The sequence below is a fragment of the Thermodesulfatator indicus DSM 15286 genome (assembly GCF_000217795.1).
GTDB lineage: Bacteria > Desulfobacterota > Thermodesulfobacteria > Thermodesulfobacteriales > Thermodesulfatatoraceae > Thermodesulfatator > Thermodesulfatator indicus.
The window spans coordinates 975,131-1,205,142 of record NC_015681.1; the positions used below are offsets into that span (position 1 = coordinate 975,131).

A 230,012-nucleotide genomic window follows, 5' to 3' on the forward strand; every position below is an offset into this window, starting at 1 on the left:
AAGCCAAAGAGATTTTTCCCCCATCGGTGGCAAAACTCCCAGTTGCTCTTTTTACTTGGGTGATAAAAGAAGCCTTAAAAATTGACGAAGCCGCGCTTAAAGTTCAAGGCAAAGCCCGGTTTATTCCGTGGGTGCCTGAAATTTTGGATAAAGCCAAGGGCAATATTTTTGGCTTTTTACTAGCTCCGACCCCTGTTTTAGCTTTAGAAGAAGTTTCTCAGGCAGGTACAGTAATGCCTCACAAATCTACTTACTTTCATCCTAAGATATTAACGGGCACAGTACTTTTTGAAATATCCCCTGAAAAAGGGCCTCCCTGTTAAGTGAAAAGCTCTGACGTCCTAGCCAAACTACTGGCTAATGTGGCTCATAAGTGGCAAGAATACGGCTCTATTTTAAAAAATGATCCAGAAATAAAGTCCCTTCTCGATAAACACCAAAAGGCTTTCGGGCATGTGCAAAAAGTTATGCAAGAAACCGGAGCAGCTCTTTTTTGTCGCGATTGCGGAATATCCTCTATTTCCTGCTGTGGTGAAGGGATGGAACTTGAGTGTGAAGAAGCCCTTTTACTGGCTAATCTTTTGCTAGGAGTTAACATCCCTAATTCTCGCCGTTTTTCTACTGGCTGTTTTTTTCTTGATGAAAATGGCTGTGTTTTGAAAGTAAGGCCCCTTATTTGCCGCAACTTCATTTGCCCTGAGTTAAAAGAAAACCTTGGCCTCCTGAAAACAAGAAAACTACAAGAAGCCCTAGATAATGAAGCCTTTTATCTTTTTCTTTTGTTAGAACGCATCAAAGAAATTATTTAAATTTTCCCTCAACCACTCAACTTTTAACCATTAACCCGAGACCGAAAAATTTAAGGCCTAACGTTTTTGCATTCCTTTGCCGAAAAATATCTCTGAACTTAATCTGCGGGAGGTTTTTATGAAAAAATTTTTTTCGGCCAAATTTTTAGTACCAGGGAGTGTATTTCTTGTCTTTTTGGTCTTTTTAATGGCCAGTCTGTCTAGTTTTTATCTTTTGGCCCAACAAAAACACGATGCTCATTATATAAATATTAGTGGTAAACTTCGTATGCTTTCTCAAAAAATAAGTAAAGAAAGTTTTTTGTATGCCCATACTAATGACCCCAAATGGTTAAATTCTTTGCAAAATACAGTAAAAACCTATGATGAAATAATAAACGAACTAGACGAGATATCTCGTAAAACTCCAAGCTTTGTGAGAGAAGAATTTCAAAAGTTAGTTTCGTTATGGAAACCATTTAAAAGAAATGTTCTTTTGTTAAGCGAAGATAAAATTAAAAACCAACAAATCCTTGAGTATGTTGCTAAAAACAACCAGGCTTTATTGGCTCAAGCTAATTCTCTCACTAAAAGCTTAGAAAAATTTTCTGAACAAAAGGCCGTTACTTTCAAAAGAACTCTTATATTTTTACTAGGACTTGGACTAGCAATTTTTATTTTCACTTTAGCCATTACCAGAAAATTTTTGCTTGAACCTCTAAAAAAAATTTCTTGGGCCTTGCAAGAGCTTAAAAATGGAAATTTCGAAAAATCTATTCATCAACAGAAGACTTTAAAAGAATTAGAAGAAATTACATCGGCAACTAATGCCGCAATTGCTTATATAGCCAGTCAGCTCTCTACTTTCAGTGATCAGAACCGCAGTTTGGCTACGGCAGCTGAATTTGTTGAACAATCAGGAGGAGCCATAAGGCAATTTGGTTATGACAGTGAGCGCATGGCCCAGGAGTTAAAAGAGGCTTCACGGCTAGCCACTGAAAATATTGCCACTATTGCCCACGCCATGGAAGACCTTAACACCGCGGCGCGCGAAATCGCTCAAAGTATTCAAGAAACAGCAATGAAAGCCAGTGAGGCTAACGAACACGTAGCTTTTGCTAAAGAGACTATAAAAACCCTCGCCAAAAGTTCTCAAGAAATAGAAGAGGTAACGCGTTTAATTAATGATATTGCTGAACAAACCAACCTTCTGGCTTTAAATGCAACTATTGAAGCCGCCAGGGCCGGAGAAGCAGGTAAAGGATTTGCCGTAGTAGCAGGCGAAATAAAAGAGCTTTCCAGACAAACGGCTAAAGCTACTAAAAAAATTGGGAAAATTATCAATACCATTCGCCAGGATATGGAAAAGGCCGTAGCTGGAGTAGAATCAATTTCAGAAACTGTAGCCAGTGTTAATGACCTGGCTAATACCATTGCCAGTGCTAGTGAGGAACAAACCGTAACTATAGCTGACCTAAACAATAACATTCAAGAAGCGGTAAGTACCGTAGAAAAAGTAAATCTCCAGGCCGATGAACTATTAGCTCACGCCGAAAGCTTTGAGGCTATAAGAGAAAATTTAGACACTATAGATACATGTATTTCAGGTATAGTGGAAGAAGGAACAGTCCTGCTTTCTTTAGTAAAAACAAATCCCAATCTCGAAAAAGAATTATTTGAGACTCTTCCCTTAGAAACCAAACTAAAACTTTCTTTACTAACACACCTCAGATTTCGTGAAAGAATTATTCAAGCTATCCTTGAAGGACAGATGCCAGAGATTGAAACAGAAGCCCACCTTTGCATATTAGGTAAGTTGCTCTCTGAATATCAACCAGAAACACAAGAAGAACGAGAACTTATAAGAAAACTTGAACCTATTCACGAAAAATTACATCAAGAAGCGAAAATCTTTCTAGAAAAAATTAGAGATGCCCAAGACAAGAAAGATCTCATGAACTTTTATAGAAACAGTATAGAACCTCTTTTTGAAAAGATGATCTTCCTTATGGGAAAATGGTTGGCCATAAGACAGCTATCAGGAGAAAATTTAACTGCAGAAAAAGGCGAATTGATAAAATGGGGGCCTTCTTTTGAAATCGGAATTAAAATTATAGATGAACAACATCATAAGCTCGTTGACATGATTAACGAACTTTACCGTAGCTTAAAAGAAGAAGTTAGCATAGCTAATTTAGAAAAAATTTTAGATGAGTTGATTGATTATACCGCTAAACACTTTAAAACCGAAGAAGAATTCTTCGATAAATATGGTTATCCAGAAACGGAAATTCACAAACAAATCCATGCTAAATTAGTAGACAAAGTTATTGACTATAAGCACAAAATAAAATCAGGAGATGAAAAACTAGCCTACGATTTACTCACTTTTCTTAAGGACTGGCTAAGTAACCACATTTGCGTAACAGATAAAAAATACGGGCCTTTTCTTAAAGAAAAAGGATTAAGATAGACGTTAGGCCTTCGAGTTTTCAGGCTCGAGGGCCTAATCCCTCCCATGAGACAACCTCAAAATTTTGCCAAAATTGTAAAATTTTATGAAATCGAAATAAAAGTCGATAAAAATAAAAACTTGACATAGCCGACAATATTACTAGTCTCTATCTGTAAGATTTTCCCAAGGGAAAGGGCATGAATAAAGTAAAGCTGGTCCTAATTTTATGGATTTTTTTTGTTTTTGTAGGTTGTAGTTCAACAAAAACCTCTCAGATTTCTCCAGATATTCCAAAGCCAAAATCTAATTTAGCCCAATCAACCTCTACAAATAGCCACAATACTCCTAAAATTGCTCAAAAATCTGACCTTTCAGGTTCTACCACAAACGAAAATGTAGATGCCAATACGGAAAAAAATAATTTATCTGAAAATTCCGAAAATAAAGAGCCGCAAGCAAGTGACTACGATAAGGGTTCTCAAGAGGGAAATGACAAAATACAGCATCTAGTTGATTCCGCCTTAGAGTACTACAACCTTTCTCAAGATCTTTGGAATCAGGGTAAAGACGATGAAGCCCTTCAAGCTTTAGATCAAGCTTATGAGTTAATTCTCCAGATAGATGACGATTCTGAACTAGCCCAATCAAAAGAAAATTTGCGTTTTATGATTGCTAAACGCATTCTTGAAATATACGCCTCAAGATACACGGTAGTAAATGGTCTTCACTCAGAAATCCCTTTGGTAATGAATCGCTACGTTAAAGCAGAAATCAAAAGGTTTCAAACTAGCGAACGCAAATTTTTTCTTGAGGCCTATAAGCGCTCAGGTCGTTACCGTCCTATGATAGTAAAAGCCTTAAAAGAAGCTGGGTTACCTGAAGAATTGTCCTGGCTCCCTTTAATTGAAAGTGGATTTAAAGTCAGAGCTTTATCTAGAGCAAGGGCCTTGGGCTTATGGCAATTTATCCCTTCTACCGGCTATAAATTTGGCTTAAAACGTAACATGTGGATTGATGAACGCCTTGATCCCGAAAAATCTACTAAGGCCGCTATAGCCTATCTTAAAGAGTTACACGAAATCTTTGGTGATTGGACAACGGTTTTAGCTGCTTACAACTGCGGAGAGGGTAAAGTTCTTAGAGTAATCAAACGCCAAAAGATTAATTATCTAGATAATTTCTGGGATCTTTATGAAAAATTGCCTCGCGAAACAGCTAGATACGTACCTCGTTTTTTGGCAGTATTACATATCCTGAAAGATCCAGCTAAATACGGTTTTAATAAGTTGCCTGAACCAGATCCACCTTTAAAATATGAAACAGTAAAAGTAAACAAACAATATCGATTAAAAGATATAGCTAAGGCAATTGGTGTTTCAGCAAAACTCCTGGCTGATTACAATCCTGAATTGCGTTATAAGATAACCCCAGCCAATTACGTTTTAAAAGTCCCCAAAGGTAAAGGCCCTCAATTAGTAGCCCTTTTAGAAAAGGGAAGCATTAAACCCTGGGTGCCTAGGAAGACTTATTACGTATATTATCGTTTAAGACGAGGAGAAACTCTTTCTCATTTGGCGAGACGTTATAAAACCAGCGTAGTAGCCATTATGAGAATTAACGGAATATCAAATCCTCGCCGTCTAAGAGCTGGTCAACGTTTAAAAATACCTGTAGGCAAAAAATATGTAGCCTATTCCTCAAAACGAAAGAAACAAAAAGTAATTACCTATATAGTGAAAAGAGGAGATAGCCTCTGGGTTATTGCCCGGAAGTTTAAGACTAGTACAAAAAGTATTATGAGAATAAACAATTTAAAAACTCACCGTCTTCAAGTTGGGCAGATTTTAAAAATACCTGTACGATATAGTTCTTCATAGCTTTAATTGACATTGATGGAAGACGTGTTAACTTTTTAGTCGCTGGGCCGCTAGCTCAATTTGGTAGAGCAATGGACTCTTAATCCATAGGTTGGAGGTTCGAGTCCTCCGCGGCCCACCAGCTTTTCTCTAGCCCCCATAAGAAATCTATCCTACCTGGTGCATGGTCTTCATAGTGATAGTAAAAATAGAGCAATCCTTTGGTTAATGGGAGCAACCGCATGAAAAAGATCGGCATTTTTTTATGTTTTCTCATCTTCTGGTTACCTCTAGGATGCAATGCCCACAAAGAAACACATTATGTCCGTTGGGTTATTGATGGTGATACAATTGTTTTAGAAAATGGCCAAAAAGTCAGATACGCAGGGATAAACGCCCCAGAGATTGCACATGAAGACAAACCGGGAGAACCTTTTGGGCGGAAAGCCTTGAAATATAATATCAAGCTAGTTAAAGGCAAAAAGATTATCCTCGAACTGGCTGAAGAAAAACGCGACCGTTTTGGCAGAATTTTGGCCTATGTTTTTCTCCCTGATGGTACCTTCGTTCAAGAGGCCTTAGTCAAAAAAGGGCTAGCTTTTATCTGCTACATGCCTCCAAATACAAAGTACTTTGAGCGACTTCTTGAAGTACAACGCCAGGCAATGCGCCAAAAAATAGGCATCTGGGGCGTTGATTCTCTTTTCGAAGGAGAGCCTTATTACATTGGCAACAAACGCTCAAGGCGTTTTCATCGCCCAAGCTGTAGGCTTGGATTAAAGACCAGCCCTCGAAACAAAGTTATTTTTCGCTCTATGAAGGAGGCCTTTTTTGAAGGTTTTTGTCCATGTCGTAAGTGCCGTCCCTGGCCAGGGAAAAGATAAAAGAGAACTTTGCTTGGTTCTTTTTATTTTGGTAAATTTATTAACAAAGACCTTTGTAAAAATGTGTTTAAAAGTTTTCTCATCGCCGTGAATGTCATTGCTAAGCGTAAGCGGCTTAGTGGCGATCTCAAACTAAAGTTCTAAATTATGCAAAGATCTTTAACAAACTAAATAAAAATGGATGTGGGGATGGATAAAAAAGAGATAGAAGCTCGCCTAAAAGAATTACGCCAAGAGATAGATAGAGTTGATCGCACTATTCTTGATTGTCTTAAAAGGCGCTACTCGATTGTTAAAGAAGTAGGGCATCTAAAGAGAAAACTTGGCGTAGAGGTTCTTGATTTAAACCGAGAGCGTGCGGTAATAAAAAAAATTCTTGAAGAGAACCAAGGAATTTTCCCGGAAAACTCTTTAAAAGCTATTTTTTTAGAAATTGTTCACACTTGTCGCACAGCTCAGGAATTACAAAAAGTAGCCTATTTAGGGCCTGAAGCTACTTTTAGCCACATGGCGGCCCTTAAATTTTTTGGCCAGGCGGCTAATTTTCTCCCTCAAGAATCAGTACTCGATGTCTTTGAAGAAACAGAATCTGGAAGAACAAAGTTTGGTGTGGTACCAGTTGAAAACTCTATAGAAGGCACAGTTTCAGCCACTTTAGATGCCTTTTCAGATTACAAACTAAAAGTTTGCGGAGAGGTTTTTATACCTGTAAGTCATGATCTTTTGAACCAAACTGGTCGTAAAGAAGATATTAAAAAGGTAATTTCTCATCCCCATGCTTTGGCCCAATGCCGCAAGTGGTTGAGAAAGAATTTGCCGTCAGTGCCGGTAGAAGAAGTTTCTTCCACGGCCTTTGCCGCCCGCTGGGCAGCCGTAGATCCCTCGGTAGCAGCTATTGCTAGTTCACTTGCCGCCCGTACTTATCATCTTCAAGCAGTGGCTACCAGCATAGAAGATTTTCACGGAAATGTTACCCGTTTTTGGGTTATCGGCAAAGAAAGCCCTGGACCTACAGGAAAAGATAAGACTTCTCTTTTCTTCAGTATCTCTGATCGCCCTGGAGCCTTATTTGAAGTTTTAAGCTCTTTTGCTAAACGGCAAATAAACCTTTCTAAGATTGAAAGCCGGCCAGCAAAGAACGAACCATGGCATTACTTCTTTTTTCTAGATTGTGACGGCCATATAAAAGACCAAAAGGTAAAAGAATGTGTTGAAGAAATTTCAAAAATCTGTGTGCGCATAGAATGGCTTGGTTCATACCCAGCTGGAGAGGAAAACTAAAAAACTCAAAAGAAAGGCTAGATAAATATCTTTTGGGAGAAGCGTCTTCGCTTGCTGAAGATTTAGTAGGAGATTATTTTAACCTTGCGGATAAAGATTGGCGCAAACTTCAGTATGAAGTTTTGTTAAATAGTAACTACTTTCTTTGTTTACCTCCAAAAGCCTTAGCGGGGCTCTTTCTTTTAGAAACTTCAGATTTTTTACCACGTCGCCGTAGGAATTTTTACAAACTAGTTTTGGCTGAAGACCAAATTCTATCTCTAGGGTTAGGAGCCTCTTCTCTTCGGGCCCTTTTGCTTTATATTTTTACTCATGAGCTAATACATATGATACGGTTTACAAAATTTGCTGCCAGTTTTTGGATGCCTGAAAAAGAACGTTTAGAGGAAGAAAAAAAAGTACATTTGCTTAGTAAAGAGGTCTTGAGTTTAATTAAAAACGAGGAAATAGAAAAAATACTTAAGCATTTTGATAAAACTTATCTAAAGGAGGTGTAAAAAATGCCTATTTATGAATACGAGTGCGAGAACTGCGGCCGTCATTACGAAGTGTGGCAAAAAATCACCGATGAACCCCTTACAACCTGCGAAGCCTGCCAGGGTAAACTCCGTAAACTCGTAAGCCAAAGCTCTTTTATATTAAAAGGCTCTGGCTGGTATGTAACTGACTATGCTCGCAAAGAGAAAAAAGAAAGTAAAAGCTCAAAAGGGAGCCAAAAGTCTGAAAGTTCTTCCAAATAATATCCCTTCAATTAAAGAAAGCGGCCCTAAAAGGCCGCTTTCTTTAATTAATAAGTTCATTAAAGAGGCGACAAGAGACAAGATACACACTCATTGCGAGCGGAGCGAAGCAATCCCTGTCGCGAGGCGACGCAGTCGCCGTGGCGATCTCTAAGACTCCTGTGCCCACGTTAGGGACCGAGATTACTTCGTCGGCACTTCGTGCCTCCTCGTAATGACCCGGCTGGGCCACTTCGTCGGTCCTAGCGGACCTCCTCGTAAGTGTAAGTGAGAAGTGAAAAGAGAGAATTATTTACCATCGGCCATCTGCCATCAGCCATCGGCCATCCCGTCACTGCGAGCCCGTATGGGCGAAGCAGTCTCTTAAATAAAACGAAGCAGTCTCTTAAATAAAATATTTTGCAAAGGTCTCTTAAACATATACTACTAGTCAGTATCAGGTAAAAGTTTCTCTAAATATTCTTTTTTACCTAGAACAAAAAGTTCTTCGTCTTTTTCGATAACATGTTCAGCAGGCGGAAGAATTATAATTTTAGAGGTATGTTTTTTCCGTATAGCCAAAATATAAACGTGGTAGCGACGGCGCAAATCAAGTTCCTTAAGGCTATGACCAACAAATTCGTCTGGCGGATCAATTCTCGCTATAAGAAATTCTGGCAATAAGGGTAGAAAATCTACCATGTTGGGTGTAATTAAGGCTTGAGCTTCTTTAAGAGCAGCGTCCTGTTCAGGAATTACGACACGGTCTGCCCCAAGGAGTCTCAAGATACGAGCATGGTCTTCATCATTGGCCTTGGCGAGGATAAATTTGGCTTTAAGCTCCCGTAAGTAAAGCACAATTAAAACACTGGCCGACAGATTACTCATGGCTACTACTACATAATCTGCTTCCTCGACACCAATACTTTTTAGAACTTCCTTGCGTGTAGCATCAGCTACAATGGCCTCAGAAATATCTTGACTTATGTCTTCTACCAACTTTTCATTTCTATCTATTCCTAACACCTCTACCTTTTCCATGGCTAATGTCTTAGCCAGATTAGAACCAAATTTCCCAAGACCTATGACTATAACTTTTTTGTTCATATCTAACCCACCATAACTCTTTCTTTGGGATAGCGGTACGGTCGAGGTTCATGGCCCACTTCCGAAAGAAAAGAAATCAACGAAAGAAGCCCAACCCTTCCTACAAACATGGTAAGAATAATACAAATTTTCCCCCATAAATTTAAGTTAGAAGTAACGCCTGTACTTAAGCCTACTGTTCCTAGGGCAGAAACCACTTCAAATAAAGCTCCTAAAAATTCGTGCTGGGACTTATAAAAAGGTATGTTGGGCTCCGTAAAAGTAAGAAAAAAATGAAAAAGCATAATGGCCAGCAGGTAGATAAAAACCAGGGTTACGGCTTTACCTACTTGATCTACAGGTATTGACCTTTTAAAGGCCACGGCTTGAGGGAACCCCCTTAATCTGCTCCATACCGTACAACTCAAAACAGCAAACGTAGTAGTCTTTATTCCACCACCTGTTGAGCCTGGACAGGCCCCTATAACCATCAGAATCAAAAATACATAAATGCTGTGTTCTGAAAAATGAGCAATATCTATAGAATTAAAACCTGCCGTACGGGCACTAACACTATGAAAAACAGCTGTAACAACTTTAAGAGGCCAGGACAACCCAGCCATAGCACCAGCGGAATCGAACCATAAAAACGCCACGGTTCCAAAAATTATTAAAGCCACATGGGTATAAACAGTTAACTTAAAATGCAATGATAATTTATGGCGTTTTTCTTTAAAAAAGCTTAGTAGTTCGTAAACAATAGGAAAGCCTGTATTCCCTAAAAGAATTGCCAAAGCTATTAAGGCGAGAACGGCATAACTTTTCTGAAAATCAATCATGCCATCATTGAAAGTAGAAAACCCTGCATTACAAAAGGCGGAAACCGCATGAAATATGGCCTGAGCCAAGGACACTTTGATCCCTAAACCGTGTCCTAAAAAGCACAAAAAAAGCCCCAAAGCTATTAAAGCTTCAGATATGAAAGTATAAGCAAAAATGGTAAAAAGTAACTTTCTGGGTTCAGGCGTAAAGTGGGGCAAAAAGCTTTCCTGTAAAGAAAGCCTGCTAGAAAAACTCAAAGAATCTTTGAATCCCAAAGCAATAAAGACCGAAAAGGTCATTACCCCCAGACCACCAAGTTGCATAAGGACAAGGATTATAAACTGCCCCAGATGAGTAAAATCTTGGGCAGTATTCACTACTGTAAGTCCAGTAACACATATAGCTGACGTAGAAGTAAAAAGGGCATCTATAAAAGAAAGAGTTTTAACGTGAGAAAAAGGGCACCAGAGAAGAATCGCCCCTATAATATCAGCCAGGGCAAAAGAATAGATTACAGCCCTGGCTGGATGCCGTTCAAGTTTACGATTTATTCTTTTCCATTCCATCGGTTAAAAGTTTATGTGATTTTTCTCGAAGGTACTCCCGTAATTCGTGAGAAGCAACTGTTGAAATTTTTAAAGGATGGTGAGGAGAAAGCCCGGCGGTAACCCTTATAAGTTCTTCAATTTTTGGTTCTTCCTCTTTGGGTAGAGGCTCAGGCAGAGCCAAAAGGAGATGCAGTTTATTAGCACTTTCTCGATAGCCTTCAGCTATTTCATCAAGTAAGTAAACTTCGGCCTCTTTAAAATGTTTTTTCACAGCCGCTAAAATCAAGTTCATGTATCTATCTACACCTTCTAAAAATTCTTCTCTTTCTCTTAGTCGCCAGTCAATAAAGTCTTTAAGGCGCCTTTTGCTAATAAGGCGATAACAAAGCTCAAAGATAAGAGCCCCTCCAAGAACCCAAGCCGAAGAATAAAGGGCATGAGGCGAAGTTTTAAAATTGTGAACTACAAGCACCACAGCGGAAATAAGACAACCAATGCCTCCCAGAGCAGCCAGAAAACGGTTAGCTTTGGTTTGGCGATAAAGGCGAAAGTTGGCAAAATTTACGGCACTAAAAACCAACAAAAACCCCAAACTGCCGGCTACAGAAATATTTTTTAGATCAAAAGAAAGAGCGGCTACAACTGTCAAAGCAGAGATAATAATAGCTCCTTCGTAAGCGCCTTTCCAAATGCGCCTGGCAAAAAATTGGGGAAGCTCGCCGTATTTCGCCACCAGATAACTCACCCTCGCCGTTCCATAAAGGGTAGCGTTAATAGCCGAGGCCGTGGAGGCCAGAGCAGCTATGCTGATGAGGACAAAACCAAGCTTTCCCAAAAAAGGTTTAGCTGCTTCTGCTAATACGTAATCTTTGGCCTTTACTACTTCTGCAGGATCTAAATTTCCTACCGCCACTATAGCTACCAAAACGTAAATGCATATTACAGAAGCGACCGCAGCGTAAAAGGCTTTTGGTAATACTTTTTCAGGGTCACTAACATCTTGGGCAGTGTTAGCAATAAGCTCAAAACCTTCATAGGCCAAAAAGATAATAAGACCACCAGTCAAAATATTTAAAACATGGGGATAAGTTTCAGGTGAAAGCCTTGAAGGCTCTATAGTAAAAAATCCCAAAATAGAGAAAAAAAGGAGTATTAATACCTTGAAGGCCACCATCAAATCTTCGGCCTTCCCGACAATATAAGCCCCAAGTAAATTAAGAATAGTAAAAAATATGATTACTCCAGCGGTAAGTAATTTTTTAAGCCATAAAGTCTCCACTCCGGCAATAAGCACGGCACCGTAACTTCCAAATGCATACGAATAAAGGGAAAGCATGATAATGTAACTGGCAAGAAGGAGAGTATTAAGCCAAGCAGCAAATAACCCTGAACCAAAACCTCGAACCACAAATTCTATTGTTCCTCCCTCACTGGGAAACCTTACCGAGAGTTTGGCATAGGAATAAGCCGTTATCAGAGCCAGAAGGCCTGCAAAAAGAAAGGCTAAAGGAGCGGCTCCTTTAGCTAAAAGCACTGTAAGCCCAAGGACAGCAAAAATGCCGCCCCCTATCATGCCCCCCACTCCTATGGAGTAGGCTTCCCAAAAACCTATATTTTTACTTTGCATAAAAGCCTCCTGTTAGAGTCTATCTTGAGAATTAAGAATCGCATTAAGGTGGGTCAAGTAAAATCAAACAATTTTTATATTTCTGAAACTTTTAGGCTCTATAAAAATTGTTTTGCCTGTCCCTTTTTATTGTTGGACTTTTAATTTGCCCGTCTTAAGTTTAGATTTGATGCGAAAAATTTAAGTTATTGCTAAACTTATAATAGCTATGAAAAGGGTTTTTATTAGGACTTTTGGCTGCCAGATGAACGAATATGACTCTGAGCGCATGTATGCGCTCATAAAGGATGAATATACCCTCTGCCAGGAGCCCAAAGAGGCTGACCTCATTTTGGTAAACACGTGCTCTGTGCGCAAAAAGGCTGAAGAAAAAGTTTACGGCCTGGTAGGCCGCTTAAAACATCTTAAAAAGCAACGTCCTGATTTGATAATTGGCGTTTGCGGCTGTGTAGCCCAGCAGGAGGGTGAAAAAATTTTAAAGCGTCTGCCTCACGTAGATATGGTTTTAGGGCCTCAGGCAGTTTATCGTTTGCCAGAAGCCCTTGAAAAGGTAAAAAAAGGCCAGGGGCCGGTAATTGATACAGAATTTAAGCCCGACTTCCACCAGCCGTTAATATTTCCTCATTTAAACGGCACAAGGCCGGTTAAAGCCTTTGTCACTATTATGCAGGGTTGCGATAACTTTTGTGCTTATTGTGTAGTGCCTTACACTCGCGGCCGTGAAATAAGCCGTCCTCCTGAAGAAATTCTGGCTGAAATTGAATGCCTGGTAAAACAAGGCGTTCGCGAAGTTATGTTACTCGGCCAAAACGTAAACTCTTATGGTCGCAAGGAAAAGGGGTTCCCTTCGTTTGCTAAACTTCTGCGAGAAGTGGCCCAAATAAAAGGCCTTTGGCGGATTAGGTTTACCACCAGCCATCCCAAAGACCTTGACCACGAACTTATGGAAGCCATAGCCGATATCCCTCAGGTTTGTGAGCACTTGCATCTTCCGGTTCAGGCTGGTTCTAACCGGGTGCTAAAACGTATGAACCGCAAGTACACCCGGGAGGAATATCTCGCCAAAGTAGAGCAGCTACGCAAATTATGCCTGGAGATCTGTTTGACCACCGATATAATCGTAGGTTTTCCAGGAGAAAGCCCGGAAGACTTTGAAGAGACTCTGAGCCTTCTTAAAGAAGTGCGCTATGCCGAAATTTTTTCGTTTAAATATTCAGACAGGCCTTTGGCCAGGGCTACCCAGTTTGAAGACAAAGTTCCTGAAGAGGAAAAGGCCCGCCGTTTAGCCAAGGTGCATAAATTACAGGAAAAAATTACCCGCGAAATAAACGAATCTTTTATCGGCCGGGAAGTAGAGGTTCTGGTAGAAGGCAAAAGCCATAGCAACGAGACGCTCTGGACGGGAAGGACGCGCTCTAATCATGTGGTAAATTTTGAAGGCGAAGGGGATTTGAAAGGAAAGCTAGTTCATGTTTTGATAGAGAGTTGTGGCCAGCATTCATTGCGTGGCCAATTGGTTAATATCCTTCGGGGGGAATAGATGAAAGTAAAAATGAAGGTCCAGGCCATTGCCCTGGATCCGGTATCAAACAGTCCGGTAATGTTACTCAAAGAAGAAGAAGGTGAGCGTACTTTGCCCATCTGGATAGGGCTCCTTGAAGCCACCGCTATCGCTACTCGCCTTGAAAATATCCAATTTTCGCGCCCCATGACCCATGATTTACTCATTAACATTTTAGATCAACTGGGAATAAAAATCCCTCGCATTGAAGTGTGTGACTTGCGGGACAATACTTACTACGCTTTGATTACTCTTGATATAGACGGCCGAGAAGTAAAAATTGACGCCCGCCCGAGTGACGCGGTGGCTATTGCCTTGCGCACCGGAGCTGAAATCTGGGTTCACGAAGAGGTTTTAGAAAAGAGCAAACTTCTAGAAGAGGAAGAAAAGAAGGGTGAAATCCACACAGAATCAGCTGAACAAGACCAGGACAAGGAAAAACTCAAAGAACTGCTTGAAAAACTGGACCCAAGCGCTATCAGCAAATACAAGATGTAGCCATGTTTGATTTTCACTGTCATTCCATATTTAGCGACGGAGAGCTGATACCGGCTGAACTTTTACGCCGGGTGACAGTGTTAGGTTATGAGGCCGTGGCTATTACCGACCATGCTGACCAGTCTAACATTGATTTTATCTTGCCTAGAATTATTTCTGCGGCTAAAGCTCTAAATCAAGTTTCCAAAACCAGGTTAATACCAGGCATAGAGATAACTCACGTGCCTCCAAGTCAAATACCAGAGTTAGTGGGAAGGGCGAGAATTCTCGGAGCAGAAATAGTAGTGGTACATGGTGAGACTTTGGTAGAACCAGTTGAGCCAGGGACTAATCTTGCCGCCATAAAGGCTCGAGCCGATATTTTAGCGCACCCGGGCCTTATTTCAGAAGAAGAAGTCCGCCTGGCCGCGGAAAAAGGGGTTTTTCTTGAACTTTCTGGCCGCAAAGGCCATTCTCTCGCCAATGGCCATGTGGCTGCTTTGGCGAGAAGATTCAAAGCCCATTTGGTGGTTAATTCTGATGCTCACGCCCCAGGCGATTTCATGACCAAAGAGTTTGCCGAAAAAGTAGCCCAAGGTGCAGGACTTAGCCTCGAAGAAGTGGCTGACATTTTTCTCACCGTACGCGAACGTTTCCTCGGCATTTAGCCATGTCGTATAAGGAGTTTTTCGTCTATGAAGTACCGCATTGATTATGCTAATGAATTGAACCCTGCTCAGCTTGAGGCCGTAAGAAACTTATTCGGTCCGGTTCTGGTAATTGCTGGAGCAGGTTCAGGTAAGACTCGTACTCTCGTTTATCGGGTGGCCAGGCTGGTTGAAGAAGGTGTTCCGCCAGAGCGTATCCTTCTTTTAACTTTTACCCGCAAAGCTGCGCGGGAGATGCTTCGTCGAGCAGCCATTCTTCTTGACGAAAAGTGCGAAAATGTCTCAGGGGGTACGTTTCATTCTCTGGCTCATTTGATGCTCAGGCAATACGGCTATCTCATTGGTTATTCGCGTAACTTTACCATCCTTGACCGCGGCGACGCCGAAGACGCTATCAATCTTTTACGCACAGCTCTGGGCCTGGCCGACCGCAAGCGTCGTTTCCCTCGTAAAGAAACCATCGCTTCAATCTTCAGCATGGCGGTAAATAAAAGAATATCGCTTGAAGAAGTAGTTACTGAGGAGTATCCCCATTTTCTTGATGATCTGGAAGACTTAGCCAGGCTTTTTGAACATTACGTTCGCTATAAACAGGAACATCAGCTCATGGACTATGATGACCTCCTGGTCAACTGGTATCGTGTGTTAAAAGGCTTTCCAGAGGTCAGGCGTGAGATAGGAAGACGCTTTGAATTTATCATGGTTGACGAATACCAGGACACTAATGCCCTTCAGGCAGAAATAGTCCGCTTTATGGCCGAAGAGCACGGAAACGTGATGGTGGTAGGTGATGATTCTCAGTCTATCTATGCCTTTCGGGGGGCTAACTTTAAAAACATAATTAAATTTCCAAAGTTGTTTCCGGGCACGAAAATAATAAAACTTGAAGAGAATTACCGTTCTCGCCAGCCTATTCTTGACTTGGCCAACACGGTAATTGAGTACGCCAAAGAAAAATACACCAAGTGCCTTTTTACCAGACTTGAGGGAGGAAATATTCCTGTTTTATATAAGGCCCGTGACGAGGCTGATCAGAGCCGTTTTATCGCTGACCGCATACTTGAGTTACGCGAAGAGGGCGTGCCTCTTTCGGAAATAGCCGTGCTCTTCCGTTCGGCTTATCATTCTTTTGATTTAGAGCTAGAGCTAGCTAAAAGGAATATCCCCTTTGTAAAACAGGGCGGCATGAAGCTTATTGAAACCGCTCACATCAAAGACGTAGTGGCTCATTTACGCCTCCTGGTGAATCCTTATGACATGCTTGCCTGGAACCGTGTCTTGCTTTTGATTGAAGGGATAGGCCCCAAAACTTCCAAACGCCTTATGGAATATCTCAAAGTTGAAGATGACCCCTTTGAAGCCCTTTCCCGATATTCGGCCAAGCCTTCTTTTGCTAAAGGCTTAAACAAACTTGCTGAACTTTTCGGGAAGCTTAGACAAAAGCTATCTCCAGAAGAAAAATTGGCCCTACTTTATGAATACTATGAGCCCATTTTTGAGAGAGTCTATTATGATGACCATCCCAAGCGGGCCAAAGACCTTGACCAGCTTTTGGCTATAGCCCATAAGTATGAAACTGTAGAAGATTTTCTGGCTGATCTCGCCCTTGAGCCCCCAGAAGCCAGTGTAGCTGAAGTGGAAGCCCTGGAAAACGAAGATGAAAAACTGGTTCTTTCAACGGTTCATTCGGCTAAAGGGCTTGAGTGGCATAGCGTATTTGTAATCTCTCTGGCGGAAGGCCGTTTCCCTTCAAGTTATGCCCTTGGCAAAGAAGAATCCATTGAAGAAGAAAGAAGGTTATTTTACGTGGCGGTGACCAGGGCCAAGGAAAATTTATTCCTTACCTACCCGGCAACTTATTATTCTCCTGGAGAGGGGCGCATATTCAGTAAGCCTTCTCGCTTTTTGGAGGAAGTTAAAGATAAGTTAAAACCGTGGTACGAAGAAGAGACTTCTTTTATAGAAGAGGAAGAAGAGGTGTCCTCGTCATTTAAACCGGGAGAAATTGTATGGCACCCGATTTTTGGTGAGGGCAAAGTCAAACGCATGGCCGACATTGATAAAGTGGTAGTCCAATTTACCTCAGCCGGAGAAAGGACTCTTCATCTAAAGTTTGCCCGTCTAGAAAGGCTTTAATTTAAAACTTCTTTATTTAGCGCCAGCTTGATACTCATCGCTAGGCATCGCTAGCGACAAAGTCGCTGCGCAATTTTTGTTTCTTTCAGTGAGACTCTACTACTTTGTTCAGATATTTTTGCCTGTCCCCGTTTTTTGATTTTGCCTGTCCCTTAGTTCTTTGCGAAGATTTAAAGCAGAAAGAAATTACAAGTGACTAATGACTAAGACTAAGATAAGAGCGAAAAGTAGTTTTTTTTAAAAAAGTAGGTTTTTAAAGGTCAAGTTTTAAATTACGGCTTAATTTTTGGACATCTTTAAATAGAGAGACGAATTTTTCGAAGTCTTTCCTAGCGGCGATTTGGACTAAATCTTCAAGGATGGAAAGATATTTTTCTCTCATGGCCTGGCCTTCAGGGTTGTCAAACTGGATAAGGGCGTAAAGATAAGGATCCTGGTCAGCGAAGCGAGCGACAATTTCAAGCTGACGTTCAAAGCTGGGAGTGGCGAGATCTTTAATGAGTTTTAGGTCAAGGCCAGAAGTATCCATTAGTTTCCCTAAGGCCAGAAGCATAAGATGGTTTATGATCTGTACAACGGCCATGGTGCGATCGTGTTCTTCTGGTGAAACTACAACAGTTTTGGCTCCCTTTTGTTCTAAAAAATTTTTAAACCAGTTAAACCAAGTTTGGCCGCGGGAAGGCCAAAGGGCTATCTTTTGTCCTTCAAGAGATTTTTCTCCTGGACCAAAAAGTGGATGGGCGGCTACTACTTCAGCTTTAGTATTGGCCAGCATTATTTCGTTTTGCTCTTTTTTCAAGGAACAAAAATCAATAAGACCTTGATCTTCATTAAGAAAAGGCCCGATATCTTTTACTACATCCTTAAAAACTGACATAGGCACGGAAACAAATATTACCTGGCAAGCTTTGGCCAGCTCTCTATTGGAAAGTAAGGTGTTACGATCAGACACCAAAACTTCGTAGCCTTCGGCTTCAAACTGGCGTTTAAACCAACGGCCCATGCGGCCAGCACCGCCGATTATGCCCAGGCGTATTTTAGAGGCAGGAGTCATTTGGACGATGAAAACTTTGGGCTAAAAAACGACATGCTTCGTGTGTTTCCATAGGCAGCCAACGTCCTCGACGGTCTAAAAAATACCACTTACCATTCATTTTGCGAGCAACAAGTGTCCCGTGATATCGCATGAGAAGTAAAACTTTTTTCTGATCTAAAGATGGAACAGACTCTGCTATTTGGGCTTCACTAACTTGAATTAACGTTTTCCACCCAGTAAAAAGACTAATAGCTAAAGCTAAAATAAGAATAAATCTGACAAAATACCTTTTGATTTTCATGCTTTAAATCTAAAAACTTTTTCACTCAAAATCAACCTGTTTAGCTACTATCTTTTCTGGAAAACCTTTTCTTTTTGGTGCTTGTGTCTCGATACTAAACAGAAATTTTGTTTAGATCAGATAATAGCCATATCGGCTAATTTTTCTATTATTTTGATTTTTTTCTCTCGTTTTAGTCCAAGAAATTTTTTCAACTCAGCTGCTGTTTCTTTAACAAAACCCTTGCTCCCTATGGCCAAGCTTTCGGTAAAATACCTGGTCCTCTGCCTAAAAGTTTCGCCTGTCCCTCTATCTGGCTCACCAAGCCCGCCCTTACCATAAACAAACTCTCGTAAAAGTTCTAATTTCTCTTTCTCGCTTTTGCCTTCATACCGCTGAAGGCCGAGGTCAAGCGACAGAAAAGTCTTGCCTGTCCCTCTTCTTGCTCTGTATCCCAGCGAACACCAGCGGTAGTCCTCCGGCTTTTCTACAATTCCTGCCCGCACCGGGTTAAGTTCAATGTAAGCCAAGCAGTTGAGTAGAGCCTCCCCGGTTTCAATGATTACGGACTTAAACCTGTCAGCCCAGAAGTACCCTTTGCGGTCAACGCGTTTGTTATACCAGCGTGAAAAGCGCTGCTTGATGTCCTGGACGTATCGGGAAAGATTTCCAAGCCTTTTTCGCCATTTTTTGAGCATATCTTCGTAGAAGAAAATTTTGCGTTTCTCGCCGTAGTAGAGCTTGATGCGGCGTTTCAATTCTTCGTCAGAGAATTGCTCTTCAGGGAGCATGCGGCAGAGGAAATGGAAGTGGTTGCCCATAATGGCAAAGCCATAAACTTCGACGAAATAGACCTGCGAGAGCCAGCTTATAAGATGGAGTAAGTGTTCTTTTTCTTCGTCGCCGAGGACATCGTGGCCGGGCAAGGCCGTGCGGGAGATTACATGATAAGCGGCTTGTGGATCATTCATAAAAAAACGAGGGATACGTGGCATAAGAGACCTCCTTAAAATTTTCTTTGCCTGTCCCTTTTATCGGCATACCCCGGTCGGTACTGAAATTTTTGTTTATACTTTTGGGATTAGAAAATATAGCGGGCCTTATCTAGGCCAATATCCTGAAACCTGTTAAAGTTTTTTGCCTCCATTGGTCTCGCAATTTTGAAAGTAGCGGTTAAAATTTTACAAAATTGTTTAGAAAAAAATGGAAATTATGAACAGTAGAGAAGTAGAAGAGCTAAGCTGCCTTTACGAAATTGCTAAAACGCTTTCAAGTTCGCTAAACGTCCGCGAAGCTTTGCAGGATATTCTCGCCATTTTGGCGGAAAAACTAGACATGCGCCGTGGAACTATCACCATATTTAACCCTCGCACACGAGAAATCCAGATAGAGGTAGCCCATGGTTTATCAGAAGAAGCGCGTAAAAGAGGCCGCTACCGTCTAGGAGAAGGTATAACTGGCCAGGTAGTAGCTACGGGCCAGCCCATTGTAGTGCCAGCCATCTCTGAAGACCCGCGCTTTTTAAACCGTACACGCAGCCGTAAAGAGGCTGAAAAAGACAAAATTTCTTTCATCTGTGTCCCCATAAAAACGGGCACCAAAGTTTTGGGAACTCTTTCTGTAGATCGGGTTTTTACCAACGATATTTCTCTCGAAGAAGACGTCCGCTTTTTAACCATCATTGCCGGCCTTATTGCTCAGACTGTGGCTAATATCCAGGCAATTCAAGAAGAAAAAGAGAGATTACTTGAAGAAAACTTGAAGCTTAAGCAGGAGCTGAAGGGTAAGTATCGGCTTGAAAATTTTGTTTGTTCAAGCTCTCGCATGCAGGAAGTACTCCAGATGATGGAGCGAGTAGCCCCTAGTTCGGCCACAGTTCTTATCCGCGGAGAATCGGGGACAGGCAAATCCCTCATCGCCAAGATGATTCACTTTAACAGCCCTCGGGCTAGTGGGCCTTTTGTGACTATATCCTGCACCGCCCTTCCTGAAAACCTTATTGAATCTGAGCTTTTTGGCTACGAAAAAGGCGCCTTTACCGGAGCCCTTGGCCGCAAAACCGGGCTTTTTGAAAAGGCAAACGGTGGAACTATCTTCCTTGACGAAATCGGCGATCTGCCGCTTCCTCTTCAGGCCAAGCTTCTTCATGTGATTCAGGAAAAGGAATTTTATCGGGTAGGAGGTACTCATCCGGTTAAAGTAGATGTGCGTATCATCGCGGCTACCAATCGCAACCTTGAAGAGCTGGTAGAGCAAGGGCTTTTCCGCGAAGACCTGTATTACCGTTTAAATGTGTTTCCTTTATATTTGCCACCCCTTCGCGAAAGAAAGACGGACATTATCCCTCTAGCTGAATTTTTCCTGGAAAAATATAGCCGTTTATACAATAAAAAAATTAAGCGTCTTTCCTCGCCAGCTATAGACCTGTTAGTCCAATATCACTGGCCAGGGAATGTGCGCGAACTTGAAAACGTTATTGAGCGCGCCGTACTCATTTGCGATGAAGAAGTTATTCGGAGCTATCATCTGCCCCAGAGCTTGCAAACAGCAGAAAGCTCTCACACGCATGCTAAAAAAAGCTTGGCTCAGGCTGTAAAAGAGGTAGAAGTGGAATTGATAATAGAAGCCTTAAAAGAAACAAAAGGCAATCAGAGTAAAGCGGCCAAACTTCTTGATACCAGCCTTAGAATCTTGAATTACAAAATTAAGAAATACGGAATTGATCCAAAGGCCTTCCGTTCCAGAGTATAAAATGCTTGCCGAAGAAAAACGACTCAAACAAGGGAAACTTTTTGCCGAGACAGTTACCGAGCCTGTCATTATCCCGCGGGGAGAACATAACATCTCTCGCAAAGATATTTCTAAAGAGGCTCTAAAAGTCCTCTATCGTTTAAAAAAGAAAGGCTTCCTTTCCTATCTCGTAGGAGGAAGCGTAAGAGATCTCCTTTTGGGCATAAAGCCCAAAGACTTTGATGTAGGCACTGATGCTCGGCCAGAAGAAATAAGAAAACTTTTTCGGTGGAGTCGCATCATAGGCAAACGTTTCCGTCTGGTGCATGTTTACTTTCCTGGAGGCAAATTTATAGAAGTAGTCACCTTTAGAGGCCCAGAGACCGCCGAGGAAAATGGCCTAGAGGTGTTTGGCACGCCGTATCAGGATGCCTTTAGGCGAGACATCACCATAAATGCCCTTTTTTACAATATCGCCGACTTTAGCATCATTGACTACGTAGGTGGCATGAAGGACTTGCGAGCCGGCATCATAAGGGTTATCGGCCCGCCTGACATTCGCTTTATCAGAGATCCTGTGCGCATGATAAGGGCTATTCGCCACGCCGCTCGTACCGGCTTTATCATTGAAGAAAACACCTGGGAGGGCATTCTTCGCCATCGGGAAAAAATTATGCTTTGCCCACCCATGCGCATCAGGGACGAATGGTTAAAAGATGTCCTTGGCTTTTGGACCAGCCCCTGGGCCGACTTGATGCTTAAAAGCAGGCTTTTTCAAGAAATCTTTCCGACTTACGGAAAATATTTACACCGAGCCACACCTCAGGAAAGGCAGTTTTTCTTCAAGCTCCTTGCCTGGGCCGATAAAGAAGCCCAAAAAGAACGCCTTTCAGAGGCCCAGAAACTAGCGGCCTTTCTTTATCCATTTCTGGTTGGAGAAGGAAGCCTTCCTAGAATTCCTAAAAAAACAACTCGTCCCGGCGGCTTAATTCGGGAACAGATGAAAAAAGTTTTTTATCCTTTTGATTTTAAAAGAGAGCTTTTTGAAAATACTTTGCAACTTTTAACAGGCATCTGGCCGATAAAATATCATTTGCTAAGAAGTAAACATATGCCAAGGCGTCTTTCACGGAAGAGCTATTTTCAAGAAGCTTATTGTCTGGCCAAAGTTATCCTGCGGCTTGAAAGAGAAATTCTAGGCCTTGATTTTTCCAATGGAAAAAGAAACCGCAAACGGCGCTAGCCGATTATTTTTATCACTTCTCGCAATTCAGAAATAACAAAATCAGGCCTGGCTTCGGCTGGAGGAGTGGCCCCAAAAGGGTCCCGTGATGGTCTTTTCACCCAGCACGTAGTCCATCCCCTTTCTTTAGCCGGGGCTATGTCGTGGAAAAGGCTCTGGGCCACGTGAAAAATGCGCTCAGGCGAAACAGAAAGCCTCGTTTCCGCTAGCTCAAATATGGCCTGCCCCGGTTTATAACAGCGAGCTTCTTCTGCAGTTATAAGGGCGTCAAAAGAAACACCCATTTGAGCCACACTTTTTGCCAAGAGATCATTGTCAATGTTTGAAATGATGGCGAACTTAAAACCAGCTTTTTTGAGACCTGCCAGGGCTTCTTTTACCTCAGGAAAAGGTGGCCAGCTGGGTAGGCTCTGCCAGAGGATGTTTTCCTGGCCTGGATCTGGCTTGAGACCGAAATGGTCAAAAAACTTTAGCGCCACTTCTTTCAAGATTTCACGATAAGGCTTCCAGGTTCTTTCCGCCTCACTCTCAAATCTCGCGTAAAGCTTTAAAATTTCTGCGTCTTCAAGGGCAAAAATAGGCTTTAAGGCCTTCAAAATGCCCGTTTCCCAATCAATCAAAGTGCCGTAGCAGTCAAAAGTTACCCACTCAAAATTTGCGGACATTGAGTTCCTCCAGATCGTCTTGGTAGCAGAGTATCACTTCTAAACCGAAGTCTTCAAGCTCTTCTATTAATTGGTCAACCTGAGTAATGCGAATGGGGTTTCCTTCAGAATGCGCTGGAATTTTAACCATCACCCGAGGAGGATTAATAGAAAGAACCTGGGCCTTAATACGAAAACCTGGGGGAAGCCCTTTTAGAGATTCCTTGAAAAACTTTTGCGTAAGAAGCCTTAAATCTTTTTCTGTACGGGCCTTTTTAAAACGAGTTCTAAAATTTTCTCCCATAGCTATAAGCATGGAACATAGAAACTTTTTCGGCAAGAGATTGTTGCCCAATTTCCAGTTAATCAAATGGGGACAGGCAAAAAATTTCTGATAACGATAACGGGGATAACGGGGACAGGCAAAATCAAAATTAAAAATTTGCCTGTCCCCATTTTGACTTTTGTTAAAGAGAGCTTATTTTCCAAATTGCCATGGCCACTATAAAAATTTTAGGCACAGCAGGGGCGCGTTACGTAGTAGCTAAACAGCTTCGTTCCTCAGCAGGTACGTATATAGAATACGAGGGCACTCGTTTAGTGCTTGATCCAGGGCCGGGCACGTTGGTGCGTATGGCCACCACTAAGCCTCGCCTAGATGTTATGAAACTTCACGGCTTGATACTCACCCACGCCCACCTGGATCATTCAAATGACGTTAACATTCTCATAGATGGGCTAACTGAAGGCGGTCTTAAAAAAAGAGGTGTGCTCTTTGCCCCGCGAGAATGCTTGAGCGGAAATAGTGCGGTAGTTTTGAAATACTTACGCCCTTATTTAAAAGAAATAAAAATTCTTGAGGCCGAAAAACTTTATACCATTGGAAACATTAAGTTCCGCACTTCCAGGCGACATTACCATACTGCCGAAACCTACGGCATAATCTTTGATTTTTCAGGAAAAAAGGTAGGCTTTTTAGTAGATACCCTATTTTCCCCTAGGTTAATTGAATCTTATCGGGATTGCCAGATTCTTATTATAAACGTGGTTCGCTTCAAGCCTCATCCTTCGCCTAATGTGCAACATCTGTGTGTGCGGGACGTAGAAGAAATCCTTGCGGAAATAAGGCCAGAAAAAGCTATTCTTACCCACTTCGGCATGACCATGTTAAAGGCCCAGCCCCATCAAATAGCGGCTAAGTTGAGCCGCAAGTTAAATTTAGAGGTCATAGCCGCTTATGACGGGTTGACTTTGGAAATTTAAAATAGGGACAGGCAAACTTAACTGCTTGAAGAAAAAGATCAAAAATAGTACAAGAAAAACATGGAAGAACGGCTTCTGATGGGAGAAAAAGAAATAGACCGCGCTCTTACAAGAATTGCCCACCAGATTCTCGAGCGCAACCAGGGTTGTAAGGACTTAGTCCTGGTCGGCATTCGCACTGGAGGAGTGCCCTTAGCAGAACGCCTGAAGAAAAAAATTGAACAAATAGAAGGATCAGGGCCTCCGGTAGGTATGCTGGATATTACCCTTTATCGTGACGACTGGAGCAGAGCCGCTTCACAACCAATTGTACGTAAAACTCAAATACCTTTTCCCATAGATGATAAAGTGGTCATCTTGGTAGATGATGTTATCTATACCGGTCGCACTATTCGCGCCGCCCTTGATGCTCTAGTAGATTTTGGCCGTCCTCGTAAAGTAGAACTGGCTGTTTTAGTAGATCGAGGCCACCGCGAATTGCCTATTGAGCCTACTTATACCGGCTTTACTATCTCCACTTTACCAAATGAACACATTACCGTACATTTAAAAGAAATCTCCGGAAAGGACGAGGTAGTCCTTGAAAGACACCGATAAATACAAAACTCCTTCCTTTTCCGAAAGATTACCTACCAAATGGCTTGGTAAAAAGATTCTTTTTTTTAAAGAAATACCTTCCACCCAAGACGAAATCAAAAAAAGGGCCTCTTCTGAAAAATCGGGCCTGGTAGTTTTAGCAGACCGTCAAACTCAAGGCCGAGGAAGACTTGCTCGTGCCTGGTTTTCCCCAAGAGGAGCAGGACTGTATTTTTCTATTTTACTTAAGGGCCCTTTAGCCCAACCAATTACACTTTATAGCCTAGCAACAGCGGTAGGGGTAGCCCGAGGTCTTGAACAGCTGCTGGATATTCCTGTAAAACTAAAGTGGCCCAATGATATTTTAATTAAACAAAAAAAGATTGGCGGCATTTTATTAGAAAAAGTTCCAGAGGGTTTGGTAATAGGAGTTGGGCTCAACGTAACCTTTAAAAAAGAAAATCTTCCACCTGATATTCGAGAAAAGGCCTCTTCGATCTTTCTAGAAACCGGTATCATTTTTAGTCGGCCGCAAATACTTAGAGCTGTTCTTGTAGAACTAGAAAAAATATACGAAAAACTACTTGAAGAGGGATTTAATGCCGTTGAAGATGCCTGGCAAAAAAGAGATGTAACCAAAGGGAGCAAGGTAGTCTTAAAAAGAGGAGAAGAAATCCTTAAAGGCCAGGCTATCGGCCCCACACCTAAAGGAGAACTCCTCATAGAAACAAACAAAGGTGTGATAACCGTGTCTTCTGGTGAAATATTAATGTGGGAAATTTCTGGCTGGCATCAACCTAAAGCCGCTTAAATAAACTTCTCTAAAAACAAATTATCCTTAATTTTACTTAACTTCGCTCGCAAGACCTTATTTTATTATGGCGAAGAAGCGGGGGACGAACGAAGAAAACAAAGTTATCTCTCGAATAAGACATTTGGCTTGTCCTTTGGTTTTAGATGCTTGCGTATTTTTATAAAAGGGGTAAGGATAATAAACAATTTTTATAAAAGTTTTGCAGGTGAAAGCCATGCCTAAACTCAAGGAAGTTTTACTAAAAGCAATTGAGGCAAAAGATTTGACGCCTGAAGAAATAGAACAGGCCTTCTCTGAAGTAATCGCCGGAGATTTTGACGAGAGGCAGCTTGCGGCTCTCTTGACTGCTTTAAAAATCAAAGGAGAAACCTGGAAAGAGATAGCCGCTGTGGCTCGCACTTTGCGAAAAGTAGCAAGGAGTGTCCCGCACAATATATCCAAAGCCGAACCCCTTGTTGACACCTGTGGCACAGGAGGGGACCGTAAAGGCACTTTTAATGTATCTACGGCAGCAGCCTTTGTAGTGGCAGCTGCTGGCGTTAAAGTGGCCAAACATGGCAATCGTTCGGTTTCAAGTAAGTGCGGTAGTGCTGATGTGCTTGAGGCTCTAGGTGTAAAAATAGACATGCCTCCAGAGATGGCGGCGGCCTGCCTTGATACTTGCGGACTTTGTTTTCTTTTTGCCCCACTTTATCATCCCGCTATGAAACATGTAGCTCCTGTGCGCAAAGCCCTTGGTTTCAGGACTATATTCAACCTGGTTGGCCCTCTTCTTAACCCAGCTGGGGCTAACACCCAGGTGCTTGGTGTCTCTGACTTCCGTCTTACGGAAAAAATGGCCTTTGCTCTCGATGCCCTTGGTGCCAGACGAGCCTTAGTTGTATTCGGTGAAGATGGCTATGATGAGTTTGTTGTCACTGGCTCTACCAAAGTTTCTGAATTAAGAGATGGCCGTATTACCACGTATTATGTTGACCCAGAAGACGTTGGCCTTGAACTATGCGAAGAACCTGAAGAACTGTTAGGTGGAGATGCTGAACAAAATGCCGAAATTATAAGGAACATATTAGTTGGCAAAGAAACCGGCCCTAAAAGAGACATGGTGGCCTTAAATGCTGGTGCCGCTATTTACGCTGCGGAAAAGGCCATTGACCTCAAAGCCGGTGTTAAGAAAGCCCTTGAAATACTTACCTCAGAGAAAGCCATGGACAAGCTCGAAGAGCTTATCAACTTCAGCCAGCGACATACCCAATGAAAATCGGCATAATCGGTCTACCACAATCAGGAAAGACAACTATTTTTAGAGCAGCGGCGGGAGAAGCTGCTGGCCAGGTAGAAGAGAAGGGCAGCATTGCCCGCGCGGTAGTCAAAGTGCCTGATGAGCGCCTTGATGTATTGCAACGTATCTTTTCCTCTGCCAAGAAAACCCCGGCCACTGTACAGTACCTCGACCTTTCCTTTGACCTCAGAGAAAGAGAAGGGCGAGGCAAAGAACTTGAAAAACTTTTACACGAACTGAAACCCGCTGATGCCTTAATCATGGTAGTACGAAATTTCGAACTGGCAGGAATTCCTCCAGAGCCACAAAAAGAACTTGATACCCTTCACGAAGAACTAATCCTTTCCGACTTGGCCATTGTAGAGAGGAAACTTGAACGCCTGGAAAAAGAAGCCAAAAAAGGGGCTTCAATAGTTGAAAAAGAACTAGAAGAACTACGCGAAGCCAAAAAACTCCTCGATGAAGGGCGCCCCTTAAGAGTTTCTTCGAATTTAAGAAAAAGTCCTTACATGAAGGGCTATGCCTTTTTATCCATAAAACCCCTTCTAGTAGTTATAAACTCAGGCGAAGAAGCCGAAGAGGTAAAACTAAACTTACCTCCCTTTGCCGAGGCTATTCACATAAAAGGGCGCCTTGAAGCCGATCTTGCCGAGCTATCCTCAGAAGAAGCTGAAATTTTTAGAGAAGAATACGGTCTTTTAGAACCAGCCCTTCCCCTGCTTATCAGAAAAAGTTTTGAAATCCTTGATTTGATTTGCTTTTTCACTGGTGGAGAAAAAGAAGCCCGAGCCTGGCCTATTCCACGAGGCTCAACAGCTCAAAAAGCTGCAGGAACTATCCATTCAGACATGGAGCGAGGTTTTATTCGAGCAGAGGTAGTAGCTTACGATGATCTGGTTGAAGCAGGTTCTTACCAAGCTGCCCAGAAGAAGGGAAAAGTTCGCTTAGAAGGTAAAGATTATGTAGTAAAAGACGGAGACGTTATAATCTTCCGTTTCAGTGTATAATCCTTTTGATGAAATACCGTTTAGCTATAACCACTTTAGGATGCAAAGTAAATCAGGTAGAAAGTGCCTCCCTTGCCGAACAATTCGAAAAAAAAGGCTATAAATTCGTTGATTTCAAAGAAAAAGCCGATATTTACATAGTTAACACCTGTGCGGTAACAGCCAAAGCCAGCTACGAAAGCCGCAAACTATTGCGTCAGGCCCTTAAGAATGAACCTCTTCTTGTTGTAGCTACTGGATGTTACGCCCAGGTTGGCGCAGAAGAAATTCTTGGTTATCTCAAGGCCCCTATTTTGATCGTTGGCCAGAGAGAAAAGGCAAAGCTTCCAGAAATCATTGAAAGTTTAAGCTTACCGCTTAAAGAGAAACATATTGTTATTAGCGATGTAAAAGATTTAAAATTTTGTGAGCCGTATCCTCTTTCGTACTTCAGAGAGCACAAACGCGCTTTTTTAAGAGTACAAGACGGCTGTAGTCTATTTTGCACTTATTGTATTGTGCCTCATGCCCGAGGACCTTCGCGAAGCCTCAATCTGGAAAAAATAAGAGAACAAGTTTTAAGATTTTTGGCAGCTGGTTATCAAGAAATTGTAGTCACAGGAGTTCATCTTGGACTATGGGGAAGGGATTTAAGTCCACCTAAAACGCTACTTGACCTGGTTAACCTTCTTGAAGAACTCGGTGTACCACGCTGGCGTTTGAGTTCACTGGAACCCCAGGAGTTAAGTGAAGATATTTTGTATTTTGCGCGAAAAGCCAAAGGTTTTTGCCCACATTTCCATCTGTCTCTCCAAAGTGGAAGCAATGAAGTCTTAAGAAAAATGGGGCGGCGTTACAAGGTAGAAAACTTTGAAAGGCTTGTATTAAAAATAAAAGAGCTTTTTCCTGATGCCGCTATAGGCGCTGATGTAATAGCCGGTTTCCCTGCGGAAACAGAAAAAGATTTTGAGGAAACTTACGCCTTAATAGAAAAACTTCCCCTTACTTATTTGCATGTCTTTCCCTACTCACCAAGGCCAGGAACGCCTGCAGCAAGATGGCGGCAGGTGCCACCACACCTGGTGGCAGAAAGGGCTAGAAAGCTACAGGAGCTTTCTCAGGCCAAACGAAAAGCTTTTTACCGGGCCCAAGTAGGACAGATTCTTGAAGTCCTAATACTACGTTATCTAGAAGAACAAGGGCTATATGAGGGGCTTTCACGCAACTACGTTAAAGTGCTTTTTGAGGCTCAAGAAAAAGAACTCGGCCACGAAATTTCCGTTAAAGTAGAAAGAGCGGTTAACTCCTGGCTTTATGGTAGTAAAATTTCCTAAAAATTGGTGAGGTCAATACCCCCGTTAAAACTAAATTCTATCCCTTGGGAAAGAGGCTTCCGTGTGATATTTTTTTAACATGGCTAACACCTATCTAGCGGCAAGATGGATAGAAGAGGCCCTTGATCGCTATCATAATCGCCCTCCTCGGGCCACTATAATGGGCAAACGTGTCATCTTTTCTAACTTTCATTATTTAGCCGCCCTTCTCCATATTTACACTGGCACTTTTAAGTTAACGCAAATTGCCGAAATTGCCCGTCTCCCTCGAGAAGAACTTGATTTTCACCGTGAGCAACTGGATTTTATGACCCTGGTAGATTATCTCAAGACTAGATTTTCAGAATGGTTTCGGGAAACCATAATGATGCGCGATTTCTCTTTAGAAGAATATGCAGATATTGCCTGGGAATACACCAAGTTAGATGAAATGGTCCAATCACAGATAAAAATTCCCCTCCTTGAGCGCTTAAAGCACCTCTATCAAGCCTGTGAGACTTGCCAGCGATTAGAAAAACCCATGGATACGTATGACCTCAATGTTTTTCGTCGGCTCATGTCTTTTTTTATCTTAACCGAAACCATTAAACCCACCCTCAGTAGTAAATTAATAAAAGATAAAGCCCTTCCAGTAGCCGAAAAAACCCTTGATATGGCTCCATTTAAAGAATGGCAAAAAGGCAGCTGGCAAGAAGACGAAAGGGTTTTGGCTCTAATTGAAGAAATAAAAGCACGCACAAACCCTTTTCTATAGGAGTGGCTATGGCCCCAAAAAACAAATATCAACCACCTAAACTGAGTGAACAGGAAAAAAAGCGCCTTAACGAAATATTGCGCCGCCTCAAAGAAGCCTACCCGGAAGTCAAAATCGCTCTCAAGTTTAGCAATCCTTTGGAACTTCTCGTGGCTACCATTCTTTCGGCCCAGTGTACTGACGAAAGGGTAAACCAGGTCACCGCCGAACTTTTCAAAAAATATCGCTCAGCCAAAGACTACGCTGAGGCCCCATTGGAAGAACTCGCCGAAGATATAAGATCTACGGGCTTTTATCAACAAAAAGCTAAGTACATTAAAGAATGCGCCCGCTTAATTATTGAAAAGTTTGGCGGTGAAGTCCCTCGCTCCATGGAAGACATGCTAAAACTACCTGGAGTGGCCCGTAAAACCGCAAATATTGTCCTTTCTAATGCTTACGGAGTGGTGGAAGGAATTCCCGTTGACACCCATGTGAGGCGTTTGGCCCAAAGGCTTGGCTTCACTAAGGAAAAAAAACCTGACAAGATAGAACAGGACCTAATGGCCATTATCCCTCGGGAAGAATGGGGGCAAATTGCTTACGTCTTCCAGGCCCATGGCCGCAAGATTTGTAAAGCTAGAAAACCCCTCTGTGACCAGTGCGTAGTCAAAGACTTGTGCCCTAGTAAGAAAGAGAGCTAAATAATACCACTTAAGGGAAAATGGCGCGCCCGGGAGGACTCGAACCTCCAACCTCTGGATTCGTAGTCCAACGCTCTATCCGGTTGAGCTACGGGCGCGCACGCAAAACAAATTAACTCTTTTCCTCTAGTTTGACAAGTACTCCTAAAAGGATTTTACTTCGTACATGGACCTAAAAAATCGTTTCAAAGAACTTATTTTTACGTTGGCTTCAATCCCGAGCCCAAGTGGCGAAGAACGGGCCATCCTAGAGTATCTCTGGGGTCGCCTTTCTCAAATGAATATTCCTTTACGCAAACAAGAGGTACCTGACCGTTTCTGGAATATCATTGTAAACGAATCCCCTGAGAACAAGTTGCTCATCACCACCCATGTGGATACGGTTCCTCCCTGGCTGGGGGTTTTTCCTCCTCGCATGGGAGATGGCCATTTAGAAGGCCTGGGAGTATGTGATGACAAGGCCGGCGTGGCCATTATGCTCATGCTCCTTGAAGAAAGGCTTAGGCAAGGAAAGCCTATTCCGGCTACTTTTGCCTTCGTGGTGGATGAAGAAAGAGAAGGCCAGGGCTCGGCCATGCTGGCTAGGGAGCCTTTGCCTCCTTACGCCGTCGTGCTTGAGCCCACGGACTTGAAAATAGCTATTGCTGAAGGCGGCTCGGTAGAGTTTGAAATTCGGGTCAAAGGAAAAGCTGTCCACGGAAGCTGCATCCCCCACGGAGAAAATGCCATTGAGCGGGCCATAGAGCTCGTAAGCAAACTCAAAAGGCTTTCTTTCCTATACACAGAGCATCCCCTGGTAGGCCCGGGGGGTTTCAATGTAGAAAGATTTACCGGTGGAGACGGTGAACTCAGAGTGCCAGATCAGTGTATAGTGGAGATAGACTTTCGCGTCTTGCCCGGCCAGGAAACCCAGGATGTTATCAACGAGATTAAACAAATTTTAGATGAGACTCCCAATGTTCATTACGTAATAAAAGACATATCTGAACCCTTTGCCATTTCTACTGAATCACCCATTGTGAAAAAAATGTGTGAGGCCTATCGCCGGGCCTTAAAGGAAGAGCCTGAGCTTTCCGGTATGCCCAGCTGGACAGATGCGGCTCATCTTTTTGCTGCTGGTGTTGAACCGGTGGTCTTTGGCCCGGGGGATTTATCTCGCTGTCACACCCCGGAAGAAATCATTGAGCTTGTTGATGTGGTAGAAGCCTTTCTGGTGCTTGACTCCTTGCTTGACATTTGGTCATAAGTCTCAGCCTCTAACTCTTTTTCCATACGCAGCCAGGCCCCCTGGCGGTCTGTCACCTTAAAGCCAAGTTTTTCGTAAAAGCAACGAGCATCTTCGTTCTTTTCTCCAACCCAGAGGGCCACCTTTTTAAAACCTTTTTCTTTTAGAAACACCAGGGCTTTTTGCATCAAAAGTTTACCTAAACCTCGCCCTTGATAGGCCGGATCAACCACCAGTTCGTGAATCTCCGGCACAACTTCTCCGTGAAAGCGACAATCAGGCTGGATAACGATGAAACCTGCTGGCTTTCCGTCAACAAAGGCCACAAAAAAGCCGCCATCAGCATGCTTTATAAGCCATTTGAGGTAACGCTTTACCCGCCCTGGATCACGATAAGCGTAAATATAGTCCTCCTGATAAGCGTCAAGATAAATGCGTTTAAGGTCCTCAGCTAAAGGTTTCAGGTCCTTTATGGGTTTAATTTCTATCTTGTTCATTTTTCTTGATTATTATCCTCAAAAAGAAGTATGATTTTCATATGAATCTAATAAGGAGGCTAGATGTCTTTTATAAAATACATCGTCTTATCTGATTTACACTTAGGTGAAGAAGATAGCCTTTTGACCAACCTTAAACCAGGGGTGGCGGAAGAAGCTCCCCTTCAGCCTTCGCCTGTGCTGGTCAAACTTGGCCAATGCTTTGAAAACCTATTGGAAAATGATGGCCCCAAACCAGAGCTGGTGATACTTGGTGATGGCCTTGAGATGGCCCTGGCTGGAGTGCACCAGGCGGCCATGGCCTTTGAAAGGCTAATTGAAGAATTTTTTATAAAACGCCGTTTATTTTCCAGCATAATTTATGTTCCCGGAAACCACGATCATCACTTATGGGAAACCGCTCGCGAAATACAATATAGTAACTTTGTTGAAAGAAAAAAGCCTCCGGGAGAAATTTTACCAGAACCCTGGCACATATCTGAAACCTTTCCCCAGAAAGATTATCACTTTGTGCCTTCACCTTTTCTGCAAAAATTGATTAACCGTTATCCTGAGATCAAAGACTTAAAAGTAAAAATTCTCTATCCCGTATTTGGCTTGCTCGATAAAGACTATAAAAAGATAGTTTGTCTTCATCACGGCCACTTGATTGAATCCATTTATCGGCTCATGAGCAAATTAAAAGTAGCCCTTTTCCCTAGCGAAAAAGAGCCTGACACCTTGAACGAGATAGAAAAAGAAAACTTCGCCTGGATAGATTTTTTCTGGTCCACCATGGGCCGTTCCGGCCGAGTGGGTGAAAAGATAGAAAACATCTACGAAATGCTTTTGGTGCCCGCTACTTTTAAAGATTTGCTCGGCAATTTGGCCAAGGCCCTGGCTGATAAATTTGACCTGCCTTTAATTCCTGAAAGATGGGAAGATGACTTCATTAAAAAGTTACTTGAAAATTTTTTAAGGGAAAGTTTGCGGCCCGAACGCCGTAGAGACGAAAAGACTCTTTCAGAAAGCTCAGAAAAAGAATTACGCTGGTTTGTAGAAAGCCCTATTTTACATGAAATCAAAAAAATCCTGCCTGTTGATGATGAAGAACTTTCTACTTATCAATTTCAGTTTGTTTTTGGACATACGCATAAGCCTTTGGCGAGGCTTGATAAATTCAGGCCCTTTAACCCCTGGGCTAAAGTCTTTAATACCGGCGGCTGGGTGATTGACCGTTTAGAACTTCTGCCCGTTTACGGAGTCAATTTGATATTGATAACAGATGACCTGGAAGTGATAGGCCTTGAACTTTTTCGTCAGGGAAGCTTTGAATCGCCCAAGGTTTTATACGTGAAAAGCCCCGATGAACAAACACCTCTTATAGTTAGTCAACTAAATAAGAAGCTTGGTAACCCTATATGGCAGGAGTTTGTAGAAGTGGTACAAAGCGCCGCTCAAGTAAGGGCAGGGCATTTAAGACGTCGCCTTTTGGGTTTTTAAAGCTTCTACGATTTCTTTTAGTATTTGTTGGGGTGGTTCTTCGTAAAATACAGGTTCTCCCAATCTTTTTAGCAAAATAAAAGTTAGCTTTCCTTTCCATACTTTTTTGTCCGCGCGCAGAAAAGAAAGTATTTCATCTGTATCAAGATCTTGGGGTATGCGGGTTGGAAGCCCTAAGTCTTCAAGCAGCTTGATTAGCCTTAGGCTTATTTCTTCTTCCGCCACACCTAGTCTTTCTGAAAGTATAGCCGCGGCCACCATGCCTATACTTACGCAAAAACCATGGAGTATTTCGTAATTAGCCGCGGCCTCAATGGCATGGCCTAAAGTATGACCAAAATTAAGAATTCGCCTCAAGCCTCCTTCTTTTTCGTCGCGCGAGACTACTTCGGCCTTAAGGCGGCAGCTTTCATAAATTATGTGTTCAAGGCTTTCGGCGTCGTAATTAAGTAACTTCTGGCTTCTTTCTTCAAGATATTCAAAAAGATTAGGGCTTGAGATACAGCCGTATTTGACCACTTCGGCGAGACCATTTTTCAAATGTTCAAAGGGGAGAGTGCTAAGCACGCCGTAGTCTATGTAAACCCGCCAGGGCTGGTAAAAAGTACCCAAAAGATTTTTGCCTTCAGGAAGGTCCACACCTGTTTTTCCACCCACCGAACTATCTACCTGAGCCAAAAGAGAAGTAGGTATCTGGACATAGGGCACACCGCGCAAGTAAATAGAAGCGAGGAAGCCTGCTAGGTCTCCGGTGACGCCTCCGCCAAGAGCAATTATCGCGCACTTGCGGTCAAAGCCTTTTTGAAGCATCTGGCGGGCCAGATTAACTATCGTGTCCATATTTTTAGAGGCCTCTCCGGCCGGGAAGACAAAAAGCTCGGCCGAAAGCCCCGCTTCTCTGAGAAGGCGGAGCAAATCTTCAGCCAAAAGATCCGCCACTTGGCTATCGGAAATCAGGGCGTAACGATAACCCAGGTTGAGCCTTTTTAAATCTTCAGGGACTTCGGTTAAGAGGCCACCTTCAATCAGGATTTCGTAAGGCCTGCCGGTTTTTACCTCTAAAATTTTCATGCCTTTTTCTTAAAACAAAACGAAATAATTTTCAAACTGAGGGACAGGCAAAAATTTGTGCCACCCAAATTGCCCTTACTAAATAATTGGAGTAATTAAGACTAGATAAAAACAAGTATAGAGGTAAGAGCAAATAATGGAATACTTAATTCTTATTGGAACGGTTGCTTTAGTTCACCTGCTAGCAGTAGTTAGCCCGGGGCCAGATTTTTTCATGGTGTGTCGAAACACACTAACCTACTCCAAAAAAACCGGAATCTGGACGGCAGCTGGTATTGGTTTAGGAATAGCCGTCCATGTTTTTTATTCACTCGCTGGCCTTGCTCTTATTATTTCTAAGTCTATTATGCTGTTTAACATTATAAAATTCTTGGGAGCTGCTTATTTAATCTACATTGGGTTTAAGTCTCTTTTCGCCAGGTCTTCACCCTTTAACCTGGATTTATTCGAACAAAAGAAAGATATATCTGCATTTAAAGCCGCTAGAATTGGTTTTTTGACAAATATTCTCAATCCTAAAGCCACGCTTTTCTTTTTGAGTCTTTTTACTATCGTAATTCCCCCAGAAACTCCATTACCTATTTTGTTAATTATTGGTTTCATTTTGATGCTTGATACATTTTTATGGTTTGCCTTTGTGGCAATATGCCTCTCTCAAAGGCAGGTTCGTTCTATTCTTGGAAGATTTCAAGGAATTATTGATAAAACATTGGGAGGGATACTTATTGCCTTAGGAATAAAAGTTGCCCTAACCCATCGATAAATTCGTTTGATTATGAGACAGATAGAACAAAAGGACATTATTGATAAGCTGGCCGAAGCCGTAGAAAAGGCCTGTAAGGTATTACCTAAAGAAGTTCTAGAAACTTTTAAGACGGCCCGAGAAGAAGAACCTTCATCTCTTGGAAAAAAGGTTTTTGATATTCTGCTTAAAAATGCCAGCCTGGCCCAAAAAGAAAATTTGCCCATCTGCCAAGATACAGGTATTGCCGTAATTTTTGTGGAACTCGGCGAAGAAGTAAAAGTAAAAAATCTTTACGAGGCTATAAATCAAGGAGTGGCCAAAGGGTATGAAAAGGGCCTTTTACGTAAGTCTGTAGCGGATCCTCTTACGCGTAAGAATACCCGCACCAACACTCCGGCCATTATACATCTTGAAATTGTCCCGGGAGACAAGCTTAAAATAACGGTGCTCCCCAAAGGTTGCGGAAGCGAAAACATGAGTGCTTTAAAAATGCTTCCTCCTTCAGCAGGTATTTCTGGAATAAAAGATTTTGTGATAGATACGGTCAAAAATGCTGGCCCAAACCCTTGCCCTCCAATTATTGTTGGTGTCGGTATTGGTGGCACCTTTGAAAAAGCGGCTTTTCTGGCCAAAAAAGCCCTTATAAGGCCCATAGGAAAATCTCACCATATAGAAAAAATAGCCGAGCTTGAAAAAGAACTTTTAGCAGAAATTAACACCCTGGGCATAGGTCCCCTCGGTTTTGGTGGCAAATATACCGCCCTTGCCGTACACATCGAGACCTTCCCCACACACATTGCGAGCCTTCCCGTGGCCGTAAATATTCAATGCCACGCTGCCAGGGTCAAAACTTTAGAAATTTAGGAGGTAGTCATGTTTAAACTAGAAATTCCGCGGGTAGGTATGCTGGAAATAAAACACTTGGTTTTGGATTTTAATGGTACTCTTTCTGTTGACGGTCAGGTCAAAACAGGAGTCAAAGAAAAATTACTCGAATTGTCTAAGGATTTAGAAATTCACGTAGTTACGGCAGATACATTCGGCAAAGCTAAAAAAACTTTAATAGACGTAGATTGTAAAGTGCATATTTTGCCTCCAGAAGAGGCTCATGATGAGCTTAAACTAAAATACGTAGAAGAGCTTGGAGCTAAAAATGTTTGTGCCATAGGAAATGGCAGTAATGATGCTTTGATGTTAGCCGAAGCAGGCTTAGGTATAGCCGTACTAATGGAAGAAGGCATGTCAAGAGAAGCTTTTTTAGCAGCAGACGTCTTAGTAAAAGACATAAACGATGCCTTGGATCTTCTCTTAAAACCTCTTAGGCTTAAAGCCACTTTGCGCCGTTAATACGCTAATTTCAGGGTTTCCGCCGCCATACTGATCACCCATATTCATTAAAAATCTCGCCTCCATAAGAACGCGCTAATTTATAAAAATTTTCCATAAAAGCTTAATTATTTATAGGATTTTTCTTGACACGGAATTAAAATAGTTCTAAATAAATAAAAAAACTAAAACAAAAAGGAGGCCAAGTTATGTGTTTAAGACCTGGCATGAAAGCACCAGAGTTTGAGGTACAGGCCTATGTAAAAGGTGAGGTAAAAAACATTAAACTTTCTGATTATCAAGGCCAGTGGGTTGTTCTTTGCTTTTATCCGGCAGACTTTACTTTTGTTTGACCTACTGAGATTTCCTCGATAGCGGTCCGCTATCAAGAGCTAAAAGATTTAAATACTGAAGTTCTGGCTGCTAGTGTTGACACCGTTTTTTCTCACAAGGTTTGGGATGAAACAGAGCTTTCCAAAATGATCGGTATACCCGTGCCCTTCCCCTTGTTATGGGACAAAGGTGGCAAAATGGGCCAACTTTATGGAGTTTATGATCCTGATCTGGGCCTTAATCTAAGAGGACGTTTTATTATTGACCCGGATGGCGTTATTCAAGCTATTGAAGTTTTAAACGCTCCGGTAGGCCGTAATGTAGAAGAGCTTATCCGTCAGATCCAGGCCTTTCAGTATGTACGTGAACATGCTGGTGAGGCTTGCCCAGCTGGTTGGACTCCTGGTAAACCTACTCTCAAACCATCTCCTGCCCTAGCTGGCAAGGTTTGGGAAATTTGGAAACCTGAAAAGTAAAATCAAATCGTACGCAATAGAAGAGGGGGGATTATCCCCTCTTCTAAAAAATCAACATAGAAAACTGGAGACTAAAATGAAAAAGTATCAATGTAATGTCTGTGGTTATGTTTACGATCCTGAAACAGGAGACCCTATGAGGGACGTAGCTCCTGGTACCGCTTTTGAAAATCTTCCTGAGGATTGGACTTGCCCGGTATGCGGAGCTTCTAAATCAGAATTCAGCGCTATAGAATAACAGAGTGGGCAGGACAAACCCGCCCAAGTTTTTTGAGTTAATTCTATTTGAAAAGAAATAGCTTTTAGTCAGCCGACCTTTATACCTTCTACTAAAGCTTTTGAGCTAGTTATCAGCTGACACTAGCCGAATCGTAATCTTTATCTATCCGTTTTTGATTCAAAACACTATGCCGAGATAGAATCCCCAGAGATCTCCTTCTGATTTTGGCTGATAGACATAACCCAGGGCTGTATATTTGAGAGGAGAAGGCCCAAATCGCAGGCCTTCATAAAAGGCGGCTATCTGCCACTTCTGGTAGCGTAACCCAGCTTCGGCCTAAAAAGAAACCCTCTGGCTTGGTTCCAGGGTGATATCTTGGCCCAGAATATCGATTTTTTGGTAGTTATAAATGACGATTTTAAGGGTTCCTTCGCCAAAGAAGGTCACCGTCGATGAAGATTTATAACGTATATACCCGCCTAAAAGCCCATAAAAATTAGCCCAGTATTTTGAATAACCAATGGCTCGAGCGGTACTATCTATATCCCTTAGCCATTGTCTTATACCCACACCTAAAAAAAGGCTCAACAGTGACTCTAGGCGTAAGCCAAAAAGGTAGGCCCAAATTCCCTTCAAACTTATAACCGAAATAAGTGACCTTTGTTTGCACCGGATCCCCTCCCCAGGTCTGACCATCATAATCCACTTGGCCGCCAAACAGTTCGACTTTTGTGTGCGCCCTAAAGTCCCTAGATAAGGGCTTGGAAAGCTGCAAACCTAGACCATAAAGCGGCCCAGATTCCTGCAAAAGTTTGTCTCCTTGTTCGTATTCCTCCCATGTAAATCCAGAAACACTCGCATAAATAAGAAAATAGGGCTGCTTCTGAGAAAAATTCTTGTCATCCTGCGCCCAGGAATTAGAGAAGCCAGCCAGAAGCAAAAGATACACCAACAAAAATTGGATCTTAAACACCATAATTCCTCCTAAGATTTTCTTATAAGTTATTGATAACCTATTCCTTACTTGTTCCGAGCGCTAGCGAAGAGACCTAAGATCGCCTACAGCTCGGCAAACTGCATCAACTAGCAAGATATTTTTGTCATTATGAGGGCGGGAAAAATTTTGTGTAAGGGTAAAATTTAAGAAACTCAAGAGGGAGGAGGGAGGCTATGCCTAGACGAAAACTTGAACCCTATCCATTTCCTGATGAATGGCTCGAAGAAATCGTCAAAAATCTCTGGGAGGCCAAAACAAAAGGCACCAAACCCATCCTCTCCCAATTGCTTCAGGAGCTCATGAACGCCATTATGCTCAAAGAACGCGAAATCTTCCTCAAAAAACACCCTGAAAACGCCGCTAACGGCTTCTATCACCGTAATCTTTTCCTCTCCTTCGGTAATCTCGACCTCAAAGTCCCTCGCGTCCGTATCGGTAACTCTTTCCGTCCGGCCATCCTCCCCGATGCCTGGAAACGCATCGACAAAGACTACGAAGAACTCCTTATTGCCATGCTGGCCAATGGCTACTCAAAGGCCCAAATCCAAAGAACCCTCAAAAAATTGGGCCTGCCTTACTCTGAAGATTCCATCCAAGACGTCCTGGATTTCATCCAGGAAAAGCTTGAGTTTTTCCGCTCTCAGCCTCTTAAACCCGATTGGTTTGCCATCTTCATCGATGCTTACTGGGGAAAGATCAAAGACCCTGAATCCGGAAAAATAAGAGATCTTTCTCTCTTTGTGGCCCTAGGTATTGACCTCAGAGGCTTTAAGCACATCCTTGGCTTCTGGCCCCTTAAAGGCCGAGAATCTAAGGCCTTCTGGATCGAAGTCCTCCAAGATCTCATCAATCGGGGACTTAAAAGACCTCTTCTTTTCGTCACCGATGATTTCAGAGGTCTTACCGAGGTGATTCCTAAACTTTTCCCTTACGCTCAACACCAATTGTGTCTGATCCATCTTCAAAGGAATCTCAGGGCTAAACTTCCCTCAAAACTCTACCGCCGTACAAAAGAACTCTTAGCTAAACTCAAATATGCCTCTGATCGAGAAGAGGGGGAAAGGCTTTTTGCCGAACTGGTCAAAGTGATTAATGAAAGAAATCCTTCCTGGAGCCAGCAACTCGAGAAAAAGACTAATAATTATCTTGCTTTTCTGGACTATCCTTCTCAGGTAAGGAAGCACATTTACTCCACTAATCCCGTAGAAAGTATCAATTCAGGGCTTGATCGAATGGCCATGGATATGGGGAGTTATTTCCCCTCGGAAAGGTCTCTTGAGGTGAACCTTTTTATTCAGCTGAGCAACTTACAGGACAAATGGTGGCGCAAAGCCGTGCCAACTATTCAGGCGGTGAGCTATGAATTACAACAAAAATTCGTCTTGACCTATGAGCTTGAAGCTGTACTCTAAAATGAACAGGTTATCAGCTAACCTTTACACAAAATTTCTTATAGGCCTCTTATGCTCAAAGGCAACCTCTTCTACCGTCGCTTCCTTGGCCTCTCTGCTATTGACCCCGTTCCTGACCACTCTACTATATCTCGCTTCCGTTCTGATCTCAAATCCTTGAACCTTTATCGTAGGTGCTTTGAAGAACTTAAACGCCAGCTCGCTCAAAAGGGTTTTGAACTTCGCTCTGGCAAAATCATTGATGCTCGTCTGGTTAAAGCGGCTAGACGTCCTGGCAAGGATGATGATGCCTCTTTTATCAAAAAAGGCAAAAAGACTGTCTACGGCTACAAAGACCATATTGCTATTGACGTTAAAAATGAGTTTGTTTCAGAGTTCGTTTGCACACCAGCTAACGTGCACGATTCCCAAGTTCTTGATGAATTACTTGAAGGAGAAGAGGCAAGTGTTTTTGCAGATAAAGCTTATGATAAGCAAGAGTTAAGGAGGAGGTGTCGTAAGAAGGGGATATTTTGTGGAGTTTTAGCAAAGGCCAGGAGGAATAGGCCCCTTTCGGCCAGACAGAAGAAGAGGAATCGAATTTTTTCTCGTATAAGGGCCAAGGTAGAGCGAGTATTTGGCATTTTTTCCTTACATCTTCAGAGGGAGAGGGCGAGATATGTGGGACTATTTGCCAACGAAATTCATTTATTTTTAACCTGTTTTACGTATAATCTTTTGAATTTAGCGTGGCAGACGAGGAGAAAGGAGGCGATTTAGAAGGAAAAATTGAATAGATAAAAGATAATAAGATAATACTGCGATGAAGGAGGAAATAATAAGGAAAATGTGATTAAAACCTGGAAAAATTAAGAAATTTTGAAGGAGAAGAGATAAGCAAAAGGGATAGAAATCAGAAATTTTTGCTTTAATGGCCAAAACGGAGAATAGAAAACAAAATTAAAATTATTTTTTCAAAGGTCTCTTAATATTTTTTAAATTTACTTCGATTTTTATCAATTCCTGTTTTTATCGCATTTTTTTCTTCAATCTTCCAGGTAAGTCTTTCAATCAAAATTACATTGTTAACACGCGAGCAGTGACAGCAGGCAATAGCATTACAAGACCCGTGAGCAAAACAATTCCTTACATAAGCATTATAGACTGCTTCGAGCTTTAAGCAGGAACCTTCTGGCATCGTCTTGTTTGATTTCAAACCAGTGAGAATTCATATATTACGGACAACACAAATTAGTCCTTTTATCGAAAATTTTCCGCTCGGATTAATGTAAAGCTTGAGCAGGAATCTTGTATAAATGTTGCTTTTAAGGTGAAAATAATCATATTAAAAACAAACGCTTTAAGGAGGCCGCTTATGGGCATTGAATTTCGTAAAGAAAAGTACATTAGGCCTTTTCATAATCCTTTAAATAACTTTGCTCCTGAGCCTCAGGAAGTAGAGCTAAGGTTTGATCCTTTGCTAGAGCACTTTGCGGTTTTTAATCCCGCTCTTGAAGATAAGGCCAAGCTCTTTTTCGGGGCACAGGACTGGGAGCTAGTTAAAAAACTGGCTGAAGCTACGAAAGAACAGTGTTTCATGTGTCCGCCGAAAGTAAGAGAAATAACTCCTAAATATCCAGAAGACTTTATGGCTGAAGGCCGGCTTACACGTGGGGAGTGTACTCTTTTCCCTAATCTCTTTCCCACGGCTCCGAGGCATGCAGTTATTGCCGTGGGTGAGGCCCATTTTCGCAAAATAGATGAGTTTGAGCCAGGAGTTTTGGCTGATGGCCTTTATTTGGGCCTTGAATTTTTGCGTCTTTGCATGGAAGAAGATCCAGCTATTCGTTTTGGGCTCCTTTGTGCCAACTATCTTTTGCCAGCAGGGGCAAGTTTAGTGCATCCCCATTTTCAGGTAGTAGCAGCCAAGGTGGCTTTTCCGCGACAAAATGAACTATTAAACGCCAGCCAAACATATTTTTTAAAGTACGGAAAAAATTTCTGGGAAGAATTGTGTGCTACCGAAAAAGAAAGTAAAGAACGCTATATAGCTCAGCTTGGCAGAGTTACTTTTATAGCTAGCTTTGCTCCACTTGGCGGCAACGAAATCCTAGCCGTTATAGAAGGAGCAAAAGGCCTTTCAGAAATCACTACTGACGATGTGTTAGATCTGGCTAAAGGGCTAAACTTAGCCCTCAAAGGTTATGATAGAATGGGATACGGGACTTTTAATTTTACCTTGTTTTTGCCGGCTCTTGATGAAAAGGCTCCTTACTTTACACCACACCTGCGGCTTATTACGCGACAAAACCTTTATGAGAACTACCGTACAGATGATTATTTCTTGCAGCGTCAGTTGGGGGCTGAGCTGATCATTACTCCCCCAGAAGAAATGACTAAAATTATGCGTCAGGTTTTCGAAGAAGCCTAATTTGTTTGTTTTGAACTAAAAATGATGAAAAGTTCAAAAATACTATTGTGGTATTTTTCATTTTCGGTCTTATTAGTTAGCTTTTCTTACGCCTCAGATGTCATAGAGCAGACTGGAAACTTTATCAAAGTTATTCTTCCTGTTACAGCTATAGGCCTTTCCTTATATAAAAACGACTATGAAGGTCTTTTTCAATTTACTGAATCTTTTTTAACTACAATTACCATTACTTATGGCCTGAAATATTCTATTAAAACTACACGTCCTAACGGAGAACCTCACTCTTTTCCTTCTGGTCATACCTCTATAGCTTTTTCAGGGGCCTCATTTTTACAAAAACGCTACGGCTGGAAATATGGAATCCCTGCTTATGCCGCTGCTGCCTTTATAGGCTATAGCCGTCTCGAAGCAAACAAACATTATTTCAGAGATATACTGGCAGGAGCAATTATAGGGACAGCCAGCTCTTATCTTTTTACTGATGTTTACTCAAGTAACAAAATGTCTTTTATCCCGGTTGTTGAAAACAAAAGCTTTATTATGTTATTCAATTTGAGATTTTATTAATGGAGGGCTCAAAACAGGTGTAATTTACTCAATTTTACTTGGTAGTTATGAGTGAGCGCCTTTTATCTTGTTAGTGCAAACCCTGAAGTTTATGAAAATCTTTACAACAAAAGAAAATAAAAAGCTTACCGAAAAATACTGGCTTCTGACTCTGGAAGGAGAAATTAAAAAGCCCTCTCCAGGTCAATTTGTAATGGTGCGGGCCTGGCCTGGGTTTGATCCGCTTCTCTCTCGTCCCTTTTCAATACACTATTATGAACCCGGAAGATTAAGCATACTTTATGAAGTTAAAGGCCGAGGAACCAAATTGCTAGCCAAACTCGGCCCTGGGAAAAAGGTAGAAATTCTTGGCCCTTTAGGGCAAGGATTCCCTGAAGTCTCAAGCCGAGATATAATCCTTGTTGCTGGAGGCATAGGGATAGCCCCATTTCTATTTACGGCAAAAGAATTTATCCGAAAAGGTCATCAGGTACACCTTTTTTATGGTGCCAGAACACAAAATGACTTCCTGTGTTTAAAAGAATTTGAGGCTTTAGGCGTATCTTTAACTTTAACTACCGAAGACGGTAGCTTAGGGACTAAAGGTTTTATCACTCAACCTTTAAAGGCCTATCTGAGTAAGCATAAAAAAGGTGTTATTTTTGCCTGCGGCCCTATGCCAATGCTTTCGGCTGTGGCCCAGGTAACCAAAGAATCGGGTATAAAAGCTTTCGTTTCTCTTGAAGCACATATGGCTTGTGGCCTAGGCTTATGTCTTGGCTGTGTAGTTAAGCATAAAGAACAAGGCTATCTGCACGTATGTAGTGAAGGCCCAGTGGTACCTGCAGAAAACGTTTTCTAAAGCAGCTCTTCCTTAAAGATGGGCCTTATTTCTATACCCCGTTCTTTAAGATAACGCTTAACTTCTTCAATAGAGACTTCTTGCCGATGGAAAATCCCTGCCGCTAAGGCCGCTTCTACCTCCGTCTTGGTAAAAACTTCGTAAAAGTGTTCAGGAGAGCCGGCTCCACTTGAAGCGATTACTGGAATAGATACCGCTTCTTTTACTGCTTGAATAAGCTCCAGGTCAAAGCCAAGGTTAGTACCATCGCGGTCTATACTATTCAGGAGAATTTCTCCTGCTCCAAGCTTTTCACACACTTTGGCTAAAGTCACAGCGTCAATGTCTCGGCCTTCACGACCGCCCTTTATGGTACATTGAAACCAGCAGTACCTCTCGCCATTGGGCCCAGGAATCGAAGTTTCAATTACCGGGTGTTTAGTCTTTTCAGGAGAATCTACATAAACCCGACGGGGATCAATAGATATAACTACCGCCTGGGTTCCATAGACCTTGGAAATAGTTTCAATAGAGCTTTTCCCAGTGGCTTTTCCTGTGTGTAGATATTCCTCTACAATTAAAACAGCATCACTTCCTATAGAAATTTTATCAGCTCCAGAACGAAAATACTCAGAGGCCACTTCCAGAGCTGAATAAAAATTTCCGTCACGGTCAGTAAAGTCACGGATACCCCCGCCAATGGTAAGTGGCACAAACACATTTTTTGAGGTAAGCCTAAGAACCTCAAGCATGGGGAGGTCTTTTAAGGGGAAATCACGGAAACCAGTGATATTTAAAAAGGTTATTTCATCGGCACCTTCAGTATAATAGCGGCGAGCAAGTTCTACTGGCTTACCTAGATTACGAACTTGCCCCTTCTCTCGCACGTCATATTGATCTCCTTTAGTGACTACTAAATCGCCATCGTCGTTGGTACGTACGTCAAGGCAGGCTACTATTCTTTTAGCAAGTTTAGTTTTAGAGGGAATAAATTTAGGTTTAACTGCTGACTTGTTAGCTTCTAAAAAATTTTTAAGAATTTTTAAGCCTACCTGGCCGCTTTTTTCTGGATGAAACTGGGTAGCTATAATGTTCCCTTTCTCAATGGCGCTTACAAACTCATAACCATAATCGGTAGTGCAAAGAATTATATCAGCTTCTTCCGTTTCCACATGATAAGAGTGGACAAAATAAAACTTTTCTTCGCCAGTCAGGCCATCAAAAAGTCTTGAAGACTTCTGAGGTTTGATACCATTCCAGCCAATGTGAGGAATAGAAAGAGTTGTGTCAAACCTTTTTATGTAACCCTTGAATATGCCTAGCCCTTTGATACCTGGAGCTTCTTCAGAATATTCAAAAAGGGCCTGCAGCCCTAAGCATATCCCTAAAAAGGGCCTATCTTCTAAGAGATAACGTTTCAATGGCTCAAAAAAATTTTTTTCATGAAGGGTACTTATAAGAGAAGAAAAATTGCCCACTCCAGGAAATATTAGTTTTTCAGCAGAAAGTATGTCTTCAGGAGTTTTTACAAGTTTTACTTTTTCTCCAAGAGCCTCAAGGGCGTTAACTACACTTCTAACATTTCCCGCACCATAATCCAAAAGGGTAATCATTTTTTTACCTCCTGGAGCCTAAGCTTATAAAGTTTTTCTTTTAGTTGCAAATAGCTTCGAAAAAATGGTGGGAACTAGTGAGAGACTACTTCGGGATTAAGGGGTTCAAGATATTCTCCACCCATGCGCACGAGCAAAATTTTTCTTTTATTAGCTGCATTTATCATTCCTTCAGGGAACCTAAAGGCCGCTAAAACAGGAATTATTTTAAGACCGGCCACCGGCGGAAAAAGCTCCGGTAAAAGCTCCAGGGCTTCTTTCATCTGCTCAAAATCTTCGGGCTTAGCCTGATTTTTTACTTCGGCTACCCAGACAGTTTCTTGGCCATCTTTTTCGGCAAAAATGAGTACATCATACTGTCTTTTTTTACCTTTAGGACCTGTTTCTAGGTCAAAAAGTACTGATTTTACTTCGTAGCCTAAAGTTTTTAGCAGATAGGGAATACCTGGGCCAAAGATATCCTCAGCCAAAGTACCTAAGCGGTTGGCCAGATCTCCCCATCGTTTATTCATCTCATCTTTGAAGGCTTTCATTTCGTCTTTAAAGGCTCGCATCTCATCTTTAAAAGCCCGCATTTCGTCTTTGAATTCTTTCATCTCATCTTTAAAGACTCGCATCTCATCTTTAAATTCTTCCACTCCGCGCATGAAGGCCTTAACCTCATCTTTAAAAGCCCGCATCTCATCTTTAAATTCTTTAAATTCACGGCTTAGGCCTTCATGATATTTACGCAGTTCAAGGACCGCCATTAAATTGTCCGTAGAAATCTGACGCAATAGCTCTAGCTCTTTTACAGTGCGGTCCACTTTTTCTTCCTGATTGGTAAGCTTGGCAACGATTTCTTGAAGCTCCATAGACGCCTCGGTAAGTCTAACTTGATGGTGCCCCCGGCAGGATTCGAACCTGCGACACCGAGATTAGGAATCTCGTGCTCTATCCTCCTGAGCTACGGGGGCTTTCATTAAATTTAACAATATACCATTAGCTCTTCAAGAAATTTCCGAACCCTAATTCCTGGCAAACAAAGAAAAGACACCAACCTAGTGTATATATAGTTTTAAGCAAATAATTTTTTCACCCAAGAGGTGCCTAGCAACAAAAATCAAAATTGACAGACAGGATAGCGGTCCCTACCCTGAACGTGCTACCCACTAACTACCGCAAAAATTTAGCACTATAACATAATAGAATGGGCGAGACAAACCCGCCCATCTTGCTTTTACTCCAAAGGTTTTAACTCAAACATAAGCTGACCTTCTTCAACAGTATCATTTACCTTAACGTGAATAGCCACAATTTGCGCATCAAAAGGTGCTACCACCACATTTTCCATTTTCATGGCCTCTATGTTGGCAATTTCTTCGCCCTTGTGAACAATATCTCCTTCTTTAATAGTTCCTCTTTCAGGATTACCAATACGCCAGACGTTTCCACTAATGGGAGCCCCTATCTGGTTGGGACCTGAGGCCTTTTTTATTTCTTTCTTTTTAGCTCGGGGGGTTTCCACCCTATAAACCCTGGTTTTGTTGTTAATTTTCATGACTACGTGAATCAGGCCTTCATGCTCTGCTCCAATTGAAACCAGTTCAATAGCGTAGGGTTTCCCATCAAGTTCAAATTCCACTTTATCTCCAGGTTTTTTAAGCCCTTCGCGCCATACATTAGTGGGGAGCACCAGAGGGGCCTGGCCGTATTCATCGCGAAACTTAATGTACTCAACAGCGTCTTTGGGATGCATAAGATAAAGGATAAATTCTTCTTCGGTAGGCTTTCTTTCTATCTTTTCCTCTAGTTCCTGGCGAAGTTTTTCCAGGTCATCAGGAGGAAGGGCCTCAAGTGGTGACTTGTCTGAACGCTCTTTAATTTTTTCTTCCCACTCATCGCCAAAGGCACTCTTATAAACCCAATCTGCCGGCCATCCCTGGGGTAAACGACCATATTTGCCAAGGATTAAGTTCTTAAAGTCTCCAGGAGCGTTTCTAAAAAGTTGCAAAAGTTCTTCCTGCTCCCAGGGTTCCATCTTGTCAAAATCTTGATCTACTTCTTCTACAAATTTAGTAAGTAGCTTGATAAGATGCTCTACACCTTTTAATCCACGTTCTTTGGCATATTTATTAACCATACCTGAACAGGTAACCCAGGTAATTTGGGAGCCAGGAGTTACATCAAAGTATTTAACTATACGGTTATAAAGGGACATAACCCTTAGTATTTGAGGCATGAGATGCAAGAAGCCGCCTTTTTCGGCCTGTTCAAAAGAGCTGGGAAAGGCTCCTCCTGGCATTTTGTGTTTGGTAACATTATGGTCAAGCCCTTTAAAAGGACTCTCGGCCCAGGCGTACTGGTTGATCCACTCGCGCACTTTTTGGACAGCTTCTTCCGCAGCCTGGCGGTTTAAGTGCACTTTTATGCCAGCTTCTTCTAAATATGCGTGGGCGGCCAGAATCGGCGGCTGACCATAAAAACGACAAAGAGAATCTTCTTCAACGTCTATTATCTTAACACCTGCCTGAACGGCCGCTAAATAGGCCGGTAAAGCCAGTCCATCAGTGGAATGGCGGTGATAATGTATAACCAAGTCGGGATATTTTTGTTTAATAGTGTCAATTAATTGGGCGATGCGTTTGGGACTACCAACGCCGGCCATATCTTTTATACAAAGGACTATTTCATCGGTGCCACCGCAGAGGTCAACTATTTCATCTACTACCGAGAGATAGTAATCATCCGTAGTCCATTCAGCCTGGGTAAAAGAAATGGCCGGTTGAAAAAGGCGGCCACGCTTCATGACGATTTCAGCCACTGTGCGCATATTGCGAATATCATTTAAGAATGAAAAGCAGCGCCAGACGTCTATATCTACCCGAGCAACAACATATTCGATGACGTTTTTGGGATAGGGACGATAGCCCCAAAGGTTGGTTTCCCTGATAAGAGTCTGAAGCATCACCGAGGGCATCTTTTCACGAAACATGCGAATTTCTTCAAAGGGATCTTCACGACGATTCATTATGCCTACATGCCAGCGCGCGCCACCATGACACTCGGCACTAAAAAGCCCCATTTCTTCGTAGTAAGGAGCAAGGGTCGCCAAATCATAAATACGGTGACGATTTTTGTAATCAGATTGTCCGGCGTCTCTCATACCAGTAGAGGTAAACATTACCCCGTCAAAATCTCGCAAAGTCTTAACTATTTCTTTGGGCGACATGCCCGGTTTAATAATGTTCCACATAGGCGTTCTCCTTTACATCCAGGGTTGAGGGCCTAAGGCCGAAACGCGAGCCACAAACTTAGCGATCTTAAGGACCTCATCTTCGGTGCTTTTTTCTTTAAACATGGAAACCAACTCATTCATGTGTTCTTCAATAAAAGTAGTAGAAAATTTTCCCGCTCGGAAAGAAGGATGACGAATAATGGCCAAAAGAAGAGGGGCGATGGTTTTTATGCCCTCCACACGAAGATCACGACCTAAAGCCCTATCCATGGTCATGATAGCGGCCTCACGGGTTTGGCCAGCCGTCATAATAAGCATAATGAGTGAGTCGTAATAAGGAGGAATATCAGCGCCTTCGTAAACTCCCTGCGATATCCTTACCGCAGGCCCTTGGGGTAGCTGAAGGCGAGTTATAGTGCCAAAAGATGGATTAAAGTTAAAAGGATCTTCGGCATTTAAACGGGCTTCCAACGCCCAGCGGTTAACTTTTACTTCTGATTGTTTAACCGGAAGCTTTTTACCCTCGGCTACATCGAGCATGAGGCCCACGATGTCTAGGCCAGTAATAAGTTCTGTTATTCCGTGTTCTACCTGAAGGCGGGTATTAACTTCGAGGAAATAAAACTTGTTGGTATTGGTATCGAAGATAAATTCTACCGTGCCAGCAGAAGTATAGCCTATTTCACGCATAAGCCTTACCGCGGTAAAGCAAATCTCTTCGCGCAGGTCGTCGTCCAAAGTGGGAGAAGGTGCTTCTTCTATTATTTTTTGGTTTCGGCGCTGAAGCGTACATTCTCTTTCGTAAAGGTGAATTACTTTGCCGTGGGTATCGGCAATAACCTGGACTTCTATATGACGACTATGACTAATATACTTTTCGGCAAGTAAAGTATCATCACCAAAGGCTTTCATAGCCTCGGATTTGGCTTGATTGAAGGCTATGGGAAGCTCTTCTTCTGACTCTACCTTCACCATGCCTTTTCCTCCGCCACCTTTGGCGGCTTTAAGCATAATAGGAAAATCTACTTTTTCTTCCTCGATCCACTTTTTTATGTCTTCGATGCTAGAGACATTATCAATACCTGGGATAGAGGGGACATTGGCCCGTCTGGCATACTTTTTAGCTTCTACTTTGTCTCCCATGGCCCTAATCACTTCAGGACTAGGCCCAATCCATACAAGGCCAGCATCTTGGACCATTTCCGCAAAATCGGCATTTTCTGCCAAAAAACCCCAACCAGGATGAATGGCATCCGCCCCAACCTGGAGTGCCGCCTTAATGATGTTTTCCATGTTGAGATAAGACTCAAGGGGTGGTGCTTCGCCTACGCAAACGGCCTGGTCTGCTAAACGAACATGATAGGCAAGGCGGTCAGCCGTACTGTAAACAGCTGTGGTTTTGATGCGCCGATCACGGCACGTATCCATAATTCGTACCGCAGGTACTCCTCGGTTGGCAATTAGGACATGAGAAATTTTCCTTTCCATAAAACACTCCTTAAATTCATAAAATTCTCTATACCGATATCAAACTTTACATAAATACGGGTCTACCTTTTCTTTTTAGATTTTGTCAAGAAACTCTCTTTGAAAGTGAGTTAATAAAAAAATTTTATGAAATTTTGAAATTAGATTAGATTACGAATTACCCTAAAAAAAAGATTTTGGCAAAATTAATAAAGAAACAACCTTGTCGCTAGGTAACATAGTTGCTAAGGCGATCTAAACGATCCCTTAGCTAACGCTTGGGACGTGGACTAATTCGTCGGCCATAACGGACCTCCTCTTAATGACTATGAGGGAGGCAGCTCCTTGCAGTGACAGTTGGGGTATCACTGATTGGCTTAGGCACGAAGCAATCTCTAAAAGTGCTTCGGCTCTAACGAGACCTCGCCGTGACAGAAAAGAATTACTTCATCTTGTGGTAACTATGTTTTCAGGTATAACACTTTGCCGTCTGAAAAACGCTCGGATTAATATGCAGTTCTTACTATTTTATACATTACCAAAAGTATTCTTTAGGATCATAGTTTTGAAGAAAATTAAGGGCATTTTGTTCGGGAAGGGGCCTAGAAAAATAAAAACCCTGGACTTCATCCACCCCTAACCCAGTAATAAAGGCTAATTGTTCCCTACTTTCTATTCCTTCAGCAATAACCCGTAAGTTAAGCCCTCGAGCCATAGAAACCATGGCCATTACCAGAGAAACCTGGTCTCTATCGTCAGGAACTTTAGCGATAAAAGACCGGTCAATTTTTATGTCTATGCCTTTTAAATCTTTCAAATAGCGAAAAGAAGAATAACCTGTGCCAAAATCATCTAGGGCCAGCTTAAAACCGTTTTCATAAAAAAGTTTGATATTTTTAACCGCTTGCGGCTCTAAAAGCAAACTTTCGGTAATCTCAAGTTCAAGAGCCTGCTTAGAAATAACATATTCTTCAAGCCATTGAAAAAGTTTTTGAGGAAACTTTTCACTTTTAAGCTGTATAGCACTTACATTTACTGAAACCCGTATTTCTGGAAAATTGTCTTCTAATTTTTTCAAAAACGCAAAAGCCATCTGGAAAATAAGGGGTTCCACCTCCAATATAAGCCCACTTTCTTCAAGCACTGGAATAAATTCAAGTGGTGACACAATCCCTCTCTCAGGATGTTTCCAGCGCAACAAGGCCTCAAAACCGGAGACTTTTCTATTTTGTAAGTCTATTCTTGGCTGATAAAAAAGAACAAATTCTTTTCGTTCAATGGCTCTTTCCACTTCTCCTAGCAGATGAAACTTTTGTAAAATTTGCGGAGAGTGTTCAGGAGAATAAAATGCCAGACCCCCTTTTTCTTGGCGAAAAACTTTCTTTAAAGCTACGGAGGCCTTTTCGTAAACATCTAAGATATCTTCTCCATGCTCTGGATATAAAGCCACTCCTATACCTATTTCTAAACGCACATGGCTATCTCCCACAAAAAAAGGCTTTCTTAAAACTTCTCTTAAAGAGGAAACAAAACTTTTCAGGGCGGCAAGATCATTAAAAGTGGTAGCAATGGCGAACTCATCAGGCCCTGTGCGAGCTAAAAAGCCCCTGCCGTTTAGAAAATTTTTTAGGCGTGAAGCCAATTTTTTTAGAATTTTATCTCCGGTTGCATATCCTACCTGATGGTTAATCTCTGAAAAGTCTATGATGTCCAACCGAAATAGAGCTATAGAGCTTTTTTGTTTTCTGGCTTTGCTTGCCAGGCTGGCCAACTCCATAATAAAGGCCTTTTCATTGGGAATCCCGGTGAGCTCATCTCTAAAAAGGGCCTCTTCAAGACGATCGCGCTGTCTTAAATGGCGTAGCCCCAGGCTTATATCTCTCCCTATTTCTAATAACAGATTAATTTCATCAGAACGAAAGTAATTTGCTTCGGTATGATACACGAAAAGTCCGCCAATAACTCCTTCTTTTTCTAAGATAGGAACAATAGCTATAGAATTTAGGCCAAATGGCCTAATTTTATCAGCCCTTATTTGGTAAGCTTTGTCCTGGCAAACATCATTTATAATTACTGGATGGCCGCTTAAAAATTTTCGGGCATACTCCTCAAGATCACTGCCCATAAACTCTTCCATTTGCCTGGGCAAAAGTTTCAAGTAAGGATGATTTTGGGGAAAGGCCCCTTTTAATTCAATCTTTTTGTTTTCTATCAAGCCTATCCAGGCCAGGCCGTAACCACCATCTCTAACCAAAATGTGACAGGCATTTTCAAATAATTCCTTCTCAGAAAGATTTTCTGGAAAAATTAGAAAATTTATCTCTCTAATCAGAGTTAAAAAACGATTTTTACGGGTTAGTTGTTCTACAGTTTTAAAGAGATTTTCAAATAAAAGGCTATAGAATGCTTGAAAAAAATATGTGGCCAGGAGAGAAAAGAACCTACTAATAAGACAAAGATAGGAATCATTAAACCCTTTTTCTTTAAGCTCTTTAATAATAAAAACTTTCAAATTTTCACAGAAACTCATCAATACTACCGGGTAAATTCCGTTTTCGAGATGTTTTGAGGCTACAAGGAAAAGTTTTGGCTGAAATACTGGATCAAATATTTCTTTGAAAGAAGACTCAAAAAAATTAAAGGCCTTTTCAAGGGTTTCGTTTTTCAATTCAAAGGAAACTAGTTTATTGTTTGAAGATGTTATCGAATCAAAAACTTCAAACCACCACTTTTTCAAGGGCAAAATATCCGGAATTTTTGCCAAAAATTCCTTTTCTTCCGGGCTAAATGTAAAGGCTTCTCCAGAAGTACAAGCAAAACATATCTTGCCTAATTTTTTTATATCCTCCAAATCTTTGTTTGTGATTATAGGTGCTTCTTGCATAAAGATTACCTCTTGATTCTATGCTTTATGAAAAACCCTTAGCAAAAATGATTTACTAAGCTTATCCCTCACATATTTAGAGACCTTTGCAAAATATCTTATTCAAGAGACTGCTTCGCCCATACGGGCTCGCAGTGACACCGGGAGAGAGTCATTGCGAGGCTGCGTCCCGCAGCCGAAGCAATCCCTGTCGCGAAGCGCTAAGCGCTGTGGCGATATATTTTCTTTAATCTTGCAAAGATCTCATTTAAAAATTTAGCTGCTTAACTTTGTAAGAATACTTATCAACCGGATTAACAGTGTCTCTTTTTTTAAGATCGGCAGAGAAAAGAAAAGATTTAAATATATCTTATTTAAGAGACTGCTTCGCCCGTCCGGGCTCGCAGTGACTACATGGTGGTTGGCCGATGCCAATGGCTCCTGGTAGATGGCTGGTAGCGCAAGAGACCGCTTCGCTACGCTCGCAGTGACGGAATGGAAGCTGGCTCCTCGCCGTGACACCTTAAAAAGTCATTGCAAGCCCATCAGCTCCTTTCCCGTCATTGCGAACCACGAAGTGGCGAAGCAATCCCTGTCCAGAGCGCTAGCGAAGGGATCCCTGTCGCAAGGCGTCAGCAACCGAAACACCGAGACGAAAGTCTCGCCATGGCACTCAATCTATGTTTTCTGAATTTTGCCAAAGTCTATTTATTCTGTTTTTAAGGGCTTTTTTCCTCTAGCCGCGTCTTCTGAGACATCTCGGCTAAATAGAGCGTAATGTTTTCGGGCAAATTCTTCCAGGTGCTGTTGAATTTCTTCCTCGGGCACCAGATAAAGCCGCATAATTCTAGCAAACATACTAAGAGCTACTACCAATTCTTCAGGGATTACTTCGTCTGCTCCTAGCTCAAGAAAATTTTTCATCTCAGCCGCATATCGTGTTCTAACCAATATGTAGATGTCAGGCTTAATATGTTTGGCAAGCCCTACAATCACCCGTGCTGACTTGCAATCTGGAATAGTGATGGCCAAGACCCTGGCCTTCTCAAGGCCCGCTTGGCGTAAAATATATTCGTAAGTAGCATCACCAAAAATAATGGGTTCCCCAGCAAGCTTTTCGCGGCGAACTGTTTCCGGGTTAACTTCAATGATTACATAAGGAATTCCTACCTTCTTGGCAGCGGTGCGAAGGGCCATACCTGCCACCCCTAATCCAATAATTATCATGTGGTCTTCTAAAACCAAGGGAGAGCTTTTTTCTTCCACAGAAGTTGGTAAATGTCGCTTGGCCAAAATTATAACAAACGGCGTTAGTAACATGGTGAGAATAGAAACCGATGAAAGCAGCTGAAAAGTGTCTAATTCCAAAAGATTGTACTTAAGGGCCTCTTGAGCCAATACAAATGAAAATTCTCCTATCTGGAAAAGGCTTACCCCCACCAAAAAAGCAATGTGAACTGGATAACGTAAAACATAACGCAATATACCAAAAATTATGCTGCTCTTTATTAGAAAAACAACGGCCGTGGCTCCGAGAATTAACGGAAGATATTTCCAGAAAAGTCTAACATCAAAAAACATTCCTACAGAAACGAAGAAAACGCAAATTAACAAATCTTTAAAAGGTAAGATATTGGCCGTTGCTTGGTGGCTATAAGGGGAGCGCGCTAAAATAAAACCTGCCAGAAAGGCCCCTAGAGAAAGAGAAAGGCCTGCTTTATAAGCAGCCCAGGCTACAATTAAACAAAAGGTTAGAGTGGCCAATAGAAAAAGTTCTCGACTACGGGTACGAGCCACAAAATCCATAAAAAAACCCAATACCCAGCGACTCAATACGTAAGCTCCACCAAGAAGAATAAAAGTCTTTACCACTACAGAAAGAAGACTTAAATCGGCTTTAAGCTCTCCAGCCAGAAAAGGCACTAAAAGCATTAAAGGTACTATAGCCATATCTTGAAAGAGAAGGATTCCCAAAGAGGCACGTCCATAAGGGGTTTCCATCTCTCCTTCTTCCTGGAGAAGAGATAAAACAATAGCCGTACTACTCAAGGCCAGATAAGCTCCGAGAAAAAAAGAAACCGGAGCCGTAAGATCAAAAATAAGATAACCTAATAATCCTGTTATTAAAGCCGTAAGAGCGATTTGTAGCCCGCCTCCTATCAGGGCTACTGTTTTTAAACGGGCAAGATGGGCCGGTGAAAACTCAAGACCTATGGTAAAAAGAAGCAAAACTACGCCTAGCTCAGCTAAAAAATGAACCGCCTCCTCAGCCTGAATCAAGTGAAGACCGTAAGGGCCTATCAGCGCGCCAGCGATAATAAAACTGATTATATTGGGAACCTTAAAGCGATGTCCAATCAGGCTGGCCACAAAAGCTGAGCCCAGAAGAATAATTACATCATTTAAAAGTACCATTTTTCTTCACCTAAATTTTTTTGACGTAATGATTTGTTTGTTGATCAAGATGTTACTTGGGGCTCACCCCTCGCAAGGACTTTCCTTTCCTGTTATCGCATAGTTTACGTTGTTTACATATTATTAGATCGCACCGACTTGCTCGCAATGGCACAAAAAACTCTTGGCCTTACCTTTCGCCATTAAAGTTTAGCCAGCTTGGCTAACCTTTGGCGGGCCTTTTTGGGTAGCTTCTTTCGATGTATTGGTTCAGGAAAAAGCTTCTCTCCCTTTATTTCCTCATAAAAGGCCGCTTCCATCTTGCCTAAAAAATCCCGCGAAGTTATAGAAATGGCGCCGTAGGTTTCCACATAGCTTCTTATAGCCCGGTCAGAAGTAACCACCACTATGCGCTCTTTTTCCTTAACCGCTCGTCTCTTTATGTAGTCGTCAGCGGTTTCTCCCTGGGCCGTAAAAATTACTTTTATGCCTTTTATAGATACCTCACTTCGCGGTTCAGCCCGGTCCCAGGCATCAAAAACTACGGTTATTCTGTGGCGCCTTATGCGCTGGTATTCTTGAAGCTGTTTGAGAAGAGCTTGGCGGGCTTCTTCTGGATTTTCTTTCATTAAAAAAGCTAGCTCTGGAACCTGGTGCAAAAGGTTGTAGCCGTCTATTAAAAGATGTATAGCCATTATCCCCTAAGTTTTTCTAGAAATGTTTCAAATTGTTCCGCGGAGTGAAACTCTATCACCAGCTTGCCCTTTTTGGCTCCCCAGGAAATTTTAACTTTAGCTCCGATAACTTCGGCAAGTTCCTGCTCAAGGGCCAAAATATTAGGATCTTTGGGTTTTTCTTTTTCCTGAGTAGCGGCCCCCTCCTTCAATTTTTTAACCAAGGCTTCGGTCTGGCGAACGGAAAGCCCGCGCTTTATTATCTCGTCTCTCAAGCGCCTGAGCAAAGTTTCGTTTTCTGCCAAACTTAAAAGCGCCCGGGCATGGCCAGCGGAAAGACGCTCTTCTAGAAGGTCTTCTTGAATGTAGTCTGGTAGCCTTAGAAGCCTTAAAGTGTTGGCAATAGCGGCTCGGCTCTTTCCCACTTTTTGGGCTACTTCCTCTTGTGTTAAGCCGAACTCTTCCATGAGACGCTGATATCCCCAGGCTTCTTCTATGGGGTTTAGGTCTTCTCGCTGCAAGTTTTCAATAAGCGCCAGCTCCAGGGCTTCCTGGGGTGTAAGTTCTTTTACAATAACAGGAACTCGCTCAAGCCCTGCCAATCGAGCTGCCTGAAAACGCCTCTCTCCAGCTACGATTTCGTAAATTCCCGGAGTCACTTCCCGGGCAAGAATAGGCTGAAGAAGCCCTTTCTCCTTAACCGAGGCTATCAGATCATCAAGGCCTTTGTCTTTTTGTATTCTTGGCTGATAAGGTGACGGCCTTAATGCCTCTATAGGACACATGAAAATCTCAGCCGGGGTGTCTAATAAATCCTCGTCAGGCAAAAGGGCCTCTAGACCTCGCCCTAAACCTTTTTCTTTAGACTTTGCCAAGTTTAGCCTCCCTTTTTAGTATTTCTTGCGCAAGCGTCATATAAGCCTTAGCTCCCCGTGAAGAAGCATCGTAGGCAAAAATAGGCTTTCCGTGGCTTGGGGCCTCGCTCAAACGTACATTTCGCGGAATAACCGTTTCAAACACTACCTGACCAAAATGCTTTCGCACTTCCTCCTCCACCTGTTTGGTGAGCCGGTTACGCCCGTCGTACATGGTGAGGAGGATACCGTAAAGATAGAGCCGCGGGTTGAACCCTTTTTTGACTTTACGAACCGTGTTTATGAGAAGACTCAAACCTTCAAGGGCATAATATTCACATTGAAGGGGAATAAGCACTCCTTGAGCGGCTACCAGGGCATTTAAGGTAAGAATACCTAACGAAGGAGGGCAGTCTATAATGATATATTTGTATTGCTCGGCAACATTGGCAATAATCTGAGCCAGAAGCCTTTCGCGACCTTCCCTGGCCGCCAGTTCCAGTTCACAGCCGATTAAATCAATGGTTGAGGGAAGGATTTTTAGCTTCGGATACCTCGTTTCATAGATGGCCTTTTCAGGAGCCAAGTCCCTTAAAAGGAGATCATAAAGATTAGGAGTCGCACCTCTTAAGCCTAGGCCACTTGAGGCGTTGGCCTGAGGGTCAATATCTAAAAGCAGTACTTCCTGGCCAAGAATGGCCAAAGCAGCGGCTAAATTTAGAGCTGTAGTAGTTTTCCCTACCCCGCCCTTCTGATTGGCTACGGCAATAATCCTAGACATTTTTACATTGTTTCACGTGAAACATTTTCTTTTTCCCAAAAACATTTTAACACAGGAATAGCTTTTAGCTTGTCTTCAGGAAGCGCTTCCCAGATAATACTTTGTGTAAAACGCTTAGGGCCTTCCGCCCAAATAACTTCTTCCGGCGTAACTATTATATCCACAGAAAAATCATGCTCTTCTAAAGGAACTTCATCAACTATTTGCAAAGGATGGACCGTGGTCAAAATAGGCGTTTCTGGATTAATCTTGCCAAAATGGGCAAGAATAGCTAGCTCAAGATCAGCAAAACCCCCTCCCTTGCCTAACCGCTCCCCACGGCGAGTCACGGCTACACAACCGGTTATTACCAGGTCTATTTTTGGCATTTCTTCAGGAGACACCGGCTCCCCATATTTGAAAGCACCTTTTATAGTAGCCCCTTTTAAGGGATGAACTTTTAATTTTTGGGGATCAAGCCTAAGAAACGGTTTTGGGGCTTTCAACTTAGGAACGGCCATAAAAACAGTTTTTCCTTCAAGAAGGGCTTTGACCCTTAGGGGAAACTGAGGGCTATCAGGGTTGGCTTTAACGAAGCGAGCTCTTTTAAAGGCCTCTGTCTCGGCCGCTTTTTCGGCCGCTGCTTCCGCTCCCACAAAATTGGGGATACGGCCAAAAGCTCCAGGAAAACGAGCTACGCCTCGTTCACTCAAAAGCTCCCATATTTTTTCGCGTAAAATCTTTTTCTCGTGTTTTATTTTTGCTAGAATTTCAGGTGTCATGCGATATTTGTTAGTAGTCGTCCTTTTTATAAGTTTGTTAGCCAGCTGTGCTCCGCCCCCACAGGTTAGCAAAAAGATATACCCTGGCAAAGTCCCTCCAACCCAAAAACCTTATCGTATCGGAGGAAAAGTTTATTATCCGCTACCTTCAGCCCAAGGCTATGTGGAAGTAGGTATTGCTTCCTGGTATGGCCCCAACTTTCACGGAAAAACTACCGCCAGTGGCGAGCGCTATAACATGTATGCCTATACGGCGGCCCATAAAGTGTTACCTATGGGGACCCGAGTCCTGGTTACTAACCTGGAAAACGGACGGCAGGTAATAGTGCGCATTAACGACCGCGGGCCTTTTGTAAAGGGGCGCATTATTGATTTAAGTTATGCCGCGGCTAAAGCTCTAGGTATACATCGCAAGGGAACAGCTTTGGTAAGAATTCAAGCTTTAGGCGAATCACCCAAAACCCATCTGGTATTCAAAGGGCGATATTACATCCAAGTAGGAGCCTTTTCTAGTTACGCCAACGCCGTAAGGTTAAAAGAGCGTCTGAGAAAAAATTTTTCAGTGGTCACTATTGTGCCGTTCACTAAAAACGGGAAAACTTTTTATCGCGTTCAGATATTCGTTGCTCGGGAGCTTCATCACGCCCAAAAAATCCTAGCCCGTCTTGAAAAAGAATTTCCACAGGCCTTTATTGTAGCCCGCTAGCTAGTGTAGCGGGTAGTGACAGGCTACTTTATGTCCTTTTCCTAAAAGTTCGGGAACAACTTTGCTGCATTTTTCCCTGGCCAAAGGACAACGCGGATGGAATTTACATCCAGGAGGTGGATACTTAGGATTAGGAATATCTCCTTTGACTTTCAGGTTAAAACGTTTTTCTTCGAAAGAAGGGATAGCTGATAGTAGGGCCGCAGTATAAGGATGCTTAGGCTTTTTGATTAAATCTTCCATGGGCCCTATCTCTACCATATTCCCCAAATACATAACCCCTAAGGTATTTGCAATTACTTTTGCTACTGAAAAATCATGAGCTATAAAAAGCATGCTCAATTGGAACTCTTTTTTAAACCATAACAATAATTCTAATATAGATGCCCTGAGAGATAAGTCTATCATAGAGACGGCTTCGTCAGCTACGACAAACTTGGGCTGTAGAATCATGGCCCTAGCTATGACCACGCGCTGCCTCTGACCGCCTGATAGCTGATGGGGATATCTGGAAAAAAATACTTCTTCAGGTGTTAACCCCACTTTTTTTAGCATTTTTAAAGCCCTTACTTCGGCCTGGCCTTTAGTAATATGCCCTTGGTAATGGATAAGAAGGGGTTCCATTAAATGCTCGCCAATGGTCATTCTGGGATTTAAAGAGGCATAAGGGTCCTGAAAAATCATCTGAACATGTTGTCTAAGGCTTTTGTCTTTGAAGGCTTTTGTATCCTTTATTTCTTTCCCTTCAATGAAAATTCGACCCTCAGTAGGAGTTTCTAGGCCTACCAAAATTCTTCCCGTAGTCGATTTTCCACAACCACTTTCCCCAACCAAAGCTAACACTTCTCCTTTATCTATAGTAAAGCTTATTCCATCAACAGCTTTTAAATACTCTTTCTTTTTACGCCAAAAACCACTATGGCCTAACGGAAAATACTTCTTTAAGTTTTCTACCTTTACGACTTCTTTAGTTTCCATAAAGAAAGCACCTTACCATTCTATTATTCACTTCTACATTGGGCGGAATTTTTCTGGAACAAATTTCCATAGCCTTTGGACACCTGGGATGGAACCTACATCCCGAAGGGGGATTAGCAAGGTCCGGGGGAAACCCTTTTAATGGTTTTATCTTTCTATCTACCCAAAGGTCGGGAACAGAGTCTATTAATCCCTGAGTGTAGGGATGTAAAGGCGAAGCGGCTACATCCTTAGCTCGGCCAAATTCCATGAGCCACCCCGCATACATAACAGCAATAAAGTCGCTTCTTTCAACAGCTAAAGGTAAATCATGGGTAATCAAAATTATAGAGATATTTCTACTGGTGAGTTCTTTAAAAATTTCTAAGATTTTGTCTTGAACTATAACGTCCAAGGCGGTAGTTGGTTCGTCTGCAATGAGAAGTTTGGGATTAAGCGATATGGCCATGGCAATGATAATCCTCTGGCGCTGGCCACCAGAAAGTTGATGGGGATATGAATTTATCCTGTCTTCCGGTATACCCACTATGTTTAAAAGTTCTTGAACTCTGTTTAAGGCTTCAGTTTTAGAAATTTTTTCATGAGCTAAAATAGTTTCAACCATTTGAGTGCCTATTTTTTCAAGAGGGTCTAAACTAGTCATGGGATCTTGAAAAACCATGGAAATATCTTTGCCTCTTAGCTGCCTAATCTCTTTTTTGTTCAAAGATAGTAAATCTTTTCCGTTGAATATAATTTTTCCCTTTTTAACTTTACCTGGAGAAAGCCTAATTATTGAGTAAGCCAACGTAGACTTTCCACAACCACTTTCTCCAACAACACTCAATAGATTACCACTATTAACAGACAAAGATACACCATCAACTGCTAATATCTTTCCTCTTTCAGATTGATATTCAACAGTTAAGTCTTCAATTTGTAAAAGCATATTACCAACCTACTTATCTTCTTTAGAATAAATTTCGTTTAATCCTTCACCTAATAAAGCAAAACCAAAAGCAAGGAGAACTATCATTAAACCAGGAAAAGTAATGAGCCACCAAAAACCTGCTGGCAAATAATCTCTACCAGAACTAAGATCCCATCCCCAATCAGGAGTGGGAGCAGTGACAATAAAACCCAAAAAGCTCAAACCAGCAGCAGTAATAATAGCATCAGCTATACATAGAGAAAAAATAACCGCCACCGTAGGAATAAGATTCACCAGAATATATTTAGTAAGAATACGAAAATCACTAGCTCCTATAACTTTAGCGGCTTCAACAAATAGTCTAGTTTTCAAAGATAAAGTTTGACCTCTTATCATTCTATAAAAAGTAGGAATATAAACAATAGCTATAGCAATAATGGCATTTACTATGCTGGGACCAAGTATAGCAGATATGGCTATAGCTAAAATCAAACTGGGAAAAGCATAAATACTATCCATTATCATAGCAAAAATGCGATCAAACTTTCCTCCTAAATAGCCAGATATAAGACCAAGCGTTACTCCAATAAGCATAGAAATAAAGCCTGCAGTAGCAACAATTACAAGAACTATTCTCGAACCATATACAACTCGTGAAAATATATCCCTTCCCAAATTATCAGTACCCATAAGATACTTTAAACAAGGAGGTTGCAAAACTGGTCCTATTCCTTTGGTAGGGTTATAAGGTGCAATAAAAGGAGCAAAAATAGCCATCATAACTATGACAAAAATTATTAAACCACCTGTAAGAATAAAAATTCTCGCCTGGCCTTTAGGGAGTTTTAAAAAATCTGTCAACAACATATTCGTCCTCTTAGTATTTAACTCTAGGATCTAAAAGAGCATAAATTATATCTACTATTAAGCTTATTAAGGCCACAAATAGTGCATAAAAAACGATAACACCCTGAACACAAGGGTAGTCTCTATATTGAATGCGTTCTAGTAGAAAAGTACCTATGCCGGGCCAAGAAAAGGTAGTTTCAGTAAGAACAGCTCCTGCTAATAAAATAGCAAACTGCAATCCCATTAAAGTAATGATTGGAATAAAAGCATTTTTGATAGAATGATAAATAATCCTTACTTCAGATATTCCTCTGGCTTTATAAGCCAAAATAAAATCTTGATTTAAAATTTCTATAAGGTTATTTCGCACCAGACGCGTATAGGCCCCTGAAAGAACTATACCTAGAGTCACACCTGGTAAAAGCAAGTGTAAACAAGCACTTTCTAAAGACTCAAAATTGAAAGTGAGAAGACTATCTAAAATATATAGACCTGTTATATGAACGGGTTCAAGGCCAGGATCTATTCTACCTCCTATAGGCAACAGTTTTAAATATACTCCAAAAATTATTTGCAAAACCATACCAAACCAGGGAATAAACAAAGTATAGGTAAGAATGCCGTACATTCTTAAGAAGGTATCTGTCTTTGTACCTTTTTTGAAAGCTGCAAGAGAGCCGGTAAAGATACCTAAAATAACACTAAAAACAAAAGAAAAGATACTTAATTCTAAAGTGGCTGGGAATTTTTCCATTATTTCCGTTAGAACTGGTCTTTTACCCCATATAAGAGAATGACCGAAGTCTCCCTTTAAAATTCCAGCAAGATAGTGAACATATTGAACATATAAAGGTTTATCTAGTCCTGCTTCGGCTCTAAGTTTTTGAATCACTTCTGGAGGGACTTTCTGTCCTACCATAGCCAGAATGGGATCACCAGGTAAAACACGTAAAATAAAAAAGATAAGAGTTAAGAGGATAAAAACAGTGGGAATTACGGTCAAAAAACGAACTAAGAGATATCGTCTAATATTACTACTCATATAAAAACCCCATAATAAAAGCGAATCAGAGGAGTTCCTCTGATTCGCTTTTATTTGTTTTTACCATACTTTAATTTTGTATAGAAGAGTAAGAAAGCAACATAGTGGGACCAAGAATTATACCTTTAATCCCTTTTCGAGCCGCTATAAAAAGCTTTCCTTGGACAAGGGGGATGTAAGGAACATCTTCTGCCAATATTTCCTGGGCTTTTTTATAAAGTGCCGTTCTTTCTTTTATATCCACAATACTTGAGGCCTTTTCCAAAATATTATCCACTTCTGGATTAGAATATTTGTTACCAGTCCATTTATTAGCCCCTGCTTTTAGAAAAGGAGTCAAAAAGTTATCTGGATCCATATAGTCAGGATACCATCCAAGCAGGCTTATCATCATAGCACCTTTTCTCAGGTAATCCACATAAGTGGACCACTCAGCACTTTTGAGAGTAACCTTGACTAAGCCAGTATTTTCAAGCTGCTCTTTTATAACCTGAGCAAGATCCTTTTCAGTACTTCCGTAGTGGGTAGGAGTCCACCATAGTTCTACTTGAAGAGGATTTTTTCTACAGTAACCGGCTTCTTTTAAAAGTTTTTGAGCCAAAGCCAAGTTGTTATCACCATATTTCTTAAAAACAGGCTCATAGCTCCACATACCTTGAGGCACTAAAGAATAAAGAGGGGCAAAAGTATTCATATAAACTCTTCTAACAATATCATTTCTATCGATAATGCAGGCTATAGCCTGTCTTACAAGTTTTTTATCAGTTGGTGAAAGCTTAACGTTCATTACCATGTATCTGATAAAAGAACCAGGAGCTTCTATTACTTCATATTTGCCGCTTCTTTTAAGAGATAGAATATCTACTGGAGCTAAAGTCCTCCAAGCAATATCTATATCACCTTTTTCAAGGGCAAGTCTTAGGGTTGAAGCATTTTTATAAAAACGGATGACTACTTGTTTATTCTTCGCAGGTTCAAAAAAATAAGGATTCTTTTCTAAAATGAGTTCCTGATCTCTTACCCATTTTTTAATGACATAAGGGCCTACACCACCTGCAGTTTGGTCTGGTTCGATTTTATCAGGGCTATATTTAGGGCTTACAGGGAAATAAGGAGGAGTAGCCACAATGGCCACGAAATAAGCTACAGGTTTTTTAAGTATAAATTTTACGGTGTAGTCATCTAAAGCTTGTACATCTTTTACAAAATCAGTTACCAGCCAAGAAGGGTCTCCTTTGATGGTCATTACTCTTTTGATAGACCTAACTACATCTTGGGCCTTACAAGGGGTACCATCAGCAAATTTGAGGTCTTTCCTTAGGTGGAAAATGTAAACTTTGTTATTCTCTTTTACTTCGTAGGATTCGGCAAGATAAGGCTCAAGCTCCGTGGTCCCGGGTTTGTATTTCATGAGACCACCCATTACATTGTTCAAGACTTCCCAGGTGTAGAAATCGTAAGCATTAGATGGGTCAAGGTCTGTAAGCTTATCTGTTACACCAATAACTATTTTTCCTTTTTCCGATGCTTGAACCAAGCTAACGCCTGACACACCAAGAAAAACTACACATAACAAAAGGCCTATCAATTTTTTCATAGTAACCTCCTATGAGAATTTTTCCTCGAAGAGGAAGCGTATCCATAAAAGTAAAAAATTCAACAAAAATTTCACTCTGTTCTTTCTGATTATCTTTAGCATACTTTTTCTAAGAAGAAAAAATTATTTTATTTACTAAAATCCAGCTTCCGCTAACTATAGGGGCTGGGCCCCAGACAAAAATGGATGCCAAGTGAATTGTAAAGAGAGATTCCTGTTTACTAGCAGCCATAAGCCAATGGCCTCTTACCATCTAGTCACTCCGGACCCATATGTGGGCGAAGCCATCTTTTAAAATAAAGTTTTTTACAAAGATCTCCTCAAATACCAAAAATTAATTAGTTAAAGAGGCCTCCCAAAACTCCCTTGAAACTTTCTCCAAGCTGATTATTCCTCTCTTCATGGAAAGAAATGACTTTTTAAAAGACAACTTGAAAAGGCTTGAAGAGCTATCACGAAAGCTCGAGCTTCGCTTTAAAAATGAAGCCCTTTTTTTGCAGGCCCTAACCCACCGGTCTTTTGTTGGCGACCATCCAGACTGGCCTTACGGAGATAACGAACGACTTGAATTTTTGGGAGATGCGGTTCTTGACGCCATTATTAGCCATCTTTTGTATAATCGTTTTGGCCGGGAATATCGCGAGGGAGAACTGTCCAAGATGCGAGCTTGGTTAGTAAATGAAGAGCGTCTGGCACGCATTGCTCAAAAGCTTGAACTGGATAAGCTAATTTTGTTGGGGACAGGCGAAGAAAAAGGAAGAGGTCGCCAAAAACCTTCTATTCTGGCGGCAACCTTTGAGGCTTTGGTAGCAGCGGTGTATCTGGACCATGGTTACGACAAGGTGTTTCAAATAGTTAAAAAGCTTTTCTCCCGCGTTATATCCCAGGCGGAGAAGGGGCTTTTAGCGGACCATAAAACTTTATTACAGGAATTTACCCAGGCCTTGTTCAAAAAAACCCCAAAATATATCTTGGTAAAAGAAACAGGGCCGGAACACGCCAAAAAATTCTTTGTAGAAGTAAAGATTGGAGATGAAACTTTAGCCAGTGGCAAAGGGTCTTCCAAAAAAGCTGCTGAACAAGCAGCGGCCAAAAAAGCTTTGAAAATACTGGAGGAAAAATATGGAAAATTCACAGGCAAAAAATGAAAATAAATTTCGTTCGGGATATGTGGCCCTTATAGGGCTTCCTAACGTAGGAAAATCTACTCTTCTTAATCAACTTTTAGGTTATAAGGTAGCCATAGCTACACCAAAACCCCAAACTACCAGATTCCCTATAAGAGGAGTGCTTACAGGTGAAAACTTCCAAATAATTTTTGTTGACACCCCGGGTATTCACGATGCCAAAGATCTATTCAATAAAATCATGGTAGAACAAGCCCTTAAAGCTATAGAAGAAGTAGATAGCATTGTTTTCATAATCGATGTAAGCAACCGTAATCCGAAAGCTGAAGAAAAAATAATAGATATACTACGAAAAGCTAACAAACCAGCCATATTGGCCTTAAACAAGATAGATCTTGTTAAAAAAGGTGAACTTTTACCTATTATTGACTATTTTTCTCAGATTTATCCCTTTAAAGCTATTGTACCCATCTCGGCCCTTGAACGAGATGGGCTAGAAGAGCTGGTAAAAGAAATAGTTGAAACACTACCTGAAGGCCCTATGTATTATGACCCTGACACCTTAACTGATCAGCCCCAGCGTCTACTTGCTGCAGAAATTATCCGAGAAAAGGTTTTTATGCTTACCAGGCAAGAGATTCCTTACGCCACTGCGGTAGTAGTAGAGGAATTTCAGGAAGATCCCGAGCGTAACTTAATTATAATTCAAGCTACCATTTATGTGGAAAAGGATTCCCAAAAGGGCATTGTTATTGGAAAGGGTGGACAGATGCTCAAAAAAATAGGCACTCTCGCCCGTGAAGAACTGGAATTTTTGTTCGGCAAAAGAGTGCATCTGGATCTGTGGGTCAAAGTCCTTAAAGGCTGGCGCAAAGAAGAAAAACTCCTTCGTCGTTTGGGCTTCCCTGGAGTGTAGCTTTTTAACAACACTGTTTTAAACTAGCCACACTTTTAAAAGCTCTTTTTTGGCCAAAAGCCTTTATATTTAACGTCTGGTTTTATGGCCTAAAAGTTGCATGTTTTACAAATAAAAAACAGTGAGGTAAAAGCGTGGAGCTTTTTCAACATACTATAGCTAATTCTATTAAACTTTGTGGCGAAGGAGTTATATCAGGCAAGGAAATCTGCCTGGAGTTTCATCCTGCCCCTCCCAATCATGGAATAATTTTTGAGCGGGCTGATTTATCTTCTCCGGTAGCTATACCTGTAACTCCAGAAACAGCTTTTGCCATAAACGGAGCCTCTGGAGTAGCTTACGGAAAACATCATATTATTTATGTAGAACATCTTCTTTCAGCTCTGAATGGCCTAGGGATAGACAATCTTTTAATTCGAGTATATGGCGAAGAAATTCCCCTTTTTGACGGTTCAGCCCAAGTTTTTATTGAGGCCTTTTTATCAATAGGGCGTAAGCCTCAATGGGCTTTAAGGCGTTATATCCAGCTAAAAGAAGAAATCGTCGTTTCTGACGAAAAGGGAAAAATTGTCATAAGTCCAGCTCAAGACTTAGAAATATCTTGTGAAATAGATTTTCCGCATCCCCTTATTGGCCAACAAAGTTTTTCTCTAGAAGTTTGCCAGGAAAAATATCTCTCACAGGTATCTTTTGCTCGCACTTTCGCTTTTCTTGAAGACCTTATTCGGCTTCGCAAGGAAGGCATCTTACGTGGCGGCAGCCTTGAAAACGCCATCATATTAGACGAATCTCAAGTATTGAATCCTGATGGCTTGCGTTCCCCAGATGAATTTGTTCGTCACAAAGTCCTTGATCTTTTAGGCGACCTTTATTTGCTAGGGGCTCCTATTTTAGCTAAAATAGAAGCTAAGCGCTCCTCTCACAAGCTTCATCAAAAAGCCGTGCAAGCCATATGGAATAGTGCCTATGCCTGGCATTGGTATCCTTCTCCCAGGCAAGCTCCTGTTAAGCCGGCTACACCTGTGCCAACCTTTGCTGCTTAACATTACAGGGGGTATTTAGGGTGAACTTTATAAGAAGCGGGATATATTCCCGCTTCTTCTTTTTTGTTGTGGGATAGATCTCAGGTTTTAAACACCTTTGAATCATCTCTAATGGCTCAATATAACCTTTGCCTTACATTTTCCTTCATGCTAAAAGACTAGTATGACAGGAGCTATTTTAGCTATAGGTAACGAACTAGTTGAAGGACGCATTTTAAACCGAACCAGTTTTTGGGCCGCAAGACTACTTTTATTCAAAGGCTACGAAATAAAAGAAATAAACACTATTCCCGACGAGCCATCTATTATTGAATTTTACGTTAAAGATTTCCTCAAAAGATATGACTTTATTGTGGTAAGTGGTGGCCTTGGTCCCACCACTGATGATCTTACCAATGCTAGTGTAGCCAAGGCCCTAGGGCGTAAGCTGATAAGATCCAAAGAAATGGAAAAGCGAATCAGAGAAAGAGAGAAGGCCTACGGGCTACCAGAAAACCCATTACGCCTCAAAATGGCAGACTTACCAGAAGGTGCTGAACTTCTCACTGATGATCACCCTATGGCTGGTTACTTTTTGAAAGTGGATGAAAAACTTATTTTTTGCTTACCCGGCGTGCCAGAAGAATTTGAATTTCTTTTTAAAGAAAAAGTGCTCCCTTTGCTTGAAAAGTATTTACCCGCAAAAGAAGTGTTTTTGTTTAAGCTTTTCAAGCTTTTTGGTCTTCATGAAGCTGAAATTAATCTTGCTTTAGAAAAATTTGAAACTGCCTGGAAAGACGTAACCGTTGGTTATTATCCTTCTACTCCAGAAATACATATAGCCTTACGAATAAAGAGTCATGATAAAATTCTTGCTGAAAAATTTTTAAATAAGGTTTCCACGACGATAAAAGAACTTTTTGGGCCTTACATATTCGGTGAAGACGAAGAACTTCTTGAAGGGGTGGTAGGAAAACTACTTTTGTCCAGAAAAGAAACTTTAGCTCTGGCAGAATCTTGCACCGGGGGGTTAGTCGCCTCTCGTATCACCCGCATACCAGGAGCTTCTGCCTATTTTGAAAGAGGGGTTGTCTCTTATTCTAATGAAGCAAAAATAGAAATCCTGGGCGTACCTAAAGAAGCTGTCGAAACCCATGGTGCCGTTAGTGAACCTGTAGCTAAAGCTATGGCTGAAGGTATTAAAAAGCTTGCCAAAAGCACCTATGGTATTGGCATAACAGGGATAGCAGGTCCTACTGGCGGCTCACTAGAAAAGCCGGTAGGCACGGTATGGATAGGGTTTTCTTATCCAGAAGGTACTGTAGCCCAATGTTTTCGTTTCCCTGGTGACCGCCAAACTGTCCAGGATTATGCAGCCACCACGGCGCTTGATTGGTTAAGGCGATTTTTGAGTTATGGCACGCTTATTCCTAGCTATCAGTTTACCTGCAAAAATTAAAGAAAAACTTAAATCTCTTCAGGAAGACCTGGCCAAAACCCAGGCACACGTACGCTGGGTGCGACCTGAAGGAATCCATCTTACCTTAAAATTTTTTGGAGAAGTGCCTGAAGAAAAAACAACCCAACTTATTAAAGCGATAGAAAAAGTTCTAGAACGCGAAAAGCCAGGACTTTTGCGTTTTAAAGTCAAAGATCTAGGCGTCTTCCCAAACCCTCGCTCACCACGAGTTATATGGGCTGGTCTTGAAGGAGACTTAGTCAAATTAGCTAAACTTCAGAGGCATCTTGAGGAAGCCTTTATACCTCTGGGTTTTCCAATGGAAAAACGGGCCTTTGTCCCCCACTTAACCCTTGGACGTATAAAATCACCCAGAAAACGAAATGTCTTAATGGCCAAGGTAGCAGATTATCAAGAGAAAAATTGGTCAATTCCTGACGATATAGAAATTGAAGAAATAGTTCTTTACGAAAGTAAACTGCATCCCGAAGGAGCCATTTATACCCCTCGAAAACGTTTCCCTTTAACTTAATATCAGTTAAGAGACCTTTACAAAATTCAACAAACATAGATAGATTGCCACGGCGACTACGTCGCCTCGCGAGAGCGTTGCTTAGGCTGCTGACGTCTGGCGGCAGGAATCCCTTCGCTAGTGCTCGGGACAGGGATTACTTCGCCACTTCGTGGCTCGCAATGAGACTTTTTTCCGTGTCACGGCGAGGAGCCAGCTCTCATTCTGTCACTGCGAGCGTAGCGAAGTAGTCTCTTGCGCTACTAGCCCTCTACCAGCAGCCATCAGCCATTGGCCATCGGCCAACTACCATGTAGTCACTGCGAGCCCGTCCGGGCGAAGTAGTCTCGTAAGTAAAGCGTTTACAAAAGTCTCTTAAAGGCGAGAAAATACTATTTTGCCTGAAACGATAGTTATTACCGTCTGGCCCTGCATCTCCCAGCCTAGGAAAGGTGTGTTCTTGCTCTTGGAATGCAGAGCCTTTTCGTCAACCACCCAGCGCTTTTCCGGGTCAAAAACCGTGACATCGGCTACCTCGCCGGGTTTCAACGAGCCCCCTGGCACGCCTAAAATTTTAGCTGGATTACAGGACATAAGTTCTACCAGGCGGGATAAGGAAATAACTTTTTCTCTTACCAGGCGCAAAGCTAGAGGAAGGGCCGTTTCCAGACCAATTAAACCGCAAGCAGCTTTTTCAAATTCACAAAGCTTTTCAAGGGGGCTATGGGGAGCGTGGTCTGTGGCGATCACGTCCAGAGTCCCGTCAGCCAAAGCCTTAATAATGGCCTCGCGGTCAGCCTCGCTTCTCAACGGCGGATTCACTTTGGCGTTGGTCTGATAACCAAAAGTGGCCTCTTCGGTAAGCGAAAAATAATGTGGAGCGGTTTCAGCGGTGACGGGGATTCCCTCTGCTTTAGCGCGCCGAATGATCTCTACCCCTTCTTTGGTTGAGACATGAGCAATGTGAATAGGCGTTCCCGTAAGCTTGGCCAGCATTGCCTCCCTAAAAATAGCTATGGCCTCACCCTCAGCCGGAATGCCCTTAAGACCTAACTTAGCTGAAGCCAGGCCTTCGTTTACGTGCCCACCTTTTGAAAGGGCTAGTTCTTCAGAATGGGAGATAATTGGTAAATCGAAATTTTTAGCGTATTCCAGGGCAAGGCGCATGAGCCCGGCATCTGAAACGGGATAGCCATCGTCAGATAAAGCCACCGCACCGGCTTCTTTTAGCTCGCCAAATTCAGTTAAGCTCTCTCCCTTTTGGCCTCTGGTGATACAGGCCACCGGATAAACCCGGGCGAGGCCTGCTTCTTCGGCTTTTTTAAGGATAAAACGCGTAACTTCCGCGTTGTCATTAGGCGGCTTGGTATTAGGCATACAGGCCACGGCGGTAAAACCACCGGCTACCGCTGCTTTGGTGCCCGTCTCAATGGTTTCTTTCCATTCTTCACCTGGCTCACGCAAATGGACATGCATGTCTATTAAGCCAGGGCAAACAATTAAACCCCGGCAGTCAATCACGCGGGCGTCTTCCGCGGAAATATTTGGCAAAATGGCTTCAATTTTTCCGTCAGAGATCAAAACGTCGGCTATCTGGTCGAGATTTTGAGAAGGGTCTATTACGCGGCCGCCTTTTAATAGAATTTTCACGCTCCACCTCCAAGAAGGAGCACTAATAGGGCCATGCGTACAGCTACGCCGTTTGTCACCTGTTCAAGGATCACGCTGCGCGGGTCTTTTTCAAGCTCTGGATGAAGTTCAACGCCCCAGTTAATGGGCCCTGGATGCATGAGAAGACAATCATCTTTGGCCAGGGCCAGGCGCTCAGCATTTATTCCGAACTGACGGGCGTATTCTCTGATGGAAGGAAACAAGGCCCTTCCGTGGCGTTCTTTTTGCACGCGCAGGGCCATAACCACGTCAGCGTCTTTTAAAGCCTCCTCCAGGCGATAACAAACTCTGGCTCCCAGGGCTTCTCTTTCTGGAGGAAGCATAGTAGCCGGCCCGCTAACATAAACCTCGGCACCCATTTTGCGAAAGGCACAAATCCCCGAATGCGCCACCCGGCTGTGGCGAATATCACCGATAATAGCCACTTTAAGGTCTTTTAAAGAGCCTTTCTTTTCGCGCACGGTAAAAAGATCAAGCAAGGCCTGGGTGGGATGGGCGTTAAAACCATCGCCTGCATTTATAACTTTGGTGTTTACGTTTTCCGCTATGAGATGAGGAGCTCCAGCGTTGGGGTGTCTTATAACGAAAAGATCGGCCCCCATAGCCTGGATATTTAGCACGGTGTCTATCAGAGACTCTCCCTTTTCTACACTACTCATGCGGGCGGTAAAATTGAATACATCGGCTGAAAGGACCTTGGCAGCCTTTTCAAAAGAAAGACGGGTGCGCGTGCTCGGCTCAAAAAAAAGATGGGCTACGAGCTTTCCTCTGAGTGTGGGAACCTTGGGGATAGGTCGAGATAAAATTTCTTTTAAGGCTTCGGCAGTATCTAGAATAAAAATAATTTCTTCAGGCGCAAGAGAAGCGATGTCGAGTATGTGTTTTTTTGAGAAGTCCATAATAAAGCCCCTGGCTCGGAAAAGGGATACCAAAATACCAGGGGCTGGTCAAGCTTTACTGTACTTCTTGGGTGAGGCCCGTAAAATCTATGTTACGGCTGGCAAGTTCACGGTCAATCATAAAAAGGGCCTCTGGTGAGTCTTTGACCAGGCGCATCTGCGCCACTATACTTCCAAAAGAGTCCTCCTCTTCTACCTGTTCGGTAATGAACCACTGGAGAAAAATCTGCGAAGCGTGATCTTTTTCCTGCTGGGCAAGCTCCATCAGATTATTAATACGACGGGTGACTTCTTTTTCATGGTTTAAGGCATATTCCATAACCGCCAACGGCGATTCCCATTCCGTAGGGGGTTTATCAATAGCTTCAAGATCAACTTTTCCACCGCGTTCGTTGATAAAGTTATAAAATTTCATAGCGTGCATGGTTTCTTCCACGGCCTGGGCCTTCATCCACTTAGAAAACCCGGGTAAGTTAAGGCTATCAAAATAAGCGGCCATGGAGAGATAAAGATAGGCCGAATAAAGCTCCCATTTTATCTGCTCGTTAAAGGCTTTTTCCATCTTTTCTGTAAACATAACCCCTCCTTTAATTTTGTTTTTATTCGCTAGCAATTTTAGCTAGGGCTTCATCTAAAGCTTCGCCTAGGGCGTCTATTTCACGATAAGCAATGATAAGAGGTGGTGTAAAGCGCAAAACTCGGTCTTTTATTACGGTTATTAAAATGCGTTTTTCGTAAAATAGATATTCCCCAACTGGTGTGGCTGAAACTTTAAGTTCCATAGCCTGCATAAGACCCTGTCCTCTAACTTCAGCTACTAAGTCGCCATAATTATCGGCCAGGTTTAAAAGTTTTTGACGCAAAGCCTTACCTTTTAAAACCACTTCTTCTAAAAATCCCTCTTCTAAAATTTTGTTAAGAACCACCAGCGCTGCCGCGCAACTTACAGGATTACCGCCAAAGGTAGAGGCATGGGTGCCTGGTTCTAGAGCCGCCATAACTTCTTCCGTAGCCAAAAGAGCGCCAAGAGGCATACCACCGGCTAGACCTTTGGCCAAACACATGACATCAGGTGTTACCCCGGTCCATTCGTAGGCAAAGAGTTTTCCGGTACGACCTATGCCAGTCTGAATCTCATCAAAAATCAATAAAGCATTGTATTTATCGGCCAATTCACGGGCAGCTTTTATGAATTCATCGCTAAGAGGGATAACTCCGCCTTCGCCAATAATTGGTTCAAAAATAATAGCACAGGTTTTCTCGGAAATCGCTTCTTCAAGGGCTTTGATGTCGTTTGGTAGCACGTGGCGAAAACCTGGCACCAGAGGTTTAAAGCCTTCCCAGTAAACCGGCTGCCCGGTGGCGGAAAGAGCCCCAAAAGTACGGCCGTGAAAAGAATTTTCAAGGGCTATGATTTCGTGTTTCTCCGGGCCAAAATTTTTCCAGGCATAACGTCTGGCAAGCTTCAAAGCGGCTTCTACTACTTCGGCGCCGCTATTGGCAAAAAAGACCCTATCGGCAAAAGAGTGCTCGCAAAGAATTTGGGCAAGTTTGGCTTGAGGTTCTGTCCAGTAAAGATTAGACACGTGGATTAGCTTTTGGGCTTGCTCACAGATGGCTTTAGAAACTTCTGGATGGGCGTGCCCCAGCGCACAAACCGCTATGCCGGCACAAAAGTCTAAATATTCATTTCCCTCTTCATCGTAGAGGCGAGAGCCTTTTCCTTTAACAAAAGCTACGGGAAAACGTTTGTAATTTTTAGCCAAATATATTTCTCCCAAATCTTTTATATAACCCATTTTAACCTCCCAGTTTGTTTTTTGCCTGTCCCTAATTTTGACAAAATTTTTTTATATTAAGAAATACTTTTACAAAAAATTTGAAAATTATTTTATTTTTTTCTTTACTTTTGTTTTAGCATAAGTATAATGCCTTAATTAAGTATTAAATTATTTAGGAGGATTTTAGTAACATGGTTAAAGGCAAGGTAAAATGGTTTGATGAAAAGAAGGGCTATGGTTTTATTTCTAGAGACGATGGTGGAGATGTTTTTGTTCACTTTTCCGCCATCCAGATGAACGGTTTTAAGACCCTCCAGGAAGGCCAAACGGTTGAATTTGAAATCACCCAAGGCCCCAAAGGGGAACAGGCTGCCAACGTTACCGTTGTAGAAGAATAATTCATCTTCAAAGACGACTAAACAAGGCCCCGAACGGGGCCTTTTTTATTTGGCCAACAACTCTTCTATCTTTTTTAAATCCTCTGGTGTATCAACCTCCGGGCATTCATATTTGGTAACGGAAACGGCTATGGGATAGCCATGTTCTAGAGCGCGTAATTGTTCCAGTTTTTCAGCCTGTTCAAGCTCACCTGGGCTCAAGCGCACAAAGGTGTCAAGAAATTCTTTACGGTAGGCATAAAGGCCTATGTGACGCAGGTAAGTAGGGCTTGGACCTGGTGGACGATAAAAAGGTATCAAGGAACGTGAAAAATAAATGGCCTGTCCCTCTTTATTAAGCACTACTTTGACCCGATTGGGATCGTGCTTATCTTCCTCGCGTTCAATGGGCACCGCCACCGTAGCCATAGGCAGATCTGCATTTAAGAGAAGTGGCTTTACCAGTTCTTCAATAACCGCTGGTTCAAGGAGGGGCTGGTCAGCCTGAATATTTACTACAATGTCATCTGGTGCAAGGCGGAGGATTTCTGCGGCCTCGGCAATTCGTTCGGTTCCACAGGTATGTTCTTTACTGGTAAGCAAGGCTTCACCCTCTATTTCTTCTACGACCTTTTTTATTCGTTCATCGTCCGTGGCTACTACCACTTTTTCTAAAACTGAGCTTAATCTTGCCCTTTCATAAACATGAACAATCATCGGACGCCCTGCTATTAAAGCTAGAGGTTTTCCCGGAAGTCTAGTCGAACCGTACCTTGCTGGAATAAAACCATAAATTTTCATATTTCCTCCATTGTTAAAATTATATTTCCTTTTATATACTTCGTTTATAACCCAAAAAGGAGGGAATTATGATTTATTTTTTCCCAGGAAAAGAAGTAAAGTTTGAAAATCATCCCAAGTTTAGCGGGGTAAAGTGGTTCCCTATGATAGACAAAAATAAAACCGATCGCGTAAGCGTTTGTTATCTTCTCATTGAACCAGGAGTGGAAATTCCCGTTCACATCCATGATCCAGAGATAGATTCTATCCTTGTGCTTGAAGGCGAAGCTGAAATCTACATGAACGGCGGCTGGCATAAGGTAGAAGCTGGCGATTATTTATTCGTGCCCGCCAAAGAAGAACACGGCGTAAAAAATATTGGTAAAACGCCTCTTAAGCTCTTTATTGTTCATTCGCCACCGTTATATTAAAGGCTCTTACGAGGAGGTATGATGATTAAACCTGATTTTGAAAAAACTGGTGGACTGGTGCCGGTTATTGCCCAGGATTATAAAACCGGCGACGTGCTTATGCTGGCTTATATGAACGAAGAAGCCTGGAAGAAGACTTTAGAAACTGGAAAAGTCCACTATTACAGCCGGAGCCGTAATAAAATATGGTTAAAAGGTGAATCTTCCGGTCACGTGCAGTTAGTAAAAGAAATTTTTCTTGACTGTGATCTTGATACAGTTTTGATAAAAGTTGACCAATTAGGTGGGGCGGCCTGCCACAAAGGTTATCGTTCCTGTTTTTATCGCCGATTAGATGGTAATGAGTTAAAAATTGTTGGCGAAAAAATATTTGATCCCGAGGTGGTCTATGGAAAAAAAGCTTAAACTTGGAATTCCAAAGGGAAGTCTTGAGAAGGCTACTATGGAACTATTTGAAAAATCTGGCTGGCGTATAAATGTTCACCACCGGAATTATTTTCCAGACATTGATGACCCGGAGATAGAATGTGCCATTTGCCGCGCGCAGGAAATGAGCCGTTATGTAGAACAGGGCATTCTTGATTGCGGCATAACCGGAAAAGACTGGATTCTTGAAAATAACTCTGATGTTCATACTATAACCGAACTAATCTATTCCAAAGTTAGCAAAAGGCCGGCTCGTTGGGTTTTGGCGGTCCCAGCTGATTCTAACATTAAAAGGCTAGAAGATTTAGAAGGTAAAAAAATTGCCACCGAGCTAGTTAATTTCACCAAGCGTTATTTTGCCGAAAGAGGCATAAACGTAACGGTTGAATTTTCCTGGGGAGCCACAGAGGCCAAAGTGGTCCAAGGGCTTGCCGATGCCATCGTAGAGGTTACGGAAACCGGAAGTACCATAAGGGCTCACGGACTAAAGATTATTCACGAACTCATGCAGAGTACGCCGCAGTTCATTGCTAATCACGAATCCTGGAATGACCCTTGGAAAAGAAAAAAAATGGAACAACTGGCTATTATGTTGAAAGGGGCCTTACGCGCCCATAAACTAGTAGGGCTCAAAATGAACGTAGCTAGAGAAAATCTGGATAAAATAGTGGAAATACTGCCAAGCTTAAATGCTCCTACCATTTCGCCGCTTTACCAGAGTGACTGGTTTGCCGTGGAAACTGTGGTCTCTGAAGATGTAGTAAGAGAGCTTATTCCCAAACTCCTTGAAGCCGGGGCTCAGGGAATAATTGAATACGCCTTAAACAAGGTAATTTAAGACTGCTTTGTCGCGCTTACACGCTCCTCGCAGTGATAAATTGGAATAGTCACTGCGAGCCCGTGTGGATAAAGCAGTCTTAAATGAGACCTTTGCAAAATTAAGGAAAATATAGATTGATCGCCACAGCGCTTAGTGCTTCGCGACAGAGATTGCTTCGGCTGCTAACGCAGCCTCGCAATGACTATCTCACGGTGTCACTGCGAGACCGTGTGGGAAAGCAGTCTTAAATAAAACATTGTAAAAGTCTAAAGGATTAAAATATGCGTTTTAAAAAATTACTTTTGTTCGTTTTTTTATTGGGAATGGCGGCCTGCCAGAGTGTGGAGCCACCGCCCAGTTTTTATCAAGAAAAGTCCAATGTTCACCTTGAAAGAGCCTATATCTACTATCACGAAGGCCGCCTGGCTGAAGCCTTAAAAGAGGCTTTTCTGGCCAAAGATATTAACCCTAAGGACCATAACATCTATAACCTGATCGGCCTAATTTACATGGACAAAGGCCAATATAACGAAGCCGAAAAATACTTCAAAAAAGCTTTGGAAATAGCCCCGGATTCACCTGAAATTCTTAATAATTTAGGTTCACTCTATCTACTTAAAAACGAAATAAAAAAAGCTATTTCTTGCTTTGAAAAGGCCTTAAAAGACCCCTTTTATCCTAAACCCTTTATTGCTTACACAAACCTGGCCTGGGCTTACTACAAACTGGGAGACAAAGATAAGGCTATTTATTACTTAGATAAAGCCCTCAACTACAACCCCAGGTATTCGGTGGCCTACTTTTATAGAGGTTTAATAGCCCTGGAAGAAGGGATACTTGATAAAGCTCAGCTTGATTTTCGCCGTGCCATAAGATTTAACCGTCAGGACATGGCCTCCCGTTATTATCTGGGTATAGTTTATTTTCGTTTGAACCAGATAGAAAAAGCAAAAAAGGTATGGCGTTCAATTATAGAGCTAGCCCCAGAGTCCCGCTGGGCCTTAAAGGCTGAAGAAAAACTCATGACTTTAGAAGAACTAGAAGGTTCTTAACTACTTACGAAATATTAACGAAAAAATAAGAGTTAAAAGAATACTTAAAAGAATACATGTCCCCAGCGGAAAATAAAAAGTAAAGTTATCTCGCTTTATTAGTATGTCTCCAGGAAGTTTACCTAAAAACGGTATTTTGCTACCAAGAATCATTATCCCGCCGACAAAAACCATAAAAAGGCCAACCAGTATGATAATCTTCCCTAAGTCTTCAAAGGGATTCATTTTTGGCCCTCCTTAATCTTCGGCGTAATTTTTTATTGTAGCGTTCCTCTTCACTAAATATACAACCACAATAAGGCTGGCGGTAGATATCAAGTATTTTAGCTTCTTCCTGACCCTCTTCCCAGCCGATTCTAAAATCCTTATATAAAAAGGGAACTTTGTAACGAAAAGCAAGGTCTTCGGCTATATCTTTTATGAGGCTATGAGCTTGATAGCGACTATAAAGTAGGGTGGTGGTAAAGGCTTCAGCTTTTTCTTCCAAAGCCTTTTTTACTGTTTGTTCAAGCCTTATTAAATAACAAATCTCACATCGTTTATCTTCCCGGTAAGTAATGGCTCTTAAAAAATTTCTCAAGCCGTATTCGGTATCGTAAATTACAGGTAAATTTTTTATTTCTGCTACTTGCCTTAAAGCCCGAATCCTTCTGCGAAATTCCTGATAAGGGTGTATATTAGGGTTAAAAAAATAACCGGTTACTTCAAAACCCTCTTTATAAAGAACTTTTAAAGGATAAAGGGCACAAGGGCCACAACAAATATGGAGTAAAATTTTTGATTTTTTCATTTTCATCATGTTTGTGAACAAGAGACTTTTGCAAAATCCAGTAAACAAGATTGAAATCGCTCCAGCGCCTGGAGCCTTGCCACAGAGATTGCTTCGCCACTTCGTGGCTCGCAATGACTCTTTTTGGTTATCACTGCGAGCCTATCTCCTAGTGTCACTGCGAGCCCGTATGGGCGAAGCAGTCTCTTAAATAAGATGTTCTGTAAAGGTCTTTGTGAATAAATGTTTAAAATTATGTTAAAAGGTTGTTGAAATTTATGTTAAAATATTTTACCCCAAAATTTAAACAAAGTTTTCAACAATCTCTTTTTATAGAAAATACTAAGATTTGCCCTTTTTTTGACAATTTAAACCCGCTATATAAATTTAAAAAGTCTTTAAAAGAAAATAATAGGAGTTAGAGATGAAACTTATTGTGGAAAAAGAATCTCTTCTAAAAGTACTTTCAAAAGTTCAAGGTATAGCTGACCGTAAATCCAGTATGGCCATTCTTTCTACAATTCTATTTAAAGTCCTCGATAGTGGTATCGAAATTTCGGCTACAGACCTTGAGTTAGGTTTTAAATCATATGTTGAAGCTGAAGTGGAAACTCCTGGAGCCTTAGCCGTTCCGGCTCGCAAATTTTACGAGATAGTCAAAGACTTTCCTCAAGAGAGGCTTATTCTTGAAGAAGAAGGCCATTATTTAAATATTACTTCTCCTGGAGACGATGATGTTTTCTTTCGTCTGGCCTGTCTTCCCGCGGAAGATTTTCCTGCCCTTCCTGTAACAGAAGAAGCTGGCTTAATAGAAATAGCCGGTGATTTATTGGCTGAGATGATTACAAAAACCATATTCTGTGTAGCCACAGAAGAAACTCGCTTCATTCTTTCTGGTATTTATATGGAACAGCCTGAAGGAGAAGATGTTCTGCGTTTAGTTGCCACTGATGGCCATCGTCTGGCCATGATAGACCGCCAGATTGAGAATATTTCAAGCCTTAATCTTAATCCAGGAATTATTGTGCCTAAGAAGGCGGCCCAAGAGATAAAAAAGCTAGCACAAGATATTCCCATTTTACAGTTCGGTTTAAAAGATAACCATCTTATTATAGCTGCCCCCAACATGGTGCTTACAGCTCGTTTGATAGATGGCCAGTATCCCGATTACCGGGCTGTTATTCCTGATGTTCAAGAAAACCCAGTAATTCTACCGCGCCAAAAACTTCTTGAGGCTTTAAAGCGAACATCTATTATTTCGGCTGAACGTTATCGTCCGGTAGCCTTTCATTTAAACCCAGGTTATCTTACCCTTGTTGCTCAGCATCCTGATCTAGGTGAGGCTAGAGAAAAAATTCCTATAAACTATGAAGGCGAAGAAGTTGCTCTTAATTTTAACGCCAAATATTTGATTGACGCCCTTGAGGCCATGAATTCAGAGGAAGTAGAATTTTACCTTAAAGATGAAGATACCCCCTGTATAATCAAAGGTCCTGAAGACTTCGGTTTTCTCTGCTTAGTAATGCCCATGTCGAGTGTGTAGCCATGAAAAATAATTATAAGGCTTCCCAAATCAAAGTTTTAGAAGGGTTAGAAGGGGTAAGAACCAGGCCGGCTATGTATATTGGCTCAACCGGCCCAGAGGGTTTTCATCACCTTCTTTGGGAGGTGGTGGATAACGCCGTGGACGAGGCGCTGGCTGGTTTTTGCACCGAGATAAAAGTTATTATCCACGAGGATAATTCCATCACTGTGGCTGATAACGGCCGTGGTATTCCTATAGATATCCATCCTACAGAAGGGATTCCTGCTCTTGAAGTGGTGATGACTAAACTTCATGCTGGCGGCAAGTTTGACCACAGTGTTTATAAAGTTTCTGGTGGTCTTCACGGGGTGGGAGTTTCGGTGGTAAACGCCCTTTCTGAGTGGCTTATAGCCGAGGTCCACCGTGACGGAAAGATATACCGCCAGAAGTATGAGCGAGGTGTCACTGTAACTCCCCTTGAAGTGGTAGGTGAAACCCAAAAAAGTGGCACTATCATCACTTTTAAGCCTGATGTAGAAATATTTGGCGAGCTTGAATTTGATTACGAGATTATAGAAAATCGTCTAAGAGAGCTTGCCTTTTTAAACCCCAAAGTAAAGTTTATCTTGATTGACGAACGAACCGGCGCTAAACAGGAGTTTCATTATAAAGGTGGCATAATTGAATTCGTCAAACACTTAAATCGCCGCCGAGAGGTCATCAACAAAGAACCCATTTATGTTTCCGGTGAAAAAGATCTGGTGCAAATAGAAGTAGCCCTTCAGTATCACACGGGTTTTAACGAAATCTGTTATTCATTCGTGAACAACATAAATACCAAAGAAGGCGGCACTCACGTAATCGGTTTTAGGGCAGCTTTGACCAAAGCCATTAATCGTTATATTGCCACCCACGACAATCTACCAAAGGCTTTAAAAATCAAGGTAGAAGGTGACGACGTCCGCGAAGGGCTTACCACGGTTATATCGGTAAGGATCCCTGAACCCCAATTTGAAGGGCAGACAAAGACTAAACTTGGCAACAGTGAAATAAAGCCTTTGGTGGAATCAATAGTTTTTGAAGGTCTTTCTCGCTGGTTTGAGGAGCACCCCAAAGAGATTCGCCAGATTCTCGCCAAGATAGTGGAAGCGGCTAGAGCCCGTGAGGCAGCCAGGCGAGCGCGTGAGCTGGTGCGTAAAAAGGGCCAGGCTCTGGACGTAATGATGGCTGGAAAACTTGCGGAATGTCAGTCTAAGAAACCAGAAGAAAGAGAGCTTTTCATTGTTGAGGGAGATTCGGCTGGTGGCAGTGCCAAACAAGGGCGAGACCGGCGTTTCCAAGCTATCTTACCACTTAGAGGAAAGATTCTTAATGTGGAAAAGGCCCGTTTTGATAAGATGATCTCCTCTGAAGAGATTCGCCAGCTCGTAGCAGCCCTTGGTACGGGCATTGGCCCTAAAGATTTTGATCCGGATAAGTGCCGTTATCACAAGATTATTATCATGACCGATGCTGATGTTGACGGTGCTCATATAAGAACTCTCCTTTTAACCTTCTTTTACCGTCAGATGATACCTCTGGTGGAAAGAGGATTTCTTTATATTGCTCAGCCACCTTTATATCGCATAGTAGAAGGCAAAAAAGAAACTTACCTGAAAGACGATCAGGACCTTGATGTCTACTTATTTGAACGGGCGGTAAAAAACATTGTGATAGAAATAGAAGGTAAAGGCTTTTCTCAGGCTGAGGCCAAGAAGTTCCTTAAAGAGCTGGCCGCTTTGGAAGAGGCCTTACAGGAGCTTTCACGCAAAGGTATTTGGCCAGAGGCGGCTATGGTGCTTTTAAACGCCGGAGTGAGCCGAGCTGATCAGTTTTCCGACCGTGAGTTTGTAGAAAACTTGGCCTCTTTGTTTAAAGATAAAGGTTTTCGCACGGGCAATATTCGTTTGAGCCGCTCGCGCGATGACGCTTACGAATTTGACGTTTCTTCGCGGGAGTTTTCTTATCTATTTTTTACGGTAAGCCCTTATATTCCCGTATTTAAAGAATATCGCAGAGCTCGTAAAAAATTTGAGGCCTTAAAAGATTATCTCGGCAAACCCATTAAAGTTATAGTTAGGGGAGAAGAAAAAACTTTTGATATGCTCCGCGACTTTCTTGAGTTTATAAGAGAAGAAGGCCGAAGAGGTATTCATATTCAACGCTACAAAGGTCTTGGAGAGATGAATCCTGAGCAACTCTGGCAGACTACTATGAATCCGGAAACCAGAAGGCTCTTGCGAGTTGACATTTCAGACGCCTCTTTGGCAGATGAGCTTTTTAATACCCTTATGGGAGAGAAGGTAGAACCAAGGCGTGAGTTTATACAGACTCATGCCCTTGAATACCGTGAGTTAGACATCTAGGAGGGCTTATGGAGTGTCAAAAAGAGAAAAACTTGGCTCGTTGTAATTGCACGTATGAGCCCTGTTCTAAAAAAGGTATATGCTGTGAGTGTTTGAGTTATCATTTATCAAGGCGAGAGCTTCCGGGATGTTGTTTTCCGCAAGAGGCAGAGCGCACCTGGGACCGTTCTTTTGAACACTTCGCCCGCTTGGTTAGAGAAGGAAAAATTTAATGGCGCGCCTGGGAGGACTCGAACCTCCAGCCTTTGGATTCGAAGTCCAACGCTCTATCCGGTTGAGCTACAGGCGCTTTTAATTATTTAGCCACAATATTTATCTTTTGCCAAGAATTTTATTTAAAAGAATATATAGAGACCGCTCAAGGAGGCTCTTTCTTCTGGCGCAGCCTCGCCATGATTCTTTCCTGGTATTACGGCAAATCCTTACTTCTCGTCACGGCAAGTCCTTTCCTTCTCCCACTGCGAGTCCTTTTCCTTACTGTCACTGCGAGGAGCCGTAGGAGATCCCTTTGCTGGTGCTCGGGACAGGCGAAGCAGTCTCTTAAGTAAATCATTTGCAAAACTATTTATATGAGACCTTTGCAAATTATATGAGACCTTTGCAAAATTCAAATAATATAGAAAATTCAAATAATTATAGATAGATCACCACGGTGCCATCGGCGCCTCGTGACAGGGATTGCTTCGCCACTTCGTAGTTCGCAATGACGGGAAAGGAGCTGATGGGCTTGCAATGACTTTTTTAGGGTGTCACGGCGAGGAGCCAGCTTCCATTCCGTCACTGCGAGCGTAGCGAAGCAGTCTCTTAAATATTTTATATTTATTAGGTAATTTTCAAGAGGATGTTGAGGTTTTTGGGGCCTTAGAAAGATAAATAAGGGGGAGCAAAAGCTCCCCCTTATTTATCTTTATTTTTTATTGCGTTTGCGGGAAATACCAAAGGCGATGAGGCCACCAGCACCCAAAAGGAGAACGGTGCTTGGTTCAGGTACAGCAGAAACTTTAAAATCAGCTGTACCTGTGCCGTCTATGATGCCGTTTCCGCCGCCGAGGATGTTGTCAAGCAAAGTGAGATCAGCGTTGATAGTATCATATAAATTGTCAGCAGTAAGGGTTAATATAATTTTAGTTATGGTATCTCCTGGATCAGCAAGCGCGTTAGTATCGTCATAAATTTCCCAGCTAAAAAGTGCATTTTCAACGGTATAATCACCTAAGGTAAAATCTATTGTTCCATCACCATCGTAATCTACAGGTAATTCGGGCACATCAAAATTTCCCAAATTATAACTTCCAGAGCTTGAAAGAGGAGCTTCCCAGGTGCCAATGTTGAAAGGTCCTAAATTGGAACCACTTATATCATCATCGGTAGTACCCGGTACAAAATCTAGAAAAAAGTTATCAATTTCCAAATACCACTGGTAAGTGCCTGACGGAGGGTCAGGCAAAGTAAGGCCCGTGATATTATCAATAGTCAAAGTTAAAGGGCCATTTGTAGGTGTACCATTTACAGAAAACCCGGTTAAATCAAAATCAAAGTTAGTGTTGTAAGTCCAAGTATAGGCCCTGGCCCCTACCGCTAAAACCATCAATAAAAATAAAACCAAACCGCCAAAAATAACTTTTCTCATAATTAAACCCCTCCTAAATTTTTTTTAATATTTTTATGCAAGAAGAATGCCCGTTTGTCATTTTTATTCTATTTTCAAAAAAACGTTGATAACCAAGTGTTTTGGATATGTTTTAAGTAAATTTTTATATATCGATTAACTAAGAATAGAAAAAATTTTCCACTTGCCTAGATTTAAAGCCCGTTTTAAAGGGAAAAATTTTTCTCTTGTGGGAAAAATTTTTCCACTTAAGGGACAGGTAAAATTTATGGTTGACATTAATAAAAATTAATTTTTATTACTTAGTGTTATTAATTTTAAAATTTTAACATTAAGGAGGTTTAAATGAGAAGGTTTTGGTTTTTGCTTCTGGTTTTGCTTTTGGGTGTAGGTGGTAAGGCCTGGGCTCATTTTCAGCTACTTATCCCTTCAAATGAAATTGTTACGGTAAATGACGGGCGCAGTGTAGAGCTTTTCTTAAGTTTTACCCATCCTATGGAGGGCGGTCCAAATATGGAAATGGCTCGTCCTGAGGCCTTTGGAGTGTTCGTAAGAGGCCAAAAGTATGATCTATTAAATACCTTAAAGATGATAAAAATACCCGTATATCCTAAATGGCATCCTGAAGCAGCCAAAGAAAAGGGCACAGCCACGGCCTGGAAAGCGGTTTATAAATTCCGTCGTCCAGGAGATCACATCTTCTACGTAGTTCCTAAACCTTATTTTGAACCCGCAGAAGAAAAATTTATCCTCCAGATTACCAAAGTGGTGGTAAACGCCTTTGGTGCTGAAGAAGGTTGGGATTCTCCCGTAGGTCTTAAGGCCGAGATAATTCCTCTTACCAGGCCTTACGGTGTGTGGGAAGGCAATACCTTCCAGGGCCTGGTTCTTATAAATGGCAAACCTGCCCCAAACCTTGAAGTAGAAGTTGAATATTACAACAAAGATGGCCGGGCTCATGCTCCCAAGGATCCCTTTGTTACCCAGGTCATTAAAACTGACGAAAACGGTGTTTTCACTTACACTATTCCCTGGGCTGGTTGGTGGGGTTTTTCAGCTCTAGGTGAAGGTGGCACCCTTAAAAAAGACGGTAAAAGCTATCCTGTTGAGCTTGACGCTGTTATCTGGATTAAGGCCTATCCTATTCCTAAAGGAGTTAAGTAATGCATATTTCTGAGGGAGTACTTTCGGCCCCGGTGCTAATGGCCGGGGCCCTGGGTACGTGTGTTGGTACTATTCTCGGGTTAAGAAAAATATCACCTGAAAAAGTTCCCCAGGTAGCCCTTCTTTCCGCTGCCTTTTTTGTAGCTTCGCTGGTGCATGTGCCTTTAGGGCCAAGTTCTGTTCATCTAGTTTTAAATGGTGTGGTAGGAATAATTCTAGGTTGGGCTACTTTCCCTGCGCTTTTAGTAGCTCTCTTTTTACAGGCCATTCTTTTTCAATTCGGAGGGCTTACCACTTTAGGGGTAAATACCTTTAACATGGCTTTCCCAGGGGTTGTGGTTTATTACTTGTTTGGCCCCTTGGTTAGGTCTTTTAATCCTTTTGCAGCAGGGGTAGGGGCTTTTCTGGCTGGTGCTTTGGCCGTGCTTTTAAGTGGTATCCTGGTAGCCTTTGAGCTTACTTTTACAGGGGAAAGTTTTAAAGCCGCCGCTAAACTTATTCTAGCGGCTCATCTTCCGGTCATGATTATCGAAGGAATTATTACGGTTCTTTTAGTTAGCTTCCTCAAAAAAGTGCGTCCAGAAATATTCAAGCAGGAGGTATGAGGTGAAACGTTTTTTTATCGGCCCGGTAATTATTTGCTGTTTACTCATCGCCAGCCAAGCTTTGGCTCATAAAATCAGTATCTTTGCCTATACAGAAGATAATTCCATTCAGGGAGAAGTATATTTCAACGACGGTTCTCCAGCTAAAAATACCAGAGTTACTCTTCACCCCGTTGAAGGAGACAAGGTACTTGCAGAAACCAAAACAGATAAAGACGGAACTTTTAAGTTGCCCATCCCTAAGGGTGTAAAAGAAGTAAGGGTGGTGGCCTGGGCTGAAATGGGACATCGAGCCGAGATGAAACTAAAACTGGGCCAGGAAAATACAGAAACAGCGCCATCTGAGCCTGCTCCCGAAGCCAAAGCAGAGCCAACAAGCGCTCAAGTATCACCAACAGTTGCAGCCACTTCTATTTCAGAAGAACAACTTAGGAAAATTATTCGCGAGGAGGTTCGCAAGGAAATAGCCCCTATTAAGAATATGATCCAGGAGCTTGCCCGCGAAGCAGAAAAGCCTTCAGTAGGAGAAATTTTTGGAGGAATAGGTTATATTTTTGGGTTGTTTGGAATATGGGCATGGTTTCAGGCTCGCCGCAGATAAGAAAAAATGCTTTTTTAAGAACTTGTGATCCGAGGGTCAAGTTTATTTTGGCCCTCGGATACGCCATATTAGTAGCCCTTACTTATAATTTTAAGTTCTTAGCTCTGGCTTCAGTTTTTTCTATTATTTGTTTGTTTTTAAGTGGCCTACCTTTAGGTTATTACCTTAAAAGACTTGGGCTGGTAAATATATTTTTGCTCATCGTTTTAATTACTTTACCTTTTACTACCCCTGGGAAAGAAGTTTTCAAGATATGTTTTTTAACGGCTTCCAAAGAAGGGCTTAAACTGGCTCTTTTAATTTTTCTCAAATCAAACTTAATAATCCTTACGACCACGGCTCTTTTATCTACTTCGTCTATATTTGAGCTGGCTCATGCACTTCACCATCTTTATTTGCCATCAAAGTTAGTTCAGCTGCTATTTTTTACTTTTCGTTATCTGCACGTTATTGATAAGGAATTTACGCGCTTAAAAGAAGCCGCTGCTTTGCGCTGTTTTGTTCCCCGCACCAACCTATTTACTTATCGCACTACGGCTTATCTGGTAGGAAGCCTTATTGTGCGAAGCTATGACCGCTCCCAAAGGGTTTACGAAGCCATGTTATGCCGAGGCTTCAGTGGCACTTTCCCTGTCTATCATCACTTTTGTCTCAGAAAAAAAGATTTGCTCTTTGGAGTTTTTAGTGCCACCTACCTCGCTACTATTTTGATTTTTTGTTAATTTGTTTTTTATGGCGCTTTTAGAAATACGCAATTTGCACTTTGGTTATCCAACCCGGCCTATTTTTAAAGATTTTAATTTTTCTCTTTCCCCTGGAGAAAAAATAGGCTTGATGGGGCCAAATGGAGCCGGTAAAACCACTCTTTTACGGCTAATTGTTGGTCTCTTAAAGCCTGAGCGGGGTGAAATAATTTACAACGGGCGGGTATGTCAGTCTGAAAAAGACTTTCGCCTCCTGAGACGTGAAGTAAGTTTAGTTTTTCAAGATCCTGACGACCAGCTTTTTTGCCCTACAGTAGCTGAAGACATAGCCTTTGGGCCGTTAAATTTAGGTGTTCCTCGGGAAAAGGTGCCCAAATTAGTTAAACAGGTATTGGAACTCCTTGGTCTTCAAGGCTTTGAAAAAAGGATTACCTATCGTCTTTCTGGAGGAGAAAAGCGTTTGGTGGCTCTGGGAACGGTGCTAGCTATGGACCCGCAAGTTTTACTACTTGACGAACCTACCGGAGATCTTGACCCGCAAAATATTGAAAGGCTTATCAAAATTCTTAATAAACTTCCAGCAGCTAAGCTTATAGTGTCTCACGATTTAGAATTTCTCAAAGCCACAACTGAAAAAATATACTGGCTTGAAGCAGGAAATTTATCTCTTTATTACGATGTCTCTTCTTATAAATCTTCTCGTCTAATTTCCCTTGATCGTAGTATATTTCATTAATGACAAATCTTCGTTTTTTGGTCCCGGGAGGCGAAATTGTAAAATTTACCTTGCTATTTCTGCCGCGGAGTTCTGGTGGGATTGGTTATAGCCCAAAAATTAAGTCTTCCGCAAAGGCACCTTCTTTGCGGTGGCAGATGCTTATCAAAACTGGTATGACTTATCTCCAGAATAGCTTAAACAAGCTGGTTATTTTGATACGGAGGAATAAATATGGAACAACCGGTTTTTGATCATCGCAAACTAACTCTTGACGATGTTTTTGAGTTTGCCTGTTACCCTGGCATATCCTGTTTTAATATGTGTTGCTATGATTTGACTTTAGTTTTAAGTCCCTACGATTTTTTGCGCTTAAGGCGGGCGCTAGATCTTTCGTCTAAAGAGTTCATCGAGAGGTTTGCTGATTTTTATCTTGGAGACGTAACCCAGTTACCAGTTATCTCGGTTAGGATGAAAACTCATGATTTTGCCTGTCCCTTTTTGCGGGAGGAAGGCTGTTCTGTTTATCCTGATCGTCCGGCATCATGCCGAACTTATCCACTGGCGCGATTTACCGGCCGAGATGAAGAAGGCAAGCGTTTTGAAATTTACCGTATTATTCGAGAGACTCACTGCAAAGGCCACTTTGAAAAACGCCCCATAACGGTTAGAGAGTGGATAAAAGAACAAGGGCTTGAGCCCTATCACGAGTTTAATGACCTCTTCAGCGAGATCGTTTTTGCCCGCCAGCATATGGATAGGCCCCTATCTGCCGACGAACTGGATTTGATCTATAATGTTTTTTATGGCCTGGAAAACTTTAAAGATTATGTGACTTCTGAAGAGCAACTATTTAAGAAGTTCTTTTCTGAAGATAAAATAAAAGAAGCTCTTGAAGATGATGAGAAACTTTTGCGTCTGGGTTTAGATTTTTTGCGTCAAACAATTTTTAAAGAATATCTAGCCTTATAAAGTTTATCCTTAAACTTAGTTGCGTTATACTTGAATAAATTTCATCTAGGAGGTATGAGCAGCCGAGTGAAAAGAGAAGCTTTAGCTACTAAGAAAACTGTTTTAAAACCCGAAGACCTTGCCCGCCTTATGGCCCAACTTGCCTTAAACAAAAAAGTTCACGACTTAGTCATAATAGATGTTAGAGGACTTTCTTCTTATGCCGATTTTATACTGGTGGCTAGCGCTCGTTCAGCACGGCATGTGCAGGGAGTGGCTGATTACTTAGAAGAAGAGCTATACCGGGAAAACATTACGCCTCTTGGTATTGAAGGCACAGATGAAGGTCAGTGGGTACTGATGGATTATGGAGACGTTGTTTTTCATCTGTTTTTTGAGCCAGTTAGAGAATTTTACGACATCGAAGGCCTCTGGATGGATGCTACTCGCATAAAACCTGAAGACTGGGGCCTGGTTTTAGCAGAACCTACCGAAGAAGATGAAAATAAATAAACTACTTTTGATTATCCTTGACGGCTGGGGTTATCGCGAAGAAATAGAAGGCAATGCCATTCGTCTGGCAGGTACTCCCAACCTTGACGCTTTAAAAGAGGTTTATCCTTTTACCTTGCTTAAATGTTCTGGAGAGGCTGTAGGTCTCCCCGAAGGCCAGATGGGTAATTCCGAAGTAGGTCATCTCAATATCGGAGCCGGAAGAATCGTTTATCAAGATTTGACTCGTATAAACAGGGCCATAAAAGACGGAAGTTTTTTCAATAATCCTGTCTTGAAAGAAGCTTTTGCCAAAGCGCGTGAGACAGGAGGTAAGGTTCATCTTTTGGGCCTAGTTTCAGATGGAGGAGTCCACAGTAGCCTTGACCACCTATTTGCACTCCTTGAATTTGCTAAAAAAGAGGGTTTATGTGATCGGGTATTCCTCCATGCTTTTACTGACGGGCGAGATACACCCCCCAAAAGCGCTCTTGGTTACATAACCCAGATTAAACAAAAAATGGAAGAACTTGGTTGTGGCGAGATTGCCTCGGTTAGTGGCCGTTTTTACGCTATGGACAGAGACAAGCGCTGGGAGCGGGTGGCGCAAGCCTACTACGCCCTAGTTTTAGGTGAAGCTTTAGAGGTCTCTGATGCCCTACAGGCGGTAAAAGAGGCTTATAACCGGGGAGAAACTGACGAATTCATTAAACCTACAGTTATCGTAAAAAATGGCAAACCTTTAGCCCTTATAGAAGACGGCGACATAGTTATTTTCTTCAACTTTAGAGCTGACCGGGCTCGTGAGCTCACACGAGCCTTAACAGATCCAGATTTTAACGAGTTTGATCGTAAAAAGTGGCCTAAATTAGCTTACTACGTTTGTATGACCCTCTATGACGAAACCTTTGATTTGCCTGTAGCTTTTCCTCCTGAGCATTTAGTAAACATTTGGGGAGAGGTGATAAGCAAGGCCAGTCTTTATCAATTCCGTACAGCAGAGACAGAAAAATACGCCCACGTTACCTATTTTTTTAATGGAGGAGAGGAAAAGCCCTTTCCTTTAGAAGAACGAAAGCTTATACCCTCTCCGCGAGATATAGCTACTTATGACCAAAAACCCGAAATGAGTGCTTATGAAGTAACCGAAGAGGTTATTAAAAGGATTAAAAGCGATAAATATTCGTTTATTGTTATGAACTATGCCAATGGCGATATGGTAGGCCATACAGGAGTGCTTGAAGCGGCTATTAAGGCGGTAAAGGTGGTTGATGAATGTGTAGGTAAAGTCTTAAAAGTCTGGCGCGAGGTCACAGATAACGCTCCAGCTATCGTCACTGCTGACCATGGTAACTGTGAGATGATGGTTGACCCTGAAACAGGAGGACCTTTTACAGCCCACACAGCTAATCCAGTACCATTTTATCTTGTTGATGACCGATTTAAAAATAAAAAACTCTATCAAGGGATACTAGCTGATATTGCCCCAACAGGTCTATTTCTTATGGGGCTTGAAATACCTAAAGAAATGACAGGCAACATATTATTAAAACTTTAAAAAAAATCCTAAAAGTTTTATTTGTCTATAATCCTGAGGCCCGTCTTGACCTCTTCGAACTTTTTCCATGTTTAAAAAATTTTTTTAAAAATCGTCGCAATTTTGCTGTTATCAGAACCTTTGGCGATATAGTTTTTACTATTTTGATTTTTATGGGGCTTTTTGGTCCTCAAGATCCTTCAGAAAATATTATGTTATTTATTTCCTGGGGACTCTGGTGGACTTCAATCGTGCTTTCTTGGTTTTTTGTAGGACGAATGTGGTGTGGAGTCTGTCCTTTTCCTGGTATTGGTCGTATTTTTCAAAAACTAGGTCTTTACCGAAAAAAGCTTCCTAAACAGATCTTTCTTAAGTATTGTGCCTATGGAGCTACTATTCTTTTAGCTTTTATTTTATGGGTAGAAGCAGTAACTCATATGAAATATTCTCCATTTCTTACCTCATTGCTTCTTATTGCTATTCTTGTGGGTGCTACTATTTTTGCAATTCTTTATAAAGGTCAGGCTTGGTGCCGTCATTTTTGCCCAATGGGCAAGATTATCGGTGCGGCAGCTACGATGTCAATACTCGAGTTTCGCCCTTTGCTAGAAAAATGTCGCGGATGTAAAACTTTTCCCTGTAAAAGAGGCAAAGGAAATATTTCAGGTTGTCCTGTATACTTGGGAGCTTATGCCGTAAATAACAACTTACTTTGCCTGGTTTGCGGACATTGTGTTTACCTTTGTGATAGAGATTCTCCAAGGCTTTTTTTACGACATCCATTAAAAGAACTTATAATTAACAAAGGACGACACCTTACTTGTATTTATATCATTCCTTTTTTAATGGCTGCTCAATTGGCTCGTTTTGTACAGGAGAAAACCTCTTGGTATCAATCTTTTAAAACTTTTTTAGGTAATTCTGAAGCTTTGGCTTTTACGGTCATTTTAGGACTGTGGTTCATTTTTTTTCTCGGCATTATACGTCTGGGTAAGCTTTTTATATTTTCTGAAGATGAATTATTTGGGAAATTTTCACCTATGGTATCTGTCTTAGTTCCTATGGCTTTTTCTGGAGAGCTTATCTATCGCTTGGAATATGTTTTATATGAGGTGGGTAATTTTTTTCCAGTCTTTGGAAGACAATTTGGTTTTAATTTGGAAAGCTTGGGATTTGTTATTCCCGCGTGTTTAATATCTTTTGTCCTAAAAATAATTACTATTCTTGGTGGTATTGGCGCTTTTTATGTGGCCTGGATTTTTTATTCTCAAGAATTTGAAGGGATGGTGCCAAAGAAAAATTTTTTTGTTATTGTGGGATTAATCATATTAGTAAGTATTTTATACTTTAGCTTTATTTGAGGTAAAATATGTCTGACGAAATAAAATATGGAGAAAAGGCTATACTTGAAGCTGAGCTTGAGCCCTGGTCGAATCCCTACCCTGATAGAGATTACCTTATCGAAATAACCTTTCCTGAGTTTACCTGTCTTTGTCCGCGTTCGGGGTATCCTGACTTTGCTACTATAAGGCTAAGTTATATTCCTGATCAAAAAATAGTGGAGCTTAGGTCTTTGAAGCTCTGGCTAAATAAATTTCGTAATCGTTACATTTCCCACGAGGCGGCTACCAATGAGATCTTTGATGCCTTATGGGAAAAGTTAGAGCCACGCTACTTAAAGGTAGAGGGTGACTTCCATCCCCGTGGCAATGTTCATACGGTCATTACCGTAGAAAAACACAAAGAATAATCATAATCCCCAGTTAAATATTGGGGGAGTTAAGGCGTTAGGGGCGAAGCCCCTAATGGTTGTTTATCCAGGCGCTGAAAATACAGCAGACTTAAAGCTTTACAGGAAGCCATTTTTATTAACTAAGATCTCCCTTAAGCAGAAAACTTAGTTACTGTCCTAAAAGTTTGAAAATCTCTTTGATGGCCTTTTCTTTTACTTTTTCCTTTACCTTTTCTTCAACCTCTTTAAGGGAAACTTTAGGGCTTTCTATGGTGCCAGAGATGGTAAGAGGAATTTCATAGCCATTTGGACCTCTAAACAAAGAAGCCCCAGGAAAAGATCTGACAAATATTGAAGCATATTTCCCGGTCAAAAGTAATTTAGGAGTCAAATTTAGTTGTCCATCAAGTCCGATTTTTCCAGCTAGGTTAATAAGTAAGCCTTCACGAGAGAAATTACCTTTAACATTAACCCACCCATTGACTATAGAATACTTAAGTTTCCCTTGTTCAAAAGAAGGACTTTTCAGTTCGTCTATTTTCAAAATTTGAGCCACTAAAATGGTTATGGGATTTTCTTTAAAGCCTATTTGCATAAAACGAGCATTCCCTTGACCAGTAAGAGATTTTTTAATGGTTTCCGCTTCAAGGCCGCGGGCAGAAAAAGACCCTTCCGTCCAGACTTTTCCGCTGGCAAAATAAGTGCTTTTAGGAAGAAAGTTTTGAACTAAAGCAGGCAAGTCCGCTCCGGCTATAGAGTAAGCAAATTTTATTTTCGGAGTTTTAGAAAGGTCGGTAACAGTTCCGTTAAGTTGTGCTAAAGCTCCGGCTAATAGAAAATTGAAAGTTTTTAGATCAATGCGCTCTTTTGTCAAAACTATTTCGGCTTTAGTATCTTTGGCACAAACCTGATAGCAGACCTCATCGCCTTGAAATCGAATTTTTCCCGTAATAGGTATAGCCAGAGAGGCCTTGCCTGCTTTGGAAGGAGTCTGCTCTTTGGAGGCCTCTTTAGATGGGGTTTCTTTTTCTCCTTTAGGAATTAAGGCCTTTAAATCAAGTTTTTTGGTTGAAATTAAGAGATCAACTTTTGGCAGGGCCTCTTTTAGAGATATTTTTCCAGAAACATTCAGTTTTTCTCCGTTAATAGCCACATCTATTTTGGGTGACACTTCGGTCCTAGTAGCTCTGATTAATCCTTCCGTTATTATTTCGTACGGACCTTGTTTTATTTTGAGGGGCTTGGGGTAAAGAGAGACAGCTATTAAGGGGTTAGCTGTCTTTCCGGCTAATGATATTTCTACATTAAAATGCCCGTCTAACTCTGGAAGTTCCGCTTCTGGAAAGAAATATGGCCTAAGAACTTTGGCTAAATTTTCACCTTCTTTAAAGCTGGCCTTAGAGAGCTTTATGAGCCCTTTTAAGGTATCTTCAGCAAGTAAGACCTTTCCTTCAACTTTGCCTTTTAAAACTTTGCCTCCCTCAAAGATAATTTGATTTTCTTTTCCTTTAACCAGGGCTTTAAACTGTAGGTTTTCTATCAGAGGGTACTTTTCAACTGTTAAATTTAAATGGCCTTTGCCGAAAAAGGCCAAAGAAGTTCCTTCTAGCTTTAAGCCTCCATTTAAAGAAAATTTTCCTTCAGCAGGAGGAAGTTCTTTTTTTAAGTCTATAAAATTAATTTTGGCGTTTTCAATTTTTATGCTTTGGAAAATAAGAGCAAGTTTTCCGGGTTCTTTTTTAGCTGGTGGAGCTTCCTGGGGTTTGGTCGTTTCTTTTGCGCTAAAATATTTGACAAGATTTATGCTTCCGTCAGGTTCTCTAATTATTAAAATTTTGGGATGTATAAAGGCTACTTCAGAGACTACCAGTTTTCTTTTTAAAAGAGGACTTAATTTTAAACTCAGTCTTAACTCTTCAGCGGAGATAACGTTTTTTTGAACTTGAGGATCCGCAAAATTTACCTGGGTTACTTTAACTCCAAAAAAAACAGCCCTTTTGATTTCTCCAATGGAAACTTTTAAACCCGTGGCTTCTTCAAGGGGTGGAACAATAAAGGCTTTAATTCTTTCTGGAGTTAAGTACCGGCTGGCAACAAAGTAGAGAACAACTATTACTACCAGAATTAGCGCTAAAATTGCTCCTAATATTTTGCTGAGTTTGCCCATTTCCATCCCTCTCTTTTTTCAACCATTTTAACACCAAGTTTAAAATATTTTCTACTTAATTTTGACTTTAATGTGACTTTTGAGGACAGGGCGGATTTTTGAAAAGCTCTTCCAGGCTAATATCTGGACGAAAAAGGATCTTTATACCTAAGGAACTCAAGGCATAAAAAAGACCTCGGGCCTTATTGTCATCAGAAGGAACTATAAAAGTATTTACGTTTTGGTCTCTAAGCCATTCGGCCAGTAACACCCCGCGACGCTTTTCTTCTTGACGGCAAGGGTTGGGCACTCTTTTTTCTTCGACTATCTGGGGAGGATTTTTTTCACAATCTATAACCAGGAAAAGAAATTCCGGGGCACAGGCCAGGTGAGAGGTTATCTGACCATTTTCATCTAACGGTATCGCTATTTTTATTTTGTCCAATCGAGGAGGCTCAAAATGAATGATAACTCTGTCAATTTCAGGAAAGTTGTCGTAAATTTCTTCTTCTATGATAGTAACTATTTCGTGTGCTTCTTCTAAAGTGTGAACATCTAAAACCAGCTCTATTTCTACAAAGCGGTATCTTCCCGAACGTCTTCCAACTATCTTTTTTATTTTTATGACTTCTGGAAATTGGCGTACTATTTCGGCTATACGAGTAACCACTTCTGATTCAAGCCCTATATCCAAAAGCACTTTAAAGGCGTCAAGCATTATTTCCCAGCCGGTGTGAAAAATGATGACCGCAATAATTAGTGCTGCTATTTTGTCAAGCCAGTGAACACCAAAAAATCCGCCAATAAGACCGACCATAATAACAGCGGTGGCCAAAAAGTCAGTTTTCATGTGTTCAGCGTCTGCCGCTAAGCTTGGAGAGCCGGAACTTTTAGCGATTTTTAATTCCCAGCGGGAAAATAGAAAAAGGGCCAAAGTCATCAAGATCAAACCGCCTATGGCAAGAGGAATGTTATTTACTATCAAAGGCTCTTTAGAGTGAAGGGCGTTTAGTAGGATCTCATAAGCAGCCAAAAAAATGAAGCCAGCCGAAACGAGAGAGGCTAAATTTTCTAGCTTGTAAAGCCCATAAGGGAAAGCTTCTGATTTGCGGTCAGAAAACTTAAGTCCTAAAAAAACAGAGATCGAGCCAATGACATCAGTTAAAGAATGAAGGGCATCGGCCTGAAGAGAAAGGCTTCCGGCATATCTTCCTAATAGGTATTTAGCGGCGGCTAAAGAGAGATTGAAAATAGCCGCCAGCAGGGCTACACGGGCTAGTGTTTGTGACTCTTGGACTATCTTTGTCTGCCTCTCATACGCCAACGCCAACCTCCTCTTCCCCCGGGCGGGCCAGGATTTGTTCGTCTGATGTTCAGGCTACCACACTTAGGACAAGTAAAAACCCGCCCTGTTCCGAATGGTACACGCCACCGGTGACCACAGTCAAAGCATTCAAATTCACGATAAAACTCCACTAAAAACCCCCTAGCCAATTTTTGTTAACTGAAGACTAATCTTTTTGCGACTCAAAGTCAATTACAGTTTTTATTGTGTTCCTTTTCTGTTATGGCGAGCGGAGTTTATGAGGTTTAGTATGCCCCTGAGACTGCTTCGTCGGCACCCAGTGTCTCCTCGCAGTGACAGGTAATTGGCTGATAGCAATTAATATCAGAAAAGTGTCAATAGCTAAAAAAGAAGGCTGTTGAGGCTATTGATGTAATGAATGTAAGAAGTGGGGGGACAGGCGAAATTAAAAGGTTGCCTGTCCCTTAAATTTTTAGCCTTTCAGGCAGGCCTTAAGATCAGTTTCAGGATCAGAAATGGGCTTTATATCGTATTTGTCCGCCAGAAACTTGAGCACGTTTGGTGAAAGAAAGGCCGGAAGAGTTGGGCCAAGGTAAATATTTTTTATGCCCAGGTAAAGCAAGGTCAAAAGAATAGCTACGGCCTTTTGTTCGTACCAGGACACAATGAGCGAAAGGGGGAGTTCGTTTACATCTACGTTAAAGGCCTTGGCCAGAGCCAGCGCTACCTGGATAGCCGAGTAGGCATCATTACACTGGCCCATATCTAGCAGCCTCGGTAAATCGCCAATAGTCCCTAAATCTTTGTCAAAGAAGCGGAATTTCCCGCATCCAAGGGTAAGGACAATGGTATCTTTGGGCGTAAGTTCAACAAACCTGGTGTAATAATTGCGGCCGGGTTTTGCGCCATCACAACCTCCTACCAGGAAGAAGTGTTTAATAGCGCCGCTTTTTACCCCTTCAATAACTTTGTCAGCCACGGATAGCACTGTTTCGTGGGCAAAACCTGTCAGCACTTTGCGTCCGTTAGAGTCTTCCTTAAAGCCTTCCATATTTTGGGCCATTTCAATAACTTCTGAAAAATCATGTCCAGAGATATGCTTCACGCCGGGGAAAGCTACCGGCCCCAAGGTGAAAACACGGTCTTTGTAGGCTTCTTTGGGCGGCATCAAACAATTAGTAGTCATTACAATAGGTCCAGGAAATTCTGGAAATTCTTTTTGTTGATTTTGCCAGGCGGTGCCGTAGTGGCCGTAAAAATGCTCAAATTTTTTGAGTTCAGGATAGCCGTGGGCTGGTAGCATCTCTCCGTGGGTATAGACATAGATACCTTTGCCTTCAGTTTGTTTAAGAAGTTCATAGAGATCTTCTAAATCATGGCCAGAGACCAATATGGCTTTGCCGGCCTTATGTCCCAGCGGTACTTCCGTTGGCTTGGGCACACCGAAGTTTTTGTGATTGGCCCTGTCAAGCAATTCCATAACCTTGAGGTTTACTTTACCTAACTCAAGGACCATGTTTACCCAATCTTCAAGCCCTAACTCGTTTGACTCAAGGGTGGCCAGGGCGCGGTGCATGTATTCATAGACCATGGGGTCTTCTTCGCCGAGTTTAGTGGCGTGATACTGATAAGCAGCTATACCTTTTAGGCTGTAGATAGTAGTCAACTTCAGGGAGAAAATGTCAGGGTCTTTGGCCGTTTCAGGGCGGGGTTCGATCTGTTCGGCTGCTTTTAAAAGGGCTTCGTGTTCTTTTGGGGGATTAAACCCGGCAGAGCCGTCTTCAGGAGCCTCGCCGCCTTTGGCCTTAATCTTTTCTTTGAGCTGCTCCCTAAGTTCAATGGCCTTAAAGATATAGTTTTTGATAGCTTCCTGGTCAAAGTTAACGTTAGTTAAAGTGGCAAAAAGGGCTTCACAGGTAAAAAAGTTTACGTTTTTTTCGTCTATGCCCACCTGGCGGCCAGCCTGAGCTACTTTGCCAAGCCCCTGTAGCGCATAAATCAAAAGATCCTGCAAAACGTCTGTCTCATGGTCTTTACCGCACACGCCGATTTTGGTGCAGGCTACACCTTTGGCTGTTTGTTCACACTGATTGCAAAACATAATTTCTACCTCCTACATTTTGTTTTTCCTACAATTTAACTAGGGGTTCGGTAGGAGGCCTTGACTTAAATCAAGAAAGGAAAATTTCTTGAGGAAAAAATTTTTTGAGGCTGCCGCCTGGGTAACGTAAGGCCCAGAGTCCGGCCGCTCTGGCACCTAAAACATCGTCAGATAGGCTATCCCCTATCATTAAAGCCCTGTTCGGAGAAATTTTTAGCCTTTCGCAGGCCAGGTGAAAAATTTCAGGCTCTGGCTTCATAAAGCCTGCTTCACAGGATACTAGAATGTCTTCAAATAAGTGTTCAAGGCCAAAGGCTTTAATCAAGCGAATGAGCCTTTCGTCCCAGTTAGAAAGAATAGCCAGCCTGCGGCCAGAGGCCTTAAGAGCAGAAAGGGTTTCTTCGGTATCTGGGGACAGGCGAAAATATTTTGGGTTAGCAAAACATTCATATCCTTTTAAATAAGCGGCTTCAGGGTCTTTGAGCTTCCCAAAAAAAGAAATGGTTTTAAGAAACACCTCGCGCCAGCCTTCAAAACAGCTTTCAGGAGAGGCCTTCCAGTTTCCACGAAGGCTCAAATAAACCTTTAAAAAAGTTTTTTGGAGTTCAGAAGCGTCAACTAACAGGCCATATTCACGGCAAATTTCTGCGTAAATATAGCCCACTGGCGGGGTGATGTGAAAAAGGGTTCCTTCAGCGTCAAAAAAGACTGCTTCAATTTTTTCCCAGATATTTTGGGGTAGCATCATTCCTCCAGCGGCGGCAAAGTTGAACGCAGGTTTTCGTAAAAGGCCTTAGGGGCCAATTCTTCAAATACTCCTGTTTGGGCCAGAAATCGCCTCACTTCAACGCAAAGATGACATTTGCCGGCAAAGAATTTATTTTCAAGCTCAAGGCCAAACTCATTTTGGGCAAAAATAAAAAGCCCGTAAGGGCCTTCTTCAACGAGAATTTTAACTAAAGGAAGTTTACGATAATCAAAAGTTTTAACAAAAGCAGCCAGGTCTTCTATTTTTCCCAGGCTTAAGCCGCCACAAAAAAGAGGTATATAATGGCCATAGGGGTCAAAATGGACATGGCCTGAGAGGAGAATTTCGCGAAGGCAATTCTCACGGGCAAAATGTTCTGGAGGATATTTGCTAGGGGCTAAAAAACCTAGCTCCACACCGGCTCGGCCCCCTGGAATTAAGGCATAACCGTCCCAGAATAGACTCCCCGCGGCCTCGTTACCAAAAGTTTTAATCCAGTTATTAAGCGGGATGGGTTTTTCCCGGCTAAAACGGTCTATCAAGTCAATAAACTGCCACATATAAACGATTACGTTGCCGGCTCCAAGAATCTTTTCTGAAACCCTGATCGCGGTAAGCGTCCGCTTAAGGGGGATAGTTTCTGCGTGAAAAGGACTAACAGAAATGAGAATGCTTCTTAAGCCAGCATCTTTCAAAAGCTTTAACTTTTCTACACCGGTTGCGTAATCGACGCACCACCCGGCATTTGTTTCTACGTATTCTAGGGGAACGCCAAGCTCTGTGCATTTTTCCACGGCAAATAGCAAAAGGTCAAAATTCAGAAAGGCTTCGCCACCGGCCAGATGAAACCCCTTAAGGTTTTCTGAAGTTTCTTTTAGGCCGCGTAAGAGATTTTCTAAAAAATCGCGAGACATCCAGTCTTGCCACTTGGAGCCACAAGCGTAAACACAATGCCTACACCCACTCTGGCAACGATAAGAAAGCATTATGCCGCCAGAATCGAGAGGTTTAAGCTTCATTTTTTCTGATTTTTTCTATGATTTTGGTAGTAGATATCTCATGTTCGAAAGGAATACGCAAGACTTTTCCGCCATAACTTTTAACAAAACTGGCCCCAACTATTTTTTCTTCTGGCCAGTCCGCTCCTTTGACCAGGATGTCTGGTCGCAGGGTCTTGATGAGCTTTTCTGGTGTATCTTCATCAAAGAAAACAACGTAGTCAACCACCGAAAGGGCGGCTAAGACCTTAGCCCTGTTTTCCTGAGGATTTATAGGCCGTTCTGGGCCTTTAATTCTTTTAACTGAGGCGTCAGAATTAAGGCCTATTACCAGAAAGTCTCCTGCTTCGCGGGCCCTGGCAAGATAGCTAACATGGCCGGCGTGAAGCAAGTCAAAACAACCGTTAGTAAAAACAAGCTTTTGCCCAAGCGCCTTGCGCCGCCTAACCCGCTGGCAAAGTTCTTCTAGAGGCAGGATTTTTTCGGATAAAAGTGATGGGGAGACCGTGCGTGAAGTAACAAACAGTTGGCGAGCTTTTTCAAGGGCAGAAAAGTCCAGTTCTAAAAGGGTGATACCGCCAAAAGATTCTGATATTATTTTACCCCAGGGATCAAAGGCCACGCTTTGGCCACCAAGTTCAATGCCTTCTACCTGGCCCCTGGCGTTTACCCCAAGGCAAAAGACCTGGTTTTCTATAGCGCGGGTGCGCAAAAGGGTGTGGAAATGGGGCAGCCGTGCTTTAGGCCAGGCTGCTAAGCAAAATAGCACGTGGGCCCCTTCGGCAACAAGCTTTTTGGCTATCTCCGGAAATCTCAAGTCATAACAGATAAAAACTCCAATAGGCACACCCTTGAGTGTAAAAGGCGGAAGGAGACGGCCTGGTTTAAAGCCCTTTTTCTCGTCAAAGCCCGGAAAAAGATTTATCTTTTCCGCCACCTTGGTGATGGATTCAGGTGTTATTAGCCAGGCGGCACTTTTGGCTTTGCTGATATCCGCTCCGCCGATAAGTAAAGGGCTTTTTAACTTTTTCTGGATAGTAGGAAAAGCCTTTTTCAGGAAACTAGCCTCAAGGGCCTTTTCGTATCCGGAAATACCCAACTCTGGGGCTACCACGAGATCTGCTTCTGGGGCTTTCTCCAGAAGTTCAAGAAGACCGGCCAGAGTTTTTTCCGGTTCAGCGTAAAAAGGGTATTCCAGTATGCCTATTTTCATGGAAGTGCATTTTAGCCTCTTCTGGCCAGGGTAGCCACTTCTATTTTAGCGGCTCCGGCCTTTAAAAGTACGCGGGCACACTCCGCCAGCGTAGCGCCAGTGGTAAGCACATCATCAAATAACAATATCTTTTTCCCCTCCACCAACGCGAAATCTGTGACCTTGAAGGCCCCTTTTATGTTTTTGACTCTGGCCTGGCGAGTAAGTCCGGCCTGGGGCCTGGTATTTTTGTGACGAATTAGCAACTCTTTTACGGCGTTTTGGCCGAATATTTCCCGGGCCAGAAATAAAGTCTGGTTAAAACCTCTTTGGGCCAGGCGTTTAGGATGAAGCGGCACCGGACACACCACGAATTCTTCAGGCAAAGGTAAAAACTCTTTACGAAAGAATCTTCCCATTTCTCGTATTAGGTGGACACTTTCCTTGTATTTGAGGGCTTTAATGGCCCTTTTCAAGGGCTCTTCATATAAAAAGGGAGTTTTTAAGGGCAAGAAAAGCTCATCTTTACTCAAAAAGCCTACTTCGTTGCGAGGGAGTTTCTCGGCACAGCTTTTACAAAATAGGTTTTCGTTTGTTTCTAGGAGTTTTTTGCAAAGAAAACAATATCTTGGGAAAATTAAATCAAGTAGGGAATTGGTTAGCTTTTTTAGGCTGAGTTGTTTTGTTTGTTGCCACATGGTTATAACGAATAAATCGGCCAGGAATTTTTGAATATAAAGTTGTTTTTGGAATGAGTTAAAAATAAATAGAAAATGCCGTTGTTATGGCAAGGCCACTTAGCCCTCTAAAATGTTGTGTATAGGCTGTCAGTAAACACCTGTGCTTTCCATGGCTACAATGGGACAATTCTTAAAAAGGGCCCGACTAAAAGTCGGGCCCTAAAAACTACCTTAAGCGGATGCTTACATAACGTCTAAATTCTTTATCTCTGACAAGGAAAAGAACTATTCCTGTTTTCTTACTAAGTGCTAAAGCTTCAACAAATTCCTTAAGGTTGTGGACTCGACGGTGATTTACCTCTTCGATCAGCATACCTGGACGCAAACCAGCGATATCTGCGGGGCTACCAGGGGCTACACCTGTAATAACTACGCCTTCATTTACTCCATAACCCAGCTGTTCGGCCAAGGCCGGCGTAAGAGGCTTTACCTCTAGTCCTAACTTTTGCAATAACTCATTTTGACCGGTAAGGATACTAAAACTTTGAGGTTGGGAACCGATAACAACTTCAAGCTCCTTTTTATGGCCTTTTCTGAATACCACCATCTTGACTTTAGTTCCTGGAGAAGTAAGGGCTACTAAAGTGCGCAATTCAGCGACATTTTTGACGGGTTTACCATTATATTCGACAATTATGTCTCCGGGTTTAAGCCCTGCCTTATCAGCGGGGGAATTGGGAGCTACATCTGTTACCAAAGCCCCTTCAGGCTTTTCTAAGCCAAAGGATTTAGCCAGATCTTCATTGAGATCCTGAATTACCACTCCAAGCCATCCCCTTACCACCTTGCCTTTTTCTATCAGCTGTTTAGCAATCACCTTGACCATATTAATGGGAATAGCAAAACCTATCCCCATGTAACCGCCTGACCGAGTAAAAATGGCGGTATTCATCCCAATAGCTTCACCTCTAAGGTTGACTAATGGTCCTCCAGAATTACCCGGATTAATAGCCGCATCGGTTTGAATAAAGTCTTCATAGTCAGTGATGCCCATACCTGAACGACCTTTGGCACTAATTACACCTACGGTGACGGTTTGGGTAAGGCCAAAGGGATTACCGATAGCTATAACCCATTCACCAACCTGAATCTTATCTGAATCGCCTAGGGGAAGAACTGGCAAGTTATCGGCCTTGATTTTGAGTACCGCTACATCAGAAGCCGGGTCTGTACCTACTATTTTGGCCTTAAATTCTCGGCCATCGGCAAGCTTTACTGTAACTTTATCCGCATTAGCCACCACGTGATTATTAGTAATGATATATCCGTCTTTGCTTATAATAAAACCTGAGCCCGCTGCCATTTGCTTGTATTTGTGGGGGAAACGTTCTCTGAAAAATCTTTCAAAAAAGTCTGGACCAAAAAAGTCAAAAGGACTGCCAAAAGGAAAAGGTTCCATGGCAGGCCCTTGTTTTACTATCACCTTTTCAACTTGAACAAAAACTACAGCTGGCCCAGCTTTTTTGGCTACCTGGGCAAAAGCATGTGAAAGTTTTATGGCCAAATTGATGGCTTCTTGATCTTGAACTTTATTCTGAGTGGTAACGGCTTTATTTTCTTCTGTCCTTTTTACTTTGAAAATTTCCTCAAAAACCGAGGCATTAGCATTAACATTCGCCAAAAAAACGAAAAATAACAAAATAACTCCTATTTTAGACCTCATTTTAAAACCTCCTTTTTATTTTGCTTCTACTTCCTCTTCTATTTCTTTGGGCTTAGCCCCTAAGGCCTGCCAGCGCTGCCGTATATACTCACGTACTTCTTCTATGTCTTGGCGAACGCTTTCTTCGTCTCGCCCCTGAAGTTTGGCTATCTCTGCAAAACTTAGACCATCAAGAACATGCCAAACAAAAGCCTGCCGTTTTTCTTCAGGCACTCTTGAAAGCTCTCGCATGATAAGATTGTTAAGTTCTTCCGCTGAAAGAGCTTCTTCAGGTTCGGTAACCTCTCCCGCTGGTAATACATCTTCCCAACGAAGTCTTTCTTCTTCAAAAAAGTAGGGACTTTCAGGCATTTCCTTGAGTTTATAACGTACGTCATCTAAAGGCACAGTTTCTTCCACTGGTATGGCCTCGTGTCCTTCTTCCTTTAGTTTATTTATCTCTCGCTTGATAATTTCGAGGATTTTCTTATGCAAAGCATGGGCCAAATCTCCCATAGCCACTATTTGGTCGTAGTTTTCATAAGCCCAAAGGATAGCCTCATCTACCACATCGCCTGGATCTAAATATTCTGGAGGCAACTCCCCGGTTAGCTGATGAAAAAGTATTTCGCGACGAGCAATACGATAAAGGTCTCGCAAAAGAGGACGCAAACGATCCATAAAACGCTCTTTGAGGTCAGCCTGTTTATCTACGGCCAGTTCTGGTAAGGCCTTGGCCATCTCTTGTATATAACGCTGATGGCGCTTATAAACATGTTCTCCTCTCAATTCAGAAAGATGACGAGCAAGTTCTTTTTCCAAACGCTCTCTAGCTATTTTAAAAGCGGTTTTCAGGCGTTTGTGTTCTCCCCTTGCCGAAAGAACTCCCTGAGGGACTGAAAGGGTTAATTGCACGAAATAAAACTTTTTCTTTTCAAGCCCTTCCACCACGATTCTCAAATGCACCAGGTCAGGGTCAAATTTGTTGGTCAACTTTTCGAAACGTTCAATGATTTTGGCTACATAATTTTCAGCAAGCTTTTTATCTGCTGGGCTAATATCACGATAAATTACATGATGTTGCATAGTTTCCCTCCTTTATTTGATTTCTTCTCTTATTGAAAAAGTTTTTTCTTCCGTAGGTAATGAACCAAAAATCAAAGGCCTTTCTATTTCCATGATTATTTTCCCACCGTAGAAAACCATAACGGTTCCAGTTGATTCACTAACAGTAATGGCTACGGCCTTGGTTATAGCGGTAATAGCCGCTGCAGATCTATGCCGGGTCCCAAGTCCTGGAGGAATATCCACCATAACTCCTCCAGCGCGAATAAAAGCACCAGCCGTTTCAATTATCCCGTCACCCCTTATGACAAAAGCCCCATCAAGGCTGGCAAATTCTTTGATTGTTTCTTCGAGATGGGGATCAAGAATATTTCGTTCTTTCTCGTCATATCCTTTGAAGGGGTTTAATATAAGCTGTTCACAATATTCCAGGACTTTCTCGCTATCACCTATGATAAAAGTTGTGCCGATAGGCTTCCCTTCTCTTCCTTCTACGGCTAGGTCAATGGCTATTTCTAGAACGCGTAAGAAAACTTCTGGCCTAACAACTTCGCGTAAATGTTCAAGCTGATTGACTTCGAAAAACTCAAACTCTGAACCGATATCTATGATGAAAAGAGAATCTAGTACCCCACTTTCGGCAATTCCAGATAGACAGAGGATTATATCTTGAGGGTGAAAAATACCTTTAGACACACCTACCAGGACGGCTATTTTCATCTGTCCTAGGCGGGTCAATTTGATATGAGGCACTCTTATAAAAGATACTTTTTCTGGTAAAGGAAAATTTAATTTATCACGACTTACCAAAACAAGTTGAGCATTTTCCAGTCTTTCCACATAACTTTTGAGTTCTTCTTCATTATGAAAAACATCGGCGTAAACCATAATGGCTTGCAAGGGAAGACAGTTGGAAAGCTCCACAGCATAATCTAGAAGTTTATCTGTTAGACATTTTTTTAAGTCTAATTTCAGTAAGTTCATACGGCCTCCTGATAACCCCTTCCGAGGAGACCGTAAGAGCGGGAACATGCCGTGTCAAGACAAGATGTTTTAGGCCTTGATAGGTAATTTCGGCTAGATATAAAAGATTTATTACGTCTTCTCGATTATAAAGAATAAGCTTTTCTAAAGCTTTTACATCTTTTTGGTGTTGCCACTTGCGCCAGAGCCTTACGGCTTCAAAGCCGTCAAGGCCGTCTATCTCGCTGGGACGGGCTAAGCCAAAGACTTTTTCAATACGTTTAAGGCCTCCTTTAAAGCCCAACCGTTTCAGCAAAGGGCAAAGATCTAAATGGACTTTTGGCATGGGGAGCCAGGGATAGTGATTTCTTAAGAAAGGAAAATCAAAAAAAGAGCCTCCAAAAGTAACTACCAGTTCGGCATCAGCTAAAATTTGAAGGCCTTCTTCTAAATTTTCTCCAGCAATAAAGGCTTTATATTCTTCTCCATCAAAAAGGCCTAGTACAGTCACTTGGTTTAGACCCTTCTTTAAACCATCTGTTTCAATATCAAGAAAAAGGGCTCGATTTTTGAATTTTTGATACAAACGCCAGTGATGGCGCTTGGGCAAAATCTCAGCTAAAGAGGCGAGGTTTTCTTTAAAAATAATGACTTGACTAAGTTTTTTCTTCCAAAAAGAAAGCCTCCCAGGGGATATCCCTGGAAGGCTTTCTGCTTCCAAAAGCTTCCACCAATGGGTAACACCTTCTTGCCAGAGGAAAAACTCAGTCCTTTCGCTAACCCCTGGCAAAAATAAAAAAGTACGATATAGCATTAAAGCTTATCGGTATAAATTTTTACCTTGTATTTTGCTTTAAGTTCTTTTAAAGCCTGCTGTAAGGCTTCTTTTTGCTTTTGATTAATGTATTCTTCTTTTACTTTCGCTTTGACTTCTTCAAATGGCTTTTCCTTAGGAACTTTCTTTTCTTCGACTTGAATAATATGAAAACCAAAAGGCGTACGAATTGGCTTACTAATTTCTCCAGGTTTTAAAGAAAAAGCAGCATCTTCAAACTCTTTGATCATTTGGCCTCTACTAAAAAAGCCAAGCTCTCCCCCTTTGTCTTTAGTGCCTGGATCATCGGAGTACTCTTTGGCCAGTTTGGCAAAGTCTTCACCCTTAAGAAGTCTTTCGCGGATTTTTTGGGCTTTCTCGTAAGCCTTTTTAACTTCCTCTTTAGAAGCATTTTGGGGAACTTGAATTAAAATGTGCCTAGCCCTTACTTCTTCGGGTTCCTGAAATTTAGCTTTGTTTTTTTCGTAATAACTTTTAAGCTCTTTATCGCTAACCTGTTTGACTTTGGCTAGGACTTTCTTTTCAAGATAGGCTTGGGCAAGAATTTGTTTGGTAGCCTCTTCTATTTGACGCTTGACCTCTGGGTCTTTTTCGAGGCCAGCATCTTTGGCTCCTAGGGCCAAAACTGAAATTTCCGCCCAGCGTTCTACCAAAGCTTTTTTGAGCTCAGGCTGATGAGCAAGAATCATCTTGATTTGAGGAGGAGCAGATTCAAGCTGAGCCTCAAATTCTTTTTTGGTTAACTTATAAGGACCCACTTTAGCTAAGATTTCATCCTTGGCGTGTACCGTAGAGGCAAATCCTATTAGTAATGCCAAAACCACCGAAATTAAAAATTTCATACGTCCTCCTAATGTTGGAATTAATGAAGTATTACCTAAATTTTCACTACTGTCTATGAAATAAATTTATTTTCCTAAATTCCCGCTGAATCGGAAGTTAGAGTCTGTTTTTATATGTCCCAAGAATTGACGCTTAAGAGCTAATTTGCTAAAAAACTTTAAATGGCTGGATTTAAGATCCCTGGCATAACTGTATATAGGCTTGCCTTATATGCCCGCACGCTCGAAAAATTGCTTGAAGAAGGAAAAGATATTATCAGTTCCGAAGAATTAGCCAGAGAATGCGGGGTTAATTCTGCTCAACTTCGCAAAGATCTTTCTTATTTTGGCCAGTTCGGGGTAAGAGGGGTTGGCTATTCTATTCCCGCTCTTCTAAGACACATCCGTCGCATATTGGGGGCAGGTAGAGAATGGTTTATGGTACTTATGGGCGCAGGGCATTTGGGACAGGCTCTTCTAAAATATGAGTTTTTGCCTAAACGCGGCTTTAAGTTCGTTGCCGCCTTTGATATAGACGAAGAAAAAATAGGCCGAGTCGTAAATGACGTTTATGTTTATCACCTCAATCAATTAAGCTGGGTATTGAGAGAACATCCTGCAGAAATCGGCGTTATTGCCACTCCAGCCAAGGCCGCTCAAGAAGTAGCTGATCTTTTGATAGAAAATAATATAAAAGGTATTCTTAATTTTGCGCCTGTTCGCATTAAACACCCGCCCAACGTCATAGTCGAACATTCAGATCTTACTATCCTTTTTGACAAGTTAGCCTTTTATTTAAATCGGCTGGACTAATCGTTTTTCCGTTTTATCTTACCAGAAGAAGTATTCGGAGCGAGTATGCCTAGATTTGTTGATCAAACCAAAATTTACGTAAAAGCAGGTAATGGGGGAGCTGGCTGTGTGAGCTTCCGCCGCGAGAAATATGTCCCTCGTGGTGGCCCTGATGGAGGCGATGGCGGCAAAGGCGGAGATGTGATCCTCGTAGCCTCGAGTCAGCTCCATACCCTTTATGATTTCTACCACCAAACCCATTTTAGGGCCGAAAATGGCCGCCCTGGCATGGGCAAAAAAATGAAAGGCCGTGATGGAGATGACCTTATCTTGAAAGTGCCTGTAGGCACTATCGTCAAAGACGCAGAAACCGGAGAAATACTTTATGACTTTACTAAAGACGGAGAAAGTTTTGTAGTAGCCAAAGGTGGACGAGGAGGAAGAGGCAACGCCCGTTTTGCCACTCCTACTCGCCAGGCTCCCCGTTTTGCTGAGCCAGGCAAACCTGGAGAAGAACGCTGGATCATTCTTGAACTAAAACTTATAGCCGACGTGGGTCTAGTTGGTCTCCCAAATGCTGGAAAATCTACGCTTCTCTCACGTATTACCGCAGCCAGGCCTAAAATTGCTGATTATCCCTTTACTACCATTACTCCTAATCTTGGGGTGGTAAAACTCGATGAAGAACGTTCCTTTGTCGTGGCTGATATCCCGGGGTTGATTGAAGGAGCTCATAAAGGCGTAGGATTAGGACTTGACTTTTTAAGGCACATAGAACGAACCAAAGCTATTTTGTATGTTCTTGACGCTTCAAAGGGCGAAGAATGTTTAAAAGATTTCGAATTATTACAAAAAGAATTAGCTCATTATCACCGTTCATTGATAGAAAAACCCGCCGCTATTGCCCTTAACAAAATAGATATCGTCTCTGACCGCCAAAAACTGTATGAACTAAAGGCCTTCTTTGAGAAAAAGGGCTATCCAGTGTATCTTATTTCTGCAGTAACTGGAGAAGGCATAAAAGAACTTCTGGAAGGGCTATGGCGGCTAATTCATCAAGTTTAAACAAAAGAAGACCTTACTTAGAGCGAGCCAAACGCATAGTAGTAAAGGTTGGAAGCGCTGTTATTACCGGTGAAGACGGTCTTTCTCGCGAAGTAATTAATAATCTTTCGGCAGAGTTATCACGTTTTGCCAGAGAAGGTTACGAAGTGGTTCTGGTTTCTTCTGGAGCTATTGCCTGTGGCCGAAAAAAGTTAGGCTTGCCTAAGCGGCAATTTACTCTTACCGAAAAGCAGGCTTTGGCTGCTACAGGTCAAGCCGGGCTTATTCAATCATATGAAGAATACTTTGAACAATACGGACAAACCGTAGCCCAGATCCTTCTTACCCGCACGGACCTGGAAGACAGACATCGTTATCTTTTGGCCAGAAACACTATTTTAAAGCTATTACGCTGGCGGGTTATCCCTATAATAAACGAAAACGATACCGTGGCGGTAGAAGAAATTCAATTTGGCGATAACGATCTCTTGGCCGCTATGGTAACTGGTTTAATAGGGGCAGACATTTTGATTTGCCTCTCAGACATTGATGCTTTGTTTGATAAAGACCCTAGAGAAGATCCTACTGCTAGGCCGGTGCGCGTAGTAGAAAAAATAGACCAAACCATAGAAAAAATGGCTGGCAAAAAACCTGGACGCTTAGGTCGCGGGGGAATGGTCTCTAAAATTAGAGCCGCAAAGATGGTCACCTCTCTAGGAATACCCATGGTTATTGCGCCAGGGCGTGAACCCATGATACTTGAGAAGATATTTGCTGGCAAAGAAATAGGGACTTTTTTCCTGCCTGCCAAAAAGATTACCGCACGAAAATTTTGGATAGCATATCATCCCAGGCCTGAGGGGGCTTTGATTTTGGACGAGGGAGCAGTAAAGGCCTTGGTAGAAAGAAATAAAAGTCTTCTTCCTGCAGGGATAAAAGAAGTCCGAGGAGTCTTTGATAAAGGTGCTTGTGTAGAATGTCTAGACGAAAAAGGCCGCCGTGTCGCCCTTGGCCTTACAAATTTTTCCTCAAATGAGATTCAAAAAATTAAAGGCTGTCACTCCCGAGAGATTTGTCAGAGGTTAGGGCTAGCTCATCAAGACGAAGTTATCCACCGGGATAATCTGGTTCTTTGTGAGTAGTTACATCTCCTTTTGCCACTTACTACTACAAGCACCCCAGAAGACGATAAAAAATTTTTCGCCTGTCCCTATTATCGGCATAACTTTGGGATAACTGAAATTTTGCCTGTCCCCAATTTATTGACTTTACTGTTTTACCCTGCTACCCATGAATACATGGAAAAGATTGTGGCGAAAATCCTTGATGGCCAGAGAATTACCAAAGAAGAAGCCTTGCTGCTCTGGCAGGAGGCCTCTTTTTTTGATCTCGGCTTTCTGGCCAGAGAAGTGCGCTTAAGACTCCATCCAGAAAGGGTCGTTACTTATATCGTTGACCGCAACATAAATTATACCAACATTTGTATCTCGGGATGCAAGTTTTGCGCCTATTATCGTCCTCCTGGAACTCCAGGTGGTTTCGTGCTTTCCCAGGAAGAACTTTTCCGCAAGATAGAAGAAACTCTTGCCCTTGGAGGAGTTCAAATTTTGCTCCAGGGCGGTCTTCACCCTGAGCTTCCTTTTTCTTTTTACGTTGACATGCTAAGAAGCATAAAAGAAAAGTTCCCAGAAATTCATATTCATGGTTTTTCTCCTCCTGAAATTATTCATTTCTCTAAGATTTCAGGAAAAAGTATTGAAGATGTTCTTAAAGACTTGATAGAAGCAGGCCTTGCTTCTATCCCTGGTGGTGGAGCAGAAATCCTTGTTGACAGAGTTCGCCAAAAGATTTCTCCCAACAAATGTAGTGCCGAGGAATGGCTTGAAGTAATGCGTGTAGCCCACACCCTTGGGCTTAAGACTACGGCTACCATGATGTTCGGTCATATAGAAACCATTGAGGAGCGCATTGAACACCTGGCCCGGATAAGGGAGCTCCAGGATGAAACCGGCGGCTTTACCGCCTTTATTCCCTGGCCTTTTCAACCCGGCAACACTGAACTTAGAACTCCCAAAGTTTTGCCCGTAGAATATCTGAAAATGCTTGCTCTCTCGCGCATATTTTTAGACAATGTAAAAAATATTCAGGCCTCCTGGGTAACTCAGGGGCCCAAAGTGGCCCAATTAGCCCTTGAGTTTGGGGCCAACGATTTTGGTAGCACCATGATTGAAGAAAACGTAGTAGCCGCCGCGGGAGTCTCGCACCGCCTTTCCATAGACGAAATAGAGCGCATTATAAAAGATGCTGGCTACATCCCCCGGCGCCGAAAGATGGACTACACTTTAATTTAAAGGATTCTGATGGAATTAAGGATCTCCAAAAGACCCACCCTTTACCGCTCCAAATACCTGCTACCCATAATAAAAGAACCCGTTGAAAATGGAGCTATAATTGCCACCGAAGGTCTAATTATAGATAGTGGGCCATATAAACAGGTAAAAAAGGGGTTTATTGGAGAAGAAGTTGACCTTGGCCACTCCCTCCTCCTTCCAGCCCTGGTAAATGCCCATACCCACATAGAGCTTTCGGCTTTTAAGTGGCGTCTTTCCCCTACCTCGTCTTTCGTAAGCTGGATCAAAAAACTTATTCGCCTGCGACAGGAAATAACTCCTGAAGAATATATTAAAAGTGCCCGTTTAGGCCTTAAAGAGATGTGGCAGGCCGGCATCGGCCTTATAGGAGATCACGGCAATACCGGGCTTTCGGTGCCTTTACTAAAGGACTCTCCTTTTAGGGCGGTTTTTTTTAGAGAAGTAATAGACTTTCAAGGCCGCACCAATCTAAAAGAATTCCTCAAAGACCAGTTGAGTGACCCCAAAGTTGTTTTAAGCTTAGCCCCTCACGCCCCTTATACGGTTTCGCCTATTCTTATGCAGGCCATTAAAAAATGGACCCAAAAATACCGCCTCCCATTTTCCCTACACGTGGCCGAATCTCCAGAAGAAGTAGAGTTTTTGTTACACGGAAAAGGCCCGATAAAAGAGCTTCTAAAAGAAAGAGGTCAGTGGCCTTCCTCTTTTGTGGCTCCTGGATTAAGGCCGGTATTTTATCTAGATCGCTTAGAAATACTTGATGAAAATACCATTTGCGTGCATCTCACCCAGGCTAGCTCTCAGGAGCTAGCCCTTCTGGCTAAAAGAAAGGCCAAACCCTGCCTTTGTCCCAGGAGCAATACTTTTTTGGGAGTAGGGTTTCCACAGGTAGAAGAAATGCTTGCCCTTGGCCTTGAACCTTGCCTGGGAACTGATAGCCTGGCCAGTAACGATTATCTTTCTATCTTTGCCGAGATAGCGGCCCTTAAACAGTATTTTCCAGCCCTTTCTCCTGACATACTTCTTAAAATGGCTACCTGGTGGGGAGCTAAGGCTTTGAAGCAAAAAGACATGGGTTATATAGACAAGGGGGCTATAGCTGATCTACTTATTTTGCCCGCCGAAGGAGAAAAACTTGAACACATCCTTGAAGAATTGGTGACTAAACCTCCTCAGCAAATTGGCCGACTTTATGGTTAAAGCCTTTGTTTTTAGTTTGGGTTTCGTTAGAATAGAGATTGAAAAATTTCGGAGCCCCAAAAATGGTCTTGAAAATTCTTTTGTTTTTAACACTTGTATTGGTCATTTTGTTTCCACAAGAGGTCTTGGCCTTTGGTCCAGGGGCTCATATTGAACTAGGGCTAAAACTTATTGAACTGGGCCCCTCCTGTTTCAGGGGCCTTACGGGAAGCCTTGGGCTTGCTTTTATTTACGGCAACCTGGCTCCAGACTTTTTTATTGCTCCGGCCCGTTTTAAGAGACTCTATCACTCCTTTGAGGCTTTTGAAAAGCTTCTTTTAGAGGCCAAAAGCCCTGACGAAATTGCCTTTTCCCTGGGTTACGGCACCCATCTTCTAGCTGATGATGTAGCTCACCTCCATCTTATCCCGGCCCTTGAAAGACGCCTTGATCTTCCTGGAAGGCTTATTCATTACTACTTTGAGTGGACCCTTGAACGTAACCGGGGCAAAAACTTTTTCTTATTAAGAGGTATTTATCTCTGGCCAGGCCATAGGCGTCTTAATCAGTTTATGGCCTCAAGCTTTGGGATTTCTACCCGAATTATTCTTTCGCGAAAACTTTTAACCCTGTCCACCATGAGGCTTGCCAAAATCAAAAGATTTATTCCCCCAAACAACCTGGTTATCCTTTTTGAAAGAAAGTTCCAGACCGCCCTTCCCAGGTGCCTTGAAAACATGAACCAGATTCTTTTTGTAGAAGAGGCAGATGATGCGTGTCGTCGGCTCAGGTGCGCTTAACCTTGATTTTTTCTACGAAATAGAAGACTTACGCTTGCTCAAATCTTCCAAAGGCCTTGTGCCCGGGGGAGAGGTGTGGGGAAGTCGTAAAGAATTTGAGGTCCTGCGGGAAGAGCTTGAGCAAAAGGGCCGTTTTATCGCTCAAAGCGGAGGTGGCTCGGCGGCCAATACCATTTTTGCCCTAAAAACCTGGGGCTTTGAAACAGGCTTTATTGGTATCGTTGGGGCCGACGAAGAAGGTGAGGCCATTTTAGCTGAGCTTGAAGGGGTTGATTTAAGTCGAGTTATAAGACGAGGTTATTCGGCCTGTTGCCTCATTATTATTGACGCCCAAAAAGATCGGGCTATCTTGGTCTCTCCCCATTCTGAAGAACCATCCCTTACCCATTTTTCTTGCCAAACCAACTCAGATGAATGGCTGCATCTGAGTTCTCTCATTACAGACGAAGGTTTTTCTTTCCATTGCCAGCTTAAAAAGAATCACCCTGGCCCTTTTAGCATTGATCCTGGCGAGATCTACGCCCGAAGAGGTTTTGAGGCCTTAAAAAACTTTTTCCAAAAAGCCAAACTCGTTTTTATAACCAGTCAGGAACTAGAAATACTTAAAATTACTCCCGAAGAAATTACCGCTTTTGGCCCTAAACTTTTTCTAAAACAGGGGGGAAAGGGAGCCACCATTTATGACGGCAAGCCTAAAAACATACCACCAGCTACACCACCTGAAATTGTTGACAATACCGGTGCAGGTGACGTGTTTGATGCCGGGGTAATAGCCGGTATCCTCTCCGGACTATCTTTGGAAAAAGCAGGAAAATTAGGAGCCGCTATGGCCGCTATTTCTTTAAGAGATTATGCTAGAAAGGGCTATCCTTTGCCTGAAGAATTTTCGGCGAAACTAAAGGAGATTAAAAATGCAACCGGATAAGGCCGCTCAAATAATTGAAAAAGCTCTGGGTAAAGGGAAGTTCGCTGATCTTTACCTTGAAGAAACTGAAACCACGTACATAGTCTATGAAAACGACCGTCTGGAAAAGGTAGTCACCGGTGGAGATAGAGGGGCTGGTTTACGCGCTATTTATGGGGATTTCCATACAGCCTACGCCTATACCAACGAGTTAAGCTGGGAGGGAATGTCCAGCCTGGCCGAGAACCTGGCCTCCATCACTGGACCCGTTTCTCAAAAAGTAAAGATGGAAAACATAAAGAAAGTCCCCTTTCCTGAAGTTAAGCGGCCACCTTTTGAAGAGTCACTTACTACCAAAATAGACCTGGTTAAAAAAGCTAACCGTGCTGCTCGCGGAGTCTCCTCTGAAGTAGCCCAGGTAAAAGTTATTTATCAGGATGTGCATAAAAAAATTACCATTGCCAATTCAGACGGGATTTTCATCAAAGGCGAAAGGATCTACACTTTACTTGCCGTACAGGTAGTGGCCAGACGCGGGGAGATAATTCAGACAGGTTATGAACCCCTCGGTGGCGCTATTGGCCTTGAGATATTTGAAAAAACTCCACCTGAAGAAATTGCTATAAAAGCGGCCAGGCGGGCCGTACTTATGCTTTCGGCTCCCAAAGCCCCTGGAGGCACCATGCCCGTAGTACTTTCGTCTGAGGCCGGAGGCACTATGATCCACGAAGCTGTTGGCCACGGCCTTGAGGCAGACCTTGCCGAAGAAGGCTTTTCGGTTTATGCCGGAAAAATCGGCGAAAAAGTAGCATCCTCACTTATTACCGTGGTTGATGATCCAACCCTTCTTTACCAGCGTGGTTTTTATCAATTTGACGACGAAGGCGTCTTTGCGCAAAAGACCATTCTCATAGAAAACGGCGTTTTAAAAGATTTTCTTTACGATCGCTTATCGGCCATGAAAGCCGGGAAGGAATCAAACGGCCACGGGCGCCGTGAGTCCTATCGCCATCGTCCTATTCCGCGCATGTCTAACACTTACATTGCTCCTGGCCCTCATACGCCTGAAGAAATTATAAGAAGCGTGGACAAAGGGCTCTTTGTTAAAAAGATGGGCGGTGGGCAGGTAGATACCATCTCCGGCAACTTTGTCTTTGAAGTCACCGAAGGCTATTTGATAGAAAACGGCCTCCTAGGAGAACCCGTCAGAGGAGCTACTATTTCCGGAAATGGGCCGCAAGTCCTTCAGATTATTGACATGGTTGGCCACGACCTTGGCTTTACCATTGGCACCTGCGGAAAAGACGGCCAGGGGGTACCGGTTTCTGACGGCCAGCCTACTTTACGTATCCCGGAAATTGTAGTAGGTGGTGCCATAGGAGAAAAATAAAAGGCGGGAGCCACTCATGTGTGGAATAATAGGAGTTTTTGGACATAAAGAAGCCGCCAAAATAGCCTTCTTCGGGCTTTATGCCCTTCAGCATCGCGGCCAGGAAAGTGCGGGCATTGTTACCTCAGACGGCGAAGAAGCCTACGAACACCGGGCTTTAGGCTTGGTAGCCGAAGTATTTAACGAACCCATTTTGCAAAAACTAAAAGGCCATCTGGCTGTAGGGCACGTGCGCTACTCCACTACTGGCTCTACCACTACCAAAAACACCCAGCCCTTTTTCGTAATTCACGGCAAACGCACCTTTGCTCTGGCCCATAACGGCAATCTGGTAAACGCCCATATCCTACGCACAGAACTTGAAAAACAGGGCTCGCTTTTTCAAACCAGCATGGACAGTGAGATCATTGTCCACCTCATTGCCAAATCTCTTAATAAGGGTCTGGTAGAGGCTATTCGCGATACCATGGAAGTTATAGAAGGCGCTTATTCAGTGATTCTTTTATCGCAAGACAAAATAGTAGCCTTTAGAGACCCTTACGGCTTTCGGCCCCTGGCCCTTGGTATGCTAAACGGGGGCTATATTTTGGCCTCTGAAACCTGTGCTTTTGACCTGGTTCAGGCCCAATATTTGCGAGATATTGAGCCTGGAGAGATTCTAGTAATTGACGAAAATGGCCTGAATTCTTACAAAGGCGTGGAAAGCAAAACGACGGCCCATTGCATATTTGAATTTATTTACTTTGCCCGCCCGGATAGCGATATCTTCGGCCAAAATGTCTACAACTTTCGCAAAAAACTTGGCTTTCAATTGGCCGAAGAGTGCCCACTTCAAGCTGACTTCGTTATGCCCTTTCCTGATTCGGGGAACTACGCCGCAATTGGTTACGCTCAAGCCACAGGGCTTCCCTTTGAGATGGGCGTTATCAGGAACCACTATGTAGGGCGTACTTTTATACAGCCTTCACAAAGCATGCGCGATTTTTCCGTAAGAGTGAAGCTAAACCCGGTAAAAGACATCTTGAGGGGCAAAAAAGTAGCAGTGGTAGATGATTCTCTGGTTCGCGGAACCACCAGCCGCACCAGGGTAAAGGCCATTCGTGAGGCTGGTGCTTTTGAAATCAATATGCTTATAAGCTGTCCGCCCATCAAGTATCCCTGTTTTTACGGCATAGATTTCCCCTCGCGTGGAGAGCTAATTGCAGCCAAGCACTCGGTAGAAGAAATAAGGCGCTACCTGGAACTTGATCGCCTGCATTATCTTTCCCTTGAAGGGCTAATTAAAGCGGCCGGCGGCAACCATAAGAGCTTTTGTCTAGCCTGTTTTAACGGAAAATACCCTGTACCTATAAAAATCCCTGTACACAAAGAAATCCTTGAAAAGGATTAGCCCATGATTGCTTACAAAGATTTACAGGAATTTATTCAAAGACTTGAATCCGAAAACGAACTTTTGCGTATAAAAGAACCCTTATCCCCCAAACTGGAAATACCAGAGGTAACAGACCGGGTCTGCAAGGTTTACGGCCCAGCCCTTCTCTTTGAAAATGTACCAGGCTATGATATGCCGGTTCTTACCAATGCCTTTGGTAGCTTTCGCCGCATGGCCATGGCCCTTGGGGTCAAAAATTTAAATGACCTTGGCCAAGACGTTCTCCAGTTTATAGAGATTGAAAAACCTGACTCCATTATAAAAAAGCTAAATCTAATCCCCAAAGTAAAGCGCCTGGCCAACGTTTTCCCCAAGATGGTAGATAAAGCTCCCTGCCAGGAAATAGTTTTTAAAGGCGACGAAGTAGATTTGTTTAGACTTCCGGTTTTACACTGTTGGCCCCAGGATGGCGGGCCTTTTATCACCTTGCCAGTAGTGATTACCAAGCATCCGCTTACCGGCGTGCGCAATGTGGGCATGTATCGCATGCAGGTGTTTGACAGGAGAACCACCGGGATGCACTGGCACCTTCACAAAGGCGGTGCGCATCACTATCGTGTGGCGGAAAAACTTGGCAAACGACTGGAAGTGGCCGTGGCCATTGGCCCTGACCCGGCTACCACTTACGCTGCTACCGCTCCCCTTCCAGACGACGTTGACGAAATCCTCTTTGCCGGCTTTTTACGGGGAAAACCCGTAGAGATGGTCAAATGCTTAACCGTTGACTTAGAAGTCCCGGCCCAGAGCCAGATTGTGCTTGAAGGCTATGTTGAACCAGGTGAAAGACGCCTTGAAGGTCCTTTTGGGGATCATACTGGTTATTATTCCCTACCTGATTATTATCCGGTGTTTCACGTTACCTGCATGACCATGCGGAAAGACGCCATTTACCCGGCCACTATCGTGGGTAAACCCCCTCAGGAAGATTGCTACATGGCTAAGGCTACGGAACGCCTTTTTCTTCCTTTAATCCAAAAGACTCTTCCTGAAGTGGTTGACATGAATCTTCCCATGGAAGGTGTTTTTCACAACCTGGCCTTTGTTTCCATTGACAAGAGATATCCTGGGCACGCCCGTAAAGTTGCTAGCGCCCTCTGGGGGTTTGGCCAGATGATGTTTTGCAAGATCATCGTCATCTTTGATAAAGAAGTAAACGTGCAGGATACCTCTGAGTGCCTCTGGCGTTTAGGCAATAACATTGACCCTGAACGCGATATATTCTTTGTCAAAGGTCCGGTGGATGCCCTTGACCACGCCGCCCCGCTTCCTTATTACGGTAGCAAAATGGCTATTGACGCCACCCGCAAGTGGCCAGAAGAAGGCTTTGAGCGTGACTGGCCTGACGTCATAGAAATGGACCCCCAGGTTCAACGAAAAATAAATCGCCTCTGGCACAAATTAGGCGTGGAAAAATTTCTGAAAAAGAAGCTTTCAGAATTTTAGAGACCTTTAGATTTATTCGCTACTTCACGGTTTGCAAGAGGCTTTCTTGCCAGCAAGCCAATTTGTTTATCCAATGGTAGTGTACATACACTATTTGGTCACTAGCTGAGAAGCTTCTTTTTCAAGTTGCTGAATGCGAGAGAACATCTCTTTGACCTCTCTCATAACCTGGTCGATAATATCAGCGATTTGAGAAAATTCTTTTGAGGCATCAGAGACTTGAAAAGATATTTTATTTAATTCCTTTCTTATCTTTTCTCCATAAGGGACGATCTTTTGAACTTCTTGTTTGGAATCGTCGGCTAGCTTTTTGATCTCGTTGGCTACCACGGTGAATCCTCTACCAGCCTCGCCAGCCCGTACAGCCTCAATAGTAGCGTTTAGGGAGAGAAGATTTATTTGTTCGGCTATTTTATTTATGGCTGCAGCTATGGGGCCGAAATTTTCGGTTATCTTGGCATAGCTCTCTATTTCGGACACCAAGCCGTCAAACTCCTCTTTTTGCCTTTCCAGAAGTTCTCCAAGACGAGAGGCCATTTCCTGTATGGTAGCAATCTCTTGATTCATCTCATTTAAAGATTTAAAAATATATTCTGCAACAGATTCGTTTTTGTTTTTCATTTCCATGACTTTAGTCAAAGTATTTTTGAGTTCGGCTTCATTGTAATGGAAGCAGTTTTCCGGTTTGTTGAGACCGTTGTAAATAGCAATCGCCATGTCCTGGCATTTGCCGTAACCACATGCCATACAATTGTATAAATCTTTTTCTGAATATTTGTGCATAGTTTCGTAAACTTTTTTGAGCTCTCGTTCTGATGGCATTTTTAACTCGTTATTTTCTTTAAGGTTTAAATAACTCCTGTCATAAAGTCCTTCTTTCCAGTATTTATTGACGACTTTTTCTATTTTTTTTGCCGAAACTTTGTTGCCGAACCTGGCTTTATAGCGCTCCTGCATTTCTTTTCGGCGTTTTTCAATATAAAATTCTACCTCGTCAGGGCTGGCGTGTTGGCGTAGGCTTCCCGGACCTCCGTTACAGCCCAATTCACAGTTCAAGCAATCTACAAGTAAAGGATTGAGGCCTTTGCGCACCAGTTCGGGAAGCTTTTTGAGATAGCTGTAAACCATGGTCACACCTTCGATTTTTCTTGTGCGCTCTTTGATGTCTGGTATCCATCTTTCGGCCGTACGCATAAGCCCACCGGGAGACGAAAAGAGGACTGCTCTTTCCGCAGGAGGATTGTCAAAATCTACTTCAGGATACGAAGAAAGTTGAATATTTTTTTCTCTGAAATATTTGTCAATTGATTTGAAGGTTACATTATAATCTCCTAAACCTGTTTCATCAAATTCTCTCTTTTTTGCTAAACATGGTGAAATAACCGCTACTTTGAAATCTTTGTATTCAGGATAAAAATGTTTTATCATGATGATAGTGTGAAGCATAGGACTTTGAACAGGGATGAGATATTCCAGAAGCTCTGGCTGATAAATCTGCATATAGGTGACGATAGCCGGACAGGGCTGAGCAATAATCATATTTGGTTGTTTCTTTTTTAGATATTCCACATAGCTTTTTACAGTGAGTTCGGCACCAAAGCTCACATCAAAAACAGCTTTTATCCCGATAGATTTTAGCCATCCGTTTAGGCGGAGATAATTGTGTGGGAAATTAGCAGCTACAGCCGGAGCCACAATAGCTACCATGTTCGTCTTTTTTACGTCTTTCATGAACGCATCAAAATCATCTACCCATTGCCTGGCTCCGGTTTCACATACTTCAATACAGGCTCCACAGCCTATACACATATTGTGGTTTATTTCAACTGCACTCTCCGAGGCTTTGTTACAAAACTTGACCGGACAGACAGCAATACATTTATGGCAATTATTGCACTTTTCTGCATCAACCTTAACTACAGGAGAAAGCTCTTTTTTCATCTACTCCTCCCAACTTAAAAAAATTTACAACTAGGGCCTGATTTACTTTTTCCTAAGAGGCTAAAACTCCAAGAGGCCAAAACTTTAAGATCATCCATAGGGGCAAGGCCAAAATCTGGATCCCTATTTTTGATAGCCTTGAGATGACGTGCCTTAATGGTATCTAACTTCATGTTATACTTCCATTTACTTGAACGTCTATCTTTTTTTCGGTAAAGAAAAAAAATACTTTAAGTTTTTCAGCAAAGAGAAAACACTCTTAAAAAAATTTCCCTAACTCCCTTTGCCGCTTCAATAAAAGCTCTCTTAAAGCCATCTCAGAGATAGCCCAAAATCTGGCCAGCCAAAACGTTGGTTTTGTTATAGAACACGGGATCCCCTAAGTCTAAAATTTGGCCACAAATAGTTTTATTTATTGTACTTCTTAGGACGTATTCCAGTCATATTTGTCATATTTTGGTTAAAAGATATTGAAATGAAGGAAGTTATCCAGTTTTTCTCTCAAAAAACGGGAATCTGCATCGCCAGCATCGAGGGGGCACGAGTTGGAGACGAACTCGTCTCCAACAGGTCATACTAGGAGCATGAATGTGCAAGTAAAGCCATCTCAGAGCAAAGGAAGCGAGCTTACCGTCACCGGCTTTGTTTTTCGATTTTAGTTTTCAAGTAAGCACGGACGTGCCCCACCAGATAAAGAGAGCCAGCCACTACCAAAGGTAAATCCCCTCGTGAAACTAAAGCTTTTTCTAATGTTTCCTCCCACGAAGAAGAAAAAAAACTGGGAGGAAGAGAAAACCCTTTAAGTTTTTCTTGCCATTCTTCAATTGAGACGGGTTTTCTTGGGCCTGGAGGCGGACAAATAAAAAGTTTACGACATTTAGGTAAAAGCATAGAAAGCATTTTTACAAAAGGCTTTGTCTTATCTTCGTTAGAAGCACCGAAAATAAGAGCGTATTCTTCGATACCATAGTCAGCCAGAGCGGTTTTCAAAATTCTAATCCCATCTTCGTTGTGGGCCCCGTCAAGGATTACAGGAGGAGAAAATTCAAATATTTCAAAACGTCCAGGCCAAAAAGTATTGGCTATAGCTTCTTTTAATTTTTCTGCTTTAAGGTTTAAGTGTTTATTTTCTTCTAAAAGTTCCGCGGCCTTAATTGCCAGAGATAAATTGTCCAACTGGTGGCGGCCTTTAAGAGATGGCTTTAAGCCAGAGAAGTAGTTTTTTCCTTTGTAAAGGACCGTCCCATTTTGGGGAAAGGCATCAAATAGCTTTCCTTTCACGTAAAGGGGAGAATTTCTTTTAAATGCTATTTCTTCAATCACTTTCATAGCCTCTTCTTTTTGCCAGCAGGTCACCGCAGGCCTTTGAGGCTTAATGATGTCAGCTTCTTCAAAGGCAATGGAGCTAAGGGTATTGCCCAGATAAAATTCGTGATCAAAACTTATAGAAGTGACGATAGAGACTTCTGGGTAAATAACATTAGTGGCGTCAAGGCGTCCTCCAAGACCACACTCTATAACCGCTATATCAACTTCTTCTTCGGCAAAAGCCAAAAAAGCAATCGCCGTAGTCAGCTCAAAATAGGTGGCCGGGCTTGCTCCTAAAGCTTTTTTTACTTTTGAAGTTAGTTCTGCAAATTTTTCTTCAGAAATAGGGTTTCCGTTTATAACAAAACGTTCGCAGACTGAAATTAGATGAGGCGATGTATAAAGGCCTGTTTTTAAACCATGCTGGCGTAAAATACTTTCAAGAAAAGCAGCTGTAGAACCTTTTCCATTAGTGCCAGAAATATGAACCGTTGGATAACGTAAATGGGGTTCTTTTAAACGAGCAAGAATCTCTCTGATTCTTTCAAGACCGGGTTTGATGCCGTGAAACTGGTGTTTTGAAAGCCAATTTAGCGCTTCTTCGAACCTCATAAGTAAATTCTAGGGGAAGACCTTAGGGCCTTCCCCTTAGAAGTCTATCTTCTTTTACGATGGGCCAAAGCCATAAATTTTTCTACTTCACCCGTATCTTTAGTCACTAAGCTGGCAATAATAAATACAATAAAAGCTATAGGAGCACTATAGAGAGCAGGATTTACCAGTACCGGTAGGCCAAGTATAGACTTTAGCCCGAAAAAGCGTGCAAAAGTAAAAATAAGAGAGACTATCAAGCCAGTAGCCATTCCCCAGACTACACCTTGTTTGGTAAGCCTTGGCCACCATACAGTCAGAACAAGGGCCGGGGCAAAAGTGCTGGCAGCTATTCCAAAGGACATTCCTACCAACATACCTACGTTTTGGTTTTTGAGCCAGATAGCCATCAAAATAGAAATAGCAGCTAAGACAAAAACGGCTTTTTTGGCAAAGCTGACCCTTTCTTCGTCTGGACTGTGGGGCTTAAATATTGAGGCATAAAGGTCGTGAGCAATACTGGTGGTGGCGGTTATAAGGAGCCCTGTACAAGTACTGAGCATGGCGGCTAAAGCACCTGCAGCAATTATACCCAGGAAAAATTCTCCACCTATTTCCTGGCCAAACATGGGTACGGCCATGTTAGTGGCCATACCTTTTTTGCCTGTAGCCACTAGGTTTACCAATGTAGGATAAAGAGCATACATAATGGCCAGGCCAACAAAAAGAACAGCAGAATAAAAGATAGCGAGTCCCCAAATAGTAAATTCAATACTCTTTTGGGCGGCTTTGGCATCACGAACGGTATAAAAACGAATAAGAATATGAGGTAACCCTAAAACACCCAAAAACAAGCCCAAAACCAGACTTAATTGATTCCAAAAATCTCTTAATCCAACTCCAGGGGTTAAAGCACTGGGAGCATCAGGTAAGGCTTGGCGGGCCGCTTCAACTGCTGCTTTATAATTAGGTGCATTTTTTACCACTTCGGGAATTTCTTTAGCCGCAATAACCGTTGGTACCATCTTTTTAGCCGTTTTAATGATGTTAAATATATTGCCATCAAAATGAATGAAAATGGCACTTATCAATAAAATGAGCATGGCAGCTAAAAGTATTAAACCCTGCACGGCTTGATTGAAGGTCGTTCCCCTCATTCCTCCAAGGATAACCAAGGCCGTTATCAATATACCAGAAACAATTACTGTGGTGTGATAATTCCAACCTAATAGGAGTTTGAATAAATGCCCTGCTCCAACAATTTGGGGCACTAAATATAAAGTACACAACACGATGGTAGTTAACATCGAAACAGTTCTGATGCCTTTACTGGTGCCAAAACGAGTACCAAGCACATCACCTACGGTAAACTTTCCGGCATTTTTAAGGGGAGCGGCTACTAGTAGTAACACGGCTACCCAGGTGGCAAAAAAACCAAGGGCTAGCCACCAACCATCAACCCCCATAAGAGAAATAGCACCAGCAACCCCTAGGAAGCTTGCGGCACTACAATAGTCACCAAACATGGCCATGCCGTTAATACGCCAGGGGATTTTACCTTCAGCCACGTAAAAAGCTGCCGTGGTACGGGTGTGTTTACGGAAGTAAAAGCTTATATAAATAGACAACAAAACACTTAAGGCCACGATGATAAAAGCGATAGGATACGTCAAACTCATTAGCTTTCACCTCCTTGTTTAGCAAGATAAATCCTTGTAAGAACTATTCCCGAAACTACCAAAAATAAGCCACACCATATACCAAAGGGAAGGCCTAATATTTCTAGAGCAGCGACGTCCTTAAGAGGTTTAGAAGTAATGATAACAGCAAAAAAGTAGATAGCGGTAAGTATGACAAAAAGCGTTCCGGAAAACTTAAGGTTTTCATACAAAATACGGGGATCATAGACTGGAATTTCAATAATTTCTGGTTTCTCAACGATCTGTTTAGCAAGTTCTTTCAAGTCAGAAATATCGACCCAGCCCTTCTTAATAACAAGAACCGGTCGATCAGCATTTTCGGTAACTGCTTGAGCTACACTACCAAAATAAAGCTTTTGGAAACCTTTGCGCCCGGAATCACCTAGTAGAATTAAATCGACATTTTCTTCACGGGCGGTGGCAAGAATCGCTCCAGCTACTGGGCCTGTTTTCTTAACTGTTTTTACCGAAACACCCATAAGTTGAGCGTAAGCCTTGGCCAGAGGCAAAGGATCTTCGCTAATAGGAGGTTCAACGGCTTCCATCATTTTTTCCGTAGGGAGAAGGGGGACTTCTTCTTTAACCTGGAGAACTACTATCTCTGCCTGATAATCTTGGGCCAGTTCCACGGCCTTTTTAAAGGCCCCGAGTGATGGCTCATAGCCATCAACCGCTACCAACATCTTTTTAAACCCCATCCTACACCTCCTTCAAATTTTTGAGAGAATGTTATTAATACCCAAAAATTTCATTTTATAAAACATTTAATACAAAAAAATTTACAAAAATTTTTAAAAGATATCTAAATTGATTAAAAAAATTTATATTGCCCCTTTTGCTTCTTAAGATAGATTTAACAAAATTTTTACAAAATTCAGAAAACATAGATATATCGCTACGGCGACTTAGTTGCCTCGCAGCAGGGACTGCTTCGGCTGCTGGCGCAGCCTAGCATGACTATCTCGCAGTGTCACGGCGAGCCCGGATGGACGAAGCGGTCTCTCGAGTAAGATATTTTGCAAAGGTCTCTTAATGTGGATTCTTTAGATCCTAAGGGAGAGACGTTAGTTTTATAGAGTGGACATATTCTTCTATCCCTTTGGCTATCCCTTCGGCAATGAGGTTCCAGTAAGTTGGGCTTTTTAGACGGGCCCTTTCATAGCGATTACTGATAAAGCCTATTTCTACCAGTACCGCAGGCATTCTGGTACCAATAAGGACTATAAAAGGTGCGGTTCTCACTCCGCGATTTTTTACATAACGATATCGTTTTCTAACTCCGCCTACCATATTTTTCTGAACTGCTTGGGCCAAACGCCTGGATTCTTCTAGTTTGGTGTTAAGCAAAATGTTTTTTAGAAGATCCTGCAATTCGCTTAAAGAATGCGAAGAGGCAGCGTTTTCAAGGGCTGCGGTACGCATGGCTTCTTCGTCACTGGCAAAGTTGAGGTAGTATGTTTCAAGACCATAAGCCCTTCTGTTTGGAGAGCTATTCACATGGATTGATATGAAAAGATCAGCATTTTTAAGATTGGCTATAGCCGTACGTTCTTCTAACGGAATAAATTTGTCTCGTGTTCGCGTTAAAACTACCTCACAACCCAGTCGAGACTTTAATTTTTGAGCCAAACGTTTTGAAACTTCTAAGGAAATATACTTCTCCTTCAAGCGCCCGTAACGACAGCCAGGGTCTTTTCCTCCATGGCCAGGATCAATTACAATGCGTCTAATTCCCAGCCCAAGCTGTTGAGCCAAAGAAAGATCTCCATTTATAATCTTAGGTGTGGCAACTACTGTTTCTTTTTGGGGCTTTTTATTGTTATAAAGGTCTATTACCAGGCGAGCCGGTTCATTTAAGAAGAATATGCGATAATCAGTAAGGCTGGTTAAGTCTAGCACGACCCTTACGGTATCTTTACGATATTGTCCAAAACGTATCTGTTTAAGGAAACTGTCTTTTATGGGGATCTCAGGCTTGGTGTAAGGAGAAATCTTGGCTGGCTTAAGGTCCACATAAAGGCGAGGAGGTTTGCCGGCGTGAGCCTTAAGCACGTGGGCTTTATATTTTACTGGTTTCGATAGGTCGAGCACCACCCGACTGTAATTTTCACCAGACCACTGCCGAATTTGTTTGACTGTACCTCCTACTTCTACCGCCAAAAGTTTATGGTGATTAGAGGTAGCTGGAGTTTTTGTTTGGTTATTAGTTGCCGTAGAAGTTTTTGGGGCGATTTTCTTGGGAGGGGAATGCTTTTTTCTTCTGTCCGTTAATTTTTTAGGTTTTTTCTTAAGAGAAAGGGCTTTTACAGGATCTTTTAGTTTTTTCTCATAAATAGAAATAGCCCTTTGTAAGGCTAGCTTGGCTTGTGGGCTTCGCGGATACTTTTCCCATATCAACCGATAATAACTTAGAGCACGCTTTAAGTCGTAAGTTTTCCCTGAATAACCATAAAGTTCTTCATAAAGGCGACCGCAGCGATATAAAGCCCGAGGGGCTACAGCGCTTTCTGGATAACGCAAATAGATTTGGCGATAACGATTTATGATTTCTATCCAGTAACGGCGGTATTTTATCTTTCGCGAATGGGCAAAGCGGTTTAGTTCTTTCTCGGCTAGCTGAAAGGCTTTTTCGGCACTTGTGGCTTGTACACTATCAACAAAAAAACACTGGCTAAAAAACGCCAAAAACAAGAACAGAAAAGTTATTTTTTTGACAGGAACAAACATTAATGCTTCTCCGCCAGTGCTTTGAGCTCATAGAGTTTTTGTAGAGCTTCAAGTGGGCTCAGGCGATCTGGATCTATTCCTAATATCTGGCGCTTTAAAATATCATCTGGTGAGAACAGGCTTTTTTGCCTTTTCTTTTCTTTTTTAGCTTTTAAAGGAGGAGAAGTTTTGTTTTCCAAAGATTTTAAAATATCTTTTGCTCTGGCAATTACTTCTTTTGGCAACCCTGCCAGGGCAGCCACTTGTACCCCATAGGACTCACTGGCTGGCCCAGGTAGTAGGCGATAAAGAAAAATTATTTGGTCTTCAAAGGTCTTAACCGCCACGTTGAAGTTCTTTATACCAGGATATTCTCCTGCAAGCTCTACTAGTTCGTGATAGTGAGTGGCAAAAAGCGTCATAATCTTTTTTTCATGCAAAAACTCTGCCACTGCCCACGCAATGGCCAGGCCATCATAAGTGCTGGTGCCTCGGCCGATTTCGTCAAGGATTACAAGGCTTCTTGAAGTGGCCTGATGTAAGATGTTAGCACATTCAGACATTTCCACCATAAAGGTGCTGCGTCCGCGAGAGAGCTGGTCAGAAGCCCCTATCCGTGAAAATATGCGGTCACAAAGCCCAATAGTAGCCTCTTCAGCGGGCACAAAAGAACCTACATGGGCAAGAAGGGTTATAAGGGCTGTCTGGCGCAAAATTGTTGATTTCCCGGCCATGTTAGGGCCAGTGATAACAAGAACAACGTTTTCTTTGAGGTCCAGTTTTACACTATTGGGCACAAAAGAACCCGAAGGTAGAGCCTTTTCCACTACTGGATGGCGGCCTTCTCTGATTTGTATCCCCGGTTCTTCGATAATTTTGGGACGAATGTAATTGTTGGTAACCGCCACTTCAGCTAGAGAAGCCAATACATCTAAAGTAGCTAGTGCTCTAGCGAGCTTTTTTAATTCTTGTGCCTTTTCGGCTACGTTTTTTCTTATCTCCAGGAAAAGCTCCTGTTCAAGTTCTTTTATACGTTCATCGGCCGAAAGAACTTTGGCTTCGAATTCTTTTAGCTCAGGGGTAATAAAGCGCTCTCCGCCCACCAGGGTTTGTTTGCGAATGTAATTATCTGGGACTTTTGATAAATGGCTTTTAGAGACTTCAATGTAGTAGCCGAATACGCGATTGTAGCCCACCTTAAGGTTGGGGATCCCTGTGCGAGCTCGTTCTCGGGTTTCCAGTTCAGCCAGAAAAGAAAGGGCATCGTCTTTTAAACGGCGTAGTTCGTCGAGTTCTTCGTGAACACCGTCTTTGATGACGCCCCCTTCTTTGAAATTAACTGGGGCCTCTTCGCGAATAGTTTTTTCTAGGTTTTGGACTAAATCTCCTGGCACCAAAAGGTTTTCCTTAATGGCGTCGAGCAAAGGGGAAATTTTTTCTGGTAAAAGTTCTTTTAGCTGGGGAACCATTTTTAGGGAATCTTTTAGGGCCAATAAATCGCGGGGATTTGCCACCCCCATGGCAGCACGGCCAGTAAGTCTTTCCACATCAGCAATGCGAGCCAGTAGTTCGCGTAAATTTTTGCGTTTAGAAGGTTCATCTACTAAATAAGCTACTGCCTCAAGGCGTGCTTCTATTGACTCTAGATTTCTTAGGGGATAAAGAAGCCATTCTTTAAGGAGCCTGCCGCCCATCGGAGTGAGGGTCTTATCAAGTACCCAGAGAAGGCTTCCTTTAAGGCTACCATCAAGATTATTGCGTAGTATTTCTAGATTTCTCTTGGTAGCTTCATCTATTATTAAAAACTGTGAAAGGTAATAAAATTTAGGGACGCCTAGATGACTTGAGACTTCCTTCTGAGTTTCTATTACGTAATCAAGAAGGGTTGCGGCTGCACAGAGAGCCGCAGGAGCTTGGCTAAGGCCAAAACCAGTGAGGTCTGCCACTTGATATCTTTCTTTGATTAGCTCTTCAGCCCTTTGTTTTGCATTAATAAAAACTCGATAGGAAATAAAAATATGCGGTATAAGTTCGCGAATTTTTCTTTCTAAAGCGCTATCTTTAAGGGTTTCTGGTAGTAGAATTTCTTTAGGCTCAAGGCGGAAAAGTTCGTTTAACATTTCTTCTTCGCTATGAATTTCGGTGACTTTAAAATCTCCGGTTGAGAGGTCTAGATGGGCCATTCCCCAAGCCTTTCCAGGGAAAAGGCTTACAAGAAAACGATTATCTTTAGAGGTGAGCGTCTCTTCGTCCAGATTGAGCCCTGGAGTTACCACCCGGATAACTTCCCTTTTTACTATGCCTTTGGCCTGTTTGGGATCTTCCACCTGTTCACATATAGCTACCTTATAGCCAGCAGATACCAGGCGGTTTATGTAATGGGCGGCGTTTGCCGCCGGCACTCCACACATAGGGACCTTTTCTTTTGTGCCTTTGTCTCGCGACGTAAGGGCAATATCAAGGATGCGAGAAGCTAGCTCTGCATCTTCAAAAAACATTTCGTAAAAATCACCCAGACGGAAAAAAAGGATGGCATCTGGGTACTTTTCTTTAATCTCGAGATACTGACGAAACATAGGGGTAATGTGTACCATAGGCCTAATTCTAAACTATAGACCAAGAATTTAAACAGGTCTTTAAGGGGCAGGAATTTCCTGGCTAACCGTTAAATCAAACATCTGGAAGACAAAGATTACTTCGTAGACCCTGAGGGCCTCTTCGTAAGATAACGTGGTCACCGTGGCGATATCAACCAAAATATTTCGGTTTCTAGGGTAAAATCCTTATAATTATGTTTCATGTAAGAATATTTCTACACCCATCACCACTCAACCGCGCCAATAACTATCTACCATCGGCCATCTGCCATTTAGTCACTGCGAGCCCGTATGGGCGAAGCAGTCTCTTTAAGATATTTTGCAAAGGTCTCCATAAAGTTTTTTAAGGAGTTTCAAATCTTCAAAAGCTGCACTTTTTTGGCTATTATTGCGTAATAAATAAGCAGGGTGATAAGTGACTAGTACTTTGATGTCGTCAAGCTTGTGGATTTTTCCCCTAAGAGAACCGAGATCGCTAGTGGTGGCCAGAACTGTTTGGGCAGCCACACGGCCAAGTGTACAAATAATGGCAGGGCGAATCAGCTTGATTTGCTTGGTAAGGTAAGGCAGGCAGGCTTCAATTTCATCAGGTTGCGGGGTCCGATTACCTGGTGGACGGCACTTGACCACGTTGGTTATATAGACTTCGCTTCGGTTAATCCCTACGGTGTTTAGCATTTGATCAAGAAGCTGCCCAGCCCGACCAACAAAGGGACGGCCTTCAAGGTCTTCGTCTTTTCCTGGAGCCTCGCCAATAAACATGAGTCTGGCTGTCTCTGGGCCTTCTCCCAACACAATATTTTTGCGAGTTCGATGAAGCTTGCAACGCGTGCAATTTTTAATTTCCTCTTCTATCTCCGCTAGGCTTTTAGGAGGCGGAGTAAAATCAAGATCAAGAAAGCGTCTGATATTTTTTCTGGCTGGCAAGGTGTTCACTCCTATTCTCTTTAAAAATTCCAGGTATCGCAAAAGATCTTCCCAGACATCTACCATGACTTTTTCATACTCTTTAGATACTTTTTAGGCAAGAAGCTAAAAGAGTCTTATTTTTTATGGGAAGCAGTTTTTGGGGGACGCCCTCGCCTTAGAGGAATCTTTTCTTCAAGCCCCAGACATTGGATTCGATAACGAAGCTGTCTAAAAGTTAATCCCAGTTCTTTGGCTGCTCGGGCTACTATAAAATTGTGTCGTTTTAAGACCTCAATTATTTCTTCTTCACTTAATTCTTGCGGAGGAATATCTAAATTTAAAGAAGGTTTTTCTTCTGGCAAAACCTTTTTAAGCAGAGAACTAATTAACGTTTCAGTTACCGTATCGCTATCACTGAGGATAAAAAGCCTTTCTAGGAAGTTTTCAAGCTCACGTACGTTACCAGGCCAATGATAGCGACTCATGAGTTCCATGGCTTTAGGAGTAAGGTGCAAATTACGGGCATATTCTTTTGATAGCCGTCGCAAAATAAAATTTATTAGGAAGGGTAGGTCCTCTAAACGCTCTCTTAAAGGAGGAATATAAATGGGGAACACGTTTAACCTGAAGTAAAGGTCCTCGCGAAATTTCCCTTCTCTTACTAATCTTTCGAGGTCGCGGTTAGTAGCGGCAATAATCCTCACATCAACTCTTCTGGTCTTAGTGCTGCCCAAACGTTCAAATTCCCTTTCCTGAATAAATCTTAAAAGTTTCCCCTGAAGTTCAAAAGATAACTCGGAAATTTCGTCAAGAAAGACCGTTCCTTCGTGAGCCTCCTCTAACAAACCGGGTTTACTTCTAATCGCTCCGGTAAAAGCCCCTTTTTCGTACCCAAAGAGTTCGGCTTCAAGGAGATTTTCCGGTAAAGAAGCACAGTTTATTTTGACAAATGGCTTTTCTGCTCTGGGAGAAAGGTCATGAATTAGACGGGCAGTTAAAGTTTTGCCTGTCCCCGATTCCCCTTGTAACAAAACCGTGGCTTTAGTAGGGGCCACCTGTTTTACCAAAGTAAGCACCCTTTGCATTTCAGGGCTTCGCGAACTGGCCATGAAATCGCTGAAACGCTTTTTGAGTTCCGTGCGCAGTAAAAGGTTTTCCTGTTTTAGGTGAATTTCTCTTTTTTCTACAGAACGACGCAACTGAACGAACTGAGCTACCAGGAGAGCTACTATTTCCAGAAAATTTATGTCTTCATGATAATCAATTCCATCTTCAAAAAGACGATCCACAGAAAGCACGCCAATAACTTTGTCTTCAAGCATGATGGGCACGGCCAAAAAGGAGATTTCTTCTCGTTCAAGTTTTCTGGCTCCGGTGCGGTTCAAAAAGAGAGGTTCTTGCTTGACATTTAAAACCACACAAGGTTCGCCAGTTAAAAATACCTGGCCGGTAATTCCTTCTCCTGGGGCATAGACTCCGCGGGCTTCTTCTTCTGGACTAAGGCCATAAGAGGCCCTAATAAATAAGCGGTCCGCCTCTTCATCGTAAAGGGTAATGGTGGCCCTTTTCATGCGAAGCTTTTCAGCGAGAACCTGGAGTATCTCTCTTAAAGCGTTGTCCAAATCAAGGGCCTTACCTATTATACGGCAGGCCTCGTGCAAGACTTCAAGCTTACGATGTTCTAACGATTTCTCGTCTATTTTGACTTTTTTGTTAAAACTATCTTTACGCATTTGTCAGTTTTGTTGAAAAGTCTATTTTATCAACTTCTTCACTTTTGTTTTTTACGGCAAACTGTTCGTATATTTTTTTAATTTCTTCGTCGCTTAAAGGTCGGCCGTATTTTTGGGCAAGGCTACGAATCTTATTTAACAAAATTGGAAGATATTCCTCTGAAATAGTTAAGCCTAACTCCTTTAATTTTCCCTTTAAAGCTCCAAGGCCTGATTTTTCTCCCAAAACCAGTTTATGTGAAAGCCCAAGCACTTCTGGAGGAAAAGGCTCATAAAGCTTTTTCTTTTTGTAAAGGCCGTCTACGTGCAAACCAGTTTCACAAGTAAACAAATATCTTCCCAAAACGGGTTTAAAAGGAGAGATAGTTTCTCCGGCGTGCCAAGAAAGAAAGTGAGCCGCAAGGGGCAATAACTCAAGGCGGTAGTGCTTTTCCCCGCGGCGGAAATAAAGATAAGCAAGAACTTCTTCAAGAGGGGTAATACCTGCCCTTTCTCCCAACCCTAAAAGACTTACATCCACCCAGTCTGCTCCAGTTTCAAGGGCTGTTACGGCATTTCCTGTAGCCAGACCCAGATCATTATGAAAATGAAAGGATAGCTCTAGGTTCGGAAAACGTTTTTTGAACTCTTCAACGAGTTTTATAACTTTTAAAGGTTGCCAAAAACTAAGGGTGTCCGAAAGACGCAAGCGTCTAACTCCTGCAGCTGAAGCTTCTTCGGCAATTTGATAAAGAAAGCTTGGGGAGGTGCGACTAGCGTCTTCTAGCCCCAAAGATATATAGGAAAAGTATTGAGTAGCTTCCTCTACTAACTTTCTTATTCTTTTAAGCAGTTCTTCAGAAGTAATTTTGAGCTTGTATTTAATGTGAAGCTTAGAAGCCGGAGCACTTAAATTTATTCTTGTTAGTCCCGGAAATAAAGTGTGAGCCAATTCCAAATCTTTTTCATTTAAGCGACACCAAAAACTAAATTTATCTTCTACTTTTTCTTTTCTAATAGCCCGCCAAATATATTCTAAATCTTTGTCTTTACGGACTATACCCAGTTCTATTTCTTCTATACCAATATCATAAAGTAAAAGCGCCAGGCGTAACTTCACTTCGGGCTTAAGATATACTCCGAAGCGCTGCGCTCCTTCTCTTAATGTAGCATCCAGCAATTTCATCATGTTTTTAATTTATAGCAAAATCCATTCCAACTTTTGCTGTTATTTTTATACGAAACACATAGAAAAACCAAAAACTACAAAAACTTACAAAATGTTTTCTTTCAAAAAACTTACAATCAATTTATTGTCACTTTCCTAAAAACTACTTCTTTATCGGAAACCTTTTAAAAATAAAGAAAAGAAGTTTTGGCACACCCTTTGCTCTCAAGTTTGATCAAAATAATTAAACAAAAAATTTATAGGAGGTTGGGCTATGGCAACGAGAAAGATCGGTATTTACGGAAAGGGTGGCATAGGTAAGTCCACCACTACCCAAAACTTAGCGGCAGCCTTGGCACATTACTTTGGCAAAAAGGTAATGATTCACGGATGCGATCCTAAAGCCGATGCCACGCGAATGATATTGGGAGGAAAGCCCCAGGAGACGGTGCTTGATGTCATGCGTGAAGAGGGCGAAGAAAACGTAACTTTGGACAAAGTAGTGAAGATAGGTTTTGCCGGCATTCGTTGTGTGGAATCCGGAGGTCCTGAGCCAGGTGTAGGTTGTGCCGGCCGTGGGGTTATTACCGCTATTAATTTAATGGAAGAGCTCGGTGGCTATCCCGAAGACCTGGACTTTCTCTTTTACGACGTTTTAGGTGACGTTGTGTGTGGCGGTTTTGCCATGCCGGTGCGTGATGGTAAGGCCCAGGAAATTTACATTGTTGCTTCCGGTGAAATGATGGCCATTTACGCGGCCAATAACATTTGCCGTGGCATGGTCAAATACGCTAAGCGCACAGGAGTTCGTTTGGGGGGCATTATTTGTAACAGCCGTAAGGTGGACCGCGAGCAAGAACTTATGGAGGAGTTTTGTGAGCGCCTAGGAACCCAGATGATCATGTTCATCCCTCGTGACAATATCGTTCAAAAAGCAGAGTTTAATAAGCAAACCGTGGTGCAGTTTGACCCGGATCATCCGCAGGCTCTAGCTTATAAGGAATTGGCCAAACGAATCATTGAAAACGATAAGTTTGTAATTCCTAAACCCCTTACCATGGATGAGCTGGAAGAATTAGTAGTCAAATACGGGATTGCTTAAACAAGCATATAGGGAGGACTCAAAAATGAAAATGATAAAAGCCATTATCAGGCCTGAAAAGGTAGATGACGTAGTAGAAGCGCTTGAAAAGGAAGGTTTTTTGGCCATGACCCGCATAGACGTTGTGGGGCGTGGTAAGCAAGGCGGTCTTACTATGGGTGAAATCGTTTACGACGAATTGCCCAAGTCAATGCTCCTTTTGGTGGTGGACGAAGAGGCGGTGCCCAAGGTTTGTGAGACCATTATGGAATCCGCACGTACCGGACGATTTGGAGACGGGAAAATTTTCGTACTCCCAGTAAACCAGGTGTGGACGGTGCGCACCGGAGCCCCGGAACTTTAGGTCTGAAAGGAGGCGTTATGAGCAAGATATGTGAAATTGTGGCTATTGTAAGGCCTAATAAAATGCTGGCTACTAAGAAGGCTCTCGCTGAAATTGGCCTACCTTCGTTTACGGCCTTTGCCTGTTTCGGCCGAGGCCGCCAGGGTGGACGGATTGGCGAGCTTTCTTATCCTGTAAGCCCTGAAATTGTAGAAAAGGCTAAAGAATTAAAGCCTACCTTTATTCCCAAGCGAATTATTCTGGCTGTTGTGCCTGAAGCCATGGTGGAAAAAGTAGTGCAGACCATCATCAAAGTCAATCAAACCGGCCAGCACGGTGACGGAAAAATTTTTGTCTTACCAGTAGAGGAAAGCTTAAGAATTCGTACCGGAGAGAAAAACCTAGAAGCCCTTTTTTAAGGAGGAAATTATGCTTAGACATCCTTGCTTTGACCATAAAGCTCATCGTGTTGTTGGTCGGCTCCATCTGCCGGTAGCACCACGATGCAATATCAAGTGTGCGTATTGTGAACAGGGTATAGGCTGTGTCAACGAATCAAGGCCGGGGGTAGCGGGCGAAGTAATATTGCCTGAAGAGGCTATTTCTTATGTGGAGAGGGCCCTTTCCTTTGAACCTCGCCTAGAAGTCATAGGAATAGCCGGTCCAGGAGATGCCCTGGCCAATGAGGAAACATTTGTGGCCCTAAAGGCCGTAAAAGATAGGTTCCCCGAGTTAAAGATTTGTCTTTCTACTAATGGTCTGGCTTTGCCTGAAAGTCTCCCTAAGATGCTCGAAGTGGGAGTGGAGTTTGTCTCGGTAACCGTAAACTTTATTTCACCAGAAGTCGGGGCCAAATTAGTTCGCTGGGTTAAAGCTCAAGATTTACTCAAAGGAGAAGAAGCGGCTTATTTTCTTACAACTAAACAACTTGAAGGAATAACTCTAGCGGCTCAAGCTGGCCTGAGAGTCAAGGTAAATACCGTTTTAGTCCCAGAAGTAAATGAAAAAGAAATTCCTTTGATTGCTAAAGAAGTAGCTCAGGCCGGGGCCAGCCTTATGAACATAATTCCTCTTATTCCCTTGGGAGAATTTTCTAACCACAGGGCTCCTACTCAGAAAGAACTTAATAGGGCCAGAGCGAAAGCGGCTAAATATATTCCTCAGTTTCTAGTGTGCAAGCGCTGCCGGGCTGATGCCGTAGGTGTTCCCGGTTTGGCTGATGAGAATTTGTTCAGCATAAAAAATGCTGTTTCGGTGTAATACGATAAAGGAGGGAAATTATGCCTGTAGTTCAGCTTAAATGCAACATATGCATACCCGAAAGAAATCCACATACTATCATTGTAGATGAAGACAAGAGCACTTTACCAAAGTGCAACGCCCCTACTGTTCCCGGAGATATGACCGAACGTGGGTGATCCTATGCCGGAGCCCGCGGGGTCGTGGGCGGACCAATAGTTGATATTATCCACATGGTCCATGCTCCGGTAGGGTGTGGTTATTACACCTGGGGCACCAGGCGGCACCTGGGTGATGTTTACAGCTGGGCCCTACCTGGAGTGCTTGAGAATGAAGCCAATCACCGCCGCCACTGTTTTACCACGGATATGACGGAAAATGACATTGTTTTTGGTGGAATGGATAAGCTGAAGCAGGCCTTACTTGAGGCCTTTCGTATTAACCCGGGGGCCAAAGGCGCCATAATTTATCTTACCTGTTCTACCGCTCTTATTGGTGATGACATAGACAATGTAGCCAAAGAAGTAATGAGAGAAACAGGGAAACCAGTTTTTGCTTGCTCTTCCCCGGGGTTTTGCGGAGTTTCCCAATCCAAAGGTCACCATGAATTTAATTTTCAGTTCTACAAATGGCTACTCAAATACCGGGAAGAACATCCTGAAGTATGTCTGAAAGAAGAGGAAAAAACTCCGTATGACATTAACCTCATCGGCGAATACAACATTGACTGGGATACCATTACCATCGTGCCCCTTTTTGAAAAAATGGGCATAAGAGTACTTTCCGTATTCACAGGTAATTGCCGTTTTGAGGACCTTTTTAAGATGCCTGATGCCAAGCTTAGCATTGTCCATTGTCAGCGTTCCGCTACCTATATTGCTGAGCTTATAAAACAAGGCTTTGAGGTGCCTTATATAAGGGCCAGTTTCTTCGGCCTAGGACAGACAGCCAAAGCCTTAAGGGATACCGCAGAATGGTTCGGCGATGAAAAACTGATTAAACGAACCGAAGAAGTCATAGAAGAAGAGAGCGCTGCTATTCAGAAGGCCCTTGACTGGTACCGTGATAAGCTGACTGGTAAGAGAATAGCCATCTACGTTGGTGCCCCGCGGGTGTGGCACTGGATCAAAGCCATGGAGGAGTTGGGCATGGAGGTAGTGGCCTGTATGACCACTTTCGGCCACAAGGACGATTACGAAAAAATTGTGGCCCGCTTAAAACCAGGGGCCTTGGTTATTGATAATCCTAATGAATTTGAAATTGAAGAAATGATAGAGCGCTGCAAGCCTGATCTGTTTTTGACCGGACTTAAAGAAAAATACCTGGTGCGTAAATTCGGGGTCCCTACGCTTAATTCTCACTCTTACGAAAAAGGGCCTTACGCGGCTTTTCGGGGGTTTATCAATTTTGCCAGAGACATATATCAGGCCCTTTGTGCTCCAATTTGGAAAATTGCCCAGGAAGAATTTTAAACCCAGGAGGAAGCTATGATAAATAACGTCAAAGAAATTCCCATAGAAGGAATAACCTATAAAGAGCTAAACATTGAAAAAAAGCCTTTGTCTAAAGAATATACTCCTCCACCGGAAGAATTGGTGCCAGCGGCCAACCGGGCTGTTTGTATTGACCCCTCTCGCACCTGTATGCCTTTTGGGGCCATGTGGGCTACTTTAGGTGTTCACCGGGGAATCCCTTTTGTGCAGGGGGCTCAGGGTTGCACTACTTATGTGCGTTATACTTTTGCCAGAGTTTTTCGTGAACCAACTCTCATTGCCAACGCCAGCTTTCACGAAGACGCAGCGGTGTTTGGTGGGCGTAAAAATCTGATAAGAGGCATAAGGAATCTGGTTTGCCGCTATCAGCCGGAGCTTATTTCCATTGTCACCACCTGTTCAAGTGAAGTCATTGGTGACGATATCCAGAGCTTTTTAGACGAGGCCCTGGAAGTTATGGAAGAAGAAATGGGGCCTGACATTTACGACGCGGTCAAATTCGTCATCGTAAATACACCAAGTTTTGCTGGCTCCCATGTAGAGGGCTACAACCGTGCGGCCCGCGAATTTTTAAAAACGCTCGCCAAAAAAACAGGCCAGAGCGAAGATCTTTACTTTATCCCCGGCATGATGATGCCAGGAGATATTCGCGAGTTAAAACACATGTTTGAGCTCATGGATGTACCGTACAAGATTCTTTTTGACATAAGCGATACCCTTGATTGCCCGCTTACCGGTATGCCTCAGATGGTTCCTTATTATCCGCCTGGAGGTACCAGAGTGGAAGACTTTGTGCGGGCCGGTAACGCTAAAGGCATCTTTGCCCTTTCTCCTGATGCTGGTGGGGCTGGGGCCAAATGGCTTGAAAAGCGCTTTAAAGTGCCGGCCTTTGTTATACCTATGCCCATTGGGGTTAAAAATACCGATAGGATGATAAAAACTATAGCTGAAATTTCAGGTCGAGGTATCCCTGATAGCCTTCGTTGGGAGCGGGGTATCTTACTTGATGCTATGGCTGACACCCTTCACTATACCATGGGGAAAAGAGTGGCCATTTGTGGTGACCCGGATTTTGTCGCAGCGGCTACGGGCTTTGTATGCGAACTGGGCATGATTCCTACTTACATTTTGCCTGGCAGTAAAACCAAGACCGCGCTGCAAACGATTAAAGACGTCTGTGCCGAATACGATGTTGAACCTACCGTATTTGTTGACAGTGACCAGTTTGAATGGGAATACGCCCTAAAAAATGATAAGCCCGATGTTATTTTGGGACATTCCCGCTGTGTCAATATTTCCAAAGAAATTAAAGTGCCTCTGGTGCGCTTTGGCTTCCCAGTTTACGATCGAGTGGGTTATCAGCGAGAGCCCATTGTAGGTTACCGGGGAGGCGAACGCTTCCTGGCTCGTATTATAAACGCTATTCTTGATCAATACTTCCCAGACGACCGAGTCCAACAATAATAGAGGGGGGAAGTTCCCCCTCTCCATATAAGGAGGTGTCTTATGGAAAAATTTTGTTCTATCGTCAGGAAACTTTTAAAGGCCAAGGAAGACTCTGGCCTTAGTTTTGAAGAACTGGGCAGGGCTATTGGACGAGATAAAGTATGGGTGGCGGCCCTACTCTATCGTCAAGCAGTGGCTTCTAAAGAAGAAGCTGACAAGTTAAAGGAACTCCTTAATCTCGATGAAGAAAGCTATAAAGCCATCCAGAAAATACCTTTACGTGGATGGGAGACAGAAACCGTCCCTTCCGACCCGGTTATCTATCGCTTTTATGAGATAATGCGGGTTTACGGCCCGGCTATAAAAGCTGTTATCAATGAAACGTTTGGGGACGGCATCATGAGTGCTATAGATTTCAGTATAGACATAAAAAAACAAGAAGATCCAAATGGTGATCGGGTTGTAATTACTTTTAACGGTAAGTTTTTACCTTTTAAGAAGTGGTAGAATTTAGGAGGCGTTTATGCTTTCTACCTTAAAAACCGAAGTCCTTCCGCCAAAGTCCTGTGGTTTAAAAACCGAGCCGGGAAGCATGAGCCAGCGAAGCTGTGTTTACTTTGGGGCTCGCTATGTACTTGGGCCGATTAAAGAAGCTGTTCATTTAGTCCATGGGGCGGTAGGGTGTAGTTACTACGGGAAGATGGTCCGAGGAACCCCGGCTCCAGTCTGGACTACGAACATGGACGAAGAAAACGTTATCTTTGGGGGGAGAGAAAAACTAAAGAAAGCCCTTTTTCAGGCCTTACAAATTGATTCCTCAGCCAAAGGGGCCTTCGTCTATTTGACCTGTGTGTCTGGTCTCATTGGTGAAGATGTAACTTCTGTGGCTCAAGAAGTCTCTGAAAAAGTAGGGAAACCTGTAAAAGTAGTTTCTTGTCCAGGGTTTTCCGGGTTTTCTCAATCAAAAGGGCATGAACTTTCTTATAAACTCATCTTTGAGCTTATAAAACCAGTTGAACAGGCCAAAGAGCCCGTAGTGAACCTGATAGGAGAATATAACGTTGGCGGAGAAACAAAAGTTATCAAGGAACTTTTGGAAAAGCTAGGTATTAAGGTTCATGTCTCTTTGACTGGTGAGGCCACCTGGTCAAAGATAGAGACCATGGCCAAGGCGAGCCTTAACCTCATGTTTTGTGGAGCCACGGCTGAAAACTTTTGTCGAGAGATGAAAAGGACCTTCGGTATCCCTTTTATGAAGGTATCTTTTTACGGGTTTAAATCTACTTCGGCGTCTCTAAGAAAGATTGCTGCCTTTTTTGATATTCCTGAAGAAAAAGTCGAAAAAGTAATTGCCGAAGGCGAAAAGTGGGCCTTATCCAAGATTTTTCCCTGGCGCAAATATTTTTACGGCAAGAAAGCCTTAATAGTGCTTGGTACTTATCGTCTGGGCCCACAAGGAAAAATGCTTAAAGAACTTGGGCTTGAAGTGGTAGCCGCCGCTTCTATTTTTGGCCGCCTGGATGACCATGTTGAGGCCTATTCTGTAACCTCAAGAGTAACTGACGATCCAGGTGATTGTGAGGTTGAAGAGGCCCTTAAACTTTTAAGGCCTGATATTGTTCTCACCAACGCTCGCGACCAGTGGCGGCCAGTTAAATTTGGTATCCCTGTTCTTTCTTTTCCGCAACCAAAAGAGCGAGGCCCTTATGCTGGTTATAAAGGAATGGTGAACTTTGCCCATGATCTTTACCGATGCTTGCGAGCCCCTGTATGGCAACTTTTAAGAGCAGAACTTTAGTTTATTCTAATACAGATAGACATTCCAGACAGGGTTAATTAGTCATAGGAGCTTCAGGGTTTTAGGGACGGAGCCCCAAAACTTCATAATTTTTGTTTTAAAAATTTCGAGGTTTCGGGGAAAAGATAGATCGCCCAGGGCTACTAAGTTGCCTCGCGACTGGGATTGCTTCAGCTGCTGGCGCAGCTCCTTGTGACATCAGCCATTTACCATAGGCTATCGACCACCCTGTCACTGCGAGCCTGCACGGGCGAAGCAGTCTCTTAAATAAGATATTTTGCAAAGCTCTCAATTACATTAATCCGTTTTAACTACCAAGTCCCGTTTAAGCGGAATCTTGGCTCAGAAAAAGAACTTGACAAGCAGGCCCTACGGGAACATATAGTAAATGAAAATCCTTCTCAAAAGGAGGCGCGCCATGCCTAAAGTATTAATTATTGCTTGTGGGTCTTATGCTGATAACCAATTTGGTTGTCCAGGGGACTGGAAGTGTTTAACCGGGGCTGTGGAAAAAAGGGGCCCTTTTGCTAATTATGATGACGACGTGAAAGTAATTGGTTTTTTAAAGTGCAAGTGCCCTGGTCGCTCTCTCATTGGGAATATCAAAGCTACCAAAGCTAAAGTAGATTTTGACGTGATACACATTTCCAATTGCATGGCCAAAGCTGAACCTACCTGTAAAAATCACGATTTAGAAAAACTCCCGGCCCAAATCGAAGAAGCCATCGGAGTAAAAGTTGTGGTAGGTACTCATGATTTTGGCTAAACATGTTTAGCCTGGCTACTTGGAATGTAAACTCCGTACGCATGCGGCTTGAGCACCTTCTGCGCTGGCTCAAGCTGCGTGCGCCAAATGTAGTTTGCCTTCAGGAAACCAAAGCAACAGACCAAGAATTCCCTTACACCGAAATCAATGAAGCCGGATATTACGTAGTTCACGCAGGCGGTAAAGGCCGAAACGGGGTAGCTATTCTTTCTGATAAAGAGCCCAGAGAGGTGACGATAGGATTCCCTGATGTAGATGACCAGGAAGCCAAAGAAAGGATTATTGCCGCTACCATAGAAGGCGTAAGGGTTCTCTCTATTTATATACCCAATGGAGGAAGCGTTGGCTCTGATTATTTCCTCTATAAGCTCGAATTTATCTACCGCTTGAGAGAATACCTTGATAGTTATTTTGACCCTGACCAAGATCTTTTGGCCCTTTGTGGAGATTTTAACGTAGCCCCTGAGAAAATAGATGTTTATGATCCTGAACTTTTGGCCGGCCATATCTGTTTTCACGAACGCGAGCGCACGGCTATAAAATTACTAAAGGAATGGGGCTTGGTGGATACTTATCGGGCTCTTCACCCTGACGAAAAAGGTGCTTTTACCTGGTGGGATTATCAATTTGGGGCCTTTAAAGCCAATCGTGGTATGCGCCTTGACCATATCTGGGTTTCACGTAAACTAGCCCAAAAACTTAAGAAGGCTATTATTGACCGAGAACCACGTGGCTGGAAAAAACCTTCTGACCATGCCCCGGTGATAGCCTATTTTGAGCTATGAGATACGAACTTTTGCGTAAGCTTTGTGAAGCCCCCGGTGTACCTGGAGCGGAAACTCCGGTAAAAGAAATTTTTCTGGAGGCAGTTAAACCCCTGATTGACGAAATAGAGGAAGACCCTTTGGGCAATGTTTTGCTCCGCAAAAAAGGCAAAGGTCCGCGGGTTTTAATTGATGCTCATCTTGATGAAGTAGCCTTTATGGTTGCCGGTATAGAGGACTCTTTTATAAGGGTTGTTCCTCTAGGAGGGGTGGATCCTAAAATTTTTTACGGGCAAAGACTTGAAGTATGGGGCAGGAAAAGGCTTCCTGCAGTAGTAACTTCTTACCCACCACATTTAGGTCAATCTAAAAAAGACTTTACCATTGAAGAGTTATATCTTGACGTGGGGCTTAGTACAGAAAAAGTTGCTGAATTGGTAAAAATTGGAGATTTAGTAACTTTTCCTGCTTATTTCGAAGAAACCGAAGAGGCCATTATGGCCAAGGCCCTTGATGATAGGGTAGGACTCTTTGTAATCTTTCAAGCCTTGGCTCAAGCAAAATCCAAAGTGGATCTTTTTATTTCTGCCACTGTCCAGGAAGAGGTAGGTCTAAGAGGTGCTCAGGGTTTAAAGATAAAAGAAGCTCTTGACGCTGTGCTAGCTATAGAAGGCACCTTTGCCGCAGATATACCTGGAGTTCCCGGACATTTACAGGCCACTAAAATAGCTAAGGGACCAGAGATTCGTCTTTGTGATGCCCGTTTTGTGGCTGATCGCAATTTGGCCCTGGGGCTCGCTGAATTGGCTACCCAAAAAAATATTCCCCACCAGTTGGTGGTAAAAAACAAAGGAAGTACTAACGCCACAGCCTTTCAAGTGGTTAGAGGCGCTATCCGTTCAACTGCTATTTCTGTTCCAGTAAGATATCTACATACCCCTGTTAATCTTGCTTTTAAAAAAGATATAGAGGCCACTATTGAACTATTAAAAGCTTTTTTGGAAAATCCTTACCATGCGCTTAATTACCGTTGGTCTTACTCCTCATAGGCAAGAGTTTCTGGTACCTACCTGGGAATTAATGCGTTGTCATGAGGTAATTATTTTAGAAGAACCACCTGACCCGTATTTTCCTAAAGTTATTAAGGGCGAAATCTCTATTGAAACTTATCTCGAAAAAATAGAGTCTGGATTTCCAGAATACACTCGCCTAAACCTTGAATTTTTACAAAAACTTTACAAGGAAGGAAAAAGCATCTGTCAGGTAGAACCCTATCTTGAACGTTGGCTCATTATTCGTGAGATGCTTGATTCGGGTGTGCCTCGTGAAGAGGTAGAAAAAATCAGAGAGCTTTCCGAAGTTTATCAAAGTGAGCACGAGACCTTTGGCAAACTGCTTGACTACTACGCCGCTATGCAAGGCCCTTTTGACTCTTTAGTGCAAAAAATAAAGGATTTCGCCAGAGCTGATGCCAAACGCCTGGCCTTAAGAGATAAAATGCGCGCTAAAGAGATAATTTCTTTAATTCGCAGACTACCAAATAAAACCATATACGTTGAAGCCGGATATATTCATTTAAAACTGATCTATTACCTGGCCAAGGTCAAAAAAAATCTATTTTGCTTAAAAGTAGAAAATTTACTTTTAAAGGCTTTAAAAGCCAGAGGTTTTAACGGGGTTTTACCCTCACCAGGAGATGGCCTTACTTCTTACTACCTTTTTGGAGGGAAACACCGTAATATTTCAGAAGATTTGTTGGCAGCAAGAAGCATTGTTTATATAAAGTTAATCGAAAAAGAAGAGCTTAGTCCTACACCTGAAGAGCCTTTTCCCCATCTTAAAAACGAGCTTTTCTGGCGACTTTTTGTGTGGCAGTTATCTTACGAAGAATGTAAAACGCTTGACAAATTTATTCGCCTTCTGACTACTCAAAAAGCTAGAGAAATGGCTCAAAGACTCTTCCCCGACGCCTATAAAAAGGCTGCTAGCCGTTTGGCCGATAAGGTAGCTCTATAATGAATTCGGCACCGTGTTCGTAATTTCGTGCTTTGATTTTACCGTTGTGGGCTTTAATAATTTTGTGAGAGATTGAAAGGCCAAGGCCTGTGCCCTTCTTTTTAGTGGTAAAAAAAGGCGTAAAAAGCTGTTTTAAAACATGTTCAGGAATACCAGGCCCCGTATCTCTGATGCAAATTTTAACAATCTTTTCTTCAGGGATAATTTCAACGGTGAGTTTGCCTTTATCTTGGGGAGCCATGGCTTCTAGGGCATTTTGAAAGATATTAAAAAGAACTTCTTTGATACGGGCTTCGTCAAGAAAAACTTTAATTGGCTTTTTAGGGAAAATTAGCTCAACGTCTATGCCTTCCTCTTTGAGATGAGAGCGATAAATTTCTAGTGCCTCCTGACAAATAGTTACTATGTCAGCTTCTTTTATTTCTAACTTGAGGGGTTTGGCAAACTCGCTTATATCTGAAAGGAGTTTTTCAAGACACTTGATCTCTTTAAGAATTAACTCCAATTTTTGCCTTTTTTCTTCAGAAACTTCTTTTTTGAGAATAGAAAGGACAAGACCTCCTATGGCAATTAAAGGATTTTTGATGTCATGCACAATCCTTGAAGCCGCTAGACCTACAGCCGCTAGCTTTTCGTTTTCGAGCAGACGGCGTTCAATTTCAAGTTCCTGGGTAACGTCACGAACAATAGCCGTAAAAATCCAGTGATGATCAATTTTGGTAGCTGAACGAGAAATCTCAATAGGGAAGTTTTCTCCGTTTTTACGTCTAGCTACACCTTCAAGAACCTTCCCCAAGACTGAAGATTCTCCTGTTTCAAGAAATCCTTTTATGTAGGAATAATGCTTTGAGACAACTTTTTCAGGTAAAAGAATAGATAAATCGGCCCCAAGGGCTTCTTCTACTTGGTAGCCAAATATTTTTTCAGCGGCTGGATTATAAAGAATTATTTTATGATTTTCGTCAATTACTACGATAGCATCAGGAGCACTTTCAATAATACCTTCAAGTAATTCATCACTGCGAACAACTGAAGACTTAAGCCAATAAACTCGATTTGATCCCATTTAACACCCGCGTTCAAGCCTATCTCGATAGCGATTCTTGATAGCCTCCACTACTATATGAGCCGAATTAAAAGCAGCCATAATACTGCCCTTTTTAAAAACCAGATCTCCTACCAAGAAAAGGCCAGGTATGTTAGTCTCAAAACACTCATCTATTTTAGGTCTATTGTCATTCAATTCTATTCCTATAGCCCTTAAAAAATTTTCAGGTGTGGCCCCTCCAAGACAATAACAAACCGCGTCAAAGACCATTTCTTGCCCATCTTTAAAGTGAACTTTTACTTTGTCATCAGGGGAGGCCGAAAGGGATTCGATATCTGTGTCCATTAGGAGTTTGATTTTTCCTTCTTTAACTCTTTTTTCAAGTTCTTTGAGATTTTGTTCATTTATACGAAAAAACTTTGGACGACGATAGGAAATATATACTTCTGCGTTTTCACATAGAAAACAAGCAGTCTCAGCAGCAGAATCCCCTCCACCGACAACGAGTATTTTTTTGGCGCCAGGTGTGCATTGGGTTTGAGTGCCAAAAAACACCTTGTTTTTTACTTCTTTAGGAATCTTATATCTTGGTTTTACAGGCTTTCCAAAAATTCCTATGGCAATTACTACAATAGGCGTTTCAATAATTGTGTCTTTTCCGGCCCATACCCGAAAACACTCGTTAATTTTTTCAATCTTATGTACTTCTTGGCTAGTGCGTAAATCTATATTGTATTCCTGGATATAATTTTCCATTAATTTTAAAAACTCTTCTTTACTGCAGGTCTCAAACTGACAAATCCCTATTGGTTTAACTTTTCGTCCCTGCCATACCGCGTCAACCCGTTTACCTTCATGGTAATATTTATGGATGGTATGGCAGGGATTTTCTTCTTTTTCAAGAACAATTACCGGTTCAATCCCTGCTGCTTTGGCTTCAACCGCGGTGGCAATACCAGCTGGCCCTGCACCCACTACCACCATTTTGGCTTTTTCCATGAAGCCCCCAAAAAAGTGATGATTTTATTAAATTCTACTTTTTAACTCGAAATGGATTAATTGTCATCACGGGACAGGGGGCTATTTTAATTACTCTTTCGGTAACACTTCCGATAAGGATTTTTTCTAGACCTTTGCGCCCATGAGTGGCCATAAGAATAAGGCCTGTTTCCTTCTCTTCGGCTACTTTTGCAATTTCTTCGGCAATTTCTCCACGACGCACTAGAGGTTCTACTGGAAAGTCTTCGAAATGTTCTTCTATAAAAGAAGTTAGCTTTTTCTGGGCATGTTCCATAAGTTCTTGTTCAAGATTGTCTAGAGCACTGTGGGGTACATAAAAATTGGCATATTTGGATAATTCTTCTACTACAAAAAGTACTGTAAGTTTGGCTCCGAATTTTTCCGTCAAATACTTGGCATAAGGTATTACCTTCAAAGAAGCCTCGGTAAAATCCGTTGGGAATAAAATACTTTTAATTTCGGCCATACTTCCCTCCTTGCGACTAAGAAATGATTTATTATCCTATTCTTTTTAATGCTTTTGTTTTGAAATAGTCAAGATGAAATAGGAGTAAAAATTATGAAAATTGTTGACTTACATACTCACTCTACTGCTTCTGATGGCACTTTAACACCCATTGATTTAGTTAAAGAAGCTAAAAATATAAATCTTATTGCCATTGCTCTTACCGACCATGATACAGTAGCAGGGCTTAAAGATGCTCAAAATATGGCTGAAAAACTCGAAATAGCTTTTGTACCGGGAGTGGAGATAAGCGTTAAGTTTCAAGGGCCTGGACATTGTCATATCCTGGGATATTTCATTGATTATGAAAATTCTGTATTGAAAGAGACACTGGCTTCTCTTCATGAGGCCCGGGCCAAAAGAAATATCCTTATGATAGAAAAACTTAAGTCGTTAGGAATCGATATTTCTATCGAAGAACTTAAAAAAATGGCCGGAGGTGGAGAAATCGGGCGGCCTCACATGGCCAAGATTCTGGTCCAAAAAGGAGTGGTTAAGGATTTTGACGAGGCCTTTGAAAAATATTTAGCCAAAGGCAAGCCTGCTTACGTGCCCAAGGCCAGACTTGAAGCCGAAGAAGCCATCAAAATAATCCACCAGGCAGGAGGCCTCGTCTCTCTTGCTCATCCATATTATCTAGGGCTTGATGAAGACTCTCTCATTAGATACGTGGCTGAACTAAAAAACAAGGGCCTTGACGCTATAGAGGCTTACTACACCGACCATGATGAATCCTATACCCAGTTTTGTCTTGAGTTGGCAAAAAAGTTTTCTCTTCTAATCACTGGCGGAAGTGATTTTCACGGGGAAAACAAACCTGAAATCAAGTTAGGAATTGGCAAAGGCAATTTGCGAGTTCCTGAAGAGGTGTATGAAAAACTCTTAGAAGCTTTTAAAGCTAGGGCTCAAGGCTAGCTGCTTTTTTTAGTTGGCTAAGCTCTTTTGGGCTTAAAGGCCTTATTTCTCCAGGACGCAATCTTCCCAAAGTAAGAGGCCCAAAGGCTACTCTTTTTAAATGAACTACGGGATGCCCTATTGAAGCAAAAATTTTTCTTACTTCTCGTTTACGCCCTTCTCCGACTACTATCTCGTAAGTTGAAGTGCGAGGACTCCGTCGTAAAAGGCGAATTTTTTTCGGAAAAACTCTTCTCCCTTCTACTTCTACCCCTTCTTTTAAAAGACGATCAATAAGTTTTTCATGCGGATGGCCTTTAATCGTAGCGTGATAGACCCTTTTTATTTCATAGCGTGGATGTAACAACCGATTAGCCAGCTCGCCATCGTTGGTCAAAAGGAGAAGGCCTTCGGTGGCTGCATCAAGTCTTCCCACAGGAAAGACCCGAGTTGGCAAGCTTTTCAAGAATTCTTTGATAGTTTTGCGTCCATGGGGATCGTAAAGCGAGGTAAGATAGCCTGAAGGTTTATAAAAAAGATAGTAAACAGGTTCTTCAATAGTTATCAGCTGGTCATCAACCTCTACATTTTGGGAAGAGGGATCAATTTTAATTCCAGGTTCTCGAACGACTTTGCCGTTAACTTTTACTTTTCCTTCTTTGATCAATTCATCGGCTTTGCGTCTTGAAGCCACCCCAGCCCGTGAAAGAAATTTATTCAAACGTATTTTTTGGTTTTCAGACATGAAACTTAGTTAGCAGTTTTAAGAATTTCGCGTGCTTTTTGACAGTCTTCTTTTATTTGAGCGGCGAGATCTTCTGGAGAAGCAAACTTTTTCTCGTCGCGCAGACGTTTTACAAAAGAAAGACAGATATCTTTTCCGTAAAGATTTCCTGAAAAGTCAAAAATGTGAACTTCAGCAGACAAATAATTATTCCCAAAAGTAGGGTTAAAACCTAGATTCATGACACCCGGATGATTTTTTCCATCAAAATACACCCAAACGGCATAAACTCCTTTTTTGGGAAGGAGTTTTTCCCTCGAAAGCTTAAGGTTAGCAGTAGGGAAACCTAACAGCTTTTGCCCCCGGCCACGACCCGGAATTACCCGACCACAAATTTTATAATAACGGCCTAACAATTTGGCCGCTAAGGCTACGTCACCATCGTTTATCAACTGACGAATTAAAGTACTTGATATCGTAAGGCCGTCTATTTTTTGAGGCGGTATAACAGTTACTTCAAAACCGTACCGCCGCCCAATCACTTTCAAAAATTCTGTGTCTCCCCGTCTCTTTTTCCCAAAACGATAGTCATAACCTACTACTAATTCCTTAATGCCCAGGCCTTTAACAAAAATTTCGTAAGCAAATTCTTCCGGCTCAAGAGAAGCAAGCTCAGGTGTAAATTCAAGTAGGAGCAGGTAATCAAGCTCGGCTTTTTCTATAAGCTTGATCTTTTGTTCAAGCGTACAAATAAGTTTAATGGCCTTTTCAGGTCTTAATACTTGTAAAGGATGAGGATGAAAGGTAATGGCTATGGCTTTACCGTTATTGGCCCTAGCTCTTTTTACGGTTTCTCGGAAAAGGACCTGATGCCCTAAATGAACACCGTCAAAGTTGCCAATAGTAGCTACAGAATAGGGTACTTTAAGTGGTAAGTTTTCTTTTTTTAAAATTTCCATGGTCTAAGAGATTTCTACTTCAGCAGGAGCCAAAATCTTTTCTTCCCTAGGTTTAGGAAGATTAATTTTTTTATAGCGCCAACCAGGGTGTCTTAATATTCCACGAAAAGGAGGCTTACCTTTAACATTTCCTATGAGTCTTATAGCTTTACGATCAAAGTCTTCTTCTATAAGGATTTCACTACCTTCTTTTGAATCAATTACCGGTGTTATTTCTATCATTTCAAAAAGGGCCTGTTTTAACTGGCGATGAATGGCCCGTACCGCAGCACCTATTTGGGCATCGTCATAGTTATCGAGATCTTCGTGCAGGAAATCTAAAAAACGCCCTTCTTTTTGAAGAGTACCTATGAAAGCGGCAATGTATGCTTCTGGTGGGGTTTCTTGGGTAACAGGTTTTTCTTGAGAGACAAGTGGTTTTTCTGGTGGAGCTTCTTCTTTTATTTTTGTTTTTTTAGGTTTAGGTGGAGATACTTCTTCCCTGCGAGCAGGCCTAATTAACAGAAGAAGAGTTAAGCCCCCAAGCATAGGCGCTCCCACCATGGCCCCCATGGCCCAGGGAGGCAAAACTTCTCTAAAGTAATAGGCAAGGCCTCCTAATGAGGCAGTTACCAAGAGACTTACTAAAATAACGACTACTTGTTCGCGTCTCATTGATATTTACCCTCGGAAAAGGCCTTTATCATATCCATAAAGCGGTCAAATAGATAAATCGAGTCGTGAGGGCCAGGAGCATTTTCCGGATGATATTGAACGCTAAAAAGGGGAAGTTCCCGATGTTTAATGCCTTCTAAAGTGCCATCGTTAAGATTTATATGAGAAATCTTCACTTCTTTAGGCAACTCTTCTTGCCTAACACAGAATCCGTGGTTCTGAGAAGTAATTTCAATGCGGCCGGTGGCCAAGTCTTTAACTGGCTGGTTGGCCCCTCTATGACCAAATTTTAGTTTAAAAGTGCTCGCCCCTAGGGCCTGGCCAATCATTTGGTGGCCAAGACAAATACCAAAAATAGGCTTTTTACCCAGGAGTTTTTTAGCGGTATCAACTACATAAGGCACAGCCGCCGGGTCTCCTGGACCATTAGAAAAGAATACACCATCTGGCTCATAAGAAAGAATTTCTTCAGCTGAAGTAGTAGCCGGCACTACCAAGAGCTGAAGACCTCGCTCTTCCATAAGCCGAAGCTGATTAAACTTAAGGCCACAATCAATTACCACCACGCGAAAACCACCATTTGGATTAAATGGAAAAAATTCTTTTATTTCTCCATTCACCCAGCGATAAGGCTTTTTGCAGGTGACTTCTTTCACCAGGTCGCGGCCTACTAGCCCTGGAGCTGCCTTTACTTTTTCAAGAAGGGAAGCAGGGTTTAAGTCTTCTGTGGAAATACCGGCTTTCATCGCACCTGAGAGCCTTATATGCCTGGTGATAGCACGGGTATCAACCTGCTCAATGCCAAGTACTCCCTGGCTTTTAAGCCAGTCTCCAAGAGACCTTTTAGCACGCCAGTTGGAGTAAAAGGGTTGATATTCCCGTACTACAAAAGCCTCTACCTGAATGCGCAAACTTTCGTTGTCTTCGTCATTTATGCCGTAGTTACCGATGAGGGGATAGGTCATGGTGACAATTTGGCCTCTATAAGAAGGGTCAGTGAGGATTTCCTGATAGCCAGTCATAGCCGTGTTAAAAACGATTTCTCCAAATACTTCCCCAGGCCCGGTAAAAGATTTGCCCCAAAAGGTGGTTCCGTCTTCTAAAACTATGAGTGCCTTCATAGCTTCCTCCGTTCGCCTGGAAGTTTTTAACACAACATTCCCATTTTGACCAGAAGCCCAGAAATATCTCCAAGATTTCCGGTTAACCGGAAATCTTGGAGAAGGTTTAGTCTTGCACTTAAGTAAGAAACTTCTTAAGCTTAAAACAAAAAATTTTTGAGGTTTAATATGGCTGAGATAATTTCCATTAAAGATAAAAAGCGCATTAAAAAAGGACGTAGCAAGCGCCTTAAGGCCTTAAAAGAAGAACTTCTTCGGGTTTACGGTATAGACCTTGACCGTCTTATGGCCAAAGAGCCAGCTATAGGCCTTACCATGGATGAATTCCATGAGCTTATAGATCAACTTTTAGAAGTAATTGATACTTTCTGCGAGCAACATTCCCACGTAGCCGTGGAGGATATTCTTTATGTACTTGAAAACTTAAAAGAAATAATCAGAGATACTGGAGATTAGCGAAAACGTTCTTTCCAGGCTTCAAGGTGTTTAGATAATGCTTCCCAAGCTCGCTCTAAAACCTCTTCAGGAGAAGCTGAAGCGTCTATAATTTCGTGCCTAAAATATTTTAGGTTATTTTCATAAATGGAAGCCACCTTAGTTAAAAATTCTTGGGTTTCAAATACTTCCGGTTTGTAGAATTTTCTTTGGTTTACTCTTTTTAAGGCTTCTTCTACGGAGACTTTGAGATAAAGAATTAAATCAGGAACAGGGGCCCAGGTTTCATTGGCTTTTTTAATTTCTTTTATGTCTAGCTCACAGGCTCCCTGATAAGCCATAGTTGAAAGATAATAACGGTCACAGAGGATTATTTGCCCGTCTTGTAATTTGGGTATCAGGAAATTTTGGGCGTGTTCACGGCGATCTCGCAAAAAAAGCTCGGCCATGGCCTGGGGTGAAATTTTGGAACCAGCCGCCAGGTGTTCCCTAATTTTTTGGCCCCATTCACCAGAAGTGGGTTCCCTGGTGACACAAACTTTTTCGCCCTTTTCCTCAAGTTTTTGAGCAAGACCTTTAATAAAGGTGCTCTTGCCAGAACCATCCAAACCCTCAATGGCTATCAAAAACCCTGGCCTATAAAATTCAACGGCTATCCGGTCAACTAAATAATCTCTACTTTCTGGAGTAACTTCGGCAAAAATGGCATCTTCTCTTTTAAAAAGCTCTTCTACAAAAGGTATTAGACCGTAACCTACAGTGGCTAAGACAGGGGCCTTTGAATCAAGAACTTTTAGCACTGCCTCCTGAAAAGGTTTAGAAAAGAGTTCCATCTTACCTATCTCGTCTATAATGATCATTTCGTTTTCTTTTACTTCAGAAATAGTGGGCACAGCTAACTTTTCAAAAAGTTCTACGTAAACTTTATACTTACCCACTTGAGGGTAACCTTTCCCTCTTTTGGCCAACCAGGCCTCTTTCCCTTCTAAAGTAACGATTTTAAAGCCTATGCGACGTCCTTTTTCGCGAACTTCTCGTGTATAAAAACCCCTTTTGGGATAAGGAATCTTATTAACCAATCTTTCCACCAGAGTAGTTTTTCCGCTTCCCGGAAGTCCGTGAAGCAGGATATTTTTTCTTCCGTGAAGAGGTAAAAGCATTTTCCACCTCCCTAAGTACAGCCAGCTAAAGTTTTTTTCAACGGCTTAGAGGACAACAACACATAAGTAGCTCCAAGGCCACCGTCGCATTGTCTAGCAGTACAAAAACCTATAATATGCTTACGATAAGGGCCCTTTTTAAACCATTCGTGCACTTTAGTTTTTAAAACTGGGTCCTTTGGTGAAGAAAGCCCTCGGCCATGAATAATAAGCACACAATGGTCTCCGCGAATCAAAGATTCCTTAATAAAGTTCTCAAGGGCTTCTAAAGCTTCTGGAACCAGTAGTCGCCGCAGATTCAAAGTGCGACATACTGATATCTTTCCTTCATGTAAGGCATCAAAAATTTCTTTTTGAAAGCCCCTAACTAATTCTTCTACATACTCTGACGTTTCTCTTATCCTGATTCTTAGCAATTCCCTCGTCGAAAATTTTTCTTCAGTAGAAAATTTAGGACGCTTAGAGGTTAGCTTCCAAAAAAGTTTTTCTTTATCAGGAAGCTTTTTTACCCCATTCATGACTTCTTCAAAATCAATGTCTTCAGAGTCTGAAGCTATAATTCGCTCAGGAGGCAACAATTCTTTTGAAATTTTCCCCTGCAAAACTTGAAAAGGGCAGTTAAGGCCCTTTTTACCGTTCATAAAATAATCATAACTCAAGTTATCCGCTTTTGGCAAAGAAACCTAGATTCTCGCTTAAGCGGGAATCTAGGAGTTAAGAATTTTTATACAAAATAGTTTGAACAGTTCGCAACAACTGAGAGAAGGAATAAGGCTTTGAAATAAAAGTAACATCTTCAAGTTTTCCATTCACAGGAACCGAACTTTCTGGATAACCTGAAGTTATAATAACTTTTATATGGGGATAGCTGGCTTTAATTTTTTGAACAAGCGCCTCTCCACCCATTTTAGGCATAACAAGATCAGTAAGAACTAAATCAATTCTTGTCTTAGAAAGAATATCTAGAGCCTCTAGGCCATCCTGAGCAGCTTCTACCTGGTAACCCGCACTTTTAAGGAGTTCGATAACAGGCTCCCTTACCAAAGGATCATCTTCCACTACTAAAATAGAGCATGTTTTTTTGTCTTCTTTAGAAACAAAACTTTCTTCCACAGAAGATTTTTCGTGAGTAGTATTTTCAGTTAAGGGCAAAAGAATCTTAAAGGTTGTCCCTTTGCCTTCTTCTGTATAAACGGAGATATGCCCCTGGTATTGTTTTACTAAGGAATACACCATAGCCAAGCCAAGCCCAGTGCCCTTTCCCGATGGTTTTGTAGTAAAAAAAGGTTCAAAGATATACGGTAGATATTTTTTGGGTATTCCCGGGCCTGAATCTGAAACACTTAAAATAGCGTAAGTCTTGCCTTTTAAATCTAATTTTTTGAGAAAATGTTCATCAAAATCTTTCCGTTCCAAATTAATTTCTATCTTCCCACCATCAGGTAAAACATCTTTGGCATTTATTAATAAGTTCATTACTATTTGTTGTAAGTGTGTTTCGTCTATTTTTGCCCAAATATCATCTGTGATATTTATATTGAGTTCTATATTTTCTCCTAGTAAACGTTGCCAAAAGTCCTGCATTTCAAGCAAAAACTTAGAAATATTTAAACTGCCGCTTTTTTGCGGTTGTTTACCACTAAAAGTCAAAAGTTTTTGAGTAATATTTCCGGTACGTTCCAGAACAAGCTTTATATTTTCGGCGATATTTTCTATTTTCTGACGATTTTCTTTGTTTAAAGAGAGAAGCTCTATGTAATTTTTAAGAGCAGTTATTAGGTTATTAAAATCATGAGCAAGGCCACCGGCCAAGCGACCAACTGCTTCCATCTTTTGGGCCTGGATTAATTGCTCAGCCAGCCTTTTTTCTTCAGTAATATCTTGAGCAATATTTAAAATAACAGAACTTCCTTCTAAATCTACTTTAAAACAAGTATTTCTAAGCAACTTTTTGCTACCATCTTTCGCAAAATATAAAATTTCCAATTCTTCTTTTTCTTCCCCTTCACAAAGCGTTTTACAACATTGCCTGGCTTTTTCTCTCTCTTCTTTGACAAGAAAATCAAACACTTTTTGGCCAATGACATCGCGTACATCATAACCAAGGATTTTTTTGAACTTTTCATTGGCAAATATAATTTCACCCGTTTTTGGCTCTATGGCGAGTATTATAAAAGGGGCCTTTTGCCAGATAGCCTCAAAAAGTCGTCTGTTTCTTTCTGCTTCTTTTTGAGCAGCAATTTGATCGTGAATATCAAATACGATAGAAAGCAAGGCTTTTTCACCACTAGAAAGAACAATTGGCAAACTAGCTATTCTATACCAATGGTTATCTAAAAGACTTAATCTTTCCCAGGTAACCGGGCTATCCTCATCTAAAAGATCCTCTAACGGACAATCCGGACAAATATTTTCTAAATTGTGAAAGACTTTATAACAGGGATAACCAGTGGGATCATATCCCCTCCATTTGATTAAACTTTTGTTGGCAAACAAAACAGTCCTTGAAGAATCAACTAAGGTTATAAAACCGGGAAAAAGATCTGTTATTTCGTTTAAGATACTCTTTTTATTAATGTTCATTTTTAAAACACCTTGATAAACTTTTCGGATGCGCAGAAAAAACTCTTTAAATTGGCCAGGGTCTGGGGACAAAATATTTCTCAAACAAAGAAAGGGCGTAACGGTCGGTCATGCCAGCTATGAAATCACAAATTTTTTGGTGAATAGAAGTTTCTTTTTGGTAGATGGAACTCTTTTCCCAAGGAAGGCCGTTTTCTAGAAAATAAAAATAAAGTTCTCGCAATAATTTTTTAGCTTTTTGCATTTCATCATAAACAGGAGATGCCTCGTAAACCTTTTCAAAAAGGAATTCTCGCAACTTTTCCATGGCCCACATTACATGCTCTTCAATATGAAGCTCGCCGTCATCAGCTCCAAGGGTTGAGTAAATTATACTCCTTACCATGGTATTTATTCTTTCTGAGTGTCTTTTACCAAGTATCCTTAAACACTCTTTAGGAATATCGGCCTCTTTAATAACATTTCCTCTTAGGGCGTCGTCTAAATCATGGTTCAAATAAGCAATAATATCAGCCACTCTAACTAGCTGGCCTTCAAGGGTGGCGGCAAGTTGTGTCTTGTCTTTCGGAAGAATGGGGCCCTTTCCTTTGGAATGCTTTAGAATGCCGTCTCTTACTTCCCGGGTTAGATTTAACCCCTTTCCTTCTTTTTCAAGGAAGTCAACCACCCGCAAGCTTTGTTCATAATGGCGAAATCCTTCGGGATTAAGCTCGTTTAGTATAGCTTCTCCCGCATGGCCAAATGGAGTATGGCCAAGGTCATGACCAAGGGCAATGGCTTCAGTTAAGTCTTCATTTAGCCTCAGAGCCCTCGCCATAGTTCGTGCTATCTGAGCCACTTCAAGGGTGTGTGTAAGTCTTGTGCGGTAATGATCTCCCCCTGGTGAAAGAAAGACCTGTGTTTTGTGCTTAAGCCTTCTAAAGGCCTTGGCGTGGACAATGCGGTCCCTATCCCGCTGAAAGGAGGTGCGTACTTCGCACTCTTCTTCTGGTCTAAGGCGCCCTTTGGTTCTGGCAGACTTAGCCGCAAAAGGAGAAAGGACTTGTTCCTCTATTTTTTCGAGTTCTTGGCGTAAGCTTTTCACATTTTTATAAAATTAACGTGGCATCACCATAAGAAAAAAAGCGGTATCGTTTGGCCACAGCTTCTTGGTAAGCCTTTTTAGTCAGCTCAAGACCAGCAAAGGCTGCCACCAAAACCAAAAGACTAGATTTTGGCAGATGAAAGTTGGTTATGAGATGATCCACGGCTTTAAATTCAAAACCAGGATAAATATATAAATCACACCACCCAGATATAGGTTCTATTTTACCTGTTCGACGAGCGGCAAATTCTAAGGTCCTCATAGTAGTAGTGCCAATAGCAAAAAGGCGTCGGCCTTCTTCACGCGAAGTATTTATAAGTTCCGCTACCTCAGGACTAATTTCCACATATTCCTCGTGAATCTGAAACTTTCTTATGTCTCTTACTTTAACAGGCTCAAAGGTTCCGTAGCCTACATGTAGTGTAATAGTGATAAACTTAACACTTTTTTCTTGCAAACGATTTAGTAGCTCTTCAGAAAAGTGAAGACCTGCGGTAGGTGCCGCTACAGAACCAAGCTTTTTAGCGTAAACTGTTTGGTATCGAGAAAAATCTTCTTTTTTGGGCTCTCTTTTTATGTATGGAGGAAGCGGCACATTACCTATCTCGTAAAGGACACCTAAGACATCATCTACTCCCTCAAGGCTTATTAAAATTTTACCTTCGCCAAGATTTTCAAGAACTCTTGCCACTAAGCCCTTTTCAAACTTAATTAGCGAGCCCTTTTTTATCTTTTTGCCTCGGTGCAGTGCAGGTACAGGCTTGCCTTTTTCTGGCAACCTTAAAAGTAAAACTTCTACCTTCCCTCCGGTTTCCTTCTGGCCGTAAAGCCTGGCCGGAAATACCCGGGTATCATTAGCTACTAACAAATCTCCTTCACGAAAATACTTTTCAATTTCAGCAAATTTATCATGGTGGATTATTTCTTTTTTTCCGCGATCGATCACCAGTAAACGGCTCTCTTCACGCTGCTGACTGGGATATTGAGCAATTAGTTCCTCTGGGAGCTCGTAAGTGTAAGTTTCAAGATCATAAATAGGAGGTATTTTTTCTTCACTCATGCCAACCATTCTTCGAAAAGTTTTCGATTTTCTTCACAAATTTGCTTGAGTTTCTCTTCAAGCCCTGAACCAAGATAAGACTCACAGAGTTTTATTTCCGAAAAGGAGTATTCTTTTTCCTCTCCTGATTTGTCCAGCAATAAAATAAGGAGCTGCTCTAAACGGCGCAAAAAAAGATAATTAGCTTCGAGTTTTTTAGCAACTTTTGAGGGAACAATTCCTTTTTGAGCCAGTTTATTTAAAACTAGCGGTATCGGCCCTCCCCAGAGGTCTTTTTCTCTTATATTTTTAAGAATTAACCAAAAAGTAACAAATTCGATATCAGCCAAGCCTCCTCGGCTAACCTTGGGATTAAATCTGCCAGGCGTAGTTCTTTCTTTTTCCATTTTAAAACGCATCTGGCGTATTTCTTCGGCTTGAGAGGCCCCGAATTCAAAAGAGCTCAAAACTTCTCTTAGCCTTTTAAGCAAAAGTTCTCCGGCCTCAAGATCTCCGGCAAGAGGCTTCAAACGTAATAATGCAAGCTTTTCCCATAAGCCAGAATCTTCTTGGTGGTACTTTAAGAAGCCTTCAACAGTAGCTACCAAAGGGCCTTTTCTGCCCTCAGGCCTCAAACGGGTATCAACTTCGTAGCCAGGCCCTTCTGGCAAAGGGGTAGTCAAATAATGCATAAAACGCTGGACAAGTTTGGTAGCTGGAACCATCTCTTCTTCTGAAGGAGCGATAAACACCATGTCAAGATCTGAGCGGTAGCCGAGTTCTTTTCCGCCAAGTTTTCCTAGACCCAAAATTGTCAGTAAATGAGGAGGATACTGCTTAGAGGAGGAAGCCAGATTGTATGTTTCCTTGATTATGCTTTCAGCAAGAATTGAAAGGCGTTCTGGGACCTGAGGAAAAGGAATTTTTTGTTTTAAATCCAGATAGGCTACGCGAAAAATTTCTTCATTTTTAGCCATTCGTAAAAGACCCAAGGCCTGTTCGAGTTCCATACCCGAGGGAATAACAGGAAGGATAAAAGAGATTTCAAGTTCAAATAAAGCCTCGGCGGCTCCTGGAACTTCCATCAAAAGATGGCTCAAAAAAGCACTTTTTTCAAAAATTTCCAGTAAGTCTTCTATTTTTTCAGGATCGTGTCTTAAAGCGTGGTAAAAGGAAAGTCTTCCTCCTAAGCGCTCAAAAAAACTTAATAGCTTGGCTAAGGTCTCTGTTTTCACTCCCCAAATAACAGCCTTTTCCAGAACCACTTTAAATATGTCTTTAAGTAAAGGCGCTCGGCGTGCTGCAAGAGGCCCTTTAGCTACTAAAATGTTTTTTATGTCTTTTAAAAGATGCGAAGGAAGATTTAGTTCTCCTGCTAATTCTTTAGAGGATATCTCCCCATCAAAAAACAAATCAATCTTTCCCGATAGATTGGAAGCTTTTGATTTTTCCGGCTCAAGAAGAGACAAAAAAATTCTTTCGGTCTGCTGGCGAAGGACGTTTAGTTCATCAAGAAAGATTCTATGTGCTTCTTCACCCTGATAACCAAGGCTTTTAGCTAAGCGTTTCAAAGAAGTTTCCTCTTCGGGAAGGGTATAGGTTTGTCTAAAATGAACTGTCTGGATCCGGTGTTCTACCTGTCGTAAGAAAACATAGGCTTTTTTTAAGAACAAGGCCTCATCTGAGGGTAATATTTTATATTTAGCTAAATGGTTGAGGGCCCAGAGGGTATGGCGTGTTCGAAGATATGGGTGTTTGCCGCCAAAAATCATTTGTAAAGTCTGACAAAAAAATTCTACCGATCGAATCCCTCCAGGACCAATTTTTATATTCCTCTCAGCGCCTTTTTTACGAGCTTCTTTTTCAATACGTGCCTTAAGGTCTTTTATATGTTCCAGATACGCAAAATCTAAAAACTGGGGATAAATAACTGGTCGCAAAACTTTCAAAAAGCTTTTACCAAGTTTTATGTTTCCAGCTACTGGCCTGGCTTTAACCATAGCCAGCCTCTCGAAAGGGTGGGCCTGGTAAAAATAGTAATTGACGCCAGCCCTGGCGGAATAAACCAGCTCGCCATCTTTTCCACCAGGACGCAAGCCAAGATCCACACGAAAAACTCGGTCTCCTTCAATAAGGGTGTCCATGATGCGGGTAATTTCTCGAGCTAAAGCGATAAAACGTTCTTTTTCATTTAAGGGAGCGTGGAAGAAGTAGATAATGTCAATGTCAGAGCTATAGTTTAGCTCTCTTGCGCCAAACTTCCCCATACCAAGGATAAAAAACTTTTCTCGGAAATCTTCAGGATAAGAAGTGCTGGTAAGCCAAAAAAGAATTGCCTTAAGGCTGGCTTCAGCGAGAGCAGTGATTGCAAAAACGGTCTTTCTAAATTCCCTGCCGGCTAAATCATGGGCCAAAATTTTAATCATTTCTCTTTGCTTAATCCTTCGCAAAAAAACAGCCAGGTCTTTCCAATCTTTCAAAGAGTCGGTTTTTTGGGCTATCTCTCTAAAGAGATTTCGGCTTCCTTTGGGCTTGGGAAGGGGGTAGCTACAAAAGAGTTCAAGTACATCTTTACGTCTTAAAAGTATGTTGGTTGCGTAAGGGGAGAATCCGAGCAGATTTTTAAGAAGAGAAAGGTTTTCATGAGGAATTCTTCCCCAGGGAAAATCAGAATGGGCCTCTTTCAGTCTTTCTAAGTTGAAAGAAGCCCATTCTGAATCGGGTGGTTCTAGGCATTTAAAATTAACCTGCACCGTAACTGTGGAGCCCGGATAACAAGAAGTTAACCCCAAAATAGGTGAAAAGAACCGAAGCAAAGCCAATGATAGAAAGGAAAGCTATCCTCGTACCGCTCCAACCTCGCATAAGCCGGGCGTGAATAGCTGCGGCATAAACAAACCAGGTGATGAGGGACCAGGTTTCTTTAGGGTCCCAGCTCCAGTAACTTCCCCAGGCCTGTTCCGCCCAAACTGCCCCGGTTATTATGCCTACCGTTAGCCAGAAAAACCCAAAAAGAATGGTCTTATAAATTAAGTCATCAAGAGATTTAAGATCCGGCAGATGAGACCAGAGCCCTTCATCAGACTTGGCTTTAGAGCGCACGAGATACATTATGCCAAGCGCACAAGCTACAGTAAAAGCGGCATAGCCCAGAAAACAAGTGATGACGTGCACGGTCAACCAGTTACTCTGTAAAGCAGGTATAAGAGGCTGAATTTCTTGATCAGTAGAAAAAGACGCATAAGCCATGCTCAAAAAGGCAAAGGGCATTACAAAGGCACCCATTGCCCGATTTTTAAACTTAAATTCCATAAATAAATAAACTGCTACGATTGACCAGCCGAAAAATATAAGAGACTCATATAAATTAGTGAGGGGGATACGACCATAGCCCAGTTGATGAGATTCCCACCAGCGAAAAAAGAAACCGGCGGTATGAAGAAGAAGACCAGAGATAGCTGTGGCTGTTCCAGCTATACCAAATTTTTGCCAGTGGAAAATCCAGTTAAAAAGATAAAAGATAGCCGCCGCCAAATAAAGAAAAGTAGCAATACTTAAAAGGAGGGAGCTGGTCATAAATCACCTCACTATACAATTATTTAAATTAGAATTAATCTAAAAATTAAAAGGTGGCAAGTATGGCTTTTAAAATTCTTATTGTCAACGACGAGCCGGTTCAGAGATTTCGTCTGACTTCTATGCTAAAAAAGGCGGGCTATCTCGTAGAACAGGCTGAAGATGGCCTGGAAGCTATTGACTTGCTATCTTCTGGCCTAAAGCCTGATTTAATTATTACCGATCTTTACATGCCACGCATTGATGGTTGGGGCCTTTGTCGGTTTTTATGGGAAAACAACTACAATTTGCCGGTACTAATAATTTCTTCATATTTTGCTTCTGAAGAAATAGAAGGAATTATAAAAGCTCTAGGAGTTGAAGGATTTTTATCTTATCCTTGCTCCACCAAAGAGCTTCTTAAAAAGATAAAAGAAGTTTTTAGCTCTCCTAAAAAGGAAAAATATTATAATGTCTTTTTACTCGCCTACGATCCAAAAGAAAAAAAACGGTGGGAAGATATACTTACTAGAGCTGGATTTAAAGTAACCTCTCCTGTAAGTTTAAATGACGCTATTGAAAACTTGAAAAAAAATAACTTCGAGGCCTCTTTTATCTCCTCAAAACTTGCGCCTGATGAAGTTTTTTTTATAAAACAAATGGCCCCAGCTCTTCCTATCATTATTTTCCCTTCTAAAAATGCAGAACCTTTAGACCCGTTTTCTTACATCATAAAAGGGGCTCGTTATGTGTTACCCCAGAACGCGGGGCCAGAATATGTTCGCTTTATGGTTGAAAGAGAAATTAAAGAAAAAGCCCTGCTTTTGGGACAAAAACTCTTACGCCAAAAAACTAAAGAGTTGGAAAACATTAGTGCCGAATTAACTCGCATACAGAATGTTCTTCAACTTATAGTTGAGCAGGCTACTGATGTGGGCTTAGTGATCACCAATGAAAAAATGGAACCCTTTTTTACTAATCCTAAAGCTGAAGAATTCTTTTTATTGTCCAAAAATAAAGATTTTTATTCTTTTCTCGAATTTTTATTAGGTAAAGTTGATATTGCTGAAATTACAGCAGTGATAGAGAAAGAAGGGCTTTTTCAGTGTGAAGTCAAGCTTCCAGATGAAGAAACAATTTTATCTCTAAAAGTTAGGGCTTTTTTTGATAAGGAAAAAGATAAAATCCTAGGCTATGTCTTTATGATTGAAGACTTAACGCAGGAAAGAAAATTTCAAGAACGATTAATTCAAATGCAAAAAATGGAAGCGATAGCCACTTTAGCCGCAGGAATAGCGCATGATTTTAATAACATTTTGGCCGCTATTAGGCTTAAAGCAGAGCTAATAACTGAATATTTAAGTTTTCCACATATAAAGAATGTAAACGACATTTTGGCTCTTTGTGATCGTGCAGCTCAAATAGTTAGCCAGATGATAACTTTTGCCAGACCAGAAGAAAAAGAGCCTTCAGAAGTTTCAGACCTCAATCAACAGTTAAAAGAGGCTCTTTATTTTATCCAGGAATCCATTCCCAAGGGAATAAAAATAAAAATCAATTTGAACGAAACAGCCCTTTTTGTGCCTTTATCTAAGGCCCAACTAACACAAATTATCATGAATCTATGTCTTAATGCCATCCAAGCTATGGAAAAAGAAGGAACTCTTTCTTTAAAAACTTTTAAAGTCAGCTTAGAAGAAGCCCCTGAAGGGTATATTCCAGGAGGTAAAAAACACATAAAGGGCCGCTTTGCCTGTTTAGAAGTAGAAGATACCGGCACAGGCATCCCGCCAGAATATCTTAGGCGAATTTTTGATCCATATTTTTCCACCAAAAATTCTCATTCTGGTACCGGTCTGGGTTTAGCTGTAACTCTGAGAATTGTAGAAAATGTTAAAGGTTTTATCCTGGTTCGCACTAAAAACAAAGAAGGCTCTCTGTTTAGAATTTATTTACCAGAAGTTTCTCCACCTAAAGACCTTAAAAAAGAACTGAAAAGAGATCTAGCCACCATGTTTCCCGCACCTAAAATAATGATTGTCGAGGACGAAAAAGGCATCGCGGATGCAGTAGCGAAATATCTCTTAGAAAAAGGCTATCAAGTAGAATGCTGTTTTTCTGGAGAAGAAGCCTGGTCCAGAATTAAAGGTGGACTGACTCCTGATGTTATCCTATTAGATTTAAATTTACCTGGACTGTCAGGAAAGGATGTTATAAAAAAGATCAGAAAAACAGGAAAAAATATCCACATAATAGTAACTACTGGTTATATAGATGAAAAAAGTCGAGAATTTTTAGAAACTATGGGTGTTGATGCTATTTTATATAAACCTTTTCGTTTAGAAGAAATTCCCCGCAACTTAACTTCGATTATGAAAAATTAAAGGAGTGCTATATGAATTTAGAAGATTTAATTCTTAAATGTAGAAGTTACCGCCGTTTTGATGAAAATTATTCCATAAAAAAAGAAGAGCTTCTTTATTTTATAAAGCTAGCCAGGTTAGCCGCCTCAGCTGGTAATTTACAGCCCCTTAAATACATTTTATCTTGCGAAAAAGATGTGAACCAAAAAATATTTTCCTGTCTTAGATGGGCAGCTTATTTAAAAGACTGGCCTGGCCCGGCCAAAGGAGAACGCCCAACGGCTTATATAGTGGTTTTGGGAGACAAAGATATTGCTCAAGTATTTGGGGTAGATGCCGGGTTGGCTACGCAAAATATACTCCTGGGAGCAGTAGAAAAGGGCCTAGGGGGATGCATTATCGCCTCTCTTGATCGCGAAACTTTAAGAGAGAATCTAAACATCCCCCCTCGCTTTGAAATGCTACATGTAATAGCTTTAGGTAAACCCGCCGAAAAGGTAGTTATAGAAGATATTCCGCCTGGAGGAGATATAAAATATTTCCGAGACGATGAAGACATTCACCACGTACCCAAGAGACCTCTTGAGGAGTTAATACTGGATATTTACTGTTAGCCGGCCTTGCGTTAGATATCTCCTTCATGGATTTGGGAATCTTTCTGCAATTTGTGGTTGCGGGCCTTTCAGCCGGCTCTATTTACGCCCTTATAGCTCTGGGGTTCAGCGTCATCAACAATGCCACGGGCATTGTCAACTTTGCCCAAGGCGACTTTGCCGTGATTGCGGCTTTTTTGGCCTACTCGCTCTTGGTTGGTTTTGGCTGGCCTTACTGGCTGGCTTTTTCTGCTGGGGTATTGTTAGCTGCCCTTGTAGGTTTTTTTCTTTGGCGCTTTGTCTTGAGCTACGCCAAGTCTAAAGAAATAATCTTTCTAGTTTTTATTACCGTTGGTTTTTCCGTTTTTCTTCACGGAGCAATCAAAGAATTATGGGGGAAAAGGCCTATCTCTTTACCGCCTTTAGAAGGAGGTTATATCCAACTTGGGAATCTTAATTTTGAAATTCAAACTTTCTGGATTATTGGTACTACTCTCTTTGCTTTTTTGGCCTTGCATCTTTTCTTCAAATATACCCTCTGGGGCAAAGCTATTCGGGCGGTAGCTGTCGATGCTCAAGCAGCTGCTCTTATGGGAATACCCGTTTCCAAGGCTATTGCCTGCTCCTTTGCTTTAGCAGGGGCCTTAGGAGGACTTGCCGGAATCCTTGTAGCCCCGGTTTGGCCCCTTTCCTTTGAAAGCGGTGTTTATATTGGCCTAAAAGGTTTTGCTGCTGCGGTTTTAGGAGGCTACGGGAATTTCGCAGGAGCTTTGTTAGGCGGGCTTCTTTTAGGCCTGCTAGAGGGAGTGGGGGGCTATTTTGCCTCTGCATTCAAAAATGTAGTAGCTTATAGTGTTTTATTTTTAGTATTGCTCTTCAGGCCGCAGGGGCTTTTAGGAAATAACGAGGAAGAACGTTTATGAGGTCTTTTCTGGTACTTTATCTAATTATTTATTTATTGCCTATCTTTGTAAAAAATCCCTATTATTTGAATGTATTAGCCTTTATAGGCCTATATTTTTTAGTAGCTCTAGGACTAACTATTTTTATTGGTTTTGCTGGCCAAATTTCACTGGGCCACGGTGCTTTTTACGCCATGGGGGCTTATGGCTCAGCCTTAAGCTATTTTTATCTAAAATTGCCCCCTTTCTTTGGAACTTTGTTGGCTATTTTTGTTACAAGCCTGGTAGCGGGTATCCTTGGGCGTTTTGTATTGCGCCTTAAAGGTCATTATCTGGTTATGGCAACCCTTGCCCTAAATCTAATTGTTTACATCTCTCTTTGTGAAGCAGAGACCATCACTGGTGGTATATCTGGATTACCAGGTATTCCACCATATTGTATTGGAGGCTTTTGTTTTAATACTGACAAAGCCAACTATTATTTGATATGGACTATTGCCCTAACAATATTCTTTTTTATCTTGCGCCTCTTACAAGGCCGTCTGGGAAGAGAGTTAAAAGCTATCAAATCAAGCGAGGCAGCCGCTAGAGCTTTAGGTCTTCCAGTTTTACGCTACAAGGTGTGGTCTTTTGTTTTTAGCGCGGTTTTAGCAGCTTTGGCCGGAGCTCTTTATGCCCACTATCTTTCTTTTATTAGTCCTAAAACTTTCGATATTTTTTATTCAGTAGAAGTGGTGACAATCGTACTAGTGGGTGGCATGGGTAGTCCTTGGGGGGCCTTAGCGGGAGCGGCCTTCTTAACCCCTTTACCTCAAATTCTTTCCATTTTTGAAGAGTTAAAAGATATATTTTATGGCTTAAGTCTAATGTTAATCCTTATATTTTATCCGCAAGGCCTTATTTCTATCCTGAAAACAACTACCTGGAAAAAATTTTTTCTTCCAAAATCTCTTCGTTAATTTTCTAGTTTTCACAAAAAAACTGGACTTTTTTCTCTATCGACATAATGTTACAAAGGGTAAAATATGTGAAACCTTTATTTAAAAGAGGTGAAAAATATATGTACAGTGCTATTGAGTTGCAAAAAAGGCTAGGGATATTTCACTCGAAAGTAAGCTCTTTATTTAAGGCCCTATTGCTCTTAGCAAGTTGCTACAAAGACTTAAAGACGAATGCTATCTTACCTAAAAAGCCCCTTAGACCAAGGCCAAAAGGCTCGCCCCTTAAAATAGCTATTGTAACCGAATACTACTATCCGATTCTTGGTGGAATCACCGAACACGTGCATCATTTTGCTAAAGAACTTCTGGCTAAAGGGCACGAAGTAACCATCATAACTCCTGAAGCCGGCCCTTTTGGACGGGATGTAGGTGAGATCGCCAATCATATTATCAAGTTAGGCCGTTCCGTTTCTATCTATTCAAATGACTCTTTTGCCCGAATAAGCTTGGGTCAAGATTTAGGCTCCCAACTGGAAAAAATTTTATTTGAAGGCCAATTTGACTTAGTTCACGTCCATTCCCCGTTAACACCAACTCTTCCTCTCCTGGCTATTTATCATTCGCCTGTCCCTGTGGTGGGAACGTTTCATACCCATTTTGAAGAAAACTTGTGGCTTTCCATGTTTAAAGAACGCTTACGTCCATTTATGGAAGCCATGGCCTTAAGGATAGCTGTTTCTCCCATTTGTATTGCTTCTATGGAAAAGTTTTTGCCTGGTTTTTCCTATGTAGTAGTACCAAACGGTATTGATACGAACTGGTATTCACCTGAACAAAAACCAATTTCTCGTTTTACAGATGACCATTTTAACATCCTTTACGTAGGCCGTTTTGACCCTAGAAACGGGCTTGATATCCTTATAGAAGCATTCAAAATACTAGCCCGAGAAAAACCTAATATCAGACTCATAATTATGGGCTTTGGCCCCCTTGAACCCACTTATCGGAAAATGGTCCCCAAAGAACTTACCGAAAAAATTATATTTGTTGGCAAAATAGATGAAGAACGCCCGGCTTATTATCGAAGTGCTCATGTGCTTTGTTTCCCTGCTAAAAAAGGAAGTTTTGGTATTACTCTTCTTGAGGCTATGGCCTCGGGAGTGCCTGTTGTTACTACAGACATAGAAGGCTTTCGTTTCGTGATGGAAGACGGAAAACATGGCCTTATGGTAAAACCAGAACATGGAGCCGAAGGGTACGCCAGAGCCTTAAAATTCCTTCTAGAAAATCCCGAGAAAAGAAAAGAAATGGCGCAAAAGGCTCGGGAAAGGGCCTTAGAGTTCTCGTGGGACAAAGTAACCGCCGATCTCCTTGACCATTATTACGAAATACTTCCTTCTTAAACATGTTTAGATTCTGGTATGTTTTGCCCCCAAAAATTAAAAAGCGCTTTCTTCTTGTTTTGGGGGCTGGTCTATCTTCTTGTCCAATATTCTTGAAACCAGCTTTTCGTCGTACTGCTCCCTGGTTTATAGGAAGCAGCTTATTGGCCCTGGATACCTTTGTTCCCCAAGTAAACATTTTATCCAAAAGTTTCTGGCGAGCTAAAAATGTTATCCAAGAAATAGCCATCACCTTTGACGACGGGCCAGATGCCGAAATAACCCCTAAACTGCTCGATTTACTGGCTCAAGAGAAAGCCAAGGCCACTTTTTTTGTCTTGGCTAAAAGGGCTAAACGCCTCCCTGAACTTATCCAGAGAATAGAAAAAGAAGGCCACGAACTGGCTTTCCATGGCCTAGATCACCAAAAAATATGGAAGCTTTCCCTAAAAAAATTTAGCCGACAAATAGAACAGGGATTAGCTATCCTTGAGTCAATTTCCTCTAAACCAATAATTTGGTACCGACCGCCCCACGGTTTTATTCGCTTTGACCAATATCTATGGTTGCGTAAAAAAGGGCTTCGTTTAGCTGGATGGACAATTGGTGTGTGGGATACCGATGAAAACGTTACCGCTCAAGAAATCTCAGAAAGAATTTTAGCCTCTTTAAGGCCTGGAGATATTTTACTTTTGCACGATGGCGTGGCTGACCGTCTTCGTCCTCAAACAGCTATGCTCAAAGCCTTTAAAAAGACCCTTCCTGTAATAAAAAAACAGGGGTTAAAACCGCTTACCCTTTCTTCTTTGTGGCGAATTTCTCAAGGGGGCATTAGTGCGTTCTAAAAAATTTCGGCTAATTTTTTCCATTATTTTTGGTCTTAGTTGTCTCGTCATTTTATTTTTGAAGACAGACCTTTCTAAAACTTGGCAAACAATAAAACAGGCAGATATTCGGCTTTTACTTTTAAGCGCTCTACTAAACATAGGAGTTGTTTATCTTAAATCAGAACGCTGGCGCCTGATAGTCTCTCCTCTGTCTAGACTGGGACCTCTGCGTAGTTTTTGCCTGACTGTTTTGGCCTTTTGGGGGAATACCATTTTGCCTATGAGGGCCGGAGATTTTGGCCGAGGCCTTTATCTTATAAAACAAAAACTTAATTGGGGGACAGGATTAAGCACGGTAGCAGCAGATAAATTTATAGATGGTCTGGGGTTAACAAGTTTTGTCTTGCCTTTTTATTTTAATGACATCCTCCCGCCCATTTTGAAAAGAGGCATTCTTTGGCTTTCTGTAAGTATGTTTTTATTGTTTATAGTTCTTTTGGGCTTTTTAAAGCGTATAAAAATTGAAGAACTCTCCGTTAAACATCCTTTATTAAACTGGTTAATAGCTGCTTTTAAAGGCTTAGAAAGCCTGAAAGACAAAAAAATATTAGTGATTACTTATTTTCTTTCTATCCTTTCTTGGCTGGCCCAAGTATATATTTTGATGTTAGCAGCCAAGGCTCTAAATTTGAATCTTTCTTTTATTGAAGCTATCATCACTTTGCTTGGTCTAAACCTGGCTTTACTATTACCCAACCCACCAGCAAACATAGGATTAACTCATGCAGCCATTGTTTTAGTATTAGGGCTTTTGGGATTTCCTGAAAGCCAGGCAATGGCCATTGCCCTAGTTTACCATGGTGTCCAAACCCTAACTATTGTAGTGCTCGGGCTCACTTTTAGCCTTCTTGAGTCACGGATTCTTTAAAAAATCTCTTGCCTACTTGTCATCTACTTTAACCTGCTTCTTCACTTTAGACATAGAATTTCTCTATAGGGTCTGCTCAATAAATAGAAATTTTCTATATAACAAACTTATATTCTTTTGGGTCTTAATTTTTACAGAGATTTAATTAAAATAGTTAAACTAAAAAATTCGCCAAAAGGAGAAGGTATGAAACAGATTGACTGCCGTGGTCTTCCCTGCCCACAACCAGTTATCAATACTAAAAATGCCCTTGACGAGATAAAAGAAGGAGAAGAAGTTCTGGTACTTGTTGACAATGAAGCAGCGGTAAAAAATGTCTCCCGCTTTGCTGAAGCCCAGGGGCACGCTATTTCGGTTACTGCCAAAGATGGTTTTTGGGAACTCAAAATCACCAAAGGAGCTAAGACAGCTTCCATCTCTCCAGATATTTCCTGTGGAACTCAAGAACCTGTTTGTATAGCTTTAACTTCCAAAACTATGGGCAAAGGGGACGAAACCCTGGGAAAAATTCTTTTGCGAGCCTTTATAAAGACTCTGAAAGAAGTCTCTCCAAGGCCCCAAGTCATTGTTTGTTACAATGAAGGAGTCTTTTTGGCCCTTGAAGATTCGGAACTCTTGCCTGACCTTAAAGACCTTGAAAAACAAGGTGTTGAAATTCTAGTATGCGGAACCTGCCTTGATTATTACAAAGTAAAAGACAGGTTAGGCGTAGGGCAAATTTCAAACATGTTTGATATTTTGCAAAAACTAGTATCCTCCAAGGTTGTTAAACCATGATTTACTTAGACCAGGCGGCCACTTCTTTTCCTAAGCCTTCAGAAGTAATAGAGGCCGTAGGACAGGCCCTCAGGAACACTCCGGGAAGCCCTGGGCGCTCTGCCCACCAGGGGGCTCTGGCGGCAAGCCATATAATTTTTGAAGCCCGTGAAAAGATAGCCTCTTTCATCGGCGCTGAAGACTCAACACAAGTAATTTTTACCTCAGGCGCCACCGAGAGCCTTAACCTGGTTATCATGGGACTTCTTAACCCAGGAGACCGTGTAATAGCTACCCATGTGGAACATAATTCCGTAGCCAGGCCGCTTGAGTATCTTAGAAAAACAAGAGAAGTAAAAGTAGTCTATGCCCCGTGCAACGAAGAAGGTTTAGTTGAGCTTGAGACATTAGAAAGGCTAATAAAAGAACATAAGCCCAGGCTCTTGTGCGTGAACCTAGTTTCAAATGTAACTGGTGCCATACAGCCCCTTGCAGAAATTCTTAAAATAAAAGGGAAAAGTTTAGTTCTTGTAGATGCTGCCCAGGCCGTAGGACATATTCCCGTAGATGTTACTAGGTGGGACATAGATTTCCTGGCCTTCTCGGGGCACAAGGGAGTTTTTGGTCCACCAGGCGTGGGTGTGCTTTATATCAAACCCGGGCGAGAAAGTGAACTCTCTCCTATTAAACTTGGAGGGACAGGAAGTCGTTCAGAATCGCTTGAGGCTCCTGAGTTTTTGCCAGATCGCTTTGAGCCCGGAACTCCCAATCTTTGTGGTATCGCCGGCCTTTCTGCTGGAATTGATTTTATTGAAGAAACGAGTCTTATGAAAATTCATCGCCACACCACCGCCCTTGCAGATCTTTTTTTAGAAAAAATTAAAGACCATCCCAAAATTAAAATTTATGGTCCCAAAGAAAGAATCAAAGCCATTCCTATTGTTTCCATAAACATTGAAGGCCTTTCGCCCTCTGAAGTAGCCCTTCGTCTTGATAAAGAATTTCAGGTTGCGGTGCGCCCTGGCCTCCACTGTGCCCCATTGGCACATAAAGCCATAGGAACTTTCCCTCAAGGAACGGTAAGATTTTCTTTCGGCTACTTTAACCGTGTAAGTGAAGTGGAAAAGGCAGCTGAAGCCTTATTAAAAATAGCAGCATGAAGGTTATCTTGCTCTTTCCTTCTATTCATTACGTTTTAAAAGCAGAAAAAATCCTTAAAAAAGAGGGCGTAAACCTTGATTTAGTACCTGTTCCCAAAGAAATAAGCAGTGATTGCGGCATGGCGCTTGAGATAAAAAAAGACGACCTTCCTTTAGCTTTGAAAACACTTGCCTCCAAGAATCTTAAACCTTCTTCCTGCCAAGAAAAGACTCCGCAAGGGTATCAAGAAGTTATCCTCTAGACGGCAGGCTAAATTAGTTTTACCATAAATTTGCTATGGAAAAGACAGTTTGCACCAACAAAAAGGCTCGGCACCTTTATGACATTGAAGAAACCATTGAAGCGGGCATGGTGCTCCTTGGGCCAGAGGTAAAATCTTTAAGGCTTGGGCGGGCTAATTTGGCTGATAGTTTTGCCCGTATAAAAGATGGCGAAGTATATCTTTACAACGTCCATATCAGTCCTTATCCTTTTAGTCGTGAGGCGCAGGTGCTTGACCCGACGCGCACACGCAAGCTCCTTTTAAAGAAACAGGAGATAAGACGGCTCCTTGGCAAGGTACAGCAAAAAGGTTATACTCTAATTCCTTTAAGGATTTATTTTCGGGATGGTAAAGCCAAGGTAGAGTTAGCCTTAGCCAAGGGAAAGAAGGTTTATGACCGGCGCGAAACCATACGCCGCCGGGATGTTGAGCGCGAGCTAAGGCGCCGTTACAAAGGGCGTATAAAATAATTGCTCTTTTAAAATTGGGAAAAGCCCAAACCTTCGTCGGCTTTAGCGCACAAAGGGGGCGAAATGGGTTCGACGGAGGTGCCTAGGGCTGAACAGCGTGCCGAGGTGCCCACCGCCTCGTAAAAAAGGTGGGGCAAACACAAGTGCCGACGAATATAACTACGCAATGGCTGCTTAATATAACAGCAGCCCGCCCTGAATCCAGCCTCTGCCCGTGGGCGGTTCAGGGCGTCAGCTAGCGGGCTGGCCTAGAAGGTGTGCCTGCCACCTTCTAGGCGAGATTTCTGCAGGCTAGGCTGGAGAAGGCCAGCCTGGGGAGCCTTCCCAGCCGAAAGTCACGGCCCAGGCTACGCACGTAGAAGTTCAGTCTGAAACACCTCCGGACGCGGGTTCGATTCCCGCCGCCTCCACCAAAATTAATCTAACCAGCTCCAACGTCTTACAAAGTTCATTCCTCCAAGAGGCACATAAACTTTTTCATAACCTGCCGCATAAAGTACTCGTGCCGCTTCATAAGCCCTCATAGAAGTATTGCAAATAAGTACAATCTCTTTGTCTCTTGGTATCTTGTCGATATTGAACCTTACTTGATCATAAGGAATAAAAATCCAGCGTCCGGGATATTTTTCCATGAAAGGAGCTGCTTCGCCTTCAGTTCTTACGTCTATAAAAATGGTATTCGGGTCGTTTTCTTTTAGACGCTTAAATACTTCGTCAAGCTCTATAGGTTTAAATAAACCATCAGCCAAGTTATTAGCCACCATGGAAACCACGTTTATAGGATCAAGGGCCGAATTGAACGGAGGAGCGTAAGCAAGTTCCATGTAAGCAGTATCTTCAAGACGCGGTTTAAACTCAAGAATTTTGGCCACAGCGTTTACCCGAGCCATGGCCCCGTCAGTCATCGGGCCTACGGCCTGAAATCCTAAAACCCGGCGATCTCTTTCGTCTGCTACTATTTCTACGAAAATAGGACCTGCCCCTGGATAATAATGGGCTCTTTCTGGCTGACTATGTAGGGCATAAAAGGTCTTAAATTTTTCTAATTTAGCCACTTCATAAGATAGACCACAGCTGGCAATAGCCAGGTCAAAACATTTCATTACAAAGGTTCCCACTGCTCCGCGAAAAGTTTCTGTGCCTCCAGCTAAATTCGTGCCAATTATACGGCCGTGACGATTGGCTAGCGCTCCTGAGGAGAGAACCATCTTCTTGCCAGATATAAGATGGGTTATTTCTACACAATCACCACCGGCATAGATATCAGGGTCAGAAGTTTGCAAGCGTTCGTTTACGATTATACCTCCGGTTAGAGGTGATACTGCTAGCCCTGCTTCACGGGCCAGCTGAGAATTAGGGCGAACCCCTGTGGCCATGATAACCAGGTCACATTTGTAACGACCGTCTTCGGTGATTACAGCCACTACTTTTCCGTCTTTGCCTTCAATCTTTTTGGTACGGGCATTAACCACTAGTTTTACTTCTTTTTCTTTCAGGTGCTGAGCCACTATACGGGCTAGAGGGGGGTCAAGCAAACGTGGCAAAGGCTGACTAAAGTATTCGAGCACTGTGACCTCTACTCCCCACAGGTCTTTAAAGGCCTCGGCCATCTCAAGGCCTATGGCCCCTGCCCCAATAATTACCACTTTGCCCACTTCCCCTCTGGCCAAACGATTCTTTATCTCTATGGCGGAGTGAAGGTTTGAGACAGCAAAAACTCCGTCAAGATCACGCCCAGGAATAGGTAAAAGAAAGGGAGAGGCCCCTGTAGCTAAAACTAGTTTATCATAGGGAAGGGTATCCTCTTTACCAGAATCAAGATATTTTACGTGAACTACTTTTTTTTCACGGTCTATTTTGGTAGCTAATGTTTTTGTAAGAGTATGGACTCCTTTGGCGTTTTCAAAAAATTTTTCATCTTTTAACATTTTAAAAGCTGTAAGACGCAACTCTTTTTCATCAGGGATATCTCCAGAAACATAATAAGGAATTCCACAGCCTCCGTAGGAAATGAGGTCGTCTTTATCTATCATGATTACTTCAGCATCGGGGTTTAGCCTCTTAACTCGGCAAGCAGCTCTCGGGCCAGCCGCCACCGCTCCAATTACTACTATTCTTTCTTTCATAATCACCTCCTAAATTTTTTTAGCAAACATTGAATTTATTTTGATATAATCACTATTGGAAAAGAGACATCGTTATAAAGAGTGTTTATTTTTTTCTTAGAAAAGTAAAGTCCAAATAAACTTGAGGGAGACTCAAAATGAAAAAAGAAAGAATTCTCAAAAAAGATTGGCCTACATTTTTAAAGCAGTTCAACGCGGAACACCAGTTTCGGCCAGTTTGTATCTTGGTAGGTGGCCATGAAGTTTGCCGAGATATGCCCTTTTTGGGTTTAGTATATGAAGCCAAAAAGAAAGACGTAGAAGTTATTGTAGGTGGGGTTAACGCAGAACATACAGAACACCTTATTCATACTTTACGCTCTCCGAGAGCTATATACGTACTCAAAGAAAATGGTGAAGTGAAAGGAATTGAAGTACAGTCGGCTAAAGAAGACAATCTCGTTATTGAATTTATTGGTTCACCTGAAGAAGCCCAAAGAATGAAAAAAGAACTAATCGAAAAAATTGCGTACGAAATATACCTCAAACGTGGCCAGGAACCAGGCAAAGCCCTTGATGACTGGCTTGAGGCTGAAAAAATCGTAGAAAAAGCAGCCAAAATGTATGTTTAAAGAATATTGAAAAAGGCTTTTCTTTAAAGACTTTTTACCATACAGGCTCGCAGTAGCATTTTACCTTGCCACTGCGAGGGGTTGACTACTTTTTTGGTTTTAAGAGAGCCCTTCGCTAACACAAGGTTCTTCGATAATCTTGTAGCCTTCCTTTATGTTTTGTCTGTAAAAATTTTCCCATCAATAGCTAATCGATAGCCAAGTTATATAACCTCTAAAGATTATATCTATAAATCGGGTTCGTTTTATAGATATTTTCTATTTGATTTATTTTTTCTGTCGATATAAGTCTTTCCAATCAAGTTTGACCTGAAAGGAGTGGCGATGAAAAGAAGAACTTTTCTTAAGATTGCTGGCGTGACCTGTTTAATTGGACCGGTCTTAAAAGTTCAGCAGGCAATGGGGGATATGCTTTTGAGGCCTGTTCTTATATGGGACTCAGAACGTTGTATCAGATGTAGGGCCTGTATGGCTGCCTGTCAGATGGCCCACCAGCTGGCCCCTGAAGAAACTTTTATGAAAGTGCATCTTCAAGAGGAAGGGAAATATCCAGAGGTTAAACTCTCTTTTAAGCAAGAAATATGTAAACAATGTCAAGAAGCTCCCTGCCTTGAAGTGTGTCCAGAAGGAGCCTTAAAGCGCCATAAAACCGGGGTGATATTGGTAGATAAGGCCCTATGTAAGGGAGATGGAGCCTGTGTAGAAGCCTGCCCTTATAACGGAATAAAAGTTTTTAGAGGCAAAGCCCATAAATGCGATTTATGTCTTGAACTTATCAGCCAGAAAGAGATTCCGCGGTGTGTAGCGGTCTGCCCTTCAGGAGCACTAATTTTTGGTGACCTTTACCATCCAGAAGGGGCTTTGGCGGCGCTTTTAGCTAATAATAAATCTCTCGCTAAAGAATTGCACCAATATCAGCGTGCCGAGATTAAAAATCAAACTAAAGAACTCCCTTGGGTCAAAACAGAGGGAGCCAGACTAAACCCAGGCGAACGCCTGGTAACCACGGTATGTCTGGCCTGTAACGCCCGCTGTGGCCTGAGGATCAGAGTAAAAGACGAAAAAATCGTCCGTGTTGAAGGAAACCCTTATCATCCTTACAACAGAGCGGGAGAGCCGATTCCTTACGAAACACCTTTGAAAGATTCTTTTAAAGAAACAGCTGGTATCTGCGCCAAGCCCCTTTTTGATAACGATTATCTCAACAATCCTTATCGCCTAAAAGTTCCCCTTAAAAGAAACGGCCCTCGCGGCTCTGGTAAATTCAAACCTATTTCCTGGAGCCAGCTTATTTACGAAATAGCAAATGGGGGCCGGCTTTTTGAAGATTTAGGAGACCAGCGCCATTACCCTGGCTTAAAAGAAGTTCTTTCTGATAAGCCTATTGACCCGAAGGCACCAGAGCTAGGGCCAAAACGCAATCAACTGGTTTGGATAACTGGACGTTCTCAAGGGGGGCGCAAACATTTCATTAAACGTTTTGTTAACAAGTCCGTTGGCTCTATCAATTACATAGGACATACCGATATATGCGGTCTTGGTTTCAGGATGGGCAATTTTGCCTTCTCCAATGGCAAACAGGTAGAATTCAAGGCTGACTTATGGAATTCAAAATATGTTCTGGTATTTGGCGCTAATTTGTATGCGGCCCTCCAGCCTGGGCCTACCACGGCGGGAAGCGTTTTTGCCAGACGGGCCGCGGAAAAAAATCTCAAATTTGTAATCATTGATCCTCGTGCTCACGAAGCCTTAGCCGCCGCTGATGAGTGGATTCCTATTAAACCAGGGAAAGATGGTGCCCTGGCTTTGGGACTGCTTTCCGTTCTTCTTAAAGAGAAGCTTTTTGATACTTCTTTTCTCGCCCTTACCAACCTTAAAGCCGCCAAAAAAGAAGGACGAAATGTCTTTACCAATGCCACTCATCTGGTTATCACCGAGGGGCCTGAAGCCGGCCGCTTCTTGAAAGTTAAGGATCTGCAAGGGTTGTCTGGCCAACCTGAAGAGCCTGTAGTTGTAGATAAAAAAGGGGTATTAAGACCTGCCTCAGAGGTAACTCGTGCCACTCTTTCCTGGGAGGGCACTTATAAAGGGTTTAAACTGAAAACAGCCTTCAAACTTCTTGAGGAAAGCGTTTTTGCCCATGACCTTGACTTTTACGCTCGCGAAAGTGGAGTTTCCAGAGAAACCATTGAGCGTTTAGCTAAAGAGTTTGCCAGCCATGCTCCTTATAGTGCCGCTTTTGCCTATCATGGTGGCGGAAACTACGTTGGAGGAGCATACGCCAGCTACGCCGTAGCCCTACTTAATGCCTTAGCGGGAAATGTTAATCGAGTAGGCGGCTATCTTTGTGCCGGAGGAGGGGCGGCTAAATGGCAAACGGGTTGCTACAATCTTAAATCCTTTCCCGGTGCTCATAAGCCCAGAGGCGTAAAAATATCTCGCGAGAAAGCCTCTTACGAAAAGACCAGTGAATTTAAACGTCAGGGTTATCCTTCTAAACTCCCCTGGTTTCCTTTTACCAAAGGTGGACTTTCGGTTTCAGCCCTGGCAGGTATAGATCAGGCTTATCCGTATCCCATCAAAGTGCTTTTTACTTATTTTTACAATCCCGTTTACACTACCCCTGGAGGAAGGCGTTTTATCAAAACCTTTACAGATCACGATAAAGTCCCTCTCCATGTTTCTATAGACGTTACGGTAAACGAAACCAATATTTACGCAGATTATATCGTCCCTGATATAACTTATCTGGAAGGCCAGTATGGATTTTTAAACCCTCATGCTCCGGCGCAAAAGTTTACTGCTGTTCGCACGCCAGTTCTTTCTCCAAAAACAGAAAAGACCCCTGATGGCCGCCCTTACTGTCTGGAAACTTTTTTAATTGATCTGGCCAAATATCTGAAATTACCTGGCTTCGGCCCCGGAGCCATCAAAGGAAAAGATGGGGCTTTCTCCCTTGATAAGGCTGAAGACTACTACTTAAGGGGAATAGCTAATCTGGCTGTAAATGCCGAAGTAAGCAAGGCTTCTTATGAAGAAAAGGCCTTTGTAGAAGCCAACTATCCCATAGCTGCTTATAAAAGCCTTTTGTCAGAAGACGAATGGTTATGGGTTTGTACTGTTTTGGCCAGAGGAGGTGTTTTCTTGCCGCCTCAAGCGGCGTTTGATAGCCAAGGCAATCTGAAAAAAGGCATCCCGCAAGTTTGTATATGGAATGAAAAAATGGCCCGTAGCAAAAATTCCTTAAACGGCAAGAATTTCTGGGGCACAACACGTTATGAAGTAGCCCAAAACGCTGCCGGTAAAACATTGTCCGAGTTAGAGGCAGATTATCCGTTATTTCTTATCAGCCATAAAACAGCCCTCCATACCCAATCACGGACTATTTGTTATCGTCAGGCCCTTGCCTATGAAGGAGAGCCTCTACTTTTGTTAAACCCTGAGGACGCCAAGTCTTTAGGCCTTGAAGATAACTCGCTAGTTAAGGTTTGTTCCAGTTCTTTTAAGGAAGGTGTCTTAGCTCGTATAAAATTGTCTCCGCGTGTAAGGCCAGGAATTGTAGCCTATCCCTTTCACTACGGACATACCCAGCATGGAGCCTCGGAACTAGAAATTATTAAAGGCGAAAAAGTCCTTCTGGGAGGAGCAAAGATATTTAAAAATGGCCGAGTAACCCCGGATAATTTGCGAAAAAGAGGCTTTAACCCCAATGTTTTGAGCTATCTTGATTCCAGCCTGTTTGATTTGCCCTTAGTAGATATTTTGGGAGGGATTCCCGATTTTAGCAGCACAAGAGTTTCTTTAACTCCAGTCAAATAAACCTAAATTAAAGGAGGTTATTATGAGAAGAAGTTTGTTTTTGGCGTTGATGTTAGTGTTTGTTTTAAGCTCCTGGTCTCTAGCAGCCAAGACTTACCTGTTAAAAACAGAAGTACAGGTAGAACCAATTTCCAAGGCCAGGTTAATAGAATTGTGGGTTCCCATTCCGCTTGAGGACAATTTTCAAAAAATTGAATCCATAAAAGTGAAAGCTCCTGGGCCTTATGAAATTATGAAGGAAAAAGAGTACGGCAACAAGTTTTTACACATGGCCTGGGAAAGTGCCTTGCCCAAAGGGGCCAAACTAGAAATAGAAGTAAAGTTAACTCGTCAAGAAGTTTCTCCCAGGCCTTGGAAAAAAGACATTCCCCTTCGTTTACTTTTGCCAGATCAGTTAGTTCCGGTAGAAACCTTTGAAAGCATGGCCAAAGAGATAGCCGGGGACAAAAAAGATCCGGTAGCCAAGCTTAGAGCCATATACGACTACGTGATAACCCACATGAAGTATCAAAAAACCGGCACCGGCTGGGGCCGAGGCGATGCTATCTGGGCCTGTAATAACCGCCGCGGAAATTGTACGGATTTTCACAGCCTGTTTATGGGCTTAGCCAGAGCTCAGGGCATTCCGGCTCTATTTCAGATGGGATTGCCTGTCCCTTCTAACGGGGGGTTAATTAAAGGCTATCACTGCTGGCTTTTAACTTTTCCTGACGGCATGCTTTACGGCATAGATGCTTCTGAAGCGGCTAAACATCCTGAAAAAAGAGAGTATTTCTTTGGTCACCTTTGTGATAGCCGCATAGCCCTTACCCAGGGACGCGATATTCTCCTTGCTCCAGCCCAACATGGGCCTAGATTAAATTTCATCTATAAGGCTTATCTAGAAGTGGATTTAAAGCCTTCTCCCAAAAAAGTTAAGACCACTTATAAGGTGGAAATAGTCAAATAATTATAAAGGGCGGTCAATAATGACCGCCCTTTATGTTGAGACTTTTGCAAAATATTTATTTAAGAGACATACGGGCTCGCAGTGACAGTGTGGTCGATAGCCGCTGGTAAATGGCTGATAGCACAAGGAGCTGCGCCAGCAGCCGAAGCAATCCCTGTCACGAGGCGCCGATGGCACCGTGGTGATCTATCTATATTATTTGAATTTTGCAAAGGTCTCATATTTTACAATTTGATTATATCATCAACAGATCTTGGATAAATCTGAGGAGAATAATAGTACCCAACCACACCGGTTACAGAGATATTATCTCCAACATTTAGAAGTGAAGAAGGATCAAATCCTGCCTTGCCGCAATAGATAGTAATAGAATTGTCTCCATCGGTAACAACTATTTTACTTGAAGAAACAGAAGTAATTTGGAGATTTTCTACTTTTACTAGTGTACCGTAATTTTGGTCTATTTCAGCAAGAGAAATAACTTTAGGTTCAGGAACTGTTGCTTCTCCTGTAATTTTTAAATCTTCATCATTTAGAGGAACTATTTCTACCATACCTTTATATTGACTTAAGCCTCCTTGAACAGTAACTACTTGGCCAGGATATAATTCTGGAGCAGTAATTTCACCTAGCCAAAGAGCGATTCCCTGAGTATCATCTTGAATAAAAACAAGATTTCCAAATACAGCCGTAATAACTCCGCTAGTTTTAACAATCTTATTTTCCAAAGAATCATATTGTTCATAAGCTTGCTTAATATTTTCAAGCTCTACAACCTGATTTTCTAAATCTTCATGTCCATATATTTCTACATCATCTGAACTAACTAATTTTAACTCTTTAGTTCCCTTAAACTGAGTAACCTGCCCGCGCAGTTTTACTTTATCGCCTACTTGAAATTCCGGATGATGACAGTCACCAGCCCAAACCACAATACTTCCAGTATCATCCTGTAAAGTAAGTAAGTTTCCACTATACATAACAGCGGTCACAACAGCATCTACGGTTACAAATCTACCATAAAAATTAGTAAAGTTCTCATCATTTATTATTTCACTTATAGGCATAATTTTTTCATCAGAAAACTTACAAACTATATCTTTTTGATATTCTTCGCCAGTTTTAGTTTTGACAATTACACTGATTTTATGAAGATTATCATCAATATTTAAAGCTTTGATAGTACCAGTAGCGTGATACCAAGTTATTTGGGGAGTTTCTATCTTTTCCAAATTAAAACATCCCTGAGGGGAATTATCTATTTTATAACAAACACTATCAACTTCTTTGTCCTTATAATAGACATTAAATTCAGCATTAACCTCTCCGCTTATAACTACGTCATCGGGAGATAAAAGGTTAATCTGTTTATCTTTATCTATTCCTTTGTAAAAACGTTGTACTTTTTTATCTTTGATATAATAAATAGCATAACCCATGGGGTTACCATCAGGAGTTTTCCCTGTTTGCCACCAATCACCACAAATGGCTCCATCCTGATATTCTGGAATGCCATCGCGATAGATGACTCTATTATCATGAGTATGGCCTGCTACCAAAATAATATCATCTTTATAAGGTTTAATAGTATCCATAAAACTTGAGTAGCTATCTTCGGTCCAAGAACCTAACGGTTGATGATATGATATTATTATAAACTTATCTTTATTAGCTTCTAATTCTGTCTTTAACCAGTCTAATTGCTCTTCAGGTAAACGGACAGCTCGATATCCAGTTTCAGGTATTTCTTCTGGATCAAGCATAATAAAAAGATAGTTATCTTCTGAGTAAGAATAATAACTCTTTTCTTTATCTGTATCAATATACTTAAAAATTAATCCATTATCATATCTCGGATCGGTAATATCTACATTATCTAGCTTAATGCCAGCTCTATCATGATTGCCAGGAGCGTAGAGAAAAGGAACCCCATTATCTACTACAGGATCTTTTATATATTGCTTCGCCATTTGAAACCATTTTTCACCAGTATCCAAATCTTTGCTATCAGCTAGGGCAACAATATCTCCTGTTTGGATTAAAACATCTGGATCATAACTTAACGCTTCATTTACAGCTTTCTGAACAGTTTCTACAGGAGGTATGGTACCACTAAAAATTTCAGATACTTCTTGATCATCTGCCAAATGGACATCGGCAAAATGTACGAATAAAGTGCTTTCTTCGGTAGATGTTTCATTGGCTGGGCTCTCTAGCTGACTTAAAACATCGTTTAAATTACAACTGGTGGTTAAAAAAGCCAGATAAACCAGAGACAATAAAACAACAAACGTTTTTAATTTTGTAAATCTCATCTTCCCCCTCCTAAATAAAGTTTTGGACTTTATTTAAACTGGTAGGTGTTAAAGTATCTTTAATATTTTTTGACAAAAAAATGACTTATTATAGACCTTTGAAAACTCAAAATTTAGAATTGCTTCGCTCAGGTTAGTGAGAAGTGAAAAGAGAGAAATAAGAATCTCTCGTTGGTTTGCCAACAGCCATCTGCCATTGGCCAAATACCAATTAGTCACTACGAGGAGGCTCGTTAAGGCCGACGAAACAGTCTCTTAAATTCCAAAAAACTACTACCACTTGGGCAAATATTCTGGATTGCAATTAAAAATGGCGTGGAAGATATTGCCTTTAAATTTAGGATTTTCGGGATAGAGTTTTTCGTTTAAAAAACGTTCCATCTTGGCGCGTCTGGTTTCAGCGCTGAGAGGGCAGGGGTTGGGGAAAACAGGCAAGTTTTCGGCTTTGGCGTAAGCTGAAATCAACTTTTTTTCCACAAAGGTCATAGGCCGAATAATGTAAAGTTCCCCTTTAAACATCTCCTGCTTGGGAAGCATGGTGGCTAATTCTCCGTGATAACACATATTGAGAAAAAAAGTTACGATAATGTCGTCTTTGTGGTGACCAAAGGCAATTTTGTTGTACCCTTCAGCTCCTGCCAGCTTGAAAAGATGTTTTCGTCTGAACCAGGAACAAACAAAACAGGGAGAAACTTTTTTCTCCTTGGCCTCAAGGGCCATTTTTCCATAATTGGTGAATTCTACCTTAAAAGGAACTTCTAAGTTTTCACAATATTTGGCCAGGGCTTCAATTTTTTGCTGGTGGTCTTCCGGAGCTTCAAAGCCCATGTCCAGATGAATGGCCAAAAGTTCCCACTTAAAAGGGGTCTTGCGCCGCCATTCTGCCAGGAAGGCCAATAGAACAAGGCTATCTTCTCCCCCAGAAAGGCCAAGAAGAACCCGGTCTCCCTCAGCTAAGAGGTCATAGCGATGGATAGCTCGGCCAATAAGGCGTTTTATACGAGGATAAAGCTTTCGGCTACTTCGGCTTGGCATAAGGAGCAGGACAAGATTGAGGCACCCCCTGGGTGCCAGTAATATTTCAGATACTTACCGGCTGGCCCCTTAAAAAGGAAATAGCCAACCAGACTAGCAAAAGCACTATCCAAAACCACCAGAATCGCATGAGCAAAACTTTATCAGTTTAATGGGAAATTGGCTAGAGGTTTAAAAATAAATTAGGGAGTAAGACCTCAGGGGCTACGTCCCCAACCCCCACATTCTTTTTTAAATTTTCTTTAAATTTTCGGGATTTCAGGGATAAAACCCCTGATGTATCATTAAAAATTGCCTTGACTCCCGCTTAAGCGGGAATCAAGGCTTAAATTTTATAATTTGAATTTTCTAAGAGAGTCTTCCAGATTTTCGGCTACGGTTTTTACCTCGTGAGAGGTCTCTTTTACTGCCTGAGCATTTTCAGCATTAGTTTCTGACATTTCTTTAATTCCCTGGGCCATTTCGGTAATTGCTGAAATGCCGTCACTTGTATTCTGGGCTTGAGTTCTTATCTCTGAGACTACAGCTGTTTGCTCTTCAATGCTAGCCGCTACTGAAGCTGAAGCCTCAACAATTTTATTCATGGTTTCCGTAGTCTCTTCAAGGGCAATGGTAACGTCTTTTACATTGTTCTGGAGTTCTTTCACAATGCGGTCTATCTCTTCTACGGAATTGCCGGTTTGTTTGGCCAGTTCTTTAACCTCATTGGCCACCACGGCAAAACCCTTACCTGCCTCTCCGGCCCGGGCAGCTTCAATTGTGGCATTTAGAGCAAGAAGATTAGTTTGCTCGGCGATATTACCAATAAATTTGCTAACTTCACCAATTTTTTCAGAAGCTCTGGCCAGAGCCTGAGCGGTGCGGTTGGCATTTTCCAGTTTATCCTGAGCTTCTTGAGCGATAGCGCTTGTGGCAGACGTATTTTGCGAAATTTCGTTTATAGCAGTGGTAATTTCTTCTATAGCCAAAGACATTTGTTTAGCAAGTTCCTGAGCCTCCAAAGCTGTCTGATAAATACCGCTGGCATTTTCTTCGGTATTGTTGGCCGAAGTAGCCATTTCTTCGGCAACTTTTTCCATTTTTTGAGCATCAGATAACAACTGATGAGAAACAGCTTTCGTCTTATTAAGCATGTCTGCTATCTTTTGGATGGCTATAGAAAGTTCTCTCTGAACAGTTGATAGCTCATCTTTGCCATCAAGTTGGTATTCTCTGGCTATAGCTAAGTTGCCAGAGGATATATTTTGAATAAAAGCTCCCAGGTCAGCTAGTCTATTTTTCAGAAATCTACTTATTAAGTTACAAAGCAATAAATTGAGCAATATACCCATCGCTAATAACGTTGCTAAAATTATTGAAAAATTATGCATTTTATGTTTTAAAGTAGATGTTTCTTCGGCTAATTTTTTGTTTATCTGTTTTTGAAGATTTACGGCTAGATCTGTAAGTTGTTCCTTGATATTTTCTGCCTCTTTCTCTATATCTTTGCCCTTTTTTAACAAAGCGAGCTCTTTTTCCTTTGCTTTAAAAAGATCTTCTGACAATAAAAGTAATTTTTTTAATTTGTTTTCTACTTCCGTTAGCCCATTTATATTTTCTTTCTTTAAAGAACCTATTATTTTTTCTGTCTTTTTCTTAGTAGATAACAATATGCTTTTTCTGGGAACTAGATAATCCGGATCACTAACTTTGTCTATTTTTGCCTGCAAGGCTACTAAGTTGCTTACCTGTTCTTTAAGGTCTTTAAGGTTATTGATTTTATTATACTCTCTTTCTATTTTATTAGCCAATTGAGGATCTCTGCTTAAACTATCTAGGTTTGTAAGGAGTTTTGCCTCTTCATTATCAATAATTTCTAATAGTTTTTTTTGGATATTATTGGCTATGTTTTGAGCCTCTTTCGTCTTTTTATCCCACTCTTTTTGGGCTGCAAAAAGGGCCATTTTAAATTTTTTGATGTTTTCTATTTCATCTCTCGTTTGTTGATATAACTCTCTACCCATAATAGGTTTTAGATTATCCAAAAGGGTAATCGCTTTTTGATACTTTACTTGAATATCTTTTTCGTTTTCACTGTGAAGAACATCGTATAAATATCTTTTAAGTCTTTCAATGTCTTTTATAGCTGATAAACTTGTTTTTTTGTCATCGTTAGCTGTCACTAGAGAAGTAAGTTTGGCAAAACCTTTCTGTCCCGTATTTATTCCTTTATAAGCTACAACTCCGACTAGAAGCATCATTATCAAAGTTACGGCAAAAAACATACAAAGAGTTTTATTTATACCAAACTGAGCCAATATCTTTTGCATGGCTTCCTCCTTTTTAGTAGTTAACGGGTTTAAATTTTCCGTTTTTAATTTCGACTAGATAAACCTTTTCGAACCCTTGGTGATCATTAGGAGAAAAGCTTATCTTTTCGCCTACACCCGGGTCGTAATCTCTTAAATTTTCCGCTGCTTGAAGAATGCTTTCGCGTGTTAAAGAACTTGCTCTATTAAGGATTTCTACTAAGGTTTTGGCCGCTAAAAAGCCCTCGAGACTCACGAATCCGGGTTCAAAGTCTGAATAAAACTGCCGCATAATGCGCTGATACTCGGCCACCGCTGGTATTGAAGTATCCCAAGGGAAGGGAACCACCTGGGTTATTAACACGCCATCACCGGCTGGCCCCAGTTCTCTGGCCAGGGCCTTGCTTCCCACAAAAGAAATGTTGATGAATTTGGTCCGGGTAAGCCCCATTTCTTTAGCGGTCTTGATAAAAACAGCACAAGGCTTATAGGCTCCTATCATTACAATGGCCTGAGGCTTTAACTTTTTCATCTCATAAGCCGCTCTTTTAACAGCTACTGTATTGCGCGGATAGGTAGCCTCACCCAAAATAGGGAGCCCCCTTTTTTCCATAGCTTTTTTAAAGCCCGCAAGACCTGCCCAGCCAAAAGAATCATCCTGATAAAATATGGCTATTCTTTTAAGGCCTAACTTGTCAGCCAGGTAGTGAACCATTTCTTCGGTTTCCATGTAGTAAGAGGCCCTTAAATTAAAAACCAGTGGTCTTACTGGATTCCGTAAAAATTCAGCACCAGTAAAAGGGAAGAAAAAGGGAACTTTGTGCTCTTCGGCAACAGGGACTGCGGCTTTAGAAGTAGGCGTCCCTACATAGCCTGCCAGTATAAGCACTTTGTTGTCATTTATAAGAATTTTAGTGTTGGTAATAGCCCTATCGGGCTCGTAGCCGTCATCTCTTACTATAAACTTTATTTTTTGGCCATGTATACCACCTTTCTGATTAATATAGCGAAAGTAGGCCAAAAAACCCTTGCTATATTCTTGGCCCAAAAACTTTGCGGGCCCACTATGGGCGTTTGAAGCCCCTATAAGAATTTCTGCTACAGCCTGACCTGTTCCCCAAAGGAGCAGACCTAATAAGGCCACTGCTAAACACCAGAACTTCTTCATATAATCCTCCTGTCTTATTATTCAAATAATCTTTTCGGATGTTCCGAGGAAAAGTTAAAATTAGAGGGAGTAGAAAGGGCTTATGTGTTTATGGGGTGATGCGTTTTATAAGTTTATGGTGTAATACAAGGACAAAGCTCCTTTAGGGTAGTCATTTTATCAGGCTTTTTCCTGGAAAATAACCTGGCCCGGCAGTTGTATTAGGTAAGATTAAAGAGTGTGGAGCTATTAAAGTTCCAGGATTAGTTACCGAGTTACAACCAGTTTGCACTTGATCTCCCAAGATAGCACCTAGTTTTCTTAGGCCTGTATCTATTATTTCTTCGCCAATTCTTATTTTTATGGTGTTTCCTTTTAATTTTAAATTGGCAAGTTTAGTTCCTGCCCCTAGATTAACATTATTTCCCAATATACTGTCCCCAAGGTAGGCAAAATGTCCGGCTTTAGCGTTGTTTAACATGATGCTATTTTTTATTTCGGTGGTGTGGCCTACCACACAGCGTTCCCCCACATAAGTGCTTCCCCTGATATAGGCCCCTTGGCGAACTTCAGAAAAATCGCCTATACAAGTTGGTCCCTTAATCAAAGCTCCTGGTTCTACCAAAACCCCTCTCCCAATTTCTATAAAAGAGTCGAAAAAAACAGCTCCAGCACATAAAACACTAGCCCCTGCCAGCACTCGATTGGCCATTTCAACACGAAGCTTTTCCTTGGTAGCATCTCCAAAATTAATATGAGCTTCTTTAGCGGGAATAAGCTCGCCTTCAAAGAGGATATAAGTTTTGGGAAGGGGTTCAGCTAAAGGAACACCTGAAATGTTAGGCTGAATAAAAGAAGCGAGACGCTCTTTGAGTTTGGCGATGGCCTGCCAGACAGGCTCATTAAGCTCAAAAAAGTCCCCTACAGAAGAAAAATCAGCCTCAGGGAAAAAATCGTGAGGGAAAATCATTTAGAACCTCCTCTGGCCCTGAGTACTTCCACCAACGGAGGGCCTATCTCTACTAAACCTAGTTCGGTTATATCCATAAGATGGACTTTGGTGTCATGACCACACATACGGCAGCCGTCTATACGGAAAAGCCTGACTATCTCGCCAATATCAACTTTGTAAAGCTGGGCGGCTCTGGCTGAAAGAATAAGTTCTTTTGAAAGAACCATGGTGCTATCAACAATGTGGCCCACCGCGTAACCACCAGCGGCCTCTGCTGAAAGCTCTTCGTGTGAGGAACGCTTTTGAGAAATAAAAAGGGCCGTTTGATACCACTTTTTGCAAAAAGTGTAAAGAGCTCTTACCACACTACGAGCTAGCATTTCACGAGCTTCATAAAGCCCGGTAATAGAATCAATTACTGTACGGTGAACCTTATAAGTACGGTAAATGTGAGCTAGTGTATCAAGAAGGGTAGGCATATCTTCTCGTAAACGACTGTAGCTAGCAGCATCAAGAATGATAATTTTGTCTTCTATTTCTTTAAAGTCCACACCCATAGCCTTGGCCCTCTGTTCAAGGCCCACCGAAAGATAAGAAGCGGGAGTTTCTACAGTCACGAAACAGACCGGTTCTCCGAGACTTGCTTGTTTGATAGTGAACTGTTCCGCCATAAGGCTTTTTCCCGTATCTGGCATACCTGTTAAGTTAACTACACAACCAAGAGGGATTCCTCCGAGAGGTTTGCGCACGGGTTTCCCCTCTTTCCATTCAACCGTGTAAAATAATTCATCAAGCCCTTTAACCCCTGTGGGGACTCCTACCAGCTTGGGAGCCTTTTTCTGGGCATCAGAAACTTTATAAATAGCGTCATAAACTATATGGCGTTCTCTTTCATCCATCACTTACTCCCTTTCTCTAAAGTAGAACCGTCTTTTATTACAAAATCCTTGGGATAATCTTCCACCGTTACATCTGGATAAATAATGCAGTTAGTGCCTATCTGGCTTCTACCAGGAATGTAGGCGCCTTTACCAATAAGGGTAAGCCCGGTAAAAAGATGTTTGGGAAAACGTTCGTTGGCTACTTTGGCCTCACCAAACCCCACCCGGGCTTCCTCGCCAACAAAGACTTCTTTATCGCTAATAACCCTAAAAAGTCTGGCTCCCCTTGAAACCCTAACACCGTGCATTAGAACGCAGTCTTTCACATAAGCGTCTTTTTCTACTACCACCCCTGGAGAAAGCACGGAATTTTCCACCCTTCCTCCGATGAGGCAACCAGGAGATATAACGCTATTTTCTACCTGGCCTTCACATAGAACCTGAGCTGGCGGCCAATCATAACTCAACCCATGAGGCATAACGTTGGTCATGGTTCCCCAGGCTTCAGGATCAAGCCCGGAATTTGGATTAAGTAGATCCATATTGGCACGAAAATAAGATTCAAGCGTTCCCACGTCACGCCAGTAGCCTTCAAAGCGATAGGCATAAACTCTGGTTTCATTTAAGGCCTGCGGTAACAAGTGCATACCAAAATCAAGGTCCTCAATAGTAGAATTTTTTAAAGCATCGATTAAATAGGAAGTATCAAATACATAAACCCCCATTGAGGCCAGATTAGAACGAGCTTTTTGGGGTTTTTCTTCCCAGTTAACGATGCGGCCCGTTTTATCGGTAATGGCGATACCAAAGTGATGAGTCTCCTCCCAGGGGACTGGCATCATAGCCACCGTTACCTTGGCCCCTTTTTCACGATGATAAGCAATAAGAGGGCGGTAGTCCATGTGATAAACATGGTCTCCAGAAAGAATTATCACCTCGCGCGAAGGTCTGTGAGTAATAAAATCTAAATTTTGCCGAACCGCATCGGCTGTACCGCGATACCAATCCCAATCTTTTTCACCGGTTTTAGGAGGAAGTATTCGTACTTCACGGGTACGGCCTGAAAGATCCCATGGTGAGCCATCACCAATATGATCCATCAAAGAAAGGGGCTTATACTGGGTAAGCACGGCCACACAGGTCAGGTCAGAATTGGAAATATTTGAAAGAGTAAAGTCAATTATGCGGTAAATCCCCCCAAATGGAACCGCTGGTTTAGCCCTTTTGCGGACCAAAATATTAAGCCTGCTACCCACCCCACCAGCCAAAAGAATGGCTAGGACATCCTGCATAAAAGACTCCTAGTTTGATCTATATGACTTTAGCAAAACTTCGGATGAAATCGTCCTGGCTATAGTACCATCTCTTTACTTGCCTTTACCCCTAGCCATCTGCCAGCGGCCAATTACCAATTTCCCACTACGAAGCCGTTGGGTAAAACAATCTTTTAAACTTGTAAAGGTCTTAATCTATTTTTAGCATTTTCAACGAGCAATGTCATACGAAGTTTTATTTACAAAAAACAAACAATAAAGCGTTATCGACTGTATTTTCTCAAAAGAGCTCGCAAAGTATCAGCATGGTTATTTTTTACTTTTTGTCCGTAAATTATATCTATGGGACGCAGTTTTCGGCCGTAATATTCTTGATTCCAGGAATTTCGCACTTTAACCACAGCACCTTCTAGGCTTACTCCTATAAAGGCTCCTTTTGAACGAGCAAAGGCCAAAACATCAGCTAACTGAGCTTTAGCACCTTTGCCCACAGGCCCGGCGGCTACGCTAACATCTGCGCCGAGCTTCACCGATGTGGCCAAAAAAGAGTCAAGACCTTGTTGAGTCATGATAAGAAGGATTACCTCTGAGACCTCGCCACCTATTTGCAGACCAAAAGAAACTGAACCAATGGTATAAAAAGCAGGGTAAGACCAGGTTTTCCCCGGATAACGGGCCAAAAGCACTCCGTCTCCCCAGGAACCTCCCAGGAAATAAGCACCCTTTATCATTTGGGGAATGATTATTATGCCTTTAGCCTCTTTTAAATGAGTACGCAGCCAGGACATTTGCTCATCGTTCATAAAATTTTTAAAAGTAATGGAGGCTTTATCTACCAATTCATAGGGAGTACTATATTTTTTAGCCTCTACTGGGCAAGGACAGACAAAAAAGGTCCAAATAGCCAGTAATAAGCCTATAAAACAAAATTTTTTCATGTTAGCCTCCTAGTTAAGAGGATTTTTATGGAACTCTTTATTGTTTTTGATAATGAACACGCTAATGAACACTTTATTTCTGGCTGGGGCTATAGCGTCTATTTAGCCCCGCTAGGCCTCCTTTTTGATACGGGTTCAGAAACGGCCTCTCTTCTTCACAATCTGCGTCTTTTTGAAATTAGCCTAGACACTCTTAATACCATCTTTCTTTCTCATTTTCACTGGGACCATACCGGAGGCCTGCTAGGCCTTCTTCCTGGTATTAAAAATACTACCGTAGTTTTACATCAAGGATTTTCCAAAAAATTTGTGGCTGAAATTTCACGTTTAGGTGGAAAAATTAAAGAAATCAATTCTCCTTCACAGCTAACCTCGGAAGTTTACTCCACAGGCTGCTTCCCCAAGCCCATACCTGAAGCAGGGCTTGTTTTAGAAACAGAAAAACATTTAGTTCTCTTAACGGGTTGTGCACACCCAGGTATCCTTTTTATGGCCCAGGAAACTAAACGCCTCTTCGGTAGACCTCCTAGCTTGCTAATGGGTGGCTTTCACCTTTTAAACAAAACAGGAGCCGAAATTTTGGCTATTGCCCACGAGCTAAAACGTTTAGGAGTAACTCAGGTAGCTCCTTCTCATTGTACTGGTAAAAAGGCCCTGGCCATCTTTGCCGATGTATTTGGCGATGGTTTTCTCAAAGTAGGCGCGGGAACCAAGTTACTAGTTGATTAAAAAAGGGACAGGCAAAAAATTTTTCAGTAGGTTTGTGTCACGTTTCCCCCGTTTTTTGCTGGATGATCCACGAGCCGCCTATCATGTAATTTCTAGGCTTTGACCACGCACAGGAATCTCTTGAAGGGAAGCTGGTGGTTATTGGTCGATGTTTTTACAGGAACAGGAGATGTATCACCACGGCGAACAACCTTTCTATGCCACTGCTAGGAGCCCTTCAGTCGAGTCTTTATGGGTAGGTCTGTTATGGCCAACGAAATAATCCAACTAGGTCGTTACTAGTAGCGCGAAAGCTCGACGAAGGGATCTCTGAGATTGCTTCGCTTAGCTTTCATCAATGACAGTAATTCTCATCTGTTTTGCTCCCTCATTTATCTAAATTTAAGTTCCTCCTATATTAAAACCGAAATAGATATAAAAAGTTTGACCAAAAAGCTAGAGTTTTTGTATAATACTTTTTAAAAATTTTTTATGAGATTAGTTTTTTTATTAATAATTTTTTTGTTTAATTTTAATATTGTCTGGGGCGGGCAAGATTCCTTAAGGCCTTCCTCTACTATTATCAAGCTTGGTACTTCCCTTCCTTTAAGTGGTCATGCTGCCTACCTAGGGCAAGAAGTTCTTTCAGGTATGCAAGCTTATTTAAAAGCGATAAATGAAAAGGGAGGAATTAATGGTTATAAAATAGTACTTAAGGTCTATGACGATAGATATAGTCCTCCTTTAATGATTGGCAATGTAAAAACTTTAGTTGAAAAAGACAATGTCTTAGCTCTTATAAGTTTAGTGGGTACCCCCACCACTCTAACTGTAGTTAAGTATTGTGAAGAAAAGGGTATTCCTCTGTTGTTTCCTGTCACTGGTGCAATAGAGCTTAGAAAGCCAATTAAACGAACTATCTTTAACTTGCGTCCTAGTTATTGGAACGAATGTAGAGTTGCTGTTGACTTTTTGGTTAAAAAAGGTTTTCGAAGGTTTGCTATTGTTTATCAGCATGATGCCTATGGTTTAAACGGTCTTGAAGGTATAAGAAGACGGCTCTTCCGTTATGAATTGGAGCCAATTATTTGTATTCCTTATTTTCGCGGACAGGCTATGGTTAGCCAAATAATAGAGAAATTAATAAAAGCTCACCCTGACGTGGTATGCTTTATTGGTACATCAGATATTGGAATTTCTTTGATTAAAAGATATGTAAAACTATCTTCAAAAATACCAGTATTTTATGGTGTTTCCTTTGTAGGTATAAAAAATATGGTTGAAAATTTAAGCAATACGCCAGTTACTTTATATATGACTTCTGTTTTCCCTTATTATATAAAGGAAGAAAATAAGGCTATAAGAGAATATAAAAATTTAATGTTACGTTATTCTAAACAAAAATATTTTTCAGCCCTTTCTTTTGAGGGATTTTTGAACATGAAGTTGTTAGTTATGGTTCTTAAAAATTTAGAAAAAAATCCTTCTCGTGAAGCTATTATTAAAGCTTTAGAAAATATTCAAAATTTTGATATAGGATTAGAAGAAAAAGTTTCTTTTGGTCCTAACGATCATCAGGGTTTAAAAAAAGTATTCTTAATAAAGATTAAAAATGGAAAAATTAAGCAAATTTCTACTAAAAACTAAAAAACTAATAACTATTTTGTGGAAAAAAGATCCTAACTATCAAGTTACACGTTCTTTTGCCTTTTTAATGTTGCCACTAACCTTTGTAGCTGGTCTATTCATTTGTTTTGTTTTACCAGTTAGCTATTATTATTTTTCTAAACAAGAAAAACTCAATCAGGCAGAGTTTCATGCTAAATATTTAGCTTCTATTTTTCGGGAAGTTATAGAGACTTATCCCTTAAACTGGGAAGATGTGATAAAACAAAAACTTAAAATAATAAATGCCGATTGTGTGGTTTTTTATGATTCAAAGAATCGTATTATTGCTACTTTAGGGAAAAGGCCTGAAACTTTTATAGATAAAATAACTACTGTTAAAGTCAAATGTCCTGTTCATTTTAACAATGAATTATATGGTTTTGTTGAGGTTTCTCTTTCTATTCTTCATGTTTGGTTAAATATTGTAAAGATTTTAATTATTTCCATTTTAATAGGGACAATAGAAGGTTTGGCTTTGTGGTTGATTCCTGTTTTTTATATTTGGCAAGATGAAAAAAATATTAATCAGTCACGTCGAGAACTTCTTCAAGAAAGAGAAAGGCTGAAGGCATCTGAAGATAGATATAGAGTTTTATTTGAATTTGCTCCTGATGGATTTGTTGTTTCGACTTTAGAAGGAGAAATCGTTCATTTTAATAAAAGATTTGCAAATATGATTCGTTTTGAAGGAGAAAGTCCTACAAGATTAAATGCCAAAAAGTTTTATGTTGATCCTTTAGAAAGAGATAGATTGATTGATGAATTAGTAAAAAATGGTGAAATACGCAATAAAGAAGTTTTGTTACGGAGAATTGATGGTGAAGAGTTTACGGCATTGCTTTCTATGCGCTTAATTGGTGCTTCTGTTTTCAAGGAAGAAGTTTCTATTTCTAATACTACCCATACCCTAATTTTTGCTGCTATTAGAGATATTTCTAAGTTAAAAGAAATGGAAAAGCAACTTCTTCAAGCTCAAAAGTTAGAAAGTGTAGGGCTTTTGGCTGGTGGTATAGCTCACGATTTTAATAATATTTTAGCTGTTATCTCGGGATACAATGAACTTTTAAGGCATTCTTTAAAGGATTCTAATTCTATTAATTATACTAAAGTTATCGAAAAATCTATAAAACGGGCTAAAGAATTAGTTAATAATCTTTTGGCTTTTGCAAGAGCAGGTAAATATAAAACAGAACTTATTAATTTGAATGATATTTTAAAGGATTTAGAATCTTTGCTAGTTCATACTTTTGATAAGCGTATTGTTTTCCGTTTCGAACTTTCTTCTGATTTGTCTTTTATTTTTGCGGACTCATCGCAAATTACTCAAGTTATAATGAATTTATGTATTAATGCTAGGGATGCCCTGCTTTCTAAGGGAGGAGGTCGTATTCTGATTAAGACATATTCCCAATTTATCCAAAAAGATACCTTCACTATTACCGGAGATAGAATTCCCCCAGGACAATATGTAATCCTCGAGATAGAAGACAATGGTCCTGGCATACCTCCTGAAATTATAGGAAAAATTTTTGAGCCGTTTTTTACTACTAAGCCAGTAGGAGAAGGTACAGGTTTAGGGCTTTCTGTAGTGTACGGAATAGTTAGGAATCATGGTGGCTATATTGATGTAAGATCTAAGCCTGGTGAGACAAAATTTTTGGTCTATTTTCCTAAAGCGCAGGCTATAGATCAACCTAAAAAAATCTTAGTTGGAAAATCTATCCCTATAGATTTAAGAGGACAGGGTACCATTTTAGTCGTAGATGATGAAAAAGAAATTAGACAATTCATTCGTTCAGTTCTTGAAGAACACGGTTACCGTGTAATTGAGGCCCAAAATGGATACGAAGCTATTGAAATTTTTCAAGAGAAAGCGCATGAAATAGACCTAGTGCTCCTCGATTTAATTATGCCTGAAATGGATGGTAAAGATACTTTTTGGAATCTAAAAAAGCTGTTACCAAATATAAGAGTTATACTTCTTACTGGTTACGTTGCAGATAGTACGGTACGTTCTATGCTGAATAACGGAGCCAGAGCTTTTTTGACCAAACCCTTTCGTCTTCAAGACTTATTAGTTGTAGTTAACCAGGTATTGACAGAGACAAAATATAGCGGAGCTTCTTAAACAAAGAAAATTTGCAAAAAAGGGCAACGGAGTTTAAGCTTTTAGAAAAAAGAAAGAGAGAGGTGAATTTTTATGGGTGGTCGCTCAAGGAAATCAGCCCTGCGCCAAAAGTTGGCCAAATATTATAGGGAAAGAGAAAATCCTCTGGCAGTAGGTTTTTTGCAGGAAGAGATTATCAAGCTAAATCGCGAACGTATGGATATGCTTAATGAAAACACGGCTCTTTTGCAGGAGCGCCAGCAAAATATTCCGAAAGAAGGCGAAGAAGGAGAAAATGTTTCCAGGTTAGTTATTCGAAAATTTGGAAGTGAACCAGACAAAAAGTTTATAAATAGGGCTTTTTATGAAGCTCTATATCCTATTACGCTAGAGTATCAATGTATTCCTCTTCATGCTATTTTTATCTGGTATCTCCAGGCACTAGAAATGGTTTATGGTGAAAAGGGTAATCAAGCTCATTTTAACCGTGTCCAAAAATGGATTAGGCGCTGGCTTACCAATTTGACCGAAGAAGACAATATGAAGCTAAAAAGTGAAATCGTAACCTGGATACTTAATAAATTTGCTTAAGAGAAGGCGCTTTTGCGCCTTCTCTTATTCATCCTTGGAAAAGAACTTTTTAAGCTTAGCTCTTTCAAAAACTTTTATAGCGCAATACTCTCCGCACATAGTGCAGGCTTTCCCTTTAGATACCCCACCTTCTTTACGGTAATGTTTAGCTTTTTCTGGATCGATAGAAAGTCTTATTTGTTCTTCCCAGTCAAGCCGAGCCCTGGCTTTAGCCATAGCGATATCCTTTTCAATTGCGCCAGGGACGCCTTTTACGATATCTGCCGCATGTCCCGCTATGCGAGCGGCAATTACTCCTTCACGTACATCTTCTACAGTGGGCAGTCTTAAATGTTCGGCCGGTGTAACATAACATAAAAAATCTGCTCCTGCGGCCGCAGCAATTGCTCCTCCTATGGCACAGCCGATGTGGTCATATCCAGGAGCAATATCAGTAACCAGTGGCCCTAATACATAGAAAGGTGCTCCATGACATATACGCTTTTCAAGTTTGACATTAGTTTCCACTTGGTCTAACGGTACATGACCTGGTCCTTCAATCATTACCTGAACACCAGCTTCCCAAGCTTGTAAGGTAAGCTCTCCGAGGATTATTAACTCCTGAATCTGGGGACCATCGGTAGCATCGGCTAAACAGCCGGGCCTTATGCCATCACCAAGAGAAAGAGTTATGTCATATTCTTTGGCTATAGCTAGAAGATCGTCAAAATTTTCGTAAAAAGGGTTTTCTTTATCATTATAAACCATCCACTCTACTAAAAATGAACCCCCTCGAGAAACTACACCTAAAATTCTTTGTGAATAATTAAAGCGTTCTAATACCGTTCTGGTAACCCCGCAGTGTATAGTCATAAAATCAATGCCGTCTTCGGCTTGTTTTTCAATTACTTTGAACATGTGATCAACAGTCATTTCAACGATAGATTTATTATTTTGGACTGTTTCTACAGCTACTTGATAAATAGGTACTGTTCCCAAGGGGACAGGGCAGTTTTCTCTAATTTTTTTGCGTATTTCATCGAGTGGCCCTCCTGTGGAGAGATCCATAATGGCATCGGCTCCAGCAGCTAAAGCAGCCTTTAATTTTTCAAGTTCGGGTTCTGGTTCAGGAAAGTCTCGAGAAGTCCCAATATTGGCGTTTACTTTGGTACGCAAGCCTTCTCCAATAGCTCCGGGTCGCGAAAGCCTGAATTTTTTGTTAGCAGGAATTACGGCTTTTCCTTCAGCCACTAGTTTGCGAAGTTTTTCTGGCTCAATCCCTTCAGCCAAAGCACAAATTTCTATTTCTTTGGTTATTATGCCTTTTTGGGCTTGTTCTTTAATGGTCATATTAAACCTCTCGAATGATTTAACCCCAAAATTTACTCTGATGGCTGAAATCTAACAACACGTTAAGTTTTTTAAGGAATCAAAATTTTGCCTGTCCCTTCAAGTTATTTGCTAAAATCCAAATCCTTGCTTAAAATTGGAATTTTTCATAAGTAAGGGAGGTGTTCCCATGCGGCATGTAACTAGAGTTTTTGACCTGACTACTGAAGAATTAAATCATGTGATTGACCGCGCCCTTCGTCTCAAAGCTGATTTTAAAAAAGGAGAAACAAGAAGAAGCCTTATCGGTAAAATATTGGGTCTTCTTTTTGAAAAACATTCCACTCGTACCAGAGTTTCCTTTGAAGCAGGCATGCAAAAGCTTGGTGGCTCAAGTATTTATTTGTCACGGCGCGACCTTCAGCTTGACCGGGGAGAACCTTTAAAAGACACGGCCCGAGTTCTTTCCCGTTACGTAGATGCTATTTGTGTGCGGACTTATGGCCAGGAAGTGGTTGAAGAGCTGGCCCGCTGGGCCAGTATCCCGGTGATAAACGGCCTTTCTGATAAACATCATCCTTGCCAGGGCATGTCTGACGTGATGACGGTTATTGAAAAGAAGGGAGACATAACGAGACTTAAAGTGGCCTGGGTAGGAGACGGAAACAACGTAGCTCATTCCTGGATTGAGATGGCCGCCCGCCTGGGTTTCCATCTGGTTCTTGCCTGCCCCGAGGGTTATGACCCCGACCTCCAAATTATAGAAGAAGCTCGCCAGGTGGCGCAAAAGCCCATCGAAGTGGTTAGAGATCCAAAAGAGGCGGTGAAAGACGCCCAGGTGATTAACACTGACGTTTGGGCCAGTATGGGCCAGGAAGAAGAAGCCGAAAAGAGAAAAGAGATTTTTGCTCCTTACCAGGTAAACGAGGAACTTTTAAAATACGCCGCCCCAGAGGCCATCGTGCTTCATTGTTTGCCTGCTCATCGCGGAGAGGAAATTGCCGAAGAAGTACTTGAAGGCCCACAATCTGTAGTCTGGGATCAAGCGGAAAACAAGATGTGGCTGCATATGGCCCTTCTTGAATGGCTGCTGGCAGGCTAAAATTAATTTATGGCCCAAATAAAAGCGCTTCCTTCCCGCGATTTTCTAAAAAACCTTTTGGCGCATGTCTCCGAAGAGGAACTTTTCTCCCCTAAAACCACTTTTGTTTTTCCCACCAGGCGGGCAGGCCTTTATTTTCGTCATTATCTCTTTGAAAAGAGAAAAGCGCCAGGGCTTCTGCCCCGCATAATCAGCATTGCCGACTTAACCGCTGAGCTTGCCACTTTACTTGACCAGCGTCCTCTAATCACCCGGGCTGATCAGGCCTGGGTTCTCTGGGAGATAACCAGAGAAATGCCTTTTTTTGAGAAGATAACCCAGAGTTTTGATCATTTTTTCCCCTGGGGCCTGCGCTTAGCTGAAATACTAGACCTCTTTGAACGTGAGCTAATAGACGCCAAAAATATCATCTATCCTCCAGAAGAGGAACTTCCCTTTGAGGCCAGGCTCTTTGCTTCGCACCTTGGAGATATACAAAGGGCCTTTCGCGAGCGCTTAAAGGAAATGCAGGTCATTACTTCTGGGGAACGGATAAGAACGCTAGCTGAAAATATAGACCGTATTCCTAATTTTCCGGGAGCCCTTCATCTGGTAGGCTTTTTCGTGCTTACCAAGGCCGAGCAAAAAATATTCAAGACCTGGCTTAACAACGGGGCCATGCTCTGGTGGCGCCTTGAAGGGCAGGAGTTTTCTGAAATTTACCACGAACTAGAAAGGGCCTTTGGCCAAAAGGCTGAAATAATTTCTTCTGAAGAAAAGCGGCCTGAATTTCATTTTTACGAAGCTCCTGACGTGCACCATGAATTAAGGGCGGTTAAAGAACGCTTACCCAAAGAAGTAAAAACCCCTGATGATACATTAATTCTTCTTTGTGTGGCCGGACATTTAATTCCCCTACTTTATGAATTGCCAGAAGACATGCCGGTAAATATAACTCTTGGGTATCCTCTGTTTCGCACTCCCCTGGCCCAGCTTTTTCTTTTATTTGCTGAGCTAAGAGAAAGTTTTCATCAGGAGGAAGTTTATATTCCGGCCTATTTAAAGTTGATAAAACATCCTTATCTTAAAGGGCTTAAATTTCAAGGCAAAGAGGCCCTTTGTTTTTTCCACGAGCTGGAAAAGACTCTAAGGGAACACGGAAGCCCTTATCTTTCACTTGAGGAAATAGAAAATTTAGCTGAAAACGAAGACCTTTCTCGGTTTCTTTCCTGGTTTCACCGAGAGTTTTTAAAGCCCTGGTTTAACCTTAACACCACCCAGGGTTTAGCTACAGCCCTGCGAAAGCTTGTCAAAGAGTGTACTCGGGTGAGGCTTCCGGCCCTGGCTGAAGACACCCCTGAAACCCTGCTTGAGAAGGCCTTTTTATATGCCTTTGAAACTGAGATTCTGCCAAGCCTTGAAAAGGTCTCTTTTGCTACCCAAAAATTAAGACCGCACACCCTTTTTACCTTTTTAAAAGAACTTTTGCGAAACATAAGGGCACCTTTTGAAGGAGAACCGCTAGAAGGCCTTCAAATAATGGGTCTTCTTGAAACCAGGCTTCTTTCTTTCAAGCGCATCTTTGTGCTTGATGCCAATGAGGATTACCTCCCTTCAGTGGAAGAAGTAAATCCCCTTTTACCAGAAGGCCTAAAGCCAATACTTGGCCTCCCTCCTCGTGAGCGAGAAGAACTAATTGAAAGGCACCACTTCTTTGCTCTGGTGAGGGGAGCCCAAAAAGTCCATATCTTTTATCAGAGCGCCATAAGTGGAAAAGGCGAGGCCCTCGGGAAAAAACTTAGAAGCCGCTATGTGGAAAGGCTCATCTGGGAAGAAGAACAGAGGCTTAAAAGGCTTGCTCCTGAAAAGGTAACTTTTATTCCTTTAAAATTTGACCCTGCTGTTTTTAGCCGTAAGGAATCTATCCTCAAGGGACAGGCAGAAAAAGAAGCGGTGGAAAAGATACTTTCTGGGAGAAAGCACGGGATTTCGCCGTCTTTATTGAATACTTACCTTTTGTGTCCGGTGATGTTTTACTTTAAATATATTTTAGGCCTTAAGCCCACGGAAAAAATAGCAGACTTTGACGCCAAAGAACTCGGAGAAATTGTCCACACAGCACTTGAAGAATATTTTAGGCCTTATATTCAAAAACTTTATCTCCCCCGCGAAGACAACGACCCTGAGCGGCTGATAAGCTACTTTCAAGAATTTTTTAGACTGAAAAATCTTTACACTATTTTAGGCCCTGAAAGGCGTTTTTTTGTAGAAGAAACCGCTATTTTCAGACTTAAACGATATCTTGAGTTCCTGGAAATCAAGTTCCCTCAAGGCTTCGTTATCTTAGACCTGGAAAAAGAATATCATAAGGAATTTCAGGGTTTTAAGCTCGGGGGCAAACTTGACCGCTTGGAGAAAAGGGAAGAAAAGACCTTTGTGCTTGACTATAAAACCGGTACGTTTTTAAAGACCCTTTCCGCCAATCACCTGAAAGAAAAACTTTTTCAATATGACCCGCCGGCAAACTTTGATGCCGAAAGCTTTTACGAGTTTCAGGAGATGCTTCCCGACCTCCAGCTTTTTCTCTATCTTTTCATTGTGGATGCCGATAACGCTGCTTATCTCCAGCTAGCTTCGGGAAACAAAAGTTACATAGAAAAGCCTCTTTTTAGTGACAGAATAACGCCAGAAGAAGCCCAGGAATTTATGACTTTTAAATTCCCGCGTCTGCTTGAGTTTCTTTTGCGGCATATGATAGAATCCGATGCCTTTTACGCCGCGAGAGATGAAAAGACTTGCAGTTTTTGTGACTACAGCCTGGCCTGTGAGTGCGCCCGCAAATAGCTTTATCCTGCTAGGAGTTGAGTATTAAAAAGTGTCGTGCCAAGGCGACGCCGTTGCCGCGACAATCTCAGGTCTTTTTTTGTTGGCGCTAGGATTACTTTTTCTGCTCGCAATTTTGTCTAATTATAAGAAAGCTATTCCCGTTTTTGTATAAGCTAGTTTTGTTATTTTTTTCTCTCGTTTGCGCCTGAGGAAATTTTTTAACCTGGCGGCTGCATTTTCCAGAAAACCCCTGCTTCCGATAGCTAGACTTTCTGTAAAAAAAACGATCCTTTGTCTAAAATTTTCGCCTGTCCCTATTTCTGGTTCTCCAAGCCTGCCCTTGCCATAAACAAACTTCCGCAAAAGTTCTAATTTCTCTTTCTCGGTTTTGCCTTCATACCGCGGAAGGCCAAGGTCAAGCGACAGAAAAGTTTTGCCTGTCCCTATTCTTGCTCTGTATCCCAGCGAGCACCAGCGGTAGTCCTCTGGCTTTTCCACAATCCCAGCCCGCACCGGGTTAAGTTCAATGTAAGCCAGGCAATTAAGCAGAGCCTCCCCGGTTTCAATGATTACGGACTTAAACCTGTCAGCCCAAAAGTAACCTTTGCGGTCAACGCGCTTGTTATACCAGCGTGAAAAGCGCTGTTTGATGTCCTGGACGTATCGAGAAAGATTTCCAAGCCTTTTCCGCCATTTTTTGAGCACCTCTTCGTAGAAGAAAATTTTGCGTTTCTCGCCGTAGTAGAGGCGAATGCGGCGTTTTACTTCTTCGTCAGAGAACTGGTCTTCAGGGAGCATGCGGCAGAGGAGATGGAAATGGTTACCCATAATGGCGAAGCCATAAACTTCGACGAAATAGACCTGCGAGAGCCAACTAATAAGATGGAGTAAGTGTTCTTTTTCTTCGTCGCCGAGGACATGGTGGCCGGGCAAGGCGGTGCGGGAGATTACATGATAAGCGGCTCGTGGATCATCCATAAAAAACCGAGGGATACGTGGCATAAGAGACCTCCTTAAAGTTTTTTTGCCTGTCCCTTTTATCGGCAGAATTTTGGGATAACTGAAATTTTTGCCTGTCCCTTTTATTATCCGGAACGTAAGGTAGACTAAAACCAAATGTTATCAGGCATAAAAAATCTATACGTCTCAGAAGAAGTAAAGGATTACCCTTACACAAAAGAGATATTAGATCGCCTAAAACTTGAACCAATTATCTTACCCACTGGTGAAAAACCGCCTAAACCCTTGGCCTCATGGCCAGAAGTTCTTTCTTGGGGTAAAAAGACTCTTTTTCTCACGGCCTACAAAGGTCGTTTTTTTCGTCCCTGTCCGGGCACCAAGTGTTATCTATGCTGTGGCTACCAAATTTTTCATATTGGCCAGGGCTGCTATCTTGACTGCACTTATTGCATTCTTCAGGCCTATTTTAACGAACCCTGGCTTACTTTTTTTGTGAACGTGCTCTCAGATGGCCTGAAGCAGTTAGAAGAAGGCCTTGCGAGCCGCCCTTTTACCCGCATTGGCACGGGCGAATTTACCGATAGCATGATCCTTGAACCTATAACTCGCTTAAATCCAAGGCTTGTGGAATTTTTCGCCAGGCAAAATAAAGGGGTCTTGGAGCTAAAAACTAAAACTATTTTCATTGATGACCTTGAAGGTCTTAAACATAACCGGCGTACTATCATTGCCTGGTCCCTTAACGCACCATCTATAGTTGAACGTGAAGAAAAAGGTGCTCCAAGCCTTACCGAGCGTTTAAAAGCCGCGCAAAAGGTTTCAGCCTGGGGGTATCCTGTGGCCTTCCATTTTGACCCTGTTATCCGTTTCCCAGGTTGGCAGGAAGAATACACCAGGGTAATAACCGAACTTTTTAAATTTGTGCCGGCGGAAAATATCGTCTGGATAAGCCTTGGTAGCCTTCGCTTTATGTCAGAACTTAAAGAAATCGCCTACGCGAGATTTCCTCATACAAGCATTTTTAGCGACGAATTCGTAATAGGCCTTGACGGAAAAAGACGCTACTTCAGGCCACTTCGGGTTGAGCTTTATCGGCATCTTTATCGCGAAATCAGAAAGCAGGCCAAAGACGTGTGTGTGTATCTTTGTATGGAAAGCCCGGAAATATGGCGTGAGTCCTTTGGGTTCACTCCTTTAGAGCTTGGTGGGCTTCCACATATGTTAGACGAAGCAGCCAAGAAGGTATGCGGTTTTTGATCCTTTTGTTTTTAATAGTTTTGTTCGGGTGCCAGGCCAAAGAGTCAAAGCCTGTTTTGCGTTCCTGTAAAGATTGCCATCATTACGAGCTAGACGAAAAACACCACTTTGCCTGCACTAAATGCCATCAGGGCCGTAGTTCGGCGGCTACGGCTAAGGAAGCTCACCAAGGCCTTATCGCTTCTCCAGCTTCACCATCTAACTGGGGAAGAGCTTGTGGTTCCTGCCACGCTGAAAAAATAAAAGAGATGGAGAGGTCGCCTCATTTTACCCTGGTTGGGGTGATAAATCCTGTGCTTAAGGCCTTTGACTTACCTGCGGTTTCCAGCATAAACGGACTCCCAGAACCCGAAAAGATAAAAAACAGGGCTGACCTGGTTTATGACCTTTTGCGCCGTCGTTGCCTACGGTGCCACCTCTTTTACAAGGGCGATGACTATCCCGAAACCAGAAGGGGCACGGGATGTGCCGCCTGCCATTTGCTATACGGAAACGGCAAGCTAATGGATCATACCTTTATCAAGACTACGCCAGACCGCCTTTGCCTTCACTGTCACTACGGCAACCGTGTAGGCTTTGATTATTATGGACTTTTTGAACACGATTACCCTTACGCCTTCAGAAGCCCTTTGATTGATGGAGATCTTCCTCCACGGCCCTGGGGAGTAGAGTTTCACGAAATGGCCCAAGACGTGCACTTAAAGGCCGGCCTGTCTTGTCTCTCCTGTCATACAGGAAAAGAGCTTATGGCTGGAGGAAAAGGCCCTGCCTGCACGGATTGCCATGAACTTGACCATAAGAGCCCTTTTCACGCCAAAGAAGTTTTGGCCAAGGTGCGCTGCAGTGCCTGTCACGCCAAGTTTAGCTTTCAGGACCGTGGTTATTATCTTATGCTCCAGTATGATCCTGACTGGGAGGACTGGGCTGAGTTTTACGTACAGGGTTCTTCGGAAGTTGAAAATTTTATCGTGAGAAGCGCTCAGGGAGACGAGCTTGAGCCATCTATGCTTGACAAAATTTCAGGCAAACCGCGGCCGGGTATTTGGTTTTTGGGTTTTAAAGAAAGGCGCTTTGAAGACCTGCCCCTTGGCCGCGATAAAACGGGGAAAATTTCTATAATGCGGCCTCTGCTTGACCTGCACTTGAGTTTTGTAGATGAATACGGTGAGGTTATTTTTGATAATCTAACGCCTTACGCCGTAAAAAAAGATCCGCAAAAGGTTTATCTTCCTTACAGCCCGCATACTATTGGGCAGGCTGACTATTTTCGCGCCCAAAAGATTCTGGAGATGCTTCATGAAGACCACCATCTTGAACCGCAAAGGCGTTAAAAAGGTTCTTGGCCGAAGACTCTGGTTAGGGAAAGCTGACTTTTTAACACTTCCTGAAGTCACTTCCGGCGAACTGGTAAGGCTTACCAGTAAAGAAGGCCATTTTTTAGCTATAGCCTATTTCAACCCTAAAAGCCGTATAATGGCCCGCATCCTTTCTTTTCAAGACGAAGAAATTTCCCGGGAATTTTTCGTAAAGCGTTTTAAGAAAAATTTTGGGGACAGGCAAAAATTATATCCCGGTGAGACTTGCTTCAGGCTGGTTCACGGTGAAGGTGATTTGCTTCCGGGTTTAACCGTTGATCTTTTTGAGAGTGTGGCGGTAGTTCAGCTGGCGACGGCCGGTATGGAAAGGCTAAAAAGCACTATATACGATGCCTTAAAAGAGGCTTTGCCGCTTAAAGCCCTGGTCTTTAAAAATGATCTTCCAGTGAGAAAAGAAGAAGGCTTACCACTTTATGTAGAAAAAGAAGGCATAGACGGCCCTTTCTGGGCAAAAATTGACGGGCTCTACTTTCTCATAGATCCTATTTCTGGCCAGAAAACCGGATTTTTCCTTGACCAGCGTGAAAACAGAAGACGCTTTTCTCTCTACGTAAAAGACAAGCTGGTGTTTGACCTTTTCTGTTACTCGGGGGCCTTTTCCCTTTACGCGGCCAGATCCGGGGCCCAAAAGGTCCTAGCAGTTGATCGATCTTCTCAGGCCTTGGCTCTAGCCGAGGAAAACGCCAGAAAAAACAACCTGGCCGGAAAAGTTACTTTTATTCAGGACGAAGTGGAAAATTTTTTGCAATACGCCCCAAAGGCCCAGGCCATAGTCCTTGACCCTCCAGCCCTAATCAAGAAAGAACGTGCCTACCAGGCTGGGAGAAAACTTTATGAAGTTTTGAATAACAAGGCGCTTGCCCGGTTAGAAGACCAAGGAATTTTTCTTTCCTGCTCTTGTTCCCAGTTTCTCAAGCTCCATGATCTGCTTTCTCTGATAGAAAGAGCGGCTCTGAAAAGCGCCCTTTATCCCCAGCTCCTTGAAATTGGTCTTCAGGCTAAAGACCATCCCATCTACCTATCCATGCCAGAAACATGGTATCTTAAGGCTGTATTTTTAAAAATCCTTGCCTTTGAGGGTGAAGATGAGAAACAAAGAAGTAGCTGATATCTTTCGCAAAATAGCGGCTCTTCTAGAGATAAAAGGCGATAACCCGTATCGCATAAGGGCCTACCAGAGGGCGGCCCAAAATATAGAGGCCCTAACTGTTGACGTAGAAGAACTGGCCGCCAAGGGCAAACTTGAACGTATCCCAGGTATTGGTAAAGATCTGGCGCAAAAAATCATAGAAATCCTTGAGACAGGCACCCTTCAGAAATACGAAGAACTCAAACAGGAGATACCGCCTGAGCTTCTCAAGTTTTTAGAAATTCCAGGCTTTGGCCCTAAAAAGGCCAAAATCGTCTATGAAACTTTGGGTATAAAAACAATAGAAGAACTGGAAAAGGCCTGCCTTGAACATCGGCTATCAAGGCTTCCGGGCTTTGGCCCTAAAACCGAACAAAATATCCTTAAAGGTATAAAACTTCTTAAACAAAAACGAGGTCGCCTGCCTATAGGGCTGGTGCTCCCCTGGGCAGAAGAAATCGTTGCTTTGCTCAAAAAGAAGAGCCCGGTTGAGCGCATAGACGTGGCTGGAAGTATTCGTCGGCGCCGTGAAACGGTAAAAGACATAGACATCTTAGTCACCGCCAAAGATCACTTGAAAGTGATGGACGTGTTCGTTTCTCTGCCCATGATAGACGAGGTAATTGCCAAAGGTGAGACCAAAACCAGCGTGCGGCTAAAACAGGGCATTCAAGTTGACCTGCGGGTGCTTGACCCTGAATGTTACGGCGCCGCTCTGGCTTATTTTACCGGCTCAAAGGCTCATAACATCAGAATAAGAGAACTTGGGGTGCAGAGAGGTTTGAAAATTAACGAATACGGTATATTCCGTGGTCAGGAGCGCATTGGCGGCAAAGAAGAAGAGGAAGTTTTTGCCGCGGTGGGCCTCCCCTGGATTCCACCTGAACTTCGCGAAGACAGGGGAGAAATAGAAGCGGCTCTTGAAGGAAGACTTCCTCAGATTGTGGCCTATGACGAGGTTATCGGGGATTCTCATGTGCATTCCAAGTTCAGCGACGGAAGTGCTTCTATTGAAGAGATCGCCGCTTACGCCCGGAAACTGGGATTAAAATGGGTGGGCATTGTTGATCATTCTCAAGGATTAAAGGTTGCCGGCGGCGTGCCGATTGAGAAAATAACGGAGAAAAAAAGGGCCATTGAGGACTTTAACAAACGCTCAAAAGATGTAAAACTTCTCTGTGGCACCGAGGTAGATATTCTGGGGGATGGAAGCCTAGATTACCCTGACGAAGTTTTAAAGGAATTTGATCTGGTGATAGCTTCTATTCACAGCGGTTTCAAACAGGGAGAGGAAAACATTACGGCTCGTCTGGTGGCGGCCATGAAAAATCCTTACGTGCATTGTATAGGCCACCCCACCGGCCGCCTCCTTGGCGAAAGAGAGCCCTATCCCGTTGACATGGAAGTCCTTATAAAGACAGCCAGAGAAACCAAAACGGCTCTTGAAATAAATGCCTATTATAAACGCCTGGATTTGAATGACATAAACACCCGGGCGGCTAAAGAAGCTGGAGTGAAACTCCTTATAGGGAGCGACGCTCACATTCTTGACCAAATGAATTTTCTGCCGCTTGGTACAGCCGTGGCCAGGCGCGGCTGGTGTGAAAAAAAAGATATCTTAAACACTCTTTCCTATCGGGAATTCAAAAAACACCTACAGGAAATAACTTCATGGAAGCTAAAGCAAAAGCCCTAACCCCTCAAAGAGAAATACTTGCTGGCCTTAGCCTTTTTGGGCTGGCCCTTCTTTATCTTTACTTTCCCGTTTTAAAAGGTCTGGTGTGGGACTGGTGGCATGACCCTAATTATTCACACGGTTTTCTTCTGCCGCTTTTTTCGGCCTATTTTGTCTGGATAAACCGCGAAAAACTCGCTCAATTGCCGGTTAAAACGAGCTTCTGGGGCCTTTTTATTGTATTGGGAGGGCTTATCCTCTTTTTGTTGGGCTGGGTAGCGGGTGAGCAGTTTACCCAGCGTTTTTCTTTTCTGGTAGTGCTTTACGGTGGGCTCGTCTTTCTTTTAGGCTGGCCTATAGCCAAAAAGCTGGCCTTCTCGGTATGGATCCTGGTTTTAGCTATCCCCATACCTTACGTAATTTACAACTCACTTACTTTTCCTCTTAAACTCTTCGCCTCTAAAGTGGCCACAGAACTCCTACAATTTTTTGGTTTTTCCGTTTACCGCGACGGTAATATTATTGTTTTGCCTAATATGGTGCTTGAGGTAATAGACGCTTGTAGCGGCATTCGCTCTCTTATTTCGCTTCTAGCCATTACCAGTATTTTGGCCTATTTTGTGTCCAAGACTATCTGGAAAATCGTGCTTCTTCTTTCTACGATACCCATTGCCATAGGAGTCAATGTATTAAGGGTTTTTATTACCGGAGTACTTGCCTATCATTTTGGCCCCAAAGCAGCACACGGTTTTTTTCACACCTTTTCAGGGCTTGTGGTTTTTGGCCTTTCTATAGTTTTAGTTTTAACAGTGCATAAACTGGTGGCTAAGAGATGATAAAAAAAGCCATTTTTTTAGCGGCGGTATTGGTGCTTTTTTCTTTGGTTATGCAGGCGGTAAGTACTATTCATCCAGTGCCCATCAAAAAGGATTTGGCCCTTTTCCCACGAGAAATAGCCGGCTATAAGCTTGTAAAAGAAGAAAGAATGCCCCCGAAAGTAGAAAAGGTTCTCGGGGTAGATAATTACATCATGCGCGAGTATTGCCAAAAAGATACCTGTATAAGCCTTTACGTGGGTTATTTTGAAGAACAGCAAGAAGGGGCCATGATTCATTCTCCTAAGCACTGTATGCCTGGTGGCGGCTGGCTCCCCATAGACGATAGGATTATCACTCTTAATACCCCTCATGGTCAACTCAAAGTGAACCGTTTTTTGCTTCAAAAAGGAGACGAAAAGCTATTGGTTTATTACTGGTATCAGGGGCGCGGGCGTAAAGTCGCCAGTGAATATGAAGATAGACTTTATCTCCTGCTTGACCGTCTTTTGAAACAGCGTTCAGACGGCGCCCTGGTGCGTTTGATGGTCCCTTTAAAAAAGGGAAACGAAAAAAAATTAAAAGAGTTTACCAGGGCGCTGGTGCCTATTCTTGACCAGTTCTTGCCTTCTTAAGGCCAATTAACCAGCATTTGTTGGGCTACTTCTCTGGCCTTTTCCTCACCGGCCAAAATAGCCAGAAGGGTAAGGGCGAAGGGCATAGCCGTGCCCGGCCCCTGGCTGGTAATGACGTTTTCATCTACTACTACCGGGGCATCTTCGAGCCTGGCTTCTTTTAATTCATCTTTCAGCGAGGGATAAATAGTCGCCTTTTTGCCTTTGAGGACCCCAAAAGCGGCCAGGGCTCCTGGAGCGGCACAAATAGCCGCACATTTTTTGCCCTTTTCCTGCATTTTCTGAATCAATTCTTTGACCCTGGAATCTTTTTTGAGGTTTTCCACTCCAGGGAGCCCGCCTGGTAAAATCACCATATCAAGTTCGTCAGGGGACAGGCTATCAACCGTAGTGTCAGGTACGATTTTTACGTCTCTGGCGCTGGGAATAGGGGTATCTTCAAGACCAGCGATGATTACATCTACTCCACCCCTACGCAGAACGTCTATTACGGTTACGGCTTCGAGTTCTTCGTATCCCGGAGCTAATAAAATGGCTACCTTGGCCATGGCCACCTCCGTTTTTTCTTTCAAAGTGTCAACTGCTGTTCCAAAAGTCAAGCTGTAGCAAACAGGGACAGGCAAAACAGCCCGAACGACAAATAGTATTCCTTAAGGCTTGACAGGGAAAAGGGAGAGCGCTAATTTTTATGGCAGTTCCCCGGTAGCTCAATCGGCAGAGCGGTGGGCTGTTAACCCATAGGTTGCAGGTTCGAGTCCTGCCCGGGGAGCCATTTTGATAGCTGTTTCAAACTCTTTTATGACTTCTTCCAGCTTGTTCTTGCCTTACAAAAGACAGTTAGAAATAAAACTTATAGCGTCCAGAAAAACTTTTTCGTAAAGGGTAAAGGCTAAAATAAAAAGTCTAGTCAGAGTTCTAACTTCTAAAAATCCATAATTTTTTAACCAGGCTAGACATGCTCTTACAGAGAAGTGTCCATCCCTGAGAAGAAGATTCGTTTAAAGTTTCTTGGCTTCTTAACAATGTAATCGAAACCCCAAGACTGGAAAAGTTAGTTCTCAGATTGTCAAAAAACTATAGAAAGGTGTGAAGCTTTTAAACTAAGATTTCTTTGAGACGGATTTCTTCTTCTATTTTCTTTTGTAGAGCAGCCAAATGAGGAGAAACTTCTACACAATAAAAGCTATTTTCAGACGGCCTGATAGCCTTGAGCTCATCAGGTATTTCTTTAAGGGCCATCTGAATATGTTTTTTAATATCACCCAGGGTTTGTTTTGGTTTGAGGCGTTTGCCTTTTTCCATAACCTTTTCAAGTAAAGGTTCGGCATCAAAGGTTTCATTTCGCAAAGCTACCAAGTCTTTTTGAAGAAAGCCATTCTTTTTAAAACGATAGACCTGTTTTTCACCAGCTAAAGTCTTTTTTCCAGAAGAAAGCTTAGCTACTGGCCTCCCATCATAGGAGACCAGCTTATAGGAGGCATCAAGATAAGGGGCATCCGCTGAAACCCCCATTTTTGTCCCCACACCAAAGGCGTCAACCGGAACACCTTCTTCTAAGAATTTTTCTATCTGGTATTCATCAAGCCCGCCGCTAACAAAAATTTTTACGTAGGAAAGGCCCGCTTCATCTAAAAGGCGTCTTACTTCTTTTGCCAAATGACTAATATTTCCACTATCAAGTCGTACTCCTTTAAGACGTTTACCCTGCGCTTCGAGCCGTTTAGCAAGATCAATGGCTTTTTTAGTGGCCGTAATGGTATCGTAAGTATCAAGTAGTAGAACTGTGTTATCAGGAAAGATTTCAGCAAAGGCCGAGAAGGCTTCAACCTCAGAGGGGAAACTTTCAATAAAAGAATGAGCCATGGTACCAGTTACTGGAATATTATAAAGCTTTCCAGCAAGCGTATTGCTTGTAGCGGAAAAACCCACCAAATAGGAATTTCTGGCTACCTTAAGAGCAGCTTCTACTCCGTGAGTGCGTCTAGCTGAAAAATCTACTACCATCCGACCTCGGGCCGCTAGAACACTCCTCACGGCCTTGCTAGCCACAAGAGAGTTAAAACATAAAGTATTTATTACAAATGTTTCTACTAGCTGAGCTTGAGGTAAAGGGGCCGTGATTTCCAGAACAGGCTCTTCGGCAAAAAAAATAGCCCCTTCAGACATGCTAAAAACATCACCTGTAAAACGTAAATTTTTCAAATAATCTAAAAAAGCTGGTTTAAAAAGACCCAGATTGTCCAGATAAGCCAAATCTTCTTCGGAAAAAGAGAATTTTTCTAGCCAGGAAATCACTTCTTCTAACCCGCAAAAAATAAAAAAACGCCAGTTTTTGGGGTAACTTCTCACAAAAAAAGAAAAGGTGGCTGGCGCAAACATTTCTCGTTCAAAATAAACCGCCGCCATGGTGAGTTCATAAAGGTCTGTAAAAAGGGAGGATAAACGGGTTTTCATAGAATTTTCGCTTTATAAATCCGTTCCATGCGTTTGAGGGCAAAGAGGTGCATTTCCTTATCAAAATCACCTACACAATCTTTAAAAACCTCGATTTTGAAGTTTCGAAAAAAAGCATCAGCCGCGGTATCCATTACACAAATACTGGTACACACTCCTGTGAGGCAAACAGTTTTTACTCCCAACTTTAAGAGCATATCTTCTAAAGGGGTTTTAAAAAAACCGCTAAAGCGGGTTTTAGGGATTACGTAATCAATTGTTTCGGGCTTAAGTTCTGGGATAATTTCTGCTCCCCAAGAGCCTTTTAAAGCATGAGGTGGAAAGGCCAAAAATTCAAGATCTTCTGGTTCATGTTGATCACAGAGATAGAAAACAGGATTTTTGTCCCTTCGAAATTGTTTAATTTTCTCTTGTAAAGGACTTATAATAGCCCTTACTTCTTCGCCGCAGAAGAGAACCCCTTTGGGATCCAAAAAATCATTTATCATATCAATTACTAATAAGGCCCTCATTTGCATAGTTAATTAGTCAAAAACACCTTTTTTGACAAGATATTTTTTGTATTAGGGTCTAACATCTAGAGAGACCGTTTGCGCATCTGTGCTCCTCGCAGAGACCAAGACCAAATGGACGATTTCTGTCATTGCGGGCTATTTTCTTACACTATATAGCAAGCAAAGCGAAACAATCTCAGGCGTCAGTGGCGCCGTGGAATCTCGAGTTAAAATTTTAGCTTTTGCAAAGGTCCTTTGTTTTTAGTGATATTTCAAAATAGTCATTTTTATGATCCCAGTAATAAAAATTTTTAAACATTTTTAGCCTTTTTGTCCGATAAGTAAAACTGGGACAAGGGGGAAACATGCCACAACTATATTTACCTATAGCCATCATAATAGTTTTTTTTATTCTTTTATTTTTCTTTACAAGAAAAAGAGACTCAAATTTTAAAAAAGAGAATATTTTGATCCCATTAGAAACAAATAATGGTGGCCAGAACCGTATTCCTAATGAAGACCTTCCCAAAGAGGTGAAAAAAAATAAAATTTATTACCAAAAGCTCCTAAAAAAGAGAAGATCTTTACAAATATATAAACTTGATAAATTTGCTATTAAAACCTCTCGAGAACTAAACACCAACCAAAAAGAATTTTTGTATAAAGAACTCAAAAAATTTCCTTTACCCTCTGGGGCAGCCTGGCAACTATCAGAAATGCTGAGAGATCCTTTAGTAGATTCAAAAGAAGTAGCTGCCCTGGCCTCTACAGATCCAGTTATTTCAGGACGTCTTTTGGCTCTAGTAAATTCCGCCTACTTTAGACCTTCTTCTGGAAATAACATTACTTCTATACATCACGCCATTTTGTATCTGGGGTTTAACCAGGTAAGAAATTTACTTTTTCAATTAATGCTTGAACAAACTATAAATAAACACTCTCCTTTACCCAAAGAGGAAATAAATAAAATCTGGTTGCACTCGGCCGCAGTTTCCGTGGCCGCCGGAGAAATTGCCAAACGCTTACAAGAACATCCTGGCCTCGCCCTTACTGCCGGCCTTATGCACGACGTAGGTAAATTCTTTCTACCTTATTTTAAACAGGAGGACACAGGCAGTTTACTATTACATGAAGATACAGAAGATTTGCCTCCTATTATTAGTGAAGAAAATGTTACCGGCTTTAGCCATCCAGTTATTGGTGAGGTTCTTTGTTATATATGGCGACTACCTAAAGAAATAGCTAAAACCGTGGCTTATCACCATTTTGGCGATTTCAAGCGAATCGAAAAGCTTTCTTCCAAAGAGAAAAAAGTGATTATTACCGTGGCTCTAGCTGATTATATTTGCCATCTTCTAGGATATGCAGAAGAAGAACCTTTTCTTTATGAAATACCTAAAGAAGCCTTAAAGTCTTGCGGGTTTCCTGTATGTCCGGAATTTTTAATTACTCCACAATTAGAAAAAGAAATTGAAAAAATGATAAAGCTTCTAAAAGGATATACAACTTAGAGACCTTTGCAAAATTTGTTGAATAGTAATATTTCTCATGATAAATCTACTTAAAAACTAAAGGAGCTTCATTTATGTTCAGAGAAAATAATACAAATCTAACTATAGGCGAACATCTTATCTATCAAAACTTACCTGATGACATCTTGGCTCGTATCAATAAACTCATCAATTGGGATCCTTTTCAACAAATCCTCGTTTCTCTTCATCCTTCTAAAGTTGGACGCAAGGCTTATAACCCCGTCCAGATGCTAAAAATCCTCATCATTCAACAAATCTACGGCCACTCTGACCCGGAAATGGAACTTATGCTCAAAGGCAACCTCTTCTACCGTCGCTTCCTTGGCCTCTCTGCTATTGACCCCGTTCCTGACCACTCTACTATATCTCGCTTCCGTTCTGATCTCAAATCCTTGAACCTTTATCGTAGGTGCTTTGAAGAACTTAAACGCCAGCTCGCTCAGAAGGGTTTTGAACTTCGCTCTGGCAAAATCATTGATGCTCGTCTGGTTAAAGCGGCTAGACGTCCTGGCAAGGATGACGATGCCTCCTTTACCCAAAAAGGCAAAAAGACTGACTACGGCTACAAAGACCATATTGCTATTGACGTTAAAAATGAGTTTGTTTCAGAGTTCGTTTGCACACCAGCTAACGTGCACGATTCCCAAGTTCTTGATGAATTACTTGAAGGAGAAGAGGCAAGTGTTTTTGCAGATAAAGCTTATGATAAGCATGAGTTAAGGAGGAGGTGTCGTAAGAAGGGGATATTTTGTGGAGTTTTAGCAAAGGCCAGGAGGAATAGGCCCCTTTCGGCCAGACAGAAGAAGAGGAATCGAATTTTTTCTCGTATAAGGGCCAAGGTAGAGCGAGTATTTGGCATTTTTTCCTTACATCTTCAGAGGGAGAAGGCGAGATATGTGGGACTATTTGCCAACGAAATTCATTTATTTTTAACCTGTTTTACGTATAATCTTTTGAATTTAGCGTGGCAGATGAAGAGGAAGGAGGCGATTTAGGAGGAAAAGTTGAAGAGATAAAAGATAATAGGATAATACTGCGAGGAAGGAGAAAATAACAAGGAAAATGTGATTAAAACCTGGAAAAACTAAGAAATTTTGAAGGAGAAGAGATTAGCAAAAGGGATAGAAATCAGAGATTTTTGCTTTAATGGCCAAAACGGAGACCAAAACGGAGAATAGAAAACAAAATTAAAATTATTTTTTTCAAAGGTCTTTTCAAATTTAGTCTTATTACAAAGAACCTATATTCCTGTTTAATCAGGAGTTAGGGACAAATAATTAATCTGTACGCTCATTCACCAAAAATGTAGCCTGTTTTAATCAAAGTAATTTAGGATATTATTCCCGTCTCTGGAGTAATAATTTAAACTAAAAATCCGATAAAAGATAAAAACGGGGGAGATAGACATGGAAAATGATTACAGGAATGAAAAACGTTTACCGTCTGCGCTGCCAGAACCTACAAGTGTAGCCAAAGAGGTTATCCTCACCTTGATAACTTGTGGGCTTTGGGGGCTTATCTGGCAGTATCAACAAATAAAGACGGTTAATGCTCTCCTTGGTCGAGAAGAATTCCACTTTTGGAAATGGCTTCTTTTCACTTTTATAACTTGCGGACTTTATCACTTATATCATGAATATCTCATGGGGCGAGCTATTGTACGCGTTCAACATAAATACGGTCTTCCGCCAAGTGAAAGTCTCCCGGCCATTTCTCTCATAGTAACGCTTCTTTCCTTGGGAATTATTACTGATGCCTTACAGCAAAAAGAACTAAATCTTATAATTGAAGAACTTAGAGAACAAACAGGACCTCGAATTTAAATGTTGCCAGAAAGGTTACTTTTTCGCTTTATATTATGTTTTTTGGCATTTTTGTCGGTCCTAAACTTTCTAGGGCAGAAGTGGGTACTGCACCTACCTCTGCCCTGGATTTGTCCTATAAAGGCCTTAACCGGATACCCTTGCCCAGGATGTGGCCTTACTGATGCCTTTAGATTTTTGCTTCAGGGAGAAGTAAGATTAGCCTTTTTTACTAATCCGTTAGTGTTTTTGGTACTGGCTATTCTAATTTCCATAGCCATTCTTCCAGAAAAAACTTTGATTACCTTTCAAAAGAAAAGAGGCTGGGAATGCTTACTGGTATTAGTACTTGGTTGGTGGATTTTCAGGCTTATTTTTGGCCTTTAAGAAGTTGATAGAGTGTAGCTTCTTTGTCTTTGGCTCGCATTAAAGTTTCTCCTATTAAAGCGGCTTTGATTCCCGCTGCTTTTAAGAGACAAATGTCTGCGTGATCTTTAATCCCTGATTCTGAAACCAAAATAATTTCTTCAGATACCTTAGCCGCCAACGCCAAAGAAGTCTCAATTTTTACTTCAAAGGTTTTAAGATTACGGTTATTTATTCCGATTATTTTAGCTCCAACTTCAATGGCTATTTCCAATTCTTTTTCATCGTGTACTTCAACCAGGGCTTCAAGCCCTAATTCGTAGGTCTTTTCTAGTAAACTATTAAGTTTTTCTGGAGAAAGGGCGGCTACAATTAAAAGCACAGCATCAGCTCCAAAGGCTCGAGCTTCTTCAATTTGGATTTCGTCAATAATGAAGTCTTTCCGCAAAAGAGGAAGTTTGGTCACTTCTCGTACAGCGGCGAGGAATTCCAGATGTCCATGAAAAAAAGGTTCATCTGTCAGGCAAGAAATGGCAGCAGCCCCAGCATTTTCGTATTCCTCAGCGATTTTTTTAGGATGAAACTCTCGGGCAATGAGACCTTTTGAAGGAGAGGCCTTCTTGATTTCAGCGATAATAGCAAAGTCTTGAGTTTTAAGGGCTTTCTCTAGAGATTTTCGTGGATAGTCCCAGAAAGGACGAAAAAATAACCCCCTCTCTTTACGAGCTAACACTTCTTTTTGTTTGGTGAGCAAAATCTTTTCTAAAATGTTTTTCATGTTTACAACTTTAGTCAAAATTAGAGGGACAGGCAAAAATTTTTTGCTCATTTCTATTGGTTAAGCTACATTTCAAAAAATATGAAGAAACTGGTTATAATTCTATTTTTAAGTCTTTTTTTAGGGGCTTGCGGGAAAAAAACACCGCCTCAGCCTCCACATGCTGTACGGCCAGAACCTCCTAGGAATATTTCAGTAACTTTACATTTTTGGGGCGCAGAGTTGGCTTTTGATGTTCCTCGGCACAAAGTTGACGGTGATCCTTTAAACGGCCTTAAAGGCCTAAAAATTGTTCGCTATGAAGAAAATATCTTTCCCCCCTATCATAGTTACCAAAAAGAATTTTGGATTCCTTTTACCAGGAAAATGTTTCGAGAGATTAGACGTTATCACTTTCGTGATTCCCAGCTAAAAGAAGGTTATCGCTACGTTTACCTGGTTTATGCCGTAAAAGGCTGGCACAGTGTTAGTGACCCGGGGGAATCGCCCTCCTTTGCCTGGCACATCCCGCCAGCGCAGGTTAAGTCCCTTAAAGCGATCCCAGGAGATGCTACAGTTACTTTAAGTTGGACTCCGGTAAAAAAATTTATGGATAATCGCCCAGCTAAAGGAGTATCTTTTTTTTACCGAATTTATCGTCGCCCAAACCAAAAATCACCTTCTAGAGCGCTTCCTGTTTTGTTAAAAGAAACTTCGTTTAAGGATATAGCTGTTGTTAACGGAAAGTCTTATGGTTATCAGGTAGCAGCCGTGTTTAAGTATTTTGGAAGCTTAATAGAAGGCCCAAAGAGTGAGGAAGTTTGGGTTACGCCGGTAGACACCACCCCTCCACCGTCTCCTGAAGGGTTGGTAGCCGTGCCGCACAAAGGAGGAGTGTTATTGCGCTGGCGAAGGAGTGGTGCGGTAGATCTTTTAGGCTATAAAGTTTACCGTCAAAGGAAAAGAGAAAACCCCGTTTTGCTTACTCCCAAGCCTATTTCTGAGCCCAAATTTTTTGATAGGCCTCCTGCACCAGGAGTTTATACTTATTGGGTAACGGCTGTGGACAGCTCACCTCGGCACAAAGAAAGCCGTCCGTCTAATAAAGATACCGTCAAATATGAAAAGGAGGTTAACTAATGCATCACTTTCAGTACCGAGATGGCGAACTTTACGCGGAAGATGTCCCTGTACGGGCAATAGCCAAAAAAGTAGGAACTCCCTTTTACCTTTACTCTACCGCCACTCTTAAAAGGCATTTTCAGGTTTTCGATGAGGCCTTCTCCGGCCTTCCTCATCTTGTTTGCTACTCGATAAAAGCGAATTCTAACTTAGCTATTTTGCGTCTTTTTGCTAATAAAGGTTCAGGGGCTGATATAGTTTCTGGAGGCGAACTTTACCGGGCCTTAAAAGCCGGTTTCCCCCCAAAAAAGATTGTTTTTTCAGGAGTTGGGAAGACCCAGCGGGAAATGCGAGAAGCCTTAAAGGCCGGTATTCTCATGTTCAATGTAGAAAGCCTGGGCGAACTTAAGACACTTGCTCAGGTGGCCAAAAGAATGGGTAAAGTTGCCCCAATAGCCATAAGAATAAACCCTGATGTTGACCCTAAGACCCATCCACACATTACAACTGGTCTGATGAAGAGCAAATTTGGTTTAGATGTGGAAACAGCTTTTGAGGCTTATCTCTTCGCCAAAGAACACCCTAATCTAGATATATTGGGAGTTGACTGTCATATAGGCTCTCAGCTTACGGAAATTTCTCCTTTTGTAGAGGCCTTGAAAAGGATTAAGATTTTTGTGGAAAAGCTCAAAGAACACGGAATAAAAATAAAATATATCGATCTTGGTGGAGGCCTTGGTATCGTTTACGGAAAAGAGTCTCCACCTCCGCCTAGCGAGTACGCCCAAGCCCTTAAACAGGAGCTTGCCGGGCTTGATGTAACTCTCATTTTAGAACCCGGACGAGTAATTGTAGGAAACGCCGGTATTTTGGTTACCAGAGTCCTTTATTTCAAGGAAACACCTGTCAAAAATTTTGTAATAATAGATGCCGCTATGAATGATCTTTTGCGCCCGGTACTCTATCAGGCCTATCACGAGATCATTCCTATACTTTCAAAAAATCGTCCTAAATTAGTGGCAGATGTAGTAGGCCCAGTGTGTGAGACCGGCGACTTTTTTGCCAGGGATAGAGAAATCCCAAAAGTTAAGTCTGGAGAACTTTTGGCCGTTATGAGTGCTGGAGCTTATGGTTTTGTTATGGCCTCAAATTATAACTCCAGGCCTAGACCTGCAGAGGTAATGGTAAACGGTAAGGATTTTTACGTAGTAAGAAAGCGAGAAAACTATGCTCGGTTAATAGCCGGAGAAAAGATTCCTCCCTTTCTTGAAAATAAAAGTGCTTGAAGATTTCTGAGAGCTTGTTATGAAAAAAGTTATGGACCTTGATTCGGCATGTTTAGATGGTTTCCCTTTTGTCAAAATGGTTGCCTCTGGCAACGATTTTATTCTTATTAATAATTTCGAAAAACGTATTCCTGCTGAGTGGGGGCCAGAGCTTGCCAGAAAGCTTTGCCGACGGGCGTTTTCAGTAGGAGCAGATGGTCTTATTCTGATTGAACCTCCCAAAAGCCAGAAGGCCTGTTTTTCCTGGCGTTTTTTTAACGCTGACGGTAGCGAAGCGGAAATGTGCGGTAATGGTGGCCGTTGTGCCGCAAGGTTTGCGGTGGCTGAAGGCTTATGTCCCCCTGAACATGTTTTTGAGACTTTGGCTGGGCTTATTCGTGCCGAAGTAAAAGAAAAAAAGGTTAAAATAGAACTTTCTCCTCCCCATAGCCTTAGAATAGATTTTGCTCTTGACGTTGATGATCAAAAATTTTTAGCCTCTTTTATTAACACGGGAGTGCCTCACGCTGTTTTATTTTTTGCTCCTGAAGATCTAGCTAGACTTGATGTCAAACAACTCGGCTCAAAAATTCGCTTTCATCCCGCATTTGCCCCTTCAGGCACTAACGTAAACTTTGTAGCTACTCTCGGGGAAGATAATCTAAAAGTTCGTACTTACGAACGAGGGGTTGAGGCGGAAACTTTTGCCTGCGGTACAGGAGCATGTGCTTCCGCTATCATCGCTGCTCAAAAAGGCCTGATAAAGCCCCCAGTTACTGTGGAAACTAGTGGTGGTGAAAAGCTTAACATTTATTTTGATCCCAAAGATGTATCTCGCGTTTTTCTAGAAGGAGAGGCACGATTTGTTTATCAGGCTTCTCTCTCCAAAGAAGCTTTAGAATAACCCAAAGGAGGAAGGCATGCCTACGCGCAAATGTGGCCGCAAAACCTGCAAAACAAACAACAAAAAAAAGTTTGAAGGGGCTATTGTGGCCCTTATTACCCCTTTTAAAGACGGAAAATTAGACGAAGAGTCATACCGAGCTTTGGTTGAGTGGCAAATCAAACAGGGGATTGATGGCCTTTTAACCGTAGGGACAACAGGAGAATCTCCTACTCTCACTCTTGAAGAAAAAAAGCGCCTTTACGAATTGACGGTAGAAATAGCCAACGGGCAAGTTCCTGTTATTGCCGGCACAGGTACCAATGATACGGCTAAAACTATAGAGATGACCAAGCTTGCCGCGGATATTGGTGTTGATGCCTGTCTTTTGGTAACCCCTTATTACAATAAACCTAGCCAGGAAGGGCTTTATCAGCATTACAAGGCAGTAGCCGAAGCAGTAAAAAATATGCCCCTTATCCTCTATAATGTTCCCAGCCGCACGGGAGTATCACTTGCCCCTGAAACCGTGGCTAGGTTGTCAAAAATTAAAAATATCGTAGCCATTAAAGAAGCCACCGGTTGCATGAAACAAAACACGGAGATAGTAAGGCTTTGTGGCAACAAATTCTTGCTTCTTTCAGGTGATGATTTTACCTGTTTTACCACCATGGCTCTTGGGGGAGCAGGGGTAATTTCTGCTGCAGCCAACGTCATACCTAAGGAAATGGCTAATCTTATGAAAGCGGCAAAAGAAGGTAAATGGGATAAAGGTCTTAAGCTTCATCTAAAGCTTTATCCCATGTTTAAAGCCTTGTTCTTGGAAAGTAACCCCGTGCCTGCTAAAACGGCCCTTTATCTAATGGGTAAAATTGCTACGCCAGAGGTACGTTTGCCCCTTGCCCCTATGAGTGAAGCCAACCTGGAAAAACTTAAAGAAGTACTTAAAGAGTACAAATTGATTTAGCTGGAGGGAACCATGATTAAGGCCATTGTTGCTGGTGCGGCCGGGCGCATGGGCACGCGTATTATTCACAATATCTTGAATACAGAAGGCATAGAATTAGCCGCGGCTTTTGAAAAACAAGGAAGCCCCGCTGTAGGAAAAGACGTAGGCGAAGTAATAGGGCACTCCCCTCTTGGCATTGTTATCGAAGATTCTCTTGAAAAAGTTATCGATAAAGGCGATGTAATTATTGATTTTACCTTTCATGAAGCTTCGGTAGCCAACGCCAGGATTAACGCTAAATATGGCAAGGCCATGGTGATAGGAACTACAGGTTTTTCTAAGGAAGAACTTGCGGAAATTCATGAGCTTGCCCGTAAACATTTTCCCCTTGTTCAGGCTTATAACATGAGTCTTGGCATTAATTTGCTTTATAAGCTGGTAGAGCTGGCTACTAGGGTGTTAGGGGAAGACTTCGATATAGAGATAGTTGAAGCACACCACCGTATGAAAAAAGATGCCCCCAGTGGAACAGCCATAGCTTTGGCCAATGTTATAGCTAAAACCCTTGGGTGGGATGAATCAACTTTTCGCTTTTGTCGGGAGGGGATTATCGGTGAACGCCCTAAAAAAGAAATTGGTATCCAGACTATCAGGGCTGGCGAAATAGTCGGCGAGCATACAGTATATTTTGCCGGAACAGGTGAAAGAATAGAACTTACGCATCGGGCAGCCAGCCGGGATACCTTTGCTAGAGGGGCGGTAAAAGCTGCTTTATGGGTAGTGGGCAAAGAACCAGGAGTCTATGATATGCACGACGTCCTGGGGCTTAAGTAGTTTATTTCGGACAACTTGCACAGAAAAGGCAAGGGAGGGTTTTTGGGGAACAAATTTGCCCATACAATGGGCGATTATCTCATAATTCTGAGACCTTTGAAAAAAATAATTTTAATTTTGTTTTCTATTCTCCGTTTTGGCCATTAAAGCAAAAATTTCTGATTTCTATCCCTTTTGCTTTTCTCTTCTCCTTCAAAATTTCTTAATTTTTACAGGTTTTAATCATATTTTCCTTATTATTTCCTCCTTCATCGCAGTATTATCCTATTATCTTTTATCTATTCAATTTTTCCTTCTAAATCGCCTCCTTTCTCCTCGTCTGCCACGCTAAATTCAAAAGATTATACGTAAAACAGGTTAAAAATAAATGAATTTCGTTGGCAAATAGTCCCACATATCTCGCCTTCTCCCTCTGAAGATGTAAGGAAAAAATGCCAAATACTCGCTCTACCTTGGCCCTTATACGAGAAAAAATTCGATTCCTCTTCTTCTGTCTGGCCGAAAGGGGCCTATTCCTCCTGGCCTTTGCTAAAACTCCACAAAATATCCCCTTCTTACGACACCTCCTCCTTAACTCTTGCTTATCATAAGCTTTATCTGCAAAAACACTTGCCTCTTCTCCTTCAAGTAATTCATCAAGAACTTGGGAATCGTGCACGTTAGCTGGTGTGCAAACGAACTCTGAAACAAACTCATTTTTAACGTCAATAGCAATATGGTCTTTGTAGCCGTAGACAGTCTTTTTGCCTTTTTTGATAAAAGAGGCATCATCATCCTTGCCAGGACGTCTAGCCGCTTTAACCAGACGAGCATCAATGATTTTGCCAGAGCGAAGTTCAAAACCCTTCTGAGCGAGCTGCCGTTTAAGTTCTTCAAAGCACCTACGATAAAGGTTCAAGGATTTGAGATCAGAACGGAAGCGAGATATAGTAGAGTAGTCAGGAACGGGGTCAATAGCAGAGAGGCCAAGGAAGCGACGGTAGAAGAGGTTGCCTTTGAGCATAAGTTCCATTTCCGGGTCAGAGTGGCCGTAGATTTGTTGAATGATGAGGATTTTTAGCATCTGGACGGGGTTATAAGCCTTGCGTCCAACTTTAGAAGGATGAAGAGAAGCGAGGATTTGTTGAAAAGGATCCCAATTGATGAGTTTATTGATACGAGCCAAGATGTCATCAGGCAAGTTTTGATAGATAAGATGTTCGCCTATAGTTAGATTTGTATTGTTTTCTCTGAACATAAATGTAGCTCCTTTAGTTTTTAAGTAGATTTATCATGAGAAATATTACTATTCAACAAATTTTGCAAAGGTCTCGTGATAATCTTTGATGTACTTTATCAGTAGTTAATTTTGATATTAAATTTTTATTGTTGGCAATGTCTTGGAGATAGAAGAACTCGTCAGGGAATGAGTTCTTTAAGAAATGGAGAGATTTTGTAATTAATGAAGATACTCTTTTCTTTAAATTCCTTCTTAATGAAATCGCCAAGTAATTTTCATATCCTGGTAAAAAATCGTCATATAAATTTAATATGTTTTTCGTTAAAATAAAAATTTTGGAGTTCTCCTTTTTGAGGAGAGCGTCGGATAACTTGTCTAATAATTCTTGAATATCCCATAAATCAATATAGCAGTTAGAAGTTTTTATGTTTATTATTTGACCTTGATATTCTATGAATTTTTTGTCTTTTATTATTTTTCTTAATCTGTAAATAGTTGTTTCTAGTGCATGTATGGCGGCATCTCCTTCTAATTCAGGCCACATTAGATCTATAATGTATGAGATGTGGCTCTTCCCTTTGCTCATAATCAGGATTAATAGTAATTCTATTGGTTTATAGGGAAATTTTTTTGTGCTTTTCCAATTAATATTTTCAATTTCTATTTTAAATTTACCTAAAGTATAAGTTTTAATTTTGTATGGCCATTTACATTTTTCTTCCCAGAAATAAGGTGGATTTAGGTTTTGTTTCCAAATAACCTATTGCGCGAATTGGGGAAGAATTTTCTTTTCTAAAGCTGTGGCATATAAGTAAGACATTACTTTGTGATTAGTCCACCACATGAAAAAATGTAATTTCTTTTATTTCCTAGGTAAAACGCTCTTTTTAAAAATAGGTTTCCTAATAGTTTTTCTCCGCCTATTGGAAGATCTTCAGGTTTATAATGTAATAACAAGTCCCAAAGTTCTAGTTTTAAAATTCTTAAAGTTTTACTTTCTGGCCTTCTTATCATGAGAGCTAAATAGTAAGAGCTTTTTAGGTCAAATTCTAAATCTTTTGTTACTTTAATGGATTTTAAGTTCCCATTTTTTCTATCCAGTTTATGTATCCATCTAGTTCTTCAAACTTATTTCCGGAAAAATAAATACTTTTTATAACTAATGGCCATAACAAGAAAGTTTCTAACTGATTATTTTGATAGAGAGCGTTTTTAAAATGAGAACAAATTATAAGACGGGCTTTAGAAGGATCTTTATATATCTGAAGCTTAAGTTTTTCTAAAAGATATTTTATAGAATTACATAATTTCAACTTAATCCCCAGCGAACTAATTTTTGGCGGAGTGTTTTGCGGTCTATTCCCAAAACTTTAGCTGTTTTGCTTTTGTTACCTCCGTATTTTTTGAGAATCCTCAAAATATATCGCTTCTCTACTTCTTCTAAAGGAAGGTCTTCGGCCAAGACTTCATCTTCTTGTATTTCAAAGCCTATAAGCTTTAGATCGGCAAGGGTTATATGACTATTGGTGGCAAAAATGACCAATCTTTCAATTGTATTTTCCAGTTCTCTAACATTTCCTGGCCAGGGGTGTTTGCTAAATCTTTTTAAAACCTCTTCTTCAAAATCAAGAATATTTTTGTGATACTTACGCCCAAATTTTTGTAAAAAATAGCGAGCCAAAAGGGGAATATCTTCTATTCTTTCCCTTAATGGAGGTAAATTGAAAGAAACTACGTTTAAACGATAAAATAAATCTTTTCTAAAAGTTCCTTTCTTGACTTCTTCTTCTAAATTTTTGTTAGTAGCGGCAACAATGCGCACATCTACTTTTACAACCTTGTGGCTCCCTACTGGAGAAATCTCTTTGTCTTCTACGGCTTTTAACAATTTGGCCTGAATATCTATGGAAATGTTTCCTATTTCGTCAAAAAAGATGGTCCCCCCATTGGCTAGTTCAAACTTGCCAACTTTATGTGAAGTTGCTCCGGTAAAAGCGCCTTTCACATGCCCAAAAAGCTCACTTTCAAAAAGAGTGGGAACAAGGGTGCCGCAATCTACCGCTACAAAAGGTCCCTGCGCCCGGGGGCTTAATTCGTGAATTTTACGGGCTAAAAGACCTTTGCCTGTCCCTGATTCTCCAGTTATGAGAATAGTTGAGTCTGTTTGGGCTACTACCCGGGCCAGCTGTATTATTTTCTTAATAGAAGAACTTTCTCCTATAATAGCTATTTTGCCTTCTTTTTCCTGAAGAGTTCTCTTTAAATAAAGGTTTTCAAGGGCTAGGCGTCTTCTCGTTAAGGCCTTTTCTACCGCTAGTTTCAGTTCATCGGGATTGAAAGGTTTTTCTAGAAAGTCACAGGCTCCATTTTTCATAGCCTTTACCGCACTTTCCACGGTGCCGTAAGCGGTGATGATGATAACTTCGGTAAGAGGATCTATCTCTTTGATTTGTTTTAACAAATCCAGGCCGTTTATATCTGGCATTCTGAGGTCTAGTAAAACGGCATCAAATTCATACTGGGAAAGGAGGCCAAGGGCCTCTCCCGGCCGGGCAGCCATATCCACTTCATAGCCGCAGCGAGTCAAGACGTGGAAGCAAGCGTCCCTTATTCCAGGATCATCATCTATAATGAGAATGCGAGGTTTACTCATAGTTCAAAATCACCCTGGGGAGTTTTACTCGAAAAACAGTACATCCTGGACGACTTTCTACCTGGATTTCGCCCTGGTGCCTTTTTACTATACCGTAACATATGGCCAGGCCTAGCCCTGTTCCTTTACCTCCAGACTTTGTAGTAAAAAACGGCTCAAAAATACGCGGACGAATTTCAGGGGGAATCCCAGGTCCATTATCTTCTACTTCAAAAATTACCGTATCTTCTGGTGACAAATAAGCAGTTCTGACAATTATGCGACCTTTGCCTTCTAAGGCTTCAGCCGCGTTAGTAATTAAATTCAATACTAATTGCTCAAGTTGGCTACGGTTACCATGAATTAAGGGCAATGTTTTTTCTAGTTCCCAAACTATGTCAATTTCTTTAAAAAGGCGATGTCCTTCTACAAGGGAAAACATATTGATAATTAAACGGTTGAGGTCTAACGGTTCAATAGAGCCAGGCTCTCGACGGCCAACGTTTAAAAGGGCTTTGGCTATAATACGACAGCGGGTAGCCAGCTTAATGATTTTATCAACGTAATCGGCCTGGAGCCCCTCGGAAGGTAAATCTTCTTTTAAAAGATTGGCGTAGAGTAATATGGCCCCTAAGGGGTTATTAATTTCGTGGGCAATGTGCCCGGCCAAATTCCCCATAGCGGCCAGTTTTTCCATTTGGAACTCTTCTTTTGCTTCCCGAGAAGCAGATTTTAAAAGGATTAAGATTAAATCGTCTGGATAGGGAGAGATAATTGTTTCTATAGGACTCCCTTTTTTGCTCCTAAGTTTAAAAAAACCATAACTTTGAGGGAATTCTTCAAATAAGTCTTTTATGTTCCCTAAGGGTGCTTTGATATTGAAAAAAGACAAAAAGGCCTCATTAGCTGCTACTAAATTTTTCTGGGCATCAAGAAGAGCCCAGGGAGCTTTCATCCTTGTTAATCTTGTAACAACCTTCTTTTTTATAAATAGGGACGTGTTATATTTTCCCACTGTGGAAAATTTTATCACTTTTTTACAAAAATTTCTGCAAAACGATTTATTACGTCTAGGCCTAGTAATAATTATAACTTTGGCCTGTTATGTTTTGTCCCGAAAGCTTATTGTAGAAACAGCCCACCGTCTTTCACGTCGTTCCCCTAACCGCTGGGATGACTATTTCTCGCAGTTCAAAGTTTACGATATCGCCGCTTACGCTATTGCCCTTCTGGTATTGTTTTATGCGGCTAATTTAGTCCCTGCCTGGAGTTCCATAATTATTCGCCTGGCTGAAGTTGGGTGGGTATTTGTAATTGTTGTTTTTATAGATCGCCTTCTTTCGGTAGGCACGGCTATTTATGAAACCCATCCTATTGCCAAAGAACACCCTATTAAAGGGTATGTTCAAATAATAAAGCTCTTTGTATACGCCGCGGGAATCATTATAGGCTTGGCTACCCTTCTTGATCGTTCTCCCTGGGTTTTTCTATCTGGTTTAGGAGCTTTGAGTGCAGTGCTTTTGCTCATCTTTCGCCATACTCTTCTTTCTTTTGTGGCTAGTTTCCAGATTGTTTCTCAGGATTTATTCCGCCTGGGGGACTGGATTGAAATGCCCAAATTCGGTGCTGATGGCGAAGTCATAGATATAGCCCTTCACACGGTAAAAGTGCAGAACTGGGATAAAACCATAGTGGTTATTCCCACTTACAAATTTCTAGAAGAATCCTTTAAAAACTGGCGAGGAATGGAACTTGCTGGAGGCCGTCGTATAAAAAGAGCCATACTGGTTGACCAGGCTACAGTTAAGCTTCTTGATCACAAGCTTCTAGAGCGGCTGAAAAAAGTTCATCTTCTTAAGAATTATCTTGAAGAAAAAATAAAAGAGATTGACGCTTATAACCGCGAACAAGGGATTGATATAGAGGCTTCACCTCTTAACGGCCGAAGGCTTACTAACTTAGGGACCTTTCGTATCTACATCGAAGAATACCTAAAGCAACATCCCAAAATCAGGAAAGATATGACGCTCATGGTAAGGCAGCTGGCCCCTACGCCACAGGGCCTTCCTCTTGAGGTCTATTGTTTTGTGGCTGATACCCGCTGGATCCCTTATGAAAAAGTCCAGGCCGATATTTTTGACCATATTCTTTCTACCGCTGGAGAGTTTGATTTGCGGGTTTATCAAATGCCTACCGGAGCCGATTTAAAAGAAGGTCTCTCGTCTTTAATAGCCAAAAAAGATTTGACTTAGGAGAAAGTATGGAACCACGGGATTTTTTGCCAGAAGATTACCGTGTTTTTGCTCCCTGGGAAAAGGTGACGGATAGAATACTTACTCCGATAGAACGCTTTATCAAGTCGCAAACGGCTACTGCCCTTTCTTTGATGATTATGACCGTGGTATCTCTTATTCTCGCCAACTCCCCTTTGAGTGAAGCCTATCATCATTTCTTTAAAACTCCTATCACTTTATGTTTTGGTGATCATTGCTTTAGCCTTACCCTGCATCACTGGATAAATGACGGGCTTATGACCCTTTTCTTTTTCCTTATAGGTCTGGAAATAAAGCGCGAAATACTGGTAGGTGAGCTGGCTAATCTGAAAGCGGCCCTTTTACCCGTGTTAGCAGCTATAGGAGGGATGATTGTTCCGGCTCTGTTTTACGTGAGTATGAACTACGGGAAACCCACTATTGATGGCTGGGGAATTCCTATGGCCACAGACATTGCCTTTGCCATTAGTGTTATTGTTTTGCTTGGCCGCCGTATCCCCACCTCCCTTTTAACGTTTCTTGTTGCTCTAGCCATTGTTGATGACTTGGGAGCGGTTTTAGTCATTGCCCTCTTTTATACAAAATCAATAAATTTTGTGGCCTTAGGAGTAGCGGCTTTAATCTTGGCTGGTTTGACCATTTTAAACTTAGCAGGTATTCGTCACGTACTGCCTTATTTTTTAGGAGGGCTTTGTGTTTGGGCAGCCATGTTGGTATCCGGGGTTCACGCTACGGTGGCTGGAGTCCTCACGGCTTTTACTATTCCCTCAACGCCAAAGCTAAATCCTTTGCATTTTAGAGGCACTCTAAATCTCTTATTAAAGGGAAAATGTAAACCATCTACAGATCCACGAATATTGACAGAAACGCAGCAAACAATAGTAGAGGCTGTGCATACGGTTGCTGTGGAGGTGCGCTCTCCTCTCTGGCGCATGGAACATGCCCTTCATTTGCCAGTGGCTTTAATTGTCATACCACTTTTTGCCTTGGCAAACGCCGGCGTAAAACTTGATCTTTCGGCAATAACAGCTATCTGGCAGGACTCCATCGCCTCTGGGGTATTTTTGGGCTTACTTTTAGGAAAACCCCTTGGCATTGTAAGTATGACCTGGCTCGGGCAGAAACTCAAATTAGTTTCTTTTCCCCCAGGAGTTAAGCTGGTCCATTATGTTGGTGTAGGCCTGTTGGCCGGAATCGGTTTTACCATGTCAATTTTTATCGCTGAACTTGCTTTCTACGGAGAAGCCGACCACCTAGCCAAGGCCAAGGCCGCTATTATATTGGCCTCTTTTATGGCTGGAGTTCTTGGTTACACCTGGCTACGACTGTTATCTACAAAAAAGAATTAGCCTTTCTTGACATTAAACTCCAATTTTAATAGCCTTATTTTATGAAACTTTTCCCAAAATAAGGCTATTATTTATGGACTACCTTCCAAGAAAAATAGAGAAAGATCTGGAAAAGTGGATTTTTAGAAGAGAAATTATTTTACTAAAGGGACCGCGGCAAAGTGGTAAAACTACTATTTTGAAGTATTTTTGTCAGAAATTCGGAGGCCAGTATTTGAGCCTTGAGATAGAAGACTACGCCCAGGCCATAAAAAGAGACCCAATCAAATTTGCCCGGAGATACCTTAAGAAAAAAAATCTTTATTTAGATGAAGTTCAATACGTAAAAGATATAGGGCGCTTAAATAAAGATTATTCATGACCCTAGGTAGAGCTCCCTGTTTTTATCTCTAAAGAGCTATTCCCTTTAAAGGACATTCTTCGCAAAGAGGTTTTTTAGGACGGCAAAAATTTTTGCCGCAGGCCACCAGTAGAGCATGATATTCGTTAAAAAGCTTTACATCTTTAGGAAGATTTTTCATAAATAAACTTTGTAGATCTTCGTAAGACATATCTTCATGGGCCAGTCCGTGACGGAGAAGAATTCTACGAGTGTAGGCATCAATTACAAAAATGGGGAGGTTCCCTGCGTAAAGTAACATGGAATCTGCGGTCTCAGGCCCAATTCCCTTCACTAAGAGAAGCTTTTCACGTGCCTTTTCAAGGCCTAGAGAAAATAAAGCTTCAAGTTCTCCGTGGTATTCTTCAACCAGGAGATGCACAAAATTTTTTAGCCTTTTGGCCTTTACTCGAAAATAACCAGCTGGTCTTATCAATTTAGCCAAGGTTTCATGCGAAATTTCATAAAGTGCCTGTGGATAAAGGAGATTATGGGCTTTCAAATTAGCTATGGCTCTTTCTACATTTTGCCAGTTGGTATTTTGGGTCAAGATGGCCCCCACACAGACTTCAAAATGGGTCTCTCCTGGCCACCAGCCCTGTGGCCCAAATTTTTCAGACAGTTTTTTATAAATTTCTTGTAAAATATGACCAATAAGATCCATTTTTACTGGTTTAACCGTTAGCCAGGTTAGTAAGAAAATATACTAGTTACCATTAGCTTAGCGCCAATAAAGTGTTCTTTAAAGGCTCGCTGTGACACCGGAAGCGGGGCATTGCGAGGTTACGTTAGCAGCCGAAGTAATCTTTGTCGCCAAGCGACTGTGGCGCTGTGGCGATCTTCTCTATGTTTTTTTGAATTTTGGAAAGGTCTTTGCTAAAAGCATCGCTAAGGGCAGTGAAAAGAGCTGTGTTTAGCGCTAATATTAGCTGGAGTAAAAATATTATCAGGAAAGGAGATCTGATATGCAGATTATTTGTGCCCAATATATCATTAGCGGGGGTCACGAAATCCCACTTATAGATAGCGCTATAGTTGTCGAAAATGGAAAAATACTGGATATGGGTGCCAAAGACGATATTGTTTCTCGTTATCCCCTGGCAGAAATAATAGATTTCGGGGATAGCATTATCTTCCCAGGTTTAGTAAATGCTCATACCCATGCTTCTATGACTATATTTCGTGGCCTAGCTGATGACCTACCCCTCATGACCTGGCTTGAAAACTATATCTTTCCTGTGGAAAGGCATCTTAAACCAGAGTGGGTATATTGGGGAGCTAAGCTGGCTATCGCTGAGATGCTACGTTCAGGCATAACCCTTTTTGCCGATATGTATCTCTTTGAAGAGGAAGTTATTAAGGCCGTGGAGGAGACGGGAATAAGAGCCACTCTGGGAGAAGGGCTTTTTGACTTTCCTTCTCCCAACTATGGTCCCCTGGAAAAGGGATTAGCCCTGACCGAAAAGTTGCTTAAAG

General features: G+C 41.9%; 213 protein-coding genes, 5 tRNA genes, 1 other RNA gene and 3 pseudogenes (2 of these 222 running past the window's edge). 124 read left to right on the forward strand and 98 right to left on the reverse strand.

What is annotated here, in order from left to right; all coding sequences use genetic code 11:
• From THEIN_RS04685 to THEIN_RS04725, 9 genes are all read left to right on the forward strand, one after another.
• Window positions 1-323 carry the 3' end of a DUF1015 domain-containing protein gene (locus THEIN_RS04685; RefSeq protein ID WP_013907540.1) on the forward strand. It extends 964 nt beyond the left edge of the window, so the window shows 323 of its 1,287 coding nt (coding positions 965-1,287); its start codon lies beyond the left edge, outside the window; the stop codon is at window positions 321-323.
• Entirely contained in the window at window positions 324-809 is a 486-nt protein-coding gene (locus tag THEIN_RS04690) for a hypothetical protein (RefSeq protein ID WP_013907541.1), read from the forward strand. It begins immediately after the preceding gene.
• Window positions 810-927: 118 nt separating this feature from the next.
• Window positions 928-3,261, forward strand: coding sequence for a bacteriohemerythrin (locus THEIN_RS11540; protein WP_013907542.1), 2,334 nt, complete (start codon window positions 928-930; stop codon window positions 3,259-3,261).
• Between the two features lie 179 nt (window positions 3,262-3,440).
• Entirely contained in the window at window positions 3,441-5,120 is a 1,680-nt protein-coding gene (locus THEIN_RS04700) for a LysM peptidoglycan-binding domain-containing protein (RefSeq protein ID WP_013907543.1), read from the forward strand.
• A gap of 44 nt (window positions 5,121-5,164) precedes the next feature.
• Window positions 5,165-5,241, forward strand: a tRNA-Lys gene (locus THEIN_RS04705).
• Window positions 5,242-5,341: 100 nt separating this feature from the next.
• Window positions 5,342-5,983 carry a thermonuclease family protein gene (locus tag THEIN_RS04710; protein ID WP_013907544.1) on the forward strand — a complete coding sequence of 214 codons (642 nt, stop codon included), beginning with the start codon at window positions 5,342-5,344 and terminating at the stop codon, window positions 5,981-5,983.
• A 177-nt stretch (window positions 5,984-6,160) separates the two neighbouring features.
• Window positions 6,161-7,264, forward strand: a complete 1,104-nt coding sequence (gene pheA / locus THEIN_RS04715; RefSeq protein WP_245523087.1) for a prephenate dehydratase — start codon at window positions 6,161-6,163, stop codon at window positions 7,262-7,264.
• Complete coding sequence (locus tag THEIN_RS11545) at window positions 7,228-7,761, forward strand: hypothetical protein (RefSeq protein WP_013907546.1); 534 nt, start codon at window positions 7,228-7,230, stop codon at window positions 7,759-7,761. The genes pheA and THEIN_RS11545 overlap by 37 nt, the downstream gene beginning before the upstream one ends.
• Before the next feature lie 3 nt (window positions 7,762-7,764).
• Window positions 7,765-8,004, forward strand: a complete 240-nt coding sequence (locus tag THEIN_RS04725) for an FmdB family zinc ribbon protein (RefSeq protein ID WP_013907547.1) — start codon at window positions 7,765-7,767, stop codon at window positions 8,002-8,004.
• 426 nt (window positions 8,005-8,430) lie between these two features.
• Here THEIN_RS04725 and THEIN_RS04735 read toward each other — a convergent pair whose 3' ends face one another.
• From THEIN_RS04735 to THEIN_RS04745, 3 genes are read right to left on the reverse strand one after another with little or no spacing between them, the layout of a single operon-like run.
• The gene (locus THEIN_RS04735; protein WP_013907548.1) at window positions 8,431-9,090 is read right to left on the reverse strand and encodes a potassium channel family protein; all 660 of its coding nucleotides are present in this window, start codon (window positions 9,088-9,090) and stop codon (window positions 8,431-8,433) included.
• Between the two features lie 2 nt (window positions 9,091-9,092).
• A complete protein-coding gene (locus THEIN_RS04740; protein WP_013907549.1) occupies window positions 9,093-10,457 on the reverse strand; it encodes a TrkH family potassium uptake protein in 1,365 nt (454 codons plus the stop codon).
• Window positions 10,432-12,066, reverse strand: coding sequence for an APC family permease (locus THEIN_RS04745; protein WP_013907550.1), 1,635 nt, complete (start codon window positions 12,064-12,066; stop codon window positions 10,432-10,434). Before THEIN_RS04745 ends, THEIN_RS04740 begins: the two co-directional genes overlap by 26 nt.
• A gap of 208 nt (window positions 12,067-12,274) precedes the next feature.
• Between THEIN_RS04745 and miaB the strand changes: the two genes are divergently transcribed.
• Genes miaB through THEIN_RS04765 form a run of 4 tightly spaced genes read left to right on the forward strand, consistent with a single transcriptional unit; the run spans window position 12,275 to window position 16,908 of the window.
• Complete coding sequence (miaB, locus tag THEIN_RS04750; RefSeq protein ID WP_013907551.1) at window positions 12,275-13,606, forward strand: tRNA (N6-isopentenyl adenosine(37)-C2)-methylthiotransferase MiaB; 1,332 nt, start codon at window positions 12,275-12,277, stop codon at window positions 13,604-13,606.
• Window positions 13,607-14,125, forward strand: coding sequence for a bifunctional nuclease family protein (locus THEIN_RS04755; protein WP_013907552.1), 519 nt, complete (start codon window positions 13,607-13,609; stop codon window positions 14,123-14,125).
• Between the two features lie 2 nt (window positions 14,126-14,127).
• On the forward strand, window positions 14,128-14,772 hold the full coding sequence (locus tag THEIN_RS04760; RefSeq protein ID WP_013907553.1) for a histidinol phosphate phosphatase domain-containing protein: 645 nt from the start codon (window positions 14,128-14,130) through the stop codon (window positions 14,770-14,772).
• 27 nt (window positions 14,773-14,799) lie between these two features.
• On the forward strand, window positions 14,800-16,908 hold the full coding sequence (locus THEIN_RS04765) for an ATP-dependent helicase (RefSeq protein ID WP_013907554.1): 2,109 nt from the start codon (window positions 14,800-14,802) through the stop codon (window positions 16,906-16,908).
• Between the two features lie 253 nt (window positions 16,909-17,161).
• Here THEIN_RS04765 and THEIN_RS04770 read toward each other — a convergent pair whose 3' ends face one another.
• From THEIN_RS04770 to THEIN_RS04780, 3 genes are all read right to left on the reverse strand, one after another.
• On the reverse strand, window positions 17,162-17,962 hold the full coding sequence (locus THEIN_RS04770; RefSeq protein WP_013907555.1) for a prephenate dehydrogenase/arogenate dehydrogenase family protein: 801 nt from the start codon (window positions 17,960-17,962) through the stop codon (window positions 17,162-17,164).
• Entirely contained in the window at window positions 17,946-18,245 is a 300-nt protein-coding gene (locus tag THEIN_RS04775) for a hypothetical protein (RefSeq protein WP_013907556.1), read from the reverse strand. Before THEIN_RS04775 ends, THEIN_RS04770 begins: the two co-directional genes overlap by 17 nt.
• Window positions 18,246-18,361: 116 nt before the next feature.
• Window positions 18,362-19,219 carry a transposase gene (locus tag THEIN_RS04780; protein ID WP_013907557.1) on the reverse strand — a complete coding sequence of 286 codons (858 nt, stop codon included), beginning with the start codon at window positions 19,217-19,219 and terminating at the stop codon, window positions 18,362-18,364.
• Between the two features lie 217 nt (window positions 19,220-19,436).
• On the opposite strand from THEIN_RS04780, the gene THEIN_RS04785 reads away from it, so the two are divergent.
• Window positions 19,437-20,975, forward strand: a complete 1,539-nt coding sequence (locus THEIN_RS04785) for a sigma-54 interaction domain-containing protein (RefSeq protein ID WP_013907558.1) — start codon at window positions 19,437-19,439, stop codon at window positions 20,973-20,975.
• Window position 20,976: 1 nt separating this feature from the next.
• Window positions 20,977-22,197 carry a tRNA nucleotidyltransferase/poly(A) polymerase-related protein gene (locus tag THEIN_RS04790; protein ID WP_013907559.1) on the forward strand — a complete coding sequence of 407 codons (1,221 nt, stop codon included), beginning with the start codon at window positions 20,977-20,979 and terminating at the stop codon, window positions 22,195-22,197.
• Here the strand turns inward: THEIN_RS04790 and THEIN_RS04795 are convergent.
• From THEIN_RS04795 to THEIN_RS12455, 3 genes are read right to left on the reverse strand one after another with little or no spacing between them, the layout of a single operon-like run.
• Complete coding sequence (locus tag THEIN_RS04795; RefSeq protein WP_013907560.1) at window positions 22,194-22,862, reverse strand: haloacid dehalogenase type II; 669 nt, start codon at window positions 22,860-22,862, stop codon at window positions 22,194-22,196. The two genes, THEIN_RS04790 and THEIN_RS04795, sit on opposite strands and share 4 nt — an antisense overlap.
• Complete coding sequence (locus THEIN_RS04800; protein ID WP_169311150.1) at window positions 22,846-23,211, reverse strand: hypothetical protein; 366 nt, start codon at window positions 23,209-23,211, stop codon at window positions 22,846-22,848. The genes THEIN_RS04795 and THEIN_RS04800 overlap by 17 nt, the downstream gene beginning before the upstream one ends.
• Entirely contained in the window at window positions 23,208-23,330 is a 123-nt protein-coding gene (locus tag THEIN_RS12455; protein ID WP_281054742.1) for a hypothetical protein, read from the reverse strand. The genes THEIN_RS04800 and THEIN_RS12455 overlap by 4 nt, the downstream gene beginning before the upstream one ends.
• Window positions 23,331-23,336: 6 nt before the next feature.
• On the opposite strand from THEIN_RS12455, the gene THEIN_RS04805 reads away from it, so the two are divergent.
• From THEIN_RS04805 to nth, 8 genes are all read left to right on the forward strand, one after another.
• Complete coding sequence (locus THEIN_RS04805; RefSeq protein WP_013907562.1) at window positions 23,337-24,104, forward strand: MBL fold metallo-hydrolase; 768 nt, start codon at window positions 23,337-23,339, stop codon at window positions 24,102-24,104.
• A 60-nt stretch (window positions 24,105-24,164) separates the two neighbouring features.
• Window positions 24,165-24,701: a bifunctional pyr operon transcriptional regulator/uracil phosphoribosyltransferase PyrR gene (gene pyrR, locus THEIN_RS04810; protein WP_013907563.1), complete on the forward strand. Its 537-nt coding sequence runs from the start codon at window positions 24,165-24,167 to the stop codon at window positions 24,699-24,701.
• A complete protein-coding gene (locus THEIN_RS04815; RefSeq protein WP_013907564.1) occupies window positions 24,685-25,491 on the forward strand; it encodes a biotin--[acetyl-CoA-carboxylase] ligase in 807 nt (268 codons plus the stop codon). Before pyrR ends, THEIN_RS04815 begins: the two co-directional genes overlap by 17 nt.
• Before the next feature lie 217 nt (window positions 25,492-25,708).
• Window positions 25,709-26,749, forward strand: coding sequence for an anthranilate phosphoribosyltransferase (trpD, locus tag THEIN_RS04820; protein ID WP_013907565.1), 1,041 nt, complete (start codon window positions 25,709-25,711; stop codon window positions 26,747-26,749).
• Window positions 26,746-27,780, forward strand: coding sequence for a DUF933 domain-containing protein (locus THEIN_RS04825; RefSeq protein ID WP_013907566.1), 1,035 nt, complete (start codon window positions 26,746-26,748; stop codon window positions 27,778-27,780). Before trpD ends, THEIN_RS04825 begins: the two co-directional genes overlap by 4 nt.
• 8 nt (window positions 27,781-27,788) lie before the next feature.
• The gene (gene mtaB, locus THEIN_RS04830; RefSeq protein ID WP_013907567.1) at window positions 27,789-29,093 is read left to right on the forward strand and encodes a tRNA (N(6)-L-threonylcarbamoyladenosine(37)-C(2))-methylthiotransferase MtaB; all 1,305 of its coding nucleotides are present in this window, start codon (window positions 27,789-27,791) and stop codon (window positions 29,091-29,093) included.
• Between the two features lie 79 nt (window positions 29,094-29,172).
• On the forward strand, window positions 29,173-29,847 hold the full coding sequence (locus THEIN_RS04835; protein WP_013907568.1) for a hypothetical protein: 675 nt from the start codon (window positions 29,173-29,175) through the stop codon (window positions 29,845-29,847).
• An 8-nt stretch (window positions 29,848-29,855) separates the two neighbouring features.
• The gene (gene nth, locus THEIN_RS04840) at window positions 29,856-30,530 is read left to right on the forward strand and encodes an endonuclease III (RefSeq protein WP_013907569.1); all 675 of its coding nucleotides are present in this window, start codon (window positions 29,856-29,858) and stop codon (window positions 30,528-30,530) included.
• Between the two features lie 21 nt (window positions 30,531-30,551).
• Here nth and THEIN_RS04845 read toward each other — a convergent pair.
• A tRNA-Arg gene (locus tag THEIN_RS04845) sits at window positions 30,552-30,628 on the reverse strand.
• 68 nt (window positions 30,629-30,696) lie between these two features.
• On the opposite strand from THEIN_RS04845, the gene THEIN_RS04850 reads away from it, so the two are divergent.
• Window positions 30,697-31,776 (forward strand): M20 family metallopeptidase, encoded by a 1,080-nt coding sequence (locus THEIN_RS04850; RefSeq protein ID WP_013907570.1) that lies wholly within the window; start codon window positions 30,697-30,699, stop codon window positions 31,774-31,776.
• On the opposite strand, the gene THEIN_RS04855 is transcribed toward THEIN_RS04850, so the two are convergent.
• Window positions 31,692-32,252: a GNAT family N-acetyltransferase gene (locus THEIN_RS04855; RefSeq protein ID WP_013907571.1), complete on the reverse strand. Its 561-nt coding sequence runs from the start codon at window positions 32,250-32,252 to the stop codon at window positions 31,692-31,694. The two genes, THEIN_RS04850 and THEIN_RS04855, sit on opposite strands and share 85 nt — an antisense overlap.
• 63 nt (window positions 32,253-32,315) lie before the next feature.
• Between THEIN_RS04855 and THEIN_RS04860 the strand changes: the two genes are divergently transcribed.
• The gene (locus THEIN_RS04860) at window positions 32,316-33,734 is read left to right on the forward strand and encodes a metallophosphoesterase (RefSeq protein ID WP_013907572.1); all 1,419 of its coding nucleotides are present in this window, start codon (window positions 32,316-32,318) and stop codon (window positions 33,732-33,734) included.
• Here THEIN_RS04860 and aroB read toward each other — a convergent pair.
• Complete coding sequence (gene aroB / locus THEIN_RS04865) at window positions 33,708-34,805, reverse strand: 3-dehydroquinate synthase (protein ID WP_013907573.1); 1,098 nt, start codon at window positions 34,803-34,805, stop codon at window positions 33,708-33,710. The two genes, THEIN_RS04860 and aroB, sit on opposite strands and share 27 nt — an antisense overlap.
• A gap of 136 nt (window positions 34,806-34,941) precedes the next feature.
• Between aroB and THEIN_RS04870 the strand changes: the two genes are divergently transcribed.
• The 5 genes from THEIN_RS04870 to rd all read left to right on the forward strand — a co-directional run bounded on the left by THEIN_RS04870 (window position 34,942) and on the right by rd (window position 37,923).
• Window positions 34,942-35,568 carry a LysE family transporter gene (locus tag THEIN_RS04870; RefSeq protein WP_013907574.1) on the forward strand — a complete coding sequence of 209 codons (627 nt, stop codon included), beginning with the start codon at window positions 34,942-34,944 and terminating at the stop codon, window positions 35,566-35,568.
• 12 nt (window positions 35,569-35,580) lie between these two features.
• On the forward strand, window positions 35,581-36,414 hold the full coding sequence (locus tag THEIN_RS04875; RefSeq protein WP_013907575.1) for a fumarate hydratase: 834 nt from the start codon (window positions 35,581-35,583) through the stop codon (window positions 36,412-36,414).
• A gap of 9 nt (window positions 36,415-36,423) precedes the next feature.
• Window positions 36,424-36,897, forward strand: coding sequence for an HAD family hydrolase (locus THEIN_RS04880; RefSeq protein ID WP_013907576.1), 474 nt, complete (start codon window positions 36,424-36,426; stop codon window positions 36,895-36,897).
• 188 nt (window positions 36,898-37,085) lie between these two features.
• Window positions 37,086-37,685 carry a thioredoxin-dependent peroxiredoxin gene (gene prxU / locus THEIN_RS04890; RefSeq protein ID WP_013907577.1) on the forward strand — a complete coding sequence of 200 codons (600 nt, stop codon included), beginning with the start codon at window positions 37,086-37,088 and terminating at the stop codon, window positions 37,683-37,685.
• Between the two features lie 76 nt (window positions 37,686-37,761).
• Complete coding sequence (gene rd, locus THEIN_RS04895) at window positions 37,762-37,923, forward strand: rubredoxin (protein WP_013907578.1); 162 nt, start codon at window positions 37,762-37,764, stop codon at window positions 37,921-37,923.
• Window positions 37,924-38,440: 517 nt separating this feature from the next.
• On the opposite strand, the gene THEIN_RS04900 is transcribed toward rd, so the two are convergent.
• The gene (locus tag THEIN_RS04900) at window positions 38,441-38,881 is read right to left on the reverse strand and encodes a hypothetical protein (protein WP_041434533.1); all 441 of its coding nucleotides are present in this window, start codon (window positions 38,879-38,881) and stop codon (window positions 38,441-38,443) included.
• Between the two features lie 194 nt (window positions 38,882-39,075).
• Between THEIN_RS04900 and THEIN_RS04905 the strand changes: the two genes are divergently transcribed.
• Together THEIN_RS04905 and THEIN_RS04910 are read left to right on the forward strand one after the other, a co-directional pair.
• Complete coding sequence (locus tag THEIN_RS04905) at window positions 39,076-40,314, forward strand: IS256 family transposase (protein ID WP_013907579.1); 1,239 nt, start codon at window positions 39,076-39,078, stop codon at window positions 40,312-40,314.
• Window positions 40,315-40,362: 48 nt separating this feature from the next.
• A pseudogene (locus THEIN_RS04910) lies at window positions 40,363-41,073 on the forward strand (IS5 family transposase); the annotation flags it as partial.
• 205 nt (window positions 41,074-41,278) lie between these two features.
• Here THEIN_RS04910 and THEIN_RS04915 read toward each other — a convergent pair.
• A complete protein-coding gene (locus THEIN_RS04915) occupies window positions 41,279-41,491 on the reverse strand; it encodes a hypothetical protein (protein WP_013907580.1) in 213 nt (70 codons plus the stop codon).
• A gap of 177 nt (window positions 41,492-41,668) precedes the next feature.
• On the opposite strand from THEIN_RS04915, the gene THEIN_RS04920 reads away from it, so the two are divergent.
• From THEIN_RS04920 to THEIN_RS04930, 3 genes are all read left to right on the forward strand, one after another.
• On the forward strand, window positions 41,669-42,724 hold the full coding sequence (locus tag THEIN_RS04920) for a galactose-1-phosphate uridylyltransferase (RefSeq protein WP_013907581.1): 1,056 nt from the start codon (window positions 41,669-41,671) through the stop codon (window positions 42,722-42,724).
• A 21-nt stretch (window positions 42,725-42,745) separates the two neighbouring features.
• Window positions 42,746-43,291, forward strand: coding sequence for a phosphatase PAP2 family protein (locus tag THEIN_RS04925; protein ID WP_013907582.1), 546 nt, complete (start codon window positions 42,746-42,748; stop codon window positions 43,289-43,291).
• 91 nt (window positions 43,292-43,382) lie between these two features.
• On the forward strand, window positions 43,383-44,132 hold the full coding sequence (locus THEIN_RS04930; protein WP_052299039.1) for a dihydroorotate dehydrogenase electron transfer subunit: 750 nt from the start codon (window positions 43,383-43,385) through the stop codon (window positions 44,130-44,132).
• On the opposite strand, the gene THEIN_RS04935 is transcribed toward THEIN_RS04930, so the two are convergent.
• From THEIN_RS04935 to THEIN_RS04985, 11 genes are all read right to left on the reverse strand, one after another.
• On the reverse strand, window positions 44,129-45,724 hold the full coding sequence (locus THEIN_RS04935) for an imidazole glycerol phosphate synthase HisHF (RefSeq protein ID WP_013907584.1): 1,596 nt from the start codon (window positions 45,722-45,724) through the stop codon (window positions 44,129-44,131). The genes THEIN_RS04930 and THEIN_RS04935 overlap by 4 nt on opposite strands.
• 74 nt (window positions 45,725-45,798) lie before the next feature.
• The gene (locus tag THEIN_RS11550) at window positions 45,799-46,578 is read right to left on the reverse strand and encodes a DUF8196 domain-containing protein (RefSeq protein WP_013907585.1); all 780 of its coding nucleotides are present in this window, start codon (window positions 46,576-46,578) and stop codon (window positions 45,799-45,801) included.
• Between the two features lie 25 nt (window positions 46,579-46,603).
• Window positions 46,604-46,680, reverse strand: a tRNA-Arg gene (locus tag THEIN_RS04945).
• A gap of 263 nt (window positions 46,681-46,943) precedes the next feature.
• Window positions 46,944-48,959 (reverse strand): biotin/lipoyl-containing protein, encoded by a 2,016-nt coding sequence (locus THEIN_RS04950; RefSeq protein WP_013907586.1) that lies wholly within the window; start codon window positions 48,957-48,959, stop codon window positions 46,944-46,946.
• Window positions 48,960-48,971: 12 nt separating this feature from the next.
• Window positions 48,972-50,429 carry an acetyl-CoA carboxylase biotin carboxylase subunit gene (locus THEIN_RS04955; RefSeq protein ID WP_013907587.1) on the reverse strand — a complete coding sequence of 486 codons (1,458 nt, stop codon included), beginning with the start codon at window positions 50,427-50,429 and terminating at the stop codon, window positions 48,972-48,974.
• A 514-nt stretch (window positions 50,430-50,943) separates the two neighbouring features.
• Window positions 50,944-53,292, reverse strand: a complete 2,349-nt coding sequence (locus THEIN_RS04960; protein WP_013907588.1) for a bifunctional diguanylate cyclase/phosphodiesterase — start codon at window positions 53,290-53,292, stop codon at window positions 50,944-50,946.
• A 687-nt stretch (window positions 53,293-53,979) separates the two neighbouring features.
• Window positions 53,980-55,686, reverse strand: coding sequence for a cation:proton antiporter (locus THEIN_RS04965; protein ID WP_013907589.1), 1,707 nt, complete (start codon window positions 55,684-55,686; stop codon window positions 53,980-53,982).
• 182 nt (window positions 55,687-55,868) lie between these two features.
• A complete protein-coding gene (locus THEIN_RS04970; RefSeq protein ID WP_013907590.1) occupies window positions 55,869-56,360 on the reverse strand; it encodes a YacP-like NYN domain-containing protein in 492 nt (163 codons plus the stop codon).
• Window positions 56,360-57,214 (reverse strand): ParB/RepB/Spo0J family partition protein, encoded by an 855-nt coding sequence (locus THEIN_RS04975; RefSeq protein ID WP_013907591.1) that lies wholly within the window; start codon window positions 57,212-57,214, stop codon window positions 56,360-56,362. Before THEIN_RS04975 ends, THEIN_RS04970 begins: the two co-directional genes overlap by 1 nt.
• The gene (locus THEIN_RS04980; RefSeq protein WP_013907592.1) at window positions 57,201-57,974 is read right to left on the reverse strand and encodes a ParA family protein; all 774 of its coding nucleotides are present in this window, start codon (window positions 57,972-57,974) and stop codon (window positions 57,201-57,203) included. Before THEIN_RS04980 ends, THEIN_RS04975 begins: the two co-directional genes overlap by 14 nt.
• A gap of 2 nt (window positions 57,975-57,976) precedes the next feature.
• Window positions 57,977-58,735 carry a 5-formyltetrahydrofolate cyclo-ligase gene (locus tag THEIN_RS04985; protein WP_013907593.1) on the reverse strand — a complete coding sequence of 253 codons (759 nt, stop codon included), beginning with the start codon at window positions 58,733-58,735 and terminating at the stop codon, window positions 57,977-57,979.
• On the opposite strand from THEIN_RS04985, the gene THEIN_RS04990 reads away from it, so the two are divergent.
• On the forward strand, window positions 58,734-59,441 hold the full coding sequence (locus THEIN_RS04990) for a septal ring lytic transglycosylase RlpA family protein (RefSeq protein ID WP_041434538.1): 708 nt from the start codon (window positions 58,734-58,736) through the stop codon (window positions 59,439-59,441). The genes THEIN_RS04985 and THEIN_RS04990 overlap by 2 nt on opposite strands.
• Here THEIN_RS04990 and THEIN_RS04995 read toward each other — a convergent pair whose 3' ends face one another.
• From THEIN_RS04995 to THEIN_RS05015, 5 genes are all read right to left on the reverse strand, one after another.
• On the reverse strand, window positions 59,442-60,419 hold the full coding sequence (locus tag THEIN_RS04995; protein WP_013907595.1) for an ABC transporter ATP-binding protein: 978 nt from the start codon (window positions 60,417-60,419) through the stop codon (window positions 59,442-59,444). It abuts the gene before it with no gap.
• Window positions 60,409-61,347, reverse strand: coding sequence for an ABC transporter ATP-binding protein (locus THEIN_RS05000; RefSeq protein WP_013907596.1), 939 nt, complete (start codon window positions 61,345-61,347; stop codon window positions 60,409-60,411). The genes THEIN_RS04995 and THEIN_RS05000 overlap by 11 nt, the downstream gene beginning before the upstream one ends.
• A gap of 9 nt (window positions 61,348-61,356) precedes the next feature.
• Window positions 61,357-62,196, reverse strand: a complete 840-nt coding sequence (locus THEIN_RS05005; RefSeq protein WP_013907597.1) for an ABC transporter permease — start codon at window positions 62,194-62,196, stop codon at window positions 61,357-61,359.
• 10 nt (window positions 62,197-62,206) lie between these two features.
• A complete protein-coding gene (locus tag THEIN_RS05010) occupies window positions 62,207-63,220 on the reverse strand; it encodes an ABC transporter permease (RefSeq protein ID WP_013907598.1) in 1,014 nt (337 codons plus the stop codon).
• A gap of 70 nt (window positions 63,221-63,290) precedes the next feature.
• Complete coding sequence (locus THEIN_RS05015) at window positions 63,291-64,817, reverse strand: ABC transporter substrate-binding protein (protein WP_013907599.1); 1,527 nt, start codon at window positions 64,815-64,817, stop codon at window positions 63,291-63,293.
• 401 nt (window positions 64,818-65,218) lie between these two features.
• Between THEIN_RS05015 and rnc the strand changes: the two genes are divergently transcribed.
• From rnc to thpR, 5 genes are all read left to right on the forward strand, one after another.
• Window positions 65,219-65,965 (forward strand): ribonuclease III, encoded by a 747-nt coding sequence (rnc, locus tag THEIN_RS05020; RefSeq protein ID WP_013907600.1) that lies wholly within the window; start codon window positions 65,219-65,221, stop codon window positions 65,963-65,965.
• Window positions 65,940-66,860, forward strand: a complete 921-nt coding sequence (gene era, locus THEIN_RS05025) for a GTPase Era (protein ID WP_013907601.1) — start codon at window positions 65,940-65,942, stop codon at window positions 66,858-66,860. The genes rnc and era overlap by 26 nt, the downstream gene beginning before the upstream one ends.
• Before the next feature lie 134 nt (window positions 66,861-66,994).
• Window positions 66,995-67,903, forward strand: coding sequence for a UDP-3-O-acyl-N-acetylglucosamine deacetylase (gene lpxC, locus THEIN_RS05030; RefSeq protein ID WP_013907602.1), 909 nt, complete (start codon window positions 66,995-66,997; stop codon window positions 67,901-67,903).
• A 163-nt stretch (window positions 67,904-68,066) separates the two neighbouring features.
• Window positions 68,067-69,341: a CinA family nicotinamide mononucleotide deamidase-related protein gene (locus tag THEIN_RS05035; RefSeq protein WP_013907603.1), complete on the forward strand. Its 1,275-nt coding sequence runs from the start codon at window positions 68,067-68,069 to the stop codon at window positions 69,339-69,341.
• Window positions 69,298-69,873 carry an RNA 2',3'-cyclic phosphodiesterase gene (thpR, locus tag THEIN_RS05040; RefSeq protein WP_013907604.1) on the forward strand — a complete coding sequence of 192 codons (576 nt, stop codon included), beginning with the start codon at window positions 69,298-69,300 and terminating at the stop codon, window positions 69,871-69,873. Before THEIN_RS05035 ends, thpR begins: the two co-directional genes overlap by 44 nt.
• 354 nt (window positions 69,874-70,227) lie before the next feature.
• Here thpR and THEIN_RS05045 read toward each other — a convergent pair whose 3' ends face one another.
• Genes THEIN_RS05045 through THEIN_RS05060 form a run of 4 tightly spaced genes read right to left on the reverse strand, consistent with a single transcriptional unit; the run spans window position 70,228 to window position 74,221 of the window.
• Window positions 70,228-71,502, reverse strand: coding sequence for a dihydroorotase (locus THEIN_RS05045; protein ID WP_013907605.1), 1,275 nt, complete (start codon window positions 71,500-71,502; stop codon window positions 70,228-70,230).
• A complete protein-coding gene (locus THEIN_RS05050) occupies window positions 71,499-72,422 on the reverse strand; it encodes an aspartate carbamoyltransferase catalytic subunit (protein WP_013907606.1) in 924 nt (307 codons plus the stop codon). The genes THEIN_RS05045 and THEIN_RS05050 overlap by 4 nt, the downstream gene beginning before the upstream one ends.
• Before the next feature lie 55 nt (window positions 72,423-72,477).
• Window positions 72,478-72,999: a ferritin gene (locus tag THEIN_RS05055; protein WP_013907607.1), complete on the reverse strand. Its 522-nt coding sequence runs from the start codon at window positions 72,997-72,999 to the stop codon at window positions 72,478-72,480.
• A gap of 22 nt (window positions 73,000-73,021) precedes the next feature.
• Complete coding sequence (locus THEIN_RS05060) at window positions 73,022-74,221, reverse strand: aspartate aminotransferase family protein (protein WP_013907608.1); 1,200 nt, start codon at window positions 74,219-74,221, stop codon at window positions 73,022-73,024.
• 173 nt (window positions 74,222-74,394) lie between these two features.
• Here THEIN_RS05060 and THEIN_RS05065 point away from each other — a divergent pair, with 173 nt between their 5' ends.
• Entirely contained in the window at window positions 74,395-74,601 is a 207-nt protein-coding gene (locus THEIN_RS05065; protein ID WP_013907609.1) for a cold-shock protein, read from the forward strand.
• A 45-nt stretch (window positions 74,602-74,646) separates the two neighbouring features.
• Here THEIN_RS05065 and kdsB read toward each other — a convergent pair whose 3' ends face one another.
• Window positions 74,647-75,381: a 3-deoxy-manno-octulosonate cytidylyltransferase gene (gene kdsB / locus THEIN_RS05070; RefSeq protein ID WP_013907610.1), complete on the reverse strand. Its 735-nt coding sequence runs from the start codon at window positions 75,379-75,381 to the stop codon at window positions 74,647-74,649.
• A gap of 68 nt (window positions 75,382-75,449) precedes the next feature.
• Here kdsB and THEIN_RS05075 point away from each other — a divergent pair, with 68 nt between their 5' ends.
• The 4 genes from THEIN_RS05075 to THEIN_RS05090 all read left to right on the forward strand — a co-directional run bounded on the left by THEIN_RS05075 (window position 75,450) and on the right by THEIN_RS05090 (window position 78,089).
• Complete coding sequence (locus tag THEIN_RS05075) at window positions 75,450-75,791, forward strand: cupin domain-containing protein (RefSeq protein ID WP_013907611.1); 342 nt, start codon at window positions 75,450-75,452, stop codon at window positions 75,789-75,791.
• A gap of 21 nt (window positions 75,792-75,812) precedes the next feature.
• On the forward strand, window positions 75,813-76,196 hold the full coding sequence (gene hisI / locus THEIN_RS05080; protein ID WP_013907612.1) for a phosphoribosyl-AMP cyclohydrolase: 384 nt from the start codon (window positions 75,813-75,815) through the stop codon (window positions 76,194-76,196).
• Window positions 76,180-77,055 (forward strand): ATP phosphoribosyltransferase, encoded by an 876-nt coding sequence (gene hisG / locus THEIN_RS05085; protein ID WP_013907613.1) that lies wholly within the window; start codon window positions 76,180-76,182, stop codon window positions 77,053-77,055. Before hisI ends, hisG begins: the two co-directional genes overlap by 17 nt.
• Window positions 77,056-77,318: 263 nt before the next feature.
• On the forward strand, window positions 77,319-78,089 hold the full coding sequence (locus THEIN_RS05090; RefSeq protein WP_013907614.1) for a tetratricopeptide repeat protein: 771 nt from the start codon (window positions 77,319-77,321) through the stop codon (window positions 78,087-78,089).
• On the opposite strand, the gene THEIN_RS05095 is transcribed toward THEIN_RS05090, so the two are convergent.
• Window positions 78,090-78,314, reverse strand: a complete 225-nt coding sequence (locus THEIN_RS05095; protein ID WP_013907615.1) for a DUF2905 domain-containing protein — start codon at window positions 78,312-78,314, stop codon at window positions 78,090-78,092.
• Window positions 78,301-78,879 (reverse strand): epoxyqueuosine reductase QueH, encoded by a 579-nt coding sequence (locus THEIN_RS05100; protein ID WP_148236939.1) that lies wholly within the window; start codon window positions 78,877-78,879, stop codon window positions 78,301-78,303. The genes THEIN_RS05095 and THEIN_RS05100 overlap by 14 nt, the downstream gene beginning before the upstream one ends.
• A 403-nt stretch (window positions 78,880-79,282) precedes the next feature.
• On the opposite strand from THEIN_RS05100, the gene dnaN reads away from it, so the two are divergent.
• The 3 genes from dnaN to THEIN_RS05115 are packed head-to-tail and all read left to right on the forward strand — an operon-like array spanning window position 79,283 to window position 83,000.
• On the forward strand, window positions 79,283-80,401 hold the full coding sequence (gene dnaN / locus THEIN_RS05105; protein WP_013907617.1) for a DNA polymerase III subunit beta: 1,119 nt from the start codon (window positions 79,283-79,285) through the stop codon (window positions 80,399-80,401).
• Between the two features lie 2 nt (window positions 80,402-80,403).
• On the forward strand, window positions 80,404-82,788 hold the full coding sequence (gyrB, locus tag THEIN_RS05110) for a DNA topoisomerase (ATP-hydrolyzing) subunit B (protein WP_013907618.1): 2,385 nt from the start codon (window positions 80,404-80,406) through the stop codon (window positions 82,786-82,788).
• An 8-nt stretch (window positions 82,789-82,796) separates the two neighbouring features.
• Entirely contained in the window at window positions 82,797-83,000 is a 204-nt protein-coding gene (locus tag THEIN_RS05115) for a DUF6485 family protein (protein WP_013907619.1), read from the forward strand.
• Here the strand turns inward: THEIN_RS05115 and THEIN_RS05120 are convergent.
• Both THEIN_RS05120 and THEIN_RS05125 read right to left on the reverse strand, forming a co-directional pair.
• Window positions 83,001-83,077: transfer RNA gene (locus THEIN_RS05120), tRNA-Arg, on the reverse strand. It abuts the gene before it with no gap.
• Window positions 83,078-83,695: 618 nt separating this feature from the next.
• Window positions 83,696-84,418 carry a PEP-CTERM sorting domain-containing protein gene (locus THEIN_RS05125; protein WP_013907620.1) on the reverse strand — a complete coding sequence of 241 codons (723 nt, stop codon included), beginning with the start codon at window positions 84,416-84,418 and terminating at the stop codon, window positions 83,696-83,698.
• 324 nt (window positions 84,419-84,742) lie between these two features.
• Here THEIN_RS05125 and THEIN_RS05130 point away from each other — a divergent pair, with 324 nt between their 5' ends.
• From THEIN_RS05130 to queF, 10 genes are all read left to right on the forward strand, one after another.
• The gene (locus THEIN_RS05130) at window positions 84,743-85,561 is read left to right on the forward strand and encodes a DUF4198 domain-containing protein (RefSeq protein WP_013907621.1); all 819 of its coding nucleotides are present in this window, start codon (window positions 84,743-84,745) and stop codon (window positions 85,559-85,561) included.
• Window positions 85,561-86,166, forward strand: a complete 606-nt coding sequence (cbiM, locus tag THEIN_RS05135; RefSeq protein ID WP_013907622.1) for a cobalt transporter CbiM — start codon at window positions 85,561-85,563, stop codon at window positions 86,164-86,166. Before THEIN_RS05130 ends, cbiM begins: the two co-directional genes overlap by 1 nt.
• Before the next feature lies 1 nt (window position 86,167).
• On the forward strand, window positions 86,168-86,767 hold the full coding sequence (locus tag THEIN_RS05140) for a hypothetical protein (RefSeq protein WP_013907623.1): 600 nt from the start codon (window positions 86,168-86,170) through the stop codon (window positions 86,765-86,767).
• Window positions 86,737-87,489, forward strand: a complete 753-nt coding sequence (gene cbiQ / locus THEIN_RS05145; RefSeq protein WP_052299040.1) for a cobalt ECF transporter T component CbiQ — start codon at window positions 86,737-86,739, stop codon at window positions 87,487-87,489. The genes THEIN_RS05140 and cbiQ overlap by 31 nt, the downstream gene beginning before the upstream one ends.
• 10 nt (window positions 87,490-87,499) lie before the next feature.
• Window positions 87,500-88,207 (forward strand): energy-coupling factor ABC transporter ATP-binding protein, encoded by a 708-nt coding sequence (locus THEIN_RS05150; protein ID WP_013907625.1) that lies wholly within the window; start codon window positions 87,500-87,502, stop codon window positions 88,205-88,207.
• Between the two features lie 213 nt (window positions 88,208-88,420).
• A complete protein-coding gene (locus THEIN_RS05155; protein ID WP_013907626.1) occupies window positions 88,421-89,158 on the forward strand; it encodes a YkgJ family cysteine cluster protein in 738 nt (245 codons plus the stop codon).
• Window positions 89,159-89,212: 54 nt separating this feature from the next.
• Window positions 89,213-89,650 carry a ribosome silencing factor gene (rsfS, locus tag THEIN_RS05160; protein WP_013907627.1) on the forward strand — a complete coding sequence of 146 codons (438 nt, stop codon included), beginning with the start codon at window positions 89,213-89,215 and terminating at the stop codon, window positions 89,648-89,650.
• Entirely contained in the window at window positions 89,637-91,187 is a 1,551-nt protein-coding gene (gene gpmI / locus THEIN_RS05165; RefSeq protein WP_013907628.1) for a 2,3-bisphosphoglycerate-independent phosphoglycerate mutase, read from the forward strand. Before rsfS ends, gpmI begins: the two co-directional genes overlap by 14 nt.
• A 152-nt stretch (window positions 91,188-91,339) precedes the next feature.
• Window positions 91,340-92,527: a 4Fe-4S binding protein gene (locus THEIN_RS05170; protein ID WP_217125060.1), complete on the forward strand. Its 1,188-nt coding sequence runs from the start codon at window positions 91,340-91,342 to the stop codon at window positions 92,525-92,527.
• A gap of 8 nt (window positions 92,528-92,535) precedes the next feature.
• Entirely contained in the window at window positions 92,536-92,916 is a 381-nt protein-coding gene (gene queF, locus THEIN_RS05175; RefSeq protein ID WP_013907630.1) for a preQ(1) synthase, read from the forward strand.
• A 151-nt stretch (window positions 92,917-93,067) separates the two neighbouring features.
• Here the strand turns inward: queF and THEIN_RS05180 are convergent, their stop codons facing one another.
• From THEIN_RS05180 to THEIN_RS11560, 14 genes and pseudogenes are all read right to left on the reverse strand, one after another.
• Entirely contained in the window at window positions 93,068-95,065 is a 1,998-nt protein-coding gene (locus THEIN_RS05180) for a DUF748 domain-containing protein (protein ID WP_013907631.1), read from the reverse strand.
• Between the two features lie 67 nt (window positions 95,066-95,132).
• A complete protein-coding gene (locus tag THEIN_RS05185; RefSeq protein ID WP_013907632.1) occupies window positions 95,133-96,368 on the reverse strand; it encodes a cation diffusion facilitator family transporter in 1,236 nt (411 codons plus the stop codon).
• Window positions 96,369-96,822: 454 nt separating this feature from the next.
• Window positions 96,823-98,451, reverse strand: coding sequence for a hydroxylamine reductase (gene hcp, locus THEIN_RS05190; protein ID WP_013907633.1), 1,629 nt, complete (start codon window positions 98,449-98,451; stop codon window positions 96,823-96,825).
• Between the two features lie 70 nt (window positions 98,452-98,521).
• On the reverse strand, window positions 98,522-99,199 hold the full coding sequence (locus THEIN_RS05195; RefSeq protein WP_083817659.1) for an HAD family hydrolase: 678 nt from the start codon (window positions 99,197-99,199) through the stop codon (window positions 98,522-98,524).
• On the reverse strand, window positions 99,196-100,218 hold the full coding sequence (locus THEIN_RS05200; RefSeq protein ID WP_013907635.1) for a radical SAM family protein: 1,023 nt from the start codon (window positions 100,216-100,218) through the stop codon (window positions 99,196-99,198). The genes THEIN_RS05195 and THEIN_RS05200 overlap by 4 nt, the downstream gene beginning before the upstream one ends.
• Window positions 100,208-100,675: a D-glycero-beta-D-manno-heptose 1-phosphate adenylyltransferase gene (rfaE2, locus tag THEIN_RS12525; RefSeq protein ID WP_041435053.1), complete on the reverse strand. Its 468-nt coding sequence runs from the start codon at window positions 100,673-100,675 to the stop codon at window positions 100,208-100,210. Before rfaE2 ends, THEIN_RS05200 begins: the two co-directional genes overlap by 11 nt.
• A 120-nt stretch (window positions 100,676-100,795) precedes the next feature.
• Window positions 100,796-101,410 (reverse strand): annotated as a pseudogene (locus THEIN_RS12530) (nitrilase-related carbon-nitrogen hydrolase); the annotation flags it as partial.
• 11 nt (window positions 101,411-101,421) lie between these two features.
• A complete protein-coding gene (locus THEIN_RS11555) occupies window positions 101,422-101,922 on the reverse strand; it encodes a ComF family protein (RefSeq protein WP_169311151.1) in 501 nt (166 codons plus the stop codon).
• A gap of 27 nt (window positions 101,923-101,949) precedes the next feature.
• Window positions 101,950-102,087, reverse strand: a pseudogene (locus THEIN_RS12535) (hypothetical protein); the annotation flags it as partial.
• A 208-nt stretch (window positions 102,088-102,295) separates the two neighbouring features.
• On the reverse strand, window positions 102,296-103,792 hold the full coding sequence (locus tag THEIN_RS05215; protein ID WP_013907638.1) for a DegQ family serine endoprotease: 1,497 nt from the start codon (window positions 103,790-103,792) through the stop codon (window positions 102,296-102,298).
• A 15-nt stretch (window positions 103,793-103,807) separates the two neighbouring features.
• The gene (locus THEIN_RS05220; protein ID WP_013907639.1) at window positions 103,808-104,857 is read right to left on the reverse strand and encodes an RNA polymerase sigma factor; all 1,050 of its coding nucleotides are present in this window, start codon (window positions 104,855-104,857) and stop codon (window positions 103,808-103,810) included.
• A 12-nt stretch (window positions 104,858-104,869) separates the two neighbouring features.
• Window positions 104,870-105,820 (reverse strand): DNA integrity scanning protein DisA nucleotide-binding domain protein, encoded by a 951-nt coding sequence (locus tag THEIN_RS05225; RefSeq protein ID WP_013907640.1) that lies wholly within the window; start codon window positions 105,818-105,820, stop codon window positions 104,870-104,872.
• Window positions 105,777-106,613 carry a ribonuclease H-like domain-containing protein gene (locus THEIN_RS05230; RefSeq protein WP_013907641.1) on the reverse strand — a complete coding sequence of 279 codons (837 nt, stop codon included), beginning with the start codon at window positions 106,611-106,613 and terminating at the stop codon, window positions 105,777-105,779. The genes THEIN_RS05225 and THEIN_RS05230 overlap by 44 nt, the downstream gene beginning before the upstream one ends.
• Window positions 106,613-107,476 (reverse strand): peptidylprolyl isomerase, encoded by an 864-nt coding sequence (locus tag THEIN_RS11560; protein ID WP_013907642.1) that lies wholly within the window; start codon window positions 107,474-107,476, stop codon window positions 106,613-106,615. Before THEIN_RS11560 ends, THEIN_RS05230 begins: the two co-directional genes overlap by 1 nt.
• A 162-nt stretch (window positions 107,477-107,638) precedes the next feature.
• Here THEIN_RS11560 and THEIN_RS05240 point away from each other — a divergent pair, with 162 nt between their 5' ends.
• From THEIN_RS05240 to THEIN_RS05285, 10 genes are all read left to right on the forward strand, one after another.
• Complete coding sequence (locus tag THEIN_RS05240; RefSeq protein ID WP_013907643.1) at window positions 107,639-108,268, forward strand: redox-sensing transcriptional repressor Rex; 630 nt, start codon at window positions 107,639-107,641, stop codon at window positions 108,266-108,268.
• Window positions 108,269-108,313: 45 nt separating this feature from the next.
• Window positions 108,314-109,312, forward strand: coding sequence for a GTPase ObgE (gene obgE, locus THEIN_RS05245; protein WP_013907644.1), 999 nt, complete (start codon window positions 108,314-108,316; stop codon window positions 109,310-109,312).
• Window positions 109,288-110,433 carry a glutamate 5-kinase gene (gene proB, locus THEIN_RS05250; RefSeq protein ID WP_013907645.1) on the forward strand — a complete coding sequence of 382 codons (1,146 nt, stop codon included), beginning with the start codon at window positions 109,288-109,290 and terminating at the stop codon, window positions 110,431-110,433. The genes obgE and proB overlap by 25 nt, the downstream gene beginning before the upstream one ends.
• Before the next feature lie 156 nt (window positions 110,434-110,589).
• Window positions 110,590-111,642, forward strand: coding sequence for a cyclic dehypoxanthinyl futalosine synthase (gene mqnC, locus THEIN_RS05255; RefSeq protein ID WP_041435060.1), 1,053 nt, complete (start codon window positions 110,590-110,592; stop codon window positions 111,640-111,642).
• A 9-nt stretch (window positions 111,643-111,651) separates the two neighbouring features.
• Window positions 111,652-112,863: an amidohydrolase family protein gene (locus THEIN_RS11565; RefSeq protein ID WP_013907647.1), complete on the forward strand. Its 1,212-nt coding sequence runs from the start codon at window positions 111,652-111,654 to the stop codon at window positions 112,861-112,863.
• A gap of 62 nt (window positions 112,864-112,925) precedes the next feature.
• Window positions 112,926-113,642, forward strand: coding sequence for a zinc dependent phospholipase C family protein (locus tag THEIN_RS11570; RefSeq protein WP_013907648.1), 717 nt, complete (start codon window positions 112,926-112,928; stop codon window positions 113,640-113,642).
• Window positions 113,611-114,567, forward strand: a complete 957-nt coding sequence (locus tag THEIN_RS05270; protein ID WP_083817661.1) for a carbohydrate kinase family protein — start codon at window positions 113,611-113,613, stop codon at window positions 114,565-114,567. Before THEIN_RS11570 ends, THEIN_RS05270 begins: the two co-directional genes overlap by 32 nt.
• On the forward strand, window positions 114,554-115,936 hold the full coding sequence (locus tag THEIN_RS05275; RefSeq protein ID WP_013907650.1) for a TldD/PmbA family protein: 1,383 nt from the start codon (window positions 114,554-114,556) through the stop codon (window positions 115,934-115,936). The genes THEIN_RS05270 and THEIN_RS05275 overlap by 14 nt, the downstream gene beginning before the upstream one ends.
• 16 nt (window positions 115,937-115,952) lie before the next feature.
• On the forward strand, window positions 115,953-117,326 hold the full coding sequence (purF, locus tag THEIN_RS05280; protein WP_013907651.1) for an amidophosphoribosyltransferase: 1,374 nt from the start codon (window positions 115,953-115,955) through the stop codon (window positions 117,324-117,326).
• Between the two features lie 6 nt (window positions 117,327-117,332).
• A complete protein-coding gene (locus tag THEIN_RS05285) occupies window positions 117,333-118,811 on the forward strand; it encodes a menaquinone biosynthesis decarboxylase (RefSeq protein WP_041435064.1) in 1,479 nt (492 codons plus the stop codon).
• A 90-nt stretch (window positions 118,812-118,901) separates the two neighbouring features.
• Here THEIN_RS05285 and THEIN_RS05290 read toward each other — a convergent pair whose 3' ends face one another.
• From THEIN_RS05290 to THEIN_RS05330, 10 genes are all read right to left on the reverse strand, one after another.
• Complete coding sequence (locus THEIN_RS05290) at window positions 118,902-120,752, reverse strand: [Fe-Fe] hydrogenase large subunit C-terminal domain-containing protein (protein ID WP_013907653.1); 1,851 nt, start codon at window positions 120,750-120,752, stop codon at window positions 118,902-118,904.
• 14 nt (window positions 120,753-120,766) lie between these two features.
• Window positions 120,767-120,925, reverse strand: a complete 159-nt coding sequence (locus THEIN_RS12205; protein WP_169311152.1) for a hypothetical protein — start codon at window positions 120,923-120,925, stop codon at window positions 120,767-120,769.
• 460 nt (window positions 120,926-121,385) lie between these two features.
• Window positions 121,386-122,672, reverse strand: a complete 1,287-nt coding sequence (locus THEIN_RS05295) for a bifunctional folylpolyglutamate synthase/dihydrofolate synthase (RefSeq protein WP_013907654.1) — start codon at window positions 122,670-122,672, stop codon at window positions 121,386-121,388.
• 44 nt (window positions 122,673-122,716) lie between these two features.
• Window positions 122,717-124,330 (reverse strand): sodium/solute symporter, encoded by a 1,614-nt coding sequence (locus THEIN_RS05300; protein ID WP_013907655.1) that lies wholly within the window; start codon window positions 124,328-124,330, stop codon window positions 122,717-122,719.
• Window positions 124,330-125,049, reverse strand: a complete 720-nt coding sequence (locus tag THEIN_RS05305; protein WP_013907656.1) for a universal stress protein — start codon at window positions 125,047-125,049, stop codon at window positions 124,330-124,332. The genes THEIN_RS05300 and THEIN_RS05305 overlap by 1 nt, the downstream gene beginning before the upstream one ends.
• Before the next feature lie 352 nt (window positions 125,050-125,401).
• A complete protein-coding gene (locus THEIN_RS05310; protein ID WP_013907657.1) occupies window positions 125,402-127,078 on the reverse strand; it encodes an N-acetylmuramoyl-L-alanine amidase in 1,677 nt (558 codons plus the stop codon).
• On the reverse strand, window positions 127,078-129,651 hold the full coding sequence (gene mutS, locus THEIN_RS05315; protein WP_013907658.1) for a DNA mismatch repair protein MutS: 2,574 nt from the start codon (window positions 129,649-129,651) through the stop codon (window positions 127,078-127,080). Before mutS ends, THEIN_RS05310 begins: the two co-directional genes overlap by 1 nt.
• A gap of 312 nt (window positions 129,652-129,963) precedes the next feature.
• Complete coding sequence (locus tag THEIN_RS05320) at window positions 129,964-130,647, reverse strand: uracil-DNA glycosylase (protein WP_013907659.1); 684 nt, start codon at window positions 130,645-130,647, stop codon at window positions 129,964-129,966.
• 50 nt (window positions 130,648-130,697) lie between these two features.
• A complete protein-coding gene (locus THEIN_RS05325) occupies window positions 130,698-132,296 on the reverse strand; it encodes a sigma-54-dependent Fis family transcriptional regulator (RefSeq protein ID WP_013907660.1) in 1,599 nt (532 codons plus the stop codon).
• Window positions 132,289-133,464 (reverse strand): LeuA family protein, encoded by a 1,176-nt coding sequence (locus tag THEIN_RS05330; protein ID WP_013907661.1) that lies wholly within the window; start codon window positions 133,462-133,464, stop codon window positions 132,289-132,291. The genes THEIN_RS05325 and THEIN_RS05330 overlap by 8 nt, the downstream gene beginning before the upstream one ends.
• A gap of 253 nt (window positions 133,465-133,717) precedes the next feature.
• Between THEIN_RS05330 and nifH the strand changes: the two genes are divergently transcribed.
• The 12 genes from nifH to THEIN_RS05390 all read left to right on the forward strand — a co-directional run bounded on the left by nifH (window position 133,718) and on the right by THEIN_RS05390 (window position 144,389).
• Window positions 133,718-134,545 carry a nitrogenase iron protein gene (gene nifH / locus THEIN_RS05335; RefSeq protein WP_013907662.1) on the forward strand — a complete coding sequence of 276 codons (828 nt, stop codon included), beginning with the start codon at window positions 133,718-133,720 and terminating at the stop codon, window positions 134,543-134,545.
• A 25-nt stretch (window positions 134,546-134,570) separates the two neighbouring features.
• Window positions 134,571-134,888 (forward strand): P-II family nitrogen regulator, encoded by a 318-nt coding sequence (locus THEIN_RS05340; protein WP_013907663.1) that lies wholly within the window; start codon window positions 134,571-134,573, stop codon window positions 134,886-134,888.
• A gap of 17 nt (window positions 134,889-134,905) precedes the next feature.
• Window positions 134,906-135,286, forward strand: coding sequence for a P-II family nitrogen regulator (locus tag THEIN_RS05345; protein WP_013907664.1), 381 nt, complete (start codon window positions 134,906-134,908; stop codon window positions 135,284-135,286).
• Between the two features lie 10 nt (window positions 135,287-135,296).
• Complete coding sequence (locus THEIN_RS05350) at window positions 135,297-136,127, forward strand: radical SAM protein (protein ID WP_013907665.1); 831 nt, start codon at window positions 135,297-135,299, stop codon at window positions 136,125-136,127.
• Window positions 136,128-136,147: 20 nt separating this feature from the next.
• The gene (locus THEIN_RS05355; protein WP_013907666.1) at window positions 136,148-137,578 is read left to right on the forward strand and encodes a nitrogenase component I subunit alpha; all 1,431 of its coding nucleotides are present in this window, start codon (window positions 136,148-136,150) and stop codon (window positions 137,576-137,578) included.
• 15 nt (window positions 137,579-137,593) lie between these two features.
• Window positions 137,594-139,063, forward strand: a complete 1,470-nt coding sequence (locus THEIN_RS05360) for a nitrogenase component 1 (protein WP_013907667.1) — start codon at window positions 137,594-137,596, stop codon at window positions 139,061-139,063.
• Window positions 139,064-139,105: 42 nt separating this feature from the next.
• Window positions 139,106-139,552 (forward strand): cyanase, encoded by a 447-nt coding sequence (cynS, locus tag THEIN_RS05365; RefSeq protein WP_013907668.1) that lies wholly within the window; start codon window positions 139,106-139,108, stop codon window positions 139,550-139,552.
• A 16-nt stretch (window positions 139,553-139,568) separates the two neighbouring features.
• Window positions 139,569-140,843: a nitrogenase component 1 gene (locus THEIN_RS05370; RefSeq protein WP_013907669.1), complete on the forward strand. Its 1,275-nt coding sequence runs from the start codon at window positions 139,569-139,571 to the stop codon at window positions 140,841-140,843.
• A 418-nt stretch (window positions 140,844-141,261) separates the two neighbouring features.
• Entirely contained in the window at window positions 141,262-141,609 is a 348-nt protein-coding gene (locus THEIN_RS05375; RefSeq protein WP_013907670.1) for a CGGC domain-containing protein, read from the forward strand.
• A gap of 2 nt (window positions 141,610-141,611) precedes the next feature.
• Window positions 141,612-142,394, forward strand: a complete 783-nt coding sequence (gene xth, locus THEIN_RS05380) for an exodeoxyribonuclease III (RefSeq protein ID WP_013907671.1) — start codon at window positions 141,612-141,614, stop codon at window positions 142,392-142,394.
• Entirely contained in the window at window positions 142,391-143,422 is a 1,032-nt protein-coding gene (locus THEIN_RS05385) for a M42 family metallopeptidase (RefSeq protein WP_013907672.1), read from the forward strand. Before xth ends, THEIN_RS05385 begins: the two co-directional genes overlap by 4 nt.
• A complete protein-coding gene (locus tag THEIN_RS05390; protein ID WP_013907673.1) occupies window positions 143,388-144,389 on the forward strand; it encodes a hypothetical protein in 1,002 nt (333 codons plus the stop codon). The genes THEIN_RS05385 and THEIN_RS05390 overlap by 35 nt, the downstream gene beginning before the upstream one ends.
• Here THEIN_RS05390 and THEIN_RS05395 read toward each other — a convergent pair.
• The 3 genes from THEIN_RS05395 to THEIN_RS05405 are packed head-to-tail and all read right to left on the reverse strand — an operon-like array spanning window position 144,358 to window position 146,923.
• Complete coding sequence (locus THEIN_RS05395; protein ID WP_013907674.1) at window positions 144,358-145,455, reverse strand: two-component system sensor histidine kinase NtrB; 1,098 nt, start codon at window positions 145,453-145,455, stop codon at window positions 144,358-144,360. The genes THEIN_RS05390 and THEIN_RS05395 overlap by 32 nt on opposite strands.
• Window positions 145,456-146,436, reverse strand: coding sequence for an NAD(P)-binding domain-containing protein (locus tag THEIN_RS05400; protein WP_013907675.1), 981 nt, complete (start codon window positions 146,434-146,436; stop codon window positions 145,456-145,458).
• A gap of 34 nt (window positions 146,437-146,470) precedes the next feature.
• A complete protein-coding gene (locus THEIN_RS05405; protein ID WP_013907676.1) occupies window positions 146,471-146,923 on the reverse strand; it encodes a universal stress protein in 453 nt (150 codons plus the stop codon).
• A 93-nt stretch (window positions 146,924-147,016) separates the two neighbouring features.
• On the opposite strand from THEIN_RS05405, the gene THEIN_RS05410 reads away from it, so the two are divergent.
• Entirely contained in the window at window positions 147,017-147,877 is an 861-nt protein-coding gene (locus THEIN_RS05410) for a PHP domain-containing protein (protein ID WP_013907677.1), read from the forward strand.
• Here THEIN_RS05410 and THEIN_RS05415 read toward each other — a convergent pair.
• The 4 genes from THEIN_RS05415 to carA are packed head-to-tail and all read right to left on the reverse strand — an operon-like array spanning window position 147,861 to window position 151,314.
• A complete protein-coding gene (locus THEIN_RS05415; protein ID WP_013907678.1) occupies window positions 147,861-148,601 on the reverse strand; it encodes a pseudouridine synthase in 741 nt (246 codons plus the stop codon). The genes THEIN_RS05410 and THEIN_RS05415 overlap by 17 nt on opposite strands.
• Window positions 148,602-148,606: 5 nt before the next feature.
• Window positions 148,607-149,539 (reverse strand): bifunctional riboflavin kinase/FAD synthetase, encoded by a 933-nt coding sequence (locus tag THEIN_RS05420; protein WP_013907679.1) that lies wholly within the window; start codon window positions 149,537-149,539, stop codon window positions 148,607-148,609.
• Window positions 149,540-149,542: 3 nt separating this feature from the next.
• On the reverse strand, window positions 149,543-150,193 hold the full coding sequence (locus THEIN_RS05425; protein WP_013907680.1) for a DUF2760 domain-containing protein: 651 nt from the start codon (window positions 150,191-150,193) through the stop codon (window positions 149,543-149,545).
• On the reverse strand, window positions 150,190-151,314 hold the full coding sequence (gene carA, locus THEIN_RS05430; RefSeq protein WP_013907681.1) for a glutamine-hydrolyzing carbamoyl-phosphate synthase small subunit: 1,125 nt from the start codon (window positions 151,312-151,314) through the stop codon (window positions 150,190-150,192). The genes THEIN_RS05425 and carA overlap by 4 nt, the downstream gene beginning before the upstream one ends.
• A 168-nt stretch (window positions 151,315-151,482) precedes the next feature.
• Here carA and THEIN_RS05435 point away from each other — a divergent pair, with 168 nt between their 5' ends.
• The gene (locus tag THEIN_RS05435) at window positions 151,483-151,770 is read left to right on the forward strand and encodes a hypothetical protein (RefSeq protein ID WP_013907682.1); all 288 of its coding nucleotides are present in this window, start codon (window positions 151,483-151,485) and stop codon (window positions 151,768-151,770) included.
• Here the strand turns inward: THEIN_RS05435 and THEIN_RS11575 are convergent.
• The 7 genes from THEIN_RS11575 to ccsB form a co-directional block, all read right to left on the reverse strand.
• Entirely contained in the window at window positions 151,767-152,909 is a 1,143-nt protein-coding gene (locus THEIN_RS11575; protein ID WP_013907683.1) for an NTPase, read from the reverse strand. The two genes, THEIN_RS05435 and THEIN_RS11575, sit on opposite strands and share 4 nt — an antisense overlap.
• 11 nt (window positions 152,910-152,920) lie before the next feature.
• Window positions 152,921-153,550 carry a Smr/MutS family protein gene (locus THEIN_RS11580; protein ID WP_013907684.1) on the reverse strand — a complete coding sequence of 210 codons (630 nt, stop codon included), beginning with the start codon at window positions 153,548-153,550 and terminating at the stop codon, window positions 152,921-152,923.
• 73 nt (window positions 153,551-153,623) lie between these two features.
• The gene (locus THEIN_RS05450) at window positions 153,624-155,492 is read right to left on the reverse strand and encodes a hybrid sensor histidine kinase/response regulator (RefSeq protein WP_013907685.1); all 1,869 of its coding nucleotides are present in this window, start codon (window positions 155,490-155,492) and stop codon (window positions 153,624-153,626) included.
• A 46-nt stretch (window positions 155,493-155,538) separates the two neighbouring features.
• The gene (locus THEIN_RS05455; protein ID WP_013907686.1) at window positions 155,539-156,576 is read right to left on the reverse strand and encodes a deoxyguanosinetriphosphate triphosphohydrolase; all 1,038 of its coding nucleotides are present in this window, start codon (window positions 156,574-156,576) and stop codon (window positions 155,539-155,541) included.
• Window positions 156,577-156,580: 4 nt separating this feature from the next.
• Window positions 156,581-157,636 (reverse strand): tRNA preQ1(34) S-adenosylmethionine ribosyltransferase-isomerase QueA, encoded by a 1,056-nt coding sequence (gene queA, locus THEIN_RS05460; protein ID WP_013907687.1) that lies wholly within the window; start codon window positions 157,634-157,636, stop codon window positions 156,581-156,583.
• Entirely contained in the window at window positions 157,633-160,368 is a 2,736-nt protein-coding gene (locus THEIN_RS05465; RefSeq protein WP_013907688.1) for a [protein-PII] uridylyltransferase family protein, read from the reverse strand. Before THEIN_RS05465 ends, queA begins: the two co-directional genes overlap by 4 nt.
• The gene (gene ccsB, locus THEIN_RS05470; protein ID WP_013907689.1) at window positions 160,358-161,191 is read right to left on the reverse strand and encodes a c-type cytochrome biogenesis protein CcsB; all 834 of its coding nucleotides are present in this window, start codon (window positions 161,189-161,191) and stop codon (window positions 160,358-160,360) included. The genes THEIN_RS05465 and ccsB overlap by 11 nt, the downstream gene beginning before the upstream one ends.
• Before the next feature lie 62 nt (window positions 161,192-161,253).
• Here ccsB and THEIN_RS11585 point away from each other — a divergent pair, with 62 nt between their 5' ends.
• The 12 genes from THEIN_RS11585 to ssrA all read left to right on the forward strand — a co-directional run bounded on the left by THEIN_RS11585 (window position 161,254) and on the right by ssrA (window position 172,168).
• Window positions 161,254-163,554, forward strand: a complete 2,301-nt coding sequence (locus tag THEIN_RS11585) for a response regulator (protein ID WP_013907690.1) — start codon at window positions 161,254-161,256, stop codon at window positions 163,552-163,554.
• An 11-nt stretch (window positions 163,555-163,565) separates the two neighbouring features.
• Window positions 163,566-164,147: a nitroreductase family protein gene (locus THEIN_RS05480; protein WP_013907691.1), complete on the forward strand. Its 582-nt coding sequence runs from the start codon at window positions 163,566-163,568 to the stop codon at window positions 164,145-164,147.
• Between the two features lie 26 nt (window positions 164,148-164,173).
• Window positions 164,174-165,049 carry a branched-chain amino acid ABC transporter permease gene (locus THEIN_RS05485; RefSeq protein ID WP_013907692.1) on the forward strand — a complete coding sequence of 292 codons (876 nt, stop codon included), beginning with the start codon at window positions 164,174-164,176 and terminating at the stop codon, window positions 165,047-165,049.
• Window positions 165,046-165,987, forward strand: coding sequence for a branched-chain amino acid ABC transporter permease (locus tag THEIN_RS05490; RefSeq protein ID WP_013907693.1), 942 nt, complete (start codon window positions 165,046-165,048; stop codon window positions 165,985-165,987). The genes THEIN_RS05485 and THEIN_RS05490 overlap by 4 nt, the downstream gene beginning before the upstream one ends.
• Before the next feature lie 47 nt (window positions 165,988-166,034).
• Window positions 166,035-167,372 carry a glycosyltransferase family 4 protein gene (locus THEIN_RS05495; RefSeq protein WP_083817663.1) on the forward strand — a complete coding sequence of 446 codons (1,338 nt, stop codon included), beginning with the start codon at window positions 166,035-166,037 and terminating at the stop codon, window positions 167,370-167,372.
• A 2-nt stretch (window positions 167,373-167,374) separates the two neighbouring features.
• Window positions 167,375-168,196, forward strand: coding sequence for a polysaccharide deacetylase family protein (locus tag THEIN_RS05500; protein ID WP_013907695.1), 822 nt, complete (start codon window positions 167,375-167,377; stop codon window positions 168,194-168,196).
• Complete coding sequence (locus THEIN_RS05505) at window positions 168,186-169,106, forward strand: lysylphosphatidylglycerol synthase transmembrane domain-containing protein (RefSeq protein ID WP_013907696.1); 921 nt, start codon at window positions 168,186-168,188, stop codon at window positions 169,104-169,106. The genes THEIN_RS05500 and THEIN_RS05505 overlap by 11 nt, the downstream gene beginning before the upstream one ends.
• A 186-nt stretch (window positions 169,107-169,292) precedes the next feature.
• Complete coding sequence (gene yedF, locus THEIN_RS05510) at window positions 169,293-169,883, forward strand: sulfurtransferase-like selenium metabolism protein YedF (protein ID WP_013907697.1); 591 nt, start codon at window positions 169,293-169,295, stop codon at window positions 169,881-169,883.
• Window positions 169,880-171,022: an aminotransferase class V-fold PLP-dependent enzyme gene (locus THEIN_RS05515; protein ID WP_013907698.1), complete on the forward strand. Its 1,143-nt coding sequence runs from the start codon at window positions 169,880-169,882 to the stop codon at window positions 171,020-171,022. Before yedF ends, THEIN_RS05515 begins: the two co-directional genes overlap by 4 nt.
• Window positions 171,019-171,264, forward strand: coding sequence for a putative Se/S carrier protein (locus tag THEIN_RS05520; RefSeq protein ID WP_013907699.1), 246 nt, complete (start codon window positions 171,019-171,021; stop codon window positions 171,262-171,264). The genes THEIN_RS05515 and THEIN_RS05520 overlap by 4 nt, the downstream gene beginning before the upstream one ends.
• Before the next feature lie 35 nt (window positions 171,265-171,299).
• Window positions 171,300-171,755 carry an SsrA-binding protein SmpB gene (gene smpB, locus THEIN_RS05525; RefSeq protein ID WP_013907700.1) on the forward strand — a complete coding sequence of 152 codons (456 nt, stop codon included), beginning with the start codon at window positions 171,300-171,302 and terminating at the stop codon, window positions 171,753-171,755.
• Between the two features lie 54 nt (window positions 171,756-171,809).
• Window positions 171,810-172,168: a transfer-messenger RNA gene (gene ssrA, locus THEIN_RS11970) on the forward strand.
• Window positions 172,169-172,171: 3 nt separating this feature from the next.
• On the opposite strand, the gene THEIN_RS05530 is transcribed toward ssrA, so the two are convergent.
• Window positions 172,172-173,881 (reverse strand): FAD-dependent oxidoreductase, encoded by a 1,710-nt coding sequence (locus THEIN_RS05530; RefSeq protein ID WP_013907701.1) that lies wholly within the window; start codon window positions 173,879-173,881, stop codon window positions 172,172-172,174.
• 137 nt (window positions 173,882-174,018) lie between these two features.
• Between THEIN_RS05530 and THEIN_RS05535 the strand changes: the two genes are divergently transcribed.
• The 3 genes from THEIN_RS05535 (at window position 174,019) to THEIN_RS05545 (ending at window position 179,260) form a co-directional block, all read left to right on the forward strand.
• Window positions 174,019-174,492: a DUF2934 domain-containing protein gene (locus tag THEIN_RS05535; protein WP_013907702.1), complete on the forward strand. Its 474-nt coding sequence runs from the start codon at window positions 174,019-174,021 to the stop codon at window positions 174,490-174,492.
• A gap of 324 nt (window positions 174,493-174,816) precedes the next feature.
• Window positions 174,817-178,311 carry a molybdopterin-dependent oxidoreductase gene (locus tag THEIN_RS05540; protein ID WP_013907703.1) on the forward strand — a complete coding sequence of 1,165 codons (3,495 nt, stop codon included), beginning with the start codon at window positions 174,817-174,819 and terminating at the stop codon, window positions 178,309-178,311.
• 22 nt (window positions 178,312-178,333) lie between these two features.
• Window positions 178,334-179,260 (forward strand): transglutaminase-like domain-containing protein, encoded by a 927-nt coding sequence (locus tag THEIN_RS05545; RefSeq protein ID WP_013907704.1) that lies wholly within the window; start codon window positions 178,334-178,336, stop codon window positions 179,258-179,260.
• 224 nt (window positions 179,261-179,484) lie between these two features.
• Here THEIN_RS05545 and THEIN_RS05550 read toward each other — a convergent pair whose 3' ends face one another.
• The 8 genes from THEIN_RS05550 to THEIN_RS05585 all read right to left on the reverse strand — a co-directional run bounded on the left by THEIN_RS05550 (window position 179,485) and on the right by THEIN_RS05585 (window position 190,090).
• On the reverse strand, window positions 179,485-181,575 hold the full coding sequence (locus THEIN_RS05550) for a metallophosphoesterase (protein ID WP_013907705.1): 2,091 nt from the start codon (window positions 181,573-181,575) through the stop codon (window positions 179,485-179,487).
• A 273-nt stretch (window positions 181,576-181,848) separates the two neighbouring features.
• Window positions 181,849-182,610, reverse strand: a complete 762-nt coding sequence (locus tag THEIN_RS05555) for a tRNA lysidine(34) synthetase (protein WP_013907706.1) — start codon at window positions 182,608-182,610, stop codon at window positions 181,849-181,851.
• A gap of 332 nt (window positions 182,611-182,942) precedes the next feature.
• Window positions 182,943-184,919: a methyl-accepting chemotaxis protein gene (locus tag THEIN_RS05560; RefSeq protein ID WP_013907707.1), complete on the reverse strand. Its 1,977-nt coding sequence runs from the start codon at window positions 184,917-184,919 to the stop codon at window positions 182,943-182,945.
• Window positions 184,920-184,932: 13 nt separating this feature from the next.
• Complete coding sequence (locus tag THEIN_RS05565) at window positions 184,933-186,066, reverse strand: ABC transporter substrate-binding protein (protein WP_013907708.1); 1,134 nt, start codon at window positions 186,064-186,066, stop codon at window positions 184,933-184,935.
• A gap of 151 nt (window positions 186,067-186,217) precedes the next feature.
• Complete coding sequence (locus THEIN_RS05570; protein WP_013907709.1) at window positions 186,218-187,015, reverse strand: LbetaH domain-containing protein; 798 nt, start codon at window positions 187,013-187,015, stop codon at window positions 186,218-186,220.
• Window positions 187,012-187,896 carry a KaiC domain-containing protein gene (locus tag THEIN_RS05575; RefSeq protein WP_013907710.1) on the reverse strand — a complete coding sequence of 295 codons (885 nt, stop codon included), beginning with the start codon at window positions 187,894-187,896 and terminating at the stop codon, window positions 187,012-187,014. The genes THEIN_RS05570 and THEIN_RS05575 overlap by 4 nt, the downstream gene beginning before the upstream one ends.
• Entirely contained in the window at window positions 187,896-189,170 is a 1,275-nt protein-coding gene (locus THEIN_RS05580; RefSeq protein ID WP_013907711.1) for a glucose-1-phosphate adenylyltransferase family protein, read from the reverse strand. The genes THEIN_RS05575 and THEIN_RS05580 overlap by 1 nt, the downstream gene beginning before the upstream one ends.
• Window positions 189,171-189,415: 245 nt before the next feature.
• Window positions 189,416-190,090 carry a lipid-binding SYLF domain-containing protein gene (locus THEIN_RS05585; RefSeq protein WP_013907712.1) on the reverse strand — a complete coding sequence of 225 codons (675 nt, stop codon included), beginning with the start codon at window positions 190,088-190,090 and terminating at the stop codon, window positions 189,416-189,418.
• Between the two features lie 27 nt (window positions 190,091-190,117).
• On the opposite strand from THEIN_RS05585, the gene THEIN_RS05590 reads away from it, so the two are divergent.
• From THEIN_RS05590 to THEIN_RS05605, 4 genes are all read left to right on the forward strand, one after another.
• Window positions 190,118-190,819, forward strand: coding sequence for an MBL fold metallo-hydrolase (locus THEIN_RS05590; RefSeq protein ID WP_013907713.1), 702 nt, complete (start codon window positions 190,118-190,120; stop codon window positions 190,817-190,819).
• A 471-nt stretch (window positions 190,820-191,290) separates the two neighbouring features.
• Entirely contained in the window at window positions 191,291-192,445 is a 1,155-nt protein-coding gene (locus THEIN_RS05595) for an ABC transporter substrate-binding protein (protein WP_013907714.1), read from the forward strand.
• Entirely contained in the window at window positions 192,411-194,594 is a 2,184-nt protein-coding gene (locus tag THEIN_RS11590) for a hybrid sensor histidine kinase/response regulator (protein ID WP_013907715.1), read from the forward strand. Before THEIN_RS05595 ends, THEIN_RS11590 begins: the two co-directional genes overlap by 35 nt.
• Window positions 194,595-194,666: 72 nt before the next feature.
• Window positions 194,667-195,164, forward strand: a complete 498-nt coding sequence (locus THEIN_RS05605) for a hypothetical protein (RefSeq protein WP_013907716.1) — start codon at window positions 194,667-194,669, stop codon at window positions 195,162-195,164.
• 24 nt (window positions 195,165-195,188) lie between these two features.
• Here the strand turns inward: THEIN_RS05605 and thiC are convergent, their stop codons facing one another.
• On the reverse strand, window positions 195,189-196,493 hold the full coding sequence (gene thiC / locus THEIN_RS05610; protein ID WP_013907717.1) for a phosphomethylpyrimidine synthase ThiC: 1,305 nt from the start codon (window positions 196,491-196,493) through the stop codon (window positions 195,189-195,191).
• A gap of 169 nt (window positions 196,494-196,662) precedes the next feature.
• Here thiC and argF point away from each other — a divergent pair, with 169 nt between their 5' ends.
• Window positions 196,663-197,574, forward strand: coding sequence for an ornithine carbamoyltransferase (argF, locus tag THEIN_RS05615; protein ID WP_013907718.1), 912 nt, complete (start codon window positions 196,663-196,665; stop codon window positions 197,572-197,574).
• Between the two features lie 9 nt (window positions 197,575-197,583).
• Complete coding sequence (locus THEIN_RS05620; RefSeq protein WP_013907719.1) at window positions 197,584-200,397, forward strand: PD-(D/E)XK nuclease family protein; 2,814 nt, start codon at window positions 197,584-197,586, stop codon at window positions 200,395-200,397.
• A 123-nt stretch (window positions 200,398-200,520) separates the two neighbouring features.
• Here THEIN_RS05620 and THEIN_RS05625 read toward each other — a convergent pair whose 3' ends face one another.
• Entirely contained in the window at window positions 200,521-201,381 is an 861-nt protein-coding gene (locus THEIN_RS05625) for a transposase (protein WP_013907720.1), read from the reverse strand.
• A 114-nt stretch (window positions 201,382-201,495) separates the two neighbouring features.
• Here THEIN_RS05625 and THEIN_RS05630 point away from each other — a divergent pair, with 114 nt between their 5' ends.
• From THEIN_RS05630 to THEIN_RS05655, 6 genes are read left to right on the forward strand one after another with little or no spacing between them, the layout of a single operon-like run.
• A complete protein-coding gene (locus THEIN_RS05630) occupies window positions 201,496-202,596 on the forward strand; it encodes an SPL family radical SAM protein (protein ID WP_013907721.1) in 1,101 nt (366 codons plus the stop codon).
• Window positions 202,584-203,927: a cytochrome c3 family protein gene (locus THEIN_RS05635; protein WP_013907722.1), complete on the forward strand. Its 1,344-nt coding sequence runs from the start codon at window positions 202,584-202,586 to the stop codon at window positions 203,925-203,927. Before THEIN_RS05630 ends, THEIN_RS05635 begins: the two co-directional genes overlap by 13 nt.
• Entirely contained in the window at window positions 203,893-205,080 is a 1,188-nt protein-coding gene (locus THEIN_RS05640; RefSeq protein ID WP_013907723.1) for a class I SAM-dependent rRNA methyltransferase, read from the forward strand. Before THEIN_RS05635 ends, THEIN_RS05640 begins: the two co-directional genes overlap by 35 nt.
• Window positions 205,058-206,797 (forward strand): DNA polymerase/3'-5' exonuclease PolX, encoded by a 1,740-nt coding sequence (gene polX, locus THEIN_RS05645; RefSeq protein ID WP_013907724.1) that lies wholly within the window; start codon window positions 205,058-205,060, stop codon window positions 206,795-206,797. The genes THEIN_RS05640 and polX overlap by 23 nt, the downstream gene beginning before the upstream one ends.
• Window positions 206,773-207,612, forward strand: coding sequence for an exosortase/archaeosortase family protein (locus tag THEIN_RS05650; RefSeq protein WP_013907725.1), 840 nt, complete (start codon window positions 206,773-206,775; stop codon window positions 207,610-207,612). The genes polX and THEIN_RS05650 overlap by 25 nt, the downstream gene beginning before the upstream one ends.
• Complete coding sequence (locus THEIN_RS05655) at window positions 207,609-208,226, forward strand: exosortase C-terminal domain/associated protein EpsI (RefSeq protein WP_013907726.1); 618 nt, start codon at window positions 207,609-207,611, stop codon at window positions 208,224-208,226. The genes THEIN_RS05650 and THEIN_RS05655 overlap by 4 nt, the downstream gene beginning before the upstream one ends.
• Here the strand turns inward: THEIN_RS05655 and THEIN_RS05660 are convergent.
• On the reverse strand, window positions 208,223-208,774 hold the full coding sequence (locus THEIN_RS05660) for a DJ-1 family glyoxalase III (RefSeq protein WP_013907727.1): 552 nt from the start codon (window positions 208,772-208,774) through the stop codon (window positions 208,223-208,225). The genes THEIN_RS05655 and THEIN_RS05660 overlap by 4 nt on opposite strands.
• A gap of 148 nt (window positions 208,775-208,922) precedes the next feature.
• On the opposite strand from THEIN_RS05660, the gene THEIN_RS05665 reads away from it, so the two are divergent.
• Window positions 208,923-208,998 (forward strand) — tRNA-Asn (locus THEIN_RS05665).
• Between the two features lie 323 nt (window positions 208,999-209,321).
• Here the strand turns inward: THEIN_RS05665 and THEIN_RS05670 are convergent.
• Both THEIN_RS05670 and THEIN_RS05675 read right to left on the reverse strand, forming a co-directional pair.
• Window positions 209,322-210,680, reverse strand: coding sequence for a nicotinate phosphoribosyltransferase (locus THEIN_RS05670; protein WP_013907728.1), 1,359 nt, complete (start codon window positions 210,678-210,680; stop codon window positions 209,322-209,324).
• Window positions 210,677-211,192 (reverse strand): cysteine hydrolase family protein, encoded by a 516-nt coding sequence (locus THEIN_RS05675; RefSeq protein WP_148236941.1) that lies wholly within the window; start codon window positions 211,190-211,192, stop codon window positions 210,677-210,679. The genes THEIN_RS05670 and THEIN_RS05675 overlap by 4 nt, the downstream gene beginning before the upstream one ends.
• A 347-nt stretch (window positions 211,193-211,539) precedes the next feature.
• Between THEIN_RS05675 and THEIN_RS05680 the strand changes: the two genes are divergently transcribed.
• The 4 genes from THEIN_RS05680 (at window position 211,540) to THEIN_RS11595 (ending at window position 214,895) form a co-directional block, all read left to right on the forward strand.
• Window positions 211,540-212,685 carry an HDOD domain-containing protein gene (locus THEIN_RS05680; protein WP_013907730.1) on the forward strand — a complete coding sequence of 382 codons (1,146 nt, stop codon included), beginning with the start codon at window positions 211,540-211,542 and terminating at the stop codon, window positions 212,683-212,685.
• Window positions 212,686-212,759: 74 nt separating this feature from the next.
• On the forward strand, window positions 212,760-213,701 hold the full coding sequence (locus THEIN_RS05685; RefSeq protein ID WP_013907731.1) for an IS5 family transposase: 942 nt from the start codon (window positions 212,760-212,762) through the stop codon (window positions 213,699-213,701).
• Window positions 213,702-214,112: 411 nt separating this feature from the next.
• A complete protein-coding gene (locus THEIN_RS05690) occupies window positions 214,113-214,529 on the forward strand; it encodes a DUF4234 domain-containing protein (RefSeq protein ID WP_013907732.1) in 417 nt (138 codons plus the stop codon).
• Between the two features lie 51 nt (window positions 214,530-214,580).
• Window positions 214,581-214,895, forward strand: a complete 315-nt coding sequence (locus THEIN_RS11595; RefSeq protein WP_169311153.1) for a DUF2752 domain-containing protein — start codon at window positions 214,581-214,583, stop codon at window positions 214,893-214,895.
• Here THEIN_RS11595 and trpC read toward each other — a convergent pair.
• The gene (gene trpC / locus THEIN_RS05700; protein WP_013907734.1) at window positions 214,879-215,652 is read right to left on the reverse strand and encodes an indole-3-glycerol phosphate synthase TrpC; all 774 of its coding nucleotides are present in this window, start codon (window positions 215,650-215,652) and stop codon (window positions 214,879-214,881) included. The genes THEIN_RS11595 and trpC overlap by 17 nt on opposite strands.
• Before the next feature lie 81 nt (window positions 215,653-215,733).
• Here trpC and THEIN_RS05705 point away from each other — a divergent pair, with 81 nt between their 5' ends.
• The 5 genes from THEIN_RS05705 to dapB are packed head-to-tail and all read left to right on the forward strand — an operon-like array spanning window position 215,734 to window position 220,684.
• Window positions 215,734-216,771 carry a fibronectin type III domain-containing protein gene (locus THEIN_RS05705; RefSeq protein WP_013907735.1) on the forward strand — a complete coding sequence of 346 codons (1,038 nt, stop codon included), beginning with the start codon at window positions 215,734-215,736 and terminating at the stop codon, window positions 216,769-216,771.
• Window positions 216,771-218,039 (forward strand): diaminopimelate decarboxylase, encoded by a 1,269-nt coding sequence (lysA, locus tag THEIN_RS05710; protein WP_013907736.1) that lies wholly within the window; start codon window positions 216,771-216,773, stop codon window positions 218,037-218,039. The genes THEIN_RS05705 and lysA overlap by 1 nt, the downstream gene beginning before the upstream one ends.
• Before the next feature lie 19 nt (window positions 218,040-218,058).
• Window positions 218,059-218,922, forward strand: coding sequence for a diaminopimelate epimerase (dapF, locus tag THEIN_RS05715; RefSeq protein ID WP_013907737.1), 864 nt, complete (start codon window positions 218,059-218,061; stop codon window positions 218,920-218,922).
• A gap of 16 nt (window positions 218,923-218,938) precedes the next feature.
• Entirely contained in the window at window positions 218,939-219,868 is a 930-nt protein-coding gene (gene dapA / locus THEIN_RS05720; protein ID WP_013907738.1) for a 4-hydroxy-tetrahydrodipicolinate synthase, read from the forward strand.
• A 12-nt stretch (window positions 219,869-219,880) separates the two neighbouring features.
• A complete protein-coding gene (gene dapB / locus THEIN_RS05725; protein ID WP_013907739.1) occupies window positions 219,881-220,684 on the forward strand; it encodes a 4-hydroxy-tetrahydrodipicolinate reductase in 804 nt (267 codons plus the stop codon).
• A gap of 295 nt (window positions 220,685-220,979) precedes the next feature.
• On the opposite strand, the gene THEIN_RS05730 is transcribed toward dapB, so the two are convergent.
• From THEIN_RS05730 to THEIN_RS05755, 5 genes are all read right to left on the reverse strand, one after another.
• On the reverse strand, window positions 220,980-221,921 hold the full coding sequence (locus THEIN_RS05730; protein WP_013907740.1) for an IS5 family transposase: 942 nt from the start codon (window positions 221,919-221,921) through the stop codon (window positions 220,980-220,982).
• A gap of 52 nt (window positions 221,922-221,973) precedes the next feature.
• Window positions 221,974-222,489: a hypothetical protein gene (locus THEIN_RS05735; protein ID WP_169311154.1), complete on the reverse strand. Its 516-nt coding sequence runs from the start codon at window positions 222,487-222,489 to the stop codon at window positions 221,974-221,976.
• A gap of 233 nt (window positions 222,490-222,722) precedes the next feature.
• Window positions 222,723-222,917 (reverse strand): hypothetical protein, encoded by a 195-nt coding sequence (locus THEIN_RS05740; protein WP_041434548.1) that lies wholly within the window; start codon window positions 222,915-222,917, stop codon window positions 222,723-222,725.
• Window positions 222,918-223,212: 295 nt separating this feature from the next.
• Entirely contained in the window at window positions 223,213-224,556 is a 1,344-nt protein-coding gene (locus tag THEIN_RS05750; RefSeq protein ID WP_013907742.1) for a sigma-54-dependent transcriptional regulator, read from the reverse strand.
• Window positions 224,549-225,490, reverse strand: coding sequence for a two-component system sensor histidine kinase NtrB (locus tag THEIN_RS05755; RefSeq protein WP_013907743.1), 942 nt, complete (start codon window positions 225,488-225,490; stop codon window positions 224,549-224,551). The genes THEIN_RS05750 and THEIN_RS05755 overlap by 8 nt, the downstream gene beginning before the upstream one ends.
• 61 nt (window positions 225,491-225,551) lie before the next feature.
• Between THEIN_RS05755 and THEIN_RS05760 the strand changes: the two genes are divergently transcribed.
• The 3 genes from THEIN_RS05760 to THEIN_RS05770 all read left to right on the forward strand — a co-directional run bounded on the left by THEIN_RS05760 (window position 225,552) and on the right by THEIN_RS05770 (window position 228,518).
• Window positions 225,552-226,787, forward strand: a complete 1,236-nt coding sequence (locus tag THEIN_RS05760; RefSeq protein WP_169311155.1) for a mechanosensitive ion channel family protein — start codon at window positions 225,552-225,554, stop codon at window positions 226,785-226,787.
• 8 nt (window positions 226,788-226,795) lie between these two features.
• A complete protein-coding gene (gene nhaA / locus THEIN_RS05765) occupies window positions 226,796-228,157 on the forward strand; it encodes a Na+/H+ antiporter NhaA (RefSeq protein WP_013907745.1) in 1,362 nt (453 codons plus the stop codon).
• 73 nt (window positions 228,158-228,230) lie between these two features.
• Window positions 228,231-228,518: an AAA family ATPase gene (locus THEIN_RS05770; RefSeq protein WP_013907746.1), complete on the forward strand. Its 288-nt coding sequence runs from the start codon at window positions 228,231-228,233 to the stop codon at window positions 228,516-228,518.
• A gap of 28 nt (window positions 228,519-228,546) precedes the next feature.
• Here THEIN_RS05770 and THEIN_RS05775 read toward each other — a convergent pair whose 3' ends face one another.
• Window positions 228,547-229,200: an endonuclease III domain-containing protein gene (locus THEIN_RS05775; RefSeq protein WP_013907747.1), complete on the reverse strand. Its 654-nt coding sequence runs from the start codon at window positions 229,198-229,200 to the stop codon at window positions 228,547-228,549.
• Between the two features lie 301 nt (window positions 229,201-229,501).
• Between THEIN_RS05775 and THEIN_RS05780 the strand changes: the two genes are divergently transcribed.
• A protein-coding gene (locus tag THEIN_RS05780) for an amidohydrolase (protein ID WP_013907748.1) crosses the window boundary here: on the forward strand, window positions 229,502-230,012 show its 5' portion. 800 nt of this gene lie beyond the right edge of the window; 511 of the gene's 1,311 nt are visible here — the first part of the coding sequence; the start codon lies at window positions 229,502-229,504; its stop codon lies off the right edge, out of view.

Excerpts from the sequence above, each read along its gene's own strand:
- THEIN_RS11540 (WP_013907542.1), top strand. The coding sequence starts at position 928 with ATGAAAAAATTTTTTTCGGCCAAATTTTTAGTACCAGGGAGTGTATTT.
- THEIN_RS04700 (WP_013907543.1), top strand. The coding sequence starts at position 3,441 with ATGAATAAAGTAAAGCTGGTCCTAATTTTATGGATTTTTTTTGTTTTT.
- THEIN_RS04710 (WP_013907544.1), top strand. The coding sequence starts at position 5,342 with ATGAAAAAGATCGGCATTTTTTTATGTTTTCTCATCTTCTGGTTACCT.
- pheA (WP_245523087.1), top strand. The coding sequence starts at position 6,161 with ATGGATGTGGGGATGGATAAAAAAGAGATAGAAGCTCGCCTAAAAGAA.
- THEIN_RS11545 (WP_013907546.1), top strand. The coding sequence starts at position 7,228 with ATGGCTTGGTTCATACCCAGCTGGAGAGGAAAACTAAAAAACTCAAAA.
- THEIN_RS04725 (WP_013907547.1), top strand. The coding sequence starts at position 7,765 with ATGCCTATTTATGAATACGAGTGCGAGAACTGCGGCCGTCATTACGAA.
- THEIN_RS04735 (WP_013907548.1), bottom strand. The coding sequence starts at position 9,090 with ATGAACAAAAAAGTTATAGTCATAGGTCTTGGGAAATTTGGTTCTAAT.
- THEIN_RS04740 (WP_013907549.1), bottom strand. The coding sequence starts at position 10,457 with ATGGAATGGAAAAGAATAAATCGTAAACTTGAACGGCATCCAGCCAGG.
- THEIN_RS04745 (WP_013907550.1), bottom strand. The coding sequence starts at position 12,066 with ATGCAAAGTAAAAATATAGGTTTTTGGGAAGCCTACTCCATAGGAGTG.
- miaB (WP_013907551.1), top strand. The coding sequence starts at position 12,275 with ATGAAAAGGGTTTTTATTAGGACTTTTGGCTGCCAGATGAACGAATAT.
- THEIN_RS04755 (WP_013907552.1), top strand. The coding sequence starts at position 13,607 with ATGAAAGTAAAAATGAAGGTCCAGGCCATTGCCCTGGATCCGGTATCA.
- THEIN_RS04760 (WP_013907553.1), top strand. The coding sequence starts at position 14,128 with ATGTTTGATTTTCACTGTCATTCCATATTTAGCGACGGAGAGCTGATA.
- THEIN_RS04765 (WP_013907554.1), top strand. The coding sequence starts at position 14,800 with ATGAAGTACCGCATTGATTATGCTAATGAATTGAACCCTGCTCAGCTT.
- THEIN_RS04770 (WP_013907555.1), bottom strand. The coding sequence starts at position 17,962 with ATGACTCCTGCCTCTAAAATACGCCTGGGCATAATCGGCGGTGCTGGC.
- THEIN_RS04775 (WP_013907556.1), bottom strand. The coding sequence starts at position 18,245 with ATGAAAATCAAAAGGTATTTTGTCAGATTTATTCTTATTTTAGCTTTA.
- THEIN_RS04780 (WP_013907557.1), bottom strand. The coding sequence starts at position 19,219 with ATGCCACGTATCCCTCGTTTTTTTATGAATGATCCACAAGCCGCTTAT.
- THEIN_RS04785 (WP_013907558.1), top strand. The coding sequence starts at position 19,437 with ATGAACAGTAGAGAAGTAGAAGAGCTAAGCTGCCTTTACGAAATTGCT.
- THEIN_RS04790 (WP_013907559.1), top strand. The coding sequence starts at position 20,977 with ATGCTTGCCGAAGAAAAACGACTCAAACAAGGGAAACTTTTTGCCGAG.
- THEIN_RS04795 (WP_013907560.1), bottom strand. The coding sequence starts at position 22,862 with ATGTCCGCAAATTTTGAGTGGGTAACTTTTGACTGCTACGGCACTTTG.
- THEIN_RS04805 (WP_013907562.1), top strand. The coding sequence starts at position 23,337 with ATGGCCACTATAAAAATTTTAGGCACAGCAGGGGCGCGTTACGTAGTA.
- pyrR (WP_013907563.1), top strand. The coding sequence starts at position 24,165 with ATGGAAGAACGGCTTCTGATGGGAGAAAAAGAAATAGACCGCGCTCTT.
- trpD (WP_013907565.1), top strand. The coding sequence starts at position 25,709 with ATGCCTAAACTCAAGGAAGTTTTACTAAAAGCAATTGAGGCAAAAGAT.
- THEIN_RS04825 (WP_013907566.1), top strand. The coding sequence starts at position 26,746 with ATGAAAATCGGCATAATCGGTCTACCACAATCAGGAAAGACAACTATT.
- mtaB (WP_013907567.1), top strand. The coding sequence starts at position 27,789 with ATGAAATACCGTTTAGCTATAACCACTTTAGGATGCAAAGTAAATCAG.
- THEIN_RS04835 (WP_013907568.1), top strand. The coding sequence starts at position 29,173 with ATGGCTAACACCTATCTAGCGGCAAGATGGATAGAAGAGGCCCTTGAT.
- nth (WP_013907569.1), top strand. The coding sequence starts at position 29,856 with ATGGCCCCAAAAAACAAATATCAACCACCTAAACTGAGTGAACAGGAA.
- THEIN_RS04850 (WP_013907570.1), top strand. The coding sequence starts at position 30,697 with ATGGACCTAAAAAATCGTTTCAAAGAACTTATTTTTACGTTGGCTTCA.
- THEIN_RS04855 (WP_013907571.1), bottom strand. The coding sequence starts at position 32,252 with ATGAACAAGATAGAAATTAAACCCATAAAGGACCTGAAACCTTTAGCT.
- THEIN_RS04860 (WP_013907572.1), top strand. The coding sequence starts at position 32,316 with ATGTCTTTTATAAAATACATCGTCTTATCTGATTTACACTTAGGTGAA.
- aroB (WP_013907573.1), bottom strand. The coding sequence starts at position 34,805 with ATGAAAATTTTAGAGGTAAAAACCGGCAGGCCTTACGAAATCCTGATT.
- THEIN_RS04870 (WP_013907574.1), top strand. The coding sequence starts at position 34,942 with ATGGAATACTTAATTCTTATTGGAACGGTTGCTTTAGTTCACCTGCTA.
- THEIN_RS04875 (WP_013907575.1), top strand. The coding sequence starts at position 35,581 with ATGAGACAGATAGAACAAAAGGACATTATTGATAAGCTGGCCGAAGCC.
- THEIN_RS04880 (WP_013907576.1), top strand. The coding sequence starts at position 36,424 with ATGTTTAAACTAGAAATTCCGCGGGTAGGTATGCTGGAAATAAAACAC.
- rd (WP_013907578.1), top strand. The coding sequence starts at position 37,762 with ATGAAAAAGTATCAATGTAATGTCTGTGGTTATGTTTACGATCCTGAA.
- THEIN_RS04900 (WP_041434533.1), bottom strand. The coding sequence starts at position 38,881 with ATGGTGTTTAAGATCCAATTTTTGTTGGTGTATCTTTTGCTTCTGGCT.
- THEIN_RS04905 (WP_013907579.1), top strand. The coding sequence starts at position 39,076 with ATGCCTAGACGAAAACTTGAACCCTATCCATTTCCTGATGAATGGCTC.
- THEIN_RS04915 (WP_013907580.1), bottom strand. The coding sequence starts at position 41,491 with ATGCCAGAAGGTTCCTGCTTAAAGCTCGAAGCAGTCTATAATGCTTAT.
- THEIN_RS04920 (WP_013907581.1), top strand. The coding sequence starts at position 41,669 with ATGGGCATTGAATTTCGTAAAGAAAAGTACATTAGGCCTTTTCATAAT.
- THEIN_RS04925 (WP_013907582.1), top strand. The coding sequence starts at position 42,746 with ATGATGAAAAGTTCAAAAATACTATTGTGGTATTTTTCATTTTCGGTC.
- THEIN_RS04930 (WP_052299039.1), top strand. The coding sequence starts at position 43,383 with ATGAAAATCTTTACAACAAAAGAAAATAAAAAGCTTACCGAAAAATAC.
- THEIN_RS04935 (WP_013907584.1), bottom strand. The coding sequence starts at position 45,724 with ATGATTACCCTTTTGGATTATGGTGCGGGAAATGTTAGAAGTGTAGTT.
- THEIN_RS11550 (WP_013907585.1), bottom strand. The coding sequence starts at position 46,578 with ATGGAGCTTCAAGAAATCGTTGCCAAGCTTACCAATCAGGAAGAAAAA.
- THEIN_RS04950 (WP_013907586.1), bottom strand. The coding sequence starts at position 48,959 with ATGTGGAACATTATTAAACCGGGCATGTCGCCCAAAGAAATAGTTAAG.
- THEIN_RS04955 (WP_013907587.1), bottom strand. The coding sequence starts at position 50,429 with ATGGAAAGGAAAATTTCTCATGTCCTAATTGCCAACCGAGGAGTACCT.
- THEIN_RS04960 (WP_013907588.1), bottom strand. The coding sequence starts at position 53,292 with ATGCAAGAAGCACCTATAATCACAAACAAAGATTTGGAGGATATAAAA.
- THEIN_RS04965 (WP_013907589.1), bottom strand. The coding sequence starts at position 55,686 with ATGGTACTTTTAAATGATGTAATTATTCTTCTGGGCTCAGCTTTTGTG.
- THEIN_RS04970 (WP_013907590.1), bottom strand. The coding sequence starts at position 56,360 with ATGGCTATACATCTTTTAATAGACGGCTACAACCTTTTGCACCAGGTT.
- THEIN_RS04980 (WP_013907592.1), bottom strand. The coding sequence starts at position 57,974 with ATGTCTAGGATTATTGCCGTAGCCAATCAGAAGGGCGGGGTAGGGAAA.
- THEIN_RS04990 (WP_041434538.1), top strand. The coding sequence starts at position 58,734 with ATGCGATATTTGTTAGTAGTCGTCCTTTTTATAAGTTTGTTAGCCAGC.
- THEIN_RS04985 (WP_013907593.1), bottom strand. The coding sequence starts at position 58,735 with ATGACACCTGAAATTCTAGCAAAAATAAAACACGAGAAAAAGATTTTA.
- THEIN_RS04995 (WP_013907595.1), bottom strand. The coding sequence starts at position 60,419 with ATGGAAACTAAAGAAGTCGTAAAGGTAGAAAACTTAAAGAAGTATTTT.
- THEIN_RS05000 (WP_013907596.1), bottom strand. The coding sequence starts at position 61,347 with ATGCTTTTACAAATTGAAGACTTAACTGTTGAATATCAATCTGAAAGA.
- THEIN_RS05005 (WP_013907597.1), bottom strand. The coding sequence starts at position 62,196 with ATGTTGTTGACAGATTTTTTAAAACTCCCTAAAGGCCAGGCGAGAATT.
- THEIN_RS05010 (WP_013907598.1), bottom strand. The coding sequence starts at position 63,220 with ATGAGTAGTAATATTAGACGATATCTCTTAGTTCGTTTTTTGACCGTA.
- THEIN_RS05015 (WP_013907599.1), bottom strand. The coding sequence starts at position 64,817 with ATGAAAAAATTGATAGGCCTTTTGTTATGTGTAGTTTTTCTTGGTGTG.
- rnc (WP_013907600.1), top strand. The coding sequence starts at position 65,219 with ATGGAAAGAAATGACTTTTTAAAAGACAACTTGAAAAGGCTTGAAGAG.
- era (WP_013907601.1), top strand. The coding sequence starts at position 65,940 with ATGGAAAATTCACAGGCAAAAAATGAAAATAAATTTCGTTCGGGATAT.
- THEIN_RS05035 (WP_013907603.1), top strand. The coding sequence starts at position 68,067 with ATGACAGGAGCTATTTTAGCTATAGGTAACGAACTAGTTGAAGGACGC.
- thpR (WP_013907604.1), top strand. The coding sequence starts at position 69,298 with ATGGCACGCTTATTCCTAGCTATCAGTTTACCTGCAAAAATTAAAGAA.
- THEIN_RS05050 (WP_013907606.1), bottom strand. The coding sequence starts at position 72,422 with ATGGACTTCTCAAAAAAACACATACTCGACATCGCTTCTCTTGCGCCT.
- THEIN_RS05055 (WP_013907607.1), bottom strand. The coding sequence starts at position 72,999 with ATGTTTACAGAAAAGATGGAAAAAGCCTTTAACGAGCAGATAAAATGG.
- THEIN_RS05060 (WP_013907608.1), bottom strand. The coding sequence starts at position 74,221 with ATGGGTTATATAAAAGATTTGGGAGAAATATATTTGGCTAAAAATTAC.
- THEIN_RS05065 (WP_013907609.1), top strand. The coding sequence starts at position 74,395 with ATGGTTAAAGGCAAGGTAAAATGGTTTGATGAAAAGAAGGGCTATGGT.
- kdsB (WP_013907610.1), bottom strand. The coding sequence starts at position 75,381 with ATGAAAATTTATGGTTTTATTCCAGCAAGGTACGGTTCGACTAGACTT.
- THEIN_RS05075 (WP_013907611.1), top strand. The coding sequence starts at position 75,450 with ATGATTTATTTTTTCCCAGGAAAAGAAGTAAAGTTTGAAAATCATCCC.
- hisI (WP_013907612.1), top strand. The coding sequence starts at position 75,813 with ATGATTAAACCTGATTTTGAAAAAACTGGTGGACTGGTGCCGGTTATT.
- hisG (WP_013907613.1), top strand. The coding sequence starts at position 76,180 with ATGGAAAAAAAGCTTAAACTTGGAATTCCAAAGGGAAGTCTTGAGAAG.
- THEIN_RS05090 (WP_013907614.1), top strand. The coding sequence starts at position 77,319 with ATGCGTTTTAAAAAATTACTTTTGTTCGTTTTTTTATTGGGAATGGCG.
- THEIN_RS05095 (WP_013907615.1), bottom strand. The coding sequence starts at position 78,314 with ATGAATCCCTTTGAAGACTTAGGGAAGATTATCATACTGGTTGGCCTT.
- THEIN_RS05100 (WP_148236939.1), bottom strand. The coding sequence starts at position 78,879 with ATGAAAAAATCAAAAATTTTACTCCATATTTGTTGTGGCCCTTGTGCC.
- dnaN (WP_013907617.1), top strand. The coding sequence starts at position 79,283 with ATGAAACTTATTGTGGAAAAAGAATCTCTTCTAAAAGTACTTTCAAAA.
- gyrB (WP_013907618.1), top strand. The coding sequence starts at position 80,404 with ATGAAAAATAATTATAAGGCTTCCCAAATCAAAGTTTTAGAAGGGTTA.
- THEIN_RS05115 (WP_013907619.1), top strand. The coding sequence starts at position 82,797 with ATGGAGTGTCAAAAAGAGAAAAACTTGGCTCGTTGTAATTGCACGTAT.
- THEIN_RS05125 (WP_013907620.1), bottom strand. The coding sequence starts at position 84,418 with ATGAGAAAAGTTATTTTTGGCGGTTTGGTTTTATTTTTATTGATGGTT.
- THEIN_RS05130 (WP_013907621.1), top strand. The coding sequence starts at position 84,743 with ATGAGAAGGTTTTGGTTTTTGCTTCTGGTTTTGCTTTTGGGTGTAGGT.
- cbiM (WP_013907622.1), top strand. The coding sequence starts at position 85,561 with ATGCATATTTCTGAGGGAGTACTTTCGGCCCCGGTGCTAATGGCCGGG.
- cbiQ (WP_052299040.1), top strand. The coding sequence starts at position 86,737 with ATGGGCATGGTTTCAGGCTCGCCGCAGATAAGAAAAAATGCTTTTTTA.
- THEIN_RS05150 (WP_013907625.1), top strand. The coding sequence starts at position 87,500 with ATGGCGCTTTTAGAAATACGCAATTTGCACTTTGGTTATCCAACCCGG.
- THEIN_RS05155 (WP_013907626.1), top strand. The coding sequence starts at position 88,421 with ATGGAACAACCGGTTTTTGATCATCGCAAACTAACTCTTGACGATGTT.
- rsfS (WP_013907627.1), top strand. The coding sequence starts at position 89,213 with ATGAGCAGCCGAGTGAAAAGAGAAGCTTTAGCTACTAAGAAAACTGTT.
- gpmI (WP_013907628.1), top strand. The coding sequence starts at position 89,637 with ATGAAAATAAATAAACTACTTTTGATTATCCTTGACGGCTGGGGTTAT.
- THEIN_RS05170 (WP_217125060.1), top strand. The coding sequence starts at position 91,340 with ATGGGGCTTTTTGGTCCTCAAGATCCTTCAGAAAATATTATGTTATTT.
- queF (WP_013907630.1), top strand. The coding sequence starts at position 92,536 with ATGTCTGACGAAATAAAATATGGAGAAAAGGCTATACTTGAAGCTGAG.
- THEIN_RS05180 (WP_013907631.1), bottom strand. The coding sequence starts at position 95,065 with ATGGGCAAACTCAGCAAAATATTAGGAGCAATTTTAGCGCTAATTCTG.
- hcp (WP_013907633.1), bottom strand. The coding sequence starts at position 98,451 with ATGTTTTGCAATCAGTGTGAACAAACAGCCAAAGGTGTAGCCTGCACC.
- THEIN_RS05195 (WP_083817659.1), bottom strand. The coding sequence starts at position 99,199 with ATGATGCTACCCCAAAATATCTGGGAAAAAATTGAAGCAGTCTTTTTT.
- THEIN_RS05200 (WP_013907635.1), bottom strand. The coding sequence starts at position 100,218 with ATGAAGCTTAAACCTCTCGATTCTGGCGGCATAATGCTTTCTTATCGT.
- THEIN_RS05215 (WP_013907638.1), bottom strand. The coding sequence starts at position 103,792 with ATGAGGTCTAAAATAGGAGTTATTTTGTTATTTTTCGTTTTTTTGGCG.
- THEIN_RS05220 (WP_013907639.1), bottom strand. The coding sequence starts at position 104,857 with ATGCAACATCATGTAATTTATCGTGATATTAGCCCAGCAGATAAAAAG.
- THEIN_RS05225 (WP_013907640.1), bottom strand. The coding sequence starts at position 105,820 with ATGAACTTACTGAAATTAGACTTAAAAAAATGTCTAACAGATAAACTT.
- THEIN_RS05230 (WP_013907641.1), bottom strand. The coding sequence starts at position 106,613 with ATGCTATATCGTACTTTTTTATTTTTGCCAGGGGTTAGCGAAAGGACT.
- THEIN_RS11560 (WP_013907642.1), bottom strand. The coding sequence starts at position 107,476 with ATGAAATTTTTAATTTCGGTGGTTTTGGCATTACTAATAGGATTTGCC.
- THEIN_RS05240 (WP_013907643.1), top strand. The coding sequence starts at position 107,639 with ATGGCTGGATTTAAGATCCCTGGCATAACTGTATATAGGCTTGCCTTA.
- obgE (WP_013907644.1), top strand. The coding sequence starts at position 108,314 with ATGCCTAGATTTGTTGATCAAACCAAAATTTACGTAAAAGCAGGTAAT.
- proB (WP_013907645.1), top strand. The coding sequence starts at position 109,288 with ATGGCGGCTAATTCATCAAGTTTAAACAAAAGAAGACCTTACTTAGAG.
- mqnC (WP_041435060.1), top strand. The coding sequence starts at position 110,590 with ATGGAAAAGATTGTGGCGAAAATCCTTGATGGCCAGAGAATTACCAAA.
- THEIN_RS11565 (WP_013907647.1), top strand. The coding sequence starts at position 111,652 with ATGGAATTAAGGATCTCCAAAAGACCCACCCTTTACCGCTCCAAATAC.
- THEIN_RS11570 (WP_013907648.1), top strand. The coding sequence starts at position 112,926 with ATGGTCTTGAAAATTCTTTTGTTTTTAACACTTGTATTGGTCATTTTG.
- THEIN_RS05270 (WP_083817661.1), top strand. The coding sequence starts at position 113,611 with ATGATGCGTGTCGTCGGCTCAGGTGCGCTTAACCTTGATTTTTTCTAC.
- THEIN_RS05275 (WP_013907650.1), top strand. The coding sequence starts at position 114,554 with ATGCAACCGGATAAGGCCGCTCAAATAATTGAAAAAGCTCTGGGTAAA.
- purF (WP_013907651.1), top strand. The coding sequence starts at position 115,953 with ATGTGTGGAATAATAGGAGTTTTTGGACATAAAGAAGCCGCCAAAATA.
- THEIN_RS05290 (WP_013907653.1), bottom strand. The coding sequence starts at position 120,752 with ATGAAAAAAGAGCTTTCTCCTGTAGTTAAGGTTGATGCAGAAAAGTGC.
- THEIN_RS12205 (WP_169311152.1), bottom strand. The coding sequence starts at position 120,925 with ATGAAGTTAGATACCATTAAGGCACGTCATCTCAAGGCTATCAAAAAT.
- THEIN_RS05295 (WP_013907654.1), bottom strand. The coding sequence starts at position 122,672 with ATGAGGTTCGAAGAAGCGCTAAATTGGCTTTCAAAACACCAGTTTCAC.
- THEIN_RS05300 (WP_013907655.1), bottom strand. The coding sequence starts at position 124,330 with ATGAGTTTGACGTATCCTATCGCTTTTATCATCGTGGCCTTAAGTGTT.
- THEIN_RS05305 (WP_013907656.1), bottom strand. The coding sequence starts at position 125,049 with ATGGGGTTTAAAAAGATGTTGGTAGCGGTTGATGGCTATGAGCCATCA.
- THEIN_RS05310 (WP_013907657.1), bottom strand. The coding sequence starts at position 127,078 with ATGTTTGTTCCTGTCAAAAAAATAACTTTTCTGTTCTTGTTTTTGGCG.
- mutS (WP_013907658.1), bottom strand. The coding sequence starts at position 129,651 with ATGGTACACATTACCCCTATGTTTCGTCAGTATCTCGAGATTAAAGAA.
- THEIN_RS05320 (WP_013907659.1), bottom strand. The coding sequence starts at position 130,647 with ATGGTAGATGTCTGGGAAGATCTTTTGCGATACCTGGAATTTTTAAAG.
- THEIN_RS05325 (WP_013907660.1), bottom strand. The coding sequence starts at position 132,296 with ATGCGTAAAGATAGTTTTAACAAAAAAGTCAAAATAGACGAGAAATCG.
- THEIN_RS05330 (WP_013907661.1), bottom strand. The coding sequence starts at position 133,464 with ATGATGAAATTGCTGGATGCTACATTAAGAGAAGGAGCGCAGCGCTTC.
- nifH (WP_013907662.1), top strand. The coding sequence starts at position 133,718 with ATGGCAACGAGAAAGATCGGTATTTACGGAAAGGGTGGCATAGGTAAG.
- THEIN_RS05340 (WP_013907663.1), top strand. The coding sequence starts at position 134,571 with ATGAAAATGATAAAAGCCATTATCAGGCCTGAAAAGGTAGATGACGTA.
- THEIN_RS05345 (WP_013907664.1), top strand. The coding sequence starts at position 134,906 with ATGAGCAAGATATGTGAAATTGTGGCTATTGTAAGGCCTAATAAAATG.
- THEIN_RS05350 (WP_013907665.1), top strand. The coding sequence starts at position 135,297 with ATGCTTAGACATCCTTGCTTTGACCATAAAGCTCATCGTGTTGTTGGT.
- THEIN_RS05360 (WP_013907667.1), top strand. The coding sequence starts at position 137,594 with ATGATAAATAACGTCAAAGAAATTCCCATAGAAGGAATAACCTATAAA.
- cynS (WP_013907668.1), top strand. The coding sequence starts at position 139,106 with ATGGAAAAATTTTGTTCTATCGTCAGGAAACTTTTAAAGGCCAAGGAA.
- THEIN_RS05370 (WP_013907669.1), top strand. The coding sequence starts at position 139,569 with ATGCTTTCTACCTTAAAAACCGAAGTCCTTCCGCCAAAGTCCTGTGGT.
- THEIN_RS05375 (WP_013907670.1), top strand. The coding sequence starts at position 141,262 with ATGCCTAAAGTATTAATTATTGCTTGTGGGTCTTATGCTGATAACCAA.
- xth (WP_013907671.1), top strand. The coding sequence starts at position 141,612 with ATGTTTAGCCTGGCTACTTGGAATGTAAACTCCGTACGCATGCGGCTT.
- THEIN_RS05385 (WP_013907672.1), top strand. The coding sequence starts at position 142,391 with ATGAGATACGAACTTTTGCGTAAGCTTTGTGAAGCCCCCGGTGTACCT.
- THEIN_RS05390 (WP_013907673.1), top strand. The coding sequence starts at position 143,388 with ATGCGCTTAATTACCGTTGGTCTTACTCCTCATAGGCAAGAGTTTCTG.
- THEIN_RS05395 (WP_013907674.1), bottom strand. The coding sequence starts at position 145,455 with ATGGGATCAAATCGAGTTTATTGGCTTAAGTCTTCAGTTGTTCGCAGT.
- THEIN_RS05400 (WP_013907675.1), bottom strand. The coding sequence starts at position 146,436 with ATGGAAAAAGCCAAAATGGTGGTAGTGGGTGCAGGGCCAGCTGGTATT.
- THEIN_RS05405 (WP_013907676.1), bottom strand. The coding sequence starts at position 146,923 with ATGGCCGAAATTAAAAGTATTTTATTCCCAACGGATTTTACCGAGGCT.
- THEIN_RS05410 (WP_013907677.1), top strand. The coding sequence starts at position 147,017 with ATGAAAATTGTTGACTTACATACTCACTCTACTGCTTCTGATGGCACT.
- THEIN_RS05415 (WP_013907678.1), bottom strand. The coding sequence starts at position 148,601 with ATGTCTGAAAACCAAAAAATACGTTTGAATAAATTTCTTTCACGGGCT.
- THEIN_RS05420 (WP_013907679.1), bottom strand. The coding sequence starts at position 149,539 with ATGGAAATTTTAAAAAAAGAAAACTTACCACTTAAAGTACCCTATTCT.
- THEIN_RS05425 (WP_013907680.1), bottom strand. The coding sequence starts at position 150,193 with ATGAGACGCGAACAAGTAGTCGTTATTTTAGTAAGTCTCTTGGTAACT.
- carA (WP_013907681.1), bottom strand. The coding sequence starts at position 151,314 with ATGAAGGCACTCATAGTTTTAGAAGACGGAACCACCTTTTGGGGCAAA.
- THEIN_RS05435 (WP_013907682.1), top strand. The coding sequence starts at position 151,483 with ATGGCTGAGATAATTTCCATTAAAGATAAAAAGCGCATTAAAAAAGGA.
- THEIN_RS11575 (WP_013907683.1), bottom strand. The coding sequence starts at position 152,909 with ATGCTTTTACCTCTTCACGGAAGAAAAAATATCCTGCTTCACGGACTT.
- THEIN_RS11580 (WP_013907684.1), bottom strand. The coding sequence starts at position 153,550 with ATGAACGGTAAAAAGGGCCTTAACTGCCCTTTTCAAGTTTTGCAGGGG.
- THEIN_RS05450 (WP_013907685.1), bottom strand. The coding sequence starts at position 155,492 with ATGAACATTAATAAAAAGAGTATCTTAAACGAAATAACAGATCTTTTT.
- queA (WP_013907687.1), bottom strand. The coding sequence starts at position 157,636 with ATGAGTGAAGAAAAAATACCTCCTATTTATGATCTTGAAACTTACACT.
- ccsB (WP_013907689.1), bottom strand. The coding sequence starts at position 161,191 with ATGACCAGCTCCCTCCTTTTAAGTATTGCTACTTTTCTTTATTTGGCG.
- THEIN_RS11585 (WP_013907690.1), top strand. The coding sequence starts at position 161,254 with ATGGCTTTTAAAATTCTTATTGTCAACGACGAGCCGGTTCAGAGATTT.
- THEIN_RS05480 (WP_013907691.1), top strand. The coding sequence starts at position 163,566 with ATGAATTTAGAAGATTTAATTCTTAAATGTAGAAGTTACCGCCGTTTT.
- THEIN_RS05485 (WP_013907692.1), top strand. The coding sequence starts at position 164,174 with ATGGATTTGGGAATCTTTCTGCAATTTGTGGTTGCGGGCCTTTCAGCC.
- THEIN_RS05490 (WP_013907693.1), top strand. The coding sequence starts at position 165,046 with ATGAGGTCTTTTCTGGTACTTTATCTAATTATTTATTTATTGCCTATC.
- THEIN_RS05495 (WP_083817663.1), top strand. The coding sequence starts at position 166,035 with ATGTTACAAAGGGTAAAATATGTGAAACCTTTATTTAAAAGAGGTGAA.
- THEIN_RS05500 (WP_013907695.1), top strand. The coding sequence starts at position 167,375 with ATGTTTAGATTCTGGTATGTTTTGCCCCCAAAAATTAAAAAGCGCTTT.
- yedF (WP_013907697.1), top strand. The coding sequence starts at position 169,293 with ATGAAACAGATTGACTGCCGTGGTCTTCCCTGCCCACAACCAGTTATC.
- THEIN_RS05515 (WP_013907698.1), top strand. The coding sequence starts at position 169,880 with ATGATTTACTTAGACCAGGCGGCCACTTCTTTTCCTAAGCCTTCAGAA.
- THEIN_RS05520 (WP_013907699.1), top strand. The coding sequence starts at position 171,019 with ATGAAGGTTATCTTGCTCTTTCCTTCTATTCATTACGTTTTAAAAGCA.
- smpB (WP_013907700.1), top strand. The coding sequence starts at position 171,300 with ATGGAAAAGACAGTTTGCACCAACAAAAAGGCTCGGCACCTTTATGAC.
- THEIN_RS05530 (WP_013907701.1), bottom strand. The coding sequence starts at position 173,881 with ATGAAAGAAAGAATAGTAGTAATTGGAGCGGTGGCGGCTGGCCCGAGA.
- THEIN_RS05535 (WP_013907702.1), top strand. The coding sequence starts at position 174,019 with ATGAAAAAAGAAAGAATTCTCAAAAAAGATTGGCCTACATTTTTAAAG.
- THEIN_RS05540 (WP_013907703.1), top strand. The coding sequence starts at position 174,817 with ATGAAAAGAAGAACTTTTCTTAAGATTGCTGGCGTGACCTGTTTAATT.
- THEIN_RS05545 (WP_013907704.1), top strand. The coding sequence starts at position 178,334 with ATGAGAAGAAGTTTGTTTTTGGCGTTGATGTTAGTGTTTGTTTTAAGC.
- THEIN_RS05550 (WP_013907705.1), bottom strand. The coding sequence starts at position 181,575 with ATGAGATTTACAAAATTAAAAACGTTTGTTGTTTTATTGTCTCTGGTT.
- THEIN_RS05555 (WP_013907706.1), bottom strand. The coding sequence starts at position 182,610 with ATGCCAAGCCGAAGTAGCCGAAAGCTTTATCCTCGTATAAAACGCCTT.
- THEIN_RS05560 (WP_013907707.1), bottom strand. The coding sequence starts at position 184,919 with ATGCAAAAGATATTGGCTCAGTTTGGTATAAATAAAACTCTTTGTATG.
- THEIN_RS05565 (WP_013907708.1), bottom strand. The coding sequence starts at position 186,066 with ATGAAGAAGTTCTGGTGTTTAGCAGTGGCCTTATTAGGTCTGCTCCTT.
- THEIN_RS05570 (WP_013907709.1), bottom strand. The coding sequence starts at position 187,015 with ATGATTTTCCCTCACGATTTTTTCCCTGAGGCTGATTTTTCTTCTGTA.
- THEIN_RS05575 (WP_013907710.1), bottom strand. The coding sequence starts at position 187,896 with ATGGATGAAAGAGAACGCCATATAGTTTATGACGCTATTTATAAAGTT.
- THEIN_RS05580 (WP_013907711.1), bottom strand. The coding sequence starts at position 189,170 with ATGCAGGATGTCCTAGCCATTCTTTTGGCTGGTGGGGTGGGTAGCAGG.
- THEIN_RS05585 (WP_013907712.1), bottom strand. The coding sequence starts at position 190,090 with ATGAAAAAATTTTGTTTTATAGGCTTATTACTGGCTATTTGGACCTTT.
- THEIN_RS05590 (WP_013907713.1), top strand. The coding sequence starts at position 190,118 with ATGGAACTCTTTATTGTTTTTGATAATGAACACGCTAATGAACACTTT.
- THEIN_RS05595 (WP_013907714.1), top strand. The coding sequence starts at position 191,291 with ATGAGATTAGTTTTTTTATTAATAATTTTTTTGTTTAATTTTAATATT.
- THEIN_RS11590 (WP_013907715.1), top strand. The coding sequence starts at position 192,411 with ATGGAAAAATTAAGCAAATTTCTACTAAAAACTAAAAAACTAATAACT.
- THEIN_RS05605 (WP_013907716.1), top strand. The coding sequence starts at position 194,667 with ATGGGTGGTCGCTCAAGGAAATCAGCCCTGCGCCAAAAGTTGGCCAAA.
- thiC (WP_013907717.1), bottom strand. The coding sequence starts at position 196,493 with ATGACCATTAAAGAACAAGCCCAAAAAGGCATAATAACCAAAGAAATA.
- argF (WP_013907718.1), top strand. The coding sequence starts at position 196,663 with ATGCGGCATGTAACTAGAGTTTTTGACCTGACTACTGAAGAATTAAAT.
- THEIN_RS05620 (WP_013907719.1), top strand. The coding sequence starts at position 197,584 with ATGGCCCAAATAAAAGCGCTTCCTTCCCGCGATTTTCTAAAAAACCTT.
- THEIN_RS05625 (WP_013907720.1), bottom strand. The coding sequence starts at position 201,381 with ATGCCACGTATCCCTCGGTTTTTTATGGATGATCCACGAGCCGCTTAT.
- THEIN_RS05630 (WP_013907721.1), top strand. The coding sequence starts at position 201,496 with ATGTTATCAGGCATAAAAAATCTATACGTCTCAGAAGAAGTAAAGGAT.
- THEIN_RS05635 (WP_013907722.1), top strand. The coding sequence starts at position 202,584 with ATGCGGTTTTTGATCCTTTTGTTTTTAATAGTTTTGTTCGGGTGCCAG.
- THEIN_RS05640 (WP_013907723.1), top strand. The coding sequence starts at position 203,893 with ATGAAGACCACCATCTTGAACCGCAAAGGCGTTAAAAAGGTTCTTGGC.
- polX (WP_013907724.1), top strand. The coding sequence starts at position 205,058 with ATGAGAAACAAAGAAGTAGCTGATATCTTTCGCAAAATAGCGGCTCTT.
- THEIN_RS05650 (WP_013907725.1), top strand. The coding sequence starts at position 206,773 with ATGGAAGCTAAAGCAAAAGCCCTAACCCCTCAAAGAGAAATACTTGCT.
- THEIN_RS05655 (WP_013907726.1), top strand. The coding sequence starts at position 207,609 with ATGATAAAAAAAGCCATTTTTTTAGCGGCGGTATTGGTGCTTTTTTCT.
- THEIN_RS05660 (WP_013907727.1), bottom strand. The coding sequence starts at position 208,774 with ATGGCCAAGGTAGCCATTTTATTAGCTCCGGGATACGAAGAACTCGAA.
- THEIN_RS05670 (WP_013907728.1), bottom strand. The coding sequence starts at position 210,680 with ATGAAAACCCGTTTATCCTCCCTTTTTACAGACCTTTATGAACTCACC.
- THEIN_RS05675 (WP_148236941.1), bottom strand. The coding sequence starts at position 211,192 with ATGAGGGCCTTATTAGTAATTGATATGATAAATGATTTTTTGGATCCC.
- THEIN_RS05680 (WP_013907730.1), top strand. The coding sequence starts at position 211,540 with ATGCCACAACTATATTTACCTATAGCCATCATAATAGTTTTTTTTATT.
- THEIN_RS05685 (WP_013907731.1), top strand. The coding sequence starts at position 212,760 with ATGTTCAGAGAAAATAATACAAATCTAACTATAGGCGAACATCTTATC.
- THEIN_RS05690 (WP_013907732.1), top strand. The coding sequence starts at position 214,113 with ATGGAAAATGATTACAGGAATGAAAAACGTTTACCGTCTGCGCTGCCA.
- trpC (WP_013907734.1), bottom strand. The coding sequence starts at position 215,652 with ATGAAAAACATTTTAGAAAAGATTTTGCTCACCAAACAAAAAGAAGTG.
- THEIN_RS05705 (WP_013907735.1), top strand. The coding sequence starts at position 215,734 with ATGAAGAAACTGGTTATAATTCTATTTTTAAGTCTTTTTTTAGGGGCT.
- lysA (WP_013907736.1), top strand. The coding sequence starts at position 216,771 with ATGCATCACTTTCAGTACCGAGATGGCGAACTTTACGCGGAAGATGTC.
- dapF (WP_013907737.1), top strand. The coding sequence starts at position 218,059 with ATGAAAAAAGTTATGGACCTTGATTCGGCATGTTTAGATGGTTTCCCT.
- dapA (WP_013907738.1), top strand. The coding sequence starts at position 218,939 with ATGCCTACGCGCAAATGTGGCCGCAAAACCTGCAAAACAAACAACAAA.
- dapB (WP_013907739.1), top strand. The coding sequence starts at position 219,881 with ATGATTAAGGCCATTGTTGCTGGTGCGGCCGGGCGCATGGGCACGCGT.
- THEIN_RS05730 (WP_013907740.1), bottom strand. The coding sequence starts at position 221,921 with ATGTTCAGAGAAAACAATACAAATCTAACTATAGGCGAACATCTTATC.
- THEIN_RS05735 (WP_169311154.1), bottom strand. The coding sequence starts at position 222,489 with ATGAGCAAAGGGAAGAGCCACATCTCATACATTATAGATCTAATGTGG.
- THEIN_RS05740 (WP_041434548.1), bottom strand. The coding sequence starts at position 222,917 with ATGATAAGAAGGCCAGAAAGTAAAACTTTAAGAATTTTAAAACTAGAA.
- THEIN_RS05750 (WP_013907742.1), bottom strand. The coding sequence starts at position 224,556 with ATGAGTAAACCTCGCATTCTCATTATAGATGATGATCCTGGAATAAGG.
- THEIN_RS05755 (WP_013907743.1), bottom strand. The coding sequence starts at position 225,490 with ATGAAAGCTCCCTGGGCTCTTCTTGATGCCCAGAAAAATTTAGTAGCA.
- nhaA (WP_013907745.1), top strand. The coding sequence starts at position 226,796 with ATGGAACCACGGGATTTTTTGCCAGAAGATTACCGTGTTTTTGCTCCC.
- THEIN_RS05770 (WP_013907746.1), top strand. The coding sequence starts at position 228,231 with ATGGACTACCTTCCAAGAAAAATAGAGAAAGATCTGGAAAAGTGGATT.
- THEIN_RS05775 (WP_013907747.1), bottom strand. The coding sequence starts at position 229,200 with ATGGATCTTATTGGTCATATTTTACAAGAAATTTATAAAAAACTGTCT.